A 230,686-nucleotide genomic window follows, 5' to 3' on the forward strand; every position below is an offset into this window, starting at 1 on the left:
GGATAACTCCGGCTCACAATTCGCTAACTCTCAGCCGAGGAATGTCCTCCAGGTCCGGCATTGAGCCGCCCAGCGCGGCAAGTCTTCGCGAAGCTTCCCGCTCAATCAGCGCCTTGAGCGCCTCACGCACAAGAGCTGTCTTCTCCAGGACCCCCGAATATTCCTGAGCGGTTCGGACCAGATCGTCGTCCAGCGCCAATGTTGTTCGCATCATCCCCTCCACGCATCCCATCATAACATCATTTGATGCCCGATCCATACGTCTTGCGACCGCCGTAGAAGTATCCCATCTCAGCCCGCTGCGTTGCCGCCCCTCCACTTGCCTCTGGCTCGCTGATTCCAAAAGAATCAACAGCTCATTGCCAACGTCCACGTTTTCCACCTACGGCAAAGTCCGCAACCGGACAGCGAAACGATACAATCCCCTTGGGAGAACAGGAACGATGGGCTATCAGGTACTGGCAAGAAAATACCGTCCGCAGCGTTTCGCAGACGTAGCCGGCCAGGACCACGTCACCCGCACCCTCACCAATGCCCTCAACCAGCAGCGTATAGCCCACGGCTACATCTTTTCCGGCCACCGCGGCATCGGCAAAACCACCATCGCCCGCATCCTCGCCCAGGCGCTCAACTGCCGCAACGCGATCGGCACCCCTGAGCGCCCCACCGCCGAGCCATGCGGCGAATGCGACTCCTGCCGCGAAATCCGCCAGGGCAACGCCGTCGACGTCATCGAAATCGACGCCGCCACCAACCGCGGCATCGACGAAATCCGCGAACTCCGCGACGCCGCCCGCTACTCGCCCTCCCGCGACCGCTACAAGATCTACATCCTCGACGAAGCTCACCAGATCACCGACGCGGCCTTCAACGCCCTGCTCAAAACTCTCGAAGAGCCGCCCTCGCACGTCATCTTCATGATGGCCACAACCGAGCCCGAGAGCATCCCGCAGACCATCCGCTCCCGCTGCCAGCACTTCAGCTTCCACGCCGTCAAATTCGACGACATCCTAGCCCAGCTCAAGTCGATTGCCATCAATGAAGACGTCTCCGCCGAAGAAGCCGCGCTCGCCTTGCTGGCCGAAGCCGGCGATGGCTCCATGCGCGACGCGCTCTCCATCATGGACCAGGCCATCGCCTCCGCCCCGCTCGAAAACGCCCCCTCCGGTAATCCTCGTCCCGTCCTCCAAACCGATCAGATCCGCGAACTGATGGGCTCCGTCCCCAATGCGGTCTTTGAACGGCTGATGGAAGCCGTCAGCGCCCAGCAAAGCGCCCGGCTCATGGAAGACCTCGACAAACTCCTAAGCTCCGGCAACAGCCCGTCGGCTCTCTCTCGCCAGCTTGTCCGTTACCTGCGCAACTGCCTCATGGCCAAGCTAGGCGGCGAAAATACCAGTCTCCTCGAAATAGCCCACGACGAACGCGCCCGAGCCGCCCGTACCGCAGTGCTCTTCAGCGAAGAAGAGCTCACGCGCAACCTCCAAATAGCCCTCCGCACCTTCGATGAACTGAACTACCGCCAGGAACAGCGCTTCCACCTCGAACTCGGCCTGCTCAAGTTGATCCAGGCCCAGCGCCTCCTGCCCATGGAAGAAATCCTCAGCGGCATGGCCACGCAGAACCCGGCAAAGCGCCCCAATCTGGCTCCATCATCCCCCTCGGCGTCATCCGTGACGACACCATCGCGGCCCATTGCATCCGCCGCATCTCCTGCGCGACCCGCAGCCCCAACGCCGCCATCCATCTCTCCCTTCGCGGCCAGCAACCAGCGCATCGCGGACGTTCCCTCTTCGCTTCCGGTCCGCGACCTGCCACCCGCCTCGACAAATCTCACCCCCGTTGCACCGCCAGCTCCGCAACCGGCCAAGGTCGTTGACCTTCCGCCTGAACCGGCCACCGTTGGAGCCCTCGCACTCTCCGAACCAGCTCAAGAGGTGCCACTTCCAGCCGAACCTGCCGCCGAATCCGGCCCGCAAATCGTGCCTCCGCTTGCGTCAGCCATCGTTTCGCCACCGCCGCCGGTCCAGCCCACCGCCGCTTCTTCCGGCGACTCCGGTGGCCCCGGCGACATCGATAACATTCGCTCTGCCGTAGCTCAGGCCCTCACAACCGGCGGCCACGCGACCGCCGCGACCCTCATCGAAGACGGCAAGTGGAACGTTGAAGGCAGCAGCGTGCGTATTGAAGTCAATGCCAAAGCCACCATGATCCGGCTCACCTTCAACGCGGCCGCAGAAAAGCTCATCCGCCAGGGACTGTCCCAGGCTGGCGCACCCTCCCGCTTCATGATCGTCCCGGGCGAGGGCTTGACGACCTCTGGCGGCTCGGCTAAGGTTCGTGCACCGCTCGGCAGCATCGAAAACGAAGCCCGGAGCAACCCCCTGGTCGTCCAGGCACAGGCCGTTTTCAACGCCGAGATCGTCACGGTAATCGATCTACGCGAAAAATAGGGCCCCAAACCCTCAAGTATTACGGAGCTATTATGTTCAACCCACTCAAAATGCAGGAGATGCTTTCCCAGGCCAGCCAGATGCAGGAAGAAGTCCAGCGCAAGCTGAGCCAGACCGTAATCGAGGGCACCAGCGGTGGCGGAGCCGTAACAGCCACCATGAACGGCAAAAAGCAGCTGCTCAAAATCCACATCGACCCCTCCGCCGTTTCCAGCCTGAGCAACAACACCGCCGATGTAGAAATGCTCGAAGACTTGGTCGTCGCCGCCGTCAACGACGCAGGCCGCAAAGCCGAAGAAGCACTTCAGGGCCAGTTGAAAGGCATGTTGGGTGGCCTAAACCTCCCCGGCCTCGGCTAGAAAGCGAGGCACACTCGACACCCCCTGTTCCCTCTTTGTTCTTGTTCCCTATTCCCTATTCCCTGTTCTCCGGAGCGAAGCGACCATGTCACGCTATGCCGAGCCGATGGCCCGGCTCATCGAAGAACTGAAAAAGCTCCCCGGCGTGGGCACCAAAAGCGCCCAGCGCTTCGCCTTCCATGTCCTGCGTTCCAGCGACGAAGACGCCGCAGCCCTCGCCGACGCCGTCCGCGCCCTCAAAGCCAGCCTGCGCCTCTGCTCCATCTGCAACAACGTCACCGACGTCGACCCCTGCGCCTACTGCACCAGCCCGGTTCGCAATCAACGCCTCGTCTGCGTCGTCGAAGAGCCCACCAGCATCGCCTCCGTCGAGCGGACCCGCGGCTACCAGGGCGTCTACCATGTTCTCCACGGCACGCTCTCGCCCCTGCACGGCGTAGGCCCCGATCAGCTCAGGACGCACAATCTCCTCGCCCGTGTCGAGCGCGGCGAAATTGACGAAGTCATCCTCGCCACCAGCCCCACCCTCGAAGGCGAAGCTACCGCCAGTTGGCTGGCTTCAACTCTACGCAGCCACTCCGTAAAAATCACCCGCATCGCCACCGGCGTTCCCGCAGGCAGCGATATCGAGTACGCCGACGAAGTCACCATGGCCCGCGCCATGGAAGGCCGCCGCGAACTCTAAATCGGGGATCAGGGGTCAGTCGCAGCCGCAACAAATTGTCGATGAACAGGAAGACGAGACTAGGGGCTGCTAAGCCCTCAGCTTCGCCAGCAAATCCTGCGGGTGCACCGGCTTGGCGAGAATCTCAAACTCATAGCCCTGCGCCCGCGCCTTTTCCAGCAGATCGGCAGTCGCCGCCTGCCCGGAAAACAGCAGAATCTTGATCGACGGAAGGATAGCGCGAATCTTGATTGCGGCATCGATCCCGTTCAGGCCCGCCATAATCACGTCCGAAATCAGCATCTCCGGCTCGAATTCCGCAGCCATTTCCAATGCCTTTTCCCCGGTATAAGCGACCCGTGCGTAAAATCCGCTCTGATTCAATATCATTGCCAGCGTATCGGCAATAACGCGTTCGTCGTCGGCAACCAGAACTCGCGGTTTGTGTGCGTTCTCGGGCATAGTCTCCCATCGGCATGGTTCAAAATCATTCCGGCTCAAGCGTATTGGTGGTTTAGCAGCGTCTGGTGAATTGACGGGTGAACCGCCAATCAGGTTGCGCCCCGGCGAATCACCAGCCGACGCGGTCTAGCCCACGGCTTCCGGCGAAGCGCTGGTAAGTCGAAGACGTGCGCGCGCCGGAATGGTCTCCACTGACTCAAACTAATCGCAGAATAGCTCTAGAAGAATGATACCCTTTGGCGAGAGCCTGACCAAGAGCTTAACCAGAACATTATGTCGGTTTTCCCCGGTCAGTCTCTCCAGACACCTCCGTTTTTTCTTGGAATATTGCAAACTTCGTTTCTTGTTTCGTCTGGAAACGACGACCGTTCACGCCCCTGCAACCCACCTGCAATAGACTGATTACAAAGTCACATTTGCCAAGGGTCACCCGCTGGCAAAACACACTGGAGACTCGCCTGTGCCGCAAGCCGCCCCGCTAGACAATTCGAGTCCGGCTACGAACCCGGCCATTCCGGGCCCCGCCAGCCCGCAGCCGATCATCCGTGCCGAGCAGATCGAAAAGTACTACGCGCAGCCCAGCCAGAATCGCATCCAGGTCATCTCTCCAACCGACCTCTCCATCGTACCCGGCGAAATCCTCGCCCTGCTCGGTCCCTCAGGGTCAGGCAAATCCACCATGCTGCGCATGCTCACCGGTCTCTCCAAGCCCAGCGCAGGCCAGGTCTACTGGCATGAAAAACCAATCGCCGACGCCGAAATCAACGTGTCGATCGTGTTTCAGAGCTTCGCACTCTTCCCCTGGCTCACCGTCCTCGAAAACGTCGAAGCCCCGCTCCAGGCACGCGGCGTCGACCCCGAAACCCGCCGCGAGCGCAGCCTCCGGATGCTGGACACCGTCGGCCTCGACGGCTTCCAGGCCGCATTTCCCAAAGAGTTGTCGGGCGGCATGCGCCAGCGCGTCGGTTTCGCCCGCGCCCTCGTCGTTGAGCCCGAAGTCCTCTTCATGGACGAGCCATTCTCCGCCCTCGATGTCCTCACCGCCGAAAACCTGCGCTCCGAACTCCTCGAACTCTGGGCCAAGAAAACCATGCCCACCAAGGCCGTCTTCCTCGTCACCCACAACATCGAAGAAGCCGTCCTGCTAGCCGACCGCATCATCGTCCTCGGCCGCAACCCCGGCCACATCCGCACCGATTTCAAAGTCCAGATCGCCCATCCCCGCGACCGCAAATCCGAACCCTTCACCAACCTCGTCGACTACATCTACAAGGTCCTCACCCGTCCCGAGGTCGTCCCCGCCGCGCCGGACCAGACCACCGGCAAGCCCGTCCGCGACCAGCGCCAGATGCACTACCAGATGCTCCCCCACGCTCGTCCCGGCGGCGTCGCCGGCCTGCTCGAATTCCTCATCGACAAGGGCGGCCGCGAAGACATCTACCGCCTTGCCGACGATCTCGCCTTCGAAATCGACGATCTGCTCCCCATCGTCGACGCCGCCCAGCTTCTCGGCTTCCTCACCATCGAGGAAGGCGACGCCGCCATTACCCCCACCGGCACGGCCTACGCCAACTCCGAAATCCTGCACCAGAAAGAGCTCTTCCGCGCAGCCGCGACAGAGAACGTCCTGCTCCTGCGCCAGATCCGCCGCGCCCTCGAAACAAAATCCGACCACACCGTCCCCGAAGAGTTCTTCCTCGACATGCTCGACGAACAGTTCAGCGCCGATGAAAGCCAGCGCCAGGTCGAGACCGCCGTCAACTGGGGCCGCTACGCCGAACTCTTCGACTTCGACGCCTCGCGCCGCCGATTCATCCTGCCCGAAGCCCGCGACGAAGCAGAATTTGAAGAAGAGGTTCCCACCGGCGAGGACGCGGAATGAACCTTCCCAATCCCTTTCAAAGCCCGCTCCAGCACCCCTTCGCGCGTTCCCTCGTCACTGTGCGAAGCTGGCCCTTCGTCATCGACCTCGGACTCGCAGCCTGCGGCCTGGCCATCTTCTTCGCCATCGTCCACACCTGCCAGTACTGGCTGGGAACCCCCATCCCCGTCGTTCCCATCTCGCACTCCATCCGTGCCCTGCCCGTCTACGCCTTCTACTCCATCGTGCGCATCGGCGTCGCCTACCTGCTCAGCCTGACCTTCGCCATCACCTACGGCTACACCGCCGCCTATAACCCTCGCGTCGAAGCCTGGATGGTCGCAACCCTCGACATCCTCCAATCCATCCCTGTTCTCAGCTTCCTGCCGCCCGTCGTACTGGCCATGGTAGCCCTCGTTCCCGGCCACCAGATGGGCATCGAATTGGGCGTAATCCTGCTCATCTTCACCGGCCAGGTCTGGAACCTCGCCTTCAGCTTCTATTCCTCGCTCAAGAGCATCCCGAAGGAGATGCTCGAAGCCTCTCGCATCTACCGCTACTCCGCGTGGCAGCGCTTCTGGCAGCTGGAAATGCCCTACGCCGCCATCGGCCTCGTCTGGAACTCCATCGTCTCCGTCGCCGGCGGCTGGTTCGCTCTCATTGCCTGCGAAATGTTCACCATGGGCGACCGCAACTTCCAGCTCCCCGGCCTCGGCAGCTATCTGCAAACCGCCACCAACTCCGGCGACGTCCGCGCCCTGCTCGCTGGAATCGCCGTCGTTATCCTGATCGTCGTAGCCACCGACCAGGTCGTCTGGCGTCCGCTCATCGCCTGGAGCGACAAATTCAAATTCGAACAAGTCGAGTCCGCCGACCGCGTCACCTCGCCAATTCTGACGCTGTTGCAGCGCTCTACAGTCCTCAGCAACGTCCCTGGCCGCATCTGGACCAGCCTCGAAGAGCCCATCTACCGCCGCATGGCCCGCACCAAAACCTGCCGCATCGTCCAGCCCCTCGACGACGACCAGAAGAAATCGAAGAACTCCGCCGGCCTCTGGGCCCTGGCATTCGTCGCAGTCTGCCTCGTCTCCTGGGGAGCCGTGCACGCAGTCATCATGCTCCGCGAGGTCACCTGGCCAGACTTCCGCCTGCTCCTCGAAGGCGCGGCAGCCACCTTCCTCCGCGTCAACGCCGCCCTGCTCATCTCCGCCCTCTGGACCATCCCCGTAGGCGTCGCCATCGGCTTCAATCCCAACCTCGCCCGCATCGTCCAGCCCGTAGCCCAGGTATTGGCCTCCGTTCCGGCCACAGCATTCTTCCCCATACTGCTCATCGGACTCGTCAGGATCGGCGGCGGCCTCGGCATCGGATCGGTTGCGTTAATGCTCCTCGGCACCCAGTGGTACATCCTCTTCAACGTCATCGCCGGAGCCATGTCCATCCCCTCCGACCTGCGCGAAGCCGCCTCGCTCTACAAATTCACCCGCTGGCAGCGTTGGACCACCCTGATCCTACCCGGCATCTTCCCCTACCTCATCACCGGCATGGTCACAGCCTCCGGCGGCGCATGGAACGCCTCCGTCTTCGCCGAGTACTCCAAGCTCAACGACCGTACCCTCTCCACCATCGGCCTTGGCGCACAAATCGACGCCGCCACCGACGCCGGCCGTTTCCCAATCCTGCTCCTGGCCACAATCCTCATCTCGCTAATGGTAGTCAGCATGAACCGCCTAGTCTGGCGCCGCCTCTACCGCCTGGCCGAAACCAAATACAAACTGCTGGCGTAGAGCATAGTAGGACGATCAAAGAGGAAGATGTTTGTTTGTAGAGGCTTCATCTTTAACTATTTTCATTGGGAGTGCGTCCATATTTTTCAAAGCTTGAAGGATGTCCCGCGTTAACGATCGAGTCTCCATTTCAATTTCGTCGAATCGCCCATGAATATCCGGTCGATATACATCGTCGCGGATAGATGTTTCTTGGAGGTCATAGCCGAGAACCTTGCTCATCTCAAAAAGCAGCTTTCCATATTTTTCGATATGTCTACGAGTCTGCTCTGCCTCGGCGATACCAGCGGCCTTGTAATCAAACTTATAGTGACCGAACAACTCTTTCCAGGCAGCCACTACAGCCCGTTCTCCATGAAACTCAATTTCAATCATATTGAGGGCATCAACGCGGGTCACCCACACCGGACGAGCCCGATTAGCCCAAAGTGTCTTAAAAACTGTTTCACGACGGAGTCGTTGCGCACGTTTGTCGTCGCCGATTCGCTGAACCCAAAGAGCTCCAATCGGTGCCCCTAGGATCGCAAGTACAGTTATTGCAGAGGTCATCCGTAACGCCGTCGTGTCGCTCATATAGTTGATCGTAGAATACCGACTGAAATTTGCAGCTGCAACTGTTTATCGGTGAAGTGTTGCCCCTCTTAGTCCGCGTCAACGCAAAATGCGAGTATTATCCTTCTACCTATTTGCGAAAACGGGATCAACACAGGCACGAACGCGCATTCGTTGATTACACAAAATAGTTGTTGAGATTCTGACAACCCATGGCGGGTGGCCCACCCATCCATCCCCCAAGCCTGAATCACCACAAATCGGGGTGCCCCATCCTTTCGCGCACTTTGTGAAAGGGTGGGAACCACAAATGCCCGCAGCGGATAGCCACATGGTTGGATTCCCATGACACTTCTGATACAAGAAGATGAACATGCTTGATCATATTTTCTTGACAGTAAGCGACATAGAGCGTTCGATCGCCTTCTATACAGCGGCTCTCGCTCCTCTCGGCATCAGCCATCTGTATGACTATGACGGCAGGAACGGGCCTCCAGGCCATCCCGACCTGATCGGATTCGGAGCAGACAACCGCATCTTCTTCTGGTTACGCAAAGGCGTCGCGGACAGCCGCGCCGCTCACATAGGTTTCATTGCCGGCAGCCGCGAACAGGTAGACGCCGCTTATGATGCCGCGATCGCAGCCGGAGCCAGGGACAACGGCCCTCCAGCAATCCGAAACTACTACGATCCGCGCTATTACGCCGCCAACGTCCTCGATCTCGACGGCTACAGCCTCGAATTTGTCTACAAAAGCTGGCAACACTGATCCGAAAATTCGCGCCCTGTTCGCACAACCTATGTCCAAATAAAAATGCCCCGGGGAACAAATCCCCATCCCCCGCCGTACCCACCTGTGCAGCCCTTCCCGCTCAATCCGAAGGAGACAACCATGCGCAGCTTCGCCCCCGCACTCGGATGTGCTCTAACCCTCACCCTCCTCGCCGCCATCCCGCTCCACGCCCAGTCCTTCACCACCGCTCCCTGCAACGGAGACGAAGGCAACACCCACAACAACAGCTTCTTCGGTGGCAAAGATAGGGCCTGCGAGCTCCGCCGCACCACCCTGCCCCTGGTAAACGGCCAGATCACCGTCTCCGGCAAAAACGGCGGCATTGAGGTCATCGGCGAAGACCGCCAGAACATTGCCCTCGAAGCCCGCGTAGTCGCCCAGGAGTCAAGCAGCGAGCGAGCCGAATCCCTGCTGAAGGAAATCAAGATCCTAACCGACGGGTCCATCCGCGCCGAAGGCCCCTCGTTTTCCGGCCCGTTTTTCGGATTGCTCGGTAATAGCTGGTACGTAAACTTCCGCTTGCACGTCCCACGCCATCTCGCCGCCCAGCTCCATTCCGAAAACGGCGGCATCGACATCTCCAATATCGATGGAGAGATTTCCGCCAACACCACCAACGGAGGCCTCACCCTCCGCGATCTTGGCGGCAAAGTTCACGCCACCACCGTCAATGGCGGCCTCAAAGTCGTCCTCAACGGCACACAGTGGCGTGGAGAAGGACTCTTCGCCAAATCCACCAACGGCGGCGTCACCGTGAAAGCTCCTGACGACTATTCCGCCCACCTAATCGCAGCCACCGTCAACGGAGGCGTCTCCGTCGCCTTCCCCATCAAAATCCAGGGTTCCATCCGCAATCACATCGACACGCAAATCGGCCAGGGTGGCCCAACCATTCAGGTAGAAACAACCAATGGCGGCGTCTCTATCAATCGCGATTAGCGATCACGGGCCTGCCCGATCAGGCAGGAATCTCGCAGTCCAAATCCATTGCACTTGGAGTTGGAATCTGCCGTCCATAGCCCGGCCTCTCAATTTTGAGAACCGCAACGGCAACCCTCCAGTAAGATAATTGCCAGCACAGTCGTTGCGAAACCCATGAAGCGCCACGTCCTCATCTACGGCATCCTCGGTGGAATCCTCGTCACCCTCCTGCAATGGAGCCAGTACCACTTCCTGGTCATCGAGCATGCCGAAGCTCTCTACGTCGCACTCATCGCAGCCATCTTCGCCGCTCTCGGAATCTGGCTCGGAATCAAGCTCAAAGGCACGCGCCAAAAGGTCCTCATCAGAGAGATCCCCATCCCTGCACCGGTCCAACCAACCCCCTTCGTCCCCGACGAAAGCAAACGCAAAGACCTCGACATCACCCGTCGCGAACTCGAAATCCTGGAACTCATCGCCCAGGGTCTGAGCAACCGCGAAATCGCCGGCAAGCTCTTCGTCAGCGAAAACACCGTCAAAACCCACTGCAGCCGTGCCTTCGACAAGCTCGGAGCCGCCCGCCGCACCCAGGCCGTCCAGCGCAGCAAAGAACTGGGCCTCCTCCCCTGACCCGATCACCGACCGCGTCACACGAAAGCACGATTTCGCTCCATTCCCGCAAAATCATCCGAAAGGATGACGACATCCGGCCCCGTTGCACCGCATCGTGACTCCATCCTCACTCGCATTCAGGAGCCTCACATGAAGAAAACCGTCCTCACCTTCGGCCTCATCGCCGGCGTCATGATCTCCGTCCTTATGGACAGCTCGCTTCTCTTCGCCGACAAGATCGGCTCCGGCCACAGCATGATTCTCGGCTACACCATCATGGTGGCGTCGTTCCTGATGATCTACTTCGGCATCCGCAGCTACCGCGACAACACCCTCGCCGGTCAAATCTCCTTCGGCCGCGCCTTCTCCTGCGGCATTCTGATCACCCTCATCACCACCGTCTGCTACGTCGCCACGTGGGAAGTCCTCTACTTCAACTTCATGCCCCACTTCATGGACAGCTACTTCGCTGCCCAGATTCACAAAGTCCAGTCCTCCGGACTCGACCCCGCCACCACCGCAGCGCAGGTCGCCGCCATCCAGCACTCGCAGCAGCTCTACCAGAACCCCTTCGTCAACATGGCCTACACCTTCATAGAGCCCCTGCCCGTCGGCATCCTGATCACCCTGCTCTCCGCAGCAATCCTCAGAAAAAAGTCGCAACCACATCCAACCCAAGCCCCAATCCCAGCCTCCGAATGAACCCGTCCCACACACCATGCAAAAGGGTGCGCCACCCTTGCCGGCCGCTTGTTTTTCCGGCTAGGGTGGGCGATCACTCCATAATTGCTAACTTAAGAATAAGAATTAGTTTCGGTTTGTCGGTTATTCGACAGGAGCTTGACTTCAGAGCATGATGTCGCGGCCAATCTCCGGTGATTCAGGCGGAATGCGCCAGCGCCAAGAAGATCGCTCACGTTAAAGACAGGTCGAATTGTCCCTTAACCGACCAGCAGACTATTCTGAACTTCGCTTTTGACGAGAAGCCTGGAGCTCGAGTATCTGCAACTGGACCTGCTTGACTTCCTTCAGCATGTCAACCTTGCTTCGATAGATCCGGTACCTCAGGTCTATAACTGCCCCCCCAAAATACGCGAGGCCCGCCCAGAACCAGAAGAAGTGGGTCATAGCCCCATCGAACTTTTGTCCCCAGAACCAAATGACGATAAAAACGGCGAATGCAATCACGTAACCTACCGTGGACGGAATTTTCTCCCAGAACAGCGCCCTCTCGTGTTTTGCCAACAGGGACGCCGTTTCTTCCCGGTAGGCTGCAAGATTCTCAGGCTGCGGCAGACGCGCCAGCAAACGCTCACGCATACTGTCATTTTGCTTTTCCATAGATCCCTCCACCCAGAATTTCCTTCATTGCCCGCTTGGCATAATGCATGCGGGATTTCACTGTTCCTTCAGAACACCGTACGACTTCGGCGATCTCCGCAATCGACAAGTCCTCAAGAAAATGCAGGACCAGAACCTCGCGATGCCTGAGACCGATCTGACTCAAGGCCTGGTGAATCGCCGCCGCATCTTCGTCCGCAAACGACGGCTCCTCGGCTTCCTGAAAATCTTCAAGCTCCACCTGCTCGGCCCGCTCCCTGGATACATGGCGACGAATTCGATCCACCGCAATGCCATGGGTGATGGTGTAGAGCCACGAGCGCAGAGAGCCTGGATCCTTGAGCTTGCAAATGTCGCGCAGCACCCTGATCCACACCTCCTGAAGCACGTCCAGCCCACTATCCTGACTGCCGGTCAAACTGGCCGCATAATAGAGCAACGGACGTTCCATGACGGCAACCAGGTCCTCGAATGCACTCATCTCGCCAGACTGGCAACGGAGTGCGATCCACTCATAGGGTGCGCTATTTTTGTTATCCATGTGCCTTCACTGATTATGTCGAAGGAAAAGCACCAAGGTTCAATTTCAATTGCTTGAATTCGGTTTCGGCGAAGCGAAGAGGACGCTGAAACGTCTGAGAAGCTTCAATCGTAGGGGCCAGGGAGGATGCTAAGAGGTGTAATGGTGGGGCTCCGGTCGTCGGCAAACCGGAAGTCAGAGACCAGAAACCGGCCAGAGAATCATCCTTTAGCCCGCGCAGGTTAGGTTAGCGCTAGCGCTTATGGATGATCCCCCTCGCGCGTCCTTCATTCTCAAAGGTGCTATATTAAGAGACCGGACGGTTTCTTTTACCGCCCAACCGGGGACACGCCATGTCCGTAGGACTCAGTAAAGGCCAGGAAACCCGCCAGCGCATCATCGCCGAGGCAGCATCCATCTTCAACCAGCGCGGCTACGAGGGCTGCTCCATCCAGGCCATCATGGACGCCACCGGCCTCGAAAAAGGCGGCATCTACCGCCACTTCGAGAGCAAAGAAGAACTCGCCGCCGAAGCCTTCGATTACGCATGGTCCATCGCCAGCACAAAGCGCCGTCACAACCTCGAATCCATCCCCAACCACGCCGACCGGCTCAAGCAGCACATCGCCAACTTCGTCACCCGCTCCGGCCTTCCCGGCGGGTGCCCGCTGCTCAACAGCGCCGTCGACTCCGACAACGGCAACCCCGTCCTGCGCGACCGAGTCCGCAAAGCCCTCCGCAACTGGCAAACCTTCCTCCGAACCATCCTCGAAGAAGGCATCCACGCAGACACCATCCGGGCAAACATCGATCCACTCGCCGCCGCCAACAACATCATCAGCGGCCTGGAAGGCGCCATGCTCATCAGCCGTATCGAACGCAACGACCAGGCCCTCCGCCAAGCCCTCGAAGACCTCAGCTCTTACGTCGATTCCGAACTGCGCCAGTCAACCTCCTGAATCCAAGCCAGTTCCCTCTCTATAATTTCCGAATCGCCAGCCACAGGAAATGCATCTTTTAAGAGACCAATTGGTCGCATTTCAGTTTCACGAATCATCGCAGACTTCCCCGGCATCCCACGGAATACAATCCACAGATCGCCGCGCGAAAGGAAAACACCGTGGCAGAATCCACCGTCGTCGACGCACCGGAACCGGTCAGCCAGAACTCCGCTGCTCAGACCCCGCAGCCCGGTCCTGCCGCTATCACCATGCAAGTCCGCCCTCAAATCAATCCCTGGGTCGTCGCGCTCACCGTCACGCTGGCCACTTTCATGGAGTTGCTCGACACCTCCATCGCCAACGTCTCGCTGCCCTACATCGCCGGAGGCCTCGGCCGCAGCTTCGACGAAGTCACCTGGATACTCACCACCTACCTTGTCGCCAATGCGGTAGTTCTCCCCATGAGCGCGTTTTTCAGCCGCCTCTTCGGCCGCAAAACCTACTACATGGCCTGCGTAGCCCTCTTCACCATCACCTCTCTCGGTTGCGGACTCGCCCCCAGTCTCGGCATCCTGCTCATGAGCCGCGTTCTGCAAGGCATCGGCGGCGGTGGCCTCGCGCCCGTCGAGCAGGCCATCCTCGTCGACACCTTCCCCGCCCACAAACGAGCCTCGGCCTTCGCGCTCTATACCGTCGCCATCGTCACCGCGCCCGCCATCGGCCCCGTCCTCGGCGGCTGGATCACCGACAACTACACCTGGCGTTGGGTCTTCCTCATCAACATCCCCATCGGCGCACTCTCTCTCTGGCTCACCAGCAAATTCGTCCACGACCCGCCAGCCTTCCAGGAAGAGCGCGCATCGCTCCGCAAATCCGGCGCCCTCCGCATCGACGTCGTCGGAATCCTGCTCGTCGGCATCGCCTCCGCAACCCTCGAAATCGTCCTCGACCGCGGCCAGATCGACGACTGGTTCGGTAGCCCCATCATTTCCTGGATGCTCGCCATCTCCGTCATCTGCTGGGCCGGAGCCATCTTCTGGGAGCTAAGTCAGCCCGACCCGATCATCGACCTGCGCCTGCTGGCCAACCGCAACTTCGCCATCGCGACGGCCTTCTATTTCATCTTCGGCATCAGCCTCTTCGGCACCACGGCGATGATTCCGCAGCTCCTGCAATCGCTCTACGGCTACCGCGCCATCGACGCCGGCCTTGTCCTCGGCCCAGGAGCCTTGGTCATCACCTTCCTCGCGCCCGTCGGAGCGCAACTGATCCAGCGCGGCATCGTCCATCCCAAAGCGCTGTTGCTCTTCAGCCTCTGCGCGGTCTTCGGCTCCATGATGACCTACAGCAGCTTCAACCTCCAGACCGACTACAACCACTACGCCATGGCCCGTGTGTTTCAGGGCCTCGGCTATGCCTTCTTCTTCGTTCCCATCTCTGTTATCGCCTACTCGCAGCTCCGCCCTGACCAGAACAACCGCGCCTCCAGTCTCACCAACCTGGCCCGCAACTGGGGCGGCAGCTTCGGCATCGCCATGATCACCACCGTCAGCGAACGCCGCCAGGACCTGCACCAAAATCGCACAGGCGATACAATCGCCGCCTCCTCCGGCAAACTCCAGCAATCTGTCATAGACACCGCCCACTACCTGGCTTCGCACGGCTACTCGCAGGCCGACTCACTGCGCGCCTCATACGCCCACTACTACGATCTCCTCGGACAGCAAACCCGCCTGCTCGGCTTCATGGACTGCTTCCGCATCATGGGCATCCTCACCATCGCCATGATTCCCGCGGTATTCTTCATAAGCCGCTTCAAAGTCGGCGGCAAAGCCCCCGCCGGACACTAAAATCCAGTAAAAAAATCTTGAGCGTCGAATCGCGGCCAGACTCATCTCTTCCGACAGGAGCCAAACCATGACCACAGCAGCACTGACCACAGAAGAACTCCTCATCACCACAACCCTCAAATCCTGGGAGCAATGGGTCGGCCGAACCAGCCAGTTCTTCGACTCCCTCAGCGACGAGCAAATGCTCACCGAAATCGCCCCTGGCAAAAACCGCCCTGTCTACCTGCTAGGCCATCTCCTCGTCGTCAATGACGCAATCATCCCCCAGCTTCGCCTCGGCGAACCAAATCACGCAGATCTCCGCGAAACCTTTCTCGATCAACCCGACCGCTCCGACGCTAAACTGCCACCCCTCGCCGAACTTCGCCAGAACTGGAAAGACCTGAACGTCCGCCTGACCACCCTCTTCGCCCAGCTCACTCCAGTCGAGTGGCTCGAACGGCACGCCCTGGTCTCCGAAGAAGATTTCGCCAAAGAGCCCCATCGCAACCGGCTGGCCATCTTCCTAAGCCGCGTCAGCCACACCGCATACCACCTCGGTCAACTCCGGCTCCAGCCCAAGTAAGTAGTAGGGTCGTTTGAAGGGTGCGGGCTTAAGCCCGCACATTAAGTCCGGCCCGGCACCTCGACCCGAAACTCGTGTTGCGCACAATTACTTTCCAACGGCGCATAATCGAAGTGAGCGGTCGCCCGAACCGGTCCGCGACGCCATAGGGCAAAACAAACATGCAAAAAGTGCCAAAAAACACGCTAAAAACACACTTTTGAGCACCCAAATTATCCTGTAACCAAATGAAACTAATACAGATAGGGGCACAACAAGGGCACCCCCTACCCCCCTCCTGATTTATTCGCTCCGCAAACCCTCCCATTTCCCAACCACCGCGGCCGCCAGACAATTCCCGGTAACATTCAGAGCTGTCCGCCCCATGTCGATCAGCGCATCTACCCCCAGAATCATCAGAATCGGCGCACTGGGCAGGTGAAAGGATGCCGCAGTCGCCAGAAGAATCATAAGCGTCGCCCGAGGCACCCCGGCAATCCCTTTGCTCGTCAGCATCAGCGTGAAAACCATCACCGCCTGCTGCCCGACCGAAAGATGAATCCCCGCCACCTGCGCGGCAAAAATCGAGGCAATCGACAGATACAAACTCGCCCCATCCATGTTGAAGCTGTACCCCGAAGGAATCACAAACGAAACCACCCAGCGCGGCACGCCAAACTCCTCCATGCGCTCCATCGCCAACGGCAGCGCGGACTGCGAAGTACTCGTAGCAAAGCCAATCGCCGCAGGTTCGCTCACAGCCTCTAAAAATCCCCGCACCGGAATCCGCATCACCATCAACACCGGCACAAACACCAGCACCACCAGCGCCAAAGCCGCCCCGTAAAACGTCGCCACCAACTTAGCCAGCGGCACCAGAGTGCTTATCCCCATGCTGCCAACCGTATAACTCAACGCCGCACCAGCAGCAATCGGCGCAAGATACATAATGATCTTCGTTACCTGAAACATCGCCGCCGTCAGCGACTCCAGCACACCCAATAGCGGCGCACGCTTCTCTTCCGAAAGCAACGCGAGGGCAACCCCAAAGAGAATGGCAAACACGGCCACCTGCAAAATCTGATTGTCTCCGATTGCTGTAACCAGGTTCTCCGGAAAAACATTCAGCAAAAATGACTCAAACCCAGTGTGAGCCCCAACTGTCGCCGGAGTCTCCTGCGCCAGCAGAGCCGCAGGCACAACCACACCTTCGCCGGCTCGCGAAAGATCGATCGCTACCACGCCAAGAAGCAGCGCGAGCGTTGTCACAACCTCAAAGTAAACCAGGGTCTTCAGCGCGACGCGCCCAAGACTCTTGACCTGCCCATGTGCCGCAATCCCTGTTGTCAGCGTGCCTAGAATCAGCGGCGCGACAATCACCCGCACCAGCCGCAGAAATATCTCCGCCAGCACATGGAAGTGCACAGCAACCACCGGCGCATCAGCTCCGAGTTCGGCCCCGGCAAGAATCGCAAAGAACGTCCAAGCCGTCAGCGTACGCCGCCTCACCGTGACCCACAAAAGCAACAGAATGGCGGCAACGCGCGTAGCAGCGCCAATGGCGCCAAAGCCCGCCAAAGCAACTCCAGCCGCATAGACAAGCAAACCAATCGCAGTCGCAATGAGCAAAGCCCGGCCCGAACCAGCGTGCGCTGAAGTCATAATCTCCCTTGTCCGCACTATCGAAGCAGCCTCTATTATCCTATGGGCTATGCCGCAGATATCCCACCTGGAATGCTCCCGCTGCCACGCCCAACTCGACGCTTCTATTCCTCAAACCGTGTGTACACAATGCGCCGGAGCGCTCTACGTCCGCTGCGACCTCACGGCGGCGAAGGGAACGGATATCCGCGACACTATCGGTACATCGAACTCCGAGCGACCATCGCCTGGAATGTGGCGCTACAACGCCGTGTTGCCAGACATTGAACCTGTCACACTCGGCGAAGGCTGGACGCCGATGCTGCCCAGCCGCCGCTACGCCAACGTGTACCTGAAGGAAGAGGGCGCCAATCCCACTGGCACCTTCAAGGCTCGCGGCTTGTCCCTCGCCATGACCATGGCGCGCAATTACGGCATCAGAAAAATCGCCGTCCCTTCCGCCGGAAACGCTGGCGGCGCCGCGGCTGCCTATGCCGCCGCTGCCGGAATCGAAGCGCATATATTCATGCCCAAGGACGTTCCACTCGCCAATCAGGTCGAGTGCCTCGCTTACGGCGCGAAGATGACACTCGTCGACGGACTCATCTCCGACTGCGCTCGCATCGTCAACGAGCGCAAGCAGCAAGAAGGCTGGTTCGACTTATCCACCCTCAAGGAGCCATTTCGCATCGAAGGTAAGAAGACCATGGGCTATGAGTTAGTCGAGCAGCTGGGCTGGACTTATCCCGATGCCGTCTTCTACCCAACCGGCGGCGGCGTTGGACTGATCGGCATGTGGAAGGCCTTTGAAGAAATGGAACAGTTAGGCTGGGTTTCCGGCCGACGGCCCAAAATGATCGCTATTCAAGCCGCTGGATGCGCTCCTGTAGCCCGCGCCTGGGAGCAACAACAGCCAGTAAGTCAAATGTGGCAAAACGCGTCCACTTTCGCCTCCGGCCTGCGCGTGCCCAAGCCCTACGGAGACTACTTGATCCTCGACATCGTGCGTGAATCTCAGGGCACCATTGTCGCGCTCACGGACGAACAGATCTTCGCATCATTGCGCGACTGGGCGGCTAACGAAGGTATCTTTCTCTCTCCCGAAGGGGCGGCGGCAACAGCAGCCTATGACCATTTGCTGGCCAGTGGTTTTCTCAGCCCATCCGACCGCGTTGTTCTATTCAATACAGGGTCCGGCAACAAATACACGGATGTGATCGCAACTGCCCTCAGTATCGAGCACTGAATCCGATTGGAGATCCCCGGTTCAAACCGCGAACCTTGCCGCCATAGCAGAATCGCAAGCTATTTGAGATAGGCGCGCACCAGGTCAATCAGATCCTCCGCCAGCTCCGGAGCGATCTTTTCCTTGGAACCGTCTGTGAGGTGAAAACGAATGTGCGTCTCCAACACCTCGCCCATCAGGCTATTGACGCCACCGCGCACAGCAGCCAGTAACATCAGTTGGTCTCCGCAGTCATCCTTGGATACCAGCGCCCGCTCGACCGCATCCAATTGCCCGCGAAGCTTACGAATCCGCTGCAACAGCTTTACTTTTTCCCGCTCATCGTGGGACATCATGAATCTCCGATAAGAACAAACTACCCGCTTACTGCTCCCGTCAAGGGAATAGCCATACCAAGGCAGGGTGTGCCTTCAGCCATGATACTGTGTCAAAATCTAACGCGGAGCACTCATTTTTTCGTCTTTTCAGACAGTTTTGCGCGTCGCTTCGGCGGTGGCAAATGGAATCAATCTCGATTGGGCGTTGAGCAGCACGCATGGCCAGAATGGTGAGTGTGAGTTACGGCGAGGCCGGATGCCCATCAGAATCAGAAGGGCATTTAGCAAGTTCTTCTTTATGCTCACCGCGCGCGCATGGGTACTTATTGCGAAGCCGTGAACGCCTTTCTCGAAAATGGACTCAGTGTTGAGGATTTGTTTTCTGAGGCGGCGAAGTCTCCGGCAGCGCGTAGATGATTTCGTTGGGGCGAGCGTAGTGAAGGCGTTCTCTCGCCTCGTGCTCAATCGCGCCAGGATCGGACTTCAGCCGGTCTACATGCTGGCTCAGGCGGGCGTTCTCTGCCGTGAGTTCTTCAATCTCTTTGGCAAGGGCTTTGTCTTCGACACGCTTTTGCTGCCAGCTCGTGATGCCGTTGCGTCCGTTGACCACATGCCATGCGAGAAACAGCGCAAAGAGCACCGCAGCAACTGTACCGATGCGGCGGCGGTTGCTCAGATATTCGGACCACCAGCGTTGCGTAAGCGACTTGGCAGGCGTTTGGCCGGACGGAGCGGGTTGTGAGGTTTCCGGCATTCGGTCCTAAGCTTCTTGCGGTGCCCCATCTTTATGTCAGTAAAACGAGACAACGATGGAGCACCGAAAATTGTTCTCACCACTGCCCTACGACAGGACGAATTCTTTGGCTGCTGCGCTCAGGTCGGACATGTGGCTCTGGTCGCGAGACTCTGTATAGGCTCGGACGACTGGCTCCGTGCCAGAAAGACGGTAGCAAACCCACGAGCCATCATCGAGAACGAGCTTCAGTCCATCCGTGCGGACTACGCTCGTCACCTTGCGTCCGCCAAGCTCCGTGGGATCTACCTTCAATTTCTCAGTGAACTTGGCTTTGGCCTCCGGGGTCAAGTGAAAGTTCTCTCGAACGGGATAGAAGGAACCTACTTTATCAAATAGCTCCTCCAACTGCTGAGTTATGGTCTTGCCCCGTCTTGCCACCATTTCGGCCACTAACAGCCCGGCAATAATGCCGTCCTTTTCCGGGACATGGCCGCGAATGGTCAAGCCTGCCGACTCTTCCCCGCCGATTGCGATCTTGTCCTGAAGGATAAGTTCGCCGATGTACTTGAAGCCGACTGGGGTTTCGTAGAGCGGGACCTTGTGATAATCGGCGAGAGCATTGATCAGATTGGTGGTCGCGACGGATTTGGCGACTCCGTTCTTCCAGCTGCGGGTTTCGACAAGATAGTCGAAGAGCAGCGCGATGATGTAGTTCGGCTGGATGAAAGTGCTGTTGGAATCGACGATGCCGAAACGATCCGCGTCGCCATCGGTGGCAATGATGAGGTTTGCGCCCTTTTCGTGCATGCGGGTCTTCGCATCGGAAAGCAGGTGATCGTCCGGCTCCGGGGCGTGGCCGCCAAAGAGAACATCGCGATAATCGTGGACAGTTTCCACGATCACTCCGGCGTTGCGCAGAATGTGACAGCTATAGCCGCGACCAGCTCCCCAGAAGGGATCGAAGACGACTTTGATGCCCGATGCGGCAATGGCTTTGAGATCCACCAGTTCGGCGATGCGAGCCGTATAGGCCGGCTTCACGTCCGCCGTCTCGAACTTCGCCTCCGGGTCGTTCAGCCGCGGAATCTGCGGATTTTCGCCCAGGGCAACGATGGCTGCTTCGATCTGCTTCGTGACTTCCGGAAGCGCAGGCGCACCGTCGTGAGTGGAAAACTTGATTCCGTTGTACTCCGGAGGGTTGTGGGAGGCGGTGAAATTGATGGAACCCGAGGTCTTGAGCTGCTGCACTGCGTAGGCGATGGCCGGTGTGGGAGCGGCTTCCGGGATCACGATCGGTGTTACGCCAGCTGCCGCTAGAATGCGCGCAGCCTCGTCGACGAAGGATTCCCCGAGGAAGCGCGGATCGCGACCGACCAGTACGCGGTGGGGTTCAGGCTGAGTCTTGACATAGGCGGCGATGCCTGCGACGGCGCGGCGGATGTTGGCGATGGTGAATTCGTCGGCGACGATCGAGCGCCAGCCGGAAGTGCCGAATTTGATTGGGGTTGCCATTTCAGGTGGTCTCCGTAACGTGTTGCACAGTAATCTTGACCCACCAGAGCGGAACCGGCAAGGGAGGAATTGAACGATTGTCCCGTTTTCCGCCTCGGATGGGTGGCGGGTGCGGCTCTCTGATATTCTTCGGGGTAGTTGTGTTGATGCGTTGGCTCGTCATTGTGCTTCTCGTTTCGGTTGTTGCGCTGCTGTTAGTCGCAGTCGCTGTGGCGAGGCACGTCTGGCGGCACAGGCAATTGCTGACAGAAGACTCCGCGAATCTTGACGTTCAGAAAGCGCAGCATCTGGAGCTTGACCGGGCATTGGATCTGCATGAAGCGCCAGATACGGATCAGTGGGTCGAAGTGAAAAATACTTCACCGAAATAACCTTGAAATAGCTTTGACCGGCGGGACACATGCGCTTCGGTCTGGAATATCGAAAGGAAATCAGGGAATATGAATCAGATTGCTGGGACTCAAGCGGTACCCGCAGGTCTGTCGGAGCCGCAAAGTGGAGTTTCGAGTCTGCTGCGCAGCGCGGGGATCGTGCTGGCAGGGAGCGCACTGGTCGCGATTTGCGCGCATGTGTCTATTCCTCTGTGGTTTACACCGGTGCCGGTGACGTTGCAGCCTTTCGCCGTGCTGCTGCTCGGGCTGCTCCTGAGCCCACGGCTGGCCGCAGGCGCGATGCTGGCCTATCTTGCTGAGGGCGCAGCGGGCTTGCCCGTCTTCACGCCGCATGGACTGGGCGGGATGGCGCAGTTGCTTGGGCCGACAGGCGGCTATCTGCTCAGCTATCCCTTAGTTGCGCCAGCGGTTTCAGCGATCTGGCGGCGCGGACGGTGCAGCTTTTCACGCGGTGTTGTTGTTGCCGCCGCCGGCAGCCTGGGAACGCTGGCGTTGGGAGCATTATGGCTTGGAATCCTCACACACGCCGCTCCCACGACCATCCTGAATCATGCCATTCTGCCTTTTTTGCCCGGAGACGCGCTGAAGGTCTGCGCAGCCGCCGGAATTGCTGCCGGAGCATCTCGATGGAAGCGCCGAGAGATCTGACAGGGTCTCGGATCTTAATGATGACACCCTAAGACCGCAGATTCGCTTTCCGGTGCACATTCAACCAGAAACGCATCAACTTCCTGCTTCACTACGATTGCAGGAAACATCCAATGAGGAACGCGGCCCACCGAGGCCGCAGAGTTAGAAAGGAAATACCTGCCAGTGAGTAGTACTCAGACCAGCGCGGCGCCGGCAAGTGATGTGCGCACAATTTCGATTGCCCATAGTCCCGACTCCGATGACGCCTTCATGTTCTATGGCTTGGCCACGAACAAGATTCGGGTGCCCGGTTTTCGCTTCACCCATACGCTTTGCGATATCGAAACGCTGAATCGGCGGGCGATGGACGAGGCATTCTTCGATGTGACGGCTGTTTCTTTTCACGCCTATCCCTACATTCAGGACAAGTACACCCTGATGAGCTGCGGCGGCAGCGTGGGCGAAGGCTACGGCCCGATGGTCGTTTCGAGCAAGCCCCTCACGCCGGAAGACCTCACCAGTATCCGCGTCGCGGTGCCGGGAACTCTGACGACGGCCTATCTCGCGCTCAAGATCTTCAATCCACAGATCGAGACGACGGTTGTTCCCTTCGATAAGATCATTCCCGAGATCCAGGCGGGCAATTTTGATGCCGGATTGATCATTCACGAGGGGCAGTTGACCTACGCTTCGAGCGGCCTTCGAAAAGTCATCGACCTGGGCGTCTGGTGGCGCGAGCAGACCGGGCTTGTGCTTCCTCTCGGCGGCAATGCCGTGCGCCGGAGCCTCGGACCTGAGACTCTGCACACTGTAACGCAGGCACTGCGCGACAGCATTCAGCATGGACTCGACAATCGCGAGCAGGGCCTGGAATACGCAATGCAGTTCGCACGCGATCTGGATGCCTCTCTTGCGAATCGGTTTGTGAGCATGTACGTGAATGAACGCACGCTCAGCTACGGGCCGGACGGTCAGGAAGCGATTCGCAAACTGCTCGCGCTAGGCCATGAGCGGGGAATCATCCCGATTGAGCCCAAGGTGGATTTCGTCGACTGATTTCTGAGCGCATCTCGCGGAAATCCAACAGGGTGGCCTCATCGGTCGCCCTGTTTTGTTTTCTGTGCCCACGCAATTCAACGACGGCCTGGTCCGTTCTGCAACATGGGGCACCGTTCCGCAACAGGTTCGTTTCCTGCATGGCCTGCGCCGGTTAGCATCCGTGGCATGAAAACCATGACTGCACTGCCAGGCAAACGCTCCCACCTTCGGATCGCATCGATCTCGTCAATTTCATCAATCGCCACTATCGCCTCATTTGTACTGGCTTCGGTTGCGACCGTCCATGCTCAGGAGCCAATCAAGATTCCGATGATCGCGGATCGCTGGGAAGCGAACGGCAATGTTGAATTCACCCATGAGGACGGCTATCCCCTCGGGGTCATGAAGGTCACCAAGGGCGTCGCCGTGCTCAAGGACCTCGGATTCAAAGACGGGACGATCGAGTTTGACGTCATCCCCACTGGGCCGATGGGAGCCGGAATCGGCTTTCGACGGCGCGACGACGACACCTATGAGGACTTTTACCTAAGACCGAGGCCCAACTGCGAAGCGGCGCCCGATTGCATTCAATATGCCCCGCAGACTCATGGAGTGCTGCTCTGGGACGTATTTCCGCAGTATCAGGGGCCGGCTCCGGTGAAAGAAACCGAGGTGAATCACATCAAGCTCGTTGTCTCCGGACGCCGCATGAATATTTTCGTCAACAGGCAAGAAAAACCGGCTCTGGCAATCGGCCGCCTCGAAGGCGATGTGCTGGAAGGCGGATTGCTGATGCAGGGACCAGGATCGTTTGCCAACCTGATGGTAATACCGGGCGCAGTCGAGGGCCTCACGCCGGAACCGGCGGCCGATCCTACCGCCGGAGACAAACGATTCCTGCGGAACTGGCTCGTCTCCCCCTCCGCCTCCCTTCCCGACGGCAAGGAACCGGTCTTTACCGAGATGCCGAACGCGTCGCAGCAATGGACATCCTTGAGCGCCGAACAGGGCGGCCTTATCAATCTCAGCCGTCAGATGGGTCTGCCGACTGGCAGAAAAGTTCGCGCTTTGGCCTGGTTGAAGACGGATATCGACTCGAATAAAGCCCAGACCAAGCAGGTTTCCATTGGATGGAGCCGGGAGATTTGGGTCTTTGTGAACGGGAAGCAGATCTACGCGGACAAGAATCTGTATCAGCCGCCAACCGCGCGGAAGAAACCGGACGGGCGGCTCTCACTGGAGAACGGATCGTTCAATCTGCCGCTGCAAAAGGGGAAGAACGAGATCGCCGTTGCGCTGGCAAACAACTTCTACGGCTGGGGCTTGGAACTACGGCTCGATGATGTCGCAGGAGTCCGATTTACACCAGCCGGAAACGCGATGTCGGCGCAGAAGTGATGCTCCCGCATCTTGCCGCCCGCAAGGAATGGGCTTTATGGTTCAAAATACCCTGAGGCCCAAATCGCTGATGCTCCTTGCCTCCAATAAGAATCCCAGCATGGCCGCCCGATGGGCCACGCGCGTAACTCTGGCCGTCGCAATCTGGACTGCAATCGGCCTGGTCTTTGCGCTGCCCAGCCTTGCGGCTGGCGGCCACTGGCGGCCGCAGTTGCTCGCTTCGCTGGCGCAGTGGTGGTCCTGGGGTCTGCTGGCTCCCGCGATTGTTGCGGTCGACCAGTGGCTGCCCTTTTCGAGCAAACAACCGGTGTGGCGCGTTGTCGCTCATCTCTTCCTGAGCCTGGCGTTCACCGCCGTGTATGTCTACCTGTTTGCGATGGTGATCGCGATGATGGGGCTAGGGCCATGGTCGCGCCTGTTCGGTCTGCAACTGCTGATCGGCGCCGTTCGCGGCATGTTCCTCTGGAGCGTGCTTGTCTATTGCCTGATCGTCGGTGTCTGGCAGGCGTATCTCTATCATCAGCGCTATCTTTCCGGCGAGCTGCGCATGGAGCGGCTTGAGCGAAGCTTCAGCGAGGCGCGGCTCAACGCACTGCGCATGCAGCTCGATCCGCATTTTCTCTTCAACGCGCTCAACACCATCTCCGCGCAAGTAGAACGAGAGCCGCGTCTGGCTCGCCAGATGATCGAGCATCTCGGCGACCTCTTGCGCCTGTCTCTTGAAAACAAGGACCGGCAGGAAGTTCCTCTTCTCGAAGAGATGGCGTTTCTCGAGCATTACCTGGCCATCCAGAGGATCCGGTTTGGCGACCGTCTGCGCTTTGACACAAACATTGCGCAGGAAGTGAAGTACTCGCTCGTTCCCTGCCTGATTGTGCAGCCGCTGGTAGAGAATGCGATCCGGCATGGAATCTCATCGCGAGCCACCGGTGGCAGGGTATCCGTGATGGCCCAGCGAATCGAAGAACAAATTGAGATTCGCGTGACGGATGATGGCGTCGGATTGCCTCCTGGCTGGACTCTGGAAACCTCGGCAGGACTGGGATTGTCGGTAACACGGGAGCGGATTCGAGGGCTTCATCCGGACGGCCGGTTCGTGGTGCGGCGGCTGCGCAGCGGTGGCACCGAGGCGCTGATTCAATTGCCCCTTCGCTTCAGCCCTGAAACCGATGCGGCAAGAGAGGCAGGCCATGATTCTGCCGCAGACTGACAGGATTTCCGTGCTTGTGGTGGATGACGAATCTCCAGCGCGGCAGCGGCTGGCGGATTTGCTGCGCAAGGATACGCTCGTAGGCTTGATCCTCGAAGCCGAAAACGGAGTGTCCGCCCTGGCGCAATCGAGAAAGGACGTCCGGATCTCATTTTTCTGGATGTTCAAATGCCGGAACTGGATGGACTCGGAGTTCTGGATGAATTGATGGACGCCGTCGGGCCGGAGGCGATGCCGCTCACGATCTTCGTGACCGCCTACGATCAACATGCGGTGCGGGCATTTGAAGCGAACGCGCTTGATTATCTGCTGAAACCCTTCAGCGACGAGCGATTTGAAGCAACGATGGCGCGGGTGAAAAACCGGCTCAAAAACCAGCTAGACCAGCGCAGCCTGCATGAATTCGGCCAGCGGCTGATGCAAATGATCGCAGCAAAACCCTCCGCTCCAAGACGGCTCGACCGGCTCGTCGTTAAGTCTGGCGGGGCCACGCGATTTGTGCGGGTCGCCGAGATCGACTGGATCGAGGCGGCCGGAGTCTATGTCACTCTTCACCTCAACTCCAATTTCGCTCCCAAATCCGCAGGGACCGAGATACTCTATCGCTCCTCGCTGGCAGAGCTAGCCGAGCGGCTCGATCCGGCGAGATTCATCCGCGTGCATCGTTCGACCATCGTGAACATCGAAAGCATTCTGCAACTCGAACCAATCTCCCATGGGGAGTTCGATGTTGTGTTGAAGAGCGGAGCGCGCACGAGAATTAGCCGCAGCTATCGCGCCCAGCTTGAAGAACGCCTCGGACAGTCTCTCTGACGCAACCGGACCAGATCAGAGAAATCATCGAGGGATTAGGACATCTTAAATCAGTCCCAGAATTATTAAGGAAAATCTAATTTCGTCCGATAGGCAATGCATGGGAAAGACCATGCAATTCACTTCTCCAATTACTTCTGGCCGCAGCGGATGGGCGGTGCTGCTGGCCTCGCCGGACCCGGTGCTGGCATCGGATCTGCGCAGGATCTTGCAGTCGCTCGGTCTGCATGTCGAAACGGTGACAGATGGAAAGTCCGCCATCGGCGCAATGCGGACGACCGACGGCTCGGCGGTAATTCTGCTGGATGTGCGGCTTCCCGGCGTGGCGAATGGAGAGCTTCTGGCCGCAATGCTTGAATCGGGCGTGCGCAAGCGATGCGCCGTCGCACTGATTGCGGATCAGGTTTCCGACGAGTGGATTGCCCGGCTGCGCGAAGGAGCTATCGACGATATTGTGCCCCGCGGCGCAGACGCTGTCTCCTGGAGCACTCACCTGAGCACCATGCGGCGAGGCCACGAACTCTACTGCGAACTCGAACAGCTCCGCCAGGTTGCTTCAATCGATGTCCGGCACGACCGCGTGACGGGAGCGCTCCATCGGGAGACGATGCTGACACTTCTCTTTCGCGAGACGGATCGAGTACAACGGTTGCAAGGTTCGTTGAGCGTCGTGCTCTTTGACATCGATGACTTCGGGCACTGGAACAAGGAGCTGGGGCGCGACGCCTGCGACGGTCTGCTGCGCGAAGTGGCCGATCGAACCGGGCGCATCCTGCGCAGCTACGATCTGCTGGGACGGACCGGAAAAGACGAATTTCTGATGGCTCTACCGGGTTGCAGCACCATTAACGCCACGATGATGGCGGAGCGCCTGCGCATGGAGGTCTTTGGTGACCCGTTTCTCGTAAAAGACGAGCCAGGCGAAGCAATCTCGGTGACATTGACTGCTTGCTGCGCCGTCGCTTCCAGCCGCGGACGGTCGCCTGTCGTGGTGTTGCGCGAGGCGGAGCAGACCTTGGCTCTGGCAAAACGGTCAGGCCCGGGAACGATTCGCTGCGCTCACGACTCCTCGCTGCCAGGAGAGACCGGTGCAGAATTCCCCATGCTTTACCCGGAGACTGAAGCATTGGCGTAAACCAGCAGAGGCCAGATGAGTCCAATCCGGTTGGGAGCAGACCCCGGTAGCCCGGGAATCAACACTCTCCGCCACCCAGCCGCGATAGACTCAAGGCAGGCCATCGTCTGTGCGCATTCTGACCCGCTACATTCTCGGTGAAATCTCCTCGCACTCAGCTATAGGCTGTGCTCTGTTCACCTTCATTCTCTTCATGAAGCCACTCGAACAGATTCTGGAGATGGTGGTCCGGAACAGCTCCAGCTTCATGACTGTCCTCCAGTTGTTTCTCTTCACACTGCCCAATACCTTCCTGGTCAGCATCCCGATGGCCGTCCTGGTGGGTGTTTTGCTGGGCCTTAGCCGCTTGGCGGCCGACTCAGAGATCACGGCAATGCGGGCCTCCGGCTTCGGAATCTGGTATTTCGTCCGGGTGGCATCCGTAATAGCGATCCTCGGCACAGCGTTGGGCCTGGTGAACTCGCTGTACGTCGAACCGCGCGCCAACCAGGCCATTCTGGACCTGCAAAAGGACCTCGAATCCTCGCAGGCATCCTTCGAGATCCAGCCGCGCGTCTTCTACGAGGACTTCAAGAACACCGTCGTCTACGTCCAGGATGTCGTTTCAGGGACCGGCGCCTCGAACTGGAAACGCCTGTTCATCGCCGATGTCACCGATCCGACGGCCCCCGGCATCACCACTGCGGAGAGCGCCACGGTCGCTCAAAGCGGTGGTGGGGGCGGCGGAAAAAACAGCGGTGAAGGCATGCTCATCCGGCTGCGCAACGGCACAAAGCATGAGATGGTGCCCAGCCAACCGGGCCAATACAATCTGTCAACCTTCACAGTCACCGATGCACCCCTGATCTTCAGCCCGCAAAGCGAAATCTCCCTGGGCCGCATGGACACGCCACTTTATGCGCTGGGCAATCGCCAGTTGCTCGAACTCTCGCACGGTCCGGACGGGAAGCGCTACCTGATCGAACTCAACCGGCGCTTTGCCTATCCCGTCGCCTGCCTCGTGCTGATGCTGATCGGAGTTCCGCTCGGAACGGCGGCTCGTCGCGGCGGCAAGAGCGGAGGCATGATCTTCACCCTGCTGCTCGTGCTCGTCTACTATCTGCTGTCGAACTTCGGTATCGCTTGGGCGAAACAAGGGCGGCTTCCCGCTTTTGCCGGAGTCTGGCTAGCGAACTTCGTCTTTGCCGCCGCCGGACTTTTCCTGCTGAGCCAATTGGCCTCGGGTGGAGCAGTGCTCGCCACGGTCACTTCCTGGTTTTCGCGTGCGCCAAAGCCACAGCCGAATGCTGCCGAAGAAGCATCGAACGGAAACGCCGATTCAAACAGCCCGTTGGTGGAATCCTCGGACGCCGGTTGGCAGACTTCCCTGAAGGCTCGCTATCGCCGTCGATTCCACCCTAAGCTTGCCCGCTCTCTGAATCGATTCAAACCGCGCGGATTTCCCCTAATTCTCGACGAGTACGTCCTGAAAGAGTTTCTCAAGATGTTCCTGATGGTGCTGGCCGGGCTCGTGATGATTCTTCTGGTCTTCACGTTCTTTGAACTCATCGGCGACATACTGCGCAACCACACGAATCTGACCACGGTAGGCGACTACCTGGTGAACCTGACGCCCAGCATGATCTACCAGATCACCCCGCTAAGCGTACTGCTGGCGGTGCTCGTAACCTTCAACCTCTTCAATCGCAGCAGCGAACTTATCGCCATGAAGGCGACCGGAATCAGCCTCTACAGGCTGGTGATTCCCGTTTTCGTGATCTCCGCTCTTTTGGCTGCCGGACTCTTTGCCTTCGACCAGTACTACCTGCCGCAAGCCAATCGCAAGCAGGAGGCCCTGCGCAACATCATCAAGGGTAAACCGGCTCAGACCACGCTGAATCCCGACCAGAAGTGGATCGTCGGGCAACAGCATCCAGGCGAACCGGAGCGCATTTTCTACTATCAGTTCTTCGACCCGGATCAGAACGCCTTCGCCAACCTCACTCTGTTTGAATTCGACCCAGTCACCTTTGCGCTCACCAAGCGCATCTACGCCGAGCGCGTGGCATGGGACGAAGATCAGCACGCCTGGGTCTTCGATCACGGCTGGGAACGGACCATGGAGGGAACGAACGTGAGCTTCCGCGAGTTCCCCAGCGCCACCTTCGCCGAGGTGCGCGAAGAGCCCGGCTACTTCAAGAAAGAGAACCTGCAGTCGCAGGAGATGAACTTCGGCCAACTCGACCGCTACATCAGCGACCTGCGGCAGAGCGGCTTCGATACCATGCGCCTGCGCGTGCAGCTCTATCACAAGCTCGCCTACCCGCTGGTGACGATTGTGATGGCGGTGCTGGCAATTCCCTTCGCGCTCTCCATGGGCCGCCGCGGTTCGCTGACCGGCGTAGCATGGGGCATCGGAATCGCCCTTGGGTACTGGGTGGCCGCCGGGTTGTTTGACGCCATGGGCAGCTCCAACCTGCTGCCCGCCGCCATCGCCGCCTGGTCACCGGATATCCTTTTCGGACTGACCGGCGGCTATCTGCTGCTGCGTACCCCGACTTAGTGCCTCGCCAGATTTGGCCGGTTTCCCCGTTCGACGTTTCAACGGATGGAAACCGGCCGCACTAATCATGAAGATCAGTGATGATCTCCGCGCCCGTCGTCATCATCGGCGACGGGATTGTGAAGCCACGGAGTGAAGAGAAGATTGGTTCCGCTCGTCGTTGTGCATCCCTTCCAGCCCGGACCTGCGGCGCATCCCCAGTAATTTTCAGTGACGTTAATGTGACCGGTGCATGCTGCTCCGTCAAAAGCGCAAATATTGGCGACGCCGACATGTCCGCCGAGCAGGTCGTTGAGATGCGCGTCTACCGTGCCGGGCGTATTGACCGCAATATCCACATCCTCGTCGCGGATTACGTTCTGCGAAATGATCGTGCCCCAAACCGGAGAACCGCCTCCGCCACTGTTGATGTTGATGCCCACCCGGCCAGGGGTGGCTGTATCGTCTACGTCAGCCAGGTTTCCCGCCACGTAGTTGCCGATGATCATGTTGCCGTCCATGTTGTCCGCCGGTGCTCCAAAAGCCGGGCCGACATGGGTATGAAGCGAGACCCCACCGATACCGTTCCCGGTCAGTGAGTTGTGAATGATCACGTTGTCCGATGCCCGGCCAGGACCGTTGCCATCCGAAAACAGGCCAACTCCCGCGCCGCCGACTTTCACTCCGTTATCGGCAGAAATGTTTTCGGCAATTGTGTTGTGATCGACGCCAAAGTGAGGTGCAAAGTGAGGCGGCGTCGAGCCAACCGGCGGATGCGAAGCCAGCACGATTCCGCAGTCCAGCGGGTTGTCCTTGACCGTATTGTGAATGATGAGATTGTCGTGGGTCTCCGCCGTCTCATCGCTGAGCAGGATGCCGTCGGCATTCCCCGTCATGAGGTTGCCTGAAGCAATCGACCCCTCCACCCCGATAAAGTGAAGCGCGCCGCCACAGTCGCCGTTCTCATCCGTCTCAAATGCGGGCTGTCCTGCACAACCACTCGCAACCGGCGAGAAGACAGGGCCAAATTTGTCGTTGTCAATCATGCGATTGTCGCGAACTGTGACGTCCGAAGCGCTTACGACCAGGACAGCTTCATATTGCGCATTCTCAACCGTGAATCCGGCAACCGTCACATGGCGGAGGCCGGGATTATCGTACCCGTCGACAAAGATGCCGTTTTCCAACCCAGTGGCGTCAATGATGGTTCTCTCGGCGCCCGCGCCGATCAGGGACAGGGGAATGCCAATCACGACATCCTCCTTGTACGTACCCGCTCGAACCTCAATCACGTCGTTCGCCGAAGCGTGACTGACCGCCGACTGAATCTTGGAGTAGCAACCGCTGGAACCTCCCTGGTTGACACAGAGGGTTGCGGACATACCGATCTGACAGATGACCGCAAACAGGGAGGCACAACACACGATGAGCGCCGACTTTCGCCGAATTTCAGGCATAGGAACTCCTCTTTCTGGGGGAGGACGGCATCCTTGCACGGTTTCCCGGCATTGGCAAGGTAAATATACGACACGAATGTCATATATCTGCCTGCACGCTTCTGTCCTGCCCTCTGCCTGAAAGCCGACCAGCGGGGCCATTGGAAGCGCGGTCCGGAGATTGGCATGCAGCCCGGTACAATGACAATATGTTTCGCGATTTGAAGCCGCTTTTTCGCTACATGGCGCGGTACCGCTGGGGCTACCTTTGGGGAACCCTGGCGCTGACGGCGACCAACGCCATCTGGGTGCTCTTTCCCAAGGTGATCGAAGCGGCGGTCAATGACATGAACCACATTGGCCTGAACGCCCCTGCAATGCGGCAGAAGATCCTCTTCTACGCCGGTCTGCTGGTCGGGATCGCACTGCTGAAGGGCGTCTTTCTCTACGCCTCGCGTTGGATACTCATCGGCATCTCGCGTGAAATCGAGTTCGACCTGCGCAACGACCTCTTTCGCCAGCTCGAAAAGCAGGACTACGCCTACTACCAGCGCTACCGCACCGGCGACATCATGGCCCGGCTGACCAATGACCTGAACGCCGTCCGCCAGTTGCTCGGCCCGGCGATCATGTACAGCGCCAACACCATCCTGTTCTCCGCATTCGCGCTGTATTTCCTGCTGCGCATCAGCCCGTGGCTGACGCTGGTGGCGCTCGCGCCCATGCCGGTAGCCAGCATTCTGGTTCAGTACTTCGGCGCGCGGATTCACGAGCGCTTCGAGCGCATTCAAGCCAGTTTTTCCGAGATCACTTCGCACGCGCAGGAGAATTTCTCCGGAGCGCGCCTGATCCGCGCCTTCGCCCGGGAAGATTCGCAGATTCAGTCCTTTGAAAAAGCCAATAGGGAATACATCGGCCGCGCGTTGCGTCTGGTGCAATTGATGGGCATGCTCTGGCCCACGCTGGAGTTCGTGCTAGGCGTGGCCATGGTGATCACGCTCTTTGCAGGCGGACGCCTCGTTCTCCAACACCGGATCGATGTCGGCAGTTTCATCGCCTTCAATACCTACATGATTCTGCTCACCTTCCCCATCATCGCCGTGGGCTGGGTGATCAACCTCTTCCAGCGCGGAACAGCTTCCATCAAGCGCATCGACGAGATTCTGCGCTCGGAGCCGGCCGTGGATGACAGCCTGGCCGACAAAACCATCCCTGCCGATCTTGTCCTGCGCGGCGAAGTCGAGTTCCGCGGGCTGAGCTTCGGCTATGGAGACAGGAACGTCCTCTGCGACATCTCGCTGAAGATTCCGGCAGGCTCGACCCTCGCGGTAGTAGGACCGACCGGCGCTGGAAAATCGACGCTGATCAACCTGATTCCACGGCTGCTCGACGTCGAAAACGGATCACTGTGGATCGACGGGCGGCCGATTCGCGAGTACCCGCTCAAGGTGCTGCGGTCGAACATCGGCGTCGTCCCGCAGGAGACATTTCTCTTCAGCGAAACCATCCGCGAAAACCTCTGTTTCGGCTCACCCGACGCCACCAACGAACAGATCATGGAAGCAGCAGAAGCAGCGCATATCCGGCGCGAATTCGAAGAGTTTCCGCAGGGCTTCGAGACGACCGTCGGTGAGCGCGGTGTGACACTCTCTGGCGGTCAGAAGCAGCGCACCTCGATTGCCCGTGCTCTGCTGCGGCACCCGCGTATTCTCATCCTCGACGACGCACTGGCCAGCGTCGATACCTACACCGAAGAACGCATTCTGCAAGGCCTGCGCAAATACACTCGCCACGAGAATGCCGAGGGCTGCACTACCATCCTTATCTCCCATCGCATCTCAACGGTGCGAGACGCGGATCAGATTGCGGTGCTCGCTCATGGGCGAATTATCGAACTTGGCACGCACGAAGAGTTGCTCGCGCGAGGCGGATACTACGCAGACCTGTACGAGAAGCAGCTCTTGGAAGAAGAGCTTTCCGTCACCGGTTAGAGTCGCGCCGGATTGCCGTTACGCAGTCCAGCGCGAAGCATGATTGCCTTCTGCCGAAGCCGCTGGAAGCTCGACCACTCGCGGCTTAACCGCCAACGGTTGCGGATTGGCGGCTGGCTTGGGGGCTTCCGCTGCAATCTGCTTCCATGCGTCGCGCACGTTGCGCACACAGCGGATCACCTCCTCGAATCGCTGCACCGATGCGCCCACCGAAGCCTGCAGGATGAGCGCGAACATCGACGCGTAGAACTCGCTCAGAACCTGCGCAGGCCGGCCGCCAATATCCATGCGCAGCCGCGCCTGCAGGTGAATGAGGATTGCAAGCGCGCGTTTCACAGCGACCCGGCGGCCGCGAATATCCCCGCGCTCCACCGCTGCAATCGCCGCATAGAGAAACCGGAGGATGCCGTCGTAAAGGGCCACGACGAGTTCTACGGGCGACGCTCCATCGAGCGAGTGTTCCTGATAGGTTGCCAAGGGTCTGTCCGTTTCTGGCCTTAAAGCTAGCCAAGTTGAGGCGCCTGATAGCCAGTGATCGCCGAATAGAGTTCGTTGACGTCGTTCACGTTGGACGGGATGGACTGAAGAATCTCGTTGGCGCTGTTGAGCTCGTCAGTCAGACTGACCTGCTGAACAGAGATCAGCAGGTTCTCCTTGGAGATGTCCGCATTGAGAGAAGACTCCGTCGCACTGTCGGAGCTGAGACCCAGGGCCAGCGTGCCAATGGGGTTCGAAGTACTCAGGTTATTGAGGGTATCGGAGAAATCAAGACCCCAGCTATTGGCGTTCTGAAAGAAATTAACCACACCCGAATAGTCGCTGTTCAACTCGCTGCTGAGAGTAGCGGAATCAAGCGAAATCGTGCCGTCATTGTTGACGCTGATGCCAAGCTGCGTGAAGTTGTTGAAATCGCTCACCGGATTGTAAGCCAACGTCGTCCCGGCGTCCTGGATGGACGAGATGACACTCACGCCTCCGCCTGTCTGGGATGTAAGGGACAGGCTCGATCCCGAGGAGTTGGTTGTGATTCCTGCGGTCACGCCAATGTCGGCCGAGTTGATGGCCGTCACAAGTCCGGCGAGCGTTTCACCAGCACCGAGAGAGAAAGGGATCGCGCTACCCGAGCCGACCGCAATCGAGATATTCCCGGTAAGCGTATCGGAAGCATTGGCGATCGGGTCCAGGTAGCCTGAAGGCGAACTGGTGTTAATCGCACCAAGAATCTGCTGCTGCAGAAGCGAGAGCGTCGGACTGCCGAAGAGAGGCTCAGGCGTGCCCGAAGAGGTGTTCCCTTCCTGGATATTGATGGCGCTCACCAGCGAGTTATAGTCGGAGACAAACTGATCCATCGCGCTGGAGACCGACTGCGTGTCATTCACAACCTGTATCTGAACCGTTTCTGCCGTACCGTTGGTCACGGGCGAAGTGGAAAGGAGCTGAAAGGTGACTCCAGGGATCACGTCGCTGACCGTATTGGACGCACTGGAGACGCTGATTCCGTCAACTGTGAGGTTGGCGTTGGCGCCCGAGACTGGAGACGTATAACCGAGCGCCGCACCGCTGGTTGTATCGGTAAGACCCGAGACGTCAACCGACAGATCTCCATCCGCTCCCGAGGTTCCTGAAACCAGCGACAGCCTTGATCCATTGGCGTCTGTGATCAGACCGGCAGTGACTCCAATACCGGCTGAGTTGATCGCGGACGCAAGCCCCGAGAGCGTATTGTCATTGGGGTTTACCGTAACCGTCTGGGGCGCTCCGGTACCGACTGCAATCGAGATGGAGCCGGAGAACTGGTCGGTTGCGCTGGTGGTCCCGGTCATATAGCCGGAAGAGGTCGAGGCCAGCGAGTTCACCACAATCGTGTGGGTCCCTGCAATCGCGGTGGAAGAAGCTGAAGCCAGAGTTACTACGTTTTCGTCTGAGCTGGAGCCTTCCATGATCGAAAACACGCCGTCGACGGTCGTGAAGTTCTGGACATCGGTGGAAAGATTTGAGAGCAGGCTTCCCAGATTGGAGATGGCTGCATCCTGCGTCTGAAGGTTGCTGAGCTGGGTCTTCCACGGCGTCTCGACATTCTGGAGATTCGCAACGATCTGGCTGACCGTCGAGCTGACATCAAATCCTGTCCCACCCATCGGCGATCCGAAACTGATTCCTACTGTGCCCATCTCAATCCTCCAGCTTGGGTAACGCAGCCCGATGGCCAACCGGGCTCGCATGTTCGTTAGATAATCCTGACAATTCCGCGTGTGGCGTTCGGGGAAGGCGCATTTTCGGCCCAACACTCAGTCAAACGGGGAAGACGCTCTATTGCCGCCTTCCCCATTTTTTACTGGTGCCTTTTTCCGGTTCGTTGGGGTTACTGCAGCAGCTTGGTCACTTCCTGCTGCACGCTGTTGGCCTGCGCCAGGGCGGAGATGCCCGTCTGGCTCAGAATCTCGTACTTGGACATGTCGGAGGTTGCCGTGGCATAGTTCGTGGCCTGGACCGCGTTCTGCGCCGAGGTGACGTTCTGCTGCTGCGTGCTGAGCACGGAGCTGACCGAGTTGAGCGTGTTGATCTGCGCGCCCACGTAGCCGTCCTGGGCCGCTACGTCGCTGATGGCCGTGTTGATCGCGGTGAGCGCCGATTTCGCAGCGGTCGAGGTGGACAGGTTGGTTGTAGAGAGATCTTGGCCATTGCCTGCCGTGTAGCTGATCGTCGCGGTTCCCGTGGTTCCAGCCGCTACTGCGGCCGTGCCAGCGGATGTATCGGCAAGCGCCGTCGTTCCCTGGGCAACCTCGGTCTGGCCGGTGGCCGTCGGCGCCGTGATCTGAACATCACCGGTAATCATGATGCCAGTATCGGAGGAGTTGTTTGTTGGCGCTGCATCTCCGGCCGCTCCTGCGGTTGAGAAGGAGGCCGTCAAGCCCAGGCCGGAGCCGTTGATGGCCTGAATCATGCCCTCTACGGTGTTCGCGTAGCCGGTTGTGCCGCCGGTTGCGATCGTCGCCGTAGCTGTGACCGGACCTGATGTGGAGCCTACGTCGTAGGTGACGGTGAGCGAGCTGCCTGCGGTAACTGCGTCGGTCGATTGCGCGTTCACCGTGGCGGTCGATAGATCGACAAACACGCTCTGGCCGGAGGAGTAGCTCATCTGGCCGTTGGTTTGTCCAAGATCGCTGGACGACAGCCCGCCAATGCTCAGTTGGTCGATCGACGCTCCCGTGGTCGACGAGTCGCCGGTGTAAATGCCAGTGTTGGAGCCGAAGACTGCATTCTGGTTATAGGTGGTCGTCGAGCCGATGTTCGAGATTTCCGACAGAATCGACTGGTATTCCTGATTGGCGGCAGCATCCTGTGTGCCGTTGAGGGTGCCGTTCGAGGCTTCGGTAGCCAGCGTCACGGCACGGTTGAGCAGGCTCGTCACTTGCGAAAGGGCTCCATCGGCGACTTGCAGCAGACCCACGCCTTCGGTGGCGTTGGTTTGCGACTGTGCCAGGGCAGTCGAATTGGCCTGCAGGCCATTGATCAACGAAAGACCCGCGGCGTCATCGGCGCCTGAGTTGATCCTCGAACCGGTGGACAACTGCTGCAGCACAGTGTTCAGGCTGTTCGAAGTGTTGTTAAGAGCGTTCTCCGCGGACATCGCGGCAATGTTATTCAGTACTCCCAATGACATGGGGTGACTCCTCGTCGATGCGTGAATTTGCTGTTGGTTCCTCCGCAAGCCCCACCACAACATGGGTGCCCTGCAGGATGCCAACCGCCGCATCTGGCTTTCCTATCGGCGATGGCTCAAATCACTTTAGGCCGATGCGGCATCGCAGCCGGTTTCGAAATCAATTACCGCCGAAGACTATTCCAATCGCCGACTCCTGCCGATAGGTCCGAAGACAGGAGACCGCATCCAGATGATCGAAGTAACGCGCCTCAATGGTATGCACATGACATTGAACAGCGATCTGATCAAGATCGCCGAGGCTTCCCCCGACACCATGCTGACTCTGATTCATGGGGAAAAGCTCATCATTCGCGAGAGTTGCGCGGAGATTGTCGAGAAGGTGCTCGCATATCGCGCATCGCTGCTCGCAGCCGTGGCAACGCGCATGAAAGCACCGGCCGACTTGCATCGGGTCGTGGCGATGGCGAGCCTCACCCTCGAATCTAGCGCACAAGAACTTTGAAACAAGAACCTGAACAACCAACCGGGATGAGAACAGGCGCTCAATGGCTGTCCTCATTCCTGATCCTGCGAGGATGTAACGATGGATAAAGCAAGTTTCGGCGGAGTCTTGCTCGCGATAGTGGGAATCATCGCGGGGCTGTTGCTGGAGGGCGGCAACCTCGGGCAGATCTTCCAGCCCACGGCGGCGATGATCGTCTTTGGCGGGACGCTGGGTGCGGTTCTGCTGCAATTTCCCCTGAAGACCGTCCTCGATGCCTTCCGCAGGCTGGCTCATGTCTTCTTTCATCCCCAGGATCAAAACCTGCAGCTCATAGAAACGCTGGTGGCCTTTGCCAATAAGGCCCGGCGCTCGGGAGTCGTCTCGCTCGACGGCGATCTCGAAAAAATCGAAGAGCCATTTCTGCGCCAGGCACTCACGCTCGCCGTCGATGGCACGGAACCCGCGGAACTGCGCAAGATTATGCTGCTGAGCATGGACTCTCGCGCCGAGGGCGAGGATCGCATTCCGGCAGTCTTCGAGTCCGCAGGAGGCTTTTCTCCAACCGTCGGTATTCTGGGTGCAGTGCTCGGGCTGATTCAGGTGATGCAGCATCTGGACAAGATCGAAGAAGTCGGCAAAGGAATCGCCGTCGCCTTCGTAGCCACCATTTACGGAGTCGCCGCAGCCAATCTCTTTTTTCTTCCCGCAGCCGGCAAACTGCGCATCCGCGTTCGCGACGAGCATCAGCGCCGGGAGATGATGCTGGAAGGCGTCATCTCCATCCTCGAAGGCACCAATCCACGCATGCTAGAGGTGAAGCTGAGCGGCTTCCTCGAAGAACGCGAGCAGGAGACGCGGGAGCAAGCCGCATGAGGCGGCGCGAACGGCGTCAGAGCCACGTCAATCACGAGCGTTGGCTGGTCTCCTACGCGGACTTCATTACGCTGCTCTTTGCGTTCTTCGTGGTCTTGTACGCCTCTTCAAAGGCGGACCAGAAGAAGCAGCAACAGGTGGCGCAGGCAATTGACTCGGCCTTTCACGCGCTTGCGCTGTTTCCAGACGCCACGCGCAATCGCGTGGACCTGAAAAACGTCTCGGCTATCAGCCGCGAGCAGGGCTCTCCCGCGAACATCGTCATGAGCGAGGATGCGCTGCGCCCCGCGCAGGTCAAGGAAGATCTTGCCAGCATTCAGAAGCAGTTGGAAAAGATGCTCTCCAGCCAGATCGCCGACCACACGGTCTCCATCCAGATGGGTAAAGATGGCCTCGTCATCAGCCTGCGCGAAGCCGGATTCTTCAACTCAGGTTCCGCAACACCTCATCCTGGGACAACACCTGTGTTGCGTGCAATCGCAGGCGTATTGGGCAAGACTACTTATGACATTCGCGTCGAGGGTCACACGGACAATGTGCCGATTCATAACGAGGAGTTCGATTCCAACTGGGAACTCTCTTCGGCCCGCGCCACGCGCATCGCGCGCATCTTCGTCGACACCCGCAACATTCCGCCCGAACGCCTCTCCGCAGCCGGGTACGCGGAATATCACCCGGTCGCAACCAACGACACCACCGCTGGCCGAGCCGAAAACCGCCGCGTCGATCTCGTCATCATGCCTCAGACACGCGTGAATCTGGCCGCGCCCGATGGCGACGCCTCAAAAGCCGCATGGCGCAAGATCACGGATTAACCTTTTCGCGCTTGTTACGATAAGGATGTGGCCACGCCCTCAGAACTCGAGCCATCCCACGGCGACAAACATGCGCAGCAGGCACTCGACCTGCTCGCTGCCGGAAACCCCTCAGCCGCAGCCGAGGCCTTCCGCGCTGCCATCGCCGCCGATCCCGGCCACATTGAGGCGCATCACGGCCTGATTCGCGCCCTGCGAGACGCGGAGCAATTCGAGGCCGCCGTTGCAGCTGCGCTCGCGTTAACCGTTCTAACCCCGCAAGACCCGCTGGCGCACACCAGCCTGTCTATCGCGTTGCAAAAGGCCGGCCATGTTCCGGAAGCAGAAGCCGCGGCAGCGCGGGCGCGGATTCTCGAATGGAAGCAGCAGCTCGCCGCGCCGCCAGAGTCAGACCCCGCGCGAGCGCACAATCCATTCGCGTAATACTCTCCGCTTGGCTCCCCGCAGTAACTCAAGTCACCATCCGACTTACACGCCCGGCATCGCGTTCAACATTCTTTCATCTCAGCAGTCACCTGATCTGCGTATACTGCCTCGGCAGGAGGATTCAACGATGGCCTCGCCCGAAAAAAAATCCAAGCATCATCCCACCCCAAAGCCCGGCGACGGCGGTTCGACTGACCCCGTCTCGCCGCCCAGCAGTACCGGCGGTTCCGGAGGCGGGACGACGCCGCCAGCCAGCGGCCAACCTGTTTTCGGTCAGCCAACTCCCTCCCCGGATCCAACCACGTTCAAAGATCCGGTGACAGATTCGAGCGAGCCGGATGTCGCCGGAGTCCAGCCGGTGCCGCAGCCCGCAACGACCGATGCCGAACCGATCCTGACCCTGGCGCAGGTCTACGGAAGTCAGGGCGCCACCATCACGCAGACCATCCAGGCAGCCGGCCAGATCGTCTTTCACAGCGTCGGCGACACCGGCAGCGTCAAGGGACCCGGCACGCAGTCCCTCGTAGCCGACAAGATGGTTTCCGACTTCACTGAAGCGAACGCCGCCGACGTCCCGTCCTTCTACTACCACCTCGGCGACGTGGTCTACTACTTCGGCGAGGCTGCGTACTACTACGACCAGTTCTTCGAGCCCTACCGAAACTACCCCGTCCCGATTCTGGGCATCGCGGGCAATCATGACGGAATCGTCTATCCCGGCGATCCCGCCCCAACGCTTGCCGCATATCTGGCCAACTTCTGCGCCGCGACGCCCGGCCCTTCGCCCAATGCGGGCGACCTCGACCGGACGACGATGATTCAACCAGGCGTCTACTACACCTTCGACGCCCCCTTTGTACGGATCCTCGGCCTCTACAGCAACGTCCTCGAAGATCCCGGCGTAATCTCCGACCAGAACGGAACCTATCCAACCCTCGACCAGTGCCAGATCACCTTCCTCACCACCGCGCTCAACCGCGTCAAGAGCGAAAACTACACCGGGGCGCTCATCATCGCCACGCATCACCCCGCCTTTACCGGCGGCTCCGAGCACGGCGGCAGCCCGCTCATGCTTCAGGACATCGACAAAGCCTGCACCGCGGCCGGAGTGTGGCCGCACGCCGTGCTCTCAGGTCACTCCCACAACTACCAGCGGTACACCCGCACCGTGAACGGATACCAGATTCCCTACATTGTCGCCGGTTGCGGCGGCCATTCGCCCCTCAGCAAGATGCGCGCAACCATCCGCACCCCTTTCCAGATCGACAGCACACTCACGCTGGAAAGCTACGACGACACCGACTACGGTTATCTGCGCATCGTAGTGAACGCGCAGACGATGACCATCGAATTCCACCCCGAATCCGACGGCGGCACCACCAAGACCCCCGACGACGACGTAACCATCAACCTGGCAGCCCGCACCATCAGCTAGAAGAGCACATGCGGGGCGCAGAGCGCATAAGCAATCTCTGCGCCCCGCATCGCCCTGGCTAGCCGCCATGTGCTAATCTGCGAATTGGTGGCTGAGGACGTCGTTTCCATCTTTGAGCAGGAGTATCGGGCGCTGCGACCGCGCGCGCCAATGCCCCCATTCCATATCCGCTTCCGGCGATTCGTTTCTCTGAACACGACCATCCGGCTGCGCGAGGGCTCGCTCCACGTCAGCCTCTCCGATCTCCTCGAGGGCGCACCGGAATCCGTCCTGCGAGCCATCGCGCACATTCTGATCGCCAAAATCTACAAAAAGCCCATCAGCGCCGCGCACAACCACCGCTACAAGCGCTTCCAGTACAGCGAAACCGTCGCACGCCAGACGGAGCAGATTCGCTACGCGCGTGGCACTAAACGCTTCACCGGCCCCGAGGGCCGTTACTACAACCTCGACGAAGTCTTCGATTCCCTCAACGAGCGATTCTTCCACGGCCTGCTCGGCCGCCCGCAACTCACCTGGAGCGAGCACCATGCGAAGCGCCTGCTGGGCCATTACGATGCCGCGCACAACACCATTGTCGTAAGCCGCGTCTTCGACCGCCCATCGAGCCCGCGGTACGCCATCGAATACCTGCTCTACCACGAGATGCTGCACCTCAAGCATCCGGTCAGCGTACGCGGCACCCGGCGCTGCGTACACAGCGCCGCTTTCAAGGCCGACGAGCGGATGTTCCCTCAGTTGGACGTGGCGCTAGCATTTTTGAAACGACTTTAAGCGCTTGTCATTGCAATAGAATTGTGCGATGACCTCGACTGCACTCGCGCTCCGGGCTCTTTAGAGGACAGCAAAGGATTTCCATGACGACTAGAAGAGATTTCTGCCAATGGATGGCCAAGACTGCATCCCTTGCGATGATTCCGTCCGTGGCGGCACAAGCTTCGGCAGTGCAAGCTTCCCAGGAACCCGCTCCTGCGCCATCCGCGCGGCATGGCAGGCCATTGCTTGAATTGCAGCAGCAATTCCTCGACCTTCGCTTCGGCATGTTCGTGCATTTCAATATGGCGACCTTCCAGAATCGCGAATGGGGCGATCCCACATCGCCCGCCGACCAGTTCAATCCCACTGCTCTGGACACGGACCAATGGGCCGCGGCGGCGAAATCCGCCAATATGACATGGGGCTGTCTTACGACGAAGCACCACGACGGCTTTTGCATCTGGCCGACGGCCACCAAAAGCGCAAGCGTGCGCCTGACGCAGCACAAGACCGATGTTGTGCGCGCGTATGTCGACTCGTTCCGCAAGGCGAATCTGCGAGTCGCGCTCTATTTCTCGATTCTGGACATGCGGGACGACATCCGCCACTTCAACATCACGCACGACAAGATTCAACTGGTGAAAGATCAACTGACCGAACTGTTCACCGGCTACGGTGCTGTGGACGCATTGATCATCGACGGATGGAACGCTCCATGGAGCCGCATCACCTACGAAGAGATGCCATTCACCGAGATCTACGAACACATCAAGTCCATGCAGCCCGACTGCCTCGTTTCGGATCTGAATGCAAGTCAGTTCCCTGCAGGCGGTTTGTATTACAGCGACTTGAAGGCCTTTGAACAGAATGCCGGGCAAAAAGTACCGCCGGGGAGCGATCTTCCCGCCTTCTCCTGCGTGACATTGACCGATGGATGGTTCTGGAAGCAGAGCGACGCCAACGGTCGCTTGAAGCCGACTGCAACTGTAGTGGACGAGTGGCTGGTTCCCCTAAACCGCAGGCACTGCAACCTGATTCTCAACGCGGCTCCGAATCGCGAAGGGCGTCTCGCGCCCAATGTCGTCGCGAGGCTGGAGGAGATCGGCAAAGCGTGGCAGCATCCCGGACCTGCCGAGAAGATCAGCGAACACATCGTGATTACCACCCCGAATCTCGCGACCGGCAAGCCTATCAAAGCCAGCTCCTATCCCGACACTGTTGGACCGGATCTGGCCAATGATGGCGATTTTCGATCGAGTTGGAATCCGGATGACGGATTGACCTCGGCCTGGCTGCAGGTCGACCTGAAAAAGGAACAAAGCTTCAACGTGTTGTCGCTCGTCGAGCCGGTCGGTCAATGGGATGACTACAAGCAAAGCCGGATCAAGAGTTACAAATTTCAGGCGTGGAATGGCCACGATTGGACGACTCTCGTCGAGGGCGGCGTCCCTGTTCCGGTCGCGATCCATCGGATTCCGCGCGTGACCTCATCGCAGGTCCGGCTGACAATTGAGTCAGGCCACGACGCTCCACATATTGCAGACCTCGGCGTCTATAACCAGTAATGACAATTGACCTGGAGTGGCCAGTATCAATGCCCGAAGACTGGATATTCCTGCCGACCGCTCCAGCGCGCATAATTGCCGCATGTCGACGCTGATAAAGGACACAGCCAGCCGTTTTCTTTTCCTTTCCTTCTTCTGCGGGGTATTCACTCTGGCCGCAATTTCCGCCTACCCGCAGCAACAATCCGACTCAATGGCCAACATGCCCGGAATGAACAAAGACAGCATGGCCGACATGAAAGACATGGGACCCAGCATGGCGGCGATGGCGGGTCACATGTACGTCACGCCTCCGCGGCCCAGGCAGCCCGGCGACGAAGAAAAGGTCAAGGCCATCGTGGCGCAGGTGCGTTCCTCTATCGAGCGATACCGGGACTACAAGAAGGCCCTGGCCGACGGCTACGTGATCGGGAATCCGGAAGTGGATCAGCCCCAGTCACACTTCAACAGTCAGGCCAACATTCAGGAAGCCGAACGCCACTTCGACCCTACCAGGCCATCTTCCCTGCTCTATTTCAAGACGCCGAAGCAGCATTACAAGTTGGAAGGGGTGATGTTCACCGCCAGTGCGTATGCAACAGAAGATGAGTTGAACGACCGAATCCCGCTCAGCGTCGTAAGGTGGCACGAACATACGAACTTCTGCGCGGCTCCGGCAGATCGAGTCAAGGAATATTTCGGCCAGCATCCGAAGTTCGGCATGTTCGGCTCAATCAACACTGCGGAAGCATGTAGGGCTGAAGGCGGCGTCTTTTATCCGCACGTCTTTACCTGGATGATCCACGTCTTTCCCTTCGAGGACAACTTGAAAGACGTCTTCTCCATGAACGACGACATACCCCACTTCGGATTACAGCCGTAAGCTCCGGCAGATTTTCAAAGCGCAGCGAATATTTTCCACTGTAAATACAGCATTTCCACATAAAAAATCTTCTTAAAAACCTGCACACCCCACTTAGTTCCGGAGTACTATCAGTTCATCGGAAGAGAGATCTTCCAGCAGAAGAGAGTAGACAAGGAGCCATCGAGAGAATCGGCAACGAAACTCAGGAAGCTATCCGGGTAACTGGGTGGTGGAGGATGGGGACCGGGAAGCTCTTACAGCGAGTGTAGTCACGGAGGAATGAGGGAAACGCGGACTTAGGTTCGCGGGAACCGAAGGAGGACGAGATAGCAGCGTTGTAATTTGGATGCCGTACCAAAGCTTCAAAAAATTCGGATAGAGAGGGCGATCTTCCGCAAGGAAGATCGCCCTCTCGCTTTGTACCTGGAAAATTAACTTACTGTACTTCGCACGCCAATCTTTACGGTCATTTTCCACTTCCTACACTTACCTTGCCCTTCGGAAGTTATTCACATAACCTGAACAATTTCCACATAATAAAATTTCACGGAACATACACACTTCACTAAGTTTCGCGGTACTATCAATTCACCGGAAGAGAGATCTTCCAGCAGAAGAGAGTAGACAAGGAGCCGCCAGGAGAATCGGCAACGAGACTCGCGAAGCTATCCGGGTAACTGGGTAGCGGAGGGTGGGAACCAGAAAGCTCTTGCAGCGCGTGGGGTCACGGAGAAGTTAGGGAAAAGCGAGCGAAAGTTCGCGGTGACTGGATAACTCCAAGATAACAACGCTGCGATTTGGAAGCCGAACCAAAGCTTCAAAAAATCGGATAGGAAGGGCGGCCCGCTCGCAAGAGATGGCCGCCCTTTCGCTTTGCACAAGACCCATAGATCGCGATAGGAAGGACAACCGGAACGGACTCGCTACGAGGCGCAGACCGAAGCTGTACTCGCCACGGGGATCGGCACTTGCTCGACAATCTCCAGGCCAAACCCCTCCAAAGCTGGAATATGCATCGGCGTATTCGACAGCAGTCGGATTCGCCGGATACCAAGGTCGAAGAGAATCTGGCCGCCGAGACCTACGGCGCGGACGATGCGCTTGTGCCGGTCTTCGTGAGCCTCGATCGCGCGCAAATCGGAGTGGAGCAGCAGCTTCGCCCTGTCGTCTTTGATCTTCGGCGTCGCGTCGATTTCGAATCCCCGGCTGGTGTTGTGCAGATAGAGGATCGCGCCGCAGCCGGCCTCGACAATCATGCGCATCGACTGATCGAGGATCTCGCGGCAGTTGCAGTCGGCTGCAAAGATGTCGCCGGCAGTGCAGCGCGTGTGAACGCGGACCAAAACCGGCTTTGCGCTCGGATTTGCGCTCTCAGACGCGTTGGGGCCGTTTCCGCCGTCCAACGAACTTCCCTGTTCGCTTACCTGCCCGCAGAGCGCGCCGTGAACCAGCGCCACGTGGCTTTCGCCGCCATTGACCTCGCTCTCGTAAGCGATCATGCGGAAGTCGCCATAACGGGTCCGGATCTGGCTCTCCGCCGCGCGGGTAATGTATCTCTCATTCTGCAGACGATATCGGATGAGTTCTGCGACGGTGAGCATTTTGAGGCCGTGCTCGGCGCAGAATCGGACCAGATCCGGAACGCGGGCCATAGTGCCGTCGTCGTTCATGATCTCGCAGATAACCCCCGACGGCGTAAGCCCGGAGAGCCGAGCCAAATCAACAGACGCCTCGGTTTGCCCCGCGCGGACGAGAACCCCGCCCTTGCGGGCACGCAGCGGGAAGATGTGGCCAGGACGGGCGAGGTCCGACGCCGTCGCGCCCGACGCTATGGCTGTGCGGATGGTGTGGGCTCGATCGGCGGCCGAAATGCCGGTAGTGACTCCCTCCCGCGCTTCAATGGTTTCTGTGAAGGCAGTCCCGAAACGGGAGGAGTTCTGCTGGGTCATCGGCAGTAAATTCAGGTAGTCGGCCCGCTCTTCTGTGAGGGTGAGGCAGATTAATCCGCGGCCAAACCTGGCCATGAAGTTGATGGCCTCCGGGGTCACGAAGTCGGAAGCAAGGGTGAGATCGCCTTCATTTTCCCGGTCTTCGTCATCAACGACAACAAGCATCCGACCAGCGCGGAATTCCGCCAGGGCGGCCGGTACGTCGACAAATGGGGCGGAAAGAGTTCGATTGGACATGGCACACTTGGGATGCGTAAGAACTTCCGGCAGCTTCATTGTCTCTCACCGGAGGGCCCAAGAACAAAAATCAACAGGAAGTGGGCTGGATTTCAGGTCATCCGTGATTCGCGGGCAATTTCCCGGAACAATGGCTAAGACTGGGCGGCGCCTAGGTGGAACGGGCAGATTCTGGGCTATGCAACTTACGGGTTACCGAGGCGAAATTGAGTATACGGGAATGTGACTTCGTGCTATCTTTCGTAATGAATTCGCGTTACCAATAGCCAAGACGCTTGTTCCAAGAGATGAGTCGCTTGAAACCTCCCAACCACTACGAATTCCTTCAAATCAGTCCGAACGCTGAGCAGGACACCATCCACCGCGTCTACCGGTTTCTGGCGACCCGCCTTCATCCGGACAACCCGGAGACGGGCGACGCAGACAAGTTCTTCCAGTTAAAGCAAGCGTATGACGTGCTGTCGAACCCAACCCGTCGCGCAGCGTACGACACCGCATGGCAGACGGGGATTCCAGAGCCAGAGCCGCTTTCCACTTCCATCGACTTCATGGACGATAAAGAAGGCGAGTTGAACCGGCGGCTGGCCGTGCTTGCGATGCTGTATATCCGTCGACGCACAACCCCTGAGTCTCCCGAAGTTTCGCTTTACGAAGTGGAAGCACGCATGGGGTTTCCGCGCGAATATCTCGATTTCACTATCTGGTATCTCCAAAAGAAGGGCTACATAGCCCGGGCGGATAACGCACAATTCACGCTGACCGTGGACGGGGTAGATTTCGTGGAGACGCAGCGAATGAGTACTCCGATACTGCAAAAGCTGCTGACCAGCGCCACGGAGCCTTATTCCACGGACCAGCCGCGCAGCGATCAACCGGCTGAACCCGTCGAGTCCATCCAGTCCATTCACGCCCGCGGCAACGGCGTTGGAGAAAGGCGCTCACGGGGAGAACGGCGGAAGCGCTCAGCCTGAAACCAGTTTGCTGCGGACGCAAGAGAAAAGGCGCTGCCCCGACGGGAAAGCGCCTTCTGTTTACGGATTATCCTATTGCAATCAATGCTTTACATCAATCAATTAAAGCATTTAAAACCTTGCCCTTACAGGGTAGATTCGATTTCAAAGCCCCAGGCTTCGAGGAGAGCCTCCGGAATGTACTTGGAGTTCCGGTTGCGGCGTGCCCATTCACGAAGCCGGGTGGAACGGATGTACTGATCCGGAGTCAGTTTGAACTCCTTCACGATTTGCTCGAAGGAGGTGACAGTAGGCACAACCGGGCCGATAGGCTCAGGTTTGCCCCAATTTGGATTACCACGACGCTTTGCCATCGATTTTTTTCCCTCTTTGGAAAGGTGACTTTCAAATTCCAGCTTCCGTCAACAGTCCATCGTCGGTCGAGCACTTTCAGGGGAGCGAACGGGCTTTAATTGGACCGGGCATGATAGACGCGCGGGCTGGGAAGCTATGAGTCTCTTATTTTAGGGATTTTTGGTTCAAAAATCAATAGAAAAATGTCGCGCATGAACCTGCAGCCCGCTCACAAATTGATTGAATTATTTGCTCGTATATTATTGATTTAATAATAGTTATTCACTTTGCATAGATCTAGAGGCGACCCCATGTTGCGCCTGAATGGACAAACGTTTCGCAATTTTCAGTCGCGCGTATGAGAAACCGCACTCTATATTCTTTAGTTAATACTGATAAACGAAGCTTTCGGCTCGTTAGGATGCTGATTTTTTCTGGAACTTACCAGGCCCCAGCCGGGCCAGAAATGAAAGCTATTCCGTAAGGATGTGCATCGAATGGAAAGTCCGCTCGTTTTCTGTCGCTAAATTGCACACCGCACGGAAGGGGTCTGGTTTAGTATTTCGAAATTCGAGAAGTCTATACAACAGGAAGGCAGGTGCAATGCGAGGTTTTTATACTGTCCTGGTGCTTGCGGCGATCAGCGCGCCTCAAATGGGCTACGCGCTTCAGGCTGCGGCAGGTACAACAACGACTCAGAGTTCACCGGTGCAGACCCCGTCCGCAACTCCGGGTGCAACACCGCAATCCGAAGCAGTTTCCGCGCTGGTGAAACCGTCGTTGGATAGTACGCGAGAAACGGTCGGTTCGTTGCAGATGGAGAAATGGAAGCGTGGTCCGTTACGCGATGAGGCGGGCGCGAACATCGACTCCATCCGCCAGGACATCGAATCCACCCTCCCCGATTTGCTGAAAGCTGCAGATGCAAATCCCGGCGCGACGAGTAAACTGCTGCCTGTCTCACGCAACATCAATGCTCTCTATGACGTGGTATTGCGGGTGGTCAACGCCGCTCGTGTTACAGCGCCGGGCGACCAGTTCACTGCGCTCCAGGAGACGCTTGCTGGTCTGGAGAAGTCGCGGCATGCCCTGGAGGATCGAATCCAGGACGGAGCTGTAGCTCAGGAGAAGCAGATTGGCGATTTGCAGGTTGCATTGAAGGTACAGGCGAAACCGCCGGTGTGCCCGGTCGTCGAGCCTGCTCCGGCTCCCGCCGCACCGGCAAAGAAGCCGACACCCAGAAAGCGCAAGCCCGCAGCCAAACCCCCGACCACCACACCACCCTCAAATGGGCAGCCCGCCAATTCGCAGCCAGGCGGGTCGACGAAACCGAACCAGTGAGAAGCCAGAACATCTGAGCCAGAGCGCCTGATTCAGACACTTGACCGAGTTGTCAAAGTGCGTTCGAGCGGAGAAGCCTGGCTACAGCCTCGATATCGGGAGCGGGAACACGGTCCTCGTCGAGGTGCGGAACGGCGTTGCGGATTGTCGCTTGAGCGCGGGCTACTGCCGGGCTGGGTCGCAGGGGGAGTCGGTAATCGAGGCCTTGCGCGGCGCACATCATTTCGATGGCCAGGATGAGCTCGAGATTGTGGGCGATCTGACGAAGTTTGAGAGCACCCGTCATACCCATGGAAACGTGGTCCTCTTTGCCGCCGGAAGTCGGTACGGAGTCCGTGCTGGACGGGTGGGCGAGGACTTTGCATTCGTTCAGAAGCGCGGCGGCCGTGACGTGAGCGATCATGTATCCGCTGGATAGACCTGCATCCGCGCAGAGGAAGGCGGGAAGGCCCTCGTTGATGTCGGGATTGATGAGCCGGTCTATGCGACGCTCGCTGATGCTGGCGAGGTCCGTGAGGGCGATGGCTGCGTAGTCGAAGGCATAGCTGAGGGGCGCGCCGTGAAAGTTGCCCCCGGAGAGAACTTCCGCGTCAATTCCCAGCCCTGTTCCCTGCTCTGCGGCAAATACCAGCGGGTTGTCGGTCGCGCAGCCGGATTCGATTTCGAGAATGCTGGCGACATGGTCGAGGGCGCCGCGCACAGCTCCGTGGACCTGGGGCATGCAGCGCAGGCAGTAAGCATCCTGGACGCGAGGGTCGTTAGCAATATGGGATTCGCGAATTTCGCTACCTTCCAGGATCGCGCGGAGATTGGCAGCGGAGGCGATCTGGCCGACGTGGGGCCGGGCCAGGTGGATGCGAGGATCGAAGGCGACCGGCGTGCCCTTCAACGCTTCAAGCGACATCGCTCCGGCAAGATCAGCGAAGCGCACGAGGCGGCTGGCGTGGACAACGGAAAGTGCGCCGACCGCAGTCATCGCCTGGGTGCCGTTGAGCAATGCGAGGCCCTCCTTGGCAGCAAGCGTCAATGGGATGAGTCCAGCTGCGGAAAGGGCCTCAGCTCCCGGCATTCGCCTGCCCTGGTAGACGGCTTCTCCTTCGCCGATGACGACCAGCGCAAGATGTGCGAGCGGAGCGAGATCGCCGCTGGCCCCCACTGAGCCTTTCGCCGGGATTACAGGGTGAACCTGCGCATTGAGCATGGCTACGAGCAGTTGCAGCAGCTCGGGACGAATTCCGCTGTGCCCTTTGGCTAGCACGTTGGCGCGCAGGAGCAGCATCGCGCGGGACTCCGGCTCGGAGAGTGGCTCGCCGAGACCGCAGGCATGGCTGCGAACGAGATTTGTCTGGAGTTGGGCAAGATGCTCGGCAGGGATGCGGACGTCGGCAAGCTTGCCAAAGCCGGTATTTACACCATAGACCGTCTGGCCGGTCTCAAGGATCGATGCGATCACCTGTCGGCTTTGCGCGACACGGATGATGGCTTCCGGAGCGATAGCGACTGGGCGGAGTTTGCAGGCTACGGATTCTATTTCGGCGAGGGTGAGTGCGCGGCCGTCCAGAATCAGGGGATCTATCAGGGTGGCCTTGGGAATTGCAGTTTCCATATTCCGGATACTAAGACCGGGACGGGGCGCGGTACAGAGCAGTTGCATTGCACAGCTTGGCTCTAAGGGCATAATCCACTATGCTTAATTGCTATGGGCGGGGATTCCACGGCAATCGGTTCGAGTTACCTGATGGACAGCTTTGGGCGCCGCCTTCTGGCCGAGCTGCAGGACAACGCGCGGCTTTCGACCGCCGAATTGGCTCGCCGTGTGGGGCTGAGTCCGACAGCTACTGCGGAGCGACTGAAGCAGATGGAAGAAGTGGGCATCGTACGTGGCTACACGGTAGAGATGGACCGCGAAGCGCTCGGGCTGGAGGTGCTCGCGTTTATCCGCATGACCTGCGATGGGCAGCACTACTTCCGGCTGATGGAGTTTGTGCAGACACTGGAGGAGGTGCGCGAGTGCCATCATCTGACAGGCGGGGACGCATTTCTGCTCAAAGTGACCACCACTTCCATGGCCGCGCTGGAGGTGCTGATCGAGGCGCTGCTACCGTATGGAAATCCGGTGACAAGTGTAGTACTGTCAACCCCGGTTGAGCGGCGAAAGTATTCGCTCGATGGAAAGAATGCCAGCAAACTCCCAGCCATTCCGAGAAAGCGGAGCGCGTGGAGCGGACGCCGGTAGAAGTTATGCTAACTTCTAAAGTGCGGATATCCCGGATTGCATAGTTTGGTTACCAAAACGGTCTGAGTTAGAATTATTCCCGATTAGCTACTGGAATTCATCGCCTGTTTATGACACTATCCAGAGATTACGAAAAGTTTATCTAAGTCCACCGCCGCAGGCGGAATGGAATTGTTATTGAATCTTTACGGAGAGATTCCCAAATGCTACCCCATAGGCTGAGACTGCGATATATGGCGGTCGTTGGCTTTGTGTTTGTGTGCGTGGATGCTATTTGCAGCACCGTACCCAGATTTCAGACCGCGGGCGTCAACTATCTCTTTCAGATTACGGCTCCGCTCCTTGCTGTAGCCGCTTGCCTCTGGCGCGCTCGATCCGTGGCCGGACCCGACCGGGCGCGCTGGAATCTGCTGGCGATGGGCTTGCTCTTCTGGGACTGCGGGATCGCGCTATCCGCATGGGAAGACCTGCTGCAGCATGTTCCGTTTCAGGTTGCCTCGCTTTCGGATTTCGCCTTCTTTTTCTATGGGGTCCCGATTCTATTCGCTCTGGCCAGACCTGCCGAGGGTCCCCAATATTCAGCGTTTGCATGGCTGGACGGCATTCAGGCGATCTTTGCCGGCTACCTCACTTACATCACCATTTTCTCCGCGCTACCCTTCTCGACCGCAACGATTCAACCAATCTCCGTCGATCTGCTGATCCAGACTTACAACGTAGAGAATGCCGCGCTGGCGGGCATCTGCATCCTGCGGCTGTTTGCTTCTTCCAAAGACACCGAGGCGCATCGCTTCTACCGGATACTCTGCGCATTTCTGGTAATTTACGGAGTCGGAGCAGGAATCTATAACCAAATTGCGACGAACACCAACGGACAAACGGAATGGGATGCACTCGTGATCGCGCCGCTTCTGCTGCTGGCATTGATGGCGCTTTTCGTTCCCGTAGCCGAGAATCCGGAGACCAGCGCGCGACGGAGCAAATTGGGCCTCTTCATCGATTTCTCAAGTCCGATCTTTTTCACCATCGCCCTGCTGGCTCTGGGCATGGTGACGCTGCGGCAACACTTCCTGACCGGGATCGTGGCCATTAGCGTAGGACTGGCCGTCTATGGAGTCCGGACTACGTTGTTGCAGATCCGCGATATGCAGACGCAGAAAGAGTTGCAGGAGGCCAGAGACCGGCTCGAGGCGATTTCTCTGCAGGATGGATTGACCGGCATCGCCAATCGGAGGCATTTCGACCAGGTGCTTGAATCGGAATGGCTTCGCGCAATGCGCACCCTGGACCCATTGTCACTCCTGCTGATCGATCTGGATTATTTCAAAAACCTGAATGACACGTATGGCCATCCCCACGGAGACCGCTGTCTGATTGAGGTTGCGACAGCGCTAAGCGCCGTGGCTGCACGCAGCGGAGACCTGGTAGCGCGCTATGGAGGCGAGGAATTTGCCGCCATACTGCCCGCAACGACCCGGGAAGCAGCGGAAGCCATTGCGTCGAAAATGCGCGTAGCGATTCATGATTTGAAAATTAAAAATCAGACCGAAATCGGCAGTCTCCTCAGCACGAGCATAGGAATCTCCACCTACGTGTCTCAGGAGGTTGGCTCGCCCGCGATGCTGATTGAGACTTCGGACCAGGCGCTCTACAAAGCCAAACAAAATGGCCGCAACCGAGTCGAGTTTGCTTACATGCAGCCGACGCAAAGTCCGTCTTACTCGAACTGACTTTGCCAGTCTCAACGCTCTTCAGCTTCGTTTCACAAAGCGCAGCCCCGTCAGCGCCGTTGAAACGGATGCGACCTTGGTGTCGATGAAGCCCTCTTGTCTCATCGCACCGCGGATCTCCGATTCCTTGACAAGCCGGCCGGGGCCTTTGGGATAGATGATCCAAATGGGCGGATTTGCGGACTGCGTGGCGTATCGGTCGAGCGCGTAATTCAGGTCCGCGATTACCTTTACCCTGACCAAAATGAGATTGGTTGATTTGCCGCCCGTCGTGGCCGCAGTGGCGACCGCCGAATGCAATTCTTCCGTATCAAAATCGCCGATAAGCAGGAGGTGCGAGTCTTTTGAGATTCCAAGCTTGGCAGCCAGACTCGGAGGTTGCGCAGTGAGCTTCTTTGCCCAACTCTGCGCGAGATTGGCGCCAAGCGTCAGCGAGACCTGGTCTTCCCCGGCGCGAAACCGGAGCCGGTCTCCCTCGACAGAAACCTTCGTCAGGGACGTGATCGGCGCCCGGCGGCGAATTGGCCCTCGAACGATCAGCTCATGGGTTTCCAGCAGCACCTTGCAGGCAGCCGACTCGCCAGCCCATTGGCAATCGCACGTAGCTTCGCGTCCCATTGCATGTCGCCTTTCAATCTGCACCCTGGGCGTCGCCCTAAGACAACGCTACGATTTTATGCCGAAGTCGCGGAAACCGGCAGAATTTTGACGACTGCGATGCGGCAAGTCTTCAAATCCAGTGCTAGAATTAACTAAACGGTTAATCAATGACAGAAGGAAACCCCAAAGCGCCCCCAAGCGACCGCGCCGAGCAGACGCGAAAGGGCATTCTCGCCGCAGCCATTCGCGAGTTCAGCGCCCACGGTCTTTCCGGCGCACGAACCGAAGCGATCGCCGCGTCTGCAGGAGCGAACAAGGCGCTCCTCTACTACTACTTCAAGAGCAAGAAAGGCTTGTACGAGGCAGCCATCGAGCAGGTCTCGAAGAAGGTCGTCGAGAACGCGCTCGCTGCGCTTGACCCGGCCTTCAGCCCCGGCGAGCGATTGCTGCGAACAGCGCTCAATCACTTCGACCGCATCCTGACTCAGCGTGAGTTTCAGAGCCTCATGCAGCAGGAGATGGTCCGCTTTCATCGCGACGAAAGCGGATCGATTCCTCACCTTTTTCAAGCCGCGTTCAAGCCGCTGATGGAGAAGCTGCAGAACGCCTTCGATGAGGGAATTCGCGCCGGAGAACTTTGCAAGATGGATTGGCTCCAGGGAATGTATGCGATCTTCGGGGCGAACGTCTTTTACTTTCTGAGCGCACCGATGATACAACTGGCGCTTCCCATCAAGCCTTTCGATCCGGACGCTCTGAAAGCCCGTCGCGTCGCAGCAGTCGAATTCCTGGCCAACGCTTTATTCACAGATCGCGCACACGGCGCTGCATTGGCGAGTCGTGTTCTGCGTGAAATGCCCATGCCACACATCAAGGATTTTCAGTTTCGGAGAAAGTCGAAATGAACCCACGCAACCGAATTCTTGTAATTCTCGGAGTCCTGTTTGTCTTCGCACTGTGCTGGTATTTTTTCTCGACAAAGCACGACAGCGATCTGCAATTGATTGGGACTGTGGATGCAAATGAAGTGGTCGTCAGCTCTCGCATTCCCGGCCGCATCGAGACTCTGAAGGTCGATGAAGGCGACGACGTCAAGGCCGGACAGTTGATCGCAACCATTCAGAGCGACGACCTCGCGGCAGCGCGGCAAGCAGCAGAGGCCGCCGCAGCCAGTCAGAAATACAAACTGCTCGGCGCAAGCGACACAGAGCGGCAGACGATGGGCGGCACTTCTAGCCAGGTGATCAACGCGGAAGCGCAGGTACGCGCGGCGCAGGCAGCGCTTATGCAGGCGCAGGCGCAGTATCAGCACCAACAGGCAGATACTTCGCGTGCGGTGGCGCTGGCGAAACAAGGCATTGTGAGCGAACAGTCACGCGACGAGCAGGTGACATCCCTCGATGCGTCGCGGGCTGCAGTCGATTCGGCGAAGGAGAATATAGCGGCTGCGGAAGCGATGTTGAAGGTTGCAAACGCCAACACGATTCAGGCGCAGGCAGCGGCAAAGACAGTGTCCGCAACGCGCGGTGACTTACAGAATGCCCAGGCAGTTCTGGAGCAGGCTCAGGTGCAGCTCGACTACTCGAAAATCCTTTCGCCGATTACCGGAAAGGTGAATGTGCGAGCGGCGCGGCAAGGCGAAGTTGTTGCAGCGGGAACGCCAATTGTTACAGTAACTGACTTGACTCAGACATGGATTTACGCGCCACTTCCCGAGACAGAGGCAGATGCCGTGAAGCTGGGCGATAGCTTGCGCGTGGTAATGCCGAGCGGAGCAACGTTGCAGGGCAAGGTGATTGCGAAGTCTGCCGAAGGAGACTTCGCCACGCAGCGCGACGTAAGCAGGCGCAAACGGGATATTGAGACCATTCGGCTAAAGCTTCTCATCGACAATCCCGGCGAGCAATATGTACCTGGCATGCTGGCTGAAGTCTATGTTCCAAAAGACAAGCTGGTGACAAAATGAAAGCAGATACGGTCATCGGAGTCGAAAATATCGTCAAGCGCTACGGAGACTTCGAGGCAGTCAAGGGTATAACCTTCGAGGTTGCGGATGGCGAGATCTTTGGGCTGCTTGGACCCAACGGCGCTGGCAAAAGCACGCTGATCCGCATGATGACGACGCTCATTCCAGTCACCTCCGGACGAGCGGTAATTGCCGGCCATGATGTCTCAAAAGAGCCCGATGCCGTAAGGCATACCATTGGCGTGATTCCGCAGGCTCTGACCAGCGATATCGATCTGACTGTGGAAGAAAACATGTCTATCTACGCCAAGCTCTATGAAGTTCCGAAGGCCAAACGAGAGAAAAACATCGCCGAATTACTGGAGGCCGTCGACCTGACGAAGTGGCGCCACGCGCAGACCAAAACGCTCTCGGGCGGCATGCGGCGGCGGCTGGAGATCGCGCGCGGCTTGGTGCATGATCCGCAGATTTTCTTTCTGGATGAGCCTACGACGGGACTTGATCCAGTCTCGCGCGTAGCGGTGTGGGAGATGCTGAATCGCTTGAAGGAAATTCGTAAGCTAACGATTCTGATTACGACCCATTACATGGATGAAGCAGACCGGCTTTGCGATCGCATCGCGATTGTGGATCACGGTAAGCTTGTGGCGCTGGATACGCCCCTTGCGTTGAAGGCTACCGTGCCGGGCAGCTCTGTGGTAGAAGTGCAGCTTGCGCATGAAACGCCAGAGTGGCAAGCCCGTCTGGAGCAGCTGCCGAGCGTGACTTCTGTCGAATCACATTCGAATGGAATGTATCGCGTGCTTACTTCGAACGGCTCGCTGACGACCACGCAGTTAGTGGAAATGGTCGTGAGCTTTGGCGAGAGCATCAAGGGGCTGAGCGTGCAAAACACCACGTTGGATGATGTTTTTGTCTATTACACGGGACGGCAGTTACGCGATGAGCAGGTAAAGGCCGTGGGGTTTGTGATGCCCCCGCGACCGGGGATGCAGCCATGACGAGAATGTTTGCGATTGTGGAACGCGAGATGCGGAAGTTCTTCCGCTCTCCGGCATTGATGATGGTTTCGATGATGCTTCCGCTGGTGCAGCTGGTGATCCTGGGCAATGCCTTCGGCGGCAAGATTCGCAACGCGACGATGGGTGTGGTCGACTACGACCATGGCTCACAGTCCTTGAAGATTCATGAGGCTTTTCAGTCGATTGCCGTCAACATTCGCACCTTCGCAACAGTTGATTACGACAATGAGCAGAAAGCTCGCGAAGATGTGCGGACAGGCAAGATCGATGGCGCGGTGATTATTCCTGCGCAGTATTCGCGCAGGGTGCTCGCAGGAGATTCCCCGGCGATAGGACTCGTAGTCGATAACTCGGACCAGACGATGAGCGGCGCGCTGGAAGCTGAGATGCAATCGCTCGTCGATGCGCTGAATGCACCGGCAATTCAACCCATGGTGGTGCAGTCGATTGCGCTGAAGATTGTCGAGTTATATCCATATGTCGAGTATATGAAGTATCTTTTGTCAGGATCTGTTGCCCTCGCGATGTATGTCGCGGTGATGATCGGCGGAGGAATGCTTTACATCGACGACAAGGCCCGCGGCGTCCACGAGGGCTATCTTGTTACGCCGATTACAAAGCTGGAACTGGTGCTCGGATTGAATCTCGCAGGCACCATCAAAGCCGTGCTCTCGGGCGCTTGTCTAACAGTGATCGGCTCGCTGTTTGCAGGCCTGGGAGTGATCTTTCATCCCGAATCAGCGCTCCTGCTCCTGCTGATGATCATTTCGACTTCGGTGGCGTTCAACGGGATGATGTTTCTGATGATGGTGCGCGTCGAAGATCCGCTCGTGCCGCGCGCGATCTTTGGAGTGCTGAACACACTGCTGTTCTTTCCCAGCGGAGCGATCTCGCCGGTGTCGGGATTACCTGCATGGCTGAAGGCATTTGCGCTGGCTGATCCGTTTACTTATGCGGTGCATGGCTTCAAAGCGGTTCTGATCAAGGATGGCGGGTTTGCAGCGATCCAGTTCGATCTTTTGTTCCTGTTTCTGTTTGGGATTGCCACGCTTTTGATCGCCTTGCCGCTATTCAAGAGGTCGATGTAGGAGTGACGAATGAGACATAGCTTGCGGCGATGGCCGCTAACTGCTTCGGAACCGGATAACAAGCCGACTCTTTGGTGGTTTTCAGGAAAGGAAGCCTGGGTGCCTTTTGGATCATCTCGCATACGATAAGAATGCACCCAGGCTTCCATAATTATCTACTTAAACCGATTGCAGGTTCCTTGCAAACGCTGCACCGAGGCTTGCTCTTTCGTTACGCTACGCAGGCATCGTCTGTTTACGCCAGGTGCGAATTAGCTCTAACAATTCGGCCTGCGAAAATTTCGTGAGCTTCGTTAACTGCTCTCCGGCCTTTGCGTTCATTGGACGCACGATTGTCGCTTCCTTGGCTCCGGGTCGAATGCGCAGAAAGACGCCGTGCTGCCGCCTGGGCCCTGGCTCGGACGGAATCGAAGCCATGCGTAATTCGCCATCTGGCTTCATGTGTGGAACCGCGTAGACGGAGCATTGGCCGTCCTTGAGCAGTTCTCTGACGATATCCTTTACTAGCTCAGACTGACTTGAATTGAATTCAATACCATGCACATTCGGCACTGAAGCATACCTCCTATTCACTACTATTTAATGCTATAGATCGATCGCTAAATAAGTTGTAAGGCTATAGTTTGCGAGATAGAAAATCCTGTCTTCGATCACCTCGAACCTGCCCCGAAATTGTTGCCTCAGAGAGGGTGAATATCCGGCCTTCAATGTGCGATGAAGCGAGATTGAGCGAAATCCCTGGCTTCGCTTCACAGTACAAACGTACCGAACGATGGAGCGCGAGACGAATGAGGATGGTTTCGAGGCAGCCCGGTGCGTGCTCCGAGCATTGCACGAATTGGCGAGACTTGGGGGTTGCTCGTTTTGGAGTCAGGACTGCAGCCGGTTAGACCGACGGCACGATCACCAATGTATCGATGGTTGGAGGAGGCTCGATCTCTGGCAGCGCACCGTGGGCATAGCGGCCTTCCGCCACATCGACCAGGACACGATTGGAGGTATCTTCGGTGCGCGTTGAGTTGATATGCAGCTTGCGGACGGCCTGCATGACAGTGGTAGAAAGTAGAAACTTATTCTCTATCTTGAGTCCTGCACGATAGACCAGCTCAGATCGCATCTATACCTCGACTTGCGCTTCAACTTCGCGCCTTCATCTGTGGTTGCGGAGAGTTTATTGCAAGTGCCGGAGTTAACCGACGCGAAAAACAAATGGGTTGCGCTGACTTTGGAAAGAGAAACACTTCTCTACTAACCAGTGTACGCTAGCAGACACCATCTGTCGCGAGGACTTAGTCGGAAGCTGGTTTTGCGCCGGGGAGCCGCTTGACGAGGAATGCGATCTGCCCTGCGTGGTGGGACTCATGCTCGCATACGTGGAACCACTTGCAGTAGTTGTTGGTGGGGGCGTCTCCGAAAAACTTCGGATCGATGGTCATGAGCCAGTTGTCATCGCGCTTTTTGAAACCGGCGAGAGTCTTCTCGCGGGTCTCTTTCATGATGTTGAGATAGTAGTCGAGGTCGTGCTCTTTGATTTCTTTTCGGCCTTTGTCACCCAGTTCGAGGGCCGCTCCAAACTGCTTTTTCACCGAATCCGGCACTTCACCGTATGGTTTCCCTTCAAACGTATGGATCTGGTAGAAGGTTTCGGCCGCAGCCAGGTGCAGGAGCAATGCGCCAATGGTGTTGGCGTTGGCATCGAAGAGCGTATCCAACTGGGGTTGGGTAAGGCCCTTAACCGGACCGGTAACACCGTGGTCGACCCACGTCAGCATGGAGACAAGGGTGCCGATCTGCGGGGAGTAGCCGGGTCTGGGACCGATCACGCTAAAGTCGTTTGCAGATGCGCTGTCCGGTGCTGCCGCATGGGCGGATGCGGTCAGCAGCGACATGCCAGAAATACCGGCGGCGAGCCCGGTGACACCGGTGAGGAAAGAGCGACGGCTCGAAGAGGATGGGAACACCCTGAAAGAAGTCATGATTGTCCTCCGGCGGGAGTGTGGCGAAACTGCGGGGGTTGCGTAGCCGCAATTGTACAGGAGAGATGTTTTTAGTTAGGTATGAGTGTGGATGGCCAGTCCCACCATTTGCGCCGCAGCTTTCCTGCACGGCAGTAGAGGTAATTTTCGGTAGAGTTCAGGAGCCGCCGCGTTCGGGTTCCCAGTCGTCGGCCGGATGCTGATCGATCGAGTCGTTCCAACGATCCGGGCGCGGCTCTCGTTTTTCCAGCTCTCGCCTCTTTTCCTGTTCTTCGCGCTCTTCGCGACCGTCGCTCATGGGTCCTCCTGTTCCTAGTTTAAGAGAAGCTTTGAAGGGGTGTTCTTTCACTCGAAAAATGTTCCACGTAGAACAATTCCGGGCGAATGGGGAGACGCTTGGCGCGATGTGGTGCATACGCCTTGTTTTCAGCGGCTTGCGGTTGCGTAATTTATTGGCGATTTGTGCCTTGTTACAGCGAATGGGAGATTCCGCGCGTGGGGCGCGTGGAACATTCGCGGCTTCTCGCTTCACGCCGGGAGATGATGTGTTTGTCTGGGTTGTGTAGGCAACTGGCAACGAAGGCGAATCCGGATTGTCTGCAGAGTCATCAGAGGTACGAGATGGCGGCGCTGGGCTTCCCGGCTGCTGCGTGCCGGGATGGAAATAAAGGAGAGTCGATGAATTACGCCTGGATCGCGATTCCTGAGTCGGCGATTCCTCATGCCGCAAATCCTGTCTTCCAGCATCTGCTGGACACGTATGTGAGCGAGACGAACAAAGTTGCGTCGACGTGGAAGGAGTTTCAGGACTCAGACCTGGACTACAAGCCACCCGAGAAGTCAACGAATGTCGGCGGAATCTTCAAGCATCAATTGCTTTCGGAGCGACGGTTCTTCGGGGAGTTTCTGCATACGCCGGAGCCTGCACCGGAGGCGGTTTTACCTTCCTCGTTTACGGTGGACAGCGCAGTGAATCGGTTTGTGGAGTTGGCTACGGCGCGGCTCGAGTTCTTTGCGCAGCGGCAGGAGCCATGGTGGATGGAGGTTGTGCCCTTCTTCGATGTCGAGCGCCAGCGTATCTGGATCTTCTGGAGGCGCGTTCTGCACACGGCGCACCATCGGACGCAACTAACAGTGTTTTTGCGGATGATGGGACGTAATGTTCCCTCGACGTACGGGCCGACTGCGGATGTGACGTGGACAGGAGCCGACCCGACGAACACGGTGGAAGCCGCGGGGCGTCGCTAAGACCGCGTTTGGCGGCTCGGCTTGAGAGCGAGAAGGTGTTGCCATCTGCGCGGACACTGGAGCGGTTTGCCAAGGCTACGCACAGGCGGCTGCGGATGAGCTTTGAGCCGCGCGGGACGGCTCCATAGTGGCGTGGAGCTAGTGCTTTCGCACAGTTTGGAGAAAGTGAAAGTTACCCATGATCTTGGAGGATAGTTTCCGATTCCAAGGGAGATTTGGGAGCATCCAGACGGACGCTTGTGACATCCGCCGAAGCCCAGCACCTTCATGATTATTCATTCAGATCTGGATCACCCGCCGCTATAGAACCCTTATGGTTCCTCAGGTTTTGTATTGTGTCTGTTATACAGAGCTATTAACTATGTATTAACTCGTCATGGGCACCGATAACTCCTCGTCAATATTCTGTTGACACTTGGCAAGGATGGTGATAGCTTCCGTTCACAATTTGTTCTCATGGGAAGGCCAACGATGATTTTGCTCAGGTTGCTCGCCGCCCTCTCGTTAGCTGGTGTTCTCCTGCCAACGTATGCACAAATTCAACATCCACCTGAAGTGTCTGCCCAGCACATGGAAGACACGGTACGGAGCGCATACGGCGCTCTCAGCTTTATTTGTGGTCTCCAACCGGTTGTGGAGCGAGCACAAGGGCAACGGCAGCCAATTCCCTCGCCTCAAGACACAGTAGACTCACCACCTACGTACACCATTACTGACATGGTGATCGGCACCATCGCGAGTATTGGTAGCCGCAAACTAAAAGAGTTTATGGAGGTGCCTAGCGGCCAGGTACTACTCACTCAATTCACCGTGCAATCCAATACAGCGGAAGACGGTACCTCCTCTACTTGGAACGAATGCAAAGTCAGTTGGATGGATTTCAAAGCTCCATTCCAGGCAACCGACAGCAATAGCGGGTTGGGCATGAGCATGACTGAGGTTGCTCGTGTCGGCAGCAGTATGTTTACCGAACCAGCGACTTATACACATTATGCTGCTTTTACGGTCGCAACTGAATTTCAGGGTAAGAGCACCGGACCCCATAAAGCCTTCTTCCTGTTTGGCTACAATGCCGACGGAAAAGAAGTCGTGTCTCCCCAAGACCTATACAGCGGTGCTCAAGGCTTATGGAAGGTCCTAAAACAACAAGTCTACCCAGACCAACTGTTGACCAGCACATTCCGGGAAGCACCAGGGATGGCTGAGTGGATTAAGGCTAACACGGTAGCCGACACATACTGTTCGTCGGTTAGGTCTGACCTTTGCTGTCACGAGGGACGGTGCGGTATGGCCCAGTCCAAGGTTTCCCTCGCCCTCGAAGCGCCGACCTCCCAACATTGATCTATGAACTATTGATCTCAGGAGAGAACGATGCCGCGTTCAAGAAGCACATTTCTAAGGATGACTGTAGCGGTCGTCCTAACTGCCTTGCCTACATCCAGGGTCTCCGCCCAAACAACAACGTTCTATCCTTGCTATACGTTTAACACTTATGTCAACGATCCGCAGAACGCAAAGGACACCACACAACACGTCACCGGCAGCCACCAAAACACGGGGACCTTTTCCGCAAACTGCACTTACAAGGCTTACGGTCCGCAAGGGCAAAATGGGGGAGCATGTTCAATAGCATGTACCTCCACTACATCCGGACTCGCACTAGAGCTTGGTACGGTAGTCAGTCCGTATTGGCACGGAGTCGGATATGAAGCCACTCAAGGCAATTCGACTTCAAACGGTGCACAAATCTCCTGTGGAGGACAAGTAGCTGGAGCCGCAAGGTCTTGTGTATTTCCATTTAACTGTGATATTTCGGTGACCGTCAGCGGCGTTATTGCTGGAATGGGCGGTTCTATTACCTACAGCGATACTCCAATTTGGAAATCAACCCTAACATTCACCAACACATGCTCGAAGGAATATAGTTACACGCTCCGCAATGGGCCGCCGTTCACATCTTGCCCTGCTCCTTCTTCAGCGTCACCGACTGACTATCTCGATGCAGGAACGGAATACGGGTGGGATGACACCAGTTGTTCGTGGGTTCCAGAGACTTGCTATAACGGTGTCTGTTCGTATTAAGCTATCTGACAGGCCCCGAGTCATTGGGGCCTGTCCCTTCCTCTAATTGAACCGAGACTATCCGACCTGACATAAGATTTTGCTCTAAGCCGAGTGTTCCACCCTTCGGTTTTTATATTCCAAACACAAATCTGGGTGCTGGGATCAGAAGCAGATTCCCAAGGGAATGACAGAAAGAAAAGCAAGAGCTAGAACGGGGCTGGCTTTTGTGGTATCCCACCCTTGCCGCAAAAGGCGCGTCAAGGATGGGGCACCCAGGGTTGTGGCTGGGATAGGAAGATTGATGCGTGGGGTAGCCGGTAACTTCCCCTCCCCCTGTTGCGATCAGCGCCTGCCGAAATCGTCTCGGTCGAACCGCTTCAGTTGTCCTCGGATTTCGCCAGCCGGGTAGGTGGTCGTGTGAACATTTATGTACCCAGAGTTGTGCTCAATCGCGGCAATCAGAGCGGCAAAATCTCCGGGCGCGATTCCCTGGTCGGTGACTGGCAGGGGGTTCTTCGGCGGATTGACGTCGACGGCGGTTACTTTACCCGTTACTGTGCCCGAATCAGGGCAGGCCGGAGTGCCGCTCGGCGCGAGGCCGGTGTTGTCGCAGAGGTAAACGATGATATTGCCGTTTACGCCTTTCTGGGCAAAATGGATGTGGGCCTGGGTCACGGGACTGGATAGTCCGGAGTAACTCAGTTCATACGAGATCGAGCCCGCCTCCCGGTCGATTCGCACTTGAGTGGTTCCTTTGCCATTCGTAAACAGGGAGGGGGATGTCTGAAAACTGTTTAGAGTGGCGTCAAACCGTGAGTGGCTGTCGGATGGATTTTGTGCGTTTACGGATGAGACGTTCATGAGAAACGTCACGGCCAGCAGTGATCCTAAACTCCATGGAACTTTCATTTCGACACCTCTTGTTGCCTGGATATTTGGGTCGGATCAAGATTCGCTCCTTAGAGAAACTTCAATTGTTCCCTTAGCGTTGATGGTTGAGATCCAGGACATTCCCGTCCCGAATCGGCATCAGTATATCTCCACTCGCTCGCCCTCGGCGAGCCGGGATGCTCTGTTGGCTCAGACTTGCACGCAAAAAGAAACCGCTCAGGCGTTGGCCGCCTGAACGATTTGTTTTAGATGAGTTGTGACCTGCGGCGTCTTCTTATTTCTGGTCTTTTGGAGCTTGCGACCGGTTCAGCTTGAATCGGTAAGTGAACGAGAGATAGGAGATAGTCAGAGGCGCTCCGTGAGCGTTGTCGGTCATTGCAGCTCCTGGAGAGAAATGACCGACACCTGCGTTAACGACGAAGTAATCATGATAGACATACTTCATCGACGCATCGAATTCGTGGCCGATGGTATCGCTGGTAAATCCGCCCGTCGGTGGCTTGAGGAACTCCGCGCCGGTGCCGTTGTAAACGCCATCGTGCGTGTTCGCTTCCCACAGAAATCCCTGTTGTATCAGCAGCGTCAGATTCCGCGTGGGATTGAGACTCAGGTTAGCGCGCGCCTGCTTGATGTTGTCCCAGCCGAAGAGATCGACGAGTCCAAAGACGTTGTGCGAGCTAGGATATTGCTGATCGAAGGTACTGATGCGGTCCGGGTTGGTGTGAGGGTTGCCTGTGGCGTAGTCGTACTCGCCTTGAAGACGGGGCGTCCAGGGAAGATAGGTTGCCGTGTAGCCGACCTTGGCATAGCCGGCGCCGGCGTGAATGGAGTCGTTGGAATAACTGCCGCGCTGCAGAACTCCTTCGACGGTGAAGTCAAAGCCGACCGGCAGATTATTGCTGACGCTGATGCCCGGAGTTACTTCCGTCTCCGTGCCGCCGATGCCCTGCTGGCTTACGACATAGGGCAACCTCTTGATGAAGACGAAGGGGCTGATGGTGGTCCTGGGCAACAAAGAATTGAGAGAGGCATAGGCGCCATGGTAGTTGAGGCCGCCGGAGTGCATATCGAGCGCGGTCGGATAGATATTGACGACGGAGGCGCTGAAGAGATCGATTCGATTCTTGTCTCCGATGCGTGCGTCGAAGCCGTCGAAGGTGCGGCTGTTGTTGGTCCAGTCGCTGATACCGATCAGGCGCTCATCGCCGAATTTCAGTTCCTGGCGGCCGGCGAAGATCGCCACGGGAACGGAGCCGGGCCGGGCATGGAATTCGAGATATGCCTGGCGGAAGTCGAAGTTGTCGCGCATGTTTGCGGCGGTATACGCGAGCGGGAGCCCGAGGGCGTGGGTGTCGTGAAACTGGATGTAGCCGGTGAGCCAGTTTGTGGGGCGAATTTCCATTCCGCCGCGCACTCGTGTGAGTTCGTAGACCTGGGCATTTCCGCTCATGTAGTCAATCGCGGTCTGGGCTTCGGTACGAGCGCGAAGGTCCATGTCCAGCGTCAGCCATGAGGGCAGATCCGGAGTGGTTAAGGGTTGAACTTTACCCGCGTTTTGAGGGTATTCCACATACTGCGCGGACGCGTACGTGGCAGAAAGACAAAAGGCCGCAAGCGCGACCGCAAACAGTTTCAGCATTAATTTAGATTCCTTTGCATACCCATTAACACAGCATCAATATGATGACTGTTTTCGGACCATAGATTCCTGACATTAGGATGACTTTGCCTTCGGTGTTCCGTTATTCGGCACGATCAGTGAATCGATTTAATGGAGTTGAAAAACGGGTTGCCTGAGTGAAATCAGGCATTGACAGAATGCCGCTTTGCGTGGATCTGACTCTTGGCGAGCGTGGGCTCGGGAGATGATTGACGGAAGCCGCCGGGGCGGGTGTAAGATTCGGGGCTTGGAGAGATTGCGCGGGATTCGGTGCGCCTGCTCTCCGAATGAGGTGAATTATGGCGACTTTGACTTCTTTGCAGCCTGGAGTTCTGGGCGGCAGCCGGCATGGATTTCGTGCTCGTTATGGCAACTACATCGGAGGCGAGTGGGTGGTGCCTGTCTCCGGTCAGTATTTTGAGAATGTAACCCCGGTGACGGGCAAGGTGTTTTGCGAGATTGCGCGGTCGAATGCGGCGGATATCGATCTCGCGCTGGATGCGGCGCACAGGGCCAAGGTGAGTTGGGGCAAGACCAGCGTGGCGGAGCGGGCGAATATTCTGAACCAGATTGCCCAGCGCATGGAGGATAACCTTGCCCTGCTGGCCGAGGCCGAGGCGTGGGACAATGGCAAACCGATTCGCGAGGCTATGGCTGCGGATTTGCCGCTGGCGATTGACCACTGGCGATATTTTGCGGGGTGCATCCGGGCGCAGGAGGGCTCGCTGAGTCAGATTGACGACGATACGGTTGCTTACCACTTTCATGAGCCGCTGGGCGTGGTGGGGCAGATCATTCCGTGGAATTTTCCGCTGCTGATGGCGACGTGGAAGCTGGCTCCAGCGCTGGCCGCGGGCAACTGCGTGGTGATCAAGCCGGCGGAGCAGACTCCGGCGAGCATTTTGGTTTGGGCGGAGTTGATTGGCGATCTGCTGCCGCCAGGCGTGCTGAATATTGTGAATGGATTTGGGCTGGAGGCGGGCAAGCCGCTCGCTTCTTCGTCGCGGATTGCGAAGATTGCGTTTACGGGCGAGACGACGACGGGGCGGCTGATTATGCAGTATGCCAGCCAGAATCTTATCCCAGTAACTCTGGAGTTAGGCGGTAAGTCGCCGAATATCTTCTTTGCGGATGTGCTGCAGGAGGATGATGACTTCTTTGACAAGGCGCTTGAGGGCTTTACGATGTTTGCGCTGAATCAGGGCGAGGTTTGCACGTGTCCTAGCCGGGCGCTGATTCAGGAGAGCGTTTATGACCGCTTCATGGAGCGGGCGCTGAAACGCGTGGCGGCGGTGAAGCAGGGGAATCCGCTGGACTCTACGACGATGATTGGTGCGCAGGCTTCGAGCGAGCAGATGGAGAAGATTCTGAGCTACATCGACATCGGCAAGCAGGAGGGGGCCAAGGTCCTGATTGGCGGCGAGCGGAACATGCTCGAAGGCGATCTTGAAGGCGGCTATTATGTGAAGCCGACGGTCTTTGAAGGGCATAACAAGATGAGGATCTTCCAGGAGGAGATCTTCGGGCCCGTTGTTTCTGTGACGACCTTCAAGAATGAGGACGAGGCGCTGGCGATTGCCAATGACACGCTGTATGGGCTGGGTGCGGGCGTCTGGAGCAGGGATGCGAATCGTTGCTACAGGTTTGGGCGCGCGATCCAGGCGGGGCGCGTGTGGACGAACTGCTACCATGCTTATCCGGCTCATGCGGCGTTTGGCGGGTATAAGCAGAGCGGTATCGGGCGGGAGAATCACAAGATCATGCTGGATCATTATCAGCAGACGAAGAATATGCTGGTGAGTTATAGCCCGAAGAAGCTGGGGTTCTTTTAGATTTGTGGTCTCCCACCCTTGACGGATGAAACTCGTCAAGGGTGGGGTACCCAGATTCCTGGTGGTGCGCTTAGTTTTAAGACACGAATCCCGCAGGCGCTGTTGGCGCTCGCGGGATTCGTGTCTTAGGGAAGCAGATTCCCTTCGGGAATGACAGACAGAAAAGCAAAGGCTGGGTTAGCTCGTGGCGCCTAGTTTGTGCATGTAGTCTGCGTCGATCTTCAGGGATTGCATGGGTGGGACGTTGAAGGCTTCCTGTTCGACGAAGCAGTGTTTGATGTGGCCGGTGGCTGCGGCTGCTTCCAGGATAGGGCGGTAGTCGACGGAGCCGAGGCCGAGCTCTTCGACTTTGGGTTGCTCGGTGGCCGGCTTGCCGCCACCACGGACGAAGCCCGCGGGAAGGATGAAGTCTTTTACGTGGAGCATGGAGATGCGGTTGCCGTAATGCTTAAGCAACTCGACGGGATTGCCGCCGCCTACGATGACCCAGCCGCAGTCCATTTCTACGGTGACTTTGGTGGGGTCGGTGAGGCGCATGAGTTCGACGAAGGGTAGGACGCCGTCGGTCTGGGTGAATTCTACGGTGTGGTTGTGATAGCCGAATTTCATGCCGGCGGCGGATACTTTTTCGCCGATTTTGTTGAACTCGTCGGCGTTCCACTTCCAGTCGTCGAGGTGGAAGTCTTTGTTGTGTTCGTTGGCTGGGGTTTTGCCGGGGAAGGAACAGATGATGTAGCTCAGGCCCAGGTCGTGGCTGAAAGAGATGATGTGGTCGAGGTCTTTGTGGAGGTCGACGGATGAGTGGTGGGCGCTGACTAACTTGAGGCCGGCGTCGGCGATGGCCTGCTTTACTTCTGCGGCGCTGTGGTTGTAGTAGCCGGCAGATTCGACTTCTTTGAAGCCGAGAGCGGCGATGTCTTTCAGCGTGCCTGCGTAGTTCGTCGGCAGGAGTTGGCGGACGGAGTAGAGTTGCAGGCCGAGCGGCAGGTTGAGTGCTTTGGCGTATAGCATTTGGCTTTCAAAGAGGGTGGCGCAGGCTAGCGTGGCTGCGCTGGTTTTGAGGAAGTCTCTGCGGGACGGGTTCAATGTTATCTCCATTGTTGATTGTGAGTCGGGTTGACTTTGATGACCCTCAGGGGCTAAAGCCCCATTTGTATTGATCGACTGATGTACGGGCTGAAGTCCGTACCCTTCACTTCCATCGAGTTTGGTTCATCGGTTCTCAGACGTTGCCCTGGCGCATTTGTTCGGCGAGATATTCAGAGGCGCGCATGGCCAGGGATGTTAGGGTCATGGTCGGGTTTTGCCAGCCCGCGCTGACGAAGGCGCTGCCATCGACGACCCAGAGGTTTTTGATGTCGTGGCTCTGGTTCCATTTGTTGAGCACGCTGGTTTTTGGGTCGTTGCCCATGCGGCAAGTGCCGAGTTCGTGAATGCTATAGCCGGGCGGGTTGGGATCGTAGTTTTTGGCGAGAACTTCGAAGCCTGCGGCTTCGGCGAGTTCGATGGCGGTATCGACGGAGTCGTGGGCCATGTTGAATTCGTTGTCGGTGTACTTGGTTTCGATGTGCAGGACGGGAATGTCCCAGGCATCGACAACGTCTTTGTTGATGCGGACGTGATTTTCAGGTCGCGCGAGCACTTCGCCCATGATGTTGGTGGAGATGCCGCTGCCGTGATAGCTGTCGAGCTTGCGGTGCAGCTCTTCGCCGTAGGCGGCGAAGCTGCGCGGATCCATAGCGCCGGTGGTGCTCCAAACATTGATGGAGTAGCCGCGGAGGAAGTTTTTGGCTTTGGTGTCGATGTTGCGGAAGCGAGGGATGAGGGCGCTGCCGCCCATGAGGCCGGGCGTGGCTTTGCCGTCGCGGGCTTCTGGCACCGAGCAGGTAATGCCTGCGCCGTAGATCTGGTCGATGAGGTAATGGCCCATGACGCCGCTGGAGTTCGCGAGTTCGGAGTTAAGCAGAAGGCGCGTGCTTTCGAGCGTGCCGGCGGCGAGGACGACGACGCGGGCCTTCACGGACATTTCGCGGCGTGAGATGCGGTCGACGAAGTGAGCTTCGTTGACGAGGCCGGTGTTTTTGTCGGTGGTGAGTTTGCGCACAACGACATTGGGGATGGCGCGGAGCTTGCCGGTGGCAAAGGCATCCGGCAGGAGCAGGTTGACGGAGCTGGCAAGGCCGTTGATGCCGAGGGAAGTGCGCTGGCGGCAGACGGAGACGTTACGGGGCTTCCCTGCTGCAATGAGGCGCTGGAAGCAGCCTGACCATGGAGCTTCGTCCGGGATGAAGTTGCCATCGGGGAATTGTGGGAGTCCGCTGAGCTGGCCTTGGACGCGGAAGATGCCTTCGACGCGAGAGTAGTAGGGCGCAAGATCGGCGAGGCTGATGGGCCAATCGTCGCCGTAGCCGTCGTGGGATTTGCCTTTGAATTCGAAGTCGCTAAGACGGAAGGAAGCGCGTGACCAGAAGAGCGAGCGGCCGCCGAAGAGGCGCACGCGCACCCAGTTGTACGGATTGCCCGGATCGTAGGTGTAGGGGACTTCTTTTTCGTCGACCCAGGTGTTGGCGTTGAATTCGTTGGCCTGGAAGACGTGCGGCAACTGGCCGGGTTGCCTGAAGCCACGATACGGCAGGGCGTAGGCGGGTTTGACCTCCGTGTCTTTTTGCACGTCGGCGATGGGGCCGGCGTTGAGCATGAGGCAAGAGATGCCTTTTTCGGTGAGGACCTTTGCGGCCATTCCTCCGGAGTGGCCGGAGCCGATGATAAGTACGTCTACGATTTCTTCGGCCATGTGTCCTCGGCTAATTCCTTCCGTTGTTGCTGGTATTTCGGCGTAGATCGGGGTCGACCGGGTACCAGTAGAGATCGATATTGGGCGTTTGCTGGCCGGCGCGATGGGCGGCGTCGCTCCATGCCTGGGAGTTCATTGTGGCGGTGCGGATGTCGGTGTGCACGATGTTGATGAACAGGGCGTAAGGCTCGGTGGGTGGGTGGTCGCTTAGCCAGGTGCGCAGCCAGGGACGGAGAAGCTGATCGGCCTGCGAGATATCAATCGCCGCGAAGGATTTGCCGAAGTGCTGTTTAGCTTCGGATTCGAGGCGATCGAGGCCGGATTGGTACATCTGCTGGCGGTCGGCGGGCGAGGCACTGATGAGGAAGTCGAGGAATTCGGGGGTTCCTGCTTCGGTTGCGCCTGGGTAGCCTTTGTATGGAGGTTGCAGGATCTCGCCAAGGTGGCGCAGGGTGGCGAACTGCTGTGGACTGAAGAAATGCGCGTCGGTTTGCGCGACGGCGTCAGGGGTAAGCTGTCCGACGGGCAGCGGCTTCGCTTCCATGAGGCCACGCATCCAGGGCAACGGGCCGGGAGCCTGGGGCGGCGGAGGCGGCGCGGCGGGTGCTGCAGTCTGTTGTCCGAGTGCCGCGCGAGCGGTCACGGAGGCCGCCATCATTGCTTTGACGAAATCACGCCTTTGCATGGTTGGGATTGATCTCCTCTTGATGGTTCAGACGGTGGCGCGGAGTCGGTTGCAATTGCCGAAGCGAGGCGTTGGGTCTGAATTCGAAGGTTGATGCTTTATCGATTTTTGAGTGGTGCGAGATTCCAAATTTCGTCTGCTTGACGAGGGTAAAAGTCTGGAGTGGGAAATGCAAATGATTCTTTTTGAGACGAAGAAATCATCGCATTGGCGTCTGATCTGATCGTGAGACTCCGCCGCAATGGTTGGATGCGCTCGCGGAACAATCTCCTTCCTGACGACGTAAGACTACGTGGGAGCGGAAGGCTTGTTGGGATGGTGTTCGGTTTCGGACGGCCAGTTTCCGATTCCGGACAGATTCTCTTACCGACGAAGCGACCATCTGACTCTTTCTGTTGCAAAGGTGAGCCATGCATCTGCATTCGTTTGGTTCGGAACGTGCAATGGCGTGCGTGGCGTGGACGGCCTAAGGGCTGGCGGTGTGGGGATGTCTTGATTGAGGAGGCGGATTAATGGCGACTTTCGTTGCGGGCTTTGACCAAACAAGGCAGTTGGCGCGGAGATTCAGCCGGACGCCGATGTTTACTGCTATTACGCTGATTACGCTTGCGGTCGCGGTGGGAGCGAATGCTGTGATCTTCAGCGTGATTGAAGGAGTGCTGCTCAAGCCGCTGCCCTATCCTCATCCAGAGCAGTTGATTGGTGTCTGGCATCATGCGCCCGGAGTGGGTTTTGAAGACCTGAACATGGCGCCGTTTCTTTACTTTACCAATCGCGAGCAGAGCAGGACGCTCCAGGATATCGGTGTTTACGACGGAGATTCGCTGACTGTAACGGGAGTGGGCGAGCCGGAGCATGTGCAGGGTCTCGATGTTTCTGACGGTACTTTGCCGATTCTTGGTGTCGTTCCTGCGCTTGGGCGGCTGTTTACCAGGGCTGACGACACGGCCGGTGCGCCGCAGACGGTGCTGCTTTCGAACGCCTACTGGCGAAAAAAGTTTGGCGCGGACCCGAAGGTGATTGGGCGCTCGATAACATTGGACGGAAAGCCGCGCCAGATCATCGGCGTGTTGCCGAAGGGCTTTCAGTTCCTCGACATGGAAGACACGGCGGTGGTGCTTCCTTTCCAGTGGGATCGCAACAAGACAAAGCTGGGCAATTTCAGCTATCAGGCTCTTGCACGGCTGAAGCCTGGCGTCTCGATGGCGCAGGTAAACGCCGATCTTGCGCGGCTGATTCCTATCGCCATTGGCAATTTCCCTGCGCCGGAAGGGTTTAGCGCCAAGATTTTTGAGAGCGCGAAGCTGAGCCCGAATTTGCGTCCGCTGAAGAAGGACGTGATCGGGGATGTGGGAAAGACGCTGTGGGTTCTGATGGGTTCGCTGATCATGGTGCTGTTGATTGCTTGCGCGAACGTGGCCAATCTGCTGCTGGTGCGCGTCGAGGGGCGGCGGCAGGAACTGGCTGTTCGGGCTGCGCTGGGCGCGGGATCGAAGCGCATTGCCGGGGAGTTGCTCATGGAGAGCTTCTCGCTTGGGTTAGTCGGAAGCCTGGTTGGATTGGGACTGGCCTATGGGGCGTTGCGACTGTTGATTGCGTTGGCGCCCACCGGGCTTCCGCGACTTCATGAGATCGGGATTGACTTGCCGGTGCTGCTGTTTACGCTTCTGATTGCGATTCTGACCAGCCTGCTGATCGGCGCGATTCCTGTGCTGCGATATGCCAGAGAGGGTTCCAATCTGAGCCTTCGCGAGGGCGGCCGCGGGCAGAGCCAGAGCCGGGAACAACATCGCACGCGCAATGCGCTTGTGATTTTGCAGGTGGCGCTGGCGCTGGTGCTGCTGATTTGTTCCGGCCTAATGATTCGGACTTTCAACTCGATGATGCATATTGCTCCGGGCTTTGCTGCGCCGGATTCGTTGCAGACGTTTCATGTGTTCATTCCAGAGTCGACTGTGCCGGATAAGGACCCTCAACGCCTGCTGCACATGGAGCAGGATATTCGAGACAAGATTGCTGCAATTTCGGGAGTCAGCTCCGTGGCCTTTGGAAGCCGCGTTCCGATGGATGGCGGTTCTTCGAACGATGTGCTGTATACGCAGGATCGTACTTACTCGGAAGGCCAGCTTCCTCCGATACGGCGATTCAAGTATGTTTCGCCAGGATACTTTTCGACGCTCGGCACGCCGCTGCTTGCGGGTCGTGATTTTAGCTGGAGCGATAACTACCAGCAGTTGCCTGTGGCCATTATTTCCGAGAACTTTGCGCGCGAGTTCTGGCATGACCCTGCGAATGCTCTTGGGAAGCGAATCCGCGTGAGCACGAAGGATGACTGGCGCGAGATCGTCGGCGTGGCAGCGGACGTTCATGATGATGGCGTGAGCAAGGCCGCGCCGACTACCGTTTACTGGCCTGTTTTGATGGCTCGATTTGAGAGCGACGATGTTCGCATGCAGCGGTTCCTCACGATTGTGATTCGAAGCCAGCGCGCAGGCTCGGAATCATTCATGAAGGAAGTGCAGCAGGCTGTCTGGTCAACGGATTCGGATCTGCCGCTTGCGGATGTGCGTACTCTTGGGTTTCTCTATAAGCGATCGATGGCGCGGACTTCCTTTACTCTCGTGCTGTTGAGTGTTGCCGGCGCGATGGCGCTGCTGCTTGGCGTGGTCGGGATTTATGGTGTGATCTCTTATTCGGTTTCGCAGAGGACGCGGGAGATTGGCATTCGCATGGCGCTGGGCGCGCAGCGAGAGGTAATAACCGGGATGTTTGTGCGGCATGGATTGTTGCTTACTGGCATTGGCGTTGGATTTGGATTGGTGGCTTCGCTTATCACGATGCGCTTGATGTCTTCGCTGCTGTTCAATGTAAGCCCGGTCGACCCGTTGACCTATGGCACTATTACTGCGGTGATTCTGGTGATTTCGTATGTTGCCTGCTATCTGCCTTCGCGCAGGGCGGCGACGGTGGAACCGGTGAACGCTCTTCGGTCGGAGTGAGTGCTCTTACCGAATCTGTTTGTGGGATTGTGGGAATGCGAGCTCTACAGGCTCCCACACTTCGCAAGTGCGCGAAGGATGGGGCACCCAGATTCCGAGTTTCATGTCTGCATTCGGTGAATTAGCGAAGTCCGGTGACTTCGAAGTGGTATGTGCCGGATGGCAGGGTGAAGCCGGATTGCTGGTTTTTCTGCGCGGACTCGACTAACTTGCTTTGGCTGAGAGCGCTGCCGTTGAGCTTGTAGTTTGCTGTTTCCGTACTGCTTAGAGGCAGCCATCCGGTGGTGTTGGCGGGGATCGTTAAATCCCATTGCGCCGTGCCTTCTTTGATGGTCCAGGCGGAGTGGATTTCGCCGTATGGGGAGGGATAGGTGAAGTCGATGCTGCCGAGTTGCGCGTCGAAGGATGGGTGCAGAAAGACAGTGTGGAAGCCGGCGTCGCTGGTGATTGTGTCGATGCCCGCTGCGTAGCGGTAGATCCAGTCGGCGACTGCTCCGTAGGCGTAGTGGTTGTAGGAGTTCATGCTGGGATCTTTGCGCATTTGGTCGCCGTTCCAACGCTCCCACATGGTGGTGGCTCCGTGGTCGATGAGATAGCCCCAGGATGGGTATTCCGTGTTGAGAAGGAGCTTGTAGGCCAAGTCGCGATGGCCGCTCTCGGTGAGCACGGCGAGCAGATAGGGCGTGCCGAGAAAGCCGGTGCCGAGCAGGCCGTGGTTGGCTTTGATCTTGTCCACCAGATGCTGGGCCACGGCGGGGCGGAGGTTTTCGGGTAGCAGGTTCATGTGGAGCGCAAGGACGTAGCCGGTTTGCGTGTCGCCATCCTTGGCTTTGGCGTCGGGGTTGTTGATAACGCCGAATGGGGATGGTTCGAGGTCGGCTCCGGCGATGAAGCCGTCGTCATGGACGAATTCTTTGATGAAGGCGGCTTTGATCTTTTCGAATAGCTGCGCGTACTTTGCTTCTTCGTCGGTCTTGCCGAGGGCATGGGCCATCTGTTGCATCAAGGTCACGTCGTAGGCCCAGGATGCGGTTGCGACTAACAGGTAGCGGGTTGGACCTTCGGGAGAAAGCCAGTCGCCGAAGGGGATGCCTGCGTTGTTTTTCCAGCGGAAATTGGGATTGGTGCGCTCGATGGCGTCGAGGTATCTGGTCATGGCCGGCCAGTTCTGCTGGAGCACCTTTGTATCGCCGTTTTGGACCCAGGAGGTCCAGGGGATGATGACGCCGGCATCGCTCCAGCCTGCGCCGGAGGATGAGCTGGTAGACGATGTTCCGGGTGCGAAGATGCCGAAGAGATCGCCGGCTACTTCGGTGCCTGCACCGCTGCCTGTTTGGGTGCCGCGAATGTCGGCGGTGAACTTGCGAGAGAATGCGGCGAGGTCCATGTTGTAGGTTGCGGTGCGCCAGAAGACCTGCGCGTCAGCGGTCCAGCCGAGGCGCTCATCGCGCTGCGGGCAGTCGGTGGGCACGCCGACAAAGTTAGATCGCTGGCCCCAGAGGATGTTGCTCCATAGCTGGTTGATCATGGGGCTACCGGTTTTGAGTTGCGCGGTGAAGCTGGCGGCGGTGTGGAAGACGACGCCCTGAACCGCGTCTGCGAGTGGCTTCTGCGGAAGGCCGGTGAGTTCGAGATAGCGGAAGCCGTGGAAGGTGAACTGCGGTTCAAACTCTTCGATTCCCTTCCCTGCCAGTATGAAGTGATCGGTGGATTTGGCGGTGCGCAGATTTTCTGTGTAGAGGGTGCCGTCGGCGTTGAGGACTTCGCCGGTGCGGACCTGAATGTTCGTCCCTGCGGGGCCTTCGAGGCGCAGCTTTTCTACGCCGGAGAAGTTCTGGCCCATGTCGTAGATATAGACGCCGGGCGCGGGTTCGGTCATGGCCTTCGGAGTGATGGTACGCTCGACGCGGATGGGTTGGCAGTCCTGGCCGTCGATCTGGATGCCGTTGAGGTCGGGAGTGTGAATTTCGGCGGGCTTCCAGCCTTTGGCTTCAAAATGAGGGGCGTTCCAACCGGGCTGAATGAGACGCGCGTCCTGCGTTTCTCCGTCATATATCTCGGCCTTCAGGGTAGGGGATGTATCTGCTTTCCAGTTCTCGTCGCTTATGACCCAATCGATTGTGCCGTCGCGGTATTCGATGCGAAGTTGAGCGATGAGCGATGGCGGCGCTGTACCGTATAAGTTGGGTTGCTGGAACCATTGCAGGGGCGTCGAGTACCAGCCGGGAGCGACGAGAGCTGCGATTGCGTTACTGCCCTGAGTTAATTCGGATGTTACATCGTAGGTCTGATATTTCAGGCGCAGGCGGAAGTCTGTCCAACCGGGAGCGAGGACGTCGTCGCCGGTACGCTTGCCGTTGACGAAGACTTGATATGCGCCGAGAGCGGTTGAATAGAGGCGCGCGGAAGCAATTGGCTTGGAGATTTCAAAGTTATGACGGAGGGCTTTGACGGATTGCGCTGGCCATGGGTTGCCGATTGGTTCCGTCATCGGGCCAGGGGCTTGTACGTAAGGCGCTACGGGCTTCCACGAGGCATCCTGTGTGGGTGCGCTGGTCCAGTCCGCCGCGGGGTGAATCGAGGCTTTCCAATCGGAGCCTGCGTTGGTGGCGAAGGTTACGATTGAGCCGTCCTGCAACTCAGCAACGAGTGTGGCGCTCATGGGAGGTGTTTCACGACCCGCCATGCCGTTGGGATTGACGACATAGTGAGTGATCTCGATGGCCAAAGTGTTTGCGCCGGGATGAGTCTGGGAAGTTACATCTATCTGCTGGTATTTCTTCCAGGGGAGTTGCTTCCAGGGCGGCAGTGGTGCGCCGGTGGCGACTTTGTTGCCGTTGACCCAGGCGGAAGCTACATCTTCGCCGGTGACGAAGAGGATGGCGTGACGGGCGGGCTTATCGAGAGTGAATGGGGCGCGATAGGAGATGTGCTGCTCGGCCTGCTTGATTTTTGAGAGTTCCTCGCCATCCGGAGTTATGACCCATGCGGCATTCGCCTTGCGGACGGCGGCTTCTTCCCAGGTTTGATAACCGATCCATTTGGCGCGCCAGTTCTCTTTGCCCATGAGGCCGGTCTCAAACCAACTGACTTCGCTGGCGGGGTAGGGCTTTCCGTCCTTGTCCCACGCGAGGACGCGCCAGTAATAACGCGTGGTTGGGGCGAGCGCGGTTCCCTGATATCCGACGCCGATGGAGTGATCGGAAGAGATGCGTCCGCTGTCCCATGCGTCAGGTTTGCCGGAGGAGAGCAGTTCGCGATGAGTTGCGATCTGGATTTGATATGCGGATTGATGCGCGCCGTGGCGCCCATCGACGAGCTGCCAGGCGAATTGTGGCGTAGGATCGTCGAGCCCCAGAGGAGTGGCGAGATTGTCTGTTTGCAGCCTGGCCGGAGCACCTGTTGCCTCTGATTTGGCGTTGGCAGCGTACATTGACTGCGGTTGCATCAGGAGGCTTGCGACGATCGCGGTGCTCAGGATGATTATCTTTCTATTGAATCGATGCATTGGGACCTATCCTCGTGGGTGATTGTGATGATCTCGCCTGTTTTTGTTTACGGTTGCGATATTTCTCCGAGCTTTTGAGGCGTCACTTCCTGGTCTGATTCAGAAGCTTTGGCAGGGGCCGTGTGCGCGATTACAAGCGCGTGCACTCTGTGGAACTCGGTCATAGCTTTCTTTTGCTCTTCTGGACTCCCTGACGTGCGCAGAGCACGGGTCAACCGGTACCAGGCAACATCATCGTTGGGATTCAACTCGACGGCGCGTCGAAGCTGCTGAGCAGCGAGATCATTCTTGTCGTTCTCCAACAATATGCCTGCCAGCCCTACTCTAGCCTGCTCGAAATCCGGATGTTTGGACACGACGGATTCAAACTCCCACTGTGCTTGTTGGAAATTACCCAAATCGTAGTCACTCTGAGCTAACTCGTATTCTGCGTTGCCGTTCTGCGGGTCGATTGCCAATTCCGCTCGAAACTGCTCCAGCGCTGCGTCTCGATCTTTGTCGAGGTGATTCTCACGGAAGCGCGTCAGATATACGCGGCCCATGCGGTAATGGATACCGGGACGATTAGCATCGAGGACGAGAACGTGATTGAATGCTGCAAGTGCTGTGTCGTAGTCTTTTTGGCTCTCGGCGGCCTCCCCTTGAGCTTGCAACATCCAGATTGAATTGGGCGCCTCATCGTGCAGCTTTTCCATGACCTGGTAGGTGAAATTACCGTAGACGCGTCCGGTTTGATATAGGACTTCGGGATCGTCGGGATAGAGCTTGTTCAACGCCAGCGCAGTTTCCACGGCCTCGGAGTCGCGTCTTAGTCCGGTATAAGTGCGCAGAAGCTGCAGGCCGCACATGCGTCTTACTTCCTTGTCGGTGGACTGCTTGAAGCCTTTCTCCAAACCGGGCAGGGCTTCAGAGAACCGGCCTGATTCGGCCAGAGACATGCCGAGGAGGCTATCCAACTTGGGCAAGCCGGGCTTGAGTTTCTGGGCAGTTCGTATTTCCGTGACTGCCTGCTCGTAGTTGCGCAGCTTGAAGTCGATGACGGCGAGAGTGGCGTGTACTTCGGCGACACCGGGCTCGAGCTTTGCCAGCTTTTCAAAAGCTGTTTGGGCTTCAACATATCGCTCGGCTGCCAGTGCTTGCTGTCCTGCCTCGGCGTAGCGTGCGGATTCGTCGCCGGACTGAGCGAAGTTCACGAGCGGAATCGACGCGAAGCCCAGGGCCAAGATAAGGCTCCATTGGAATGGTTTGCGAATCATCGCCGTAGTGTATCTCCTGACGAAAAGAACCGCCACGCCGGATAAGCGTGGCGGCTTTCGAGTCAAGCAGGGGTTGAGATCTCAGAACTGTATCTTGCCGCTGAATTGCAGAATGCGCGGCGAGGATGCGGTCGTGATCTGGCCAAAGGTCGCCGAGCCCACGGTGTTGGAGATGGCGTTGTTTCCTCCCGATCCAGCGACGATAAGACCGCCTACATCGCCGGCGTACTGGTGATGGTTGAAGGTGTTGAAGGTATCCATCTTGAGCATGAACCTGAGCCGCTCCGTAATGCTGAAGTCTTTGCCAATCGCCATATCCCAATTGTTGATACCGGGCTGGCGCAGGAAGTTGCGCGACGTGTTTCCAAACTCGCCGAGAGCCGGATTGGAGAAACAGGCCGTGTTGATTCTCTGGAATGGCTCGCTTATATTGCTGTGGATCTTGCAGCCTGCTACATAGTCTGCGCGATTGTTCGTAGCATCTGTCAGACCGAGAGGATCGTTGCCCAGAACGCTGAACGGGAAGCCGGTCTGGAAGGTAGTAATACCACTCAACTGCCATCCTCCGACCGCTACATCGGCGGCCCGATTGACTGTGCCGGCGAATTTCTTGCCGCGGCCGAATGGGAGCTGGTAGACATAGCTGGCTACGAAGCGGTGATCGACATCAAAGTCCGATGGACCGTAGTCAAGGTTCGGATCCTGATTGTTGATGAAGCCCTGGTAGCCGCCGCCTGTGCCGCCCACGCCGGCTGCCGCCGACTTGTCGTCCATGCTCTTGGCCCAGGTGAAGATTGCCGTTGCAGCCAAGTCATGCGCGCGATGTTCAAACTTGATATTCATCGCGTTGTAGTTGGCGTAACCGTGGAAGTCACTGTCGATGTAGGTCCCGTTGAAATTCGCGTAGGGGTTGCGGTACACCCGGGCGCAGGGTGAAGCAGTTGCGTTGATGTAGGTGCCGGCAGCGTTCTGTTCCTGGCAGAAGCCCAGACTGGCCGCTGGGATTGGGAAGGGTTGAGCGATGTTGCGGCGATCCAGGAGGTGGGTCGACTTGGTTCCGATGTAGTTGACTTCGAGCGTGGTGTTTCTGGCCATCTCGCGCTCGACGGATAGTGTCCATGACTGGACGTAAGGGTTGAGAGGATTCTCGGATTCGATGACCGCGATGAAGGACAACGAGGACTCGGGGAACGGTCCCAGGTTTGCGTAACTCGGGAATAACTGGTTGCTCAACTTCGGCAAGTTTCCGACAGATACCGGATTGAGATTGTTGCGTACGCTGTAGGGATAGATGTCGGCCGAATCATCTATCTCGCGGCCTTCAAAAGAGTCGAAGAATATGCCGTAGCCGCCGCGAACGACGGTTTTGTCGTCGATGCGGTAGTTGACGCCGAACCTTGGCGCAAAGGGCAACTTCGAGCCTGGATGAGGCACGGAGCCGCAGTAGCGGAGAATGGGGCCTCCGTTGAGGCCCACGCCAGGGGCGACTCCGTCCGTGCTCAACTGCGGGTCGGCATAGCACAGGCCGCCGTTGGGGTTCGTGGTGTCGAGCCAGAAGAAGTGGTTCGACGCTTCATAGGCTGCAGCTCGGAAGTCCCAACGCAGACCGTAGTTGATGGAGAGTTTGGGAGAAATTTTCCAATCATCTTCCGCGAACGGTCCGACATAGCTGAATACATGATCTTGTGCGTTGCCAGCATACGTCGTCGGGCTCAGCGGAGCTGGTACATATCCGCCTACTCCACTGTAGTAGCCGGTCAGCATGTCGGCTACTGCGTTGCCGGTGCCGCACAGCGGGCTTCCACCATTGATGGCGGACGCTGGATTGGAACAACTGCTGGCGGCATTCGTCGCGCTTACCGGCTCGAAATTGTTCGCGCCCGTCTTCCCGCTGAAGGTCCAGTCGCCGTAGAAATCGTCGTCCAGGTTTCTAACGAGATGCCAACGCCGGTAGTCGATGCCAAGGCTGATGGTGTGCCTTCCATGCACGGTGGTGAAGGAATCGGCGAACTCCCAGTTCGGGTTCTCCGATCCGCTATAGGAATTCACGGGACCGCCTCCCGAAGCGAAGCCGCCTGTACCGAACCCTACGTTAGGCCAAGTCTGTTGGAGCGGCCCAAAGTGTGTGAAGACACCGGTTTCCCCGAGCGCGCTGATTACAGAGGCTGGTGGAGCAGCGGAGCCCTCCGGCGCGGTCGCCGTCAACTTGCCGAAGCGAAAGTTGTTCACGTTTCTAGGGCCGAGATTAATGGTGTGAGAGACTTCCCAACTATTCTCCGTCTGGAAGTACTGCTCGAGGCCGTAGTTGATGGAACCGGAGTTGTAGATATTGCTGTTTTGATACGTGGCGTGGGTGTAGCGGCCGAAGATTGAACCGAGTCTGCCGAGGTTCTGGTCTCCACGGTAGGTCTGCTGATTGCTCGTCAGCGGAGCGCCAACGTTTGCGATGAAGTTGTTGGTGCCTTCCGTGGTGTTGGCGACAGTGGGAGTAGCCCAGTAGCCATTGGTGACGGCCAGGAGGCCAATGCGGGATGTTTGAGCGGTGGTAGGAACCTGGGTTCCCCAGTCATTCAAACCGGTTGCGGGGTCAGCGGGCAGGCAGTCATAGCCTGCGTTTTGCGCGGCTTGACAGGCAGTCGTTCCGTACGCAGGCAGCAGTGAGCCCGCGGCGATGACCACATTGCCATTGGAGTCCTTGATTTGCGGAAGAGTGGTTGTCGAGAAATCGCCCGACAGCTCAGCTGGAGTTGGAACCGTCTCCCGGATCGCCTGACCGTTGTTCATGCGCCAGCCTTCGTAGTTGGCCATGAAGAAGGTCTTGTCACGGCCGTGATAAATCTTTGGGATATAGACGGGACCATCCATGACGAAGCCGAACTGATTCAGCTTCAAAACCGGGTTTGAGGTAGGAGTGCCGGTGTAGCTGGCGTTTGTAAACGGCACTGCGTCGAAAGCATTGTTGCGATCGGACTCGAAGAATGTTCCGTGAAGCGAGTTTGTACCGCCCTTGCTGACGAGGTTGACCTGGCTTGCGCCGAAACCATTCTCTGCGGGATAGATGCCGCTCTCCACCTTGAATTCGCCGATCGCATCCTGGGACAGAATCACCGCCGGGGTCTGGAGCGCCTGGTCGGTGTTGTTCAACCCGTCGAGGGTGTAGTTGTTGCCTTCGGGACGGCCGCCATTGATACTGACGGCGCCGCCTTCGCCCTGGCGCATGGTGCCCTGCTCGCCGCCGACCGTGACAGCGCCTGCACCGACCAGCAGCAACTGCATGAAGTTGCGCCCATTCAGCGGAAGGTTAGCCACTTGGTCACCGCTCATCTCCTGAGAGAGCGCGGCGGTATCTGTATCGAGCGAGACAGCAGATGCGGTGACCTCTTCGGTGACGGTTACCGCACCGGGCTTGAGGGTCAGATCCTGGCGAAATTTCTGGTCGACCTGGAGCGTGAAGGCATCAGTCTTTGACCTTTCAAAGCCAGCCGCCTCGGCTGTTACCGAATAGCTTCCGGGGTTGAGCGATGGGGCGTCGTAGTCTCCGGCGGTGCTTGTGACGGTGTGATAGGCGACGCCAGTTTCGGTGTTGGTTACCGTGACTTTGACGTTGGGAAGCACGGCGCCTGTGCTGTCGGACACTGTCCCGAGGATCGTGCCGGTTGCTCCAGTCTGCCCAAAGAGATTGCCGGTCGCGACGATCAACAGGACCGCCCAGAGAACGAGACTTCGTTTGCGCATCATCGTGAAACCTCCTGAAATTTCTTTCCATCGAGCCAGGGAGATTGTTCCGAGCGAGGGAAGCGCCATGGGAACAATGAATGCGCCCTGAAAAACCCCAAGAGGGATTCGTGTCACGTAATGAGTGAATTTCAGTGCAGCCGGAGAGTAATCATTCCGTTTCACGATTGTCAACAAAGAATTTGTTTTCTGATTGAAATTTTTAAGATCGAAGATTGTAGATTTTGACGAACGTATTTTGGTGAAAACAAAGGGAGTGGCGAAGCGTGGAGGATTGTCTGCGCGTGTGTTGGAGGGTGTAATTGACCGTAATGAATTTCGCGATACAACTTTTGCGGGTAAATCGCTTATTCTGATTCGTTATATATTCCCTATTGAATCAAAATCCGCCTGAGCGTCAGATCGGAGCAGAACGTGCATCGGCGAAAGTTGACGTTTATGGCAGGATTTTCGTCAGGCGTAACTGCCGCCGGAGGACTGCCGTCCCGCGCGCTCCTGGGTGATTCGTTCGACATAGCCGCTCTTGCGAAGGGCGCAAAGCGGATCGACCGGAAGATTTCGCGCAGCACGCCATTCGGCGACGACGGGGCGAATGTCCTGCCAGAAGGTTTTTCGGAAGAGTTCTTCGGCGGCCACGAGATCGCATTTCTTCTGAAGATGGGAAAGCTGGTCACGATCAACAAGTGAGGCTTTGAGCCAAAGCTCCTGGGCGCTGACGACGGTCTGGACCATAGCTTCGATCTTCCCTTTGAGGTTGTGGCTCTGATCGATCATGAAGGCGACATCGAGCGCAACGCCCTCATGACCGGCAGCGTGAATCTCGTGAAAGATGCGGAAAACCTGGTAAGGATCGATTGAGCCGAGGGTGAGGTCGTCGTCGGCGTAGCGACGGTCGTTGAAGTGGAATCCGCCAAGCATCCCGGTGTGGATGAGCCACGCGACGATTTGCTCGATATTCTGCGCGGCGTAGTGATGCCCGGTGTCAACCAGCACGCGGGCCTGCGGTCCTGCGGCCTTGGCGAGGTGAAGGGCCATGCCCCAGTCTGCAATGTCGGTGTGGTAGAAGGCGGGTTCGAAGGGCTTGTACTCGACAAGCAGGCGCTGGCCGAGAACCATGTGATGGTGGGTTTCCTGCAGGGCCTCTTCGAGCCAGCCGATGCGATGGCGAATACTCTGGGTGCCGGGGTAGTTGGAGCCGTCTGGAAGCCAGAGAGAGATGTCGCGGGAGTTGAGCTGGCTGGCAATTTCGACGGACAGGATCATGTGGTCGACGGCGCGGGCGCGGATTTCGGCGGAGGGATTACAGAGGGAGCCGTATTTGTATTCCTGATCCTGAAAGAGATTTGGATTGATGGAGCCGGCGCGGATGGAGTGCTGTTTTTCGAGCGATCGGACCGTTTCCACATCCGCGAGCCCGTTCGGCAGATCCCAGAGTACGTGCAGCGCCATGGTGGGCGTGCTGCCGGTGAGCCGCTGCACTTCGGCGGCGTCGCTGAACTTTTCCGCGATGGTCGAGGCGGCGGCCGTCTGGAGGAATTTGCCGAAGCGGGTTCCGGTGTTCGAGAAGCCCCACGAAGGAATTTCAATGCGGAAATCGTCGAGCACCTGAAAGGCCCGATCTGCCAGTTCCCTGTCCGAAGCCATGTTGGTCATTCCTCTCATCCTCTCGCGAACGGTAACGGATGGCTAGCCGAATCCTGAAGTGGCATCAGACCGGTCAGCGCGAAAAAGATTCTGTAAAGATATAGATTGTCTATTGCATCTAGTCAAGGCCGATGTCCGAAGGCCTGCTGTCGCGGTTAACGAAAGAAGAATCGAGAGCCTTGCGGCACAGCGCACGAAAGTTTACCGGGACCGCTCCCTGTTCTGATTCTGCCTCGCTGATATTTCTAATACGAAATACTTGCCTATGTGAACTTTCACGTGATACTCCTACATGGCTGAAAGCTGGCGGCTTTGCGCGTGGATGAAATGTTGGAGTCTCCGCGCTGGCAATGGCCGGCTTACGCAAATCCTCGAATCCCGGAGCAAGCAAAACCATGGATATTCAGGAGATCAGATCGGCCAGTCATCAAAGTGTCGACGGCTGGATGGGGAAAATCGGAACGGGGAGGCTGGCTGCGAACTTAGCCAGATATTTCTGTGCGGCAGCAGTTTTTGCTATGGCCGGGATGGTTGCCGCTGAGGCTTTGGCGCAGGAAACCGAATCCGGGGCCGTGGCGATTCATTGGGACAAGCCGATTGTCACTTCGCGCTCGACGGCAACGCTGCAGGTGGTCGTCAATCCGATGACAGAGCCGGGATCGCCGATCCATGATGGGGCGTTTCGGGCGCTAAAGGAGCTAGGTGCGGATTATGTGCGCTACGTACCGTGGCTGCCCTATCCGAGATTGGCAGTAGCGGAGCTGGAGGCGCCAACGGCGGCGAAGACTTCGTGGGACTTTGCGCGGATCGACCCGATGACCAAGGACTTTCTGGCGGCTACGGAGGGGCATCCGGTAATTCTTAACTTCAGTACAATGCCGGCGTGGCTCTTCAAGACGGAGAAACCGGTCACCTATCCTGCCGATCCGGATCAGGTGTATTGGGACTACACGCAGGGAACGGAACTGGTGGACCCGAGCGGCAAGCAGCTCGGCGACTATTATGGACGGCTATTCAGTTGGTACACGAAGGGCGGATTTACAGACGAGAACGGAGTCAGGCACGACTCAGGCTACCACTTCAAGATTCCTGTCTGGGAAGTGCTCAATGAGCCGGAGTTTGAGCATAAGACGACTCCTCAGCAATATACGGAGCGGTATGACGCAATTGTCGAAGGCATCCGCAAGATAAGTCCTGAGACGAAGTTTATGGGGATGGCGCTGGCGATGCCCAGCCTTACGCCGCAGTACTTCGAGTATTTTCTGAATCCGAAGAACCATAAGCAAGGTATTCCGATCGACTATATTTCATATCACTTTTATGCGAGCCCTTCGGCGGACCAGACAATTGACGACTGGCAGTACACGTTCTTCGATCAGGCGGATGGGTTTTTGCATACCGTGCGGTTTGCGGAGGCGATTCGCAAGCGGCTTTCGCCAAATACGAAGGTTGATCTGGATGAACTGGGAGTGATATTGGCGGATGGGATCGGTAACATAGATCCAAAGCATCCAGCGAAGCCTTACCCGGCCACTTACTGGAATCTTGCCGGGGCGATGTATGCGTATCTCTACATCGAGTTGGCTAAATTGCAGATCGATCTCGTGGGTGAATCGCAGTTGGTGGGTTATCCGACGCAGTTTCCAAGCGTGACGATGATCGACTGGACGAATGGCAAGCCGAATGCTCGGTTTGAGGTGCTTAGGCTGATCAAGGATAACTTTGGCCCTGGGGACAAACTTGTGGAAACTGCGCTTCCCGAAGGACGTGGATCGGACGTGGCGGCACAGGCTTTTCAGACTGCGCGCGGGAAGCGGCTGTTGCTGGTGAACAGGCGCGAAAAGTCTGTTGAGCTGGCGCTGCCTGCGGAAGCGGAGCACGCGACAGCGAAGGTAGTCGATGAGCAGAGCGGCGAAGAGCCTGCGCGGGCGGTTACGATGGATGGCGGCAAGATTGTGCTCAATCCATTTGCGGTGATGGTGGTGAGCTGGTGAGTGCTCGCGAGGCAAAACAGAGGGTGGCGTTTCTGCTGCGGCTGCGTCCGGGGATGGGCGAGGCGTATGACCGGTCTCATGAGCATGTTTGGCCGGAGATGCTGGATTTGCTGAAGCGGTCAGGGGTTTCGGAGTACTCGATTTTTCGGCGCGATGAGATGCTGGTGCTGGTGATGTGCGTCGAGGACTTCGACACTGTATGGGATCGCATTGAGGCTGACCCGATCAATACGCGCTGGCAGCAGGCGATGGCTCCGTATTTTGAGCCTATCGGTGACTTGCGGCCGGGCGAGCGCTTTCCGATGCTGCGAGAAGTATTCTATCTGCCGTAATGCGGCGAGTTAGCGGCGGCTGTGGAGACATGGGCATGAGTGGTCGATCTTTGCGTGTGGGGCTTTGTGGCATTGGGCTCGATGCGTATTGGCCGCAGTTTGATGGATTGAAGATGCGGCTCGAAGGCTATCTGGGGCGCGTCTCGGGGATGATTGCTGGCACTGGCGTGGAGGTTGTTTCGCTGGGGCTGGTGGATGATCTGGCGAGCTCTCGCGAGGCTGGGAGACGATGCCGGCGCGAGGAAGTCGATCTTCTCTTTCTTTATGTGACGACTTATGCGGTTTCTAGTACTGTGCTGCCTTTGGTGCAGCGCGCGGGTGTGCCGGTGATTGTGCTGAATCTACAGCCGGATGCGGCGATCGATTATGAGGCTTTCGCCAGGCTGCCTGATCGCACGGCTATGACTGGCCAATGGCTTGAGTATTGCACGGCTTGCCCGGTGCCGGAGATCGCAAATCTCTTTGCGCGGGCTGGAATTCCCTTTCACCAGGTCACTGGCTATCTTGGTGAGCGGCATGTTGAGGATGAGATTGCCAGTTGGATCGCGGCGGCGAAGGTGGTTGCTGCTTTGCGTGAGTCGACGATTGGGCTGATGGGCCATTACTACAGCGGGATGCTGGATATTTATACCGATTTGACGCGGGTTTCGGCTGTCTTTGGCGTGCATATTGCCATGCTGGAAGTAGATGAGTTGAGTGCGCTGCGTGCGGAGGTAGATGAGGTTGTGCTGAATGATCGCGTGGCTGAATTCTATTTGCATTTTGATGTGCAGCCGGATTGTTCACAGAATGAGCTAGTGCGGGCCGCGCGGACCTCTGTTGCGCTGGATCGGTTTGCGGCGGCGCATGATTTGCAGGCGATGGCTTACTACTATCAGGGCTCGGGTAATGCGGCGAATGAAGATACGATGAGCTCGATTATTCTGGGGACTTCGCTGCTGACTACGCGGCATATTCCGGTGGCGGGCGAGTATGAAGTGAAGAACGTGATCGCGATGAAGATCATGGATGTGTTGGGTGCAGATGGTTCATTTACGGAGTTCTATGCTGTCGATTTTGCTGCTGACCAGGTGCTGATGGGGCATGATGGGCCGGGGCATACGGGGATTGCGCAGGGGAAGACTAAGGTTCGTCCGTTGGGGGTGTATCACGGCAAGGTTGGGCGGGGATTATCGGTGGAGATGTCAGTGCAGCATGGGCCGGTGACGCTGCTTTCCGTCGTTGAGGATTCATCGCATGAATTTAAGTTAGTGGTGGCTGAGGGACGCAGTGTTTCCGGGCCGATTCTGGAGATTGGTAATACGAATAGTCGCTATAGCTTTCCGATTGGGGCGCGAGGATTTGTGGAGGCTTGGAATGCGCAGGGACCGGCGCATCATTGCGCGATTGGGGTTGGGCATCGAGCTGAGGATTTGAAGAAGGTTGCGCATCTGCTGGGGATTCCTTGTATGGTGGTTTCTTGAAGTCCGTATCTTCGCCTTTGTGAAAGACAGGCCCGAGAGCTGCCTGCAAATCCGTCGTTTACGGGGTATTCATCGTATGCACAACAAAGGCATGCACGCAAGATAAACTGATGAGAATGACTTCCATCCAGACTGTCCGCATCAAGAATCAGGCTGCCGCTTTCTGGAAGCTGATTTTGTCGTTTCGTAAACGTGATTGGAAATTGAACGACTATCCAATTATGGTGCGCGAACACAAGTTTGACCCCCATTTCAGTAGTTCGCGATTTACGCAGCATCGACACATCGCTTCCATAATCAACTGGACAGTTTCCGGAGGCGGTGAAACGGTTGAAGAAGCCTTACAAGACTTGCAAATCAATTTTCAAGCAATCAAGGTCAGACGGGAACGGGAGGGTAAGCCCCCTGTTCGTCCAGGGATTCGTGGGCCGATAGAATTCGCATCTCAAGAACTGATCGCCGTAAATCAACAACTAAGTGAAGACTTCGTCCGAAGAGTTCTGAATCTCGATTGGGCGTGGATTTCAGACGAGACTGACCTATGGGATTTCCATACTGACGAAACCAACGAACTCCTTTATAGCAAGATCGTGGAGGTCTACGGCGTTGATGTGTCAGACATTGAGTCGGCGCGTTTGTCGGAAATACTGAACAGAATTGCGACGACGAGAGGCAGATCCTTCATTTCGACAGGACAACGAAGTTAGCGGGTGCTTAGGAGGTTACCGTAGCCTACGATGGCTGTCGAGGAGATCAGCACCAACAAAGTCAGGAATACAAGGATTTTGGTTCTGCGGCCTACGCCGCGCCACTCGTGCAGGGCGATTCCCCAGAGGGTGCTGAAGATGATGATGCTGGCCATATGGAGGGTCCAACTGGAGAAGCCGTATTTCTTGCCCATCTGGGTTTCGCCCATGGAGTAGAAGAAGAATTGCAGGTACCAGGTGAATCCGGCGATTGCCGAGAGGATGTAATTTCGCTTCATGGAAGCGTCCGGTTCGCGCCCTGCGGGAATCTGCGTGTATTCGGCGAACGACTTGTTGCGCGTGCTCAGAATCAGGCACCAGACGCAGTTGGTGACGAATCCGCCGCTCAGGACTACGATCAGCACGGGAAATCCCTGGTACATGACGGAGGTTCCGTGGGCGAGCGCCAGCGCTTTGATCGGATCGCCTGTGGCCAGACCGAAGGCAAAACAGGCGCTCATAATGCCGCAGAACGTCGCTACGGCCAGCCCCAGCCGCAGGTTGAACTCCGGGATGTCGGCCTTCTGCTGTTCGACGGAAAGCTCCCTTTCCTTGGAGACTCCAGCAGCCCCGGCAACCACGATTCCAAGCACGCAGACCGCGACTCCTATAACGATGACTACGCCCGATTTCTGCGAAAGCAGGCCGTGTCCGTTCGCCAGGAATGCCGACCAACATGCGCCGAGTTTGCCGCCAAAGCCTTCCCGTTGCGAAAAAGCAACCGGAAGGCCAGCAAACAGCGGCGGTACGAGTGTTCCGAAGACAGCCGTATAGCCGAGTGCGACGGCCATTCCAAGGGACAGGCCGAGATAGCGCATGGTGAGGCCAAAGGTCAGCCCGCCGAATCCCCATAACAGTCCGAAAAGGAAGCACCAACCGATCACATCAGAAGGAGTCTGGTGCAGAACTGTTAGCAGATCCCGGCTGAAGAGCGCGGCCATCACCCAGGGAGCGACGATCCAACTGACGACTCCGCCGACGAGCCAGTAGGTTTCCCAGGACCAGCCTTTGACCTTGCGGTAGGGCACATAAAAACTGGCTGAGGCGAGACCGCCGAGCCAGTGCAGAAAAACCCCCAGGATCGGATTGGGCATCAAGAGCGGCTATCTCCTGCTTCCAAGAAAAACTTTGTGCTTAATGAAATACGTGCGAATCGTATGGGAGGTTGCGGAAGGTTGTCAATCTGTTCGCCGGGTTGATTGAGGAGGCGGCGTTGGTTTCCGGATTTCGCAATTGAAAAATAATGGCAAAAAGTTTCAAACACGAACTTGGCTTTTTCTGCGAAGATAGCGGGTAGGTTTTCTTAAGTGAATGACGGTTCGGTGGTTACGATCGTTCAACCGGCACAGTTTAACCAAGGAGTCTCAAGTTGGCTCGCGGAAAGATTAAACGGCTGTACCTGATTCCGATTCTGTCGAAGGCGCTCGATGTATTGGAGATGCTGGAGCAGCAGAACTCTTCGATGACGCTGGAAGATGTTTACCAGCGGACACAGATCTCCAAAACGAGCGTTTACCGCATTCTTAAGACGCTGGTGCATCGCGGCTATGTGGCCCACGGCGAGAGCGGCGAATACCGGCTGGTTTCGCGGCCCAAGCGGTTACGGTTTGGGCTGGCGGTGCAGAGTGCAGAACTGCCGTTTTCGCAGCAGGTGGCGGCGTCGGTGACGGCGGCGGCGGCGAGTTCCGGTGTGGAGTTGCTGATTCTGGACAATCACTTTGACGCTGAGACGGCGATCCGCAATGCGGAGGAGTTTGTCAGCAAGCGCGTGGACGTGGTGCTGGAGTTCCAGGCAGAGGAGCATGTTGCGCCGCATGTGGCGTATATCTTCAAGAATGCCGGGGTGCCGCTGATCGCGATCGACGTGCCGCATCCGAACGCAACCTATTTTGGGGTGGATAACTTCGAGGTGGGCTACGAGGCGGGGATTCTGCTGGCGCAACATGCTCATCGCAAGTGGAAGGGCAAGGCGGATTGGGTTCTGGGGATTGGGCTGGCCGAGGCGGGGAGCTTTGTGCAGAGCCGGATTACGGGGGCGTTTGAAGGGATTCGGACGCGGCTCGACACGATTCCCGCAGAGCGTTTTCTGCGACTTGAGGGGCGCGGGATGCGGCAGCCCAGCAATTTGGCGATTGCCGAGTTTCTCGGGAATCACCGGCGCGGCGAGCGCTTCCTGGTGGCTACGGCGACGGATTCTAGCGCACTCGGAGTACTGGATGCCGCGCGCGCTGTGGGGCGGGAACAGGATTTCGCGATTGCCGGACAGGATTGCATTCCTGAGGTGATCGAGGAGATGCGAACGGGCAAGAGTGCGATTATCGGCTCGGTTTCGCATGAGGCACAGACGTATGGGCCGCGGTTGATTCAGCTTGGGATAACGCTGGTGCGAGGCAACTCGGTGCCGCCTTACAACTATGTGAAGCACCGGGTGGTGACGCCGGAGGATCTGAAGACGGACGGCGAGGGGGAGTAGCTGGCTGCGGATTTTGGCCGGGTTTTGGGGAAACCGGGCAGCTTCCGGTAGCCATTTTACAGTCCGAATAATTCGAATAAGAAATACTTCCCCTATTGTTTTTTGCGTGCTATCTTGGTTGGGTTCCTTCCTGCTGTCCGGGAGGGTTCCCTTGATTTTCCGCTATAACCAGCCAAAAGGAAGTTTGTCATGACTACTGCCACGCCTCCCTCGACGACCCCTTCTTCGACCCTCAAGTATCTGGAAGACCGCTGGGATGAAAAGATTGCCAGCACTCTGGACGAACCGGAACTGCTTCGTTATCGCTCGAATCTGCTGGGTTCAGACCTGCGGATCACCAATTTTGCGGGCGGGAACACCAGCTCGAAGCTGACAGAGATCGATCCACTCACCGGCCAGCCGGTCGAAGTGCTGTGGGTGAAAGGCAGCGGGGGCGACCTGGGAAGCATCAAGCGGGCAGGGTTTGCGACGGTCTATATGGACAAGCTGCTGGCTCTGGAGAACAGCTATCGCGGCGTCGAGTTTGAGGATGAGATTGTCGCGCTGTACCCGCTGGCGGCCTTTCGTGCGAACCCGGTAGCTGCGTCAATCGATACGCCACTGCATGGATTTCTGCCCTTCAAGCATGTGGACCATCTGCATCCGGATTGGGGGATTGCGCTGGCTGCATCGGCGAATGGTCTGGAAAAGATGGAGGAGTTCAATCGCGAATTCAGCCATAAGCTGATCTGGGTGCCGTGGCAGCGGCCGGGGTTTGAGCTGGCAATGATGTTGAAGCGTGCAGTAGCGGAGAATCCGGGCTGCGATGGGATTGTGCTGGGCGGACACGGACTGTTCACGTGGGGGGAAACGCAGCGCGAGTCCTACCTGAGCACGATCACGATTATTGACCAGCTCGGGCAGTTCATCTATCGACATGGGCTCAAGGTTGGCGCAGAGATGTTTGGCGGGCAGGTGCAACCGGTGCGCGAAGACCGGCGGCAGATTGCGACTGCGATCTTGCCGTATCTGCGCGGCCGGTTGGGTGTGCAGTGGCGTTCGATTGCGAGCTTTTCGGATGCGGAAGATGTGCTGGGGTTTGTGAACTCGGCGAAGGCGAAGGAGCTGGCGTTTCTGGGTACGAGCTGCCCGGATCACTTTATCCGAACGAAGATCCGGCCGATGTTTGTGCCGTGGAATGCTGAGGTTGGCGATATCGCGGCTTTGAAGCATCAGATTGTGGAATCGCTCAAGGTTTACCGCGAGGATTACAAGGCGTACTACCACGCGAACGCCACGCCTGACTCCCCTTCCCTGCGCGATCCTAGTCCGAGCGTGGTGCTGATTCCGGGGCTGGGCATGTTCAGCTTTGGAAAGAACAAAACGGAAGCGCGGATTGTCGGCGAGTTTTACACCAACGCCATTCATGTGATGGAGGGCGCGGGCGCGCTGGGGTTTGGCGAGCCGGAGATTCGCTCGGGTGATCCGATTCCTCAGGCTGGTCCTGCGGCTGCTGCTTCGGAATTCTCGCTCTGTTCGAACTATGTGGCGCTGCCGTTGTCGGAGGCGTTTCGGATTGAGTACTGGGTGTTGGAAGAGGCCAAGATTCGACGCCAGCCGCCGGAGAAAGAGCTGAGCCGCAAGGTAGTGCTCGTGGTTGGCGGTGGTAGCGGGATTGGGCGCGAAGTGGCGCGGCTGGCAGCCGAGCGCGGCGCGCATGTAGTCGTCGCAGACCGCGATACGGCTGGCGCGGAGCGCGTGACGGGCGAGTTGAAGAAGATTGCGCCGGCGGAGTTCAGCGCTTGGACGCCGGTGGATATTCGTGATCGGGAGACGATCCGCAAATCGCTCGATATTGCGGTGGAACACTTTGGCGGCGTAGACATCGTGATCAATACAGCGGCGCTTTTTCCCTCTTCGCCGGACGGGACAGTCTCCGATGTGATGTGGAACACTACGCTGGACATCAATGTGACTGCCAACTATCTTCTGGCCGACGAAGCGGCGAAGCTCTTCAAGGAGCAGGATCTGGATGTTTCGGTGGTGCTGACCAGTTCGGCGAATGCGGTGGTCTCGAAGCGCGGCAGCGAGGCTTACGACGTGAGCAAGGCGGCGTTGAGTCATCTGGTGCGCGAGCTTGCGATTGGGCTTGCGCCGAAGGTACGCGTAAACGGAATCAGCCCGGCGACGGTGGTAAAGGGCTCGACGATGTTTCCGCGCGACCGGGTGCGGGCTTCGCTTGTGAGGTACAACATTCCCTTTGAGGAGTCGTTGTCGGATGATGCGTTGCGCGCGCTGCTGGCTGGCTTCTATGCCAAGCGGACGCTGACGCATCAGCCGATCGATCCGGTCGATTGTGCGGAGGCTATTCTCTTTCTGGCGGGTGACAAATCGCGATGCACTTCGGGGCACCTGATCCCTGTGGACGGCGGATTGCCTGAGGCTTTTCTCCGGTGATCGAAACCAGCCAGATACAGGATCGCCGGGCGCTCGTGGCCATCGATCTTGGCGCGGAGAGCTGTCGCGTCTCGCTGCTTCGGTGGCAGGGCGACAGCCCGCGAATCTCGCTGCTGCATCGAATTGCGAATGGGCCAGTGAAGGATGGCGAAAGCCTGCGTTGGCCGCTTGAGCGCATTCTGGCTGGAGTTGAAGAGGGATTGCGCAAGGCGGCTGCAGTTGCGACGGAAGGCATTCGTTCAATTGCGGTAGATGGGTGGGCGGTGGATTATGTGCGGCTTGGTCCCGATGGCAAACCGGCTTATGCGCCGTTTTGCTATCGGGACGAGCGCAATATTGCGGCGAAAGCTGTTGTGGAAGAGCTGATTTTGCGAGAGGAACATTTTGCGCAAACGGGCGCTCAGCCACTGCGCATCAATACGGTTTACCAACTTGTTGCAGATGGGCTTGCAGGAGTTGATCCGCTTGCGCCTTGGGTCTTGTTGCCTGAGTATGTTTTGCATTGGCTGGGCGGGCGGCGCGTAGCCGAGTACACAAATGCCACTCATACTGGCCTAGTTGACCTGAAGACGGGTGACTGGTCGCGGCCTTTATTTGCGCGGCTTGGGCTGGCGATTGAGGCGGCTCCGCCGATCGTTCGCCCAGGTAGTTGTGTTGGCAAATTAACGGGCGAGCTTTCCAAGTTGCCGGCGTTTGCTGATACCTGCCTGATTGCGCCTGCCTGCCATGACACGGCATCCGCAATTGCTGCGATTACTGCGAATCTCGCGCATACGGCATACATTGTCTCGGGAACGTGGTCACTGGTTGGCACAGTGGTGGATCGTCCAGTAACCGCAAAGGAAGCGTTGGACGCGGGTTTCACCAATCAGGGCGCGGCTGCTGGCGGATATTGCTTTCACACCAACGTGAATGGCATGTGGATTCTGAAGCAGTGCATGGATTCCTGGTGTTCCCTGGGCCGTGAAGTTGACCTCGCGAGATTGATTACGCAGGCTGCTGAAGTTAATTCGATCCCTGGGCTGATACCTGTCGACGCACCGGACCTGTTGCTCGCGGGAGAGATGCCTGTTCGCATCAATCGCGAGCTTGCGCATCTTGGCCTTGCGCAGATTCCCGACGAGCCGGGCAATGAGGCTTTCTTTGCGCGAGTGATCTTCGCGAGCCTGGCCAGCCGCTATGCTTCCGTGCTGCGGCATCTAGAGGAGCTTACCGGACGAAGCTTTCAGCGCATTACGATTCTTGGCGGAGGCAGCCGCAATTCTCTGCTTAGCCGACTTACGCAAGAGAGCACAGGCTTACCCGTATTTGCCGGGGAAGCGGAAGGCTCGACTTTAGGTAACTTCGCCGTTCAACTAGCAGCAGAAACTACCGGTGGCCCATCGTCCGAGTTAGTTCGCGCCTGGGCTACACGGTTGACCACAACAGACGCTTCCAGTTAAAAGCGCCCGTTCATACAAGGGCGGTTGTATCTCAGTTCTCATTTCATTTCATTCGCTATTGTTCTTTCTACTTTTCCCTGAAGAACCTGAGGAACGAGACATACAACGCATCCGAACTGGTAATCCAGATTCGGAACTCTATTCGGAACCCTGGAGGCCAGCCGCATGGATTCGACCACAATCGTCCCCTCACCATTCAAAACAATGGTGAAGACACTTACGTTCGCCGGCATGATACTGCTGTGCGCACTTACGCTCTCTTCGCAGGCAAGCCCACAAACAAGTACCGACACGCTCAAGAGCGGATTTGAAGATCCACCGAATGGAGCGCGGCCGCGTGTGTGGTGGCACTGGCTGAATGGCAATATCACGAAGGAAGGCATTCAGCTTGACCTCGAATGGATGCATCGCGTTGGTCTGGGCGGCTTTCAGAACTTCGATGCGTCGCTGGGCACTCCGCAAGTGGTCGAACATCGCCTGCCATATATGACACCGGAGTGGAAGGATACGTTTGTCTACGCGACAAAGCTTGCGGATCAATTGGGGTTGGAAGAAGCGATCGCTGGTTCGCCGGGATGGAGCGAAACCGGCGGTCCGTGGGTTAAGCCCAACGAAGGCATGAAGAAGTATGTGTGGAGCGAGCTTGAGGTCGAAGGCGGAAAGCCTTACTCGGGAACGCTTCCGCATCCTCCGTCGAATACCGGGGCCTTTCAGAATATGGGCAACCACGACATGATCTCGGAAGGCGATCCGCTGAAGGGAATTGAGTACTACGCGGACAGCGCGGTATTCGCGTACCGTCTGCCCGACACGGAGAAGACGATGGCGGAGCTCAACCCGACGGTCACGACCAGCGCGGGTGCGGGAGCTGGAACGATTGATCCGGCGGCGCTGAGTGATGGCGACTATATGCGTGGAGTCGAGTTCCCTTCCGCTGAGGTGGGCGGGGCGTCGTGGATTCTGTATGACTTTGCCAAGCCGGTGAGAATCCAGGCGATCACGATGGCGATGGGCGGCGCGTACGATCCGATGTCGATCTTCCGCGGCTTCGGTGACAGCGGGCGCGACCTGGAAGCAAGCGACGATGGCGTGACGTTCCGGCAGGTGGTTCATATCGCAAACGGCTCAGTGGGGACGACGACGGAATTCGCTCCAGTGACGGCGCGGTATTTTCGAGTGACATTCAAGATTGCCGCCCCTCCTCGAAATCCCTTCGCCGATATGGATATTCCTGGTATGACGGCGCCGGAACAGAAGGGACTGCCTCCGATACGAGTGGCGGAACTGGTGCTGCACACCGCGGCGCGAGTGAACCGGTACCAGGAGAAGGCTGCCTTCTTTCCGCAACCGGATTTATACGCGTTCGCGACGACTTCGATCAATGCTGCGGATGCTGTCGATAAATCGAGCGTGGTGGATCTGACTGCAAAGATGAGCGCGGATGGGCATTTGGATTGGACGCCGCCTCCTGGACGCTGGGAGATTGTGCGGCTTGGTTACTCGCTGCTCGGCATCAGCAACCATCCTGCTTCGAAGGAAGCAACAGGCCTCGAAGTGGATAAGCTTAACCACACCTACGTGAAGAACTACATGGATCGATATCTCGACCAGTATGAGAACACGCTTGGCAAGGATTGGATGGGCAAGCGCGGGCTCCGGTATGTGATTACGGATAGCTGGGAAGCCGGCGCGCAGAACTGGACCGATGACATGATCGAGCAGTTCACAAAGCGGCGCGGGTATAGCCCAGTTCCATGGCTGCCGGTGTTGACGGGGCATGTGGTGCAGAGCGCTGAGGCAAGCGACCGCTTCCTTTGGGATTTGCGTAAGACGATTGCTGACTTGACTTCAGATGAGCATTACGGGCAGGTCGAGGCTTCAATCCATGAGCGCGGCATGGGGCACTATGGCGAATCGCATGAGTCCGGACGCGCCTTTATTGCCGATGGCATGGAGGTGAAGAAGCTGAATGAGGTTCCGATGTCGGCGATGTGGACGCAGACGCCGGGAGTGAACAAGGATCTGTTTGGCTATAACGCGGATGATCGCGAGTCGGCGTCCGTCGGTCATATCTATGGGCAGAATCTGGCTGCGGCTGAGTCGATGACAGCATCGGCGGCGCCGTGGGCTTGGTCTCCGGCTACGTTGAAGCCTACCGCCGACAAGGAGATGGCGGAAGGCATCAATCGGTTTGTGATTCATTGCTCGGTGCATCAGCCGTTGATCGGCAAAGTACCGGCATTGGGACTTGGGCCGTTTGGGCAGTGGTTTACGCGCAATGAGACGTGGGCTGAAATGGCGGGGCCGTGGGTGACGTATCTGGCGCGCAGTTCCTATCTTCTGCAACAGGGACACTTCGCCGCGGATGTTATTTACTACTACGGCGAAGACTCGAATCTGACGGCTATCTTTGCCAAGAACAATCCGGATGTGCCGGAGGGATATGGGTTCGACTATGTGAACGCGGATGCGCTCATTCATATGCTTTCTGTACGTGATGGGCGCATCACTACGCCGAGCGGTATGAGCTATCGCGTGCTGGGCCTCGATCCTTACAGCGAACATATGTCGTTGCCGGTGCTGCGGGCGCTGCATAAGTTGGTGGAAGAAGGTGCGACGGTTGCGGGACCGAAGCCGACGAACGATCCAAGCCTTGCAGATGATGAGGCTGAGTTCCACAAGCTGGCGGACGAGTTGTTTGGAGACGGCTCGGGTGAGCACGCGGTCGGCAAGGGTAAGGTGTACGCCGGACAAACGCTGGCGGAGGTGCTGCCGAAGCTGAACCTTGTTCCTGACTTTGATTACACCAAGCCGGAAGCGGATACAAGTCTGTTATTTGTGCATCGCAGACTCGACGATGCGGATGTCTACTATGTGGACAATCGCAGCGACCGGAGTGAATCGCTCAATGCAACGTTTCGCGTGACAGGAAAGCAGGCTGAACTTTGGCATGCGGAGACAGGCGCGACGGAAGCGGCGAGTTACACCATCAGCGCGGGACATACGACTATGCCGCTGAAGCTGGAACCGTGGGGAACGGTCTTTGTGGTCTTCCGCAAGCCTGCGCAGGCTCCGTCACATACGGTGCCGACGCCCTCCGAGACGACTTTGTCGACGGTCGAGGGAAGCTGGTCTGTGGCTTTCCAGCCGGATCGGGGAGCACCTGCTTCGATTACGCTTGATAAGCTGGCTTCGTGGAGCGATAACTCGGATGCAGGAGTGCGCTACTTCAGCGGTGTCGGAACTTACACCAAGAACATTGACGCGCCTGCTGCGTGGTTCAAGAAGGGTGCATATCTTTGGATCGATCTTGGCGATGTGAAGAACCTGGCTGAGGTTTCGGTCAATGGAAAGTCCCTGGGCGTTGTCTGGCATACGCCTTATCGCGTGGATGCAACGGCCACGTTGAAGCCGGGCGCGAACACGATCACTGTCAAGGTGGCCAACGCCTGGGTGAACCGGCTGATCGGCGATCAGCAGCCGAACGCGACGAAGTACACCTTTACGGTAATCCATCCGTACAAGGCTAATTCGCCGCTGCTGCCGTCTGGTTTGCTGGGACCGGTGAGTGTGGTGCAGACGGCGACCGAATAGCTGGAGTTGCGGGCAGGGCTGGGCTGCTTCCGGCCCTGCAATTCGTCTTAGTATGATTGTTGGTATGCCGACACGCTGCCAGCCCGGCCAGACGCTGTTGATTGACGCCGACGACACGCTCTGGGAAAACAATATCTACTTTGAGCGGGCGATTGCCGCGTATATCTCGTTTCTGGATCATCTGCCGCATACGCCTCAGCAGGTACGCGAAGCGTTGAACGAGGCCGAGCGCGAGACGATTCGCACCCACGGTTATGGGCTAGGCAGCTTTACGCAGTCGCTGATTGCGTGCTTTGAGCATCTCACGGCTGCGCCGATCAACGAACACCAGCACGCGCTCATTCGCAGCTTTGCGCAGAGTATTGCCGACCAGGAGATTGAGTTGTTGCCGGGGGTGGCGGAGCTGCTTCCCGAGTTGGCCACGCGGCACCGGCTGATTCTGATGACCAAGGGAAGCCAGTCGGAGCAGGCGGACAAGCTGGCGCGTTCAGGGCTGGGGCCGCATTTCAACGCTGTCGAGATTGTGGCAGAGAAGAATCCGGCTGCGTATGCCGATGTCGTTGCGCGGCATGGGTGCGCGCCGCACTCGACGTGGATGATTGGGAACAGCCCGAAATCGGATATCAATCCGGCGCTCGCGGCGGGGCTTCATGCGGTGTTTATTTTTCACAAGGATACCTGGGTGCTGGAACACGCTGAGATTAACGCTCCTCCAGATGGGCAGCGCTTATTGGAGGTTGAATCTTTCGCGAAGCTGGCGGATATCTTTTAGTTTTCCAATAGCGACGAGAAGAGATGGCTGTTCGCCTTGACTCTCTTCGGGGTGGTCTGCTCTACTTCCATCAACGTCATGCAGAACTTGCACATCTTCGCGATGATTCCCGCCATTCGAATTAGCGGCCCCAATTCAAGGTTGGGCTTGCATGCGGGATGCGACGCCTGAGATTCAACCGAAGAAGATTCGGAAGCTACACACGAACCACCTCCCGCAGATGCGGCAGGTGGTTTTCTTATTGTTGGGCCAGGAACCCAGGAGAGAAACGATTGGAATCCGTCACACTTGCCAGCATTGAGGCCGCGCGCGAACGCATTGGCGACGCCATTCATCTATCGCCGTGCCAGCTTTCGCACCACTTGAGCGAACACATCGGGCTGCCGGTCTATCTGAAGCTTGAAAATCTGCAGCGCACCGGCTCATTCAAGGAGCGGGGCGCACTCAACAAGCTGCTGACCCTCTCGCCCGAGGAACGCAAGCGCGGCGTGATTGCGGCCTCTGCCGGAAACCATGCGCAGGGGGTTGCATTTCATGCAACCAAGCTGGGCGTGCGGTCGCAGATTGTGATGCCTCAGGCTACGCCGCTGGTCAAGGTGGTTTCGACGCGGGGATTTGGCGCGGAGGTGATCCTGCATGGCGCGAATTACGACGAGGCGTGCGAAGAGGCGTTGGCGCGTTGCGAGCAGCAGGGGCTGACCTTCATCCATCCCTTTGACGACCCGGTGGTGATAGCTGGTCAAGGAACAATTGGACTGGAATTGCTGGAGCAGATTCCTGATCTGGAAGCAGTGGTTGTTCCTATCGGCGGCGGAGGGTTGATTGGCGGCATCGCGTGCGCGGTTAAGGAACGCAATCCGAAGATTCGCGTAATCGGCGTGGAGCCGGAGAAGCTGCCTTCGATGCTGCGTGCACGCGAAGCCGGGATGCCGATTACGCTTGCGCCGCAGGCGACAATTGCCGATGGCATCGCGGTGCGGCGGGCGGGCGATGTGACGCTGCCGCTGGTTTCGCGTTATGTGGACGAGATTGTGACGGTGGACGATGAAGAGATTGCAAGCGCCATCCTGACGCTGCTCGAACAGGAGAAGACGCTGGCCGAGGGAGCGGGGGCGGCGGCTCTGGCGGCTTTGTTACAGGCCAAGACAAGTCTGCGCCACCGGCGCACGGCGGTGCTGGTATGCGGCGGCAATATCGACGTGACGCTGCTGGCGAAGATTATCGCGCGCGGCCTGGTCAAGGATGGACGACTGCTTCGCATTCGCGTCTATCTGCAGGACCGGCCGGGCGCGCTGCTGCAATTGACAGAAGTGCTGGCCCGCGAACGCGCCAACATTGTGGAAACGGTCCATAACCGCGCCTATTATGGCGTGAGTCTTGGCGAGACAGTGATCGACGTAACACTTGAAACGCGTGGAGCTGCGCACATTACGGCAATTAACCATGCGCTGGGCGAAGCCGTGTTTCGCTTTGAGCGCATACTGTAGGCAAGCCATGTATATTCCCAAATTTAACCAGATCCAGGATAGGGCGCTGCTGATTGAGGCGATGCGTGCGTGGTCCTTCGCCGTTCTCTTCGGTCCGGATGCCAGTGGAGCGCCGGTGGCGACGCACCTGCCGCTCGTCGTGCGGGACGAGGGCGAGCATGGCGTGCTGGAGGGACATTTTGCGCTGGCCAATCCACATTGGAAGTCGCTGGCAGGGCGGGAGACGCTGGTGGTTTTTTCGGGACCCCACAGCTATGTTTCGCCTTCGCTTTATGTGGAGCCCAAGTCCGTTCCGACGTGGAATTACATCGCAGTTCACGCTACCGGAACGCTGCATTTGATCGAAGATGCGACTGGCGACCCTGCAGCGAACTTTGCCTTGAAGGATGCGCTGTTGAAGAACCTCATCGCACAGAATGAGCCTGCCTACGCCGATCAATGGAACGATTTTCCGATAGGGTATCGAATCTCGATGACAAGCGGAATTGTGGGTTTTCGCATACCGATCAGCAGGATTGAAGGAAAGTTCAAGCTGAGCCAGAATCGGCCCGAGCAGGATCGGAAGAACGTTTATGCGGCCCATGTGGCGGGGACGGAAGAGCAGCAGGAGCTGGCCGCCTGGATGAATCGGTTGAAGCGGCCGGGGGAATAGCGCGACAAAGATATGTGGCGTAGAAGCTTGGACTTCGCTTACATGCCGCGTCGACGGGAGTTATTTGGCGAAGTTACTAAGGCGCTCATGCGGCCAACTTCGAAACAACGCCAATTTCCAGCGTTTTCGAGCGACGCTTTCGCATGGGGAGAAGACGGTGGTTGTTACTTGGCGGGACGGGAAGCGTGAGTGCCGCACGCAGATGCAGGACTGCCGATGTCCGAATCTGACGGATCTTGATTTGATCCAAATTCAACGTGAGGCCGATCTCGCGAATGGTCATCTCTTCGTAATAGTAGAGGGTCGTGACTAACCGCTCCGTTTCGGAAAGTCCCTGGATCGCGCTGGCCAGACGCTCCTCCGCCTCTCCTCTCATACAGCGAAAGAGTGGATCGTCTTCCGGCCTACCGGGAACGTATATGAGTTCTTCGTCGCCGGAACCGTCTTCGCGCTTTCGGTGCAGCGTACCAATCTCCAGGCCGTCAAGATCGCCGAGCAACTTCTGGTAGTCGTTGAGACTGAGCTTCAACTCCGCGGCAACCTGGTCCTCGGAGGGAGCCCGGCCTAACCGCGCGGTGAGCGTACAAATCGCCTGCTGGACCTGACGCCCAGTGCGACGGAGCCCTCGTGAAGCCCAGTCCAGCATCCGCAGACTATCCATGATTGCCCCTCGGACGCGGAACTGCGCGAAGCTTGCAAATCGGACATTCTTTGTTGGATCGAATTTAGCGAAAGCTTGCACGAGGCCAACCATGCCCGCGGAGAGGAGGTCGTCAATCTCGATATTCTTAGGAAGACGTCCATGAATGCGACGCGCGACGAATCGCACCATGGGTAAGTGCTTCAGCAACGCATGGTCTTGCTCAAGTATCGGATTGGGTCGGGGCATGTGTGTCGTGATCTGCTTTTGCATGAAATCCTTTCTCATATTCATTGTCTCTGAATCTATGCAGTATGATGCACATTTGATCCTATCGTAACTCATAATAATATTACTTAGGTAACTTATCGGTAACTTGGTGGCCCGCATCATTTCCGATTCTTTTCCCGATTCTTTGTCGTAGTTGATTCATCGGATATTCAATGACTAAAGCTGTAAGCTTCACCCCACTTGATAACCCTATATGGCTTTCCCTCATCTCCCCTCACGCTGGATTCGCCAGGGGCCTCGGGATGGCGCGGAGGTTTGATCCCGCGATTGGCCCGCTTTCCGGCATGAAAGATCAAAGCCCTGAGGCTTACGGCGCGCTGGCTGAGTTATTTCAGCCGGACGAGTTTGCTGTGCTCTTTCTTGACTCCGCGCCGGAGTTGCCGCCGGGATGGCGGATGCACTTACATCTACTGCTAGACCAGATGGTGTGCGAAGGGCGTCCTAAAGTGCCCGAGAGCCCTTTTTTCATAGAGAAGCTCAGCGCTGACGATGCGCTGGAGATGCTTGAGCTGGCGACGTTGACGGAGCCGGGGCCATTCCGGCAGCGGACCTGGGAGTTGGGGGGATTTCAGGGTATTCGTGAGGATGGGCGGCTTGCCGCGATGGCAGGACGACGGCTCGCGCTCCCTGGATTCGTCGAGGTCAGCGCGGTTTGCACCCACCCGGATTTTCGAGGACGGGGTTACGCCGCCGCGCTGGTGGCCTCGGTCGCCGGGGCGATTTATGACGAGGGCGATATGCCGATCCTTCATGTTTTGCCGACGAACACCGGCGCCATTCGCGTTTACGAGTCGGTTGGATTTACGCGACGGCGGACGTTCGATCTCGCCGTGGTCTTGCCTCCAGCAAAAGAGGATTAAGGTAATAGACAAGGCCAAGAGCCCCAAACATGACGTGCTGCTCAACCCTGGCCATCCGAAGTTTTCACGGATCGTCCATACGCCGCCGGAACCGGTGATTTGGGATGAAGGACTTTTCCGCAAGTGAGAAGTGCTTTCGTACCTTTCGCCAGTCCTGCGCCTTTGGTATACTTCGGAAGTTGCCCCTCGTGCGGAGGTGGCGAAATTGGCAGACGCACAAGCTTGAGGTGCTTGCGCCGCAAGGCATAGGGGTTCAAGTCCCCTCCTCCGCACCAAATTTTCTCCCGTTGTGGGCACCCGAAATGCGGCTTTGAGCGGGTAGCTTATCGAACGAGGCCAAGGAAAGCAGTAACAGAATGCAATTTTTGCTTTACGCAGTCATCGTGATTCACATTATCGTGTCGTTCTTTCTGATCGGGGTGGTATTGCTGCAGCAGGGCAAGAGCGCCGACCTGGCAGGAACTTTTGGCGGTCAAGGCTCGCAGACGGCCTTTGGCCCGCGCGCGGCAGCCAATATTCTCACCAAGCTGACTGGCTGGGCGGCGGCTGTGTTCATGATTACGTCGCTCTCTCTGACGATCCTGTACCTGCGGTCTTCTGGTTCGAGCAGTTCCGTGTTTTCGGGAATGAAAGGCAGCGCTCCCGTTTCCGCGCCAGCCAAGCCGGGTAAGTAGAAGATACATCGCGAGTTTGAGAACAAAAGGCAGACCGGTTGGTCTGCCTTTTTCGCGTCCGGAAAAACCCTCCGACAGGCATTCCCTGCCCTACAATCTCTCCATGAGCGCTGAAAAGCCTATTATCGAAACCTTTCCCGTAGGTCCGCTGGAATGCAACTGTACGATTTTGGGTGACCCGAACACTCGCGAAGCAATCGTGATAGACCCCGGCGAAGATATCGCTCGCATTCATAAAAGGCTGGCCGATCTCGGACTGAAGCTGACGCAGATTCTCATCACGCACGCACATATCGACCATATTGGAGGCGCGCTTCGCCTGAAGCGGCTTACCGGTGCGCCGATTCTGATGAACGAGAGCGACCTGCCGCTCTTGAAAATCATGGAACAGCAAGCTGGATGGCTGGGAGTTGAGACGCCGGAAACGGAATCGCCCGACGGCAATCTTAAGGATGGACAAAAAGTAGGACTCCAGGATCTTGCTGCGCAGGTCCTGCATACGCCGGGTCACACTCGGGGCAGCGTTTGCCTGTATTTCAAACGGATCGACCTGCTGATTGCGGGAGACACGCTTTTTGCGGGAAGCATTGGGCGGACAGATCTGCCGGGAGGCGATTCGAAGCAGATTCTCACTTCGATTCACAGCCGTCTGATGGTGCTGCCTGAGGATACGACCGTTCTGCCAGGCCATGGTCCGGTTACGACCATTGGCAAAGAGAAGGAACGAAATCCCTTCCTGATCTGAGCTTGATTTTGGTCTGAGTCGGATCTCTCCTGCTAAGTGGCACTTAACAGGAGGGCGAAAATCAGCGCCACCGAAAATCCCAACACGAGGACGGCGCGGCGGATCAATCTTGCGGACAGATAGCTGTACTCCGTGGCCGTTAGTACGCGGCTCGATGGATAGTTCATGGGATAAATGGATTCTCCTGGGCAGGATGACCGCAAATGCGCCGGTTACCGGCTATATTGATACGCGCAAAGCCCAGGAGAATCCCTTCATGACGAAATGGGGGCGGCGGAGCGTGAGATTGCGCCGCCGCATTTTGGGGCTATTTTGCGCCGCCGGCGTCAGACGGAGTCACTGGCGATGGGGCCACTGACTTGAGCTTTTCGGTGGCCGCGTCGATTGCCGCGCTTTCGCCGGTGAGGACTTTACCCACGGTTACGGTCGAGGCTTCGGCGATGGACCACTTACGCTGTTCAATGGCTTCGCGAACGGCAGGCAGAGTTTTCACTCCGTAGCCGGTATACGCGCCGGGGGCATAGAGCTGATGCTTGAACCAGGTTCGGCCTGGCAGGCCGGCGGCACTGAAGTACGCCCGCTCGGTCTGCATGAGCAATTGATTGACCTGGTCGATGGTTGCAGCGTCGAGAGCTGCACCGCCATTGGCTTCGGCGGCTTTCACCGCTTTTTGATATTCCCGGGCGCTGGCAGTGAGGGCTGTTGAGCCGTTTTCGAGTGGCGCGAAGTTCAGGAATGGTGGCGTCGCCTCGTGCTTGGGAGCGGCGATGGGGTTCTTTGGATCGCTGGTGGCGGTGAAGACCCCTTCGTCGATCTCCTTGTTCTTTTCGGCGATCTCGTCCTGCTCGGATTTCAGCAGCTTCTGGACCTCATCGACGTAAGTGGAAATGGTTTCGGCGGAGTTGGCGAAGTTGTAAGGAAGCAACTCGGCATCGGCCATGCGCATGACGGCTGAGCCGGCCACCTGCGCCAAAGCACGGCCGTAGACGAAGTCCGTATCGGCGAAGTGCGTATACCACCAGAAGTCGTCATAGATGGAGTGATACTCGCTGCCGCGATCTTCGCCGCCAAATCCGAGGTCGAGAGATGGGATTCCGGCGAAATCAAGGAACGATACGTAGTCGGAGCCATCGCCGAGGGCGCTGATCCGGAGATCCTGCCGATTCCGCGCTTCGGTACGGTCGGAACCTTTGCTGCGGGAGATTTCCAGCAGGCGACGGCGCTCCAGCACCGAAATTCCCTTCTCTGGATCTTTTACGTCGGCTGCAACGCCGTTGATGAAGTGCTCGAGGCCGTGCGAACCCTCCAGAAAGACATAGCCTCGCCCGTTGGAATCGCTGTTGAGATACATCACGCCCTTCTTCTTCAGCTCATCGATGTGGGTTTCGACCCACTCGGTCGAGCCGAGGAGGCCGGGCTCTTCGCCGTCCCAGACGCAGTAGACGATGGTGCGGCGCGGCTTCCAGCCCTGCTTGAGCAGCTCGCCGAGCGATCGCGCTTCTTCGAGTTCGGCGGACGCGCCGGAGATGGGATCGTCTGCGCCGTTGACCCAGGCGTCGTGATGGTTGCCGCGAATGACCCACTCGTCTGGCTCGGTGCTGCCGGGGATTTTAGCAATGACGTCGTAGAGGGTCTTGATGTCCCAGTTGGAGAACATCTTCAGGTGCACCTTGGCTTCGCTCGGGGCTTCGGAGGTTCCGAGTCCCTGGCCGATGTGGTAGGTGATCGGCAGGCCGCCTCGCCAGGTTGCCGGGGCTACGCGCCCTGCGAGAGCTGAGAGCAGCGGAGTGGCGTCGGCGTAGGAGATGGGAAGGACTGGAATCTTGGTGATGATCGGCGAATCTTTGCGGTCAAGACGCTTTGCGTCCTTGGTCGCGCCGACGCCGGGGGTAAGCGGATCGCCGGGAAAGTCGGTGTCGTTGACGCCGCCGCGCTGGACTCCGTCTTTGGGCCGGCCTGCGCCCTTCGGATAGGAATCGGCGACTCCATAGCCGTCATTCGCTGGGTCGGAATAGATAATGCAGCCGACCGCTCCGTGCTCCGCAGCAACTTTGGGCTTGATGCCGCGCCAAGCTCCGCCATAGCGGGCGATGACAACCGCGCCCTTGACGGAGACGCCGAGACGGTCGAGCTCTTCGTAATCTTCACGGGTGCCGTAGTTCACATAGACGAGCGGTCCGGTCACGTCGCCGTCAGCGGAGTAGGCGTTATAGGTCGGCAACTGCTCGGAGGTCTGATTGGAGGTGGGATCTTCGGGAACCACCGGTTCCTGGAGGCTCGCTTTGAATTTCGTCGCGCCATTTGCGTCGAGCAGCTCGACAAGCCGTTCCTTCGGCGTGGGAAAGAGGACGTAGAAGTTCTCAATCTGCGCGTCAAATCCCCATTCCTTGAATTTTGCGAGCATCCACTCGGCGTTGTCCTTGTCATACGGTGAGCCGACGTGGTGTGGGCGGGCGGAGAGCCGGCGCATGTTTTCGCGGATCGTGTCTGGCACGGGCAGGGCGCGGAGCTTTTCTTCCCAATTGCGCTCAGTCTCCGAAGCAGCACGAGAGTAGCCATCCAATTGACCATCCGATCTTGCACTCGATTTGGCACTGGATTTGGCGCTGTCGGCCGTCTGCTGCGCAAGCGCGAATGGCGAGGGATAAATCAGCGTGGGTAACAAGACGATTGCGAGCAATCGGGAACGGGTCATCGAGTCTCCAGGAATACAGATTTTTTGCGTTCGAACACCGCGCCGGAAGATCGGGCAAGAGGGTGCGAGTCAGGCTGGTTTTCCGGTTAAGGCACAGTATATCCGCGTCCGGCTGGAATATTGAGACTCCCGACAGTCTTAGTGAAGCTGCCTTAGATGCCAGATCGAACCATCCAGAAAAGAATTTCCGAGATTCTTGGTTTTCGATGAAACGAATTACCGTGTACATCCACTATGTCTGGTGTGCAGATATCTGCATTGAACGCTCTCCCCCAGAGCAGGCGGGGTCCGCAAAGCGGCGGGCTCCGTCTGAGCCTCAGGTCGACTGGACGAGAGCACCTTGGTCCAACATTGCCTGAAGGAGAAATTGTGACGCACTTTGGTCTAAAGCGAAGCGATTCGAGATTGAATGGAACGACTCGGCAGAGCACGCGACTGTTCCGGCGGATGCGATGAGCCGCGAGCTGCATCGGGACATAGCTGCCACATCGCGTCCAGAGTTGCGGCGACGCGCGCACCCTACTAATTGCGAGCGCGACAACCGGCCCATGCCAACTACTGCGCGACCCGCGCCAATGCTATACTTGCGGCCTGACCAGTATGCGGAGCAAGTCTTGCAATTCTCTTCCTTCGATGCCACTTACATCGACAGTTTATGCGCGGGAGACCGGCCGACAGAGGAGCATTTTGTCGGCTACTTTACCGCGCTCCTGCAACTGAAACTGCGTTCTCGGTTGCACTCACCGCAGGCGGTCGAAGATGTGCGCCAGGAAACCTTTGCGCGGGTTCTGAAAGCTTTGCGCAATCCCGGTACGTTACGGCAACCGGAGCGGCTTGGCGCTTTTGTCAATACGGTTTGCAATAACGTTCTCTTTGAGCATTACCGCGCGTCATCACGCAGCCAGTCACTCGATGAAGAAGGCCAGCCGGAGCCTGCCGCGAGCGGGGCCGACGCACTGGACATCGCAGCGGACAAACAGATGAAAGTAAAGGTTCGGGAGATTCTGCTGAAGATGCCGCAGCGCGACCGGCGGCTGCTGAAGGCCGTCTTTCTGGATGAGCGCGACCGCGACGATGTTTGCCGTGAATTTGGCGTGGATCGGGAGTATCTGCGGGTGCTCCTGCATCGAGCCAAGCAGGAATTCAAAGTGGAATATGTGAAACGGATGGGCAATCAAGGGCCGTCGGAAATGAGCATGTGGACAAAGTGAATCGATTCAGTGAAACGATCGATGGGTGTCGAACACCATTTCAATGAACCGCAAAGAGCGGGTATTACATTACGAGGATTGAGATGATGACACAAATGAATCATAGCGAAGCTTTAGAACAAATGGCGGCGGAAAGGTATTTGCTTGGCGAGCTGCCGCCGGATATGCGCGACGCATTTGAGGAGCACTTCTTCGACTGTCCTGAGTGCGCTCTCGAAGTACGCGCAGGAGCTGCTTTTGTCGACGAGGCGAAGGTTCAGTTGCCGGAACTCACCGCATTGCCGGAACCTACGCCGTCGCAGGGATCAGATGCGCCGGTTAAGAAGCGAACCAGGTTCACGTGGCTGGCGTGGTGGCGTCCATTGTTTGCCACGCCTGCTTTTGCGGCGCCTGTCTTTGCCACGCTGCTGCTGGTGATTGGTTATCAGAACTTAGTCACTTACCCCGCGCTGCGAACTGAAGCATCGGAACCGAGGCTGCTGTCTTCGGTGGCGCTGCACGCGGCAACGCGCAGCGGAGAGCCCACGGTGATCGAAGCGGATCGTACGCAGGCTGTGGAGCTCCGCGTGGAGCTGCCCGAGCATGCGATCTATGCTTCTTATGCAGTTGACTTATACGATCCGCAGGGTAAACTTGCGTGGACGCACAATTTATCCGGGTCTGCGACCGGAGCTCTGGATGATACGCTGTCGCTGATGATTCCGGGAGCGGGGCTGAAACAGGGCTCTTATGTGCTTGCTATCTCCGGCGCGACTTCGGGAGATCCCAAAGGACCGCGTACCGAGATTGAGCGGCAGGTCTTCAGTATTCACTTCAACAACTAGACGGAAGTGCCTTACGAGAAAGCGAGAACGGCATGGACAAGCACGGGCATGATTACGACGCTGAAGCGACAGCGCTGTTCGGCGAGTTTCAGTCGCCGTTGCAGCAGAAGATCACACCCCAGCTCTTCGTGAAACTTCCCATGGATGGCGGATACCTCAACCAGCGAAGTTGTGGATACCGGGTGGAGTCTGTTCTTTCGTTTGAGTCGGCGTATACCCAGATCGGGGGCAATCCTGAAGAGATGGAAGAAAAGAAGGAACCCGGGTCGAACACCCTGGTGACCGCGGTAGTTGAAGGACTGAATGTACTGGACGTGGTGACGGCGGACAAGGTGGTAGCGCAGATTTCCACGAAACATCCGAAGCGTGAGGATGGCTACATCCCGAAGATTAATTTTGTGGGGACTCGGTTTGAGAATCTTCGCATCGCGGGGCGAAAGATCGAACCGAAGCTGAATCTCGACCTCTTCGAGGAGAAGCCTCCAAACGATGCGCGATACACGCAGAGCCCCAGCTTTAAGAAGGCCGTTTTGGACCAACATGCGACCATCCAGCAACGGCACACTGGATTTGAGAACCTCATCGAAGGATTTCTGGGTCGCTTCAATCTTGTTCCGGAGAGCTTCCGGGAGATGCCCCCCGATGAAGAAGTCGTTGAATGCTCACTGGTCAACACGGTCGAGGACTACGACGAGAAACATTGCTTTGGCCACGTGATTCGGGTTCCGCATTTCGGCACGATCTATCTGGCGACTTTGAAGCTGACGCACAGCAAGTGCGAGGTGAAAGGTGGCTATGGAACGAAAACGCTGCTTGAGTTGACGATGCTCGATATACAGATGGGCTGTGCTGCGACGGGACACGTCTCCGCCTCGGTAGGCAAGACGAATGGGATGCCCTCCGTTGGTTAGAGCAAACGATGGTCTAAATTCTTGCTCGACGGCGGACCTGCAACAACTGGTTTGCATATTCTAAGCTGATTCTGTCAGTTAATCTTCTTGTTCCCCAGATGAGCTGAGAGTGGGTGCAATGACTTGGTTCAGCGGCGCAAGGAACAGCCACCGGGTCCCGAGTTACCAATATGCATGGGCATTTCCATTGCTGCTATTGGTTACCCTCCAGGATACTCGCCCTTTTGCGGCGCACACTGAGTACGATCATGCTCACCAGTTGTTGTTGCACGGCTATCTCGAAAAAAGCCAGTTGGAGGCTGCGCAAGGATACAGAAGGTTTCTTAGTTCAGATCCCGAAATCGCCTCGAAATTTCAATTGCTGGAGGCTCGGGCAATGGTCAATCGCGGCATGAATGAAGATGCTTTGCGACTCCTCTCTGTGCAACCTTCCCTCATCGACACTCAGGAGGGAGTAGTCGAGAAGCTGACGCTGGAAGGAGTAGCATTCACATATTTGCATCAATTTGATATAGCAAACCAAAGACTTACAGAGGCCCAAAATCTTTGCGGAGTGGCATACAGTGCCGCATGTGATGGAATACCATTGCGGCGCGGAATTTTAGCCAGTTGGCGGGGACACTTAGGCGAGGCGCGTCAGTCATACCTCGAAGGTCTCTCGATTTCCCAGAAGCATCGGGATCGGTGGCTGGAAATTACTGCCCTCTTGAATCTCGGGTTCGCATCCATTCAAGAGGAACAATTTGACGAAGCGGTGGACTGGTTAATGCCTGCTTATCAGGCTTCCGCAGCAATTGGTGCTGCAGACCAGGAACAAATCGCCTCGGGAAACCTCGGGTGGGCCTACCTCGGGCTAGGGGACTCCGAGAGAGCGCTAGGGAAATTTCTGGAAGCAGAAAAACGAGCGATAGATCTTGGTGACTTGCGCTCCCAACTCACGTGGCTCAAGTCTACCGCTTATGTCTATCGAGATTACGGTAATCTGGCGCAAGCTAAAGATACAATTCGCACGGCTCTTGTGCTTGCTACGAAAATGAACAGCAAGGCAGATATCATTGACACTCTCGAGGACCTCTCCGATGTCTCAGTGGAGGTTGGCGACCTGACTGCGGCGAGTGTATATATTGATCGCGTAGCTCCTATGGTTCATGCGAGTGGTAACAGTCTCGACATTTCTTATGTCAGTCTCGCCCAAGGAAAGCTTGCTGCCGCGCGCCGTGAGGATGCGCATGCTGAGGCACTGTTCCGTGCGGTAGAACGCGACCCTGCAAGCCAGGTATCGATGCGATTTGGCGCCGAACATGAATTAGCCAGACTTTTTGAAGTTGAGGGCAGGCCTGATGCCGCGCAAGATATGTACAAGACTGCGCTCCTTACATTTGAAGGCGCGCGGGATCAATTAAAAAACGATGACTCCAAGTTGCCGTTTATCGCGAACGCTACGCGCATCTATGACGATTACATTCATTTCCTGGTGACGCAGGGCAAAACAGAAGAAGCTCTGGTTACTGCGGATCAAAGCCGTGCGCGGACGCTGGCGCAGGGGTTGGGATTGACAACGAACCAGCGGGCTTTCACGCCTGCTTCGCTCTCTCCGCGCGGCGTCGCGGCTAAAGCAGGTGCGACACTGCTGTTCTACTGGCTGGGCGAGAAGCAGTCTTACCTTTGGGCGATTACTCCGGAGAAGACGACACTCCTCACGCTTCCCGCGCAAAAGGACATCGCTCCTCTGGTCGAACACTATCGCAAGACGCTGCTGGGCGTGGAAGATCCATTGGAATCGGGCAATGCGACGGGGCAAAAACTGTACACGATGCTTGTCGCCCCGGCTGCGAGCCTGATTCGTCCCGGTATACCGGTCATGATTCTGGCCGATGGGCCGCTGAGCGAGCTTAATTTTGAGACGCTCATCGTTCCAGGGAAGATTCCTAGCCAGCAACCGCATTATTGGATCGACGACGCAACCGTGATCTCCGCGCCATCGCTCGCGATGCTTGCGGCTGCAAAGCCCGCGCACGCCGGCTCAGGCCGTATTGCAGGCGATGGGCGCGGGAAGTTGCTGCTGCTTGGAGATGCCGTCTCACCAAGTGAGGAGTTTCCGCAGTTGCCTTTTGCACCGCTGGAGATGAGGGAGATTGAGAAGCATTTCCCGGCGGGAGACGAAGTCATTGTCAGCCGCGAAGAGGCTACGCCGGACAGGTATGCGGCCAGCGAGCCGCGACAGTTCTCCTACATTCACTTTGTCTCTCACGGAGTTGCGAGCCGGACCGATCCGCTGGATTCGGCGATTATCTTGTCGCGTCCCAAAGCGGCAACAAATGGGACAGTGACCGAGGATTCATTCAAGCTCTACGCGCGGGAGGTAATGCAACACCCAATCGATGCCCGGCTGGTGACGATCTCGGCATGCAATGGCAGCGGTACACGAGCCTATGCAGGCGAGGGCTTGGTCGGTCTGTCTTGGGCATTCCTGCGCGCCGGGGCTCATAGCGCGATCGGCGGTCTGTGGGAGGTAAGCGATGAATCGACGTCGCATCTGATGGGTGCGCTTTACGAAGGCATGGAGGACGGCCAATCGCCAGCCATGGCCCTACGCCAGGCTAAACTGACCTTACTGCATTCGCGAAGCAATTTTCGTAAGCCCTTCTACTGGGCGCCGTTCGTAATCTATACGAGGATGTGAAAACATGCGGATGCAGAACAGGCGAAGTGGCCGACGCCTTTTTCCATCCCACAAGGTGAAAGACTCGGATTAACTCTGATTCACAAATATGCTGATTTGAATAGACTTGTTGGGTCTTCCCGCTGTGTTAGGGTGTTGTGTGAGATCAACTTTTCCCTGTTCTGAGTATTGATGCAACTTTGAACGGGCGATGTTGCGTCAACATCACTGAGCGGACCAGATTTATCGGGGTCCGAAAGCGAGAATCTGGTAAGGGGGGCAGCGCTCACAGCCTTTTCGAATGGACAATCAACCTATCGGACCTGATCATCAACTTCCTGCGCATACGACAGCCCCTCCGCGGAGTAAAGCCGTAAGGGTCATCGTTTGGATTGCAATCCTGTTAATCTTTGCTGTCGGATTCCTGCTGGTTCTGCGGCATAAGAATACTCCGCCGCCCGCAGGCGGTAGACGCGGCGCGGGCGGAACCGTAACCGTTACAACCGCGACTGCGAAAAAGGGCGATATAGGCGTTTACATTGACGCCATCGGCACCGTCACTCCTGTTTACACAGCCTCGATCACCAGTGAGGTGACCGGCATCATCACGGCCGTGTACTACCGGGAGGGGCAGATCGTAAAAAAGGGCGACCCCTTGATCGAGATTGACTCCCGGCCCTACCGCGCGACATTGCTGCAGGCGCAAGGGACGCTTGAACGCGATGAGAACGTCCTCGCTCAGGCCAAAATGGACCTTGCCCGTTATCAGGATGCCTGGGCTCGGAATGCTATTCCCAAGCAAACGCTGGATGACCAGGAGAAGGTGGTTCTCCAGGACGAGGGAACGGTTAAGCTCGATCAGGGCGCGGTGCAGTTTGACCAGGTTCAGGTGGATTTCTGCCATATTGTGTCGCCAATCGCAGGAAGAGTCGGGTTGCGTCTGGTTGATCCAGGGAATGTCGTGCAATCGAATGGGACCAATGCGCTTGCGGTCATTACTCAGCTTCAGCCTATGACGGTGATCTTCACGATCCCTGAGGACAATTTGGCCCAAATCGCTCCTCGTCTTCGCAAGAAGACTGGGCTTCCTGTGACTGCGTTCGATCGCGGCGGTCAGACCCAACTTGGAGCGGGCACGCTACTCACGCTCGACAACCAGATTGACACAACCACGGGAACAGTCAAGGCGCGCTCGATCTTCAATAACAGAGACAATGCCCTGTATCCGAATCAATTCGTCAATACACGGCTGCTAGTCGATACCCAGCACGATGCGACGCTGGTTCCAACGTCTACGATTCAGCACAACGGCACGAATGCCTTTGTTTATGTGCTTGCGGACAATGTAGCTCACATGCGCAGCGTCACTCCTGGCGTCACGGACAATGACACGACTGCTGTTTCAGGGATCGAACCAGGAGATGTGCTGGCCAATAGCAGCTTCGATAAGCTGCAGGATAACTCCAAGATAGTTATCTCCAAAACGCCGATTCCTGCCAGCACAAGTGGGAGTACCGCTCCTTGAGTCTAAGTCCGTCTCGCCCATTCATTCTGCGGCCGGTCGCCACGTCTCTGCTTATGGCTGCAATTCTGCTGGTCGGAATTGTCAGCTATACGCAGCTGCCGGTTTCCGCGCTGCCAGAGGTTGATTACCCGACGATTCAGGTGCTCACTTTCTACCCCGGAGCGAGCCCCTATGTGATGGCGACGACTGTAACCGCTCCGCTGGAGCGCCAGTTTGGGCAGATCCAGGGTTTAAGCCAGATGACGTCGTCGAGTTCGGGCGGGACGTCGGTCGTTGTGCTGCAGTTCAATCTTTCCCTGAACATTGACGTGGCCGAAGAGGAAGTGCAATCGGCCATCAATGCGGCACAAAGCTTCCTGCCGGCCAATCTCCCGGCTCCTCCTATCTACAGCAAGACCAATCCCGCCGACGCTCCAGTGCTGACGCTAGCCATTACATCCACTGCAATGCCGCTTTCGCAGGTCGAGGATCTGGTCGATACACGACTGGCTCCCAAGATTTCGCAGCTCAGCGGCGTGGGACTGGTAAGCATCAGCGGAGGCCAGAAACCTGCGGTTCGTATTCAAGCCAATCCGAATGCTCTGTCTTCGTACGGCATCAATCTTGAAGATTTGCGGACTGCATTGACGCAAGCTAGCGTGAACGCAGCAAAAGGCAACTTCGACGGCCCGCGTCAGGACTACCAGATCGACGCCAACGATCAGCTGGTGACCAGCAAAGACTACAAAAATATTGTGGTTGCATACCGAAATGGCTCTCCCGTGATGCTGACCGATGTGGCCCGCATTGTGGATGGCGTGGAGAATAACAACCAGGCTGCCTGGATGAATCTGACCCCTGCGGTCGTTCTCAATGTTCAAAGACAGCCGGGCGCCAACACAATCACGGTCGTAAAGAGCATCAAGAGACTGCTGCCGCAGTTGGAAGCAAATCTTCCCAAAGGCATCGACGTCACGCTTCTCACCGATCTTACGACGCCGATTCAAGCTTCTGTAGAGGATGTTGAATTCGAATTGATGCTGACCGTTGCGCTGGTTGTGATGGTTATCTTTCTATTTCTGCGCAATCTCTACGCAACTATCATTCCGAGTGTGGCCGTGCCGTTGTCGCTCGTCGGCACGCTTGGCGCCATGTATGCCCTGGGCTATAGCCTCGACAACCTGTCGTTGATGGCGCTCACCATCTCAACCGGCTTCGTGGTTGACGACGCAATCGTCATGGTTGAGAACATCTCGCGCTACCTGGAAGAGGGCAAGTCTCCGATGGAAGCGGCGCTTATAGGCGCGGAGCAGATTGGATTCACGATCGTATCGTTGACCGTGTCTCTGATTGCAGTGCTTATCCCACTGCTCTTCATGGGCGATGTGGTGGGCCGACTGTTCCGCGAGTTTGCAGTTACACTCGCGGTTACGATCATTGTCTCAGCGGTCGTATCGCTGACGCTGACGCCAATGATGGCGTCACGCATTCTGAAGCACGATCCGGCGGAACAACAAGGACGCTTTTATCGGGCATCCGAGCGCGTCTTCGAGAGCATGATTGGATTCTACGGGCGCACGTTGAAGGTCGTCCTTGACTTTCAAGGCCTCACTCTTCTGATAGCTCTCGCAACGCTGCTGCTCACGATCTACCTCTACATCATCATTCCGAAGGGCTTCTTCCCGGTTCAGGACACTGGCGTGATTCAAGGTATTTCCCAGGCGCCGCAATCGATCGGTGCAAAGGGAATGGCCGAAAAGCAAAAGGAGCTTGCCAAGATCATTCTGCAAGATCCGGCGGTGGAGAGCCTTTCCTCCTTCATTGGCGCGGACGGAACGAATACCACCATCAACAGCGGAAGAATGTCGATCAATCTCAAGCCCTTGGAAGATCGCAAGTTGAGCGCCTCGGATGTTATCCGCAGGCTTCAAACCAAGCTGGCTGATGTGAAAGATATTCAGCTCTTCATGCAGCCGGTGCAAAACATCACGATCGACGATCGCGTCAGCCGCACGCAATACCAATACACACTCGAAGACCCGGATCAAAACGAACTCAACGATTGGGCTGCGCGCTTTGTGACGCGTCTAAAACAATTGCCCGAGTTGGAAGACGTTGCAACCGATCAGCAGCTGGGAGGGCTCGCGGTATCTCTGGTGATCGATCGAGTCACAGCGTCCCGGCTTGGCGTGGCGCCTACAACAATCGACAACACGTTGTATGACGCCTTCGGTCAGCGGCAAATCAACACGATGTACACACAGCTCAACCAGTATCACGTTGTGCTGGAGAGCGAGCCGCAGTTCCAGCGCGACCCGAATATGCTGAATCATCTCTATATTCGGAGCGGTTCTTCGTCAGGAACGAGCGGTGCAGCGGCTTCGTCGACCTCCTCGGCCGGATCGACATCCGCTGGATCGAATGCGCTCACATCGTCCGCCCTTTTCACGCCCTCGGCGAACACGCTGTCGCCTCCTGTAAACGCGCTGGCTTCGACCACCACCACCGCAACAAACAGTGGAGCAAACTCCGCGGGCACTACCAGTTCTACGATCGGCAGCGAAGTGCCGTTCAGTGCCTTCTCGCACTTCGAGACCACCACGGAGCCGCTCTCAATTTCCCACCAGGGTCAATTCCCTGCGATCACTGTTTCGTTTAATCTTGCGCCCAATGCTGCGCTGGGCGGAGCCATTACGGCGATCAACAAGGTGCAGAAGGACATGCACATGCCGCAAAGCCTGCAGGCTGATTTTCAAGGCACTGCGGCATCTTTCCGCAACTCGCTTTCGAATATGCCGCTCCTGATCCTGGCCGCGCTGGTGACTGTGTACATCGTTCTTGGCGTTCTCTACGAGAGCTTCATTCATCCCATCACGATTCTTTCCACGCTTCCTTCGGCGGGAGTCGGCGCATTTCTCTCGCTGATTATTTTTCATCAGGACTTGAGCGTGGTGGCGATTATCGGTCTTGTGCTGTTGATTGGCATTGTGAAGAAGAACGGCATCATGATGGTCGACTTCGCGCTGGAAGCGGAGCGCGGTTCAGGGCTGAGCGCGACGGATGCAATTTACCAGGCATGTCTGCTTCGCTTCCGCCCGATTATGATGACGACGATGGCTGCTCTGCTCGGCGGTATCCCGCTGGCATTCGGCACAGGAATTGGTTCGGAGTTGCGCAGGCCTCTTGGAATCTCGATGGTCGGCGGATTGCTTGTCAGCCAGGTACTGACGCTGTACACAACGCCGGTGATCTACATCTTCTTTGACAATATCGGACACCGGTTCTCGCGCAAGCCGAAACCTGCGCACAACAGCGGTGAGCCGCAAACAGCGGAGCAGATATGAATCTCTCCGCACCTTTTATTCATCGGCCAGTAGCGACTACGCTGCTTACGATCGCCATTGCGATCGCCGGTGCAATTGCGTTCAAGGTGCTGCCGGTCTCTCCGTTGCCTCAGGTTGATTTTCCGACGATCTCGGTTGGCGCAAGCCTTCCGGGAGGCAGTGCGGAAATCATGGCCTCCTCGGTTGCTACGCCTCTCGAGCGCCAGTTCGGACATATTGCCGGCGTCACGGAAATGACGTCGGCAAGCAGTCTGGGCACTACTTCAATCACAATTCAGTTTGACTTGAGCCGCGATATCAACGGAGCCGCGCGTGACGTCGAGGCTGCAATCAACGCGGCACGTACCTATCTGCCTGCAAACTTACCCGCAAATCCGACTTACCGAAAGGTGAATCCAGCCGATTCTCCGATCATGATTCTCGGCCTGACGTCGGACAAGTATGGCCCTGACAAAATGTATGACTCTGCGTCTACAGTGATCCAGCAAAAGCTGTCGCAGATTCAAGGGGTGGGACAGGTGAATGTCGGCGGCGGCGCGTTGCCTTCGGTGCGGGTTGAAGTAAACCCGACCAAGCTCGCGAGCTACGGACTTACGATGGCCGACGTTCAGGCGCTCCTGAGCGTGCAAAACTCCGATCTGGCCAAAGGTCAGATCTCGGACGGCAATACGACCGCCGATATTATTGCGAATGATCAGATATCTCATGCGGTGGACTACAAACCGCTCATTGTCGGATATAACAATGGCGCTGCAATTCACTTATCGGATGTTGCCGATGTAATCGACTCGACCCAAAATGTCCGCGCTGGGGGTTATCTGAACGGGAAACGCGCGGTGATGCTCATCATCTTCCGCCAGCCCGGCGCCAACATCATTGATACTGTCGATCTCATACGCGCACAGTTGCCGTCCATCAAGGCATCCATCCCGCAAGGCATCGATATCACGATTGTGCAGGACAGGACGATCACGATCCGAGCCTCGGTAAGCGACGTCGAAAGAACTCTCATCGTTTCGATTGGGCTTGTCATAGTCGTCGTCTTCATCTTTTTGCGCAACGGCCGGGCAACACTGATTCCAGCAGTTGCGGTTCCAGTCTCGTTGATTGGAACGTTTGCAGTGATGTACCTGCTCGGCTTCAGCATCGACAACTTGTCCCTGATGGCGCTCACCATTTCGACCGGCTTCGTCGTCGACGATGCGATCGTGGTCATGGAGAACATCACGCGGCATCTGGAAGCAGGCATGGACCCGTTTGCCGCGAGCCTGAGGGGCGCAAAGGAGATCGGCTTTACCGTCTTCTCGATCAGCATTTCGCTCATCGCCGTATTCATTCCCATTCTCTTAATGGGCGGCATCGTAGGTCGGCTATTCCGCGAGTTTGCTATCACGCTTTCGACCGCGATTCTGGTTTCGATGGTGATCTCGCTCACAACGACGCCGATGATGTGCGCGCATCTTCTGAAGCATGAAGCAAAGGTAAAGCATGGGCGCGTGTACCTCGCGACGGACCGATTCTTCGACTGGGTCTTGTCGATCTATCGGCGCAGCCTGCACTGGGTACTGGACAACTCAGTGTTGACGCTCACGGTGCTCTTCCTCGTGATTGTCCTGAATGTAGTGATTGTTCTGAAGATTCCCAAAGGGTTTTTCCCGCAACAAGACACAGGCATACTCGCAGGCGGTGTGCAAGGCCCACAGGATTCTTCGTTCCCTGCGATGAACGACGCCATTCGGCAACTGGCAGGTGTGATCAAAAGCGATCCTGCAGTGCAAAACGTGGTCGCCTTTACCGGCGGCGGTGGCGCAACCAACACCGGGTTCATTTTTATTTCGCTGAAGCCGTTGAATGAGCGCAAGATCGGTGCTCCCGAGATTATCAATCGCATACGCCCGAAGTTAAATCGTCTGCCCGTGGCATCTGCGTTTCTGCAGGCAGCTCAAGACCTTCGCATCGGCGGACGATCAAGCAATGCACTCTATCAGTACACGATTCAAGCGGACAATTTGACCGACTTGCAGTTCTGGGGGCCACGCCTGCTCACGGAAATGAAGAAGCTGCCTGGCTTGCAGGACGTGAATTCGGACCAGCAGAATGGCGGTCTCGACGAATTTGTCAACTTCGACCGAACGACCGCGGCAAGACTCGGCCAGACATCGCAATCTCTGGATACAGGGCTGTACAGCGCGTTTGGACAGTCAGAAGTATCAGTGATTTACACACAGCTCAATCAGTACTATGTCGTGTTGGAGGTTGCGCCTCCCTACTGGCAGAACCCTGATGGGCTGAAGAATATCTACTTCCATCCGACGGGCAGCAGCAGTACTACGGCAAGCGGCAATACGCCGCTGTTTACCCTCTCGAAGAATCATGAAACGACAACGCCGCTGGCTCTGAATCACACCGGGCTATTTCCATCGGTGACAGTCTCATTCAATCTTGCGCCTGGTGTTTCGATGAGCGAAGCGACGCTCGCCATCGAACAGATGCAGCAGCGGTTGGGTACGCCTTCTACCATCCATGGCTTCTTCGCCGGAACTCTGCAAGCGTATCAGCAATCCCTCGGAACCGAGCCGCTTCTGGTGCTGACCGCGTTGCTGGCGGTATATATCGTTCTTGGAATTCTGTACGAGAGCCTGGTGCATCCACTGACAATCATCTCCACATTGCCTTCGGCCAGCGTGGGCGCAATGTTGGCCTTGATGCTTTTCAACGTCGATCTAAATATCATCTCCATTATCGGAATTGTCCTGCTGATCGGCATTGTCAAGAAGAATGCCATCATGATGATCGATTTTGCATTGCAGGCTGAGCGAGACGGAGGTATGTCGACGGAGGACGCAATCTTTGAGGCGTGCATGCTGCGCTTCCGGCCGATTCTGATGACCACGATGGCTGCGCTTTTTGGCGCTTTGCCTCTTGCCTTCGGAACCGGCACTGGATCAGAGTTACGCAGGCCACTTGGAATTACGATTGTCGGCGGTCTGATCTTCAGCCAGTTGCTCACGCTGTACACTACGCCAGTTGTTTACCTCACGTTTGACCGTATCCGCTTAAGGATGCTGGGCAAGGAACGTGATACATTTCACGCGGACGGACCAACGCCTTCCGCGGCAGACTGATTTGAACCGCTACTGATCCCAAGGGTCACGGATGTACAAGTTATGACAAGCTTCCGTTTCAAAGTTGCAATCATCCCGGCAATGGCAATGCTGGTTCTGGCAGGATGCCGGGTCGGCCCCAAGTACAACGCGCCCGCCGCCACGGTGCAGGCGCCTCCCGCTGCTTACAAGGAGTCTCCAACGCAGTTCCAGGACTCGGACGGCTGGAAGGTCGCGCAACCGCAGGATGCGATGCTTCGCGGTAAGTGGTGGGAAATTTACAACGAGCCTGAGCTGAACGATCTCGAAGACAAACTGAATATCGACAACCAGAACATCAAGGTGTTCTTCGAGAACTTCATGGAAGCGCGCACGCTGATTGCACAGGCACACGCGCAGCTCTATCCGACATTGACGACTTCGCCCAACTTTACGCGGTCGCGCGCGTCGGGCAACCTGGGTACCACGGCAAACGGTAATTTTACCGGCGGCGCGCAGTCTTCGATTACTTCCCTTCCCGTGACGGCGTCATGGGCACCCGATCTGTGGGGCCGGGTTCGCAACACGATTCGCGAGATGCAGTACAACGCACAACTAAGTGCGGCTGACCTTGAAAACGAACGCCTGACGGAACAAGCAACCTTGGCCGAGGTCTATTTCGAAATCCGCGGACAGGATGCATTGGAGGCTTTGTTTCAGAACACCGTGGACGCAGACAAAAAGGCCCTCGACATTGCCCAGTCTGGATACCAGACTGGGGTTGTGGACCAGATTACGGTTGTCGAAGCGGAGAATACGCTGCACACGGCCGAGTCTGCGCTGACCAATCTGGGCGTGGCCCGCGCCCAGGATCAACATGCAATCGCGATGCTGATTGGCGCCAATCCATCGAGCTTTACAATTCCCGTCAAAGCTTTGACGGCAACGCCGCCGCCCATTCCGGTTGGGGTACCATCACAATTGCTTGAACGACGGCCCGATATTGCGGCGTCTGAGCGAGCGATGGCATCGGCGAATGCTCAGATCGGGGTTGCAGTTGCCGCTTTCTATCCAAACCTCACTCTGAGCGCGGAAGGTGGCCTTGAAAGCTCAACGATCTCGCACCTGCTTGATTGGCCGAGCCGGTTCTGGTCTGTTGGTCCGGCGGCAAGCGAAACTCTCTTCGACGCTGGCCTGCGCCGGGCCACGGTGAATCAGTATATTGCCACCTACAATGCCGACGTTGCGAGCTACCGGCAAACTGTCCTGACCGCATTTCAACAGGTCGAAGACAACCTCGCTGCGGTGCGTATTCTCTCGCAGCAGATAAAGCAGGAGCAACAGGCTGTGGACTCGGCGCAGAAGTTTGTCGAGCTTGAGACCGGGCGCTACGATACCGGGATCGATCCATACGTCGATGTGGTCACAGCACAGACGACTCTGCTTTCCAATCAGCAATCGCTGGCCAGCCTGCATATTCAGCAAATGACGGCGTCGGTCCAGTTGATCGAGGCATTGGGAGGCGGTTGGGATCACACCCAGCTCCCGACTCCGGCGGATGTGTCAAAGAAGCTGGGCAAGCTCGCTATTGAGAAATAGAGTCTGAATCAACAGTCGACGCCCGTCGCGCCTATATAGTGTTGCCAGACCAGCGACGGCCGTGGCAACACCATATACTTCCGAGAATCGCAGCGGACCGCTTACGCGCTCAGGCTGCTCGGACGTGCGCTGCGCGCAGACGAGACAAAACCCATGTCCATCGAGATGCCACGCACGCATTGCAGCAAGTGGTTGGCGATCGAGGGCAGCTTTTGCGCTGTAACGCGGAAGGATGGTCCGGAGACGCTGACGGCCGCGACCGGGAGCCGCTGTGCATCCAGAACAGGGACGGCGATGCAGCGCAGCCCTTCTTCGAGTTCCTCATCGTCGACTGCGTAGCCGCGGCGACGGGTCTTTTCGATCTCCGTACGCAGCGCCTCCGGCGTGCCGATGGTGCGATGCGTGAAACGCTCGAACTTTGTGCGCCGGATGACATCAGCGATCCTCTCCTCGGGAAGGAAGGCGAGAATGGCCTTGCCGACTGAGGTGCAATGTACCGGGTTGCTGGCGCCAACGCGTGTGATCATTCGCACGGAGCGGGCGGGTTCGATCTTGTCGAGATAAATGACGTGCGCCTGCTCCAGAATGCAAAGATGGGCGGTTTCCTCGGTCTCGCTGACCAGCCTGCGCAAGTGAGGCTGGGCGCGGTCGCGGAGATCGTACTGCTCGATAGCGCGATTACCGAAGTCGAAGAGACGCAGTCCGAGACGGAACTTGCCATTCACAGTGCGCTCGACCATGTGGTGGCGCTCGAGGACCATAAGAAAACGATGCGCTGTGCTCTTGTGCAAGGCCAGGGAGGACGCAACCTGCGCTAATCCGAGAGGAACGTCGCTCTCGCCGAGCAGATCGAGCACCGCAAAAGCCCTGTCCAAAGCCTGAACCTTATACGTCCCCTGGGGTGGGGTGTCTCGCATTATGAACCTCCATACCGCTAACTGAATTGCTTTTAGTGTGCAATTGCGGGTGCTGTCGTGTCAACAGATAAGACGGCATACCATTTAATGACCGGAACAGAACTTCAGGTATCCGTCGACGAGCCTGCTCAGAAGACGTTCAGGGGCGGAAATTGTTGCAACGCGGCGGAATACCGGCCAGGCCAAAATCGCCTTTGATACGCCTTTGGTAACGGTGCAGCATTTGGATCAGGGCAATTTACCGGTGACGAGGAAGGCCCGTACGCGGGTGGAGACCGCCTCCGCGTCGCACGACATGATCAGATGGGCGCATGAGCCATGCGATATATAGGTTGGAGCGCCGGTCACAGCGGCCCAATCCAGTGCGGCCTGGGGATTGACCAGGTGGTCTTCCGCGCTCACAATGACCAGAAAATGGACGGGAGTTGAGCGTGCCGCCTCCGCCAGGGAACGGGCTCCGACGACATTCTGCTGCATGATGGCACGAAGCTGCCAGACCCGGTCGTTGGCGTCAATCGATAATGGGGCTTCGGCCTGAGCGAGAAAGGTTGGGAGTTTGTCGAGCGGGGTTTCGCGATTGCGATATTCGGGGCTGGTCACGACGAGGGAACCAAAGAGATTTGCGAGTTTCAAGGCGGGTTCCACAGTGTATTGGCCGTTGGCGTAGGTAGGATCGCCGACGATGGACTCGACCATGATCTGTTTCACGTGTAGATCGTAGCTGGTCATGCGAGGAGTGCCGAGGATCGGAACAGCGAGATCGAAGAAATTGGGATACATCACGGACCAATCGAAGGTCTGCTCGCCGCCCATCGACAGACCGACAAGGGCATGCAGGTGCTTCAGATGCAAAACCTCGGTCACGACCCGGTATTCCGCGTGAACGCTGTCGCGGAGGGTATAGACGGGAAATGCGGTGCCGTGCTGGCGAGGGCTATTGGAGGGCGACGACGATACGCCATTGCCGAGCGCATCGATGGCGATACCGAAGAACCGGCTGGCGTCGATCAGGTGTTGGGGTGAGGAGCCATTGCCAAAAAGGAAAACCAGATCGCTGCTTGTTCCATAAAGCCAGGTGGGCATCAGAACGGCGTTGTCCGCGGCAGCATTGAGATGGCCAAAGGTGCGGTAGCCTACGCGGCAGTCTTCGATGATCTGGCCGTTTTCGAGTTTGCACTGGCCCAGATCGGCGATTTTGAGTTCGCTGGCTGAGTCGGATTGCCGGTTCCCGACCAGAGCCTCACTCACCCCGCGTAATGGGCCGAAAAGGGCTACTGTCAGCAGACAGGCGCTCACAGCCACCGGGAAAAATCTGCGCGCGTTTGAGGATTCCAGCGACTGAACCTGTCCGTTGCCTGACATTTGTGCTCCGCGAAGTCCTGTAATCATGAGCACAAGCCTACCGCACAGACCGGATATGTTGATATGTATGAACTTATCTATGAGCAAAAATTCAGACCGAAATTCCGCGGACTGCTCCATCAGTTTGAAAGACTTCACGGCACTTGCTAACTAATCCTTTAGTTGCTAGTCTATTCCTACAGAGCTGCTCTCCCGGTCGAGAGCGTTCCCTGAGGGGTCCGGGCACCGTATATGCCGCCGAAAAAATCCATCACGCTAACCGAAGCCGAGCTGAGACTCATGAAGATTCTCTGGCAGCGAGGCGAGTCGGCGGTCACTGACCTGGTTGCCGCGATGCCGGACGGCGAAACTCTTGCTTACAATTCGGTTCTGACAACTGTGCGCATCCTGGAGCAAAAGGGCTACGTGGACCATCGCCAGGAGGGCCGGGCCTTTGTCTATCGCGCCTGTGTCGCGGAGCACGAGGCTAGCCGCTCTGAGGTGAAGCATGTACTGAGCCGGTTCTTTGGGAACTCGCGGGAGCGCCTGCTTCTCTCGCTTCTCGGCGATGGTGAGATTTCCCCTCAGGAACTACAGCGGCTGAGGGAGGCGATCAACAGCGCCGCCGAAGACGGACTGGAAGGGGCGTAGCGCAATGCTCATAGGCGGAAATACCGTGGCCGATTGGATGAACACACTCATGACAGTGCGGGATTCCCTGTTTGCGGTTTCGCCGGTTATTTCTCAAGCTGCAGGAGCGTTTCTGGTCACGGCGATCTGGCAGGGAGCAGTTGTTGCTGCATTCTTGACCGTCTGCCTCAAGCTCTCGAGCCGGATCTCCGCGTCGTTGCGGTTTGCAGTCTGGACTGCGGGCTTCCTCGCGGTGATTGCGCTTCCCTTTCTACCGCTCGTCTTGCGCTTCGCGGCGGCGCCAACTACACAAGCCACACACGCGGCAGTCCGGCTTGCGATCAGCGCGCCAAAACCTCTGCTTCAACTAGATATTCGATGGAGCACGGCAATTGCTTTGCTCTGGATTTCAGCTTCGCTCTACCGCGCCGTCGATCTGGCGATCCACTCGATTCGCCTGCGCAAGCTGTGGAAACACGCAGCACCAATCGCCTTGAACGAAGTCGAGTTGGCAAAGCCGGTTCGACTTCGGGGTCGCAGAGAAATCCAGGTATGCACCACCACCGAACTGGATCGCCCAAGCGTTATCGGCTTTCTTTCGCCGCGCATTCTTATTCCGGAATGGCTATTCTCGCGGCTGACTGTTGGAGAACTGGACCAGATCCTGCTGCATGAGACCGAACACCTGCGCCGCGGCGACGACTGGACGAATCTGCTGCAAAAGCTCAGTCTGGTGGTCTTTCCGCTGAATCCCGTACTTCTCTGGATGGAGCGGCAGCTCTGCCTGGCACGCGAGATGGCCTGCGATGAGGCCGTCATCCGGGTGACGCGTGCACCCAAAGCGTACGCCGCATGCCTGACGGGACTGGCCGAGCATGGCATGCGGCGGATGGCGGAAGCTCTCTCGCTGGGAGCCTGGCAGCGGCGGCCAGAGCTTGCGCATCGCGTGCACAGCATCCTGCAGCGCAAACAAATGCTGCGACCGCTGGCGGCGCGCAGCGTCCTCGCTGCCCTTGCCTGCGGCCTTGGATTTGGGTCGGTTGAACTGGCGCGCTGCCCGCAACTGGTCGCCTTCACTCCCGAACATTTGCCTGAAACTGCCCATTCGGACATGGCAATGCATACGCGCTCACCGCGACTGATAAATACGGCTCTTGCCGGCCCGATGCACACGTTGCGCGCTATGCCCGCCGTCGCTTCGTCATCGAACAGGCCATATATGACGCAGCTGAAGGCCACGATGCCGGTTCGCGATTCGGATTCATTCGCCGAAACCGATTCTGCTCCGATTTTGGATCGCGAGGCTAACCAGACAGCATCGACAAGAAAACTGTCTGCGTTGGCTCCTCCGGGCAGCCTTGCCCGGACCGAATCAAGTCACGAGCCAAGTCAGGAATTGTTGAAGGCCCAGATTCCGGATAGTGCTACTTCAGAGCCCCAAAAATCCCAGCAACAGAGCTGGGTAGTTCTGACCACCTGGGAAGAAGTGGACTTCGCGAATGCGAGCGAAGCACCGAGTATCGGCACCGACGGTCCGCAGCCCGACAACACAGCCGGGCAACCAGGCAATCAGGCCAACGTCAAGCCTACAAGCCAGGTGACGGTCACCCGGCTGATTTTCCGAGTTATTCCTGCCACGTCATTGACTCCTGCAGCTGCAATGCCTGTTCGCGGCGGCTGGCTGGTCATTCAACTGTAAACATCAACAATCACCCATCACGAGGTCGCCATGTCAGCATCAACTAATTCATTAGTCGTAAAGGCAAAGCGGTTTGCTCTCCCGATTGGAGGCGCAGCCGCACTTGTCCTCACCATTCCATTCATGATCGGCCATAACCACGTTCACGCCGCGAGCTTTGGTGGAGCACCCATGGACGACAACAGTGTTTCGTCTCTGGTTGCACTGGACAACGCAGTCGAGGCCGTCGCCGCTCGCGTCACGCCAGCCGTCGTAAATGTCTCCGTGACATCGCGAATGACGCCCGACCAGAATACCGGCGACGATGAGGATTCCGGTGTCCCTCAGGGCGCGATTCCGCCAGGATTGCAGCAGTTTTTTGGACCCTTCGGCGGTGGCCAGAGGATGCCCCAGCAACCGCAGATCGAGCACGGAATCGGCAGCGGAATCATCATCTCGCCGGATGGCTACATTGTCACCAATAACCACGTGGTGCAGGGCGCCATGCAGATTCGCGTGACTCTGAATGACCGCCGGGTCCTGCCCGCCAAGCTCATCGGAACCGACAAGCTGACCGATCTCGCCGTGATCAAGATCGACGCGAAAAATCTGACCAGCATCGCGTGGGGCGACTCGACGAAACTACACCCAGGACAGTCCGTGCTCGCCTTCGGCAGTCCCTTCGGCTACTTCCAGTTCTCGGTAACGCGCGGCATTATCAGCGCACTCAACCGCCCCAACCCTTACTCCGATGATCCGCGCAAGCCCGGCGATTATATCCAGACCGACGCGGCGATCAATCAGGGTAACTCGGGCGGTCCGCTGGTCGACGCGCACGGCGAACTGGTTGGCATCAACACCTTCATCATTTCGAGCAGCGGTTCCTTTGCAGGCGCGGGCTTTGCGATTCCCTCGCAGATCGTGCGCGCGACGGCTGAGGCGCTGATCAAGGATGGCACAGTACATCACGGCTATCTGGGCATCAGCATGAACGATGTAACCCCCGAGAATGCCACTTTCTTCAACCTTCCCGATGCGACCGGAGCCATTGTCAGCCAGGTGACGCCTGACTCGCCCGCAGGCCGCGCCGGTATCAAGAGTGGCGACGTGCTGCGCGAACTCAACGGAAACAAAATCGTCAATGGCGGCTCGCTACAGGTTGCTGTGAGCGAGGTTGCTCCGGGCAACACGATTTCGCTGGGTATCCTGCGCGATGGAAAGCCTCAGACGCTTCAGGTCAAGGTCGGAGAGTTCCACAACAACACGGAAGTGGCCGATAACTCTGAGTCTTCTTCGCAGCACGGCGTGAGGCTCGGCGTATCGGTCAATGATCTTACGCCTGAAATCCGGCAACAGTTGAACATTCCAAATCAGGTCAACGGCGCTGCAATTCAGAGCGTTCGCCCGGCGAGTCCGGCTGAGGACGCTGGCCTTGCTCCCGGCGACGTGATTCTGGAAGTCAATCGCCATCCGGTGCAGAATGCGGACAAGTTTGCCAGCGAAGTACACGCTGCACCTGCCGGCAAGGACATGCTGTTGCTCGTGTGGTCGAGAGGCGGCACAACCTATCGCATCGTGCATACCGATCAAGCCAGCCAGAGTGGCATGTAAGGTCGCCGCACCAATTCCAGGAAATAAGTGGGTCGCTGCCAAGGGTTCGAGGCAGTGACCCATTTCTTGATTTGAGGTAACCGTTTCTAGTTATATCTCCTCAATCTCGCCTAAGTCATTGCTTCATTTCTTACTGCGCGTTGTCGACTAGATGAGTTCCAGTTCGAGCGCAACGACCGAGCGCGGAGGAATGGATATCTCAATCCTGCCAGTGCGGACATTCACCGGCAGATCAACTGGCGTTACTTTATCAGGCTGGTCGAGCGTGTTACTGGCGGTCATCTCCGCGTGTGTTAATACTCTCGCCCGGCCTCCGGCAACACTGCCGTTGGTCAGACGAAGATGGGATGCAATCGCTGAATCCAAAGATGGGTTGGTAAGGGTTACGGTCACCTTCTTTTCTTTGATCGAATCCTTGATCGAAGCAGAGCCAGAAAGACCCGGCATCCTCGCCGATCCATCGCGGGATGGAACTTTCAGCTCCTCGCAGCGGATATGCATTGGCGCGAGTTGAGCACCCATATGCCCGCGGTACATTTCAAAGACGTGGAAAGCCGGAGTGCGCGCATAGCGATCGCCTTTTGCGAGAAACAGCGAATGCAGGCAATTGATTGTCTGCGCGACGTTGGCCATGGCTATCTTATCGGCATGACGATTGAAGATATCCAGCGTGACGGCAGTATGCAGCGCGTCGCGAAGCGTCAGCGGCTGGCTGAGCAGATAGTTCGGCGCAATCTCCTCGCCTTTGGGATACCAGACGCCCCACTCGTCCACAACCAGTCTGGTATGGTGCGTGGCATCATACTTCCCCATCGCGGCCCAGTGCTGCTCGATCACAGTTTCGATGCGCGCGCCTTCGCGAATGACGTCGTACCAGCCGGCCGCATCGAAAGTCGATACCCTCTCGTGCGAGTTCCGGAAGTCGGTATAGAAATGCACCGACAGACCATCGACCAGGGAGCGATGACCATCCTGCATCGTTTCGAAAAAGCCGTTTGTCCATCCCAGATCGAGATCTTTGGAGTGCCCGCGCGGACCCACGGCTACAAGAAACGGCTTCGGATCGTAGGCCGGAAACTGCGTGACGAAGCGGCGGTAGAGCGCCGAATACTCCTGTGGCGACATGTCTCCGCCGCAACCCCAGGACTCGTTGCCGACTCCCCACCAGCGCACGCCAAAGGGCTGAGGATCGCCATTGGCAGCGCGTTCGCTGGCTAGAGAAACAGTGCCCACCGGCGCATTGCAATAGAGCACCCAATCGTGAAACTCACGCGGCGAGCCGGAGGCCATGTTTGCCGCGAGATATGGTTCCGCTCCGGTCAATCGGCAGAGATGCATGAACTCGTGAATGCCGAATTCATTGTTCTCCGTGTGGTCATAGCCTGCGGGCATGCTGGCCTGCCAGTAGTTATACGTGCGAGGCCGCTTTGCAGGTTCGCCGATGCCATCGCGCCAGTGATAGCCGTCTGCGAAACAACCGCCCGGCCAGCGAAGATTAGGCGCGCCAATGCGCTTCATATCGTCGACGAACTGCCTGCGGATGCCGTCGATATTGGCAATCTTCGAGTCGCGTCCCACCCAGATGCCGTCGTAGATAACGCCGCCCAGATGCTCGATGAAATGACCGTACAGATTGGGACTGATCTTGGGACTGACCTGTGGGCCAGCTTCCTCGCCGGCTTTTGGAAGAGTGATCTCGATCTCTGCATCCGCGGCAAAGGCTGTGCGTACTCCAGCGATAACTCCAGCAGACGCGCAGGCTGTGGCGCGAAGAAAGCTGCGGCGATTCATGCTTCGCTTTATATAACACTCGACGCTGCATTGGCATTTCGATTTCGCATGACGACATCATGCATGACATCGAAGTCGCAGGTAACAAGATGTTCGCTCGCAACTGGTTTGCCATTAAGCAGAATTTCTCTATCGCGACATCAACGTCATCACCAGGCGATTCATCTCTGATTCCTGTTGCTCAATGGATGCAACGAGCTTGAACTGAGTGCGGCAGCGATCAAGGTTGTGGCCGTCACGATGCACTTTGTAATAAGTGTCACCGGCAAGATAATCCGCAAGAAAGCGGATGCCCATCTCGAATGTGATGAGCTTCCCTGAGAACGCAAGATAACTAACCTCATCCTTCGTAAGAAACGCGCCCGCCGATGCAAGATAGCCTCGGAGCAATGCTTCGAACATGGGGAACTGCATCGTCACCTTTGAGAGATCCCGTTCGTCTTCCGCAGCGGGGCTTGTGGCAGTGCGCACCATGTCGCCAAAGTCGTAGAGTGCAAGCCCAGGCATGACTGTGTCGAGGTCGATCACGCAGATGCCTTCGCCGGTCAAGTCATCGAGCATCACGTTATTGAATTTGGTGTCGTTATGCGTGACGCGCTCCGGTAGGTTGGCGTCGAGCAGGACGCTTGTGATGGGTTTGCGCGCGAGCGCGAAAGCTATCTCAGATTGAGCAAGAATAGCGCGGCCCGCCGCGTCCGCTGCGATGGCCTGTTCCAGCGCCGCGAATCGTTTGGCTGTGTGGTGGAAGTCAGGGATAGTGTCGTGCAGACGCGGGACCGGCAGGTCGGCGAGTAGCTGCTGGAATCGCCCGAAGGCTTTGGCGGCCTGATAGGCCTGCTCCGAAGACTCGACCACGTCGTAAGTTCTTGCGCCTTCAATGAAGCCGTATGCGCGCCAATAATATCCCTCCGCATCAACAGACCACGAGCGGCCGTCGCGCGCTGGAACAAGCCTGAGCGCCCGGCGCTGACGGTCAGGATGGCCGGACTCCTGCGTGGCGAGATGTGCGGTCACGCGCTCAATATTTTCCATGAGAGCAACGGGATTCCTGAAGATCTTATGGTTGATGCGCTGCAGGATGACGCGCACCGGCTTGCCCACTTGCGTAAACGTCGCGCACCAGGTGTCGTTGATGTGGCCGCTGCCGCAGGGCGTGGCAAAAATAAATTCGCCGCAAACTTGAAATTTGCCGGCGACAGTGCCGATATTGCAATCATTGCTCATGACCAAAGTCTCTTCGGATAATAACCGTCGCAGATGAGGCCACGAATGTTCTCGACGACGCGGAGATGGTCTTCGCGATAGGTGACGCCAAACCAGGCTTCCCTTGTATGCAAGACCTTTACTCGCGTCTCCTCGGCAAGAATCAAGTTATTCACCGCATTGGGAAGGTAACATTCCGACTTTAGATCCGAGCCATTCTCTTCAAGAAACTCTCGAAACTGTTCCTGCAGCTGTCCAAATACACGCGGCGTAAATCCCCAGAAGTTCATCGAAACCACTTCGTCTCCGGTCATTCGTGTCACGTGACCTTCGCCGTCCGTGTTGCGAGCATGCATTCCTTCCCGTTCAATGCCTATCGATTCTGTGACGCTCTCCAGACAGTCGTCGCTGCTAACCCGGCACACACCGCGCGCTACCGCTCCATAATCAGAGAGCGTGTTGCGCAGAACGTAACCCAACATCGCGTAATCCGGTGTACCCGCCTGCAAATGTTGTGCCATGACGCGATAGCTTTCCGCTCCATAGAAATCATCCGCGTTGATGACCGCGAACGGCTGCTCAATTGCTCCCGCAGCCATGAGGACCGCTTGCGCCGTGCCCCACGGCTTGGTCCGCCCAGCAGGCACGGAGAATCCGGGTGGCAGATGACCGAGTTCCTGAAAGACGTAATCGACCGCGATCCGGCCTTGAAAGCTCTCGCCGAAGCGCGCCTTGAACGGCTGCTCAATCTCCCTGCGAATCACGAAGACGACCTTGCCGAAGCCGGCGCGGATGGCGTCATAGATCGAGTAGTCGAGAATCGATTCGCCAGATGGGCCAACCGGATCGATTTGCTTCAGTCCACCATAACGGTTGCCGATACCAGCGGCCAGAACGAGCAGGGTCGGGAATGTCATAGGTTTCGAGACGGGTAAGCTCCTCTTGCAGCATGAGTTCTTTCGAATGGTATCGCTCTCGGGCCGCTTTCATAAAGTGGAGGCCTCGCCAAACAGGCGCATCGCTGCCGTGCTACCCTTCTGTGTTGCATTGAAGTGAAAATCGGGGCGCATCATGGAATACAAGACTGATTCAGAAACTGTGACTGAGCAGGCTTTACCCGTGCAGGTGCTGGCGACCGAACAGGCCGTGGAACTGATCCGGAAGCTGCGCGCTCGGTACGGAGACCTGATGTTTCATCAGTCCGGCGGCTGCTGCGACGGCAGTTCGCCGATGTGCTATCCGCGCAACGAATTCCTGACCGGAGATTCGGATGTTCAGCTCGGCTCGGTTGACGATGTTCCCTTCTTTATGAGCAAAAGCCAGTTCGAATATTGGAAGCACACGCAGCTTATCCTCGATGTGGTGCCGGGGCGCGGTGGGATGTTTTCGCTCGAAAACTCGGAAGGCGTCCGCTTTCTGATCCGCTCACGCGTATTTACCGACGACGAAATTCACGCTTTGCGGGCGGCGGGACGCATTTAGCGCCTACTGCTGATTTGAGCGTCGAAAGCCGATTAAAGTAAATTCAATAGACATATATTTTCGAGTACACTAATTCGGGCCAACTGCAAAGCTACGCAACTGGCCTGAAATCTCATCCATAGGAGATTCATTTTGCGCGAGCGCCGCTTGCATCGCTGTACCTCTTCCCTGCTTCTGAGCGTCGGTTTCGTATTTCTGTCACTGGCCGCGATTTTCGTTTCCGCAACTCCTGCGCAATCGCAAATGACTCCGTCTCCCGTGCGCGACCACTGGAAGGCGCAATGGATCAGCCATCCGACGGCGCCGCTGCGGGAGCCAATCACGCTGCACTTCAAGAAGTCTCTGGATCTGACGGCGGTTCCCGCCCATTTCGTGATTCACGTGAGCGCGGACAACCGATTTGTGCTGTATCTGAACGGGGAGCGTGTCGGGGATGGTCCGGCGCGCGGTGACCTGGCGCATTGGCGGTATGAGACCTTCGACCTGGCGCCGCTGCTCAAGACCGGCACGAACACGCTGGCGGCTACAGTTTGGAACTATGGCATCTATGCGCCGGTAGCGCAGATCAGCGAGCGAACAGCCTTTCTGGTGGAGGGCGATACAGAGGCTGAGACCGCAGTGAATACGAACGGCAGTTGGCTTGTCGAGAGAGAGCCGGGGCAGGTTCCTCTGCCACGAAAAGCTGGCGGTGGCTGGGATTACTACGCTTCCGGTTGGGGAGATAGCTTGAAAGGCTCTGCGTACGACTGGAGCTGGAATGCTGCCGGAGCGATCGGTTCGCACTGGGTTCATGCTGTTGGAGCATTGCGCGAGAACGTCTTCTCCAATGCCGGCATTGCCGCTTCGCATGGCGTGACGGCCGACGTTCCGTGGGCGCTGGTGCAGGACACGCTGCCGCACATGGCTTATCAGGAGGAAGACGCCGGGCATGTGGTGCGCACTACGCTTGAGAATGCCAATAGTTTCCCGAAGCAGCCGATTACTGTCGCGGCGCATTCGCATGTGCATATTCTGCTGGACCGTTCGGAAGAGACGACGGCGTATCCGAAGCTGGCTTTCTCGGGTGGCAACCATTCGCATATCGTCCTGACTTATGCCGAGGCTTTGTACGACGAAAAGCATCACAAAGGCAATCGCAATGAGGTCGGCAATCGTCAGGCTCTTGGAATCACAGACGAGATTTATCCCGACGGCGGCGAGCACCGTGCCTTTGAACCGCTGTGGTGGCGAACATGGCGTTATCTGGATATCGAAGTCGAGACGCAGGATGATCCGTTGACTCTGGATGGAATGCAGGCTCACTTTACGGGTTATCCGTTTAAGGTTGCGGCTCAGTTTAGCTCCAGCGATCCGGAGTTGCAGAAGATATGGGAGATTGGCTGGCACACGGCGCAGCTCGATGCTCATGAGACTTACATGGATTGCCCTTACTACGAGCAGTTGCAATATGCCGGAGATACACGGATTCAGGCAATGATTACTTACGCCATGACGGGAGACGACCGTCTGCCGCGACAGGCTCTTCGCGCGCTGAATGACTCGCGGATTCCGGAGGGAATTACGGCGAGCCGCTATCCGTCGCAACTGCCGCAGTACATTCCTACCTTTTCGCTGTTATGGATTGGAATGCTGCACGATAACTACATGTACCGGCCGGACAAGGAGTTCGTGAAGAGTATCCTGCCCGGCACGCGCACGGTGCTGGAGTGGTTTGCGAGTTATCAACATGCGGATGGCGTGCTCGGCAAACTTCCCTGGTGGAGCTTTATGGACTGGGTCGAGACGCAGACCAAGCGAGACTTCCCTTCTTACGATGCCAATAACGAGAGCTGTCTGACAACGATGCAATATATCGGCGCATTGGAAGACGCCATTGATCTTGAAAAGAATCTCGGCTCGCCGGAGTATGTCTCGCTCTACACGCCACGTCTGGAGCGGGCTAAGAAGGGTGTGACGGCACAGTGCTGGGACGCATCCAAGGGGCTCTTTGCCGATAATGCCGCCAAGGATATGTTCAGCGAGCACACCAACATGATGGCCGTGCTCTACGATGTCGCTCCAAAGAAAGACCAGCCCGCTTTGATGCGCAAGGTGGAGGCAAAACAGCTCGGGCTCGCCGAGACTACTCCGCTGATCGGTGCCAGCTTCTACTTTCGCTATTACCTGGGCAGAGCGCTCGACCACGCAGGCATGGCCGACGATTACCTGAAGACTCTGGGCGACTGGCGCGGCTTTCTCAAGATGGGTTTTACGACCTGGCCGGAAACTCCGGGAGATACGCGGTCGGATGCTCATGCGTGGACTTCGCATCCGACCTATGACTTACTGACTCTGGTGGCTGGGATTGGGCCGGGAAGTCCGGGATTCCAGACGGTGCGGATTGCGCCGCATCTAGGCGATTTGACCCAGCTTGAGGCGAGTTATCCGCATGACAAAGGAATTATTCATGTGAAGTATTCGGTTAGCGGTGGCGTCACCCATGCGGAGATCGAGCTTCCCGAGGGATTGACGGGGGAGTTTGTCTGGAAAGGCAAGACCATACCGTTGAGAGGTGGAAAGGCGAACCTCGATTTGAAGTGAAACTGGCGAGGTTAGGGGCGAATAGAGGGTGAATCGTGACGAGTTTTTTGGGGTGGGGGGTAGGGGGTACTTGTTTTTGGCGTGTATCCCTCACATTCCATAATGGTTAGGCTTGTTTAAAGGGGCGCAAAATGGCCGTTTTTGGCGGGTTTTTCGCACTTATTTGTCCCTTTTGTCACTCAGATTTCTCACCTTGGCGACGTGACTGCTCCGGGTCGCCGTCCTTGCCTATTGTGCGCTCATGGAGGCAAATTCTACGCAACGCTGGCTGACTCGACGCTTGCCGGAATTGAAAGACCGTAACGCGAGTTTTTGGGGATCCCACCCTTGCCGCAAAGAACGCGTCAAGGATGGGGCACCCGGCACCCGGCGCACGAATCTGGTCCCACATCTCAAATGCGAGATGTGGGGCACCCGGCGAGGGACCCGGGGCACACCCTCAGCGTGGACTGGAGATTTCACCGGGACCGGGGCCACCCGCCAAATCAGTATTCAACCTCATTAGACTTATCCCCAGACCGACCACTGGACATTTGGTACGGCGGCGCTATGCTTCGAGTACCCAGCAATGGATGACCGATTCGGCACGCAGAAGATTTAGACGGTGCCGGGTGCACCGCCCTTCGGTTTTCCCGTCCCAACCACAACTCTGGGTGCCCCATCCTTGACGCGTACTTTGCGGCAAGAGTGGGATTCACTGATCTCAACTTGGCGTCGTTGCCTTCTGCTCGCGTTTCCAGGTTGTCAATCCTGACTCGATCTCAACGGTTCCTTCCTGTCCGGTCGCGTAATGACGGTAGCTGGACCATGGCCAGTCTTCTGGTTTCTCGACCAGACCGCGTCGGACCGGATTGCGGTGCATGTACTTCAGTTTCTCCACTGTCTTGGCTGCCGTGTATACGTTGAAGTCATAGTAACGCGGTTGCCATAGGTGTTGCTGGGATAGGTGTTTCAGCTTTTTCGAGGTTTGTTGTTTCAGAGCCTGCAGAGCTACGGACAGAGTGGAGATGGGTGGTTCGTTGGTCAGTAGATGAACGTGCTCGGGCATCAGAACGTATCCCGCAACGACGAAACCGTAACGCTTGCGTACACGTTCCAGTTCCTGTTCGAAGGTGCTGTACGCGTGGGCGGAGTTGAGGAATGGGAGTCTTCTGTGACAACTGAAGGTTATGAAGTGGAATTGGCCTGAGTTCTGGTAACGGACTAAGCCATTGGGCATTTTTCAGATTGTAACTTGGGTTTTGGTGATTGGGGTAGAAAGGGCAAAGACAGAACAATCTGGCTTTTGTGGTTTCCCACCCTTGCCGCAAAGTACGCGTCAAGGATGGGGCACCCTCGATTGTTTTTGGGGAAAAGACTTACGAGCCACCCACCCGCACCTAAACGTCGTTACCGAGATGGAAGATTGGTTCTGCGCCGTGTGCTCCTGAGAGCAGGGCCTGTTCTTCGTGTGATTGAAGCGGCTTGTAGTTCTGGGCGACGTCCATCGCTAGGCGGAAGTAGCGCTCGTCTCCTGGCGGGATGGCTGCGGTGATGGGATGGCTGAGCGTCCAGCGCAGGCCGAGGCTTGCTTCATCCGGGAAGGCTGCGGGCTGATACCAGCACTTGGGCTGAGGATGATCTTTTTGCCCGGCGGGCCACACAGTCTTGGCCATGCCCTTAAGCGCGAGGATGCCCATGTTCTTTTCCTGCGCGCGTTTGAGGATCTGCGGACCGAAGTTCGCCTGCGTGAAGAGAACGAAGTTCACCGGGAAGAGGATGGTGTCGAAGTTGTAGCGATCCATCGCGGCCAGCGCGGTTTCGGCGGAGTGAACCGAGAAGCCGATGTAGCGGATCTTGCCTTCCTTCTTTGCGGCTTCCATCGTTTCCATTGCGCCGCCGGGACCGAGGACTTTATCGAGGTCGGTCATCTTGGTCAGCGCGTGGAACTGATACAGATCGACGTGATCGGTCTTGAGCAGACGCAGTGATTCTTCCAGTTGCTTACGCGAATCGTCTTTCATGCGGCCTTCGGTCTTGCATGCTAGGAAGCTCTTGTTGCGATAGGGCGCGAGCGCGGGTCCGAGACGCTCTTGCGCGTTGCCGTAGCTGGGGGCTACGTCGAAGTAATTGATGCCACGGTCGACGGCCTCGGCAACGATGTTCGCGGAGCCTCCTGGCGTGTCGTCCATGACGACGATTCCGCCGAAGCCGATAATGGAGAGTTGTTCGCCAGTCTTGCCCAGGGTGCGGCGTGCGATGGGGCTTGTGGGGGTGGATTTGGATGCGTGTAGTGTACTGGAAGAAGCTACGGCGGCTGCGGTGATGGCAGCGTCCTTGATGAAGTCGCGGCGTTGCATGGTCTGACTCCTTTAATTGGGACTAGACGACCAGCTTACACGGCTATTTTTGCATAAGTCTCGCAATGCAGATTCGATAGAACGGTTAAAAGACCAAGCCCCCGGCGGATGCCGAGGGCTTGTGCCTGTTGCTCGGGTTGCGATCAGATATCGAATCGATCCAGATTCATCACCTTGGTCCAGGCAGCTACGAAGTCATGCACGAACGTCTCTTGTGAGTCGCTGGCCGCATAGACTTCGGCAAGTGCCCGGAGTTGGGAGTTGGAACCAAAGACCAGATCTACGACGGTGCCTGACCACTTCGGCTCGCCGGTGGCCCGATCGCTTCCATCCAACACGCCTGCAGTTCCGGCGGATCGCTGCCACTTCGTGTTCATGTCGAGCAGATTGACGAAGTAGTCGCTGGTGAGTGTTCCAGGCTGCTTGGTGAAGACGCCATAGGCAGACTGCGGTGCGGTGACACTCAATGCGCGCAAGCCACCGATCAGCACCGTCATCTCGGGAGCCGTGAGGGTGAGCAGGTTTGCCTTATCCACGAGCAGATCGGCAGCATAGTTCTCATGGCCAGAGCGAATGTAATTGCGGAAGCCGTCTGCGATTGGCTCCAGCGGCGCGAAGGAATGCGTATCGGTCTGCGCCTGCGAAGCATCGGTGCGCCCGGGCGTGAAAGGAACCTTCACGTCATGGCCTGCCTTCTTCACTGCTTCTTCGACGGCTGCGCAACCGCCGAGAACGATCAGGTCGGCGAGCGAGACCTTCATGCCATCTCCTCGCGATCCGTCGAAATCGCTCTTGATCGATTCGAGGGTTTCGAGGACCTTGGCTAGTTCGGCAGGCTGGTTGACTTCCCAATCCTTCTGCGGTTCGAGGCGAATGCGTGCTCCGTTGGCTCCGCCGCGCTTGTCGCCGCCGCGGAAGGTGGAAGCCGATGCCCAGGCCGTCGTGACGAGTTGCGAAGTTGAGAGTCCGGAGGCAAGGATTTTGGCTTTGAGAGCAGCGATCTCCGCCTCGCCCACCTGCGGGTAATATGCCACGGGAACGCGGTCCTGCCAGATGAGTTCCTCGCTGGGAACGAGCGGACCGAGATAGCGCTCGATTGGACCCATATCGCGATGGGTCAGCTTGAACCAGGCCCTGGCGAAAGCGTCGGCGAACTGATCCGGATTGTCGAGGTAGCGCTTCGAAATCTCCTTGTAGCTGGGGTCCATGAGCAGGGCGAGGTCTGTCGTGAACATGATTGGGGCGTGCTTCTTTGACGGGTCGTGAGCGTCGGGCACGGTATCCGCCGCAGCTCCGTTCTTGGGCTTCCATTGTTGAGCGCCGGCTGGGCTCCTGGTGAGTTCCCATTCATAGGCGAAGAGGTTTTCGAGGTAATTCATGTCCCACTTCACCGGGTTTGTGGTCCAAGCGCCTTCCAGGCCGCTGCTGATTGCGTGAACGCCATTGCCGTTCCCAAAACTGCTCTTCCAGCCCAGACCTTGCTCTTCGATATCGGCGCCCTCTGGTTCGGGACCGACGTACTTGCCGGGATCGGCAGCGCCATGTGCTTTGCCGAAGGTATGTCCGCCGGCGATGAGGGCGACCGTCTCCTCGTCATTCATCGCCATGCGAGCAAAGGTCTCTCGAATATCCCGAACGGCAGCGACTGGGTCGGGATTGTTGTTAGGGCCTTCCGGATTCACATAGATCAGGCCCATTTGGACAGCGCCCAGTGGATTTTCGAGTTCACGGTCGCCGCTGTAGCGATTGTCTCCCAGCCATGTGTCCTCATTTCCCCAATAGACTTCTTCCGGCTCCCAGACGTCCTCGCGGCCACCTGCGAAACCGAAGGTCTTGAGTCCCATGGATTCGAGCGCGACGTTGCCGGTGAGGATGATGAGGTCGGCCCAGGAGAGCTTGCGGCCGTACTTCTGCTTGATCGGCCAGATCAAGCGGCGCGCTTTGTCGAGGCTCACGTTGTCGGGCCAGCTATTGAGCGGAGCAAATCGCTGCATTCCCGCGCCTGCGCCGCCGCGGCCATCGGCGATACGATAGGTGCCTGCGCTGTGCCACGCCATGCGGATGAAGAACGGTCCATAGTGACCGTAGTCGGCGGGCCACCAGTCCTGCGAGTTGGTCATCAGTTCGTGGAGGTCCTTGATTACGGCATTCAGATCGAGGCTTTTGAACTCCTCGGCGTAGTTGAACTCTTTGTCCATGGGATTGGACAAGGGAGAGTTCATGTGGAGAATCTTCAAATTTAGCTGCTTGGGCCACCAGTCCGAGTTCATTCGAACTCCGCCCGCCAAGGGCCTTTGGGTGCCGTGCACTACCGGGCATTTTGCTTCGGTTGACAAGGTTCTCTCCTTTGGTTCTTTCCAGTCTGTGATGGCGCTTCCTGTCGGTCGCGTCAGTGTATGGATAGCCGGTTCGGAAAACGTCTTTTTCTGGTTATCTTTCCGCAAATTCTGCGAGTGACGCAAAATTCGCACCAAGTCACGCAGGCCTACCTTAGACCCTCGGCCTGTCATTTGCAAAATCGATTGTTTCTACTGTGACGATTGAGTTTCGCTATGATTAGGTAGCGAGTTAGCGCGCTGTGTGCATAGCGGGTTAGCAAGTTAGCGGGAGGTGAGCTTTGAATCTGCAGGAGTTGCGATACTTTGCGGCGGTGGTTGAGTTTCGCCACTTTGGCCGGGCGGCGGAGGCGTGCAACGTCAGCCAGCCGACGTTGAGCAGCCAGATTCGCAAGCTGGAGGACGAGCTTGGGGTGACACTGCTGGAACGCACGAACAAGCGGGTCGATGTGACGCCGGTTGGGCGGCAAATTCTGGAGCACGCAAGACGGGTTCTGGCGGAATCGGGACAGATCGAGTCGGTAGCGCGGGCAGCGCGCGATCCGCTGGTGGGAGCGCTGCGGCTGGGGATGATTCCGACGCTGGCTCCGTATTTGCTGCCGCTGATACTGGAGCCGCTGCGGAAGGCGTATCCCGGGCTGGCGATTGAATTGTGGGAGGACCAGACGCGGTTGCTGATGGAGGGACTTCGCAGCCATCGGCTAGATGCGGCGCTGGTGGCTTCGTCGATTGGGAGCGCCGAATTTACGGAGACTTCGCTGTTTGCAGAGCCGCTGGTGGCTGTGCTGTCTCCGGGGCATGCGCTTGCCAAAGAGAAGACGGTGGATGAGTCCGCGCTGGCCAACGACCTGCTCGTGATGGCCGACGGGCATTGCCTAGTGAACCACTCGTTGGCTGCCTGCGGCGCGAAGGCTGGATTGCAGTCGGCGATGCAGGCGGCAACGCTGGAGACGCTGGTGAATCTGGTGGCGGCGGGGTATGGGACGACGCTGATTCCGGCGCTTGCTGCTCCGGGGCTTATGAATCGCGGCGTGGAGTTGCGGCCTTTGCGACAGAATTCAACGCGCATCATCCGGCTGGCGAGCAGGCCGGGATTTCCCCGTCCGCAGGCGCTGCGGGCGATTGAAAAAGTGGTGCGGCGGGCTATGCCGGTCGATTGGAGGCTGTAGAGGGCCAACGGTCCAGAATCCGGATTCGAACCGGGTAAGGAGCCTGACGCTGTTGTCGAACCTGGTTCGCGTTTTCTGAGGAAAACTGGGGACGAATTCGGGATTTCTACGGGTATTTTCCGCGAAATGGAGTTTCGGACTTCTTATCCACAAGAACGGCAACTTCGGCAGTTGACCCTGCCATTCCGCGTCCTTAGCGTTGTATTCAACGGCTGTTCTCGCGCGGGAACGTCGAAAACACGTACGCCGTGGAATTTTGGAATCCTGGGGAGTTTGGATGCTGAAACTGAAAAAGATACACATTCTGGGCTTCAAGAGCTTTTGCGACCGCACGGAACTGGCGCTGCCGGGGACGGGGATTGCGGTGGTGGTGGGGCCGAATGGATGTGGAAAATCCAACATTCTCGATGGCGTGACCTGGGTGCTCGGCGAACAGAGCGCAAAGACGCTGCGCGGCGCGCACATGATGGACGTGATCTTCGCCGGAACGCGGGACCGCAAGGCGCTGGGCATGGCCGAGGTGACGATCACCATGGTCGATCCGGAGGCTTATGACGGCCCCATGATTGTGGAACCTGAGGTACAGGTTGAGGCGGACTTGCCTTTCGACTGGGACGAGCAGGCGGTGCGCCGCCAGAAAGCAGCGGAAGCGGAAGAGGCTGTCGCCGAGAATCAGCCGGGGCAGGTCGTTGACGAAGACGAAGCCGAAGAGACTGCCGGGCCTGACCCCGCTGCCGCTGCTGCCGGAACCGATGGCGCGGGGCAGCCGGTCGTCTTGAAGATTCGCCGCCGGAAGTTTTCGCGCACTCCGCAAAAGGGCGAAATCGTCATTACGCGGCGGCTTTTCCGCACCGGCGAAAGCGAATACCTGCTGAATGGCAAGCTGTGCCGGCTGCGCGATATTCAGGACATCTTCATGGGCACCGGTCTCGGGCCGGAAAGCTACGCGATCATTGGGCAGGAGCGTATCGGCCAGTTGCTGAGTTCCAAGCCGCATGATCGCCGGGCGATTATCGAAGAGGCGGCGGGAATTACGCGCTTCAAGACGAAGAAGCGGCTCGCCGAGCTGCGTCTCGAATCGGCCAAGCAGAATCTGGCCCGCGTGGACGACATCTTCGACGAAGTCACCCGGCAGATGAACAGCCTGAAGCGGCAGGCGGCCAAGGCGGAGCGGTTTGGCGCCCTCCGCGATGAGTTGCGCGCCAAGCTGCGGGTGACGATTGCCAGCCGGATGGCAAAGATGGATGCCGAGCAGATTCGCTTGGAAGAGGAGATTGCGAAGCTGACCGCCCAGATTGATGAGTCGGCTGCTGGGATTGAGACGCTGGATTCGGCTTCGCACGAGTTGAGCGGCCGCGGATTTGAGCTGGACAAGCTCGGTCAGGCGGCCAATGCACAGGCCAATGCGTCGGCGGTTGAGCTTGAGCGCGCCGCATCGCGGGAACGCAGCAACAGCGAGCGCGTGCTCGAGCTTGAGTCGCGTTTAGAGGCCACCGCCGCTGAACTGGAGCAGACGCGCACGCAGACTGTTGCGATTGCCGAGGAGCGAACGCAGCACAAACAATTCCTGGAAAACGCAGCGGAAGAGGCGCGGGCTTTTCGTCAGCAGGTAGAGGCGCGACAGGTGGAAGCGCGGAATGCTGCGCAGCAGGTTGGCGATGCCGAGCGGCAGGTCGAGGCTGGCAGGCGCAATGCGATGCATTTGCTTTCTTTGGCTGGAGCAGCGCGCAACCAGACATCGCAAGCGGAAGACGCGCTGGCTGCGCTCGAACGCGAGGCGCAGCGGCTGGAAGGCGAGATGGAACAGGCCCGCGCCGAGGCAGCGAATCTGGGAGCGGAGCGGGGCCAGGCCAGCCTTCGCTTTGAGGGCGCAACCCAGGGACTAAAGCAACTCGAAAGCGAGATTGTCGAGCAGCGCGAGGCGCTGACGGTGCAGCGTCAGCAGGAAGCGGTGCTGCGGCAGCGGGCCAATCAACTTCGCGGGGAGCAGGCAGCGCTGATTGGACGGCGTAACTCGCTCGATGCGGTGATCAAGAACCATAGCTACTCGACGGAAACAGTTCGCAAGCTTCTGAAACCCGATTCGCTTGGGCCGGGAATGACGCCTATCGGCACGCTGGCTGACTTCGTCGATGTCGCCGGAGAGCACGAAGTCGTTGCCGACGATTTCCTGCGCGAAGAGTTAAGCTACATCGTCGTAAGGAACTGGGAGACGGCGGAACAAGGTATCCGTCTGCTTCGATCCGGAATCGACGGACGGGCGACATTCCTGGTTCATCCGGAAGAGAACGCGGCTGCGCAAAGCCATCCTGCAGACCCGGAGCCGGAGCCTGGACTTATTCCGTTACGGCAGACGATGCGCGTGCTGAATGGCTTTGGAAATTCGCTCGAATCGATGTTGCCCAAGCTGCGCGATGGTTATCTTGCGCCTGACTCGGAGACGGCGCGAAGGTTGGCGGCGAGCCATCCCAAGGGGTATTTTCTGGCGCCTACGGGCGAATGGTTCCATAACGCGACGGTGAGCGGCGGCAAACCGGCGGTAGGCGGACCGCTGGCCGTGAAGCGCGAACTGCGCGAAACACAGCGCAAGCTGGAAGCCGTGGAAGCAGAGCTGGGCCAAGCGGAGATCAATACGGTTGCAGCGACGAGAGCAATTGAAGAACTCGCCGCGCAGCTTGAGTTGCTGAACGAGCAGCGCCGTCAGGCAGAGCGCGATGCGGCCAACCAGGGCGCGGCGCTCAAGCAGATGGAATCGGAAGTTCAGCGCATCGAGCGGCGCTTGCAGGAGTGGATCTTGCAGGCCAGCCGCAACAAGGATGCGCGGGAGCAGAAGCAGGGGTTGATCGGGCAAAAACTCGAAGAGTCGCAACGCCTGGAAGCGGAGCACAAAGCGGCGGAAATCCGTCTGGAAGAGTTGCAGCAGGGAGTGTCGGAGCTGCGCCAGAGTCGAGAGGCATTCCAGCAGGAAGCGGCTCGGGTTACGGCGGAGCTTGCCGGTCTCGAAGAGCGTCGGCGGGGCGCGGATTCAGCGTTTCAACGGATTGAGCGGCTTCATGCTGACCTTGAACGCCGTGCACAGATGATCGAGCAGCAGCGGGTCGCCGCCGAAGCGGAGCGCGACCAGCGAAGCGGCGAGAATGAGCAGCTACAGGTACGTCAGATTGAGTTGAAGGCCGCCCGCGACACCGCGCAGGAGGAGGCACGCGCAGCAGCAGCCGAAGCCGCGGCACTGCGCGAGCAATTGACGGCTGCGGAGCATCAGCTCAAGACACTGCGTGGCGCGACCGACGGATTCCGCGAAAATCGAAGCAGGCTGGCGAGTCTTGCTGCCAAGCTGAAGAGCGATCTGGAGCATCTGGAAGCAAGCTGCCTGAATGAACTTAATCTCGAAGCAAGCGCGCTTCGTGCCGAAGCCAATGCGCCGGAGGCCGAGGGAGGTCTTGCGTATCTGGAAGGCGACGAACTCACGGCTGCCGAAGAAGCGACTCGCGAGATGCGACAGAAGCTCGAAGCGATGGGCCCTGTGAACATGATGGCGCTGGATGAATACAAGGAAACAGCCGAGCGCCATGCATTTCTGGAGACGCAGCGCAAGGACCTGGTCGATTCGATCGAGAATACGCAGAGCACGATCAAGGAGATCGATCAGATTTCGCGCGTCAAGTTCGACGAGGCCTTTGCAAGAATCAATGAGAACTTCGGCCACGTCTTCACCAAGCTCTTCCACGGCGGCCAGGCGTTCCTGCGCCTTACCGATGCGGAGAATCAGGCCGAGAGCGGGCTCGAAATCGTGGCCTCGCCGCCGGGCAAGAAGCTGCAGAATGTGCTGCTCCTTTCCGGTGGAGAAAAGGCGCTTACGGCTCTCAGCTTGCTCGTCGGAATCTTCCAGTACCAGCCTGCTCCCTTCTGTGTACTGGACGAAGTGGATGCCGCGCTGGACGAGACAAACGTGGGCCGTCTTGCGGACCTGCTGCATGGAATGAGCCAGGATACGCAGTTCCTGTTGGTCACGCACTCCAAGCGCATGATGCAGACAGCTGACCTGATCTACGGCGTGACGATGCAGGAGCCGGGCGTTTCGAAGATCGTCAGCGTGCACCTCGGGCATCAGCAGCAGGATCGTGGACGCGAGAGGGCTACTGCGTAATCTTCTATATGTCTTTTGACCGGAGCTACAAGATATTCACGGCACGGGCAGCCAGGAGAGCCACGGTCGCGAACGAGATAAGCGCCTGCACCATCATCAGCATTTTAGCCCAGCGTGAGAGAACGGGAACGTCTGTCGGCGAGAAGGCTGTGCTGGTGTTGAAGGCCAGAAACAGGTAATCGACGAAGCCCGGGTTCCATGTATCTTCTCCCATTTCTTTTCGGGATTTCTGATCAAGAGTCATTTGCGGAAACAGAAATGCTCCGTCGGTATGAACGCCTCGGATTTCACGGGCGCGTGGGCCGCCTGCGTCGAGCCGCCAATACCACGAGGCGAAGACCAGAATGTTGGTGATCCACAGGGCGGCTGCGGAGATGAGCAGGGTTTGAGGCGGCTCTTTATGCGATGGAAGCGCCGCAATCAGCAAATAAAGCGACCAGCACATGTCGAGCGTGACAATCGAGGTGGTGAGGTAGCCCAGCACCTGATTGAGGGTGTGGTTGCCGCGCATGCGTGCCGTTACTGTGGGAATCAGCAAGACCACTACGGCGACAAGGATCAGCCACTCTGGACCCCAGGCCAGCGCCGGGGGAAGGACGAAACGGAGGCCGCCGACCGCGAGCAACGCTAACATTGCGGGCCAGCGGGGTTCCCGGTCTTCTTGAGGAGATGTCATCGTTTCCATGATGCTTGGCTGAGGGCGCGAACGCAACCCATTTGCCGCGTTGACAAAATCGGTCTCCTGCAAGTCGGCAAATTGCTCAGTGATGGTGGTCACGCACGTTGCTGTCCGTCATCGTTATGTGTCTTAGGTGGCATTGACAAAGCACGGCGCTCCTTTGAGAATCGATGTTTTGGCAATTGCCCCGAAAGGCCTTCCGTTGTCCGCTTTGCTTACCACAAACCTTGGCGCAATTCCCCTGATTGGTCGGGGCAAGGTGCGCGATTTATACGCTGTTGGCGATGCCCTTCTGCTGGTCGCCACCGACCGCATCTCAGCCTTCGATCATGTGCTGGGATCGGGGATTCCTGGCAAAGGCAAGATCCTGACGCAGATCTCGTTGTTCTGGTTCGACTTGCTCTCGGATATCGTGCCCAACCATCTGATTGCGACCGAGATCGCCGACTTCCCTGCCGAACTGCACCCGTATGCCGATCAGTTGGAAGGCCGTTCGATGCTGGTCAAGCGGGCAGCGATGTTCCCAGTGGAGTGCGTGGCGCGCGGCTACCTTGCCGGCTCCGGATGGAAGGAATATCAGACGCAAAAAACTGTCTGCGGCATTGCGCTACCAGAGGGACTGCTGGATGGCTCGCGATTGCCGGAGCCGATCTTTACGCCGGCGACGAAGAGCCAGGATGGCGCGCACGATGAGAACATCTCTTTCGCAGCGACGGAAAGCGCTGTTGGCGCGGAAGATGCAGCGGAGTTGCGACGGCTGACAATGGCGCTCTACGCGCGCGCTGCGGCGCATGCTGAAAGCTGCGGGCTTATCCTGGCCGATACCAAGTTTGAATTTGGACGAGTGGGCGGCGGAATTATGCTGGGCGACGAGGTGTTGACTCCGGATTCCTCGCGGTTCTGGGACAGAGCGGCATGGAAACCGGGCGGCGCTCAGCCCAGCTTCGATAAGCAATTCGTTCGCGATTACCTGGAAAGCATTCAATGGAACAAGCAGGCTCCGGCTCCGGCGTTGCCGGAGGAAGTGGTTGCGCGTACTCAGGCAAAATATTTGGAAGCTTTTCGGCTGCTGACAGGCCGCGAGCTGGCTCTCTAAGAATCGCATTTTCGCTTCCGGCTTGTACGAAAGCTGCTCCGGAAGCCTAGAGGAATCTACCGCCGTATGAATGTTGTCGATATCGTAATTTTGTTGCTGCTGATATTGAGCGCGATTACAGGATTTCGGAGCGGGTTGATTCAGTGCGTCTTTTCTCTCGCAGGGTTGATTGCGGGAATTGCCATTGCAAGCTGGAACTACAAGCACTTTGCGGTTGAACTGGCGCCGACGGTGCACAGCATGGCTCTCGCCGAGGCGATATGGTTTAGCCTGATCGCGCTAGCCGTTATGCTGGTAGCCGGTTTGCTTGGAATGCTGATCAAGGGCCTGGTGCACGGTATCGGTCTGGCATGGCTGGACAAGCTGTTGGGATTGATCTTTGGCCTTTTGCGTGGAGCGGTGCTGGTAACCTTATGCATCGTGATTCTTGCGGCTTTTTATCCGGATACGAGCTGGCTCGGGAAAGCGAAGTTGTCAAGGTATTTTTTGGGAAGTGCACACTTAACGACACATATGACGCCCAGGGAATTGAAAGAAAGAATAGTGTATGGTCTCCATGTGTTGGAGAAAGACGCTCCAAGTTGGCTGGACCCGAAATAGACCCGAAATAAACTGTAAAACCGTGCTGGAATGACGGGACAGATACGCGGCAGGCATGGCAATCTATTGAGACACGAGGACGAGACGTGAAGCGCGAACTAGATAACCTAATCACCCAAATGCATTCCACCGGCATCCGCTACGAGGATGCTGTGCGGCAGTTCAAACGGCAATATCTACTGGAAGTCCTGCGGGCGCATCGCGGCAACCAGTGCAAAGCCGCAGAGGAGCTCGGAATGCACCGCAACACGCTCAGCCGCACGATGGCTGAGCTGGAGCTGGAGGTGGCGGAAGTTCGCGCAGGGCTCAAGCGTCCCGTGCGCAGCGAACGTCTGGTACATAGCGGCCTGCGCCAGCAGGTTCGCTGATTCCACGACGTACGGGTCCGCTCTGTTCTACTTGTTTCATGCAGGACGGGCGCGGTTTCCGGGAAGCGAGCTATGCCGACAGGACATGAGAGTGCGGAGCCACGCGTGACGATGCGCGACGGCTTCATCTGGGATGCGCAGGACGCTTACCTCTTCGATATTGACGGCACACTGCTGCGCAGCCGTGATCGCACTCATGTCAATTCGTTTGCCGCGAGCGTCAAGCAAGTGACAGGGTTTGAAGTATCGCTTACCGGCGTGGCGCTGCACGGTGGCACGGATACTGCCATTCTGCGCGAGGCCTTTGCGCTGGCGGGTATTCCGAACGAAGCCTGGGAGCCACAGATTGAGGCGATCCTCGAAGCCATGCGGCAGACGATCGCGACACGGCGCGGCGAGATGGACCTGTGGACTATGCCGGGAGTTGAAGAGACCTTGAAGCACCTGGCGAGCCGGGGTGCCCTTTTGGGACTCGCGACAGGCAATCTGGAGATGATCGGCTGGATCAAGGTGGAAGAGGTTGGGCTGCGCGAATGGTTTCGCTTCGGCGGCTTCAGCGACCGGTTTGAAGTTCGCGCGGCGATGGTCGCGGATGCGGCGGCGAAAGCGCGTGAGTTGGTTGACGCGACCGAAGAGGGCTCGCCAAAGAGCATCTGCGTGGTGGGCGATACTCCACGCGATATCGAAGCAGCGCGCGCCAATGGGCTGCCGGTCATTGCCGTCGCCACTGGTAACTACAGCTTCGAGGAGCTGACTGCGCTGGAACCCGATGTCTGCACTTCTTCGCTGGCGGCGTTGCTGTCGGAGACCGTAGCGAAGGATGCCCGGGTTCAATCGGGAGAAGTTCAAGCAGGAGAGATTGAGGTGCGGCAGTGATACGGCACGCGCCACTGGTCGTCATGCTGTTTGCGTGCGCGGCATGTCTGGAACTTCGTGGACAGGCGCCGTCCGCTACGCCACCCGTAGCGAGCCAGCCGCCCCAGGCCTCCTCAACGGCAACGCCCGCGAAAGGTGCCCCCACTGCGTCTGCGCAGGATACATCCAAATCGGAAAACAGCAAGCCTTCGGCTGGGGACGGGATCGAGACAGGCAAGCCGATTGAAGCCAATTCGATTCGCGCGCAGCGGAAGGCGGCGAAGCTTTACCTCCAGGGCGTGCGGCTCGTCGAAAAGGAACGCTTTCAAGAGGCATGGGATGTGCTCAAGCAGGCTGTCGCGCTGCAGCCTGGAAACTCCGTCTACATGAAAGCTGCTGAGTTGGCGCGGCAGAGCGCGGTGACGCAGCTGGTCCAACAGGCGAGCCGAGAGCGCGCAAGCGGTAGCGATCAGGAATCGGCACAAATGCTGCAACAGGCGCAGGCTATCGACCCCACCAGTCCGCTGGTTCTGGAACACATTGGACATCTGGCAGACCAGACCGCCGGCACTAAGATAGGCGCAACCGCCAGCGATGTGCTGGGCAAACAGATCGGGGATGCAGGCGAACAAGAGTCGCTCGCTGATGGACCAATTCAACTGGAACCGAAGCCCGGCAAGCAGAGCTTTCATCTGCACAACGACTCGCGCCAGGTGGTACAGGATGTGTTTCGTGCTTTCGGAATCGACGCTTCCGTTCATGACAGCGTGCAGAGCAGGCCAGTGCGGTTTGAAATCGATGATGCGACTTTTTCGGAGGCCGTCGAAGCGCTCGGATTGGCAACCCAGACATTCTATGAGCCTCTCGATCCGCATCGAGCGCTAGTAGCCAAGGACACGCGCGAGAACCGGACTCTGTTTCAAAGGCAGCAAATGGAAACCGTCTATCTACCCGGCCTCAACGACAAGGAGATGACGGAAGCGATCAACGTTGCCAAAAATGTCTTTGAGGCGCAGCAGGCGATATCGGCGCCAAGCAAGGGGACTTTGACACTGCGAGCGCCGGCGAAGACGTTGGCTGCCTTCAACCAGACGATGGCCCAACTCGAAGACGGCAAGAGCCAGGTAGACCTGGAAGTAAAGGTCATCGAGTTGTCGCATATAAGCTCGCGCGAAACCGGCACGACATTCTTTCAACAGACAAACGTCTATAACGTGTACTCGGAAATCAACTCGGTTTTGAGCCAGAATCAGTCGGCGGTGCAGCAAATCATCTCATCGGGTTTGGTTGCGAATGCGAGCACGCTAGCTAACCAGATCGAGATTCTGGCGATCCTTGTTGCGTCGGGGCAGTTGACCGGAACTCCCTTCAACCAGGGCTTTATCCCATTTGGAAATGGAATTAGTTCCAGCGCTGTCTCGCCCGGTCCTGCCACGCTGACGATGAGCCTGACCTCCAGCGACACGCGAGTACTGGACGATATTCACCTGCAGTTGGCTGATCAGGAAGAAGGCACCTTCAAAATCGGCGAGCGATACCCGATCGAAACATCGTCGTATTCTTCGGCTGCGCTGCCTTCGATTCCAGGTATCAGTTCTGCACTTACAGCGGCTGCATCCGAGACGATTCCTCAAATTCAATATGAGGACATCGGATTAACCCTCAAGGCCACGCCAAAAGTTCTGCGATCCAACGATGTAGCGATGAACATCGATCTGAAGATTGTGGCTCTGGGCGGATCAAGCCTCAATGACATTCCCGTCCTCGACAATCAGTCGTTCTCAGGAGTCCTGACAATGAAGGCCGGCGATACCGCGGTCCTGCTGAGCGATCTTTCGCGGACTCAGTCGCGAGCTCTGAACGGCTTGCCAGGAGTGAGCGATATTCCGGGCTTGCAGGATATCAGCGACATTCAGAGAGACGTGAATTTCGCACGCCTGCTGATCCTGGTGACGCCGTCCGTGGTGCGCAACATCCAGTCAGAGGGACATGGGCCGATGTTGATGGTGGATAAGACGGTGACCGCACGCTGACCTGCTTCGATTCCCGAATGCGCGCTCGCCGGTAGCGGGCCTAACTCCCCTACGGACGCAGAAGCAATCGATCAAAAATCAACGCCCGCATCCTGCATACCAGTGCGGGATGCGATGCGGGCGTCTATTTGTTTCGTTGCAGAACGACTACTTCGCTGCACCATCGTTCGCGACGTGGTAAGCGATCATCTGCTTGAGCATGTTGTAATCAAGGCCGGCGAGAGGCGTCGGGCGGCCATTGACGAACATGAACGGGGTCTGGTTCACATTCAGATCCTGCGCGAGTTTGACTCCCGCATCGATGGTCGCTTTGGTTGCGGGCGTCTTGGCGCAGTCTGCAACCTTTTCTGGGTCCTGGCCCGCCTTGGAGACGGCGCTATTGAGGGTCAGCGTCGCTCCCTCATTCGTGGAGAGACCGGCCTGCCCGTCAAACACTGCCGCGGAATAATCAAAGAAAGCTTTGTCTCCGCCCATTTTGGCTACGCAGACTCCGTAGGCAGCAGCCTGGAAGGCCTGCGGATGCTGTGGCAAGGGAAGATTCTCAAAGACGAAGTGGGCATTGGGGAAGTCGGTGACGAGCTTTTCGATGGTCGGTTGGGCGTCTTTGCAGTGCGGGCACTGAAAATCAGCGAACTCCACGATCTCCAGATCCTTGGCGGCTGCGCCGCGCGTGGGGCCTTCGGCGCGATTGACCAGGACGCTGCGATTCTCTGCATATGGATGGTCGCCGAAGGGTAGAATCTCGTTGCCTGTGATGATGTGTTTTCCGTCGGCCAGCGCGAAGAACTGGAGTGCTCCGGTCTCTTTGCGGCCTTTTTCCCCTACCAGGATGGTGACATTGCTGATACCGGGAATGACGGTCTTGACGATGCGCTGGACCTGAAAGACGCGATTAGTGTCATAACCCCACGATGCCTGCAAGAACGCTTCAACCTGGGCCCTGGTGGGAGAATCCGCGGTGAAATCGGTGGCCGGGTCAGGCTTGGGGAAGGTAGGGCCGGTAACCGGGCCAGATTGCGTGGGAGCGGCGGGCACGTCGGTTTGCGCCAAGAGCGTTGAAGACGCGGGCAGGGCGAGGAATGCAGCGATTGCCAATGCAGCGGTGTTGCTGCGGCGAAGCGGTAAACGAATCAAGCGGAGTTCTCCTTTTTCTACTGCGGGGTCATGCTCCGACCCAAAAATGTGTGAAGTACGCTACTGGTTTATACCTGAACGCGGGCGGCTATGGGAAACCTGCGTCCCATGCCGAAGGACTTCGGGGTAACTTTCAGGACGGGCGCCGCCTGCTGACGTTTGTACTCCGTTCGCTCGACAAGGCGTACTACCTGTTCGACGATGGCTGGGGTAAAACCGTATGCAGAAACGATCTGAGCAGTGGTTTCATAGCGCTCCACATAGGCTTCGAGAATGGGATCGAGAACGTCATACGGCGGCAACGAGTCAGTATCCTTCTGATCCGGCCGCAATTCAGCCGAAGGCGCTTTGGTCAGGATCGCTTCAGGAATTACCTCTCCATTTCGGTTGACCCAGCGGCTGAGCGCGTAGACACGGGTCTTGACCAGATCGCCGATGACGGCGAGCGCTCCCACCATATCGCCGTAAAGGGTGCAGTAGCCGACCGCCATCTCTGACTTGTTCCCGGTGGTCAAAACCAGCGAAGAGAACTTGTTGGAGAGCGCCATCAACAGAACTCCACGGATGCGCGATTGCAGGTTCTCCTCGGTCAGATCGTGCTCTCGACCTGAGAACAGGCCCTCCAGAGCATGAGAAAACTGCTGAAACAGATCTGCTATGGGCAGAGTTTCGAATCGTATGCCCAGGTTGGCTGCGAGTTTGCGACTGTCCTCGACCGAGCCGGTGGAGGAATAATGGCTTGGCATACCGACGCCGAGTACGTTTTCCGCGCCCAATGCATCCACGGCAATTGCGGCCACAAGCGCCGAGTCGATTCCGCCGCTCAACCCAAGCAGAACTTTGCGAAATCCGGTCTTGAGGACGTAATCCCGAGTCCCGAGGACCAGCGCCTCGTAAGCTGCTTCTGTCTCCTCCGTCGCTTCGCTTCCGGTCACGATCAAAGGCCGATCCGACGGAATGCGGCTATCCGCCATGACAATGTCTTCGCGAAACGATGCAGCCTCAGCGAGCAGGGTGCCATCGGCGGCGAGGGCAAAGGATGACCCATCGAAGATAAGGCTGTCGTTGCCGCCGACCTGATTACAGAGGAAAACGGGGATCTTATAAACGTGCGAAATCGTAGAGAGCATTCGCTGGCGAATCTGACGCTTACCATGCCAGAAAGGAGAAGCCGAGATGTTGATGAGGATGGTAGGCTTCTGGTGCATCAGATTTTCGACGGGGTCGACCGGGTAAAGTCTGTCCGGCCAGAAGTTCTTGTCATTCCAGGCGTCTTCGCAGATGGTGACGGCGAGGCGTTCGCCTTCGAATTCGATCACGCGCTGGCTGGTCGCGGGCGCGAAATATCGTTGCTCATCGAAGACGTCGTAGAAGGGCAGCAGCATCTTGTGCTGTTCCAGAAGGACGTGCCCCTTGTCGAGCAAAACCGCAGCATTGACGGCCCGCTTCCCCGATCCGGCTGGCGCTGGCAGGGCGACTCCGACGAGAACCGCAGTGGGCAGAGACGCAGTGGCACGCCGCAGCTCCTCGACAGCCGAGGCGCATCGAGCAAGAAAGCTGGGCTTGTCGAGCAGGTCGGCAGGCGGATAGCCGCAGATCACCAATTCGGAGAAAACGGTCAGCCGCGCTCCAGAGCCGGCTGCGCGCTGACTGGCGCTGATAATCTTTGCGATGTTTCCGGCGAAGTCCCCAACCGTGGGGTTGATCTGGGCGAGCGCTATCTTCACGTCTCTAGTGTAAAGCAGGGGCTCTGAGCAAGATAATAGCGCCTGTGTGTGCGCTGCGCGATGGATAGCCGCCGCGCGGTCGGATGATTCGGTCTCAAATGGGTCTATGGGAAAAGAGTTTATATATAGAATACTACATAGAAGTCATAGTACCATTCCTTTCGAAGGGCGCTGAGCACAAATCTCGTTGCAGGGAGCGCGAGGGTATGACGCGAGTTGTGAGGGTAGTTCTGAGCGTGTTTCGATGCTGGAAGCCTCTTGGTTGGTGCATCTTTGCGGCGGCTGCGTGCGCGCTGACTGCAAAAGCGCAGATGACGACTTCGCAGTATGACAATGCTCGCACCGGGGCTTACCTGAGCGAACGGACGCTGACGCCTCGAAACGTCAATCCTCGGCAGTTCGGCAAGCTGTTTACGATGAAAGTCGATGGAGACGTGTATGCTCAGCCGCTCTTCCTGGCAGGGGTACCCATTCCCGGCAAGGGCACGCATGATGTGGTCTTCATCGCGACCGAACACGATAGCGTCTACGCCTTCGATGCTTATGGAAATCCTTCCGCGCCGCTTTGGCATGTGAGTTTACTTCGGGATGACGCGACCACTGTGCCAGCAGGGGATGTCTCTTGCCCATTCATCGTGCCGGAGGTGGGCATTACGTCGACACCCGTGATCGACGCGAAGACCGGAACGCTCTACGTTCTGGCGCGAACCAAGATCGGACATCTGCTCACGCACAACGAATATCATCAGCAACTTCACGCCCTCGCCGTGACCAGCGGTGTCGAAAAGTTCGGCGGTCAGGTGGAGATACAGGCTGCAGTGCGCGGGCGGGGAGCTGGTGGCTTGTTCGGCACGGTTGCCTTTGAACCTTTGCGCGAGAATCCGAGGGCTGCCCTGTTGCTTGTCAACGGATTGGTGTATTTGTCCTGGGCTTCTTCGTGCGATGTTGGGCCGTACCATGGCTGGGTGATGGCGTACGATGCGCAGAGCCTGAAGCAAAGAGCGGCCTACAATACCTCTCCCGATACCCGCGACAGTGGGATATGGGCCAGCGACACCGGTCCGGCAGCGGATAGCGACGGAAATGTCTTTGTAGCAACCGGCAATGGTCGTTTTGACGTTGCAAAGGGTGGTCGCGACTTTGGAGACGTGCTGCTGAAGCTGCACTTCTACGGCCAGAGTCTTCAGCCAATCGACTACTTTGCACCCTTTAATGTCGAGGAACTGGAGGCAAGTGACGGCGATCTTGGCTCCGGCGGACCGATCCTGCTACCTGACCAGCCGGGACCTCATGCGCATCTGGCGATCATCGGCGGCAAAGGTGAGATGCTCTACATATTGGACCGCGACCACCTGGGCGAGTATCACGCGGAGAACAATGACCATGCGGTGCAGACCGTTCCAACGCAGGGAGGCATTTTCGGCTCAATGGCCTACTGGAATCATCATGTATACGTGCTGAGCGACGGCGACTCGTTGCGCGACTACGAAGTAAAAAGCGGAAAGCTTAGCTTCAGCACTTCCAGCAGCTTCCGGTTCGAAGACCATGCAGCCACGCCTGCGATTTCAGCGAATGGCGCGACGGATGGCATCGTCTGGGTGGCGAGCTCGAAGGGGTGGAGTTCTCCCGACAGGCCGGCGGTGTTACACGCCTGCGATGCCTCGAACATTGCTCATGAACTCTACAACAGCAACCAGAATCCGGCGCGCGACAAGGCCGGCAAGGCTCTTCGATTCAACATTCCAACGATCGTAAACGGGCATGTTTACCTGGGCGCGAAAGGCGAAGTGGATGTTTACGGCCTTTTGCCGGTGGGGCGATAGCGAGTGCGATCGAAACAGCTCCTCGTTGCCGGTTTGCTCGCGCTGGCATTCATTTGCAACGGATGCCACAAGCCTTCCGCGGAGAATGGCGCCCTGCTCTTCCGCAAGAACTGCGCCGAGTGTCACACAGACCGCCCGGACCGTGCGAAGAACGCGCCGTCGCTCACTGGGTACTTCGCACGGGAGCCGCAGCCTGGAATCGAGCAGACGCGGCAACGAATCCTGAACGGAGGACGGTTTATGCCGCCGTTTCGGGAACGATTGTCCCGAAGCGAGATCGACGACCTGATCGCTTTTCTGAAGAATCAGTGATTGCCAGCAAGGCCAGCGGTTGTCAGGAGCCCGTTCCGGCGAAGACCACCCCGATGGTGCGGAGGATGATCTTGATATCGAGCCAGACGCTCCAGTTTTCGATGTAAGCGACATCCAGCGAGATGTAACTGTCAAACGAAGGGTCCTGACGCGCCTGAACCTGCCAGAGGCCCGTGATTCCAGGGGTAACGTCGAGACGCCGCAGATGGGACAGGTTGTACTGCCGAACCTCGCTAGCGATCGGCGGTCTGGGACCCACGACGCTCATGTCGCCAAGCAGCACGTTGAAGAACTGGGGTAGTCCGTCCAGAGAATACTTGCGCAAAAAGCGACCGACCTTTGTGATCCGCGGGTCGTTGGACATCTTGAAGAGAATGCCCTCTCGCTCGTTCATGTGCAGGATCTCCGCGCGCCGGCGGTCGGCATCGCGGACCATGGTCCGGAATTTGATGCACTTGAAGACGCGCGCCTTTTTGCCGATACGTTCCGAGGTATACAGAATCGGGCCCGGTGAATCCAGCCGGACGGCGATAGCGATCGCCAGAAGAATCGGAGCAAAGGCGACCAGCGCAATCGTTGCCACGGTGATATCCAGCAGGCGCTTTAGGATCAGGCCCACTTCGGGAACATGGCCGCGATGCAGAGGAATGGTGGGAAACTGGCCGATGTATTCGATGGTGCTGTTCCAAGCCAGCCCGTCGTACATATCGGGCACTACCCGGAGATCGATGCCGTGGAGACGCGCCTGGTCGAGAACGCCCTTGATGACGCCGCGTTCGCAAGGCGATGTAAAGAAAATCTCATCGACGAAGTGCTTGCGGGCATAGTCGAAAAGGCTGTCCAGGGTACCGAGAACATCGCCGGTGGTGCCGGCAAGCTGCGTGTCGACTCCAGGGACATTGACGAAGCCCTTGAAGTTGTAGCCCAGTTGGCGAATGCTTTGCAGGTGATGCCGGAGGGCGTGCGCTTCGGCTCCGGTACCCACAATGATGACGTTGCGGGTATTCATGCCGCGCTCGAAACGCTGGTACAGGAGCGCGCGGAAGACAAGGCGGCGTGCACTCAGGGAAATGGTCAGCAGCACGATGGTGAGCATCACGACGCTGCGCGGAATTTCTTCAGCTTTAATCAGATACAGCGTGCCGGTCAACAGAAGTCCGGAGACCAGGCAGGCTTGCACGCTCAGGCGCTGCTCATGGAGATGATTGGTAAGCCGCGTGGGTGTATAGAGATGCAGACTGCGGCTTGTCGCGATGAGGGTGATCGTGAACCCGATGATCAGGGCCGTCAGAATGCCCATGGATTGGCCACGGATAAGCGTCCCGCGCCAAAACCCCCGCATCCCAGCAATCGGGCTGGTATGCAGCTCTATAATTGCCGCGACCCACGCGGCGCCGAAAACGGTAAAGGCATCCAGAATCATCCACATGCCAGCGCTGCCACGGGCAGTTCGCTGCTGGCTTGCGGTATTTCCGTCGCTCCATTCGAGAGGAGATGGCGGGGGTGCAGCGGACACTCTTTGCCAAAACTCGGATGTTGCCATATTCTTTTTCGCAGACCTCGAAAACATTGCAACAGTAGTCATGGAATCGCGTATCTGTTTCGTCCTGTAAAAACGAACAGGCGCCAAGAGTTGCTGTGGAAAAAGACCAGAAGCTAAACGCTAGGTTCGACGCTAAATTGAGCGCTAAGGGTTGCACGACAGGTGCTATTCCCTTTCCACCTTGAATTGTGCGAAGCCCGTCTTGCCTCAGACAACGAAGGACATTCGGTTGGCGAAATCGTGAGTCTGAGAGCGAGGTCCAAGAACGACCAATCTGCTCGCAGATATCCGGTTTCTACGTGCCGTGGTGCTTGCACGGCACACAAATGAAGATTTCCACTGTGCGCTGAGGTGAGGGATGATGTACCCCAGCGGGATCCGTTCGGAAGAATTCACTGAAACCATTTTAACCGGTTCTCAGTTAAGAAGACGTAAACGGCATCCGAAGAGCCCACGGTCATCGACCGGCTGAATCATTGTGCTATATCCAGATTGGACTGATTAACCGCAGATTGCAAGAGAAAACTCATCCTTCAGACCGCCTGCCAGTAATCCAATATTCAGCCGTTATGGGGCTGCGGAAGTGCATACTCGTCGAGAGTGAAGAACTGCTGAACATGAGGATCGGGGCATTCGAGGAAGTCGTGAATTGTCCCGAAAAACCGCGCCGTTCCGGAATCCAAGAACAGGACAAGGTCGGCAAGGCGGATAGCAAATCGCATGTCGTGGGTGACGACGATGCTTGTGATGCCAAGTTGGAGTTTGAGCCGCTGGATCAGGTCGCCGATGCTGCGCCCCATGATGGGATCAACCATCGTGGTGGGTTCGTCGTAAAGAATGGCCTCTGGCTGAGCAGCCAGCGCCCTGGCAATGGCGATACAGCGTTTCTGCCCGGTCGACAGGCTGGAGGGCAGGAGATTTGCCGTTTCTCCCGCACCGACGAGGTTCAGGAGCCGGGTCACAAGTTGTTGAATCTGATCCTCGAACAGGCCTCCTTTTTCGCGCAGGGGGAAGGCGATGTTTTCGCCGACGGACAAGGAGTCGAAAAGAGCGCCGTTTTGGAAAACCATCGTGACATGCTTTCGGATCTCCTGCAATCCGCTCTCCCCGAGCGTTGAGATTTCCTGGCCATCTACCCGGATAGAACCGGAATCAGCTTTGAGAAAACCCAGCAGAATACGCAGGGAAACGGACTTCCCTACCCCGCTACGGCCAAGAATACAAAGGGTTTGGCCGCGACCGACGTGGAAGCTGACTTTGTCGAGGATCTTGCGGTCCCCGAAGGCGATCGAGACCTGGTCGAAGTCAATAAATGGAGGTGGGGTTGGTTCAGGAACGGATTTTCCGTTGGCCTGCGCCTCGGCAACGGCCTCTGAAATCAAAGCGGATGCGGACGCGCTGGCAATTTCCAGTTCCGAGACCGTGGTCGGAGACTGGAGTTCGTTCAATTCGTCGAGCAGAGACGGTTGATTGGCATCGGAATCGTCTGAGTTGGCGGGTTCTGGTCTCGTCGCATCGCTCACGCTCCTAGACTACTTGAGAAAGATTACTTGAGAAACCGGGAATCGCAAGACGCCCGGGGACTCCGACCGCGATCACGCGCAGATGGAAGAGCGTTTAGCGAAAATTCGGTTCAACTGCGCCAGTTCCGAGGGAGAGTTGGTGCTTTGAAACCAAAGAACCGGCGGCAGACCCAGCGGATGGCGGCAATGGCCGCACTGGATCAGACTCTCGACGGAGACAGCGTCCAGGAACCTCCCAAGCTCCTCCGGAATCGTCCGCCACGCCTTGTGGCACGCTGAACTGCCTTCTTCCAGCCGGCGCGCGATATGGGGCAAGATGTCCGTATGCAAAACGACCGGAAATGGCTCCATTCGGCCGCTTAGCCGGGCCACAGTGACTGGCGCTCCGGTGAGTAACGCTCGGCGCATCATGCATGCAAGCAGCGAGGACGGCATGAGTGGCAGATCGACCGGCAGGAAGAGATTCCACTCGGCCCGGGAAACGCGCAATCCCGCGTGTATCCCGCCCATCGGCCCGGATTCGGGGAAGGCATCCGGCACTTCCTCTGCGAAGGCGCCCAGGGCGCTGCGCGAACCGGCGATTCGTGCGGACAATCCGGCCTCCGCAAAGGTATTCAGGGCAACCCGAACGAGCGGGATGCCGCCGAACAGAACCAAAGCTTTGTCCGAACCCATGCGTGAGGAATGGCCCCCGGCCAGGATAAAGCCTTCCGCGTCAATAGATTGTGCCGTCAACATTCGATGAACTTCTAGCTTCTCGCAGGCTCGCCGACGATTTCCAGGAAACGGATAATCGACTCGATCCCTTGGTAGAAGTTGGAGATCAGGAACTTCTCGTTCGGCGCATGCAAGTTGTCGTCGGGCAGGCCGAAGCCCATCATCACGCTGGGCAGTTTCAGGTGACGGGCGAAGTCACCCACAATCGGGATGGAGCCGCCGGAGCGGATGAAGACCGTTTCTTTGCCCCAGACTTCGTGCAAAGCCGCAGTTGCCGCCTGGATATACGGGTTGTCGACCGGAATCAGGCAAGGATCGCCCGAATGGATCAGGCGGACGTCGACGTCGACGCCGGGTGGCGCAATGTGCTGGATGTAGTCGCGGTACCGGGCGAAGGTTTCTGCCGGAGTCATGGCCGGAACCAGACGAATGGAAACTTTGGCGGTCGCCTTCGCTGGAATGACGGTCTTGGCACCAGCTCCGATAAATCCGCCAGGCATTCCATGCACATCGAGCGTGGGCCGTGCCCAGGTGCGTTCAAGGACGCTGTAGCCGGCCTCGCCTACCAGTTCGCGGGAGCCTACTTCTGTCTGGCGATAGTGCTCTTCGTCGAATGGCAGGCTCTGCCAAGCGGCGAGTTCTTCGCTGCTGGGCGGAACGATGTTGTCGTAAATCCCCGGAATGAGAATCTTGCCGGAATGGTCCTTGAGTTTGGCGATGATTTGAGCGAGGGCCACGAAGGGATTCGGAGCCGCGCCGCCATACATCCCGGAATGTAGATCGGTCTTGGCGCCGCGCACTTCGATTTCGGTATAGATCATGCCGCGCAAGCCCACGCAGAGGGTCGGCAGGCCGGGCGCGAACATCTCCGTATCTGAAACGAGGGCGAAATCAGCCTGCAACTCTGGCGGATGCGAAGCGACGAAGGCGGCAATTCCCTCCCCTCCAACCTCTTCTTCACCCTCAAGGATCACGCGGACGTTGAGAGGCAACGCCTTCCCGGCTGCAAGCAGGGATTCGAGCGCCTTGACGTGCATGTACATCTGGCCTTTGTCGTCTACCGCGCCCCGTGCGTAGAGGTTGCCATTCCGCTCCGTTGGCTCGAAAGGCGGCGAGAGCCATTCGTCCAGCGGATCGGGCGGTTGAACGTCATAGTGGCCGTATAACAGAGCCGTTGGCTTTCCAGGGGCATGAAGCCAGTCCGCGTAGACCAGCGGATGGCCCGCGGTTTCGATCAGCCGGACGTTTTCCATACCAATCCGGGCAAGTTCGGCAGCAAGCACTTCGGCAGCGCGGCGAACGTCGCTCTTATGTTCCGGCAGCGTAGAGACCGACGGTATGCGCAGGAGGGATTTGAGTTCTTCGAGGAAACGAGACTGATTTTGACGGGCAAATTCTGTTGCGATGGAAGTCATGCAAACGCTCCTGCGGCGTTGGAGTGGCCAAGGGAAAAGTATATGCGTTCCCCCGGAAGATGGGTCTGCGCGCCGAGGGTCAAAGCTCTCTTGTTGCGCGATCCTGGCGGCTAATAGCGCGGAATCCGCGGATCAACCGCGCAGGACCAGGCGTCGATACCGCCGGCGACGGACTGTGCAGCTTCAAATCCTTGCTGGCGCAGCCAGTTGGTGACGCTGAGAGATCTTGCCCCATGATGGCAGAGGATGAGCAGGCGGTCATCGGGATCAAGTTCCTGATGTGCACGAGATGGAACATCGCCCATGGGCATAAGCAGGCCGCCATCCACTCTTGCGGTTGCGTTCTCCCACGGTTCGCGAACGTCGATAAGCTTGGCTTTGCCTTCCCGAACGAGGGCGGCAGCATCCTGGACGGTCAATTCGTAGTCATACATGGCTATAGGATAACTGGCAGACTTATGCATCGCGAAAAGACAGTCTACGGCTCTCCTTTCACTTTCGATTACCCATCGACGTGGTAGAACGGTAGACTGTCCGTTACGCAAGAAATTGCCAAACTCGCCGTGCGCCAAAAATTTGGGAGCAGAGGCGACGGCCGGTCAAGACTGGAGACGATGCGCACACCGACCAAAGTTTTGATTGTGGAAGATGAGGTTCACGCCCTCATGGGCCTCGCCGAGTTGATCTCCGGCTGGGGTTATCGGACGGAGACTGCACGCGATGGAATCGAGGGCTATGAGAAAGTTCTTGCCTGGGACCCGGCGATTGTCGTCACGGACTTGAAGATGCCACGCATGGATGGGCTGGGACTGCTGACCAAGCTGACCGAAGCCGGCAACAACATGGCCGTAATCGTACTGACAGCGCAGGGCTCAGTGGAACTGGCAGTCGACGCGATGAAGCTGGGAGCCTACGACTTCATCTCCAAGCCGGTCGATGCGACGCGCCTCAAAACGATCCTGGCCAACGCCACGCGGCAATTGGATACAGAACTGGAGCTGGAAGTCACACGGCGCCAGTTGCGCCAGAGCGGCGTGCTGGGTGCGCTTGTGGGGCACTCTCGGTCGATGCAGGAGGTATTCGGCCTGATCGAGCGAATCGCTCCATCGAATGTTTCCGTGCTCATCACCGGCGAAAGCGGTACGGGCAAAGAACTGGTAGCGCGGACCCTGCATGACCTGAGCGATCGCAAGGGGCGTCCGTTTGTAGCCGTGAATTGCGCCGCGATTCCTGAAACGCTGATGGAAAGCGAGATATTCGGGCACGAAAAGGGTGCATTTACGGGCGCAATGGAGCGCAGGGCAGGCTGTTTTGAGCTGGCCGAACAAGGCACGCTGCTGCTGGACGAACTGGGCGAAATGCCGATCGGGACCCAGGCAAAGTTGCTGCGAGTACTCGAAGAACGCAAGCTGCGCCGCCTGGGAGCGCGTACCGAGCAGGATGTCGACGTTCGCGTGCTGGCTGCGACCAATCGCGATCCGGAAGACGCTGTTGCTGCAGGATCGCTCCGTTCGGATCTCTTTTATCGTCTGAATGTCTTCCACATTCATATGCCGCCGCTTCGCGAGCACCGGGAAGATATTCCGGACATGGTCAATGCCATGCTTGCGGAGATGAACCAGAAGCACGGTCGCCATGTTGCGGGTATGTCGGCGTCGGTGCAGGAGAAGTTGCAGCAACATGAATGGCCGGGCAACGCGCGCGAACTGCGTAATCTGATGGAGCGAGCCGTGATTCTGGCTCCGGATGGAGGATTGATCGAAGTTGCGCATCTGCCTTCGGGATTTGGCCGTCCGTTGGCGACCCCTGTGCCGATCGGCGATGGAAACAGCGTGTCGGTCCGCGTCGGAGCCACGGTAGGCGAAGCGGAGCGTCTTTTGATTCTGCGGACCCTGGAGTTCACCGGCCAGAACAAGACGCGCGCTGCGGAGTTATTGGGCGTAAGTCTGAAAACACTGCATAACAAGCTGAAAGAGTATGAGTATCAGCGCGAGAGTGGAGGAATCTGAGAATGAGTTTGAAGACGAAACTCGTTCTGGCGATCACCGGACTGGTTTTCCTGGTGACAGGGGTGCTATCGGTGGTGTACGTAAGCCGCCTGTTACAGGCCGTGGTGCAGCAGTCCTATGACACCAATGTGCTGGGTGCCGAGCAGATTCGCTATGCGCTGCGGCTGGCGCTCGAGGCCGGCCTGAAGGATCAACAGGTCAATCCCAACGATCAGGTGCAGCTGCGCCAACTGGCTGCGACAGCAGTTCGCGAAAGCACGGCGTTGTCCGCAGTGGTGAAGTCGGTCGTCACCTACTCCCCGACGGTGTATGACATCAGCATCGGCGACAACAACAATCGCGCGCTACTCACGACAGGTATAGGCGGCAATGACCAGCTGCTGCCGCCGCGCACAAGCTATCTACAGCTGCGCGACAGCAATGCGATTGAACTGCTGAAAGCCGTTTACGGTCCGTCGGCGCAGGTCTATGATGTCGTCCTCCCGCTGGAGAGGAACGATCAGCCCTTTGCCACCGTCCGCGTTGGCGTGCGTACGACACTGCTTCGAGCGGTCTTTGAGCCACTGGTGAAACCCGCGCTCACGCTGATGGGGCTGGGACTGGCGACTGCGCTGGTTGTGGCGTTTTTCCTGGGGAATCTGGCGCTTCGGCCGATGGAAGAACTGAACATGCAGCTCGATTACTGGTCTCCAGTTGCTGAAGAGCAACCTTCGGAAGAGACTGAGGGTGATACCGTTGTGCGTGTTGCCAACAAGATTGAACGCATTGGCCAACGCATGCGCAACGTGGAAGAAGTGTTTTCGGCCCTGAAGGAGAATCTGGACCAGGTTCTGGGTAACCTGCAGGATGGAATTCTGCTGTTTACCGGGGATGGACGGGCGGTTCTGATTTCGGATGCGGTCAATCGCTTCCTGCATGTGGATCGGAATGAGTTGCTGGGCTTACATGCACGCGAAATCTTCGACCGGACCACAATTCTGGGAAGGACGATTCGCGAAGCGTGGGATGCTCGCGTGACGCTGGTGCAAGAAGAGATTGTGACCGAAAGCGGTAACCGGATCGAAGTGTCGCTCGATTTTATTCACGACGACCCAACCCGCCAGGGATTGGGAGCCCTGTTGACGCTGCATGATACGGAATCGGTGGAGGTAATCGAAAGCGAACTCGAGCTTTCCCGGCGCATGGCGGCAATCGGCCGCCTCACCTCAGGCGTCGGCCATGAGGTCAAGAACCCGATCAACGCCATCGTGGTCCACTTGGAGTTGCTGAAAACCAAGCTCGGCAATGCCGCCGGGCCAGCCAACAGACACCTGGATGTGATCGATTCTGAAATTCATCGGCTTGACCGGGTTGTTCAAACATTGGTCGATTTCTCGCGTCCCGTAGAAGTAAAGCTCGTGGAGTACGATTTGCGCTACGCGGTTTCAGACGTGGCGACGCTGGCGGAAGCGGAGATGTCAACGAAGCATGTAAAGTTAACCTGTAGTCTCCCAAATTATCCGCTCGTCGCCAAGGTGGACGTTGACCTGCTCAAGCAGGCAGTGCTGAATGTTGTCCAAAACGGCGCCCAGGCAATGCCGGATGGTGGACGGCTGGATGTGATTCTGCTCGAAGATGGTAAATCGGCTGTCATACAAGTGGAAGACGAAGGTGGAGGAATAGCAGAGGAACTGAGAGAGCGTATCTTCGACTTATACTTCACTACAAAAAAAGGTGGCAGCGGGATCGGATTGGCCATGACATATCGTATTCTCCAGTTGCATCATGGAAGTATCGACGTACAATCAGAGTTAGGACGTGGATCGGTATTCCAGTTGCGAATACCTCTCTCCTCCACGGACCGGGGACGACGGCATCCTCAGCCGACGGTAATGGAAAGCGTAAAGGGGTTGGAAGGATGAGGATTTCAGTCACGCATCTATCGTGGCTGCTGCCGCTGCTGGCTTTGATGCCACTTATGCAGGGCTGCGACCACAAAACCAAGCAGGCTCCGGCTCAGACGCAAACGCTTGCGCCGCCTATTGTAGATACACCTCCGCCCAAGCCGGCCACCGTTGAAACGGCAGATTTGCCGCCGCCGGTTGTAGGAAATCCGGAGCCAGCGCCGTCCACTGAGCCGGATACTGCAACCAAGCCGGCGACACCTCCCAAAAAGCCAAGCCATCCGAAGAAAAATACCCCGACGCAGGAGGCCTCGAACGCGTCGGGCAATTCCTCTCCAAGCGTGAGCGCCATCGGAGAGCTCTCAGGCGGTGCATCAGGCGACCAGCGCTCCCAGACGGAAGAGATGATCAGCTCGACCGAAAAGGGCGTCAATGGAATCACGCGAGCCTTGAATGATTCGGAAACCAAGACTGCGGCACAGATTCATCAATTTTTAAAGCAGGCTAAAGAGGCGCTCGGCACAGGCGATGTCGACGGAGCTCTTACCTTGGCCAAGAAGGCCAAGGTACTGCTCGCGGAGCTGAACCAATAGATTTTTTCTTGGAAGCCGGGTTTTCGATATCGAGGCCCGGATTTCAAGCAAAGCGCCCGTGATGTCCCGATTGTCAATTGCTTTTGAATAGCTCAAAATAACAAAATTTCATTGCGCCGGCTTCCCTCGAAAAGCATATGCTTCCGTCTCGAAGGAGCAGATCATGAACAGTGGACAGGCTGCAATCCGGGGAGATCCAGGACGCGCGATGAACTGGCCCGAAACCATTGCATCGCTGCTAGTAGGCGGCGCGTTCTTCGCGCTTTGGTTCTGGTTATTGCCTGGATGGCTGGGCTTTCAAGTAGACGCAGCGAGTATAGCGCCATGGCGGTGGATTGCGGCCTTGCCTTCAGTGCTTGGATTCGCTGTCGCGCTCCATTGTGTCTGGGACTTCGGGAGGACTGGACGCGGAACGCCGGCGCCAATCGCTCCGCCAAAGCGGCTGGTAGTAGCGGGCTTTTATCGGTATGTGCGCAATCCGATGTACGTTGGATTCTTCACGGGCTGGATCGGCCTGTGGATCGTCTTCGGAAGAGCGAATGCGGTCGTGATTGCAGCGGCGTGCGCTGTCATTCTCGGAGTCGCATTGTTTGTGATCGCATACGAAGAACCCACTCTTCGAAAGAGCTTCGGCGCGGAGTATGACGACTACTGCAAGCACGTTCACCGATGGATACCGCGCACGCACGCGTGGCATCCATAAGGAACGGCTGCCGTATCGAGACAGGAATCGCATTCACTTGAGCACATCGAGGGCCATCGCGGTCAATGAGGTCACGCCAGTGCGAATCGTCGGCTCATAGACCGGTGCAAAGAGCGGCGAGTGAAGGCTTGGCAGCGAAACGCCGGTCTTCATACTCTCCGCCAATTTGCCCGGATCGGACGCGCCGAGGCGAAACATCACCGCTGGAATTGTGCCGTTCAGCGAAAACAGTCCGACATCTTCGCTGCCCATCACCGACTCGCCGACCGCGACATGCTGGGCTCCCAGGGTTGCGATTGCGACCTTGCGCAGACGCTCAGCAAAGGCAGGATCGTTGATCGTTGCGGGGGCGATCTCGGTTTTGCTCACGTTGACGATTGGCATGCGATCTGCGGACACGCCATAGGTCACTGCTACGCCATCGGCTGTACGGCGGATTGCTGCGATGATCTGATCCCGGACTTCGTCGCTGTAGGTCCGCAGCGTGAGACCCATCGTCACTTCATCCGGAATGATGTTGCGCTTAAGGCCGCCGTGAATAGTGCCGACCGTCAGCACCGCTGGTTGCTGGGCGTCGATCTGTCGGCTGATGATCCCCTGGGCAAGCACAACAAACTCGGCCGCCATGAGAATTGGATCTTTGCCTCCATTCGGGTGCGCGCCATGCGTTCCGATTCCGCGCATGATCACGTCAATGCTGGTGGAACTGGCCAGCAACGGCCCACCCTTGATAGCAACATCGCCTGTAGCAAGCGCGGGATCGTCGTGCTCAGAGAGAACGAAATCAGGCTTGCCGAAGCGCTCGTAAAGATGGTCGGCAAGCATAGCGCGCGAGCCGTCGATGGTCTCCTCCGAAGGCTGGCCGATGAGCATGACCGTCCCATGCCACTGGCTCTTGCGCGCAGCAAGTTCCTTGGCTGTGCCGAGCAGCACGGTCATGTGAATGTCGTGGCCGCAGGCATGCATGACGCCGGTGGGCTGGCCTTCGGCGTTTTTCGATTGAACATGCGATGCGTAATCTAAGCCTGTCCTTTCCTCGACAGGCAACGCGTCCATGTCCGTCCGGATCAGCAGGCGCGGACCAGGACCGTTCTCCAACACCGCCACGATTCCCCAGGCTTTGGAAGTATTTGCTCCGTCCTGATATACGCCGACCCGCTCAGTGACCTGATAGCCGAGCTTACGCAGATCGGCGGCAAGCTTCGCCGATGTTTGCTCCTCGTGATGAGAGAGCTCCGGATGGCCATGGAAGTCTTTGTATGTTTCGACCAGGGCCGGCAACTGTGCCTCCACCGACTGCGACAACGGAGGCGGCTGTTGTGCAAATCCTGCAGAAGAAACTGCGTGTAGAAAAAGAGAGACAAGGATCAGTCGGTGCATGGCGGGATTGTAACCGAGTTCAGTGCGATCAATTGCATGGATAGGCGAAATTCAACCAGTATCGGAATTTTCCGTGGCCGGCTCAACCACGCATCAGGACTTGCTGCGCCCGGTATTCGACGGGCGCAAACGAGGCCACACAAGCAAAAGGAGCCACACGGCAACGGTGTAAAAAACAATCGAGAATGCCAGAGCCTTGACCCCGGCAAATGCGACTTCGACAATCGACTGACCGGACGGTTTCATCATGCGGCCTATCAGAAACGCAGTGGGAGCAGCAATCGCCCCGGAAATATACGAAAATCCCGACAGCCCCAGGGCATTGCCAAGTGCTCCTGACAAGCCCATGAGGCCATTGATTACGATTGAGATCCCGAACGCTTTGCGCAGCGGCCGGTCAAAGGACTTCGGATTTATCGGCTCCAAATGCTCTCCTGCCTGGTGTTCTCCTACCTGGCGTTGTCGTAAAAGCTGCCCAGGTCCTGCCGGAACGCTTTGAGCGCGTCAACATTGAGATAGACCATGTGCCCGGCTGGATAATAACCCCAGGTTACATTGGCGCGCAACTTCGACTCCGTTCCCATGTGGGCCAGCTCCCATTCGGTAGCCGTGAAGGGCGTTGCCAGATCGTAGATACCGTTGGCTGCAAATACCTTGAGGTGGGGATTCTTGCGGATTGTGTCGCCAAGATCGCCGGCAACGTATGGCATCGCCTGCTGGCGGCCAAAGGGACCCGTCGCGGTAGCGGGCCGATGCTTCTGATCCCAATTCTGGTTCAGATCAGGTCCGCTGTTGTTGTAGGTGTCCTGGCTGACGAACTTGAGATCGCTTTCTAGATAGTTATGGAAGGATGCGACATAGGCTCCTGAGATGCCCGTATCGGAGGGATCGTAGCCTGGGTTTTCACCCGCAGCATCGGCGTCAGGCCCTTCAAATCGCGCGTCGTAGCGGCCGAGAATCTTGTTCTGATCGCGCAGCAGTTCCTTGCGGAAGCGTGAGGCTGAGATGCGCAGATTCGCATTCTTGATGAATGCCGGGCTGAGTCCGATGAGGCTGCTCATCTGATTGGCGATCTTATCCGCATCGGCATCGCTGAGGGCGTTGCCCTGATAGAGAGCTTCCGCGTAGGGGCCGCGGGCGAAGTCCCTTGCCTGCTGGATGAAGGTCAATACATCGGCAGGCTTGTTGGGAACCTTGTTGTGATACCAGGCGATGGCGGCAAAGCTGGGCAGGTCGGTGATGTAATTGTTGTCCAGGCCAGCGGCGCGGGCGTTGTAGTTGAGAATAGACGAGAGCAGAACAATGCCATTCAACTGCACACCGGCTTCATTCAGCGTAGCGGACAAGCCAGCCGAACGGGTCGTTCCGTAGGACTCACCAAAGAGGAACTTGGGCGAATTCCAGCGATGATTCACCGTGATGTAGCGGATGATGAACTTTGTGAAGGCGCTCAGGTCTTCGTCAACTCCGGCGACATCCTTGATAGTTCCCTTGCCTACGGGATGCGAGTATCCGGTGCCCGGCGCGTCGATAAAGACAAGGTCGGTCTTGTCGAGCAGGCTGTACTCGTTGGGAACCACTTTGAAGGGCGGATTGTTGGTCGGCTCGGGGCTGTTCGAGAGAACGCGCATCGGGCCGACCGAGCCCATCTCAAGCCATATCGTGGCTGAACCGGGTCCGCCGTTGTACAGGAAGGTTACGGGGCGCTTGTTGGAGTCAGCGCCGTCCTCCGTGTAGGAGATATAGAAGACGCTGTGGTAAGGCTTTTCAATCTCGTCGTGATCTTCCTTGCTGATCAGGAGATTGCCGACCGTCGCGGTGTAATGAATGGTTTGGCCGCCGATGGCTTCCTGATGTTGCGTGACCGCGGTGGTCTCCTGAGGAATGGGAATGTCCTTGGAAGTATCTTCCTTTGTCTCCGTTGTCGTGCGGCGCTCCTGCGCAGAGAGATGCGTGAAGACCGGCGAAGCCAACAGGAGCGTTAACACCGTGGCGGCAGTAGTCAGAACGGGCCGTTTACGCGATTGGGGCAAGGTGGGCTCTCCGTGAGATTGAAATCAAATAATCGGCATTGCACCGGTGCGCCTGCGTTGATCCGCTTCAAACAGCGTGGGCAACTCTCGTAAATCCAGGAATGGGAAATCCAGGAACAGGCAGGGCCGGATGAAGCCGAGTGTAGCACGGGGGACGGCCGTTGGGGTGGAAGCTCTTTCCCCCTTTGACGCCAAAGAGATTCACGCCCTTTTGGGGAATTGCAAGATTCTTAGCAAAAGGATTTGCCCTGTGATGTAAAATTCACCGCTGGATTCCAAACACTTGCTTCAGTCTGCTCAAGCGCCAAAGACTTTGGTGCGCGGAGGTATCAATGCGATTCAACCTGCGTTCAGCCGCGGTCATTACGGTCTGCCTGCTGTTCACGTTTCAGAATGCAATGGGCTGGAACTCGATCGGCCACATGGCGGTGGCTTACGTGGCATACCAGCAACTGACCCTGACGCAGAAAGCGCGGGTTGCGGCCCTGCTGGCTCTGAATCCCAACTACAAGAAATGGCTTGCTTACATTAAGCCCGGAGCTTCACAGGAAGATCAGCAGATGTATGTCTTCATGATGGCTGCGACCTGGCCCGACGAGATCAAGGCCAACGGTAGCGGCTACAAGAGCGATGGGGACAATCCGCCCAAGACCTCCGAGGCCTCGGCGAATATCGGCTATAAAGACATGGTGATGCACAAGTATTGGCACTTCGTGGATCTGCCATTCAGCACGGATGGAACGACGCCGCTGCCCGCGGTTCCCACGCCTAACGCGCAGACGCAGATCGCCGCCCTGCGCAAGGCTCTGGCCTCGGACGAACCCGACGCCCTCAAATCCTATGACCTTGTCTGGCTGATGCATCTCACAGGCGACGTTCATCAGCCGCTGCATTGCGCCACGCGCGTCACGCAGACTGCCAAACGCGGCGATGCCGGCGGCAACTCAGTCAAGATCGACGTTGCTCCCCAGGAACTGCACGGTTACTGGGACAATCTGCTTGGGGTCGGAGACACACAGAATTACTCTGTCGCGTTGACGGCTGCTCAGTTACTGAGCAGCGCGGACGCGACCGCGGCCGCTGACCTGAATGAAGCGGATTGGGTCAACGAAAGCTTCGCCCTGGCGAAGAGCAGCGTCTATATCAATCCACCGATTGGACCGGGGCTGGGAACATTCACCATCGGGTCGAATCCGAACTACGGCTCTGACTCCCTCAAGATTGCACAGCAGCGCGTAGCACTGGCCGGGGCACGGTTGGCGAATGTACTGAATGCCGAATTGAAGTAGCGAGGTCCACGAACACCACTCAACCGCGCTGGGGTCGGGCGAGACCGGACGATTGGCTGGGCGCACATTCGTGGAAATGACGCTTTCATAACCCAATGGGCTTGGGTTAATATAGATACAGATGGGTTCAATCCGATTCGATGGAGTGAGGTTCGTGGTGTATACGATGGATCACGAGCCTCGGCATGTGCATGGTTTCTACGCTGAAGTGGAAGTGATCGTCGATCTTCTTCAGGAAAGCAATGTCTCGCTTGCAAATCGGACGGATGCCATACGGCCAAGCAACGGAAGCAAAGCCGATGTACGACATGTTCTGACAGCAGCCGCCAAACATTTCGATGAATTGGCAGCTCTCTGGGAGAAGCATCGTGGCTCAGCATAAAGTCCTTACAACCGATGCCGAAATCGAAGCGGCCTTGGAAACGGCCAAGCGCCACGACAGCGACCCGCTTGCTCAAACGGTCGAGCACATCCTGGGTCTAAACCTGCTCATCGTAGGACTCAGCAACGGACGCAGGCTGGTGCTTCCAATCGAGGACGTGCAGGAACTGGGCCACGCAACGCATAAGCAAATTCAGAATTACGAATTGCTCGGCCGTGGAACCGGCATCCACTTTCCAGACCTTGATGTTGACCTTTACGTCCCCGCGCTGATCGAAGGTGTTTATGGAAATCGCCGTTGGATGGCGCAGTTGGGCAAGAAGGGCGGCGCAGCTAAGACGAAGGCGAAACGTCTGGCTGCACAGGCAAATGGTACGAGAGGTGGACGGCCAAAGAAAAACACGGCAGCCGTCACATGATTGCCGAGGCACTTAACCGCAATAGATAGGCCACGTACCCGTCCACGGGCAAAGGCTACGCGCCGAGGGCAAGTTTATCGCTCACCCCATTTGAGCTTGCTGCGCAGGGCGTCAAAGAAGCCGTTGCCCCCAAGCCGCACCAGCTTGACTGAGAACTCGGAGCGGTGACAACGAAGCTCATCCCCAATACGCAGATCCACCGCCTGCTGGCCGTCGACGGTCAGGATCGTCGGATTGGGAAGGCCGCCTTTGGGACCTTCCATGCGCAGCGTGAGATCCGAGCTGCCCGGAACAACAATAGGGCGCAGCGTAAGCAGATGCGGACAAATCGGCGTGATGACCAGGGCGTCGACGCCGGGCACCATGATCGGCCCGTTGGCAGCCAGAGTGTAGGCTGTGGAGCCGGTGGGCGTGGCTACGATGACGCCATCGGCACGAAAGCGGGCGACAAGCATGGTGTCCAGTTCGATAGCGAACTCAGCCATGCGGGCAATCGAGCTTTTGGAGAGAACGATATCGTTCACGGCTTCAAAGCTCGCGATGCATCTTCCATCGCGCCATAGTTCCGTATGAAGCATCGTGCGTTCGTCGATGGCGCAGCAGTTGTCGCACCAGCCTTCGAGCGTCGGATACAGGCTGGCGAGGCGAACTTCCGTGAGAAAGCCCAGAGAGCCAAGATTGACGCTGAGAATCGGAGTATCGGTCGGTGCGAAGATGCGGCCGACCGCCAGCAACGTACCATCGCCGCCGAGGACAATGACAAGCGATGGACATGCCCCGGGGAGATCGGGACGGTCACGCACCTCAACGCCCCCGATGGCGCTGCCGGACTTGCCCTTTGCGGCAGCAGCGGCGCCCACAACATATGCCGCGCTCTCCCGGTCGAGCACCGGCTCAAAGTCATGCTCGCGCAGCCATTCCACCAGTTCTGGAAGCAGGCGATTCAACTCGGTCTTGAGAGGCTTGGAGACGATTGCGACGCGGTTCATCGGGCTTTAGTTTACCCCAGCGAGGCGACCAAGATCCTCAAGGAGCAGTAAGGATCGCATACAGGAGGAATTCCTGATTTCCCTCCATCCCCGTGATTGGAGAATCGATACCCTCAATGGACTTGCCCCCAAGCCCGGTAAGACACTGCGTGACACGTTCGACGGCAAGCCGGTGGGCCTCGGCGTCTCGAACGATTCCTCCCTTGCCGACATATTCACGGCCTGCTTCAAATTGAGGCTTAACCAGCACGACCGCTTCTGTCAGCGAAGGAGCAGCGGCCAGCACAGGCGGCAGCACAAGTGTCGCCGAAATGAAGGAGACGTCGACAACCAGGAGCGTGAGCGGAGGTACTGGCTCAGCCACGTGTTGCTGGCTGAAGAAGCCCGCGGCAAGCAGGCGGGCATTCGTCCGCTCGTAGAGCCGGACGCGAGCGTCCATGCGCAGGCTCATCGCGATTTGTCCAAAGCCGGTATCGACGCAGGAGACGTGGCTGGCTCCGTGTTGCAGCAGGCAGTCGGTAAACCCACCGGTCGAAGTGCCGATGTCGAGGCACGCCCGCCCTTGCACCGGAATGGACCAATGAGCCAGCGCGGCCTCCAGCTTCAGGCCGCCCCGGCTCACGTATCGTATATCCTGGCCAAGCAATCGGACCGGAACATCCTTCGGAAATGCCGTCCCGGGTTTGTCAACCTTCTGTTCCGAAACCAGCACCCGGCCAGCCAATATGAGTGCGCGAGCCCGTTCGCGACTGGGAACAAGTCCCTTTTGGACCATCAGGGTATCAATTCGGATTCTTGGAGTAGATGTCATCCTTTTGACTCTATTATGCTTCTAACTGGGGGCGATTTTGTCGAATCGCTTTTGTGCGTGTATCGTTACCGACTGGTAGTGATTGCGGCTACTCTTCGCAGCCCCGCAATCCAAAGCCCGTTGTGTTTCGTAGTTCATGCAGACAAGCAACAACGGTGGAAGAAACGGAAGCCATGCTAATGGAAGATGCCGAGTTGCTGGAGGCTGTCGCCAGGCAGGATCAATCCGCCATGGCGTCGCTCTTCGACAAATATTCGCGGCTGGTCTATTCAATCGCACTGCGAGTATTGCGAGAACCCGATCTCGCGGAAGACGTGATGCAGGAAGTCCTGCTGCAGGTTTGGAGACAACCTGGCGGATTCGTCGCGCAGCGCGGCAGCCTGGGCGCCTGGCTGGCCGTCGTGGCGCGAAACCGCTCGATCGACGTCATACGACGCCGCTCGCATCTGACGCCACTGGAAGATATGGTGCTTCCCGAACCGAGGAACCTGCAGCGCGCGGTGGAAGAGAACCATCTCATGGATCAGGTAAGAGTCGCTGTTGAAACGCTGCCCGGAGAACAGCAATCGCCGCTGCATATGGCGTATTTTGAAGGACTGACACACACCGAGATTTCGGAGCGAACCGGCACACCGCTGGGTACCGTGAAGACCCGGATTCGCACGGCCCTGGCCACGGTGAGAAGGGCGCTGGAACAATGACAATGCAGGAAACTTTCCACATCTCCGAAGAAGATCTGATCCAGTACGCTCTGGGTACGCTGAAAGAGGGACAGCTCAGCCAGTTTACGGCTCATATTTCGACTTGCAATCAGTGCCGTGGCGAGTTGGCCCGGACACAGGTGGAACTGGCCTGCTTTGCCGCAGTGCAACCAACGGAAGATCTGCCGCAAGGAGCGCGGGAGCGATTCCTGCAGCGCCTGAACTCGGACACCGCTCCTGATTCGAGGCTGGTCAGCATGCACAAAAAAAGCCGCCTCTATATCACGTCCAGGTCTTTCCAGAACTGGTTGGAGACGCCCCTGCCTCTTCGCATTCTTTCCGGAATACTTGCTGCATCGCTGGCATTTGTGGCCTACGATGACCTCTCGCATATTCATCAGATCCGGCAGTTATTGCCGGCAATGAATCGGTATGAGAAAGAGTCTGCCAACTTTACTGAATTGAAGGAGTTTCTGCGCGGGACAGACACGCAGCAGGTCAGTCTGCACCCAAAGCCGGCGATCATCAAGACACCGGAGGGCCACGCCATCTATTCTGCCGCCTCTGGAAAGCTGGTATTTACGGCTGCGAATCTGCCTGCGCCGCCCCCTGGCAAGGCCTACGAACTGTGGGTATTGCCGGCTGCGGGTGGAGCGCCGATTCCAGCCGGAGTTTTTACGCCTGATCTTCAGGGTAGCGCGGCCGTGATCTTTCCAGACATCCCCTCGAACGTACAGGCTGCGGGGTTCGGTGTAACCGTCGAAGATGCAGCCGGGTCGCCCAAACCTACCTCGGCCATCATCCTCAGCGGGCAATAGCGGCGCATTGCGAAGGCCCGTACGCTTCCGCAAATGCTGTATGCCTTGATTGAATCTGATTGAATCTGGAAATCAGAAAGGCCGGTCCCTGGTGCAGGGACCGGCCTTTCTGTTGGCTTCTGTGCGCTTACTGTTGCAATGTCTTCCCCGCACTCTTGATCAGGGCGGCGGAAGTAAGCAGGCTGACATCCTGCTGCTTGCAATTGGCCAGCGTCCACATAGCTGTAGAGGTAAATGCACTGGGGGGAAGGAAACATGGCTGTCCGGCGCCGGGCAATCGGCTCACCAGATTGGTATTTTGGTTGATCCCATCCGGAGTTGTAATCCGAACATCGACGGCATTGCCCTGCACCAGCACAGAGGTATCGATAATGTCCTGGTCAGTTCGGATGATCGTCACATAAGGGCTGTTGGGCGAAACTACGTAGATCTTGCCGTAGAGGGAGTTCTGAGTAGAGACAACAGTGCGGGGATTGCCCGTTACCGGCAGTGTCGTCTCAATGCTGTGGCTGGCGATGTCGACGATCGAGACCGTACCGTCTGTCTGGTTGGCAACATAGGCGCGCGATCCATCTGCCAGAACCGTCACCGAGGCCGGGTTGTTCCCAACCGGAACCGTATACGTCGTCCCGAAGGTTGGGCTGTCATTGCCGTACTCGTCGAGGCTCACATCGATGATGTTGACCGTGTTGCCGTCGTAGTTTGAAACCACCAGTTGCTGGGTTAACGTGTTGTATTCCGCATAAACCGGACCGGCAACAGCGGGCAGGCCCATGGTTCCGTTCGGAGGCTGTATCCCTGTCGCGGTTACCGCGGCAGTGGAAAGCGGGAGGGTCGGGTGGCAAGTGTATGTCTGCCCGTTCTGATTTGTGCAGCCTGTCGGGGGACATACGCAGCTATCGATGGCGTTGTTCTGGCTGTTAATGACCGAAATGGTGTCGCTGCCCCGATTAAGCACAAAAACCCGCCTGGTATCCGCACTTCCAACAGCATAGTCCGGGCAAACGCCGACCGGGATGTGGGATGAGACGGTATAGGTCGAGGTCTCAATCCCGTCCGCCATTCCCGTTACGCCAACTGCATGGGGATTCACATTGCAGGCAACGCCGCCATCCACGGGCTGGGCCGCGCCTGGGATCGTAAACGGCGTGAGATAGGGAATGCCCTGAGTGATGGCATAAAAGCGAGTAGCTGTAGCGACGCCTACCGCCGTCACTGGCGTCTCGTCCACCGGGACATCTAGCTTGAACGCATCCGGTGTGCCCGTCAGAACGTCGACTTCATTCAGATTCACGTCAAGAGCGTAGAGCCCAAAGGAACCGCCGAAGAGCGCCACCACGGGATCAATCCCGGCAGGATCTGTGGGAGTGTTCACTGGCGGAATTGTATTGAGCGTGCTGTAGGTGACCAGCTTTTGCTGAAGAAGCGTGGAGACCGGAATGTTGGATACGGTTCCGTCCTCGTTCAGCGTCCATGCCTGGGTGCCACCGCCGTTGAGCGCGAACAAATCCGGACCGGGACCGATGGGAGCCGTGGCCATGATGGTGTCGCCGGAGTAATCGATCACCGTTCCATAGCCTAGCGCCGCCGCGGACGAAGTCGGCGTAGAGACGACGAAGGCATAAGCCGCGGGCTGCGACGCCGGTCCGGTTCCAACAATGGGCGTAACTGTGGGGCGAAGATTGCTGCCGCACCCTGCGATGCCTAGCAGGGCGGCTGCTGTGACGGACATAGCCAGGGTGCCCTGGATCGAAATCTTAGAGGCCAAACTTCGGGAGGACGGGCGGTTCGCTCGAATTGGACGCACCGGTATCAATTGCTGGGAGAATTCGCTCATTCAGTAGTTGTCCTGCTTACTGGTCGATTGTAAATCACTTACCTGCGCAGAAAGGCTATGCTCGGTTGGACGCGGCAGCATCCCGTTGGTTGGTAACCGGGTTGCCAACATCGGGTTGATAGTCTGGTTCGGGAAGTCATATCGAAGATGGAGCGTGTGTTGATTCGAAAGGACCAGAGCGGTCTGGAATGGCAGTCCAAGGCGGTTCTGTTGATCGTGGCCCCGTGGACGGTGATTTCCGTGCTGTTGCAAGGCTACTGGTGGGCTGTGCAGAGGCCAGTCGTGGCGTGGACGACTCTCGGTATCAGCGCCGTTTTCGGGCTCGTAGTGTGGCGTCTGCGCGCCGGTACCGCCGGAGCAGCAGCGACCGGCGCGGCGATCACAGCAAGCCTTATGTTCGCCACGACTCGCTTCCCGTACGAGACAAGCTGGCTACATGGCGGACTGATGCCTCTTCTTGCGATGTTTCTGCTCACATTTGCAGCCACCAAAATTGGGAAAGCAAAAAAAGAGCAGCTCGGAACGGCGGAAAGTCGGCACGGCCGGAATGCGGCGCAGGTCGCGGCGAATCTGGGAGTGGCGGCGCTGGCGGTTTTTCCAGTGGCCGTGGCAGCGCAGGACGGCGTCCTTCGGCACTCGTTTGAGGCCATCTCCTCGTTTGCAGCGATTGCCGCGCTGGCTGAGGCTGCGGCTGACACAGTTTCCTCAGAGATAGGCCAGGTGCTGGGCGGCCAACCCAGATTGATCACGACCCTGCGCCGCGTAGAATCCGGTACGGATGGCGGGATCACATTAGCCGGAACGTTCGCCGGAGTGGCGGCAGCCTTGATCGTTGCAATCATTGGATTCTGGGCGATGCATGGAAGCCGGCAGCTCGGTAGTTACTGGGCTTCGATCTGCCTCGCCGCCGGTGGCGGAGTTTTCGGTCTGCTCTTCGACAGCCTGCTCGGCGCTACGCTCGAACGCAAAGGATGGCTCAACAACGACGCCGTAAACTTCCTCTCGACATTGAGCGCAGTCCTGTTCCCAATGGCGATCATCGCGCTCGTCCTCTCAAAAGCGAGTCCCCGGTAGGACGCTGGACCTACTCACTTTCCTGGTGAACCTGCTCCAGCAGTCGCTGCCAGATCTTCTGATTCTTCCGATACGCCTTTTTCAAATCTTCGAGAATTCTTTCAAAATCATGATTCGTCTTGAGGTTGTTCCACGCCGGATTCTTCGAAAACCAGGGATAATTCTCATTTCCCAGGTAGATGGCCCGCCGCAGCCAGTGCAGCGCCTCGCTGGAATCGCCTTCGACGGCGAAGTACGAGGCCAGGCGATAGGCCATTTCGCTGTCCGCTTCGGCAGCGGCGAGCGTGTCGTCCTTGAGCAGCGACGCGGCCTGGGTGCGGTTGCCGACCTGCACGTAACACAATGCCAGCGTAGGCACGGCAATGCGCATCGAATCATCGTCGCGGATCACGTCTTCAAGAATGGCGATAGCCGAATGCAGATTGCCCATTCGCATTTGCTGGTAACCAGCCGAGGTACGCAGCAGCGGATGGCGCGGTTCAAGCGCCAGCCCCTTGGCGAGTTCGTCGCCGGCAACTTCGAGCTGATTCTGATAGTGATACACGCGGGCGCGGTGGTTATAAAGCAGCGCCGCGTTCGCCGGATTCAGCTTCAGGGCATGGCTGAACTGCCCTAATGCCTCGTCATACATGCCGTCGATGCGCAGCGTGACGCCGGCCAGCATATGAACGTTCCAATCATTGGCCGAGGAACTGAGCAGGTTGGCGATGCCATGGCGCGCCGACTCCTTTTCGCCGCGCGAGAGCAGCATGTAGATGCGGTAAAGATTAGCCTCTGCCGAGCCGGGATCGAGTTTGTAAGCCAGATCGAAGGCGCGGCGGGCGGTCATCACGTGGATCTGCCCGCCAAATCCGTGGCGTGCGTACTGCAACTCGGCGATGCCAAGACCAGCCCATCCCGCTGCAAATTCCGGATCACTGGTCGTGATGCTTTCAAACAGGCTTCGGGCGCGATCGAGATCGGAGCGCGAGCCGGTCCGCGTCATAAAGGAACTGAGCAAAGCGCGGGCCTGCAGGTACTCCTCTGAAACCAGATCGGGCAGCGAACCATCCCTGCCGCTCGGGCGCGTTCCGTTGCGGCTGCCTTCCACATGCGCGGAACGGTTATCGACCCCGCCAATCCCCTGAAGAACGGCGAAGACCTCATTGGATATCTCGTTCTGCACAGCAATCAGATCAAAAGAAGCGACGCTGATCGTTCCGCCCGACCGCACGCTTTGCGCCGACACGTCAAGCAACTGCCAGTTCAGGTCGAAGCCCTTGTCCGAGCGCATGAAATTGCCCGCAAGAACGTGAGAAACAAGCAGCTTCTGGCCAATATCGAGCGGGTCCATCTGCGCCGTGGGCAGCGTCATCAGAGAACTGGACGGCCGCACCACAATCGACGGAATGCGCGCCAGCCGAGCGGCGATGGCATCCGCAAGAGCAAAGCCGTAGAGCGGAGCAACCTCGGTAGGGCCAAGATTGATAAATGGCAAAACGACAACTGAATTCTGGCGAGGTGTCTCGACCGTTGATTCGCGAAAACGCTCGGCCAGCATCGATAGGAAGCTCGTAGTCCGCTTCTCGGACTCCGGCCCGGTGGTAACCAGGTTTGCTGCCGCGTCGCCGGGAATGCCGCCAGTCTCAAGCTGCATCGCCTTCATGATCGTCTTGAGCGCCTCGCGGACTTCGGCAGCAGAGGAGTAGCGAACCGCCGGATTTTTTTCCAGGCACATGGCGATCACACTCTTCAATTCAACCGAAATTCCCGGGACGATCTGATCCAGATCCGAAGGATTGGAGAACTGGATCGAACGGATGATCTGGAAATCCTCCGCGTCTGGCCGCGCAAAGGGGTGCCGGCCGCTGGCCAGTTCGTACAAAAGCACTCCAAGGGCCCAGATGTCGGACTGCACGCTGGATTGCCCGGTAACGAACTGCTCCGGAGCCATATAGCGGATTGTCCCGCCGCGCGCCGTGTAGGTTTCCGCGATGGAAGTCGTTCGCGCCACGGCGGGTTTCGAGGGATCGAACGCCGCTTCTTCGGGGTGCAATCGGCGAGCCAGGCCGAAATCCAGAATTTTGACCAGTCCCCCGTCGGTAAGCATCACGTTTTGCGGCTTGAGATCGCGGTGAAAGATGCCGAGCGCGTGCGCAGCCTGCAAGCCGTCCGCGATCTGAATGCCGACCGATAGCACCAGCTGGATGCTCGCCGGACCGCGCGTGATCAGCAGATCCAGCGACTGGCCGGGGACAAACTGCATCACGATATACGCTTCTTCGCCGGTTTCGCCAACTTCATAGATGGCGCAGACATTGGGATGCTCAATCGCCGAGGCGAGCCGCGCCTCGCGCAGTACCGTCGTGCGCATCTGGCCGGCCGTCAGCAGGCCACGGCGCAGGATCTTGAGCACCACCGGGCGCGTCAGCAGGGTGTCATTTGCTAAATACACTACGCCGCTTCCGCCCGCACCAAGGCGGCGGAGAATCTCGTAGTGTTCGATCATTCTTCGCTTCATCGCTCTTACCAGTGTAACGGGGAAGGTATAAAGAGAGTCTCAGAACCCGAATTGCAGCCCGAATCCTGCTTCTTTGATTCGAAAGCCGGAACAGAACGATTCATATTGGGCAAACGGTTTCACGGTCCAGCCCTGCGGGTGCGAGACGGGGACAATCTGGTAACTTCGTACCTATGGTTTGTTGGGATGGCGGCTTGAGGGCTCGGATGCGATGCGCAATTTCTTGCTCGATTCTGGCTCTGATGCTCGCGTGTCGACATTTCTCCGGCGCGCAGGAACCGCCAAAACCGGCCCCAAATGTTCCTCCAAATTCGACGAAGCCTTCTCAACCCGCCCAGACACAGCAACCTGCACCAACGGTTCCGGAAAGCGAACAGCCTGGCGCCGGAGCCACGGTGCGCACCGGATCGCAATTCGGTCAGGAAGGCGAACGGAGCTTTGCCGGAAGACTGGGAAGGCTGCTGGCCGATCATCAGTTCCTTGAAATGGAAAGCCTTCTCAAGGACTCCGACAACGACGCGGGCGGAGCCAACAGAGCAGACAAGGCTACCCCGGAGCAGAAGCAGCTTTTTCGCGGAGTCCTGGCCAATCGCGAAAACAAGCCGCAGGAGTCCGTTCGACTGCTGGAACCGCTGCTCGCTAAATGGAAGACCGCCGCGCCTACTCCGGAAGAGAAGCTCCTTCGCAAGACCCTGGCCGAGGATTACCTGCGCGAGGGCGACCTGGCCAAAGCGAACCAGGCCTACCTTGAATTCGAATATCGCCTTGGCGGAAGCCTATCGCAGGACGAGCGGGACGAGATCGAACTGCCGCTCAAAGCCCTGCCGCTGGTCTATCAGTTCCCGCCCATGACTGTCGAAGCTGGCGATCCGTTCGCGTTACCCTACGACCGCGACGCGCTGGGACTGACCGATGTACCGGTCTTTGTGGATGGCGTTTCGCACGACTGGATGCTGGACCCGACAGCACCCTTCAATATGATCTGCCGTTCGACAGCAAAAGAAATCGGCCTCAAAGTCGCCGAGGAAGCGACAACGGTAAAATCCATCACCGGCCACCCGATGAAGGTGCACGCAACCGTGATTCCCCGATTCACCATCGGCACCGTCACCTACCGCAACATGACAGCGCTGGTCTTTGAAGACGCGGACTACTACTTTGCGCAGGCAAATTACCAGGTTCGCGGTGTGCTCGGATATCCCGCCGTTTCCACTCTGGGAAGTCTGACGATTACGGCCGAATCAAACATTGAAGTGCAGCCCGGCGAAAAAGGCAAACGCCTCACAACCGGAGCCCGATTCTTTCTGGATGGCGACCGGGTCATCGCCGCATTTGGCAAGCCCGGCGACGAGCGCATGTTTGCCGTCGACGCCAGCGGCCAGCAGACCTATCTCACCTCGCGCTACTACGCTGAACACGCCGTCGAATTTGAGAATAAGAAAATGGAGTTGCTGACCGCCCCCGGATCGCAGAACAGGCCTCCCGCGCCGACCTATGTAGCTGATTCGTCGACGCTAAGCGTAGGCAATGTTCCGGTAACGCTGCATTTCGTCCAGGTACTCACGCAGCCATTGGGCAACGCCGCACTCGATGACACCTACGGAACTCTGGGCGTGGATGCACTGGATGAGTTGAAGAGCTACACCTTCGACTACCGGACCATGCGATTCGCAGTCACGACGGAGTAATCAGGACGGTCGGTTAAGCTTCGCGCCGCCGGCGCTGATGCGTTGAAGGTATATGCAGGTCTTCGCGGTACTTGGCGACCGTGCGGCGGGTGACCTGAATTCCCTTCCCTTGCAGCATCGCAGCCAGTTGATCATCCGTCAGCGGATGCCGGGCGTCCTCTTCTTCGATCAGCTTGCGCACCATGCGCTTCAACACAACCAGCGGCGTGTCCGCGCCCTCCGGCCCATTCGCACCCTCCGAAAAGAAGGCGCGCAACTCGATCACGCCCTGCGGAGTATGCGCGTACTTGTTCGCCACTGCGCGGCTGACGGTCGAAGGATGGACGCCGATCTCTTCCGCGACTTCCTTGATCATCATGGGGCGCAAAGCCTCGATACCGATATCGAGGAACTCCTGCTGCCTGCGGACAATCACCTCGCAGGTGCGGAGAATCGTGCTCTTGCGCTGGGCGATGTTGCGCATCAACTGCATCGCGGAGCGGAATCGTTCCTTGACGTAATCCTTGACTTCCTTGTCCGTGCCATCGGCTACCAGCATGCGGCGGTAGCGCTGGCTCAGACGGAGCGTAGGCATATCCTCTTCGTTCATGGCCACAACCCAGGTATCGCCGCGCTTGACGAAAGCCACATCGGGCTCGATCAGATGGGCCTGCTCGCGGTTATATCGTCGGCCAGGGCGAGGATCGAGCGTGCGGATCAGATCCACCGCGGAGCTGACTTCGGGCACCGGGCGGCCGGCAGCGCGCGAAATCTCCTTGAGATCGCGCTTTTGCAGCAGCGAAAGATGATGCTGAACGATGAGCTTGGCCGTATCGAAGGTATGCCGACGATCGTCGAGGGCCGCTTCCGCCTCCGCGTGCAGGCTTTGCTGCGGACTCAATTCCAAGTTATCGTCGGAATCCATATCAGCCGGACCGTTCGGTTCCGCGAAGTGACCATTCGAGTTCAAGGTGGACTCGAATGCCGTTTCAGAGCTCGCGGGAGACGGATGCACCTCCCACGCCATCTCCTCAACATCGCGGCGCGGCTCCTCATAGGGATGCCGGGCAAAGACCATTTCCATCTCATGCAACTGGGCATCGAGCTGGATGCGCAGACAGTCTCGCAGGTCGAGGGCGCCGACGCCGGCGGGGTCGAGATGCTGAATGACCTCGAGCGCGTCGCGCATCCGCGTCAGGGAAGATTCCAGCGTATCCTCAGCACCGGCGAAGATCTCGGCCAACTCCTCTAGCGTCGCAGACAGATAGCCGTTCTCGTCCAGGTTACCGATGAGGAACTCGGCTGCTTCGACCAACTGCTGAGTCAGGCTCATCGAGCCCAGTTGCCAAAGCAGATGATCGGCCAGCGTCGTTGGCTGAGAGAGGAAATGCTCAAAGGATGGCTTGTCGGACTCTTCAAACTCCTGCGTGGTGCGAAAACCCGGGTCCAGATACTCCTGAAAGTAGGAGCCAAAATCGATTTCCTCAAAGGGATCCTTGGGCGTTACAGGCGTCTCTTCGACGACACGGTCGCGCATCGCCTCGCGCCCGCCGATTTCATCCAGCGTCGGTACTGTCTCGTCAATCTCCTCAAGAACCGGATTCTCCACCATTTCGGCGTTGATCATCTCGGTCAGTTCCAGCTTGTTCAACGCCAGAACGCTCACCATCTGCATGAGACCCGGAGTGAGGATCTGGCGTTGCGATACCTTCAGATTCAGTCGCGGTTGCAACAGCGGCATAGTGAACTTCCTGCTCTGTTATTCCTCCCCAAGTGTAAATCTCCGGCCCTGCACATGAGGAGGAAGTTGCTTTGGTTCAGGCATTGCGTACCGGAATGGGCAAGAGCCGTTCCGGGAAAAATTGCCTTCGATCTATTCACCAAAATCGGTAAGCAAGAGTCGTTCGAATTCATCCATATTGAAATGCCCTGCATTCAAGCGTGCAAGTCTGAACCGGGGCCACAAATTGTTGCCGCTCATTGATACTGGTTTGACGCGACAACCCAAATTTAGAGTCACCCTAATCCAACGAGAATCCCTCTCCCAGGTACACCCGGCGAACCTCCGGGTCATTACCCAGTTGGTGAGGCGTTCCCGTTCGAAATATCTTCCCCTCGGCGATAATATACGCCCGATCGGTGACCGAGAGCGTCTCGCGCACATTGTGATCGGTAATGAGAATGCCGATACCACTTGATTTCAGATCAAAAATGATCTTCTGCAAATCGAGTACGGCAATCGGGTCGATGCCGCTGAACGGCTCATCCAGCAGCAGAAAACTGGGCTGGATGCAGAGGCAGCGCGCAATCTCCACGCGCCGCCGCTCGCCGCCCGACAGCGCGTACCCCTTCGTGGTGCGGATGTGTCGCAGATTCAACTGCTGGATCAGGCGCTCGGTACGAATCCGCCGCTCCTGCTCGGAGATCGGCTGCGCTTCGAGCACGCCCATGATGTTGTCTTCGACCGTAAGTTTGCGAAAAACCGACGGCTCCTGCGGCAGGTAGCTGATTCCGTGATTGCGCGCGCGAAGGTACATCGGAACGCGTGTGATCTCGGCGTCATCGACCATCACGCGTCCGGACTCCGGCACAACCAGGCCGACAATCATGTAAAAGCTCGTGGTCTTGCCCGCGCCGTTGGGGCCAAGCAGTCCAACGACTTCTCCCCGCGAAATGCTCAGGTTGACGTCGCGAACGACTTGGCGGCCGCCGTAGGATTTGCCGATTCCCTCGGCGCTGAGTGTCTGCATTCCCATCCAATGGTTCTGGTGAACGGCCCGGGCTACTTCTTTGACCGTGTTTCGGTTTCCGTTTTGCCACCGTCGCCCTGAACGGTGACTCTGCCATCGCGGCTATGGTAAATCAACGCGCTTCCCGTGACTGAGCCCTGAGCCTGATCCGTAATACGCGGCGGAACGCTGCTGGTGCCGGTCAGAGTGAAGGTGTCGGCCTCGCTGAGATAGACGAGCTTTTCTCCCGTTCCTCTGCGTTCCGGCCAATCGACGGTAACGTGGCCGCGAGCTGTAAGCCGGTCAACAGAGGTATTGGACGTACTCGATTTTGACGCGCTGGAAGGATTGGTCGTGCTCGCTGGTCTTGCAGGAACTCCTGCCTGCGGATTGACCGAACCGCCGCGCATTCCCGCCGGAAGCAGGTGCACTTCCGTCTCCTGCGAGACAATCGTGGCCGTACCGCCGGTTCCAGTCGTCTCCGCTGTAACCGAACCGACCGAGCCGCTATGGAACAGCGCCAGCCGCTCACCTTCCGAGTAGTGCAGGTCTCCGCTGCGTACGCGGATGACAGAGGACGAATCCTTGCCGTCTTTCGAGCCGGGTTTCCGGGACTCGATTCCAGATTCGGCCTTTGCTGTGTTCGACTTGGCAGAGTTTGACGCTCCATTGGCCGCCACAGGCGCAGGTGCATTGCTGACCAGGACGGTTCGCACCGGGTTCGCCGGACCGTTGGCCTCGGCGGTCAGGGTTTGCTTCAGGCGATTGAGGATGATCACCGGAGCAATAATCGAATTCACCGACTGCCACAGCCGCGGCTGGCTCGCGCTCTGGCCGTTAGCCGGCCCGCGGAAGATCACTTCCTGCGTCAACTGGTGCAGCTCGGCCTCGGCAGCCACGGCATGAACCGGGCCGTTTCCACCCGCACCGGAATCACCGCCAAGCAGCGAGGCACCCGGCATCGACGGCTGGGACGCTGGCGAACCGGGCCCCGCCGCTCCGCCGGTTCCAGCACCAACCCAGCTTGCCCGCACATCGCCGTGCGCAAACGCGTCTTCTGTCGCGCGGGAAAAGTCGATCCGATCTGCCGTCATATCGAGCGCGCCGTCGCGAACGCGGGGAGCACCGGTCAGGTGCAACACCTCGCTCTGACCGTCGTAATCTGCCCGGCTGGCCGTGGCGCGCAAACTGGAAGGCGCTCCGGAACTCTGCCCGGAAGCCGCACCGGAATTCGCGCCTGTCCGGTTCGGCGGGGGATCCTGCGTAAGAACCACATGTCCCACCTCAACAATGGACGCAATGTTCGAGCCCTCAGAGCTTCCCTTCGGCTTTGAAGACAGAGTTCCGGCTTTTCCCGCCGCCTCGGGAGCGGTGACAAAGTGCACATCCAACTGGTCCGCGCTGCTCGCCTGGTGGACGCCCGCGGCTGTCCGCTCCTCAAAACTTGCATGGCCGGTGCCCTGCATCCTCGACAACTCTCCGCCGGAGACGAGCTCTGCCACCACAGTGTCGGCGGACAGCTTCGATGGCGTTACCACACCATCGCTGGTCGTTTCCGAGGTCAGAACCACTCCGCCGAATCCGTGAATCGTGCGCGGCTCAACGTGTCCCTGCTCCTTTGTTTGCGCTGAGCCTTGCTTCGCTGAGCCCAGGTCTGTCACCACCGGCACAAAGGCGACATCCGCGGTCTGGGACTTCCAGTTGCGCCGCACCTGCGCCGGCCCGCCCTTTGCTGTCTCCACCTCTTGCTGACTGCTGAAGAGAACACCCTGTTCCATATGCGCCAGGCTGAGCTGTCCTTCCTTGTCGAAGGTCAGCTTAGCCACAGGGGACGAACCCTGAACCTGCCGGTTTGGCTCGTTCATTGCAAGCCGCGCCCCACCCTGCAACAGACCATGACGTGGATGATTGTTTTCGTCGAATTCAAGCGTGCCCACGGGAGCCGTGACGTGGCCTCCGGTCTGTGTCTGAAGGTCCACACCGCCCGAGCCGTCGAGCTGGATCACTGACCCATCCTCGCGAAAGTGAATCAACGCATTCGCGGTCTGCGCCGTGCCGCCGGTATATTCGGCCTTTGCCTGTGTTAACTGGCAAAGCATCTGACTGTGCTCAAACTCAGCGTGTCCCGCATGAACGGTAACCGGCCCACCGCCACTCTGGGCTTTGCCTCGCTGCACATGCAGCTCAACGGCATGATCGAGAATGAGCTGGCCCTTGCCGGAATCATAGGTGGCTCCGATTGAGTTGCCATTCCCCTGACTCAGGGCAAAGTCGACACGCTGTGTCGTTGTTGCCACGCCAGTCTTCTGGTAAAAGGTCAGGCCGCTCGTCTTGACGTGGATTTCGTTATCCGTAATCCCGTTCGAAACTGAGGCAAACCCCGAATTGGGCGTAGAAGTCTCCCGAGCGACGTTACCGACATCCGGTTTCGGTTTCGGACCGCCCGGCTTCAGTTTCGTGATCGCCGGCTTCACGTTGGGCCGCATCATCGTTATCTCAACCGCACCAGCGGCGGTGGCGACGCCTGCACTCGGGTCGTACTGAAACTCCCCGCCTGAAATCGTGTCTGCGCGATTGCCATCGTCTCCGTAAAGATCGATCTTCACATCATGCAGCAAAGTGTTTCCGCCGCTCTTCATGGTGACGGCGCGGGCTGCGTGAATCTTGAAAATTGTTTTGCCTTTGCGGGTCTGCGTGTAATTGACGCCGTCTGCCTGCTGCTCGATGTTGATCCCGAGACGGCTTGGCAGATCCTTGTTGAGAAAACGACGTGTCCACTGGCCCGCTGCGAGAAAGATCACAATCGCAGTCACCAGCAAGCCGCCGCCAATCAACACCAGCGTACGCAGGCGCTCGATCGTAAACCGCGGCCGGGGGATGGTCAGACGCATTCTGTGGCTCGCTTCACGGCTGCGCATCGGCTGCGACGCGTCAAATAAGGAGCTGCTGCCAGCTGGAAAATCGAGAGATCGGGGAAGGATGGCATCATTGCAGCCGGTTCAGCCGGGCAACCAGCCGGGCCGCGAGGCTCTCGCCCAGTTCGGACCACATCAGCCGCGCCGCAGCCTCGGATTCCTTTTCGACGGAGTTGGTCAGATCGATCAACTGGCGAATGTTCTCCTCGATGCATCGGATCGCCTCTGGAGTCAGCGCCACATCCTCCTGTAGAAATGGCGCATCGCTGCCAAAGTCGATGCGGATGTGCCCCTCCTGCTCGTAAGCGCCGTCGTCAAACTCCGGGCCGAACCCGATTACGCGGACGAGGCGCGGAGTACGCACCCAGTTGGGATTCGGCCCGGAATTCGGCTCCGGCTCCCATAGTGTCCAGCCGATCTGAAATTCATAGGCGTAGTCGGGATGCAGCAGTTCCAGGGCCTCGTTGACGGCGTATTCGATCTGCGCCCCGTGCTCGCCGAGACCGTATATCTCCTGAAAAGCCGCCGCTTCCCGCCAGTTGACGGGCCACGCTGTAGCGGAGAAAACACCGGGCTCGCCGCCATGGGCCGCAAACTGCCGGAGGATAACAACCAGCTTGTCGTCCAGCTCAGCGAGGCGGAACTGCGGGTACCAAAGACTTAATGAGAAAGCATCAGACATTGTTATGATTTTAGACGCTCAAATCAGCCTGAGGGTTCAACAGGATCAAGCACTTTCCGTCGGCCGGAAAATTGCTCGTACGCCGATAAATCGGGCCCATGGACAGACATCTTTAGACTCGGCCCAGACTTGGATAAACTCAGCTTGACATGCTCTTTCCTATGCTTGAAACCCGCTCCATTCTCGCGCGAGCCGCTCTCTGCGCCACCCTCGCAGCATTCGCCTCCTTCGCGTTTCCCGCAAAAGCCGCACCAGCAGACGGTCGGCAGCAGTTCGCCGCGTTAGGCGAGTGCAAGCTCGACAGCGGCCAGCAGATCAAAGACTGCCGGCTGGGTTACCGCACCTGGGGACATCTCAACGCCGGCAGCTCGAACGCCGTGCTCTTCCCTACCTGGTTTACCGGAACCAGCGGGCAGATCGCGGGAAATATCGGAGCCGGCAAGCTTGTCGATCCGGCCAGATACTTTGTCATCGCGGTCGACGCCCTCGGCGACGGCGTTTCCTCATCGCCCTCGAACAGCAAGAGCCAGCCACGGATGCAGTTTCCAGCCTTTACCACCCGCGACATGGTGCGCGCCGAGTACCGACTGGCCACGGAAACGCTGCACCTCAAGCACCTGCACGCCGTCATGGGCATCTCCATGGGCGGAATGCAAACCTTTGAATGGATGGTCGATTATCCGGACTTCATGGATCTCGCGATCCCGATCGTCGGTTCTACTCGCCTCACCTCCTATGATCTGCTCCTCTGGCACAGCGAAGAAGACGCCGTCCGCGCCGACCCGGGCTGGCACGCAGGCAATTACGAGAAAAGCCCGGCGATGCCTCAGGTAGCAATCCTGCACGAGATGAATGTCAGCACACCCAGCTACTACGCCCGCGAAGTAAGCCGCGCAGCATTCGCAGAGCGTTACAAGAGCTACGGCGCTTCCGGCGCAAGCGAGTTCGACGCCAATGACCGTATCTACCAGCTGGAAGCGATGATCCGCCACGATATCGCCCGAGGCGGCAGCATGGAAGAAGTGGCCAGGCGCGTGCACGCCAAAGTGCTGGTTGTGCCCTCCCAGCAGGATCATATGGTCAACCCCGGCCCGGCGCTCGAATTCGCCAAACTGCTCGGAGCAAAGGTCTTCCTGCTCACATCAGACTGCGGCCACCAGGCCCCCGGCTGCGAAGCCGACAAGCTCAATCCCGCAGTCGGCGCGTTCCTGGACGGTAAATAAGTGAGTCTCCGCTAAACCAAGCTCCATTTAGATGCATTTAGACAACTTTCGTGCGATTCTTGTTAATTGAATCATTTTTAAGGTTTGGCACAGGAGACGAATACGCGCATAATATTCTCATGCGAACTACCGTCAAACTCGACGCTGAGGCCAGCGAGATTATCCAGCTTTACGCAGACAGCCGCGCAATCTCCGTAAGCAAAGCCATCTCGGAACTGGTTCTCCAGGCAGTCCAACCGAAGATGCGAATCAAGTACATTGACGGCATTCCGGTTTTCGACATTCCGCAGGGTAGAACGATCACGGATGAAGAGGTACGTCGACTCGTTGCGGAGGAGATTTGACACCCTTTCTGCTTGACATCAACGTCCTGCTCGGAATCGCATGGCAGGACCAGCAATCGCATACAACGGTTTTTCCATGGTTCAAAAGCACTGGACGGCAAAACTTCGCAACCTGCGCCATCTCCCAATCAGGCTTTGTACGAATCAGCTCAAGCGTCCAGTTCAGGCCTAATCCTGTGTCGATCAAGGAAGCATTCCAAGCGTTGACTACGCTGATTGAAATGCCAGGGCACACCTTCTGGCCAATAGACATTGGAATTCTGGAAGCGACCGCATCCTTTGCAGACAAGCTGTTTGGGCCACTCCAGTTAACCGATGCGTATCTACTCGGCCTCGCAATCACGAACGGCGGAACACTTGTCACGAGAGATCGGGCGATTCCACAGCTTGCCGGGAAAGCCTTCGCCAAGCATGTCCTGCTGCTCAAATAGCAAATTCCCAGGACCCTTGATGGACTTCAGCCGACGACAATCTCGCTGAAGTCCGCAATCCCCGAAAAACCATCCAGCACCGATTGAATCAGCGCCAGACGAGCCGCGCGCAACTCCGGCTCAGGCGCCATCACCATCACCTTGTCAAAGAAGGCGTCGACCACAGGCCGCAGCGTGGCGATGACTTCAAATGCGCCAACATAATTGCCGTCCTCCCGAAGGTTATCGACTTCTGCCGCTAAATCACCTGAGACAGTAAACAATTGATATTCTTCAGGTTGAACCAGCAACGATACTTGAACTCCATGCTTCGGGATCTTCTCTCCCTTTTCGGAGGCCTGGTGCAGAATGTTCTTCATACGTTTAAATGCTGCCGAAATAGCAAGAAAGTCCTCTGAACCACGGACAACAGTCAACGCCTGGGCTCGCATAACAGCGTCTTGGACGTCGTCTGCATTCGCGGCAAGTACCGCATTGACCACATCATAGGCATACCCGTAAACATCCTTAAGGTAAAAGCTCAAGCGCTCTTCAAGAAATGCTTTTACGTGTAACAGAGCTTCTTCAGTTCCCTGAACACTTGAGATCACGTTTGTTAGAGTCAACGGAAGCAGAGACTCCGCCAGAATTTTCACAACAGCATTGGCTGCCCGTCTTAACGCAAATGGGTCTTTCGATCCAGTGGGAGCATTCCCGATACCAAACATGGCCACGATCGTGTGCATGCGATCGGCAAGACCAAGTAATTGCCCTTCGATCGTTGATGGAATCCCATCGTCAGTAGATGCCGGAGCGTATTGCGAGTAGATCGCCTCAGCTACGGTTTCACCGAGATCTTGCGCACGCGCATAGAGACCACCGATAACCCCTTGAAGCTCAGTAAACTCCTTGACGAGCTCCGCTGTGAGATCGACCTTGGCCAGTTGCACTGCGGATAAAAGCGCAGTTTCATCAAACTCTACGACGCCATTGGCTTTGAGACGAGCAGCCAGCACTTGAGCCACTTCAACATTCTTCGCTGTTTTCCATGCATAGCTACCCAACTCTTTTTGGAACGTGACGGATTCGAGCAGTTCCAGTCGATCTTCAAGTCTGATTTTCTGATCTGTCTCCCAGAAGAACTGCGCGTCCTTGAACCGCGAACGCAGCACCCGCTCATTGCCGTGCCGAATAATCGCCCGGCCTTCGTCATCCACCTGCGTATTAAGCACGGTCAGGAAATGTGGAGCCAGCTTGCCCTGTACGTCTTCCACCGCAAAATACTTCTGGTGATCGCGCATCACTGTGACGAGCACTTCTTCCGGCAGCGCCAGATACTCCGCCTCAAAGCTGCCGTAAAGCACCGTGGGCCATTCGGTCAGGTGAACGACCGTATCGACCAACGCCTCATCCTCACGCCAGCGCGCTCCCGGCGTCTCGGTAATCGCCCGAGTTACATGATCCAGCGTCTTTCGAATCTTGTGCCGCCGCGCTGCAACATCCGCTTCAACAAACGCTCTGCGAAGCGCCTCTGGATAATCACCCGGCGCACCGATCGCGACAGGCGAATCTCCATGCAGAATGCGGTGTCCGCGGCTCTGGTTCCCTGCGGCGATCCCGGCAATCTCCAGCGGCACCACCGCCGAATCCAGCAGAGCCACGAGCCAGCGAACAGGGCGCACAAAACGCTCCGGCTTGCCCGCGCGCCAATACATATTCTTCGCCCAATAAATCGACAACACTTCCTTCGGCAATTCCGCAGCCAGCAACTCGGCCGCAGTCCGCCCCTTGCGCTCGACCGTCGCGCTCACATACTCGCCCTTGACAGTGGTGATTTTGGTTAGCGCAGATACTTCTACCTCGGCTTTTTTCGCAAAAGCCACAGCCGCCGGACCAGCTTCACCATTGGGGAACGCAACCTTCCACGAGGGGCCTACTAACTGCTCTTCGGTATCCGGCTGCGCCAGCGCCAGCCCTTCGACGCGAACCGCAAGCCGCCGGGGCGTCGAATAAGTCGTAACCTTGCCGCCCGCGCCAAGAAGCCGCTCGCGCGTAAGAAGCTCGCCAACCCGGCGCCCCAGTTCCGCCTCAGCCCCGGCAATCATGCGGGCCGGAATCTCCTCAAGCCCTATCTCCAGTAAAAAATCCGCCATAACGTGACTATCTTCCCTCAATCACCCACAAAAGCCGCTAACCTGCTAACTCGCCAACTAGCTAACTTGCTGTAACGCATACGCCCTGGCCACACCTACCGCCAGCGCGCGAATCCGCGCAATCACCCCAACCCGCTCGGTCACAGAAACAGCCCCGCGTGCGTCCAGCAAGTTGAATAAGTGCGAGCACTTAAGAGCCAGCTCGTAGGCCGCCAGCAGAGGAAAACGCTTCTTCTCTCTGACATCGGCATCTTCCTGCTTGAACAGGGCGCCAGCCTTGTTCAACAGCGTCTGCGCCTCAGCCTCATATAACCGAAAGTGCTCCCAGAGCTTATCCACTTCGGCAAACTCGAAGTTATACACCGAAAACTGCACTTCTTCCGGCAGTCGCACATCGCCGTAAGTTACGACATTGCCCGTCTCCGGATCGCGCGCCCACACAATGTCATAGATCGAGTCCACATCCTGCAAAAAGGCCGCAATGCGCTCCAGGCCATACGTCAGTTCCGCGCACATTGGGTCGAGATCGAGCCCGCCACATTGCTGAAAGTAGGTGAACTGCGTAATCTCCAGCCCATCCAGCATCACCTGCCAGCCAACGCCCCACGCACCGCCCGCAGGCCACTCCCAGTTGTCCTCTTCAAACTTCAGATCATGCCGGCTCAGATCGATCCCGATAGCCGCCAGCGACTCCAGATACAGCTCCTGCACGTTGACCGGCGGCGGCTTCAGAATCAGCTGAAACTGCGTGTGCTTGAACAGCCGGTTCGGATTCTCGCCATAGCGCCCGTCGGCCGGGCGGCGCGAAGGCTGCGCATACCCCACGCGGAACGGCTTTGGCCCAAGCACGCGGAGAAATGTCTCCGGCGACATGGTACCCGCGCCTACTTCCACATCATAGGGCTGCTGGAGAATGCATCCCCGATCGGCCCAGAACTTCTGCAAACGGAAAAGCAATTCCTGAAACGTAAGAGGAACCGGTGCAATGGAGGCAACGGTGGGAGCGATGGCGCTCTCGGCGCCGGAAACACTTTCAAAAGAAGACACGAAGGACTCTCTCAGGCAAAAAAGCTACCCCAATTCTACCGGAGAGGACTGGCCGGGACTGGCCGTCCAGGCAAACGCGCCTGCGGCGCCAGGGAGTTGCGGAAGAATCACCATTCCGCTCACACTCGGGAGATGGCTTCAGCCGAGCGCAAACGCCGCTCCAGATGCCGCTCCAGCGATTGCAGCGTAAACCGCCGCAGATCCTGTCCCCGGCGGCGTGGCCACGGCTCCTGGGCAAATGCCGTAGCCGGTTCGCGCAGGATGCGCTGTGCCAGCAGCCACGAGTCCGCCGACAACAGGCTCCCTGTGCCCTGGCGATGCAGCGGGCAAAAGAGTCCGTCCGCCTGCGGATGAAAGCTCGCCTCGCCGGGCGCAAAGCGATCGCCACACTGCGTGCAGCCAGCCACATCCGGCAGCCAGCCCATCAACCGCGTCATCCACAGCGAAAAATAGGTCAGCGGCATCCACGGCTGCTCCACAGTCGTCTGCTCGAGCACGGCCAGCGCCAGCCGAAAAACCGTCTCCTGCGGATCATGTTCCTGCAACGATTCTTCCAGAATTTCGGCGTAGAAACTGAGCACAGCCGCCCGCGCATAATCCACCGGCGCGGAGAGCGGCGAGCGCAGCAGTTCCAGTTGGTCGAGCCGCACCAGTTCCTGCCTGGGCCGCTCCGCAAAGAAAGCCCGCGCCAGCGTCATCGGCTCCAGCGCGCCGCCAAAGCGCTTGCGGCTCTTGAGCGCAGCCTTGGCGACGCCCTTCACCTTGCCGTAGTCCCGAGTAAAGAAGCTGACCACAAGGTCCGCCTCATTCACCGGCCAGGTTCGGAGAATCAGAGCGTCGGAAGCGAGCAAAGTCATGCAAATCCATCTTCGCACTGAGCGACTGCGGGCAGACTTCAGGATGCCGCCAAACTGGTGGGATTGTGCTGATCACCTCGCCCAGAAAGCACAAACGCGCATCCCGGCAATCGGAATGCGCGTTTTGAGCTTGCAGCTCAGTCAAGAAGCACTACCGGCCGAAGTGCGCTGCGTTCTTCTCGGTGAAGTGAGCCCATTTTTCCGGCAGGTCGTCCTGAGCGAAGATTGCCGAAACCGGGCAGGCGGGAACACAAGCGCCGCAATCGATGCACTCAACGGGATCGATGAAAAGCTGCTCTGCCTCGGCGTGGTCGCCTGCGTCTTTTTTAGGGTGGATGCAATCGACGGGACAGGCGTCCACACAGGCGGTGTCCTTGGTGCCGATACAGGGTTCTGCAATCACGTAAGCCATGATTTTTACTCTCCGAAAAATTGGAACTGAAGGTCGTTCAACTCGCCCATAGTAGCACAACAGCCGATTGCCCTGGCAGTGATCAGACTCGCGGATATTCCGGCTGGAAACGCGAGTCCCACAGAGCGATACGCCAGTCGCGATCACACTCTCAGAGCTTGATATCCGCTGAGGCCGCAGCCCGCGCTTCACGGGCGGCCGCATACTCCTCGACTGACGGCAGCGGAGATAAGTTTCTGCCGGCAAACAAGTCGCCAAAGACACCCAGGAGTTCGTGGTGCAGCAATTGATTCGAAGCAAGCACCTCGTTGCTGTTCAGACGGCGATAGGCGCCGTCGAAGCCCGTGACCATCCCGCCAGCCTCCTCTACCAGCAAAAAGCCCGCAGCCGTATCCCAGGGATTCAGATGGAACTCCCAGAACGCATCCACGCGCCCGCAAGCAACGTAAGCCAGATCGAGAGCGGCAGACCCCGCTCGGCGCACGCCATGCGAACGAAGCGTCAACTCCTGGTAGAAATGAATATTCGGGTTCTCATGCCGCTTGCGGCTGGGAAAGCCCGTCGCCAACAGCGCTTCGCCGATCGCCGGGACAGCAGAGACGTGCATCGGCTTGTCATTCAAAAACGCGCCTTTGCCCCGCTCCGCAACAAAAAGTTCGTCCCGCATCGGGTCGTAGACGATACCCGCCACAATTGGCCCGTCGTGCTCCGGTGCAAGCCCTTCGGAACGATGTTCGAGCCCCATCGACACGCAAAAATGCGGAAATCCGTGTGCGAAGTTCGTCGTGCCGTCAAGCGGATCGATGTACCAGCGATACTCGGCATCCAATCGATCCCGCGTGCCCTCTTCGCCATACATGCCATGCGATGGAAACGCCGCCTGCAGCGCGCCCCTCACATACGCTTCGACGGTTCGGTCTGCGACCGTGACCAGATCCGCAGTGCCTTTGTATTCCGTGACGACGCCCTGCGATAAAAACTCCCGCAGTTGACCGCCCGCGTTCCGGGCGATGGCAGCAGCCTTGGGAACCCACAGAAAATCTGCCTGCGGATCGACATTCGTTTCTGTATGAGTGACCGAAGCTACGCCGGATTCCGGACTCATGATCCCATCCCGGTGATGCCTGGGCGACGGCTCAATCGCCGGCGGGTCAATTCGGTAATGGTTCGAATCTGGTGCTTGTATATAAACAGATTAGGATGGCCATCTCGCGTAATGCGAATCATGCCATCGTCAAAATACTCAATCCAACCATCGATCGTTTCGCCGTCGCGCAGTTGCACCTGCACGCTGACTTGACGATCGCTCAAAGAGCGGAGATAGAGCGCTTCCTGCCCGGTGTCACCTGGAGGAGGAGTTCTGGAACGTCGCAAATGTGTCAGTGGGGGAGTCATCATTGTCTTCTTGTGGGACGCCGCGCGAGCGGGATTAGTTGCAGAAATCGCATGGGCGCGTTCCCGAAGGTACCATCCGTGCAAGCGGCCATGTTCAAACTGGCCTGTTCAAGCTGCCCCGTTCAAGCCAGATCAATTTGTTGCCTGTGTATCCGCATAATACCCCGTCCGGTAGCGAATGTCGAAGGCATCCTGTGCCGCACGCGGCACCGACACGCGAATGCGGTGAAAATCCAGCCCCGGCGGTTGATTCGCCGGATAGTAGCCCAGCAAATACTGTGTACGCAGATCTTCGGAGACCTGTGCGAAAGCCTTGTCAAGGCCGCCCGTGTTGGCGTAGAAATATTTCCCGCCCGTCTGCTCGGCCAGCGTAATCAGCGCATGTTCGCCGCCTGTATCGCGCCCGGCGCTTGCCTCAATCGGCACATCGATGATGCTGTAGACCATGACTTCGCCGCGGAGCGCCTTTTCGAGCGCCTCGGCGTAAGTCACCGTGTTGGCGGTATCTCCGCCATCTGTCACCAGCACCAATACTTTACGTCCGGGTCTTCCCGACGCCGTCTGACGGGCAAGATTCTCCGATGCGAGGTAGATCGCATCGTACAGAGCCGTCGCCGGACCGCCACGCAGGCTCGCCAGTCCGCGATCGATGCGGTTCGCCTGGTTTGTGAACGGCACCACCTGACGTACATCCGTGGCGAACTCGAGCAGGCTGATCTGGTCCTGCCCGCGCAGCAGCGCATGAACGAACTTCCGCGCCGCATCCTGCTCCAATGGCAGATCCTTGTGCACGCTGCCGCTCGTGTCGATCGCCAGAACAAGGTTCAACGGCAACTCCGACTGGCGCTCAAAGACGGCGATGCGTTGCGGCCGGCCATCTTCAGTAACGAAGAAGTCTTCCTTCGTCAGGCCGCCTACAATGGCTCCGGTCGAGTCCGTCACGTTGGTAAACACGTTGACCAGCTTGACGTTGACATGCAGCAAATAGCCGCCATCCTCTTTGGTGGCCGTCGAAGAAGCATTGTTCGCCCCTTGAGGCTCAACCGCGCTATCCTGCGCTGCCGCGGCCGTCTGCGCTGATAACGAAGCCTCGGGCACAAACAACGCCGCAAACAGCACGATAGCCAGGCCCCGCCGCAAAATCATGATCCGGACTCCAACTCACCCGTGACTGATCCCGCCACAGGATTGGCTGCCAATTCCGGTGGAAACGGTTCGCCGTCCGCCCAGACCGCTCCATCCAGAAACATCTCTTTTTTCCAGATCGGAACCGTCGTCTTGAGCGTATCGATCAGCCACCGACAAGCGTCAAACGCAACGCCGCGATGCGCCGAAGCCACAACGATCAGCACGCTCGTTTCGCCGATCTCCAACCGCCCCAGCCGATGCACAATCGTCACACCGCGAACAGAGAATCGCTCAATCGCCTGAGCCGCCAACTCCGTCATCTGCTTCGACGCCATCTCCTCGTACGACTCGTAATCTAGGTAAAGCGTCTTACGGCCCCGCGTGTTATCGCGAACAATTCCGTCGAAAACAACAACTGCGCCGTCGCTTCCCTGCTTCGCGTTTGCAACCAGTTTGTCCGCGGAAATCACTTCCCGGGTCAGGTACGTCACGACCGGGCTCGCCGACTCGCTGCTTCCGCCTGAAACGGGCGGAAGCAGGCCAACCTCATCCCCCTCAGACAAAATCTGCCCAGGCTGAGCGTACTCAGCATTCACGCTGACCGCAATACGGGGCAGCAACTGCATTGCAACCGGATGATTACGAAGTTTGTCGCCTAAAGCAGCCAGCAGGTCCCCGACAGTAGCCTGCTCCGCCAATTCGAACGGGGCTGCTGTTAAGACATCTTTCAAAACGCCGAAGGGGAGAATCTGGACGCGCATGTTCTTCAAAAGAATACCTTCTCTTTAGACGCGCCACGAGGGAATCCGTAGCGGAAGAATCGTCGCACACGCAAGAGCTGCGGACCAGATCTGCGGAACGCTTTGCAACCGCCCCAACCCCGTGTATGCTAACGCCTAATCCGAACGCATTTTCAACCCTGATGACCGCAAGCCCCACAACACGTCCCCAGGCACAAATGAGGCCGCGAATTGTCGGCACCCCTCAAATCCGCAAAGAGGGCATCGACAAAGTGCTGGGCCGCGCCAAATATGTGGACGATCTTGAGCGCGATGGAATGTGGTACGGGGCCACCGTCCGCAGTTCGATTCCACGCGGCCGCATCCGGGCAATCCACTACAGCCCCGAAGTCGACTGGAGCGAATTCGTCGTGGTCACCGCCGCCGATATCTCCGGCAAGAATCACATCCAGATGATCTCCGCTGATCAGCCCTGCCTCGCAGCCGATGCCGTCAACCACTGCGACGAGCCCATCCTCCTACTGGCTCACCCCGACAAGCGTCGCCTTCCCGAGGCCGTAGCCGCCGTCCGCATCGACTACGAACCCCTCCCGGCGATTTTGTCCATTGAAGAAAGCGAGTCGCAGCACGAGATCATCTGGGGACCGAATACGAAAGACGGCAATCTCTTCAAAGAGTTCCACCTCGAAAAAGGCAATGTCGACGATGTCTGGGCAACCGCCGCGTACGTCGTCGAAGGCGAATACCGGACCGGCGCGCAGGAGCACCTCTACATCGAAAACAACGGCGTAATCGCCGAGTACAGCGATGCCGACGGCCTCACCGTCCGCGGCTCGCTGCAATGCCCTTTCTATGTGCACAAATCGCTGATGGCCGTCTTTGACCTGCCGCCAGAAAAAGTGCGTGTCATCCAGACCGAAACCGGAGGAGCCTTCGGCGGCAAGGAGGATTACCCCTCGGTGATCGCCTCCCACGCCGCGCTGCTTGCCCGCAAGGCCGGACGACCGATCAAAATGGTCTACGATCGCATGGAAGACCTGGCCGCAACCACCAAGCGCCACCCATCCCGCACCCGCCATCGTACTGCCGTCGACAAAGACGGCAGACTGCTCGCAATGGAGATCGACCTCGCCACAGATGGCGGCGCCTATGCCACGCTTTCTTCCACTGTGCTATCGCGCGCCACGCTGCATTCGACCGGCCCTTATGTCTGCCCGAATGTGCGCATCAACTCGCGCTCCTGGGCCACAAACACCGTCCCCTACGGCGCATTTCGAGGCTTCGGCGCTCCGCAATCGATTTTTGCCATCGAGCGCCACATGGAGCAGATCGCCCGCGCCGTCGGCATCGATTCCGCCGAGATACGGCGCAGAAACTTCCTGCACGACGGCGACTCCACGGCAACCGAGCAAGTCATGCGCGAGCCAGTCATTCTCGACGCACTGCTCGATCACGCATTGAAAGAGAGCGACTACACAGCCAAGCGCGAACGCTTCACGCGCGAGAATCCGCACAGCGCCATCAAGCGCGGCATGGGAATAGCAGCCTTCTATCACGGCTCCGGATTTACCGGCTCCGGCGAACGCTATCTCAACTCTCTGGCAGGCCTCGATGTAACAGAAAACAACAAGGTGCGCGTCCTCGTATGCAACACCGAATTTGGCCAGGGCACGAACACCATCCTCACCCAGATCGCCGCCGAAGCACTCGCGCTGAGCTACGACGACATCGAGATGGCTCCCTGCGATACAAATATCGTTCCCAACAGCGGCCCAACCGTCGCATCGCGCACCTCCATGGTCGTTGGCCGCCTCATCGAACGTTCCGCCCATCAACTGATTTCCTCGCTCAAAGAAAGCGCGGGACTGGCGGATGACTATTCCCGCAGTGAGTTCTTCACCGCATGCGAGCGCCTGCGTGAGCAGCAAGGAAAAGTCGAATCTCTGTGCCGTTACGAAGCGCCGCCCAACATCTACTGGGATGACCAGAAGTATCGCGGCGAAGCATATCCCGCCTTCGCGTGGGCCGTCTACGTAGCCGAGGTCGCGGTTGACACCGTCACTTACTCCGCCGAAGTAACAAACTTCTACACCGTGCAGGAAGTGGGCCGCGTTCTCAATCCAACCCTCGCAGCGGGACAGATCGAAGGCGGCGTAGCGCAAGGCATCGGCTACGCGCTCTACGAAAAAGTCCTGCTCAAGAACGGTCACATGTTCAACAACCAGATGACCAACTACATCATGCCCACTGCAGCGGACGTACCGCCAATCGCGGTCTTCTTCAAAGAGATTCCCTTCGCCCACGGAGCCTATGGTGCAAAAGGAATCGGCGAACTGCCGCATGACGGCCCGGCTCCGGCCATCTTGAATGCCATTCAGGACGCGACCGGCGAGAACTTTCCCTTTATTCCGCTGCTGCCAGAGGATATCTTCCTGCGCATGGCCATACGCACTCCAGACGTGCCCGCTCCAGACCCGTTCACTCCAAATGAGGAGCACGCTGCGGTATGAGCGCCTGTCGGTCGCAACTGAAACTCACAGTCAACGGCCAGCCAGCCACGGTGGAAGCGCCGCCGATGAAGCGCCTGCTCGATGTACTGCGCGAAGATCTCGGCCTCACCGGAACCAAGGAAGGATGCGGTGAAGGCGAGTGCGGCTCATGCTCCGTGCGCATGAATGGCCAGCTCATCAATAGCTGTCTCGTCCCAATCCTGCAAGCAAACGGCGCAAGCATTGAGACCGTCGAGGGCCTCGCCATCGATGCCGAATTGCACCCACTGCAAAAGGCATTCCTCGAATGCGGCGGAGCGCAGTGCGGCATCTGCACACCCGGCATGTTAATGGCTGCGACTCACTTACTCGCGCACAATCCTCATCCCACGATGGAGGAGATACGCGAAGGCCTCGCAGGCAACCTCTGTCGCTGCACCGGCTTCATCAAGATCTTCGAATCGGTCGTCGCAGCCGCGGCCATGAGAGCGCCCAATGCGCGGTAATCCCGAGGCTCATGAGTTGATCGCCGCACCCAGCCTATCGGAAGTTCTTGCCAAGCTTGGCGACGCACCCGGAACATGGACCCCAATCGCTGGTGGCACCGAGTTGATGGTCGCTCACGCTGCAGGAAGATTGGCCTCGCCAAAGCTCATCAGCCTGTGGGGATTGCCCGAGTTGGATTTCATCCGGGTAACTGACGAAAGCATCTCCATCGGCGGCGGAGTAACCTTCGGACAGATCCGTCTGCATACAATCATCGCCTCCGATTTCCCGCTGTTATCGCTCGCGGCAAGCTGGATTGGATCGATTGCGAATCAAAATCGCGCCACCATCGCGGGTAATATCGTCAACGGTTCTCCGGCGGCCGATGCTCCACCTGCGTTGCTCGTCTACGATGCCGAGATCGAACTCATCTCCCAGCGCGGATCAAGGCGTCTTCCTTACGCAAACTTTCACCTCGGCTACAAGCAGTCCGTACTGCAGCCTGATGAATTGGTCCTTGCGCTGCATCTGCCAAGGCGATTTGCAAAACACAAGCAATACCTGCGCAAAGTCGGCACGCGTAAGGCAATGGCAATCACAAAAGTAGCGCTCGCTGGAACGGCAACCATCGATGATGGCATGGTAACCCAGATACGCATCGCAGCCGCCAGCGTTGCGGATCGTCCCCTGCGCATGACTAACACCGAAACCGCGCTGCTCGGCAAGAAGCTATCCACCGAAACCAATCAGGCAGCGCGCATCGCACTCCTCAAGGAAGTAAAGCCCATTGATGACATTCGCTCGACCGCTGCTTATCGCAGCCATGTTGCCGCGAATCTCCTCGACGAATTTTTAAATGAATTATCCCGGGAAGGTTCTTCATGAATGCAATCCTCAGCATTTGGAATACGTTGGACTCAGAATCCGCAGTCGCTGCGCTGCTGAACTGCTGCGCAGCGCATCGCTGGGCGCGTGCAGTAGCTGCACAACGGCCCTACTCCAATGAAGCGCAACTCTTCGAAGCTGCCGACAGAGCATGGGCCGTCGCCGACGAGCTCGACTGGATGCAGGCCTTCAAAGCCCATCCTCGCATCGGCGAACGCACCGCGCCTCATGCCTCGGCACAATCGACAGCATGGTCGCAGCAAGAGCAATCCGCTGCCGACACCGCTCAGACAGACGTCCTAGCAGAGTTATCCGTAGGCAATGCCCGCTACGAAGAGATATTCGGCTTCACTTACATCGTCTGCGCCACCGGAAAATCCGCCGAAGAAATGCTCGCTATCCTGCAACGTCGACTGGCCAACAAGCGTCCCTTCGAATTGAGAGAAGCCGCCGAGCAGCAACGGCAGATCACGCAGCTTCGTTTGAGGAAATGGCTGCGAGGAGGCACACAGGCATGAGCACCATCAGCACCCACGTACTCGACGCAGTGCAAGGCAAACCGGCTTCCGGCATCGAAGTGCGGCTTGAAAAGCAGACCGAGACTGGCTGGCTCGTCCTGAGTGAAAGTGCTACGGACAGCGACGGCAGATGCCCCGACCTGTGCCAGGATGGTAGCGACGGCGTCTACCGGCTCACCTTTGCCGTCGACGACTACTTTGCAAGCCACAGCCGCATCAGCATCTATCCCGAAATCTCCATTACCCTAATCGTCGAAGGCGGCCATTACCACATCCCTCTTCTTTTGAGCGACAACAGCTATACAACCTATCGCGGCAGCTAAGTCAGTAAGCAAGGAGATCCTATGGCCAGCCTGGGAGAGAATCGCTACGGAAAATCGCGCGTCCGCGTCATGAAAGTGGTGCGCCACGAAACGCACCACGCCATGAAGGAGTGGAACGTACGCGTGCTCCTGCATGGCGACTTCGAAAGATGTTTCACCGAAGGCGATAACAGCCAGATTCTGCCCACTGACACGATGAAGAACACCGTCTACTATCTGGCCCGTGAATCGCAGGCTGCGACCCTCGAAGAATTCGCCATCGAGATTGTCAGGTTCCTGCTCGCCGACAATCCACAAGCTTCGAAAGCCAGCGTCGAGATCGAAGAAAAGAGTTGGGCGCAACTTCCCATCGACGGCGTCCCGCATCCAACGACATATCAACTCGGCGGCCCTGAACTTCAGACAACTGAAGTAATTCAGGAGCGCGGAAAACCATTGAAACTTACATCAGGCATCGACGGCCTCGTCATTCTCAAGACCACCAGGTCAGCTTTCACCGGCTATATCAAAAACGCGCAAACCACGCTGCCCGAAAGCACCGACCGCATCTTCGGCACTCGCGCCACTGTTGTGTGGGAATATCTCGAATCCCCCTCCGACTATGCCGCCATACGCGCAACTACCCTGGCTACGCTGCTCAAAGCCTTCGCCGAGCATGACAGCCTCAGCGTCCAGCACACGCTCTACGACATCGGCAAAGCCATGCTCGAAGCCGCGCCAGAACTCTCGCAAATCAAGCTAGCGATGCCCAACCTGCACTGCAATCTCGTCGATCTGAGCCGCTTCGGACAAACCAATCCCAATCAGATATTTGTCCCCATCGACGAGCCTCACGGCTACATCGAAGCCGTGATCAAGAGATAGCTTTACCATTCACAAAATCCGGCGCAAAACGGAAGTCCAGAGTTCCAGTTCCGCAATCGGAACACACTCGCGTTCACTATGCGCACTACGCATATCACCGGGCCCAATGACGATTACCTCGTCCGCTATGCGAGCCACGCGGCTTGCCTCCGAACCAAAGCTGATCCCCACTGGCTCACCAGGCAACAGCCCAGCAAGTCGCGACTGCAACCTGCCCCTCGCTGCGGGCGAAAAACCAGGCTCCGCTCGAAGATTCTCCAAACGAAATACAGCTCGCGGCTCCGCAGCATGCGCCTCCACCAGCAGCCCGCGCAACTGCCGAAGCGTATCCACCGGATTCTCATCAGGAATCGCTCGCCATTCCACGAGAAACGAGCATCGCCCAGGAATGATGTTCTTAGCGCTGCCGCCCTCAATTGTGCCGATATTCAGCGTAGTTCGCGGCGGATCAAACAACGCATCGGTTGGCGCATCCGACACCCGATTTGCAAAAGTATCTTCAATCCGCGCAATCATCCGCGCCGCCACTGAAATCGCCGACACCCCTTGCTGCGGAAACGCCGAATGCGCTTCCCTGCCATCGACCGTGATGCGTGCCAGCCCATATCCTTTGCCCGCGATTCCAGCCCGAAGCGAAGTCGGCTCGCTGACGATGGCCGAGCCAATCCGCAGATTGGTTGCGGCCAACAACCGCTCCATCCCCTTGCAGCCAATCTCCTCATCGGCGGTCAGGATAAGCGCAATGCTTGTACGAATTGCATTCCGATCCCGATCCGAGACCGCCGCAAGAAAACAAGCCAGCGAGCCCTTCACGTCGCAGGAGCCGCAGCCATGCAGTCGCCCTTCCCGCTCTTGCAGAGAAAGAGGGTCCTTCCAAGTCTCCGCATACGGAACCGTATCGGTATGGCACACAAACGCCAGATCAATACGCTCACTGCGCTCCGAAGACCCCTGCCACGCAATCATGTTGGCCTTCGCGACTCCGGATTCATCCTCATAAGGCAGCAATTCAACCCGCCAGCCACGCGGCTCCAGAAACCGCCGCACCCATTCCAGCAACGGCAGGTTCGAAACCGCCGATGGAGTCGGAATCGCGATAAGTTCGCGCAGTATCTCCGCAGCGCTCACAAAGGAATTCAAGGCGTAACCTCTGATCCCGCAATGAAAACCCGTGGCCGCGCCGGAGCAGCAACGTAATAGGCAAGCTCACGATAATCATCGCACTCATGAATCAGAAAGTCCGCTGCCTTGCCGGGTTCCAACGAACCGACCTTATCGCCCAGTCCCAGACTCCACGCAGCGTTGATTGTCGCTGCGACAAGCGCCTCCGCCGGCAGCATCTTCATCGCAATCGACGCCAGCGCCAGCATGAACGGCATCGACGGAGCAGGCGAAGACCCAGGATTGAAGTCGGTCGCAATTACCACCGGCAACCCAATCTCAATCATCTTCCGCGCTGGCGGATACTGATCCCGCCCCAGGCAAAACACCGATGCTGGCAGCAGCACAGGCTGCACTCCAGCCGCTTTCAGCAGCCCAAGCATCTGGTCGGTGACGGTTTCCAGATGATCGACAGTGGCCGCGCTCAGCTCCGCGCCCAGCGCGGCTCCCGTACCAGGCCGGAACTGCTCCGCATGGATCCGAAGCCCCAGACCATGGCGCCTCGCCGCTTCAAGCACCTGCCGCGTCTCAGTCACCGTAAAGGCGTGATCGTCGCAAAACGCATCGCAGTAACGCGCCAGATCCAGCGCCGCAACCTCAGGAATCAACTCCTCCGCGATCCAGCGCACATACTCCTCACGCTTGTCCGCCATTTCTTGCGGCACAGTATGCGCCGCAAGCAGAGTAGGAACGATCCGCACCGGACCTTCCTCATTGAGCCGCGCCATCACCCGCAACATGCGCAACTCCGTCACACGATCCAGCCCATAGCCTGACTTGGCTTCGAGCGTTGTCGTCCCGCCGCGCAACATCCAGTCCCGATGCCGCCGGGCCTGCGCAAAAAGCTCGTCTTCGGTCGCCTGCCGCGTCAGCGCCACGGTCGACTGAATCCCTCCACCAGCCGCCGCGATCTCCTGGTACGTCGCCCCACTAATGCGCTTCTCAAACTCCGTCGCCCGATTCCCGGCAAAGACCAGATGCGTATGCGCATCCACAAACCCCGGCGTCACTAGCCTGCCGCCAGCATCAATCACCGTGGCTTCCGGATCAATCCTCTTGCGCAGAGCCGCATAAGCACCCGTCGCATGAATCCGCCCGTCTTCCACCAACACGGCAGCATCGTGAATCTGGCCCAGCTCGCGCATCTCCGGCCCGATGCGTGGCCGCGTCGGACCAGCCATCGTAACCAGCTGCCCAATGTTCACTACAGCAAGCTTGCCCATCAAACTCCCAATGCCCGAGATCGAGCCTGTTCTCTAGTCCCTATTCTCTGCTTTCCAGCATCGGCATATGAATACCCTGCTCCCGCGCTGTCTTCTGCGCCATTGCATACCCGGCATCGGCGTGGCGCACCACACCCAACCCCGGATCGTTGTTCAGCACCCGCCGAATGCGCTTCTGCGCATTTTCCGAGCCATCCGCCACCGTCACCTGCCCCGCGTGCAGCGAATACCCCATCCCCACTCCACCGCCATGATGGAAGCTGACCCAGCTTGCGCCACTCGCCGTATTGAGCAGCGCGTTGAGAATCGGCCAGTCCGCCACAGCATCCGAGCCATCCAGCATCCGCTCCGTTTCGCGATACGGGCTGGCGACCGAGCCGGTATCGAGATGGTCGCGGCCAATCGCAATCGGCGCGGAAAGCTCGCCCTTGCGCACCAGTTCGTTGATCGCCTCGCCCATCTGCGCACGCTCGCCGTAGCCAAGCCAGCAGATACGCGCCGGCAGTCCCTGAAAGGCAAAGCGCCCACGCGCAAGCCGCATCCAGCGAGTGAGAATTTCGTTCTGCGGAAACAACTCCAGCGCCAGCTCATCGGTGCGGGCAATATCCGCCGGATCGCCCGACAGCGCAACCCAGCGAAACGGCCCAGCACCCTCGCAAAACAGCGGCCGGATATACTCCGGCACAAAGCCCGGAATGTTAAAGGCATCCGCGCACCCAGCATCGGCCGCAAACCGCCTGATGTTGTTGCCGTAATCGAAAGCAATCGCGCCTGCTTTCTGCAAATCCAGCATCGCATTCACATGCACAGCCATCGATTCCGTGGAAAGCTTCGTATATGCTCCCGGATCGCGCTGGCGCAGCTCCGCAGCCTGCGCCAGCGTGAACCCAGCGGGCACATAGCCATTCAGCGGATCATGCGCGCTCGTCTGGTCTGTCACGACATCAACCACCACGCCACGCCGCACCAGCTCCGGCAGTACCTCTGCGCAATTACCCACCAAGCCGATAGACAGCGCACGCCCATCGCGCCGCGCAGCTTCGCACAGTGCCAGCGCTTCATCGAGATTCTCAGTAATGGTGTCGCAATAGCGCGTCTCCACGCGACGCTCGATACGCGACCGGTCCACATCAATCGCCAGCACAACACCTTCATTCAACGTCACGGCCAGAGGCTGCGCGCCACCCATGCCGCCGACTCCGCCGGTCACCACCAGACGGCCCTTCAGCGAGCCTCCAAAGTGAATATCCGCCAGCGATGCGAATGTCTGAAATGTCCCCTGTAGAATTCCCTGCGTGCCGATATAAATCCAGCTTCCCGCCGTCATCTGCCCGTACATCATGAGGCCCTTGCGGTCGAGTTCGTGAAAGTGATCCCAGTTCGCCCATTGGCCCACCAGGTTCGAATTCGCCAGAATCACCCGGGGAGCCAGATCGTGCGTCGGAAAAACCGCAACCGGCTTGCCTGACTGGATCAGCAGCGTCTCTTCATTACCCAGAGCTTTAAGTTCCCGCACAATGGCGTGATAACTCTCCCAGTTCCGCGCCGCCTTGCCAATGCCTCCGTATACGACAAGATCCTCCGGGCGCTCGGCAACCTCGGGGTCGAGATTGTTCATCAGGCACCGCAGCGCGCCCTCCTGCTGCCAACCCTTGCAGTTCAACTTGCTGCCGCGCGGGGCTCGAATGGTTTCAGTTGCAGTGATCATCGAATCTCTCCTCAAGCGCTCATACCCAAATAACGCCGCTGAACGGCCTGGTAGCGCGAACGAATTTCCTCTGCGTGCGTATGCTTGCCATCCTCCAGAATCAGCTGGCCCTGCACCGCAACCTCGCGAACCGCCGACTTCGTCAGCGCAAAAACCGCCTGCGAGGCAAGCGATGCCCCGTCGACCCCTAGAATCGAAAGATCGTTCAGGTCGACGGTAAAGAAATCCGCCGGCTGCCCAACCGTGAGACGCCCCCCATCCAATCCCAGAGACGCGTATCCGTTGCTCGTTGCCGACCGAAGGAGACTTGTCCCGATCGGCTCTCGCATCACCCAATCTTCTCTGGCGGAAGCATCGAGAACGCCACGCTGCTGATCCCGCAACCGCAGATGGTATTCCATCTGCCGGGCATCCTCCAGAATGTCAATCTGCGCCTGGCTATCCGTTCCAAAAGCAATCGGAATTCCCAGCATCGCAGCCGTATCGGCAGCCAATATCCCGTCTCCCAGATTGCGCTCCGTTGTAGGGCAGGAGCAAATGGTCGTTCCATTCACGGCGACCGCCTTGAACTCCGCCGCTGTCAGGTGAATGGCGTGAATCAGTGTCGTGCCAACCGACAGAATTCCGTTATCAGCCATCAGCCGGACCGGTGTCACGCCATGCTCAGCCTCACAGGCCGCGTTCTCACCCACCTGCTCTGAAATATGCATATGTAGCGGCATTCGGCCCCTAGCCATCGCGGCAATCTGCTTCAACTCCTCCAGCGGCACCGCGCGAATGCTATGCGGCGCAGCACCGACGGACACATTCGGCGTCGCCCGGTACTTTGCAACCAACTCCTCCAGATTGCGAAGATATTCGTCCGGAGACTCGTAAAATCGGCGCTGGCCAGGGTGCGGCGGCCGTTCAAAACCGGCGCGAAAATAGGCCGTGCGCAACAGCCGAATGCGCACTCCTACCGACCGTGCCGCAGAGATTACCTGGTCGCCGAGCAGATTCGGATCACTGTACGCATTGCCTTCGGGGTCGCGATGCAAATAGTGAAACTCACCCACTGTGGTGATACCGGCAGAAACCATCTCCAGAAAGGTCGCGCGCGCCACATCGTAGACATCCTCCGGCGTGACAAAAGCAGCAGTGCGGTACATCTGCTCCCGCCATGTCCAGAAGGTGTCGCCGCCTGCGGCTCTGCCCTCGGCTCGTCCCCGAAATAGACGCTGAAAGGTGTGAGAATGCGCATTCGCGAGACCCGGCAGCAACGCCCTGCCCGGGAGCGGCACCAGCTTCGTACCCTCAGGCGCGGAGTCCTGCGCGGTCAGACCAGCGACGAAGCCTTCCTTCGTCACCAATATCCCTACGCCCGTTTGGGCGCAGCCATCGGCATAAAGCATTTCCGGGAGATAGAGGGTATGTTGGTGCATCCTGCAGACTCTGCCTCCAACTCTAGACCAGAACGGCTCGAATCAAAAGGCGCTAAGCACTCTCTTCAACCGTCGCAGGCGCAGATCCTGCTCTGAAATTCTGATTTTGTAGCGGAATCCACGGCAAAGCGTCTTTCCGATCTCCTTCTTCCACCGCTGCCTCGAGATGCGCCAGATTGTGGGAAAAGATGCTCTCGTCGACCTGAGAGCCGGCCGTTTCCGCAAAGCATTTCGCGCCGGACAAAGCCATCTCGGCCATCGCCCTTTGACTCATCAACTCCGGCAATTGACCGTAAATCCGGCTCATCGCTGGAAAGCAACAAATCACCGCAGTCATTGCCAGCGTCACGGTATCCGTCCACAGATTCGCCCGGTCCATGTACTCCCGCGAAATCTGAATCTTATCGGGAGTAACCACGGTCTTGAAGAAGCGCATCGGGTCCTCAGCCCGCGCCAGAAGTCGATTTTCCTGGCTGTATTTCAACGAAGCAGGGTCAGTGAGCCCAGGTCTTGCTCTCAGCAGATGGACGTAGAACTCACGAAACTCGCTCGTCAACTCCGGCACCACCGGACGCGGACCGACGAGGCTCATATCCCCGCGCAGCACGTTCCAGAGCTGCGGCAATTCATCCACTTTCGTCCGCCGCAGCCATCTTCCAATCTGTGTTATGCGCGGGTCAGGGCCCAGCGTGTACGCCAGCCCAGCCTCGGCATGAACCATCGTGCGCAGTTTGATGATCTGGAAGGGGCGAAAGCCACGCCCCATGCGCGTCTGCCGAAACAACACAGGCCCCGGCGAAGTGGTGAGAATCATCACCGCCGCGACCGCCAGTACCGGCAGAGCAATCAGGAGCAGAGCAGCAGAGACAGCAATGTCTACAGAGCGTTTGACCACAGTTCCCCCAGACACCAATCAGTTGCCTAAATTCAGGCCGCCAAAAGCACCCGCAACTTGTCGGAGAGACATCTCAATCCTGGGGCGGTGAACCGGAATACACTCCGGATATCTTTCAAATTCAGCAGAATCTCGACCAAACCCGGTCTGAGCCGCTGAATTTCCGCACTCCAATTGAGTTGCCTTCGCCGGTGTCAACGCAGCTAGACCTCAATCAGGTCTAACTTCGGGAACATGGATCAGATGGATCAGTGACCTTAGAAAACACTGTAGGCCTTTTCCATGTCAAGGCTGAGAGTCAAGTCCGGAGAAATAAATTCATCCGAACCGAATCAGAACAGTTAAACAGGCCAGTTCCATGATGGAATTCACACGCAAAAAAGCCGGCCCTCCCGATGCATAAGCATTCGGAAGAACCGGCTTCCAGCCATTCTGAGAATCGGCTGCGAGCTAATTGATCTTGAGGTAGATGATCACCAGGGTGAACAGCGTGAGTGACTCGATAAACGCGAGGCCAAGCATCAGGAAGATGAAGATGCCGGGGCGTGCGCCAGGATTGCGCGCGAGTGCTTCCACAGCGCTGGCGGTCGCCTTACCTTGACCAAGTCCGCAAAGACCGGCAGCAAGCGCCAGGCCAATTCCGACGCCGATAGGCGCGAGGTTAACCACCCCAGCGCCGCTTTGTGCAAAGGCCGGAACAGCGCAGAACAGAACTGAAAGAGTCATCAAAAGATATTGAAGTTTCCGCATTTGGTTCTCCTGCTTCCTAAGATTGATCGTCAGTGGGTGGTTGAGGCTCACCAAGCTGGCCCCCTCACGCTCACGATCGTCCGTTTATCCGGAGCAGAAGCGTACTCCGGCGGAATGTCAAATTTCCGCGCCTGTGTCGCCAGCGCCTGTGTCTAGTGATCGTGCGAAACCGCAACGGAAAGATAAATCATCACCAGCAGCATAAACACAAACGACTGGATCACCGAAACCAGCAGATGCAGCCCGAGAAAGACCACCGGAACACCAATTGGGACCAGCGAGAAGAAGACCAGCGTCACCAGCCCGCCGGCGAACATGTTCGCGTAAAGACGAACCGACAGCGACATGATGCGCGCGAAGTGCGAGATGATCTCAATCGGAAACAGCAGCCATGCAAGCCACCACACCGGCCCGGCAAAGTGCTTCAAATATCCCACGATGCCCTGCGTCTTAAAACCATAAAAGTTGTAGTAAACAAACGACGCCAACGCCAGCGCGAGGGTCACCGATTCCAGTTCCGTCGGCGAATTGATTCCCGGAATCAAACCGATCAGATTGCAGCTCAGAATGAAGAGGAAAATGCAGGTGATGAAGCTCTGAAACTGGCCATACTCATGCCCGATGATCTGCTCCGCCTGTCCGCCGACAAACTCGTGAATCATCTCGGCAAACTGCTGCACCGGCGCTGGTTTCTCAACGCTGAGCGTCGACCGCACCACAACGAAAAAGGCGATCAGTAGAGCGGCAATCAGCAACTCCAGCGCAAATGCGTTGTTGATCGGCGCGCCAGGGTGCCGGGGATGCAGCCCCAGCGCATCGAGCAAGGACGTCAGCGGCCCGCCGAAAAGCTGATTGAGAAATCGGGTAAGTACAAGCGAATCAGGCATCTGCTTCTAGTCTTTCTGCGTTCAAAGTTTCAATTCTGAGTGGCTTTCCAGGCGTCTCGCGCTATCCGCGCAGCACTCGCAGAGCTTCCCATACCAGACCGGCCAATGCCAGACCAAGTCCGCAGAGCAAAGCGATCGGCGAGCCATGGAAACACTTCAGGCTACCATAAATCACCACAGCAAAGATCACCAGGCGCAGCAGAAAGAGGCCCACAACCGTGACGGTCCCAAATCCTGAACCTCTGCCACTTTTCTGGCCGTCCATGCGAGCCGCAATGTGGCGAAACAGCCGTCCCCATTCATAGATACTGCCAATCGAAATCGCCGCACCCACCGCAAACAGCGCCGCAGTCCGCCACCCCATCGCCAGCCAGAGAATCAGCGCGACCACCGCACCCAAAGCAGCCGTCCCCCGCACCACCCGCCTGAGCAGAGCCGCCAGATCGGCGTCGCTGAAGTCAAGAATCGGATGAGATGGAATTGGTTGAGATTGATTTGAACCATGCTGCGGAATCGGCGTTTGGCCAGAATCCGGGTTTACTTCCTTCACTTACTTCCCCTGTCTGAGATTGAATTCATCGCCGTCACCGCGGTCCGGATCACGCTGACCATTCCCGCAATCAGCCCCAGCACCAGCCCCACAAACGTCGCCCAACCCACGTGAAGGAAATGGTCGACGCACCACCCCAACCCCCATCCAAGAAGCATCGCGCAGGGCAGCACAAAGGCAATCTGCATCACTTTTTCCGCCTGCACCAGGCTGCGCATCCCCGGAGCACGGCTGTCACCTGACCTTGCAGGCAGCTTGTCTTCCGGTATGGGACGATGGAACGGCATCCCTCCGGTTATACACAATCCAAGGCGACAGATGCGAGTCCCGCGAAGCGCCCACGCAATCCAGACAACGCTATACTGAGCCTTGGACTAGAAGAAACAGGACCGCAGAGGAAACACGAGTGTTCGATTCGGAATTTGAGCGCAATCTATTCGCGCTGCGCCAGGAAAAACTGGAAGCCATCACCCAACTCGGCCAGTCAGCCTACCCAAATCAGTTCCAGTTCAGCCACACCATTCCCGAGGTGCGCGCCGAGTGGGGCGAAACTCCCGCCGAAGAGCTGAACGGCACGCCAGAAGACCCGCGCCCCCACGTCAATGTGGCCATCGCCGGACGAATCATGGCCATCCGCGCCCAGGGCAAAGCCGGCTTCGCGACCCTCCAGCAAGGCGGCGAGCGCCTCCAGATCTACGTCCGCCAGGATGCCGTCGGCGAACAGGGCTACGCGCTCTACAAGCTACTCGACATGGGCGACCACATCGGCGTCACCGGCTTCCTCTTCCGCACTCGCACCGGCGAACTGACCATCCATGTCGAAAAGCTGACCTTCCTCGCCAAAGCCATGCTCGCCCTACCCGAGAAGTACCACGGCCTCGCCGACGTCGAACTCCGCTACCGCCAGCGCTACGTCGACCTCTTCGCCAACCTCGACGCCCGCGAAGTCTTCGTCAAACGCGCCAAAGTCCTTCAGTCCATCCGCAAATTCTTCGACGCCCGCGGCTATCTCGAAGTCGAAACCCCGATGATGCAGCCCATCGCCGGCGGCGCAGCCGCGCGTCCCTTCAAGACACACCACAACGCCCTCGACGCCGATCTCTTCCTGCGCATCGCACCCGAGCTTTACCTGAAGCGGCTGGTAGTCGGCGGCCTGGACCGCGTTTACGAAATCAACCGCAACTTCCGCAACGAAGGCGTAAGCACCCAGCACAACCCCGAATTCACCATGCTGGAGTTCTACCAGGCCTACGCCAACTACCACGACCTGATGCAACTAACCGAAGAGCTGATCGCCTTCGCCGCGCAGGAAGTGAACGGAACAACCGTAGTCGAGTTCAACGGCCACACAATCGATCTGGCGAAGTGGGAACGACTTTCGATGATCGACGCGATCGTAAAGTACTGGCCTCATGAATTCGGGGTGATAGCTAGAAGCCATCACTTCGAGAGTGTAGACGAGCTTAATAAGTTACTCTATGCAAGCTCATTGGTTTGTGAGGACAACTACTCATTGGTCACAGTTCCGTCCACTGAACTGAATTCCGAGTTTGTTGATTTGAACAGACACGCGAAACTTCGTGCTCTCTATCAATTCATGCAGGCTGTTTTGAAAGATTCCAAGAATGGAGTGCCGTTGGGCAAAACCGTCTATAGAATTTTTGAAGAATTCGTCGAGCCCAACATCGTTCAGCCCACAATCATCTACGACTATCCAACCGAAGTCTCCCCTTTATCGAAGGCCAAGCCCAACGACCCAACCCACGTGGAGCGTTTTGAGTTCTTCATCGGCGGCTTCGAAGTCGGCAACGCCTTCAGCGAGCTGAACGACCCCGTCGAGCAGAAAAAGCGCTTCGAAGATCAGCTAGCGCAGCGAGCAGGCGGCGACGACGAAGCCCACCAGATGGACGAGGACTACGTCCGCGCCCTCGCCTACGGCCTACCCCCCACCGGCGGAGAAGGCATCGGCATCGACCGCCTCACCATGCTCCTGACCGGCTCCCGATCCATCCGCGACGTCATCCTGTTTCCTCTAATGCGTCCCGAACACACGAAGTCAGGAAACGAGGAAGCCTCGTGACGCAACCAAAGCTTGTGCCCACAAATCAGCCCGTTAACCTACCAACTCGCCAAAGCCGCGAAGCGGCGCCAACCCGCTGCCTATGAAGATCCTCTTTGTCGGCGACATCTTCGGCAGCGCCGGACGCAAAATCGTCCGCGAACACCTCGGCCACGTGCGCGAATCGCACCAGGTCGACCTCACCGTCATCAACGGCGAAAACGCCGCCGGCGGCTTCGGCATCACGCCCAGCCTCGCCGAAGAACTCTTCGACCTCGGCGCAGACGTCATCACCACCGGCAACCACGTCTGGGACAAGCGCGAGCTGATCGATTACATGAAATCGGTCCCAGCCGACAGCCACGAACGCGCCCGCCGCGTCCTGCGCCCGGCCAATCTCCAGCACGGCCTGCCCGGCTACGGCGTCTACGAGGGGTCCTTGCCAGACGGGCAAACGTACGCGGTGGTCAATCTCATGGGCCGGGTCTTCATGAACGGCACCAACGACCCGTTCCACGCCGCGAACAAAATCCTCGAAGGCATCTCTCAATCGAGCGGGGCCAAGATCATCCTCGTCGACTTCCACGCCGAAGCCACCAGCGAAAAAGTCGCCATGGGTTGGCACCTCGATGGCCGCGTCACCGCCGTCCTTGGCACGCACACCCACATCCCGACGGCAGACGAGCGCGTCCTCCCCGGCGGCACGGCCTATCAGACCGACGTAGGCATGAGCGGACCGTATGACTCAGTAATCGGCGTCGAAAAGGAGCTGGTTCTCAACCGCTTCCTGACCGGAATGCCCGGCAAATTCGAAGCCGCAACGGGTAATCCGAAGATGTGTGCAGCCCTGATCAGTTGCGACCCAATGACCGGGAAATCCTATAAAATTCAACGACTTATGCTCGGCGAATAAAACCAGCACTTTGACTTAAGCAACGCAGCAAAACCCCTCTGCTTTTTCATCCTGAACATTTGCTTGTCATCCTGAGCGAAGCGAAGACCCGCTTCTTCCCGCCATAGACAGAAAAGCCCGGCCAGAGCCGGGCTTTTCCTTCCGAACCTCAACTAAAACTTAAAGCTTTTCGTAGAAGTCGCACGCCGAGCAGGAGATGTAAACTCCGCCGGGAATGCCGCGCTCACGGTCTTTCACCCGCTTTACGATGCGGGTCGGTTTCGCACACTTGGGACAGTCGGTTGACTTCGACGTGTCCATCGCTTTCTTACGGTCACCTGTCTTTGCAATCTTGGCCATGGATCCTGATTTCTCTCCTTGAAAATTGTCTCTGCACACACGCCCGGTTTCGCAACCAGCAACGCGGCTTCAACGTCGCGGCCAAGGTTCATCCCGCCAGAGGCATGCTCTGGTTTCCAATGCAGCATCCATTCTTTTCAGGAACAGGACTGGCGGCAGGAACGGTCGACTCGCTCCTTTGAGTTTACACCAGCTTCGAAATTGTGCGCGGTGAGCGCTTTGCCCGCTCACCGCAAATATCCCCCAGCTATCACATGGTCGCGGGCTGCGGCCAATCCGAAAAGAAATCGGAAGTCGGAGGTTGAGCAGGTTGAGCCGCCGGCGCAGCCTGGGGCTTGCCGTCCGGCTTGTCGGACTTGTCAGAATTGCCAGAATCGTCAGCTCCGTCCGTCGCCGCCTTATCCTTCGCAGCGGCATCAGCCGTCCCAGCATCCTTCTTTGCCGCATCAGGTTTAGCCGCATCGGGATGCGCATCGACCGTCCGCGCCGGGGCGTTCGTCGTATCCTTTGGGAAGATCACCGGCTTCATCGGCCCTTCGCGGTTCATCGTCCCTGGCGTATTCGAATCCTTATCGTCCGGCAGCTGCTCCCCCGGCGCACGCAGGGTGGGTGGCGCAGCCGGCGCCTGCGTATCCGCGTTGCGATGCACATCTCCCAGCTCAATCGTATGCTGATCATGCGTAACCGACGCCAGAACCGGCTTGCCGTCCGTGGTCATCAGCCCTTCCACTTCATCTTTGGTGAAGACCTCAAGCGGCTGACCCAGTTTAGCAACCTCAACACGAATCACACGATTGCCGTTCACCCGCACAAACTGCACATCCTGCGGCGGATGCCCGTAAATCCATTCCTCAAAGGGCATCTGCCCCTCGACCTCCCGCGACTTCGATTCCGGCTGGCCCATTGCAAAGAGAACCATATCCGTGCTCATGCCAACCATCACATGATGGCTCAGAATCGCCTCCTTGAGCTTGGGCGGCAGCGTGTCCGTATAGGCCTGCACCGGCGTCTTCATGTCAAAGGAGATGAGCGGCGCAAGCAGTGCCTTGACCTGCGCCGGAGTGACATCGGGCACATATTTCGCAAACGAAAGCGTGATGCGCGCCCCGACCGGCTCCTGTCCCGGGTCCTGCACCACTGGATTGGTCATATTCGGGCTGCCCATTCCGACCTGGATATGGCGCAGAAACTCATGCTTGTGGTCCGGCCCACCGTTAATGTCAAAGATAATCTTTTCCTTGTCAATTCGCACATTTGAAAGGACTACGCGGTCTCCCGGCTTTGCCGAGAGACCCTGTGTTGTGACTTCATTGACATAACTTTCGCCCGAGGGAGTAAGCTTGCCGTTCGCGGCAAGAAAAATCCCCTTCTTTCCGCGTGGCAGCGGACGCATCGCAAAGCCCTGCTCCGCAACCAGGGTCCGAAGAATGTCCTGGTGGCCTCGCGCGTCAATCGGTTGTTTGGGCAGATCAACCTTCGTCGGCTCAACCTGCGAGTAGCGCCTGTCGATCGAACCACCCGACGTTCCCGATGCCGGAGCCGTGTTGACAAGAATCACCTGCTGGCCCGCCGCGGCCAGGCAAAAGCCAAGCCCAAGACCGGCGAGCATCACCAGCCTGTTAGAAACCGAACCTTCGCGTAGGGGGATCAACCATTGCCGCACCATACCGAACCTCCGCGCATCCGCGGCGCGATCGGCGCAGCGGAAAGGATGAGCCGCCGGGTGACTTTCGATGGCCGGGGTGCCGATTGCAGAGCCTCGCAGCACCGAAAGGCAGAGCAATCGACCGCTCAAAACCTTGGCCAAAGGTTAGCCCTGTTTATTAGAAACTGGCAAGTGGTGGAGAGAGCCGATTAAATTCCGAGGAATTACGGCTGCGACTCTTCGGGAATCTGAGCCGAATCGGGAGCGGCTTCGCCCGAAGCCCGCGGCCGGTCAATATCGGATGCAATCGGTAGCGGAACCGACGACGATGCAGGCAAAATCTGCACCAGTGGCTTGACCTCCGGCACATCCGGCCGGGTCGCGGCCTCGTGCTGACGGCGGGAAGCGGCATCCAGATCGACGGGAATTCCACCCGGCTCAAGAACCGGCGCGTTGTACTGGAAGCTGAGATCCCGTGTAGCGCGATAGACGAAAGGCATCGCCAGCAACATCGCCACAAAGGCCATCCAGCTTCCGTCCAGGCCAAAGTCTCCGCCCGTCAGCCAGAACGGTGCAAGAGTGTCGCCCTGAATCACCTGTGAGTGGCTGCCGATCCCGTTGATCGGCAAACCGAAGAACAGCGCACGCGACGCGACCCACCCGAATTGAATTCCCCACGGCAGCCACAGTGCCCGCGTGCGAAGGTAAGCCATCGCCAGCAGCAGTCCAAGCGCGATGTTGACCGCCATGCTTGTACGGCTCGCTCCCGGCAGCCACGCATTCAGGATTCCGTACAAAACGGAAAGCATCAGCGCAGCCGGTAGTTCGCCTATCAACCGAATTGCGCACTGAAATGGGTAGCCGCGAAATGCGATCTGCAGCGTCAGCGTCGCCAAAGCGAAGTAGGCCGCATCGGCGAACAACCATCCAAAGGACGCGAGACTCGTGGACAGATGCACCACGATGCCGCCCAAAATCACAATTGGCAGCACGCAGAAAACCGCGATCGCCCAACCAGCAGCCACTCCCAGCCCAGCCTCGCCAAACCAGCCGGCCCGCAGCGGAAGCCCTTGCTGACGAATGGGATACAACTGCCGGTCAAAGGAGAACCCTATGCCGGCATAACCAAAGAGCAGCAGAAAGGCAAACATCACCTGTTCAACCAGCGGCCTCCAGTCTTGAGAAACCAGACCTTGCGCGCCGTGCCGGGCCAAAGTGCGCGCCAGAAAGAAATAGAGCGCCGCAAAGACAAATCGCCCCAAAGCCCCGACAGGACTCACTTCCCTGGGCTTATCGCCAACCGCATTGACCGGACCGGCGCTCAACGTTGCCCTGCCCTGTCTCTGGTTGCTGCGGTCAAAGAATCGAAGGGATTGGAAACGCGCATCGCTCAAACTTCCGTGTAAAACTGCGCAATGTTGCGGAACTTGGCCCTGCGCTGCTCAAGCCGCTCTTCGGTCGATAGCGCATTCAACTGCTCCAGATGATAGAGCAGGCAGGAATCCAGCAACGACGCCGAGGCTTCGCGGTTCTCATGCGCTCCACCCGGAGGCTCGGGAACGATGTCATCGACGCAGCCTAGCTCTTTCACTTCCTGCGCTGTGATGCGCATCGCCGCCGCAGCTCGCTCCTTGTGCGCCGCGTCGCGCCACATAATCGCAGCGCAGGCCTCGGGAGTGATGACAAAATAGAGCGCATTTTCCAGGATCAGCACGCGGTCCGTAACGGCAAGCGCCAGCGCCCCGCCCGACCCGCCTTCACCGGAGATGATCGCGATGGTCGGCACACGCAGCTTGGCCATCTCGATGAGATTCCTCGCAATCGCCTCCGCCTGGCCGCGCTCCTCGGCGCCAAGCCCGGGAAAAGCGCCCGGAAGATCGATGAAGGTAATAATCGGCCGGTTGAACTTCTCGGCAATCTTCATCGCCCGCAAAGCCTTGCGATAGCCCTCGGGATTCGGCATCCCAAAGTTGCGCCGGACGCGTTCCTTGGTCGAGCCGCCCTTGCGGTTGCCGATCACTAGCACCTCGTAGCCGTGAAAACGCGCCATGCCGCAAGCGACTGCCTCATCGTCGCCATAGGCACGATCGCCGTGGATCTCGCTGAAGTCAGTAAAGAGCCGCTCGATGAAGTCCATTGGATAGGGGCGCTTGGCATGCCGAGCGCGCTCAACTTTGACCCACTCGGGCGTTACGGCCCGTGCCTCGTTGGAATTATCTGGGGAAGATTCACTCATGTAGGTTGCTACACATCTCCAGGTCCGAACCGCAACCCGATCCTCAATGATTCTACGGTCCGGGGCTCAAAGCGACAAATCTCGCCGACAGATAGAGTCTACCGGAGCACCACCGGGTTAAGCACTTTATCAATACGGACAATTGCTTCGTATGGCAGCGAGATGCCACTACCGGCGACGCTCGCCGCAATCTGCTCCGGCCGCGACGCCCCCACAATCGCCGACGAAACCTCCGGCCGGCGCAAAACCCACGCCAGCGCAAGCTGTGTCATCGTCAACCCAAGATCGTCGGCAATCGGCTTGAGTTGCGCGACCGCAGCCAGCAGGAAATCGCTGCGAAAGTGCCGTCCATTGGTCTCCATCGTGATATTCATCTCCGGATTTGCGGCACGGCTGCCCTCCGGCGGCAGCTGACCAGGCTTATATTTTCCGGTCAACACACCCTGAGCCAGCGGCGAATAAACGATATTTCCCAGCCCATGATTCACGCAGGCGGCAAAAACAGCAACCTCCGGCTTGCGCCACAGCATGGAATACTGCGGCTGACTGCTGGTTATCGGCGTCCATCCGTGCGCGGAAGTCAGTTCCGCCGCTGCAACGATCCTGTCTACCGGCCACTCGCTCAACCCGATCGACCGCACCTTTCCCGACTTCACTGCGCGATCCAGCGCCTCCAGCGTCTCCTCAAGCGGCGTCTCCCGGTCGTACCGATGGCACTGGTAGAGATCGAGGTAGTCCGTGCCAAGCCGCGCCAGCGAACGGTCCAATTGCTTAGCGATCTGCCCCGCCGAAAGCCCCCTGTCCGGCTCATCCCCAACAGGATTGAAGACCTTGGTCGCAATCAGATACTTGTCCCGGCTCTGCGGAGCGGTTCGCAGAGCCTCGCCCAGCACACGCTCCGCCTCGCCCGCCCCATACTGATTCGCCGTATCGAAAAGATTGATCCCCTGATCCAGCGCCGCGTGAACGCAAGCGATTGCCTGCGCCCGCTCCACCCCCCCGGCAACAGTAAGCCAGGTCCCAAAGCTGATTTCCGAAACCGTAAGCGGACCCTGGCCGAGACGTCGATATTGCATTTTGTATTCTTCCCCCGAATCCAATACTCCTTCAATTCGCCTGCATCACTCTCAAACTTGCAATACAGATCAAACAGAGGTCATGCAGAACGAGTACATGAGTTTCCGCACCACAGTTACATTATCCGATGCAGCACGCAAGCTGATTCCCAAGCCTGTGCCCCCTATCAGATTCAATTTCGTGTTTACCCTACGTTAATGAGAGTGGCAAAGACTGTTAGATGCGTTTAGACGCGTTGAATCCGTACTCTAGCTTGTCCGACCTCATAACCTCCCGAGGGCCACTCTCGAATGCCGATCTCCCGATGGACCGCTGTCCTTGCGCTATTCTTAGCGTCTTGCAGCCAGCTTGTAAGCGCCCAATCGACCGCCAAAGCAGTTTGCCCACGCCCGGAGATCGGCAGCGTCGTCGAAGAACCGGAAGACCTGCGTAGTCACAACGGAGTGCTCGAAGCCGATCTGACCGCCAACAACGCGGCAAATCCCGATGGCTCACTGCGATTCTGCTTCACGGACGGGGCCGGTCATGAATCCCCCAATCTGCGCGTCAGTCCGGGAGACCTGGTCATTCTTCATCTGAAGAATGCGCTGAGCGATCTCGCTTCCGGCACCGCGCCGCCCGCGCACGTTCATGGCGGGCCGCATGGTTCAAAGAATACCGATCCCTGCGCCAGCGGCGTCATGAATTCCGTTTCCACCAACCTCCATTTTCATGGCCTCACGATTCCCCCGGTCTGCCACCAGGATGAGGTCCTAAAGACCTCCGTCCAGCCCGGCGACGCCCCATTCGAATACCGATTCCACATCCCCGACGACGAGCCACCGGGCCTTTACTGGTACCACCCGCACATTCATGGATTCAGCAAAGTCCCCATTCTCGGCGGCGCATCCGGCGCGCTCATCGTCGAAGGACTCGAACGCGCCAAGAAAGCTGCCGCAGGCCTGCCCGAGCGCGTCCTCATCATTCGCGATCAGGATCTGATCAACCCCAACGCTCCGCCCTCGAAATCGGAACCCGTCGTTCCGAAGTTCCTAGTGGACAGGGACGGAGACGCCACCAATACGGGCACCGGATTCGGAAAACCGGCCAAAGATCTCTCCATCAACTACGTCCCGGTTCCCTACCCGGATTACCCTCCCGCGACGATTCAGATGCAGCCGGGAGAACGTCAGCTTTGGCGCGTCTTGAACGCCTCGGCGATCACCTACCTCAACCTCGCCGTTCTCTTCAACAAGGCGCCCCAACTCCTGGAACTCGTAGCGATGGACGGCGTTCCCATGACCCACGACGACCCAGCCGGAGAATCGACAGACCCCCAGACTCATCTCGGTCTGCCTCCCGGAGCCCGCGCGGAGTTCATAGTCACCGGTCCGCCGGAAGGCCAGACCGGATTACTGGTCACCCGGACCGTGGACACCGGCCCCGGCGGCGAAAACGATCCCAACCGTGCCCTTGCGACGATCGTTCCCACCCCCACAGCGGCCGAGCCCCGCTCCAGGTTGCAAAGCTCTCCGGAGCCGCTTCCTGCTCCGAACCAGGCCTGGCTTGGGAACGTTACGCCTGTCCGAGTACGCCGTCTTTTCTTCTCTGAAAAACTGGCCGTGCCGGACGATCCTACCAGCGCAGTGGAGTTTTATCTGACCGTCGATGGGAAAGAACCCAAGATGTTCGACATGAGCTCAAGCATCCCAGATATCGTCGCCCAGCAAGGAACCGTGGAGGACTGGATCATCGAAAACCGCTCCAATGAGCTCCACGCATTTCATATCCATCAACTGCACTTCCTGCTGCTCGACTACCTGGGCAAACCAGTCCATGAAAACTTCCTTCGCGACACCGTCAACGTGCCGTATTACAACGGCCATACCCTCTCCTACCCGGCCATTCGAGTCCGAATGGATTTCCGCGATCCGAATACCGTCGGAACCTTTGTCTACCATTGCCACCTTCTAGAGCACGAGGACAAAGGAATGATGGGTTCGATCCGCGTCGACCCAAGTCCCCAAAGGACAGATCAAACCGCACAACACCAGCCCGCCAATATAGATTCGCCCCCTTCATTCACCGACAATTCACATTCAGGAGGCCAATTACATCAATAGTTGTAGGTTCTATAGCTCGTTTGTTGAATACCGGAAAAATTGATCGTCTGTTAAAGAAATTCGCGTGCGGCTGTAATTTTTACCATCTAGTTTTCGTGCAGTCGGGGCTAAACCTCGGCGTCTGGAGGGAAATGAATGACTGCACGACAATTCACAATTGCAGCCGCGCGGGCGGTGAGGACGGGGCTGGTATCCGCAGCGATATTCCAGCTCGCAGTGGGCAATGCTTTCGCCGCCGAAACGCCGCAATCCAAGTCTCGTGACCGTGACGGGGAAACTGCAACTCCGATCAAGCACGTCATCGTGATCATCGGCGAAAACCGCAGCTTCGACCACGTCTTCGCCACCTACGTTCCCAAGAACCCCAGGGAGCATGTGCACAATTTGCTCTCGGAAGGAATTGTGGACGCCGACGGAAAGCCCGGCCCGAACTTCTGGAAGGCCGAGCAAAAAGCAGCCAACGATGAGAAGCCCGATGGGTTCCTGCTGAGCCCGAGCAAATCGTCCTTCCCCGGTGGTTTTCTTCCAGCCCCTCTGGTTGGCGGCGCGAAAGACTCCTATATCCCCGGCGACAGCCTCACGCTGGCACAACAGTCTGAAAACGGCCTCACGCCAGAGGGCTATAACGAGCTCATCTCGGGCGGCACGGGTCTGACCTCAAAGACCCCCGACACGCGCATCACGGATGTGGACTCGCTACCCGCTGGACCGTTCCAGCTAACCAATGACAAGGCATTCGACTACAATGCATACGCTGCCAGCCCGGTTCACCGCTTCTACCAAATGTGGCAGCAGCTTGATTGCGACCTCAGCCACGCAACAGAGAAAAACCCCTCCGGTTGCGACGCGAGGCTCTTTCCCTGGGTAGAAACGACGGTCGGCGCAGGCACCAACGGCCTTGCGCAGCCCGCAGACTTCAGCACGGAATACTCGCCAACCGCCACGACTACCGGCGAAGGTTCCACCGCGATGGGCTTCTACAACGTACAGAAGGGCGACGCTCCCTACTTTAAATACCTCGCAGACACCTATGCGATGAGCGACAACTTCCATCAATCCGTTGATGGCGGAACCGGCGCCAATCACATCATGTTCGGTCACGGCGATGCCATCTACTTCACCAACGCCGACGGCAAAGCCGTTGAGCCTCCGCACAAAGTTAAGGTTGACCCTGGCACTGCAAACGCAGGCGTCGTTGACGAAGTCGAGAACCCCAATCCCGCCAAGGGCACCAACAACTGGTACACCGAAGACGGCTACGGCGGCGGCTCTTTCGGATCGGCATCGTATGGTGGCGGTTCCTACTCCAACTGCTCGGATAAAGCCCAACCCGGCGTCGCCCCCATCGTGGACTATCTTGAAAAGATCAACATCGATCCGCGTTGCCAGGCAGGCCACTACTACCTGCTGAACAACTACAACCCCGGCTACTTCGGCAACGGCGCCAACGCCTATACCGACACCAACGCAAACAACACAGTGTTCACCATCCCTCCCTCAGCCGTTCCGAGCATCGGCGACGATATGAACAAAGCCGGCATGTCCTGGGTATACTACGGCGATCAGTGGAACAACTACGTTCCGGACCCCTATCAGCTCAACTACGGCGCGATCGGCGCAAATACGGATGAATATTGCAATATCTGCAATCCCTTCCAGTACGACACGTCGATCATGAAGAATCCCAACATCCGCAATGCGCACATTCAGGACACTGCGGTTCTGTATGACGAAATCGCAGCCGGAATCCTGCCCGCCGTCTCCATCGTCAAGCCCAGCGGACTTGTCGATGGCCACCCGTCTTCATCAAAACTGAACCTCTTCGAATCCTTCGTGAAGAAGATCGTGGAAGGGGTTAAGGCAAATCCGGATCTCTGGTCCACCACCGCGATCTTCATCACCTTCGATGAAGGCGGCGGCTACTATGACTCCGGATACGTGCAGCCCCTGGACTTCTTCGGCGACGGTACCCGTATTCCCCTGCTCGTCGTTTCTTCCTTCGTAAAGCAAGGCCACATCGACCACGCGTATGCCGACCACGTCTCGATAGACAAGTTCATCGAAGCTAACTGGGGACTTCCAACCATCACCCATCGCAGCCGCGATAACTTCCCCAACCCAATCGCAACGCCCGGTAATCCTTACGTTCCGGTCAACTCACCAGCTATCGACGACCTATTCGGTCTGTTCGATTTCCACCACTCCCGGTAAGGACGAGGAAAGAAATAGCTCAGCCGGTCAGCATCACATCGCTGACCGGCTCTTTTTGTTTTGCTGGCAACTAACTCAATACCTGCACCGCACCCCGCCCCAGCAGCTCCTCAATCGACTCAACCCAGCCCCGATCCGCAGCCACGGAAACCCCTGCAGGCTCCAGAACCACCTCATACTGCCCCTTCTTCTGCAGATGCATCATCACCTTGCCCGGTCCCGGAGCAGCATCGATCTTCGCCCGCAGCACCGCAAATATCTCATCGCTGGCAATATCCAGATTCATCCGCAGCCGAACACCCGAAGGCAGCCGGATCTGCACCTCATCCAGCGGCTGTAACCCGCTGATCGCCAGCTTGGGAGCAGAGTCCTCCTCGCCGATGAGCGCCCCGCGCAGCAAGACCGCCGCTTCGGTCTTAAGCTGCTCGGAAAGCCGCTCGTAGTCCTTGGCAAAACAGATCACATCGATCTTTCCTGTCGCATCTTCAAGCTGGCCCTGCGCATACATCTTGTCGTTGCGCTTGCTCTTGGCCGCACGCATCCCGACCAGTACCCCTGCAATGGAGATTTCACTCGAAGGATCGCGCTGCTGCCCCCACTTCGGCGGCGGAGGCGGCTTCATCTCCAGCGCAGTCGCCGTATCGACAACATTGGTCAGATTGCGCAGCTTTTCCGCATACTTGTCCAGCGGATGCCCCGAGACAAAGAAGCCCAGCACCTCTTTTTCCCCGTCCAGCCGAGCTTTTTCTTCCCAATCCGCCACATGCGGCAGATCGCTTCCATTGCCGCCCTTTGCGGGTGCTTCGTTGAACAGCCCAAACAACCCATGCTGCCCCTGCTCGGCATCCTTCTGCGCCTTCTGGCCGCGCTCAATCGCCCGGTCGATGACCGCAAAAAGCTGCGCCCGCGTACCCATTGAATCCAGCGCGCCAGCCTTGATCAGCGATTCAAGAACCCTCTTGTTCAGCAGCCGCAGATCGACCTTCTCGCAGAACTCCCAGAATGTGGTGAAGGTACTTCCCTTCGCTTCTAGTTCCCGTCTCACCGACAAGATCGACTCAATCGCATTGCCGCCGACGTTCTTGATCGCCGTCAGTCCAAAGCGAATCACATCGCCGCTGGGCGTGAACTGCGCGCCGGAAAGCCGCACATCTGGCGGCTCGACGCTGATGCCCATCTCGCGGCACTCCTGAATGTACTTGACCACATTCTCAGGCTTTGAAATTTCCGAAGATAGCAGCGCAGCCATGAACTCCACCGGATAATGCGTCTTCAGATAGGCCGTCTGATAAGCCAGCAACGCATAAGCCGCCGAGTGCGACTTATTGAAGCCGTATCCCGCAAACTTCTCCATCTGGTCAAAGATCTCGCCCGCCGGCTCCTTCGGCAGTCCCAGACCAGCCGCGCCCTCCATGAAACGATTGCGCTGCTTGGCCATCTCAGCCGGATCTTTCTTACCCATCGCCCTGCGCAGCAGATCGGCTTCGCCAAGCGAATAGCTCGCCAGCACGTTCGCGATCTGCATCACCTGCTCCTGGTAGACGATAACGCCCAGCGTCTCCTTGAGCAGCGGCTCTTGCTGCGGCAGCATGTACTCAACCTTGCGCCGTCCCCACTTGCGCTCGATGAAGTCATCGATCATACCGCCCTGGATCGGCCCCGGACGATACAGCGCGTTGAGCGCGGTCAGGTCCTCAATCGACTCCGGCTTGTACCGCCGCAACACGTCGCGCATCCCACCCGACTCAAACTGAAATACGCCGGAAGTCAGCGCACGATGAAATACCTTTTCGTAAGTAGCCTTATCGTCCAGCTCAATGGCATCGATATCCAGCCGCTCGCCGCGATTCTCCTCAATGAGCTTCAACGCATCGGTGATCACCGTCAGCGTCGTCAAGCCCAGGAAGTCCATCTTGAGCAAGCCCATCTTGTCGATCGCGAACATATCGTAAGCGGTCACAATTTCGTCGTTCTTTGTCTTCGCGATGGGCACCAGTTCCGTCAACGGTCGCGGCGCGATCACAACGCCCGCCGCATGAACTCCGGAACCACGCACCAGCCCCTCAAGCCTCTTGGCCGTATCGATCAACTCGCGAATCTGGACATCGGAGTCATAGACCTTTGCCAGCTCCGGCTGCTCCTCCAACGCCTTGTCGATGGTGATGCCGATCGTCGACGGAATCAGTTTGGCGATGCGGTCCACGTCGCCGTAGGGCATATCCATGGCGCGGCCGCAGTCCTTGATTGCAGCTTTCGCAGCCATCGTGTTGAAGGTGATGATCTGCGCCACCTGCTCGCGCCCATACTTGCGCGTCACATACTCGATCACCTCGCCGCGCCGGTTCATGCAGAAATCCACGTCGATATCGGGCATCGACACGCGCTCCGGATTCAGAAACCGCTCAAAGAGCAGCGCATTCTGCAGCGGATCGACATTGGTAATCTCCATCACATACGCCACCAGCGAGCCAGCCGCCGAACCACGGCCTGGACCAACCGGAATCCCCTGCTCCCGCGCATAGCGAATGAAGTCCCAGACAATCAGGAAATAGCCCGAGTACTTCATCTGCTTGATGATGCCGATCTCGCGTTCAAGGCGCGCCTCGTACTCATGCAGCGGATGCCGCAACTGCCCCCGCGACTCAAGCTGACGGATCGCCGTCGCGAGCCGCTTGCGATAACCATCGCGGCAGATCTCCTCGAAGTAGCTGTCGATCGTGTGCCCCTCCGGAACAGCAAACTCCGGGAAGGGATTATCGACCTTGTTCAGCTTCAGATTGCAACGTTCCGCAATCTCCTGCGTCCGCTGAATCAGCGCCGGCGAATCCGGAAAGAGACGCAGCATCTCGTCGGCGGTCTTGACGTAGAACTGATCGGCATCGAAGCGGAACCGCTCGCGATCCTGAACCTTCGCTCCTGTCTGCACGCACAGCATCACGTCGTGAGATTTGTGGTCGTCCTCGCAGAGATAGTGCGAATCGTTCGTGGCCACCAGCGGAATATCCAGCTCGCGCTCCAGCTTGAATAGATCCGCATGAATGCGCTTCTCCAGCTCCAGCCCCTGATCCTGAATCTCAAGGTAGAAATTGCCGCGCCCGAAGATATCCTGATACTGCAGCGCAGTCGCGCGAGCCGCGTCGTAGTCTCCTTTGATCAACTGCTCCGAAAGCTCACCCGAAAGACAGCCCGAAAACCCAATCAGCCCGTTGGAGTGCGAGGCGAGATACTGCTTGCTCACCCGCGGCTTCTTGTAGAAGCCATGCACCGAAGCTTCCGACGTGATGCGAATCAGGTTGCGGTAACCCTCTTCGTTCTGCGCCAGCACCAGCAGATGGTTGTACTTGTCGCCACTCGGGTCCGCGCGATGGTCTTCATTCTTGCAGACGTACAACTCACAGCCCAGAATCGGCTTGATGCCTTTCTTCTTGGCGGCATCGAAGAAGTGCACCGCGCCATAAATATTCCCATGATCGGTCATCGCCACCGACTTCTGGCCAATCGATTCGACACGCGAAACGAGCTTGTCAACGTCGCACGCGCCGTCGAGCAGAGAGTAATCCGTATGCAGATGAAGATGAGTAAATTCAGCCATGCTTTTTTGTCACAATCTGGTCCGTCACAGTCAGGCTTCATTTTAGGCGTTTGTGCCGAACCGCGACTTGCGGTCCTCGCGCCGTAATGAGGAAAAGCCGGTACAAAACCCGCGACAACGGCAGGCAGAAGTCAAAAGAAAATCCCGGTTATCGCACCGGATATCGGATATGATTCGCGATGAATCCCAGGCGGTGCGGAAGGGGAAACGATGCGATATGGCTTGCGAATTCTTGGATTTCTGCTGTTAGGCATAGGAATTGTCTGGATCCTGCAGGGAGTCAACATACTGCCGGGCAGCTTCATGACCGGCCAGATCCGATGGGCATATCGCGGAGGGGCCACAGCCATCGTAGGCTTGGGGGTCCTGCTTTGGGCTGGCCGGTTCCCCAAACGCTCCTGATCGTCTCCGCTCTCTGCACCCTGCAGATTCCTAACAAGTCCCCGCGCTCCGCCAACATTAGTAAATTCAAATCTTTAGAGAGGATTATTTCCCTTGAAATTGCAACCCGCTTGGCAACTTCATCGTCTATTTGACGAGCGATTCCAATCACTCAGGTAGTCGCAGCGCCCGCAAAATTGGGCCAAGATGCGCGCTCTTGAAAAGGGTAAGGAATATAAATGGCACCCAACTGTCCGAAATGCGATTCGACTTCCACGCGGCGCATCGCGAGAAAGAAGTCTCTCAGTCATCGCCTGATGTACTTTCTTGGACGCTTCCCCTGGGAGTGTCTCAGTTGCCAGAAGTTTTTTTTCAGCCGCAAGCGTTATACCCGTGCTCTCAGGAGTTCGATGGGAGAAGTTTATACAGGCACAATCCCGCGGCCCACGGTAAAGCCGGGCAGCGAGGAAAGCCCTTCGCTATAGAGAACCGGTTCCGGAGACTCACTCCTGTTTACTCGGGAAAACTTAATGTTTCTTGGCTCCCTTAACAGGCGCTGCCTTCGCCGGTTTTCCCGCGGGGGCAGCCGTCTTCACAGACGGCTTGCCTTTCGCGGGCGCAGCCGGTGATTTCGCCGCAGCCGCATACTTCTTGGCCGCCGCAGCCGGCACAGCCTTGATCGGACTCTTCGGCGTCCTCACGGGCTCGTCCTCCTCCAGGTCAAAAACCGGATCGGCTTCGTCCAGATCCGCCGGATCGCTCGGCTCTTCCAGGTCCAGTTTCAGCGCGAGGGCCTTCAATCCAGCCCCCGCAGCCGTAGACGAGTCCAGTTCGGACTCAGAGAATGCAGAAACGCGTCTCCCGGCGGTCTTCTTCTTGGCCCCCTTGCGGCCCGAAGGCGGCGGCTCATCGTCCTCGGAACCGCTGTCCGAATCGCCTTCTTCATCCGAATCAGTGTCGACATCCGGGTCCAGTTCGGTATCGAGATCCTCGTCTCCTACCGAAGTTCGCGCGAAGACATCATCCTCTTCGCCCTCAGCGACCGGCAGCGGCGAACGAA

190 protein-coding genes and 1 tRNA gene (2 of these 191 running past the window's edge) are annotated in these 230,686 nt (G+C 57.8%); 105 read left to right on the forward strand and 86 right to left on the reverse strand.

The features are described 5' to 3' along the window. Together OHL23_RS22720 and OHL23_RS22725 are read right to left on the reverse strand one after the other, a co-directional pair. A protein-coding gene (locus OHL23_RS22720; RefSeq protein ID WP_263354311.1) for a type II toxin-antitoxin system VapC family toxin crosses the window boundary here: on the reverse strand, positions 1–17 show its 5' end (the start). The gene continues 367 nt to the left of window position 1, outside the view; 17 of the gene's 384 nt are visible here — the first part of the coding sequence; its start codon is at positions 15–17; the stop codon falls past the left edge of the window. Next, positions 14–211, reverse strand: coding sequence for a type II toxin-antitoxin system VapB family antitoxin (locus OHL23_RS22725; RefSeq protein ID WP_263354312.1), 198 nt, complete (start codon positions 209–211; stop codon positions 14–16). The genes OHL23_RS22720 and OHL23_RS22725 overlap by 4 nt, the downstream gene beginning before the upstream one ends. Positions 212–443: 232 nt before the next feature. Here OHL23_RS22725 and dnaX point away from each other — a divergent pair, with 232 nt between their 5' ends. The 3 genes from dnaX to recR all read left to right on the forward strand — a co-directional run bounded on the left by dnaX (position 444) and on the right by recR (position 3,497). Continuing rightward, positions 444–2,453 carry a DNA polymerase III subunit gamma/tau gene (gene dnaX, locus OHL23_RS22730; RefSeq protein ID WP_263354314.1) on the forward strand — a complete coding sequence of 670 codons (2,010 nt, stop codon included), beginning with the start codon at positions 444–446 and terminating at the stop codon, positions 2,451–2,453. A 32-nt stretch (positions 2,454–2,485) separates the two neighbouring features. After that, on the forward strand, positions 2,486–2,812 hold the full coding sequence (locus OHL23_RS22735; RefSeq protein WP_263354315.1) for a YbaB/EbfC family nucleoid-associated protein: 327 nt from the start codon (positions 2,486–2,488) through the stop codon (positions 2,810–2,812). A gap of 85 nt (positions 2,813–2,897) precedes the next feature. Continuing rightward, positions 2,898–3,497, forward strand: a complete 600-nt coding sequence (gene recR / locus OHL23_RS22740) for a recombination mediator RecR (RefSeq protein ID WP_263354317.1) — start codon at positions 2,898–2,900, stop codon at positions 3,495–3,497. Between the two features lie 69 nt (positions 3,498–3,566). On the opposite strand, the gene OHL23_RS22745 is transcribed toward recR, so the two are convergent. Beyond that, a complete protein-coding gene (locus OHL23_RS22745) occupies positions 3,567–3,938 on the reverse strand; it encodes a response regulator (protein WP_263354319.1) in 372 nt (123 codons plus the stop codon). 511 nt (positions 3,939–4,449) lie between these two features. Between OHL23_RS22745 and OHL23_RS22750 the strand changes: the two genes are divergently transcribed. After that, complete coding sequence (locus tag OHL23_RS22750) at positions 4,450–5,820, forward strand: ABC transporter ATP-binding protein (RefSeq protein WP_263354787.1); 1,371 nt, start codon at positions 4,450–4,452, stop codon at positions 5,818–5,820. Beyond that, entirely contained in the window at positions 5,817–7,586 is a 1,770-nt protein-coding gene (locus OHL23_RS22755) for an ABC transporter permease (protein ID WP_263354321.1), read from the forward strand. Before OHL23_RS22750 ends, OHL23_RS22755 begins: the two co-directional genes overlap by 4 nt. A 15-nt stretch (positions 7,587–7,601) precedes the next feature. On the opposite strand, the gene OHL23_RS22760 is transcribed toward OHL23_RS22755, so the two are convergent. Beyond that, positions 7,602–8,159: a DUF6680 family protein gene (locus tag OHL23_RS22760; protein ID WP_263354323.1), complete on the reverse strand. Its 558-nt coding sequence runs from the start codon at positions 8,157–8,159 to the stop codon at positions 7,602–7,604. 352 nt (positions 8,160–8,511) lie between these two features. Between OHL23_RS22760 and OHL23_RS22765 the strand changes: the two genes are divergently transcribed. The 4 genes from OHL23_RS22765 (at position 8,512) to OHL23_RS22780 (ending at position 11,166) form a co-directional block, all read left to right on the forward strand. Next, entirely contained in the window at positions 8,512–8,907 is a 396-nt protein-coding gene (locus OHL23_RS22765; protein ID WP_263354325.1) for a VOC family protein, read from the forward strand. 123 nt (positions 8,908–9,030) lie between these two features. Beyond that, on the forward strand, positions 9,031–9,870 hold the full coding sequence (locus tag OHL23_RS22770) for a DUF4097 family beta strand repeat-containing protein (RefSeq protein ID WP_263354327.1): 840 nt from the start codon (positions 9,031–9,033) through the stop codon (positions 9,868–9,870). Between the two features lie 156 nt (positions 9,871–10,026). Continuing rightward, positions 10,027–10,482, forward strand: coding sequence for a helix-turn-helix domain-containing protein (locus tag OHL23_RS28590; RefSeq protein WP_317891719.1), 456 nt, complete (start codon positions 10,027–10,029; stop codon positions 10,480–10,482). A 132-nt stretch (positions 10,483–10,614) separates the two neighbouring features. Continuing rightward, entirely contained in the window at positions 10,615–11,166 is a 552-nt protein-coding gene (locus OHL23_RS22780) for a DUF4199 domain-containing protein (protein WP_263354329.1), read from the forward strand. A gap of 255 nt (positions 11,167–11,421) precedes the next feature. On the opposite strand, the gene OHL23_RS22785 is transcribed toward OHL23_RS22780, so the two are convergent. Together OHL23_RS22785 and OHL23_RS22790 are read right to left on the reverse strand one after the other, a co-directional pair. Beyond that, complete coding sequence (locus tag OHL23_RS22785) at positions 11,422–11,805, reverse strand: hypothetical protein (protein WP_263354330.1); 384 nt, start codon at positions 11,803–11,805, stop codon at positions 11,422–11,424. Then, positions 11,789–12,346 (reverse strand): RNA polymerase sigma factor, encoded by a 558-nt coding sequence (locus OHL23_RS22790; RefSeq protein ID WP_263354332.1) that lies wholly within the window; start codon positions 12,344–12,346, stop codon positions 11,789–11,791. The genes OHL23_RS22785 and OHL23_RS22790 overlap by 17 nt, the downstream gene beginning before the upstream one ends. Positions 12,347–12,678: 332 nt before the next feature. Here OHL23_RS22790 and OHL23_RS22795 point away from each other — a divergent pair, with 332 nt between their 5' ends. The 3 genes from OHL23_RS22795 to OHL23_RS22805 all read left to right on the forward strand — a co-directional run bounded on the left by OHL23_RS22795 (position 12,679) and on the right by OHL23_RS22805 (position 15,681). Next, positions 12,679–13,284: a TetR/AcrR family transcriptional regulator gene (locus tag OHL23_RS22795; protein WP_263354334.1), complete on the forward strand. Its 606-nt coding sequence runs from the start codon at positions 12,679–12,681 to the stop codon at positions 13,282–13,284. Positions 13,285–13,445: 161 nt separating this feature from the next. Then, on the forward strand, positions 13,446–15,116 hold the full coding sequence (locus tag OHL23_RS22800; protein ID WP_317891720.1) for a DHA2 family efflux MFS transporter permease subunit: 1,671 nt from the start codon (positions 13,446–13,448) through the stop codon (positions 15,114–15,116). 67 nt (positions 15,117–15,183) lie between these two features. Further along, positions 15,184–15,681: a DinB family protein gene (locus OHL23_RS22805; protein WP_263354336.1), complete on the forward strand. Its 498-nt coding sequence runs from the start codon at positions 15,184–15,186 to the stop codon at positions 15,679–15,681. Positions 15,682–15,963: 282 nt separating this feature from the next. On the opposite strand, the gene OHL23_RS22810 is transcribed toward OHL23_RS22805, so the two are convergent. Next, positions 15,964–17,322 (reverse strand): dicarboxylate/amino acid:cation symporter, encoded by a 1,359-nt coding sequence (locus tag OHL23_RS22810; RefSeq protein WP_263354337.1) that lies wholly within the window; start codon positions 17,320–17,322, stop codon positions 15,964–15,966. A 49-nt stretch (positions 17,323–17,371) separates the two neighbouring features. On the opposite strand from OHL23_RS22810, the gene OHL23_RS22815 reads away from it, so the two are divergent. Continuing rightward, positions 17,372–18,547 carry a threonine synthase gene (locus OHL23_RS22815; RefSeq protein WP_263354339.1) on the forward strand — a complete coding sequence of 392 codons (1,176 nt, stop codon included), beginning with the start codon at positions 17,372–17,374 and terminating at the stop codon, positions 18,545–18,547. 59 nt (positions 18,548–18,606) lie between these two features. Here OHL23_RS22815 and OHL23_RS22820 read toward each other — a convergent pair whose 3' ends face one another. From OHL23_RS22820 to OHL23_RS22830, 3 genes are all read right to left on the reverse strand, one after another. Continuing rightward, the gene (locus tag OHL23_RS22820; RefSeq protein ID WP_396127408.1) at positions 18,607–18,882 is read right to left on the reverse strand and encodes a metal/formaldehyde-sensitive transcriptional repressor; all 276 of its coding nucleotides are present in this window, start codon (positions 18,880–18,882) and stop codon (positions 18,607–18,609) included. 343 nt (positions 18,883–19,225) lie between these two features. After that, a complete protein-coding gene (locus OHL23_RS22825) occupies positions 19,226–19,618 on the reverse strand; it encodes an FtsB family cell division protein (RefSeq protein WP_263354341.1) in 393 nt (130 codons plus the stop codon). An 87-nt stretch (positions 19,619–19,705) separates the two neighbouring features. Next, the gene (locus OHL23_RS22830) at positions 19,706–21,112 is read right to left on the reverse strand and encodes a phosphoglucomutase/phosphomannomutase family protein (RefSeq protein ID WP_263354343.1); all 1,407 of its coding nucleotides are present in this window, start codon (positions 21,110–21,112) and stop codon (positions 19,706–19,708) included. Between the two features lie 77 nt (positions 21,113–21,189). On the opposite strand from OHL23_RS22830, the gene OHL23_RS22835 reads away from it, so the two are divergent. The 9 genes from OHL23_RS22835 to OHL23_RS22875 all read left to right on the forward strand — a co-directional run bounded on the left by OHL23_RS22835 (position 21,190) and on the right by OHL23_RS22875 (position 30,270). Further along, complete coding sequence (locus OHL23_RS22835; protein ID WP_263354344.1) at positions 21,190–21,483, forward strand: hypothetical protein; 294 nt, start codon at positions 21,190–21,192, stop codon at positions 21,481–21,483. Positions 21,484–21,552: 69 nt separating this feature from the next. Further along, entirely contained in the window at positions 21,553–22,152 is a 600-nt protein-coding gene (locus OHL23_RS22840; RefSeq protein ID WP_263354346.1) for a biotin transporter BioY, read from the forward strand. A 165-nt stretch (positions 22,153–22,317) separates the two neighbouring features. After that, the gene (locus tag OHL23_RS22845) at positions 22,318–23,190 is read left to right on the forward strand and encodes a menaquinone biosynthesis family protein (RefSeq protein ID WP_263354347.1); all 873 of its coding nucleotides are present in this window, start codon (positions 22,318–22,320) and stop codon (positions 23,188–23,190) included. A 177-nt stretch (positions 23,191–23,367) separates the two neighbouring features. Further along, entirely contained in the window at positions 23,368–24,570 is a 1,203-nt protein-coding gene (locus tag OHL23_RS22850) for a hypothetical protein (RefSeq protein ID WP_263354349.1), read from the forward strand. Between the two features lie 37 nt (positions 24,571–24,607). Further along, a complete protein-coding gene (locus OHL23_RS22855; protein WP_263354350.1) occupies positions 24,608–25,780 on the forward strand; it encodes a sensor histidine kinase in 1,173 nt (390 codons plus the stop codon). After that, positions 25,761–25,988 (forward strand): hypothetical protein, encoded by a 228-nt coding sequence (locus tag OHL23_RS22860; RefSeq protein WP_263354352.1) that lies wholly within the window; start codon positions 25,761–25,763, stop codon positions 25,986–25,988. Before OHL23_RS22855 ends, OHL23_RS22860 begins: the two co-directional genes overlap by 20 nt. Next, positions 25,949–26,593, forward strand: a complete 645-nt coding sequence (locus tag OHL23_RS22865; protein WP_263354353.1) for a LytR/AlgR family response regulator transcription factor — start codon at positions 25,949–25,951, stop codon at positions 26,591–26,593. The genes OHL23_RS22860 and OHL23_RS22865 overlap by 40 nt, the downstream gene beginning before the upstream one ends. 112 nt (positions 26,594–26,705) lie before the next feature. Continuing rightward, a complete protein-coding gene (locus OHL23_RS22870; protein WP_263354354.1) occupies positions 26,706–27,728 on the forward strand; it encodes a GGDEF domain-containing response regulator in 1,023 nt (340 codons plus the stop codon). 109 nt (positions 27,729–27,837) lie between these two features. Continuing rightward, a complete protein-coding gene (locus OHL23_RS22875) occupies positions 27,838–30,270 on the forward strand; it encodes an LptF/LptG family permease (RefSeq protein ID WP_263354355.1) in 2,433 nt (810 codons plus the stop codon). 74 nt (positions 30,271–30,344) lie between these two features. On the opposite strand, the gene OHL23_RS22880 is transcribed toward OHL23_RS22875, so the two are convergent. Further along, positions 30,345–31,706 (reverse strand): right-handed parallel beta-helix repeat-containing protein, encoded by a 1,362-nt coding sequence (locus OHL23_RS22880; protein ID WP_263354356.1) that lies wholly within the window; start codon positions 31,704–31,706, stop codon positions 30,345–30,347. Between the two features lie 188 nt (positions 31,707–31,894). Here OHL23_RS22880 and OHL23_RS22885 point away from each other — a divergent pair, with 188 nt between their 5' ends. Continuing rightward, positions 31,895–33,676, forward strand: a complete 1,782-nt coding sequence (locus OHL23_RS22885; RefSeq protein ID WP_263354357.1) for an ABC transporter ATP-binding protein — start codon at positions 31,895–31,897, stop codon at positions 33,674–33,676. A gap of 18 nt (positions 33,677–33,694) precedes the next feature. Here the strand turns inward: OHL23_RS22885 and fliS are convergent, their stop codons facing one another. From fliS to OHL23_RS22900, 3 genes are all read right to left on the reverse strand, one after another. After that, on the reverse strand, positions 33,695–34,153 hold the full coding sequence (gene fliS, locus OHL23_RS22890; protein ID WP_263354358.1) for a flagellar export chaperone FliS: 459 nt from the start codon (positions 34,151–34,153) through the stop codon (positions 33,695–33,697). 26 nt (positions 34,154–34,179) lie between these two features. After that, on the reverse strand, positions 34,180–35,847 hold the full coding sequence (gene fliD / locus OHL23_RS22895; protein ID WP_263354359.1) for a flagellar filament capping protein FliD: 1,668 nt from the start codon (positions 35,845–35,847) through the stop codon (positions 34,180–34,182). Positions 35,848–36,038: 191 nt separating this feature from the next. Beyond that, complete coding sequence (locus tag OHL23_RS22900; RefSeq protein WP_263354360.1) at positions 36,039–37,340, reverse strand: flagellin N-terminal helical domain-containing protein; 1,302 nt, start codon at positions 37,338–37,340, stop codon at positions 36,039–36,041. Positions 37,341–37,572: 232 nt separating this feature from the next. Here OHL23_RS22900 and OHL23_RS22905 point away from each other — a divergent pair, with 232 nt between their 5' ends. The 8 genes from OHL23_RS22905 to OHL23_RS22940 all read left to right on the forward strand — a co-directional run bounded on the left by OHL23_RS22905 (position 37,573) and on the right by OHL23_RS22940 (position 44,559). Further along, positions 37,573–37,845, forward strand: a complete 273-nt coding sequence (locus OHL23_RS22905) for a flagellar FlbD family protein (protein WP_263354361.1) — start codon at positions 37,573–37,575, stop codon at positions 37,843–37,845. A gap of 81 nt (positions 37,846–37,926) precedes the next feature. Then, a complete protein-coding gene (locus OHL23_RS22910; RefSeq protein ID WP_263354362.1) occupies positions 37,927–38,700 on the forward strand; it encodes a flagellar motor protein in 774 nt (257 codons plus the stop codon). Beyond that, positions 38,697–39,515, forward strand: coding sequence for a flagellar motor protein MotB (locus tag OHL23_RS22915; RefSeq protein ID WP_263354363.1), 819 nt, complete (start codon positions 38,697–38,699; stop codon positions 39,513–39,515). The genes OHL23_RS22910 and OHL23_RS22915 overlap by 4 nt, the downstream gene beginning before the upstream one ends. Positions 39,516–39,542: 27 nt before the next feature. Next, positions 39,543–39,938 (forward strand): tetratricopeptide repeat protein, encoded by a 396-nt coding sequence (locus tag OHL23_RS22920; RefSeq protein ID WP_263354364.1) that lies wholly within the window; start codon positions 39,543–39,545, stop codon positions 39,936–39,938. A gap of 130 nt (positions 39,939–40,068) precedes the next feature. Continuing rightward, complete coding sequence (locus tag OHL23_RS22925; RefSeq protein ID WP_263354365.1) at positions 40,069–41,376, forward strand: metallophosphoesterase family protein; 1,308 nt, start codon at positions 40,069–40,071, stop codon at positions 41,374–41,376. Between the two features lie 87 nt (positions 41,377–41,463). Next, on the forward strand, positions 41,464–42,150 hold the full coding sequence (locus OHL23_RS22930) for a M48 family peptidase (protein ID WP_263354366.1): 687 nt from the start codon (positions 41,464–41,466) through the stop codon (positions 42,148–42,150). 83 nt (positions 42,151–42,233) lie between these two features. Beyond that, positions 42,234–43,697 carry an alpha-L-fucosidase gene (locus OHL23_RS22935; protein ID WP_263354367.1) on the forward strand — a complete coding sequence of 488 codons (1,464 nt, stop codon included), beginning with the start codon at positions 42,234–42,236 and terminating at the stop codon, positions 43,695–43,697. 82 nt (positions 43,698–43,779) lie between these two features. Beyond that, a complete protein-coding gene (locus OHL23_RS22940) occupies positions 43,780–44,559 on the forward strand; it encodes a hypothetical protein (protein WP_263354368.1) in 780 nt (259 codons plus the stop codon). A 905-nt stretch (positions 44,560–45,464) separates the two neighbouring features. Here the strand turns inward: OHL23_RS22940 and ribB are convergent. Further along, a complete protein-coding gene (ribB, locus tag OHL23_RS22945) occupies positions 45,465–46,727 on the reverse strand; it encodes a 3,4-dihydroxy-2-butanone-4-phosphate synthase (protein ID WP_396127417.1) in 1,263 nt (420 codons plus the stop codon). A gap of 296 nt (positions 46,728–47,023) precedes the next feature. Between ribB and OHL23_RS22950 the strand changes: the two genes are divergently transcribed. Next, positions 47,024–47,698: a J domain-containing protein gene (locus OHL23_RS22950; protein ID WP_263354370.1), complete on the forward strand. Its 675-nt coding sequence runs from the start codon at positions 47,024–47,026 to the stop codon at positions 47,696–47,698. Between the two features lie 125 nt (positions 47,699–47,823). On the opposite strand, the gene OHL23_RS22955 is transcribed toward OHL23_RS22950, so the two are convergent. Continuing rightward, positions 47,824–48,051 carry a hypothetical protein gene (locus OHL23_RS22955; RefSeq protein ID WP_263332867.1) on the reverse strand — a complete coding sequence of 76 codons (228 nt, stop codon included), beginning with the start codon at positions 48,049–48,051 and terminating at the stop codon, positions 47,824–47,826. 583 nt (positions 48,052–48,634) lie between these two features. On the opposite strand from OHL23_RS22955, the gene OHL23_RS22960 reads away from it, so the two are divergent. Beyond that, complete coding sequence (locus tag OHL23_RS22960; protein ID WP_263354371.1) at positions 48,635–49,372, forward strand: hypothetical protein; 738 nt, start codon at positions 48,635–48,637, stop codon at positions 49,370–49,372. Positions 49,373–49,424: 52 nt separating this feature from the next. Here OHL23_RS22960 and hutH read toward each other — a convergent pair whose 3' ends face one another. Then, on the reverse strand, positions 49,425–50,978 hold the full coding sequence (gene hutH, locus OHL23_RS22965) for a histidine ammonia-lyase (RefSeq protein WP_263354372.1): 1,554 nt from the start codon (positions 50,976–50,978) through the stop codon (positions 49,425–49,427). Between the two features lie 132 nt (positions 50,979–51,110). Here hutH and OHL23_RS22970 point away from each other — a divergent pair, with 132 nt between their 5' ends. Next, positions 51,111–51,608 (forward strand): Lrp/AsnC family transcriptional regulator, encoded by a 498-nt coding sequence (locus OHL23_RS22970; RefSeq protein WP_263354373.1) that lies wholly within the window; start codon positions 51,111–51,113, stop codon positions 51,606–51,608. A 233-nt stretch (positions 51,609–51,841) separates the two neighbouring features. Further along, positions 51,842–53,338: a GGDEF domain-containing protein gene (locus OHL23_RS22975; RefSeq protein WP_263354374.1), complete on the forward strand. Its 1,497-nt coding sequence runs from the start codon at positions 51,842–51,844 to the stop codon at positions 53,336–53,338. Between the two features lie 21 nt (positions 53,339–53,359). On the opposite strand, the gene OHL23_RS22980 is transcribed toward OHL23_RS22975, so the two are convergent. Beyond that, positions 53,360–53,956 carry a hypothetical protein gene (locus tag OHL23_RS22980; RefSeq protein WP_263354375.1) on the reverse strand — a complete coding sequence of 199 codons (597 nt, stop codon included), beginning with the start codon at positions 53,954–53,956 and terminating at the stop codon, positions 53,360–53,362. 149 nt (positions 53,957–54,105) lie between these two features. Here OHL23_RS22980 and OHL23_RS22985 point away from each other — a divergent pair, with 149 nt between their 5' ends. The 4 genes from OHL23_RS22985 to OHL23_RS23000 are packed head-to-tail and all read left to right on the forward strand — an operon-like array spanning position 54,106 to position 58,014. After that, on the forward strand, positions 54,106–54,843 hold the full coding sequence (locus OHL23_RS22985) for a TetR/AcrR family transcriptional regulator (RefSeq protein ID WP_263354376.1): 738 nt from the start codon (positions 54,106–54,108) through the stop codon (positions 54,841–54,843). Beyond that, positions 54,840–55,904, forward strand: coding sequence for an HlyD family secretion protein (locus OHL23_RS22990; protein ID WP_263354377.1), 1,065 nt, complete (start codon positions 54,840–54,842; stop codon positions 55,902–55,904). The genes OHL23_RS22985 and OHL23_RS22990 overlap by 4 nt, the downstream gene beginning before the upstream one ends. Continuing rightward, entirely contained in the window at positions 55,901–56,905 is a 1,005-nt protein-coding gene (locus OHL23_RS22995; RefSeq protein ID WP_263354378.1) for an ABC transporter ATP-binding protein, read from the forward strand. Before OHL23_RS22990 ends, OHL23_RS22995 begins: the two co-directional genes overlap by 4 nt. Next, complete coding sequence (locus tag OHL23_RS23000) at positions 56,902–58,014, forward strand: ABC transporter permease (RefSeq protein WP_263354379.1); 1,113 nt, start codon at positions 56,902–56,904, stop codon at positions 58,012–58,014. Before OHL23_RS22995 ends, OHL23_RS23000 begins: the two co-directional genes overlap by 4 nt. 216 nt (positions 58,015–58,230) lie before the next feature. Here the strand turns inward: OHL23_RS23000 and OHL23_RS23005 are convergent, their stop codons facing one another. The 4 genes from OHL23_RS23005 to OHL23_RS23020 all read right to left on the reverse strand — a co-directional run bounded on the left by OHL23_RS23005 (position 58,231) and on the right by OHL23_RS23020 (position 60,288). Beyond that, positions 58,231–58,566: a CRISPR-associated protein Cas5 gene (locus OHL23_RS23005; protein WP_263354380.1), complete on the reverse strand. Its 336-nt coding sequence runs from the start codon at positions 58,564–58,566 to the stop codon at positions 58,231–58,233. A gap of 334 nt (positions 58,567–58,900) precedes the next feature. Continuing rightward, positions 58,901–59,131: a DNA-directed RNA polymerase subunit omega gene (locus tag OHL23_RS23010; RefSeq protein ID WP_263354381.1), complete on the reverse strand. Its 231-nt coding sequence runs from the start codon at positions 59,129–59,131 to the stop codon at positions 58,901–58,903. 172 nt (positions 59,132–59,303) lie between these two features. Continuing rightward, positions 59,304–59,990 (reverse strand): DinB family protein, encoded by a 687-nt coding sequence (locus OHL23_RS23015; protein ID WP_263354382.1) that lies wholly within the window; start codon positions 59,988–59,990, stop codon positions 59,304–59,306. A 157-nt stretch (positions 59,991–60,147) separates the two neighbouring features. Beyond that, positions 60,148–60,288: a hypothetical protein gene (locus OHL23_RS23020; RefSeq protein WP_263354383.1), complete on the reverse strand. Its 141-nt coding sequence runs from the start codon at positions 60,286–60,288 to the stop codon at positions 60,148–60,150. A gap of 380 nt (positions 60,289–60,668) precedes the next feature. On the opposite strand from OHL23_RS23020, the gene OHL23_RS23025 reads away from it, so the two are divergent. Continuing rightward, complete coding sequence (locus tag OHL23_RS23025) at positions 60,669–61,238, forward strand: DinB family protein (RefSeq protein WP_263354384.1); 570 nt, start codon at positions 60,669–60,671, stop codon at positions 61,236–61,238. Between the two features lie 408 nt (positions 61,239–61,646). Beyond that, positions 61,647–62,579, forward strand: a complete 933-nt coding sequence (locus OHL23_RS23030) for a hypothetical protein (RefSeq protein WP_263354385.1) — start codon at positions 61,647–61,649, stop codon at positions 62,577–62,579. A gap of 1,065 nt (positions 62,580–63,644) precedes the next feature. On the opposite strand, the gene OHL23_RS23035 is transcribed toward OHL23_RS23030, so the two are convergent. Beyond that, the gene (locus OHL23_RS23035) at positions 63,645–64,211 is read right to left on the reverse strand and encodes a CHRD domain-containing protein (RefSeq protein ID WP_263354386.1); all 567 of its coding nucleotides are present in this window, start codon (positions 64,209–64,211) and stop codon (positions 63,645–63,647) included. A gap of 256 nt (positions 64,212–64,467) precedes the next feature. Then, a complete protein-coding gene (locus OHL23_RS23040) occupies positions 64,468–65,832 on the reverse strand; it encodes an alginate export family protein (protein ID WP_263354387.1) in 1,365 nt (454 codons plus the stop codon). A gap of 320 nt (positions 65,833–66,152) precedes the next feature. On the opposite strand from OHL23_RS23040, the gene adh reads away from it, so the two are divergent. Further along, the gene (gene adh / locus OHL23_RS23045) at positions 66,153–67,685 is read left to right on the forward strand and encodes an aldehyde dehydrogenase (protein WP_263354388.1); all 1,533 of its coding nucleotides are present in this window, start codon (positions 66,153–66,155) and stop codon (positions 67,683–67,685) included. Positions 67,686–67,862: 177 nt separating this feature from the next. On the opposite strand, the gene OHL23_RS23050 is transcribed toward adh, so the two are convergent. From OHL23_RS23050 to OHL23_RS23060, 3 genes are all read right to left on the reverse strand, one after another. Beyond that, positions 67,863–68,771 (reverse strand): TIM barrel protein, encoded by a 909-nt coding sequence (locus OHL23_RS23050; RefSeq protein ID WP_263354389.1) that lies wholly within the window; start codon positions 68,769–68,771, stop codon positions 67,863–67,865. A 136-nt stretch (positions 68,772–68,907) separates the two neighbouring features. Then, the gene (locus OHL23_RS23055; RefSeq protein ID WP_263354390.1) at positions 68,908–70,479 is read right to left on the reverse strand and encodes a GMC oxidoreductase; all 1,572 of its coding nucleotides are present in this window, start codon (positions 70,477–70,479) and stop codon (positions 68,908–68,910) included. Positions 70,480–70,489: 10 nt separating this feature from the next. Next, positions 70,490–71,164 (reverse strand): gluconate 2-dehydrogenase subunit 3 family protein, encoded by a 675-nt coding sequence (locus tag OHL23_RS23060; RefSeq protein ID WP_263354391.1) that lies wholly within the window; start codon positions 71,162–71,164, stop codon positions 70,490–70,492. A 512-nt stretch (positions 71,165–71,676) separates the two neighbouring features. Between OHL23_RS23060 and OHL23_RS23065 the strand changes: the two genes are divergently transcribed. Then, a complete protein-coding gene (locus OHL23_RS23065) occupies positions 71,677–74,163 on the forward strand; it encodes an ABC transporter permease (RefSeq protein WP_263354392.1) in 2,487 nt (828 codons plus the stop codon). Positions 74,164–74,284: 121 nt separating this feature from the next. On the opposite strand, the gene OHL23_RS23070 is transcribed toward OHL23_RS23065, so the two are convergent. The 4 genes from OHL23_RS23070 to OHL23_RS23085 form a co-directional block, all read right to left on the reverse strand. After that, positions 74,285–77,671: an alpha-L-rhamnosidase gene (locus tag OHL23_RS23070; protein ID WP_263354393.1), complete on the reverse strand. Its 3,387-nt coding sequence runs from the start codon at positions 77,669–77,671 to the stop codon at positions 74,285–74,287. A gap of 47 nt (positions 77,672–77,718) precedes the next feature. Further along, on the reverse strand, positions 77,719–78,927 hold the full coding sequence (locus tag OHL23_RS23075; protein ID WP_263354394.1) for a tetratricopeptide repeat protein: 1,209 nt from the start codon (positions 78,925–78,927) through the stop codon (positions 77,719–77,721). An 81-nt stretch (positions 78,928–79,008) separates the two neighbouring features. Further along, a complete protein-coding gene (locus tag OHL23_RS23080) occupies positions 79,009–82,665 on the reverse strand; it encodes a TonB-dependent receptor (protein ID WP_263354395.1) in 3,657 nt (1,218 codons plus the stop codon). Between the two features lie 450 nt (positions 82,666–83,115). After that, entirely contained in the window at positions 83,116–84,315 is a 1,200-nt protein-coding gene (locus tag OHL23_RS23085; RefSeq protein WP_396127409.1) for a TIM barrel protein, read from the reverse strand. Between the two features lie 341 nt (positions 84,316–84,656). Between OHL23_RS23085 and OHL23_RS23090 the strand changes: the two genes are divergently transcribed. The 4 genes from OHL23_RS23090 to OHL23_RS23105 all read left to right on the forward strand — a co-directional run bounded on the left by OHL23_RS23090 (position 84,657) and on the right by OHL23_RS23105 (position 88,802). Next, entirely contained in the window at positions 84,657–86,300 is a 1,644-nt protein-coding gene (locus tag OHL23_RS23090; protein ID WP_263354396.1) for a GH39 family glycosyl hydrolase, read from the forward strand. After that, entirely contained in the window at positions 86,297–86,632 is a 336-nt protein-coding gene (locus OHL23_RS23095; RefSeq protein ID WP_263354397.1) for an L-rhamnose mutarotase, read from the forward strand. The genes OHL23_RS23090 and OHL23_RS23095 overlap by 4 nt, the downstream gene beginning before the upstream one ends. Before the next feature lie 35 nt (positions 86,633–86,667). Beyond that, on the forward strand, positions 86,668–88,095 hold the full coding sequence (locus OHL23_RS23100) for an arabinose isomerase (RefSeq protein ID WP_263354398.1): 1,428 nt from the start codon (positions 86,668–86,670) through the stop codon (positions 88,093–88,095). A 110-nt stretch (positions 88,096–88,205) separates the two neighbouring features. Beyond that, positions 88,206–88,802 (forward strand): hypothetical protein, encoded by a 597-nt coding sequence (locus tag OHL23_RS23105; protein ID WP_263354399.1) that lies wholly within the window; start codon positions 88,206–88,208, stop codon positions 88,800–88,802. Here OHL23_RS23105 and rhaT read toward each other — a convergent pair. Continuing rightward, on the reverse strand, positions 88,799–89,935 hold the full coding sequence (gene rhaT, locus OHL23_RS23110) for an L-rhamnose/proton symporter RhaT (protein WP_317891721.1): 1,137 nt from the start codon (positions 89,933–89,935) through the stop codon (positions 88,799–88,801). The two genes, OHL23_RS23105 and rhaT, sit on opposite strands and share 4 nt — an antisense overlap. A gap of 275 nt (positions 89,936–90,210) precedes the next feature. On the opposite strand from rhaT, the gene OHL23_RS23115 reads away from it, so the two are divergent. The 7 genes from OHL23_RS23115 (at position 90,211) to OHL23_RS23145 (ending at position 101,697) form a co-directional block, all read left to right on the forward strand. After that, positions 90,211–91,314, forward strand: a complete 1,104-nt coding sequence (locus OHL23_RS23115; RefSeq protein WP_263354401.1) for a substrate-binding domain-containing protein — start codon at positions 90,211–90,213, stop codon at positions 91,312–91,314. Between the two features lie 189 nt (positions 91,315–91,503). Then, positions 91,504–93,750 (forward strand): bifunctional rhamnulose-1-phosphate aldolase/short-chain dehydrogenase, encoded by a 2,247-nt coding sequence (locus OHL23_RS23120; RefSeq protein ID WP_263354402.1) that lies wholly within the window; start codon positions 91,504–91,506, stop codon positions 93,748–93,750. Further along, positions 93,747–95,192, forward strand: a complete 1,446-nt coding sequence (locus tag OHL23_RS23125; protein ID WP_263354403.1) for a rhamnulokinase — start codon at positions 93,747–93,749, stop codon at positions 95,190–95,192. The genes OHL23_RS23120 and OHL23_RS23125 overlap by 4 nt, the downstream gene beginning before the upstream one ends. A 165-nt stretch (positions 95,193–95,357) precedes the next feature. Continuing rightward, positions 95,358–98,786, forward strand: coding sequence for a glycosyl hydrolase (locus tag OHL23_RS23130; RefSeq protein WP_263354404.1), 3,429 nt, complete (start codon positions 95,358–95,360; stop codon positions 98,784–98,786). A 64-nt stretch (positions 98,787–98,850) separates the two neighbouring features. Further along, complete coding sequence (locus OHL23_RS23135) at positions 98,851–99,558, forward strand: HAD family hydrolase (RefSeq protein WP_263354405.1); 708 nt, start codon at positions 98,851–98,853, stop codon at positions 99,556–99,558. Positions 99,559–99,830: 272 nt separating this feature from the next. Next, positions 99,831–101,045, forward strand: coding sequence for a threonine ammonia-lyase (locus tag OHL23_RS23140; protein ID WP_263354406.1), 1,215 nt, complete (start codon positions 99,831–99,833; stop codon positions 101,043–101,045). A gap of 7 nt (positions 101,046–101,052) precedes the next feature. Beyond that, the gene (locus OHL23_RS23145) at positions 101,053–101,697 is read left to right on the forward strand and encodes an FMN-binding negative transcriptional regulator (RefSeq protein WP_263354407.1); all 645 of its coding nucleotides are present in this window, start codon (positions 101,053–101,055) and stop codon (positions 101,695–101,697) included. An 85-nt stretch (positions 101,698–101,782) separates the two neighbouring features. Here the strand turns inward: OHL23_RS23145 and OHL23_RS23150 are convergent, their stop codons facing one another. Next, on the reverse strand, positions 101,783–102,625 hold the full coding sequence (locus OHL23_RS23150) for a FliA/WhiG family RNA polymerase sigma factor (protein ID WP_263354408.1): 843 nt from the start codon (positions 102,623–102,625) through the stop codon (positions 101,783–101,785). Between the two features lie 155 nt (positions 102,626–102,780). Here OHL23_RS23150 and OHL23_RS23155 point away from each other — a divergent pair, with 155 nt between their 5' ends. The 4 genes from OHL23_RS23155 to OHL23_RS23170 all read left to right on the forward strand — a co-directional run bounded on the left by OHL23_RS23155 (position 102,781) and on the right by OHL23_RS23170 (position 104,907). Then, complete coding sequence (locus OHL23_RS23155) at positions 102,781–103,488, forward strand: GNAT family N-acetyltransferase (protein ID WP_263354409.1); 708 nt, start codon at positions 102,781–102,783, stop codon at positions 103,486–103,488. A gap of 190 nt (positions 103,489–103,678) precedes the next feature. Beyond that, positions 103,679–103,763 (forward strand) — tRNA-Leu (locus tag OHL23_RS23160). Positions 103,764–103,844: 81 nt separating this feature from the next. Beyond that, complete coding sequence (gene secG / locus OHL23_RS23165; protein WP_263354410.1) at positions 103,845–104,162, forward strand: preprotein translocase subunit SecG; 318 nt, start codon at positions 103,845–103,847, stop codon at positions 104,160–104,162. Positions 104,163–104,265: 103 nt separating this feature from the next. Next, complete coding sequence (locus OHL23_RS23170) at positions 104,266–104,907, forward strand: MBL fold metallo-hydrolase (protein WP_263354411.1); 642 nt, start codon at positions 104,266–104,268, stop codon at positions 104,905–104,907. Positions 104,908–104,939: 32 nt separating this feature from the next. On the opposite strand, the gene OHL23_RS23175 is transcribed toward OHL23_RS23170, so the two are convergent. Together OHL23_RS23175 and OHL23_RS23180 are read right to left on the reverse strand one after the other, a co-directional pair. Further along, entirely contained in the window at positions 104,940–105,074 is a 135-nt protein-coding gene (locus OHL23_RS23175; RefSeq protein WP_263354412.1) for a hypothetical protein, read from the reverse strand. Between the two features lie 140 nt (positions 105,075–105,214). Continuing rightward, positions 105,215–107,602 carry a M28 family metallopeptidase gene (locus tag OHL23_RS23180; protein ID WP_263354413.1) on the reverse strand — a complete coding sequence of 796 codons (2,388 nt, stop codon included), beginning with the start codon at positions 107,600–107,602 and terminating at the stop codon, positions 105,215–105,217. Between the two features lie 614 nt (positions 107,603–108,216). Here OHL23_RS23180 and OHL23_RS23185 point away from each other — a divergent pair. The 8 genes from OHL23_RS23185 to OHL23_RS23220 all read left to right on the forward strand — a co-directional run bounded on the left by OHL23_RS23185 (position 108,217) and on the right by OHL23_RS23220 (position 122,740). Then, positions 108,217–108,813 (forward strand): RNA polymerase sigma factor, encoded by a 597-nt coding sequence (locus OHL23_RS23185; RefSeq protein ID WP_263354414.1) that lies wholly within the window; start codon positions 108,217–108,219, stop codon positions 108,811–108,813. Positions 108,814–108,896: 83 nt separating this feature from the next. After that, complete coding sequence (locus OHL23_RS23190) at positions 108,897–109,637, forward strand: anti-sigma factor family protein (RefSeq protein ID WP_263354415.1); 741 nt, start codon at positions 108,897–108,899, stop codon at positions 109,635–109,637. 32 nt (positions 109,638–109,669) lie between these two features. Further along, complete coding sequence (locus OHL23_RS23195; protein ID WP_263354416.1) at positions 109,670–110,548, forward strand: hypothetical protein; 879 nt, start codon at positions 109,670–109,672, stop codon at positions 110,546–110,548. 706 nt (positions 110,549–111,254) lie between these two features. Then, positions 111,255–113,231: a CHAT domain-containing protein gene (locus OHL23_RS23200; RefSeq protein ID WP_263354417.1), complete on the forward strand. Its 1,977-nt coding sequence runs from the start codon at positions 111,255–111,257 to the stop codon at positions 113,229–113,231. Positions 113,232–113,511: 280 nt separating this feature from the next. Then, the gene (locus OHL23_RS23205) at positions 113,512–114,735 is read left to right on the forward strand and encodes an efflux RND transporter periplasmic adaptor subunit (RefSeq protein WP_263354418.1); all 1,224 of its coding nucleotides are present in this window, start codon (positions 113,512–113,514) and stop codon (positions 114,733–114,735) included. Between the two features lie 53 nt (positions 114,736–114,788). After that, positions 114,789–118,058 carry an efflux RND transporter permease subunit gene (locus OHL23_RS23210; protein WP_396127418.1) on the forward strand — a complete coding sequence of 1,090 codons (3,270 nt, stop codon included), beginning with the start codon at positions 114,789–114,791 and terminating at the stop codon, positions 118,056–118,058. Next, positions 118,055–121,183 (forward strand): multidrug efflux RND transporter permease subunit, encoded by a 3,129-nt coding sequence (locus tag OHL23_RS23215; protein ID WP_263354420.1) that lies wholly within the window; start codon positions 118,055–118,057, stop codon positions 121,181–121,183. Before OHL23_RS23210 ends, OHL23_RS23215 begins: the two co-directional genes overlap by 4 nt. A 42-nt stretch (positions 121,184–121,225) precedes the next feature. Then, positions 121,226–122,740, forward strand: a complete 1,515-nt coding sequence (locus OHL23_RS23220; RefSeq protein ID WP_263354421.1) for an efflux transporter outer membrane subunit — start codon at positions 121,226–121,228, stop codon at positions 122,738–122,740. 101 nt (positions 122,741–122,841) lie between these two features. Here the strand turns inward: OHL23_RS23220 and OHL23_RS23225 are convergent, their stop codons facing one another. Together OHL23_RS23225 and OHL23_RS23230 are read right to left on the reverse strand one after the other, a co-directional pair. After that, positions 122,842–123,657, reverse strand: coding sequence for an IclR family transcriptional regulator (locus OHL23_RS23225; RefSeq protein ID WP_263354422.1), 816 nt, complete (start codon positions 123,655–123,657; stop codon positions 122,842–122,844). A gap of 228 nt (positions 123,658–123,885) precedes the next feature. Then, the gene (locus OHL23_RS23230) at positions 123,886–125,046 is read right to left on the reverse strand and encodes an alpha/beta fold hydrolase (protein WP_263354423.1); all 1,161 of its coding nucleotides are present in this window, start codon (positions 125,044–125,046) and stop codon (positions 123,886–123,888) included. A gap of 204 nt (positions 125,047–125,250) precedes the next feature. On the opposite strand from OHL23_RS23230, the gene OHL23_RS23235 reads away from it, so the two are divergent. The 3 genes from OHL23_RS23235 to OHL23_RS23245 are packed head-to-tail and all read left to right on the forward strand — an operon-like array spanning position 125,251 to position 128,917. Next, positions 125,251–125,649, forward strand: a complete 399-nt coding sequence (locus OHL23_RS23235) for a BlaI/MecI/CopY family transcriptional regulator (protein ID WP_263354424.1) — start codon at positions 125,251–125,253, stop codon at positions 125,647–125,649. 25 nt (positions 125,650–125,674) lie between these two features. Next, entirely contained in the window at positions 125,675–127,327 is a 1,653-nt protein-coding gene (locus OHL23_RS23240) for a M56 family metallopeptidase (protein ID WP_263354425.1), read from the forward strand. Between the two features lie 30 nt (positions 127,328–127,357). Next, positions 127,358–128,917, forward strand: coding sequence for a Do family serine endopeptidase (locus OHL23_RS23245; RefSeq protein ID WP_263354426.1), 1,560 nt, complete (start codon positions 127,358–127,360; stop codon positions 128,915–128,917). A 147-nt stretch (positions 128,918–129,064) separates the two neighbouring features. Here the strand turns inward: OHL23_RS23245 and OHL23_RS23250 are convergent, their stop codons facing one another. From OHL23_RS23250 to OHL23_RS23260, 3 genes are all read right to left on the reverse strand, one after another. Beyond that, the gene (locus OHL23_RS23250; protein WP_263354427.1) at positions 129,065–130,708 is read right to left on the reverse strand and encodes an alpha-N-arabinofuranosidase; all 1,644 of its coding nucleotides are present in this window, start codon (positions 130,706–130,708) and stop codon (positions 129,065–129,067) included. A 129-nt stretch (positions 130,709–130,837) separates the two neighbouring features. Continuing rightward, entirely contained in the window at positions 130,838–131,932 is a 1,095-nt protein-coding gene (locus OHL23_RS23255) for a phosphotransferase enzyme family protein (RefSeq protein WP_263354428.1), read from the reverse strand. Then, a complete protein-coding gene (locus OHL23_RS23260; protein WP_263354429.1) occupies positions 131,929–132,828 on the reverse strand; it encodes a sugar phosphate nucleotidyltransferase in 900 nt (299 codons plus the stop codon). Before OHL23_RS23260 ends, OHL23_RS23255 begins: the two co-directional genes overlap by 4 nt. A 154-nt stretch (positions 132,829–132,982) precedes the next feature. Between OHL23_RS23260 and OHL23_RS23265 the strand changes: the two genes are divergently transcribed. After that, positions 132,983–133,393: a DUF779 domain-containing protein gene (locus OHL23_RS23265; protein ID WP_263354430.1), complete on the forward strand. Its 411-nt coding sequence runs from the start codon at positions 132,983–132,985 to the stop codon at positions 133,391–133,393. A 132-nt stretch (positions 133,394–133,525) separates the two neighbouring features. Beyond that, the gene (locus OHL23_RS23270; protein ID WP_263354431.1) at positions 133,526–135,973 is read left to right on the forward strand and encodes an alpha-L-rhamnosidase-related protein; all 2,448 of its coding nucleotides are present in this window, start codon (positions 133,526–133,528) and stop codon (positions 135,971–135,973) included. 703 nt (positions 135,974–136,676) lie between these two features. Here OHL23_RS23270 and OHL23_RS23275 read toward each other — a convergent pair. From OHL23_RS23275 to katG, 3 genes are all read right to left on the reverse strand, one after another. Continuing rightward, entirely contained in the window at positions 136,677–137,192 is a 516-nt protein-coding gene (locus OHL23_RS23275) for an REP-associated tyrosine transposase (RefSeq protein ID WP_263354432.1), read from the reverse strand. Positions 137,193–137,352: 160 nt separating this feature from the next. Then, entirely contained in the window at positions 137,353–138,312 is a 960-nt protein-coding gene (locus OHL23_RS23280) for an aldo/keto reductase (protein WP_263354433.1), read from the reverse strand. Between the two features lie 143 nt (positions 138,313–138,455). Next, positions 138,456–140,648 (reverse strand): catalase/peroxidase HPI, encoded by a 2,193-nt coding sequence (gene katG / locus OHL23_RS23285; protein WP_263354434.1) that lies wholly within the window; start codon positions 140,646–140,648, stop codon positions 138,456–138,458. A 281-nt stretch (positions 140,649–140,929) separates the two neighbouring features. Between katG and OHL23_RS23290 the strand changes: the two genes are divergently transcribed. Further along, positions 140,930–141,817: a LysR substrate-binding domain-containing protein gene (locus tag OHL23_RS23290; RefSeq protein WP_263354435.1), complete on the forward strand. Its 888-nt coding sequence runs from the start codon at positions 140,930–140,932 to the stop codon at positions 141,815–141,817. A 277-nt stretch (positions 141,818–142,094) separates the two neighbouring features. Further along, a complete protein-coding gene (gene smc / locus OHL23_RS23295; RefSeq protein WP_263354436.1) occupies positions 142,095–145,964 on the forward strand; it encodes a chromosome segregation protein SMC in 3,870 nt (1,289 codons plus the stop codon). A 25-nt stretch (positions 145,965–145,989) separates the two neighbouring features. Here the strand turns inward: smc and OHL23_RS23300 are convergent, their stop codons facing one another. Further along, positions 145,990–146,742: a DUF1345 domain-containing protein gene (locus OHL23_RS23300; protein ID WP_263354437.1), complete on the reverse strand. Its 753-nt coding sequence runs from the start codon at positions 146,740–146,742 to the stop codon at positions 145,990–145,992. A 76-nt stretch (positions 146,743–146,818) separates the two neighbouring features. Here OHL23_RS23300 and OHL23_RS23305 point away from each other — a divergent pair, with 76 nt between their 5' ends. The 5 genes from OHL23_RS23305 (at position 146,819) to OHL23_RS23325 (ending at position 151,595) form a co-directional block, all read left to right on the forward strand. Then, positions 146,819–147,739, forward strand: a complete 921-nt coding sequence (locus OHL23_RS23305) for a phosphoribosylaminoimidazolesuccinocarboxamide synthase (RefSeq protein ID WP_317891722.1) — start codon at positions 146,819–146,821, stop codon at positions 147,737–147,739. A 66-nt stretch (positions 147,740–147,805) separates the two neighbouring features. Next, positions 147,806–148,339: a CvpA family protein gene (locus OHL23_RS23310; RefSeq protein ID WP_263354438.1), complete on the forward strand. Its 534-nt coding sequence runs from the start codon at positions 147,806–147,808 to the stop codon at positions 148,337–148,339. An 86-nt stretch (positions 148,340–148,425) separates the two neighbouring features. Continuing rightward, entirely contained in the window at positions 148,426–148,707 is a 282-nt protein-coding gene (locus tag OHL23_RS23315; RefSeq protein WP_263354439.1) for a helix-turn-helix domain-containing protein, read from the forward strand. A 72-nt stretch (positions 148,708–148,779) separates the two neighbouring features. Beyond that, positions 148,780–149,583: an HAD family hydrolase gene (locus OHL23_RS23320; protein ID WP_263354440.1), complete on the forward strand. Its 804-nt coding sequence runs from the start codon at positions 148,780–148,782 to the stop codon at positions 149,581–149,583. Further along, positions 149,580–151,595 (forward strand): hypothetical protein, encoded by a 2,016-nt coding sequence (locus tag OHL23_RS23325; protein ID WP_263354441.1) that lies wholly within the window; start codon positions 149,580–149,582, stop codon positions 151,593–151,595. Before OHL23_RS23320 ends, OHL23_RS23325 begins: the two co-directional genes overlap by 4 nt. Positions 151,596–151,742: 147 nt before the next feature. On the opposite strand, the gene OHL23_RS23330 is transcribed toward OHL23_RS23325, so the two are convergent. Further along, complete coding sequence (locus OHL23_RS23330) at positions 151,743–152,729, reverse strand: DsbA family protein (protein ID WP_263354442.1); 987 nt, start codon at positions 152,727–152,729, stop codon at positions 151,743–151,745. 68 nt (positions 152,730–152,797) lie between these two features. After that, positions 152,798–154,456 (reverse strand): NAD+ synthase, encoded by a 1,659-nt coding sequence (locus OHL23_RS23335; protein WP_263354443.1) that lies wholly within the window; start codon positions 154,454–154,456, stop codon positions 152,798–152,800. 206 nt (positions 154,457–154,662) lie between these two features. Between OHL23_RS23335 and OHL23_RS23340 the strand changes: the two genes are divergently transcribed. Together OHL23_RS23340 and OHL23_RS23345 are read left to right on the forward strand one after the other, a co-directional pair. Beyond that, positions 154,663–156,279 carry a hypothetical protein gene (locus OHL23_RS23340; RefSeq protein WP_263354444.1) on the forward strand — a complete coding sequence of 539 codons (1,617 nt, stop codon included), beginning with the start codon at positions 154,663–154,665 and terminating at the stop codon, positions 156,277–156,279. Positions 156,280–156,282: 3 nt separating this feature from the next. Continuing rightward, on the forward strand, positions 156,283–156,591 hold the full coding sequence (locus OHL23_RS23345) for a c-type cytochrome (RefSeq protein WP_263354445.1): 309 nt from the start codon (positions 156,283–156,285) through the stop codon (positions 156,589–156,591). Positions 156,592–156,613: 22 nt separating this feature from the next. Here the strand turns inward: OHL23_RS23345 and OHL23_RS23350 are convergent, their stop codons facing one another. The 5 genes from OHL23_RS23350 to OHL23_RS23370 form a co-directional block, all read right to left on the reverse strand. Then, on the reverse strand, positions 156,614–158,107 hold the full coding sequence (locus OHL23_RS23350; protein WP_263354446.1) for a sugar transferase: 1,494 nt from the start codon (positions 158,105–158,107) through the stop codon (positions 156,614–156,616). A gap of 587 nt (positions 158,108–158,694) precedes the next feature. Then, complete coding sequence (locus OHL23_RS23355; RefSeq protein ID WP_263354447.1) at positions 158,695–159,657, reverse strand: ABC transporter ATP-binding protein; 963 nt, start codon at positions 159,655–159,657, stop codon at positions 158,695–158,697. A 72-nt stretch (positions 159,658–159,729) separates the two neighbouring features. Beyond that, the gene (gene mobA / locus OHL23_RS23360) at positions 159,730–160,395 is read right to left on the reverse strand and encodes a molybdenum cofactor guanylyltransferase (protein WP_263354448.1); all 666 of its coding nucleotides are present in this window, start codon (positions 160,393–160,395) and stop codon (positions 159,730–159,732) included. Positions 160,396–160,406: 11 nt separating this feature from the next. Next, positions 160,407–161,789, reverse strand: coding sequence for a dipeptidase (locus tag OHL23_RS23365; RefSeq protein ID WP_263354449.1), 1,383 nt, complete (start codon positions 161,787–161,789; stop codon positions 160,407–160,409). A 110-nt stretch (positions 161,790–161,899) separates the two neighbouring features. Continuing rightward, positions 161,900–162,253 carry a rhodanese-like domain-containing protein gene (locus OHL23_RS23370; RefSeq protein WP_263354450.1) on the reverse strand — a complete coding sequence of 118 codons (354 nt, stop codon included), beginning with the start codon at positions 162,251–162,253 and terminating at the stop codon, positions 161,900–161,902. A 150-nt stretch (positions 162,254–162,403) separates the two neighbouring features. Between OHL23_RS23370 and OHL23_RS23375 the strand changes: the two genes are divergently transcribed. From OHL23_RS23375 to OHL23_RS23390, 4 genes are all read left to right on the forward strand, one after another. Beyond that, positions 162,404–163,798, forward strand: a complete 1,395-nt coding sequence (locus OHL23_RS23375) for a sigma-54-dependent transcriptional regulator (protein WP_263354451.1) — start codon at positions 162,404–162,406, stop codon at positions 163,796–163,798. A 2-nt stretch (positions 163,799–163,800) separates the two neighbouring features. Then, complete coding sequence (locus OHL23_RS23380; protein ID WP_263354452.1) at positions 163,801–165,699, forward strand: sensor histidine kinase; 1,899 nt, start codon at positions 163,801–163,803, stop codon at positions 165,697–165,699. After that, positions 165,696–166,274, forward strand: coding sequence for a hypothetical protein (locus tag OHL23_RS23385; protein ID WP_263354453.1), 579 nt, complete (start codon positions 165,696–165,698; stop codon positions 166,272–166,274). The genes OHL23_RS23380 and OHL23_RS23385 overlap by 4 nt, the downstream gene beginning before the upstream one ends. A gap of 163 nt (positions 166,275–166,437) precedes the next feature. Continuing rightward, the gene (locus OHL23_RS23390; RefSeq protein WP_263354454.1) at positions 166,438–166,977 is read left to right on the forward strand and encodes a methyltransferase family protein; all 540 of its coding nucleotides are present in this window, start codon (positions 166,438–166,440) and stop codon (positions 166,975–166,977) included. Between the two features lie 33 nt (positions 166,978–167,010). Here OHL23_RS23390 and OHL23_RS23395 read toward each other — a convergent pair whose 3' ends face one another. From OHL23_RS23395 to OHL23_RS23405, 3 genes are all read right to left on the reverse strand, one after another. Then, positions 167,011–168,258 (reverse strand): amidohydrolase, encoded by a 1,248-nt coding sequence (locus OHL23_RS23395; RefSeq protein ID WP_263354455.1) that lies wholly within the window; start codon positions 168,256–168,258, stop codon positions 167,011–167,013. Positions 168,259–168,450: 192 nt separating this feature from the next. Beyond that, positions 168,451–168,783 (reverse strand): hypothetical protein, encoded by a 333-nt coding sequence (locus tag OHL23_RS23400; protein ID WP_263354456.1) that lies wholly within the window; start codon positions 168,781–168,783, stop codon positions 168,451–168,453. 23 nt (positions 168,784–168,806) lie between these two features. Next, entirely contained in the window at positions 168,807–170,390 is a 1,584-nt protein-coding gene (locus OHL23_RS23405; protein WP_263354457.1) for a S10 family peptidase, read from the reverse strand. Positions 170,391–170,722: 332 nt separating this feature from the next. On the opposite strand from OHL23_RS23405, the gene OHL23_RS23410 reads away from it, so the two are divergent. The 3 genes from OHL23_RS23410 to OHL23_RS23420 all read left to right on the forward strand — a co-directional run bounded on the left by OHL23_RS23410 (position 170,723) and on the right by OHL23_RS23420 (position 172,479). Beyond that, positions 170,723–171,679, forward strand: a complete 957-nt coding sequence (locus OHL23_RS23410) for a S1/P1 nuclease (protein WP_263354458.1) — start codon at positions 170,723–170,725, stop codon at positions 171,677–171,679. Between the two features lie 121 nt (positions 171,680–171,800). Beyond that, positions 171,801–172,061, forward strand: a complete 261-nt coding sequence (locus OHL23_RS23415; protein ID WP_263354459.1) for a DUF4160 domain-containing protein — start codon at positions 171,801–171,803, stop codon at positions 172,059–172,061. After that, positions 172,048–172,479, forward strand: a complete 432-nt coding sequence (locus OHL23_RS23420; protein WP_263354460.1) for a DUF2442 domain-containing protein — start codon at positions 172,048–172,050, stop codon at positions 172,477–172,479. Before OHL23_RS23415 ends, OHL23_RS23420 begins: the two co-directional genes overlap by 14 nt. 74 nt (positions 172,480–172,553) lie before the next feature. On the opposite strand, the gene OHL23_RS23425 is transcribed toward OHL23_RS23420, so the two are convergent. Further along, positions 172,554–173,468, reverse strand: a complete 915-nt coding sequence (locus tag OHL23_RS23425; RefSeq protein WP_263354461.1) for an NAD(+)/NADH kinase — start codon at positions 173,466–173,468, stop codon at positions 172,554–172,556. Between the two features lie 37 nt (positions 173,469–173,505). Further along, a complete protein-coding gene (locus tag OHL23_RS23430) occupies positions 173,506–174,279 on the reverse strand; it encodes a TlyA family RNA methyltransferase (RefSeq protein WP_263354462.1) in 774 nt (257 codons plus the stop codon). A gap of 173 nt (positions 174,280–174,452) precedes the next feature. Here OHL23_RS23430 and OHL23_RS23435 point away from each other — a divergent pair, with 173 nt between their 5' ends. Then, the gene (locus OHL23_RS23435) at positions 174,453–174,980 is read left to right on the forward strand and encodes an RNA polymerase sigma factor (protein ID WP_263354463.1); all 528 of its coding nucleotides are present in this window, start codon (positions 174,453–174,455) and stop codon (positions 174,978–174,980) included. 2 nt (positions 174,981–174,982) lie between these two features. Further along, a complete protein-coding gene (locus OHL23_RS23440) occupies positions 174,983–175,798 on the forward strand; it encodes an anti-sigma factor (RefSeq protein ID WP_263354464.1) in 816 nt (271 codons plus the stop codon). Between the two features lie 127 nt (positions 175,799–175,925). On the opposite strand, the gene OHL23_RS23445 is transcribed toward OHL23_RS23440, so the two are convergent. Beyond that, entirely contained in the window at positions 175,926–177,530 is a 1,605-nt protein-coding gene (locus OHL23_RS23445) for a YncE family protein (protein ID WP_263354465.1), read from the reverse strand. Between the two features lie 261 nt (positions 177,531–177,791). On the opposite strand from OHL23_RS23445, the gene OHL23_RS23450 reads away from it, so the two are divergent. Beyond that, positions 177,792–178,709: a DUF92 domain-containing protein gene (locus tag OHL23_RS23450; RefSeq protein ID WP_263354466.1), complete on the forward strand. Its 918-nt coding sequence runs from the start codon at positions 177,792–177,794 to the stop codon at positions 178,707–178,709. 10 nt (positions 178,710–178,719) lie between these two features. On the opposite strand, the gene OHL23_RS23455 is transcribed toward OHL23_RS23450, so the two are convergent. Beyond that, complete coding sequence (locus tag OHL23_RS23455; RefSeq protein ID WP_263354467.1) at positions 178,720–181,209, reverse strand: serine/threonine-protein kinase; 2,490 nt, start codon at positions 181,207–181,209, stop codon at positions 178,720–178,722. A 206-nt stretch (positions 181,210–181,415) separates the two neighbouring features. Here OHL23_RS23455 and OHL23_RS23460 point away from each other — a divergent pair, with 206 nt between their 5' ends. Then, positions 181,416–182,897: a retropepsin-like aspartic protease gene (locus tag OHL23_RS23460; RefSeq protein WP_263354468.1), complete on the forward strand. Its 1,482-nt coding sequence runs from the start codon at positions 181,416–181,418 to the stop codon at positions 182,895–182,897. A gap of 13 nt (positions 182,898–182,910) precedes the next feature. On the opposite strand, the gene OHL23_RS23465 is transcribed toward OHL23_RS23460, so the two are convergent. The 4 genes from OHL23_RS23465 to OHL23_RS23480 all read right to left on the reverse strand — a co-directional run bounded on the left by OHL23_RS23465 (position 182,911) and on the right by OHL23_RS23480 (position 189,202). Beyond that, positions 182,911–184,617 (reverse strand): RNA polymerase factor sigma-54, encoded by a 1,707-nt coding sequence (locus tag OHL23_RS23465; RefSeq protein WP_263354469.1) that lies wholly within the window; start codon positions 184,615–184,617, stop codon positions 182,911–182,913. A 280-nt stretch (positions 184,618–184,897) separates the two neighbouring features. Beyond that, positions 184,898–185,626, reverse strand: coding sequence for an LPS export ABC transporter ATP-binding protein (lptB, locus tag OHL23_RS23470; RefSeq protein ID WP_263354470.1), 729 nt, complete (start codon positions 185,624–185,626; stop codon positions 184,898–184,900). A gap of 32 nt (positions 185,627–185,658) precedes the next feature. Continuing rightward, complete coding sequence (locus OHL23_RS23475; protein WP_263354471.1) at positions 185,659–188,496, reverse strand: LptA/OstA family protein; 2,838 nt, start codon at positions 188,494–188,496, stop codon at positions 185,659–185,661. A gap of 94 nt (positions 188,497–188,590) precedes the next feature. After that, on the reverse strand, positions 188,591–189,202 hold the full coding sequence (locus OHL23_RS23480) for a hypothetical protein (protein ID WP_263354472.1): 612 nt from the start codon (positions 189,200–189,202) through the stop codon (positions 188,591–188,593). A 149-nt stretch (positions 189,203–189,351) separates the two neighbouring features. Here OHL23_RS23480 and OHL23_RS23485 point away from each other — a divergent pair, with 149 nt between their 5' ends. The 3 genes from OHL23_RS23485 to OHL23_RS23495 all read left to right on the forward strand — a co-directional run bounded on the left by OHL23_RS23485 (position 189,352) and on the right by OHL23_RS23495 (position 191,200). Further along, a complete protein-coding gene (locus tag OHL23_RS23485; RefSeq protein ID WP_263354473.1) occupies positions 189,352–190,425 on the forward strand; it encodes an alpha/beta fold hydrolase in 1,074 nt (357 codons plus the stop codon). 119 nt (positions 190,426–190,544) lie between these two features. After that, positions 190,545–190,769, forward strand: a complete 225-nt coding sequence (locus OHL23_RS23490; protein WP_263354474.1) for a hypothetical protein — start codon at positions 190,545–190,547, stop codon at positions 190,767–190,769. After that, on the forward strand, positions 190,766–191,200 hold the full coding sequence (locus tag OHL23_RS23495; protein ID WP_263354475.1) for a TA system VapC family ribonuclease toxin: 435 nt from the start codon (positions 190,766–190,768) through the stop codon (positions 191,198–191,200). The genes OHL23_RS23490 and OHL23_RS23495 overlap by 4 nt, the downstream gene beginning before the upstream one ends. Before the next feature lie 26 nt (positions 191,201–191,226). Here OHL23_RS23495 and glyS read toward each other — a convergent pair whose 3' ends face one another. The 8 genes from glyS to OHL23_RS23535 form a co-directional block, all read right to left on the reverse strand. Then, complete coding sequence (gene glyS, locus OHL23_RS23500; RefSeq protein WP_263354476.1) at positions 191,227–193,332, reverse strand: glycine--tRNA ligase subunit beta; 2,106 nt, start codon at positions 193,330–193,332, stop codon at positions 191,227–191,229. A gap of 57 nt (positions 193,333–193,389) precedes the next feature. After that, positions 193,390–194,319 carry a glycine--tRNA ligase subunit alpha gene (locus OHL23_RS23505; RefSeq protein WP_317891726.1) on the reverse strand — a complete coding sequence of 310 codons (930 nt, stop codon included), beginning with the start codon at positions 194,317–194,319 and terminating at the stop codon, positions 193,390–193,392. A 179-nt stretch (positions 194,320–194,498) separates the two neighbouring features. Further along, complete coding sequence (gene recO, locus OHL23_RS23510) at positions 194,499–195,236, reverse strand: DNA repair protein RecO (RefSeq protein ID WP_263354477.1); 738 nt, start codon at positions 195,234–195,236, stop codon at positions 194,499–194,501. Positions 195,237–195,387: 151 nt separating this feature from the next. After that, a complete protein-coding gene (locus OHL23_RS23515) occupies positions 195,388–195,648 on the reverse strand; it encodes a 4Fe-4S dicluster domain-containing protein (protein WP_263354478.1) in 261 nt (86 codons plus the stop codon). A gap of 151 nt (positions 195,649–195,799) precedes the next feature. Next, complete coding sequence (locus tag OHL23_RS23520) at positions 195,800–196,753, reverse strand: inositol monophosphatase family protein (protein WP_263354479.1); 954 nt, start codon at positions 196,751–196,753, stop codon at positions 195,800–195,802. After that, the gene (locus OHL23_RS23525; protein ID WP_263354480.1) at positions 196,750–197,046 is read right to left on the reverse strand and encodes an RNA chaperone Hfq; all 297 of its coding nucleotides are present in this window, start codon (positions 197,044–197,046) and stop codon (positions 196,750–196,752) included. Before OHL23_RS23525 ends, OHL23_RS23520 begins: the two co-directional genes overlap by 4 nt. A gap of 129 nt (positions 197,047–197,175) precedes the next feature. Further along, positions 197,176–198,189: a VWA domain-containing protein gene (locus tag OHL23_RS23530; RefSeq protein WP_263354481.1), complete on the reverse strand. Its 1,014-nt coding sequence runs from the start codon at positions 198,187–198,189 to the stop codon at positions 197,176–197,178. Next, positions 198,186–198,932, reverse strand: coding sequence for a molybdenum cofactor biosynthesis protein (locus OHL23_RS23535; protein ID WP_263354793.1), 747 nt, complete (start codon positions 198,930–198,932; stop codon positions 198,186–198,188). The genes OHL23_RS23530 and OHL23_RS23535 overlap by 4 nt, the downstream gene beginning before the upstream one ends. Positions 198,933–199,129: 197 nt before the next feature. On the opposite strand from OHL23_RS23535, the gene OHL23_RS23540 reads away from it, so the two are divergent. Genes OHL23_RS23540 through pucL form a run of 6 tightly spaced genes read left to right on the forward strand, consistent with a single transcriptional unit; the run spans position 199,130 to position 204,476 of the window. Then, a complete protein-coding gene (locus tag OHL23_RS23540) occupies positions 199,130–201,421 on the forward strand; it encodes a xanthine dehydrogenase family protein molybdopterin-binding subunit (protein WP_263354482.1) in 2,292 nt (763 codons plus the stop codon). Next, positions 201,418–201,906 carry a (2Fe-2S)-binding protein gene (locus OHL23_RS23545; RefSeq protein ID WP_263354483.1) on the forward strand — a complete coding sequence of 163 codons (489 nt, stop codon included), beginning with the start codon at positions 201,418–201,420 and terminating at the stop codon, positions 201,904–201,906. Before OHL23_RS23540 ends, OHL23_RS23545 begins: the two co-directional genes overlap by 4 nt. Next, a complete protein-coding gene (locus tag OHL23_RS23550; RefSeq protein ID WP_263354484.1) occupies positions 201,896–202,771 on the forward strand; it encodes an FAD binding domain-containing protein in 876 nt (291 codons plus the stop codon). The genes OHL23_RS23545 and OHL23_RS23550 overlap by 11 nt, the downstream gene beginning before the upstream one ends. After that, positions 202,768–203,289, forward strand: a complete 522-nt coding sequence (gene uraD / locus OHL23_RS23555; protein ID WP_263354485.1) for a 2-oxo-4-hydroxy-4-carboxy-5-ureidoimidazoline decarboxylase — start codon at positions 202,768–202,770, stop codon at positions 203,287–203,289. The genes OHL23_RS23550 and uraD overlap by 4 nt, the downstream gene beginning before the upstream one ends. Beyond that, positions 203,286–203,612 carry a hydroxyisourate hydrolase gene (uraH, locus tag OHL23_RS23560; protein WP_263354486.1) on the forward strand — a complete coding sequence of 109 codons (327 nt, stop codon included), beginning with the start codon at positions 203,286–203,288 and terminating at the stop codon, positions 203,610–203,612. The genes uraD and uraH overlap by 4 nt, the downstream gene beginning before the upstream one ends. A 21-nt stretch (positions 203,613–203,633) precedes the next feature. Beyond that, positions 203,634–204,476 (forward strand): factor-independent urate hydroxylase, encoded by an 843-nt coding sequence (gene pucL / locus OHL23_RS23565; protein WP_263354487.1) that lies wholly within the window; start codon positions 203,634–203,636, stop codon positions 204,474–204,476. 9 nt (positions 204,477–204,485) lie between these two features. Here pucL and argE read toward each other — a convergent pair whose 3' ends face one another. From argE to OHL23_RS23610, 9 genes are all read right to left on the reverse strand, one after another. Then, positions 204,486–205,616 (reverse strand): acetylornithine deacetylase, encoded by a 1,131-nt coding sequence (argE, locus tag OHL23_RS23570; protein WP_263354488.1) that lies wholly within the window; start codon positions 205,614–205,616, stop codon positions 204,486–204,488. Beyond that, the gene (hutI, locus tag OHL23_RS23575) at positions 205,613–206,860 is read right to left on the reverse strand and encodes an imidazolonepropionase (RefSeq protein ID WP_263354489.1); all 1,248 of its coding nucleotides are present in this window, start codon (positions 206,858–206,860) and stop codon (positions 205,613–205,615) included. Before hutI ends, argE begins: the two co-directional genes overlap by 4 nt. Before the next feature lie 40 nt (positions 206,861–206,900). Continuing rightward, positions 206,901–208,568: a urocanate hydratase gene (gene hutU / locus OHL23_RS23580; protein ID WP_263354490.1), complete on the reverse strand. Its 1,668-nt coding sequence runs from the start codon at positions 208,566–208,568 to the stop codon at positions 206,901–206,903. 11 nt (positions 208,569–208,579) lie between these two features. After that, on the reverse strand, positions 208,580–209,989 hold the full coding sequence (locus OHL23_RS23585; protein WP_263354491.1) for a formimidoylglutamate deiminase: 1,410 nt from the start codon (positions 209,987–209,989) through the stop codon (positions 208,580–208,582). Between the two features lie 52 nt (positions 209,990–210,041). Then, positions 210,042–210,884: a sugar transferase gene (locus tag OHL23_RS23590; protein ID WP_263354492.1), complete on the reverse strand. Its 843-nt coding sequence runs from the start codon at positions 210,882–210,884 to the stop codon at positions 210,042–210,044. A gap of 450 nt (positions 210,885–211,334) precedes the next feature. Further along, complete coding sequence (locus OHL23_RS23595) at positions 211,335–211,634, reverse strand: ATP synthase F0 subunit C (RefSeq protein ID WP_263354493.1); 300 nt, start codon at positions 211,632–211,634, stop codon at positions 211,335–211,337. A gap of 152 nt (positions 211,635–211,786) precedes the next feature. After that, positions 211,787–212,521, reverse strand: a complete 735-nt coding sequence (atpB, locus tag OHL23_RS23600) for a F0F1 ATP synthase subunit A (RefSeq protein ID WP_263354494.1) — start codon at positions 212,519–212,521, stop codon at positions 211,787–211,789. A 61-nt stretch (positions 212,522–212,582) separates the two neighbouring features. Next, the gene (locus tag OHL23_RS23605; RefSeq protein WP_263354495.1) at positions 212,583–213,071 is read right to left on the reverse strand and encodes a hypothetical protein; all 489 of its coding nucleotides are present in this window, start codon (positions 213,069–213,071) and stop codon (positions 212,583–212,585) included. After that, the gene (locus OHL23_RS23610) at positions 213,068–213,358 is read right to left on the reverse strand and encodes an AtpZ/AtpI family protein (RefSeq protein WP_263354496.1); all 291 of its coding nucleotides are present in this window, start codon (positions 213,356–213,358) and stop codon (positions 213,068–213,070) included. Before OHL23_RS23610 ends, OHL23_RS23605 begins: the two co-directional genes overlap by 4 nt. Before the next feature lie 119 nt (positions 213,359–213,477). Here OHL23_RS23610 and OHL23_RS23615 point away from each other — a divergent pair, with 119 nt between their 5' ends. Together OHL23_RS23615 and OHL23_RS23620 are read left to right on the forward strand one after the other, a co-directional pair. After that, positions 213,478–215,151, forward strand: a complete 1,674-nt coding sequence (locus OHL23_RS23615; RefSeq protein WP_263354497.1) for a lysine--tRNA ligase — start codon at positions 213,478–213,480, stop codon at positions 215,149–215,151. Positions 215,152–215,233: 82 nt separating this feature from the next. Continuing rightward, entirely contained in the window at positions 215,234–216,043 is an 810-nt protein-coding gene (locus tag OHL23_RS23620; RefSeq protein ID WP_263354498.1) for a TIGR00282 family metallophosphoesterase, read from the forward strand. Between the two features lie 159 nt (positions 216,044–216,202). Here OHL23_RS23620 and OHL23_RS23625 read toward each other — a convergent pair whose 3' ends face one another. The 5 genes from OHL23_RS23625 to OHL23_RS23645 all read right to left on the reverse strand — a co-directional run bounded on the left by OHL23_RS23625 (position 216,203) and on the right by OHL23_RS23645 (position 221,339). Then, positions 216,203–216,382: a hypothetical protein gene (locus tag OHL23_RS23625; RefSeq protein ID WP_263354499.1), complete on the reverse strand. Its 180-nt coding sequence runs from the start codon at positions 216,380–216,382 to the stop codon at positions 216,203–216,205. A gap of 250 nt (positions 216,383–216,632) precedes the next feature. Continuing rightward, positions 216,633–218,048, reverse strand: coding sequence for a DUF2845 domain-containing protein (locus OHL23_RS23630; RefSeq protein ID WP_263354500.1), 1,416 nt, complete (start codon positions 218,046–218,048; stop codon positions 216,633–216,635). A 203-nt stretch (positions 218,049–218,251) separates the two neighbouring features. Next, positions 218,252–219,421, reverse strand: a complete 1,170-nt coding sequence (locus OHL23_RS23635; protein WP_263354501.1) for a CPBP family intramembrane glutamic endopeptidase — start codon at positions 219,419–219,421, stop codon at positions 218,252–218,254. After that, positions 219,418–220,263 carry an acetyl-CoA carboxylase carboxyltransferase subunit alpha gene (locus tag OHL23_RS23640; RefSeq protein ID WP_396127410.1) on the reverse strand — a complete coding sequence of 282 codons (846 nt, stop codon included), beginning with the start codon at positions 220,261–220,263 and terminating at the stop codon, positions 219,418–219,420. The genes OHL23_RS23635 and OHL23_RS23640 overlap by 4 nt, the downstream gene beginning before the upstream one ends. 98 nt (positions 220,264–220,361) lie before the next feature. After that, positions 220,362–221,339 (reverse strand): aldo/keto reductase family protein, encoded by a 978-nt coding sequence (locus OHL23_RS23645; RefSeq protein WP_263354502.1) that lies wholly within the window; start codon positions 221,337–221,339, stop codon positions 220,362–220,364. 291 nt (positions 221,340–221,630) lie between these two features. Between OHL23_RS23645 and OHL23_RS23650 the strand changes: the two genes are divergently transcribed. Further along, positions 221,631–223,442, forward strand: a complete 1,812-nt coding sequence (locus OHL23_RS23650; RefSeq protein ID WP_263354503.1) for a multicopper oxidase family protein — start codon at positions 221,631–221,633, stop codon at positions 223,440–223,442. A gap of 135 nt (positions 223,443–223,577) precedes the next feature. Continuing rightward, a complete protein-coding gene (locus tag OHL23_RS23655; protein WP_263354504.1) occupies positions 223,578–225,653 on the forward strand; it encodes an alkaline phosphatase family protein in 2,076 nt (691 codons plus the stop codon). A gap of 70 nt (positions 225,654–225,723) precedes the next feature. Here OHL23_RS23655 and dnaE read toward each other — a convergent pair whose 3' ends face one another. After that, positions 225,724–229,245: a DNA polymerase III subunit alpha gene (dnaE, locus tag OHL23_RS23660; RefSeq protein ID WP_263354505.1), complete on the reverse strand. Its 3,522-nt coding sequence runs from the start codon at positions 229,243–229,245 to the stop codon at positions 225,724–225,726. 210 nt (positions 229,246–229,455) lie between these two features. On the opposite strand from dnaE, the gene OHL23_RS23665 reads away from it, so the two are divergent. Then, positions 229,456–229,647, forward strand: a complete 192-nt coding sequence (locus tag OHL23_RS23665) for a hypothetical protein (RefSeq protein WP_263354506.1) — start codon at positions 229,456–229,458, stop codon at positions 229,645–229,647. A 506-nt stretch (positions 229,648–230,153) separates the two neighbouring features. On the opposite strand, the gene OHL23_RS23670 is transcribed toward OHL23_RS23665, so the two are convergent. After that, a protein-coding gene (locus OHL23_RS23670; protein ID WP_263354507.1) for a tRNA nucleotidyltransferase/poly(A) polymerase family protein crosses the window boundary here: on the reverse strand, positions 230,154–230,686 show its 3' portion. Its footprint extends 1,468 nt past the window's final position; 533 of the gene's 2,001 nt are visible here — the last part of the coding sequence; its start codon lies off the right edge, out of view; its stop codon occupies positions 230,154–230,156.

It is taken from the genome of Acidicapsa acidisoli (assembly GCF_025685625.1).
Lineage (GTDB): Bacteria > Acidobacteriota > Terriglobia > Terriglobales > Acidobacteriaceae > Acidicapsa > Acidicapsa acidisoli.

What these genes read in the sequence shown, in the direction of transcription:
- OHL23_RS22725 (WP_263354312.1), bottom strand. Translation starts at nt 211, where the DNA reads ATGCGAACAACATTGGCGCTGGACGACGATCTGGTCCGAACCGCTCAG.
- dnaX (WP_263354314.1), top strand. Translation starts at nt 444, where the DNA reads ATGGGCTATCAGGTACTGGCAAGAAAATACCGTCCGCAGCGTTTCGCA.
- OHL23_RS22735 (WP_263354315.1), top strand. Translation starts at nt 2,486, where the DNA reads ATGTTCAACCCACTCAAAATGCAGGAGATGCTTTCCCAGGCCAGCCAG.
- recR (WP_263354317.1), top strand. Translation starts at nt 2,898, where the DNA reads ATGTCACGCTATGCCGAGCCGATGGCCCGGCTCATCGAAGAACTGAAA.
- OHL23_RS22745 (WP_263354319.1), bottom strand. Translation starts at nt 3,938, where the DNA reads ATGCCCGAGAACGCACACAAACCGCGAGTTCTGGTTGCCGACGACGAA.
- OHL23_RS22755 (WP_263354321.1), top strand. Translation starts at nt 5,817, where the DNA reads ATGAACCTTCCCAATCCCTTTCAAAGCCCGCTCCAGCACCCCTTCGCG.
- OHL23_RS22760 (WP_263354323.1), bottom strand. Translation starts at nt 8,159, where the DNA reads ATGAGCGACACGACGGCGTTACGGATGACCTCTGCAATAACTGTACTT.
- OHL23_RS22765 (WP_263354325.1), top strand. Translation starts at nt 8,512, where the DNA reads ATGCTTGATCATATTTTCTTGACAGTAAGCGACATAGAGCGTTCGATC.
- OHL23_RS22770 (WP_263354327.1), top strand. Translation starts at nt 9,031, where the DNA reads ATGCGCAGCTTCGCCCCCGCACTCGGATGTGCTCTAACCCTCACCCTC.
- OHL23_RS28590 (WP_317891719.1), top strand. Translation starts at nt 10,027, where the DNA reads ATGAAGCGCCACGTCCTCATCTACGGCATCCTCGGTGGAATCCTCGTC.
- OHL23_RS22780 (WP_263354329.1), top strand. Translation starts at nt 10,615, where the DNA reads ATGAAGAAAACCGTCCTCACCTTCGGCCTCATCGCCGGCGTCATGATC.
- OHL23_RS22785 (WP_263354330.1), bottom strand. Translation starts at nt 11,805, where the DNA reads ATGGAAAAGCAAAATGACAGTATGCGTGAGCGTTTGCTGGCGCGTCTG.
- OHL23_RS22790 (WP_263354332.1), bottom strand. Translation starts at nt 12,346, where the DNA reads ATGGATAACAAAAATAGCGCACCCTATGAGTGGATCGCACTCCGTTGC.
- OHL23_RS22795 (WP_263354334.1), top strand. Translation starts at nt 12,679, where the DNA reads ATGTCCGTAGGACTCAGTAAAGGCCAGGAAACCCGCCAGCGCATCATC.
- OHL23_RS22805 (WP_263354336.1), top strand. Translation starts at nt 15,184, where the DNA reads ATGACCACAGCAGCACTGACCACAGAAGAACTCCTCATCACCACAACC.
- OHL23_RS22810 (WP_263354337.1), bottom strand. Translation starts at nt 17,322, where the DNA reads ATGACTTCAGCGCACGCTGGTTCGGGCCGGGCTTTGCTCATTGCGACT.
- OHL23_RS22815 (WP_263354339.1), top strand. Translation starts at nt 17,372, where the DNA reads ATGCCGCAGATATCCCACCTGGAATGCTCCCGCTGCCACGCCCAACTC.
- OHL23_RS22820 (WP_396127408.1), bottom strand. Translation starts at nt 18,882, where the DNA reads ATGATGTCCCACGATGAGCGGGAAAAAGTAAAGCTGTTGCAGCGGATT.
- OHL23_RS22825 (WP_263354341.1), bottom strand. Translation starts at nt 19,618, where the DNA reads ATGCCGGAAACCTCACAACCCGCTCCGTCCGGCCAAACGCCTGCCAAG.
- OHL23_RS22830 (WP_263354343.1), bottom strand. Translation starts at nt 21,112, where the DNA reads ATGGCAACCCCAATCAAATTCGGCACTTCCGGCTGGCGCTCGATCGTC.
- OHL23_RS22840 (WP_263354346.1), top strand. Translation starts at nt 21,553, where the DNA reads ATGAATCAGATTGCTGGGACTCAAGCGGTACCCGCAGGTCTGTCGGAG.
- OHL23_RS22850 (WP_263354349.1), top strand. Translation starts at nt 23,368, where the DNA reads ATGACTGCACTGCCAGGCAAACGCTCCCACCTTCGGATCGCATCGATC.
- OHL23_RS22855 (WP_263354350.1), top strand. Translation starts at nt 24,608, where the DNA reads ATGGTTCAAAATACCCTGAGGCCCAAATCGCTGATGCTCCTTGCCTCC.
- OHL23_RS22860 (WP_263354352.1), top strand. Translation starts at nt 25,761, where the DNA reads ATGATTCTGCCGCAGACTGACAGGATTTCCGTGCTTGTGGTGGATGAC.
- OHL23_RS22865 (WP_263354353.1), top strand. Translation starts at nt 25,949, where the DNA reads ATGCCGGAACTGGATGGACTCGGAGTTCTGGATGAATTGATGGACGCC.
- OHL23_RS22870 (WP_263354354.1), top strand. Translation starts at nt 26,706, where the DNA reads ATGCAATTCACTTCTCCAATTACTTCTGGCCGCAGCGGATGGGCGGTG.
- OHL23_RS22880 (WP_263354356.1), bottom strand. Translation starts at nt 31,706, where the DNA reads ATGCCTGAAATTCGGCGAAAGTCGGCGCTCATCGTGTGTTGTGCCTCC.
- OHL23_RS22885 (WP_263354357.1), top strand. Translation starts at nt 31,895, where the DNA reads ATGTTTCGCGATTTGAAGCCGCTTTTTCGCTACATGGCGCGGTACCGC.
- fliD (WP_263354359.1), bottom strand. Translation starts at nt 35,847, where the DNA reads ATGGGCACAGTAGGAATCAGTTTCGGATCGCCGATGGGTGGGACAGGA.
- OHL23_RS22900 (WP_263354360.1), bottom strand. Translation starts at nt 37,340, where the DNA reads ATGTCATTGGGAGTACTGAATAACATTGCCGCGATGTCCGCGGAGAAC.
- OHL23_RS22905 (WP_263354361.1), top strand. Translation starts at nt 37,573, where the DNA reads ATGATCGAAGTAACGCGCCTCAATGGTATGCACATGACATTGAACAGC.
- OHL23_RS22910 (WP_263354362.1), top strand. Translation starts at nt 37,927, where the DNA reads ATGGATAAAGCAAGTTTCGGCGGAGTCTTGCTCGCGATAGTGGGAATC.
- OHL23_RS22915 (WP_263354363.1), top strand. Translation starts at nt 38,697, where the DNA reads ATGAGGCGGCGCGAACGGCGTCAGAGCCACGTCAATCACGAGCGTTGG.
- OHL23_RS22925 (WP_263354365.1), top strand. Translation starts at nt 40,069, where the DNA reads ATGGCCTCGCCCGAAAAAAAATCCAAGCATCATCCCACCCCAAAGCCC.
- OHL23_RS22935 (WP_263354367.1), top strand. Translation starts at nt 42,234, where the DNA reads ATGACGACTAGAAGAGATTTCTGCCAATGGATGGCCAAGACTGCATCC.
- OHL23_RS22940 (WP_263354368.1), top strand. Translation starts at nt 43,780, where the DNA reads ATGTCGACGCTGATAAAGGACACAGCCAGCCGTTTTCTTTTCCTTTCC.
- ribB (WP_396127417.1), bottom strand. Translation starts at nt 46,727, where the DNA reads ATGTCCAATCGAACTCTTTCCGCCCCATTTGTCGACGTACCGGCCGCC.
- OHL23_RS22955 (WP_263332867.1), bottom strand. Translation starts at nt 48,051, where the DNA reads ATGGCAAAGCGTCGTGGTAATCCAAATTGGGGCAAACCTGAGCCTATC.
- OHL23_RS22960 (WP_263354371.1), top strand. Translation starts at nt 48,635, where the DNA reads ATGCGAGGTTTTTATACTGTCCTGGTGCTTGCGGCGATCAGCGCGCCT.
- hutH (WP_263354372.1), bottom strand. Translation starts at nt 50,978, where the DNA reads ATGGAAACTGCAATTCCCAAGGCCACCCTGATAGATCCCCTGATTCTG.
- OHL23_RS22970 (WP_263354373.1), top strand. Translation starts at nt 51,111, where the DNA reads ATGGACAGCTTTGGGCGCCGCCTTCTGGCCGAGCTGCAGGACAACGCG.
- OHL23_RS22975 (WP_263354374.1), top strand. Translation starts at nt 51,842, where the DNA reads ATGGCGGTCGTTGGCTTTGTGTTTGTGTGCGTGGATGCTATTTGCAGC.
- OHL23_RS22980 (WP_263354375.1), bottom strand. Translation starts at nt 53,956, where the DNA reads ATGGGACGCGAAGCTACGTGCGATTGCCAATGGGCTGGCGAGTCGGCT.
- OHL23_RS22985 (WP_263354376.1), top strand. Translation starts at nt 54,106, where the DNA reads ATGACAGAAGGAAACCCCAAAGCGCCCCCAAGCGACCGCGCCGAGCAG.
- OHL23_RS22990 (WP_263354377.1), top strand. Translation starts at nt 54,840, where the DNA reads ATGAACCCACGCAACCGAATTCTTGTAATTCTCGGAGTCCTGTTTGTC.
- OHL23_RS22995 (WP_263354378.1), top strand. Translation starts at nt 55,901, where the DNA reads ATGAAAGCAGATACGGTCATCGGAGTCGAAAATATCGTCAAGCGCTAC.
- OHL23_RS23000 (WP_263354379.1), top strand. Translation starts at nt 56,902, where the DNA reads ATGACGAGAATGTTTGCGATTGTGGAACGCGAGATGCGGAAGTTCTTC.
- OHL23_RS23010 (WP_263354381.1), bottom strand. Translation starts at nt 59,131, where the DNA reads ATGCGATCTGAGCTGGTCTATCGTGCAGGACTCAAGATAGAGAATAAG.
- OHL23_RS23015 (WP_263354382.1), bottom strand. Translation starts at nt 59,990, where the DNA reads ATGACTTCTTTCAGGGTGTTCCCATCCTCTTCGAGCCGTCGCTCTTTC.
- OHL23_RS23020 (WP_263354383.1), bottom strand. Translation starts at nt 60,288, where the DNA reads ATGAGCGACGGTCGCGAAGAGCGCGAAGAACAGGAAAAGAGGCGAGAG.
- OHL23_RS23025 (WP_263354384.1), top strand. Translation starts at nt 60,669, where the DNA reads ATGAATTACGCCTGGATCGCGATTCCTGAGTCGGCGATTCCTCATGCC.
- OHL23_RS23035 (WP_263354386.1), bottom strand. Translation starts at nt 64,211, where the DNA reads ATGAAAGTTCCATGGAGTTTAGGATCACTGCTGGCCGTGACGTTTCTC.
- OHL23_RS23040 (WP_263354387.1), bottom strand. Translation starts at nt 65,832, where the DNA reads ATGCTGAAACTGTTTGCGGTCGCGCTTGCGGCCTTTTGTCTTTCTGCC.
- adh (WP_263354388.1), top strand. Translation starts at nt 66,153, where the DNA reads ATGGCGACTTTGACTTCTTTGCAGCCTGGAGTTCTGGGCGGCAGCCGG.
- OHL23_RS23055 (WP_263354390.1), bottom strand. Translation starts at nt 70,479, where the DNA reads ATGGCCGAAGAAATCGTAGACGTACTTATCATCGGCTCCGGCCACTCC.
- OHL23_RS23060 (WP_263354391.1), bottom strand. Translation starts at nt 71,164, where the DNA reads ATGCAAAGGCGTGATTTCGTCAAAGCAATGATGGCGGCCTCCGTGACC.
- OHL23_RS23065 (WP_263354392.1), top strand. Translation starts at nt 71,677, where the DNA reads ATGGCGACTTTCGTTGCGGGCTTTGACCAAACAAGGCAGTTGGCGCGG.
- OHL23_RS23070 (WP_263354393.1), bottom strand. Translation starts at nt 77,671, where the DNA reads ATGCATCGATTCAATAGAAAGATAATCATCCTGAGCACCGCGATCGTC.
- OHL23_RS23075 (WP_263354394.1), bottom strand. Translation starts at nt 78,927, where the DNA reads ATGATTCGCAAACCATTCCAATGGAGCCTTATCTTGGCCCTGGGCTTC.
- OHL23_RS23080 (WP_263354395.1), bottom strand. Translation starts at nt 82,665, where the DNA reads ATGATGCGCAAACGAAGTCTCGTTCTCTGGGCGGTCCTGTTGATCGTC.
- OHL23_RS23085 (WP_396127409.1), bottom strand. Translation starts at nt 84,315, where the DNA reads ATGACCAACATGGCTTCGGACAGGGAACTGGCAGATCGGGCCTTTCAG.
- OHL23_RS23090 (WP_263354396.1), top strand. Translation starts at nt 84,657, where the DNA reads ATGGCCGGCTTACGCAAATCCTCGAATCCCGGAGCAAGCAAAACCATG.
- OHL23_RS23100 (WP_263354398.1), top strand. Translation starts at nt 86,668, where the DNA reads ATGAGTGGTCGATCTTTGCGTGTGGGGCTTTGTGGCATTGGGCTCGAT.
- OHL23_RS23105 (WP_263354399.1), top strand. Translation starts at nt 88,206, where the DNA reads ATGAGAATGACTTCCATCCAGACTGTCCGCATCAAGAATCAGGCTGCC.
- rhaT (WP_317891721.1), bottom strand. Translation starts at nt 89,935, where the DNA reads ATGCCCAATCCGATCCTGGGGGTTTTTCTGCACTGGCTCGGCGGTCTC.
- OHL23_RS23120 (WP_263354402.1), top strand. Translation starts at nt 91,504, where the DNA reads ATGACTACTGCCACGCCTCCCTCGACGACCCCTTCTTCGACCCTCAAG.
- OHL23_RS23130 (WP_263354404.1), top strand. Translation starts at nt 95,358, where the DNA reads ATGGATTCGACCACAATCGTCCCCTCACCATTCAAAACAATGGTGAAG.
- OHL23_RS23135 (WP_263354405.1), top strand. Translation starts at nt 98,851, where the DNA reads ATGCCGACACGCTGCCAGCCCGGCCAGACGCTGTTGATTGACGCCGAC.
- OHL23_RS23145 (WP_263354407.1), top strand. Translation starts at nt 101,053, where the DNA reads ATGTATATTCCCAAATTTAACCAGATCCAGGATAGGGCGCTGCTGATT.
- OHL23_RS23150 (WP_263354408.1), bottom strand. Translation starts at nt 102,625, where the DNA reads ATGAGAAAGGATTTCATGCAAAAGCAGATCACGACACACATGCCCCGA.
- OHL23_RS23155 (WP_263354409.1), top strand. Translation starts at nt 102,781, where the DNA reads ATGACTAAAGCTGTAAGCTTCACCCCACTTGATAACCCTATATGGCTT.
- secG (WP_263354410.1), top strand. Translation starts at nt 103,845, where the DNA reads ATGCAATTTTTGCTTTACGCAGTCATCGTGATTCACATTATCGTGTCG.
- OHL23_RS23170 (WP_263354411.1), top strand. Translation starts at nt 104,266, where the DNA reads ATGAGCGCTGAAAAGCCTATTATCGAAACCTTTCCCGTAGGTCCGCTG.
- OHL23_RS23175 (WP_263354412.1), bottom strand. Translation starts at nt 105,074, where the DNA reads ATGAACTATCCATCGAGCCGCGTACTAACGGCCACGGAGTACAGCTAT.
- OHL23_RS23180 (WP_263354413.1), bottom strand. Translation starts at nt 107,602, where the DNA reads ATGACCCGTTCCCGATTGCTCGCAATCGTCTTGTTACCCACGCTGATT.
- OHL23_RS23190 (WP_263354415.1), top strand. Translation starts at nt 108,897, where the DNA reads ATGATGACACAAATGAATCATAGCGAAGCTTTAGAACAAATGGCGGCG.
- OHL23_RS23195 (WP_263354416.1), top strand. Translation starts at nt 109,670, where the DNA reads ATGGACAAGCACGGGCATGATTACGACGCTGAAGCGACAGCGCTGTTC.
- OHL23_RS23205 (WP_263354418.1), top strand. Translation starts at nt 113,512, where the DNA reads ATGGACAATCAACCTATCGGACCTGATCATCAACTTCCTGCGCATACG.
- OHL23_RS23210 (WP_396127418.1), top strand. Translation starts at nt 114,789, where the DNA reads ATGGCTGCAATTCTGCTGGTCGGAATTGTCAGCTATACGCAGCTGCCG.
- OHL23_RS23215 (WP_263354420.1), top strand. Translation starts at nt 118,055, where the DNA reads ATGAATCTCTCCGCACCTTTTATTCATCGGCCAGTAGCGACTACGCTG.
- OHL23_RS23220 (WP_263354421.1), top strand. Translation starts at nt 121,226, where the DNA reads ATGACAAGCTTCCGTTTCAAAGTTGCAATCATCCCGGCAATGGCAATG.
- OHL23_RS23225 (WP_263354422.1), bottom strand. Translation starts at nt 123,657, where the DNA reads ATGCGAGACACCCCACCCCAGGGGACGTATAAGGTTCAGGCTTTGGAC.
- OHL23_RS23230 (WP_263354423.1), bottom strand. Translation starts at nt 125,046, where the DNA reads ATGATTACAGGACTTCGCGGAGCACAAATGTCAGGCAACGGACAGGTT.
- OHL23_RS23235 (WP_263354424.1), top strand. Translation starts at nt 125,251, where the DNA reads ATGCCGCCGAAAAAATCCATCACGCTAACCGAAGCCGAGCTGAGACTC.
- OHL23_RS23245 (WP_263354426.1), top strand. Translation starts at nt 127,358, where the DNA reads ATGTCAGCATCAACTAATTCATTAGTCGTAAAGGCAAAGCGGTTTGCT.
- OHL23_RS23250 (WP_263354427.1), bottom strand. Translation starts at nt 130,708, where the DNA reads ATGAATCGCCGCAGCTTTCTTCGCGCCACAGCCTGCGCGTCTGCTGGA.
- OHL23_RS23255 (WP_263354428.1), bottom strand. Translation starts at nt 131,932, where the DNA reads ATGAGCAATGATTGCAATATCGGCACTGTCGCCGGCAAATTTCAAGTT.
- OHL23_RS23260 (WP_263354429.1), bottom strand. Translation starts at nt 132,828, where the DNA reads ATGACATTCCCGACCCTGCTCGTTCTGGCCGCTGGTATCGGCAACCGT.
- OHL23_RS23265 (WP_263354430.1), top strand. Translation starts at nt 132,983, where the DNA reads ATGGAATACAAGACTGATTCAGAAACTGTGACTGAGCAGGCTTTACCC.
- OHL23_RS23275 (WP_263354432.1), bottom strand. Translation starts at nt 137,192, where the DNA reads ATGCCCAATGGCTTAGTCCGTTACCAGAACTCAGGCCAATTCCACTTC.
- OHL23_RS23280 (WP_263354433.1), bottom strand. Translation starts at nt 138,312, where the DNA reads ATGCAACGCCGCGACTTCATCAAGGACGCTGCCATCACCGCAGCCGCC.
- smc (WP_263354436.1), top strand. Translation starts at nt 142,095, where the DNA reads ATGCTGAAACTGAAAAAGATACACATTCTGGGCTTCAAGAGCTTTTGC.
- OHL23_RS23310 (WP_263354438.1), top strand. Translation starts at nt 147,806, where the DNA reads ATGAATGTTGTCGATATCGTAATTTTGTTGCTGCTGATATTGAGCGCG.
- OHL23_RS23320 (WP_263354440.1), top strand. Translation starts at nt 148,780, where the DNA reads ATGCCGACAGGACATGAGAGTGCGGAGCCACGCGTGACGATGCGCGAC.
- OHL23_RS23340 (WP_263354444.1), top strand. Translation starts at nt 154,663, where the DNA reads ATGACGCGAGTTGTGAGGGTAGTTCTGAGCGTGTTTCGATGCTGGAAG.
- mobA (WP_263354448.1), bottom strand. Translation starts at nt 160,395, where the DNA reads ATGTTGACGGCACAATCTATTGACGCGGAAGGCTTTATCCTGGCCGGG.
- OHL23_RS23365 (WP_263354449.1), bottom strand. Translation starts at nt 161,789, where the DNA reads ATGACTTCCATCGCAACAGAATTTGCCCGTCAAAATCAGTCTCGTTTC.
- OHL23_RS23370 (WP_263354450.1), bottom strand. Translation starts at nt 162,253, where the DNA reads ATGCATAAGTCTGCCAGTTATCCTATAGCCATGTATGACTACGAATTG.
- OHL23_RS23375 (WP_263354451.1), top strand. Translation starts at nt 162,404, where the DNA reads ATGCGCACACCGACCAAAGTTTTGATTGTGGAAGATGAGGTTCACGCC.
- OHL23_RS23380 (WP_263354452.1), top strand. Translation starts at nt 163,801, where the DNA reads ATGAGTTTGAAGACGAAACTCGTTCTGGCGATCACCGGACTGGTTTTC.
- OHL23_RS23385 (WP_263354453.1), top strand. Translation starts at nt 165,696, where the DNA reads ATGAGGATTTCAGTCACGCATCTATCGTGGCTGCTGCCGCTGCTGGCT.
- OHL23_RS23390 (WP_263354454.1), top strand. Translation starts at nt 166,438, where the DNA reads ATGAACAGTGGACAGGCTGCAATCCGGGGAGATCCAGGACGCGCGATG.
- OHL23_RS23410 (WP_263354458.1), top strand. Translation starts at nt 170,723, where the DNA reads ATGCGATTCAACCTGCGTTCAGCCGCGGTCATTACGGTCTGCCTGCTG.
- OHL23_RS23415 (WP_263354459.1), top strand. Translation starts at nt 171,801, where the DNA reads ATGGGTTCAATCCGATTCGATGGAGTGAGGTTCGTGGTGTATACGATG.
- OHL23_RS23425 (WP_263354461.1), bottom strand. Translation starts at nt 173,468, where the DNA reads ATGAACCGCGTCGCAATCGTCTCCAAGCCTCTCAAGACCGAGTTGAAT.
- OHL23_RS23430 (WP_263354462.1), bottom strand. Translation starts at nt 174,279, where the DNA reads ATGACATCTACTCCAAGAATCCGAATTGATACCCTGATGGTCCAAAAG.
- OHL23_RS23435 (WP_263354463.1), top strand. Translation starts at nt 174,453, where the DNA reads ATGCTAATGGAAGATGCCGAGTTGCTGGAGGCTGTCGCCAGGCAGGAT.
- OHL23_RS23440 (WP_263354464.1), top strand. Translation starts at nt 174,983, where the DNA reads ATGCAGGAAACTTTCCACATCTCCGAAGAAGATCTGATCCAGTACGCT.
- OHL23_RS23445 (WP_263354465.1), bottom strand. Translation starts at nt 177,530, where the DNA reads ATGTCCGTCACAGCAGCCGCCCTGCTAGGCATCGCAGGGTGCGGCAGC.
- OHL23_RS23455 (WP_263354467.1), bottom strand. Translation starts at nt 181,209, where the DNA reads ATGAAGCGAAGAATGATCGAACACTACGAGATTCTCCGCCGCCTTGGT.
- OHL23_RS23460 (WP_263354468.1), top strand. Translation starts at nt 181,416, where the DNA reads ATGCGATGCGCAATTTCTTGCTCGATTCTGGCTCTGATGCTCGCGTGT.
- OHL23_RS23465 (WP_263354469.1), bottom strand. Translation starts at nt 184,617, where the DNA reads ATGCCGCTGTTGCAACCGCGACTGAATCTGAAGGTATCGCAACGCCAG.
- lptB (WP_263354470.1), bottom strand. Translation starts at nt 185,626, where the DNA reads ATGCAGACACTCAGCGCCGAGGGAATCGGCAAATCCTACGGCGGCCGC.
- OHL23_RS23475 (WP_263354471.1), bottom strand. Translation starts at nt 188,496, where the DNA reads ATGCGTCTGACCATCCCCCGGCCGCGGTTTACGATCGAGCGCCTGCGT.
- OHL23_RS23480 (WP_263354472.1), bottom strand. Translation starts at nt 189,202, where the DNA reads ATGTCTGATGCTTTCTCATTAAGTCTTTGGTACCCGCAGTTCCGCCTC.
- OHL23_RS23485 (WP_263354473.1), top strand. Translation starts at nt 189,352, where the DNA reads ATGCTCTTTCCTATGCTTGAAACCCGCTCCATTCTCGCGCGAGCCGCT.
- OHL23_RS23490 (WP_263354474.1), top strand. Translation starts at nt 190,545, where the DNA reads ATGCGAACTACCGTCAAACTCGACGCTGAGGCCAGCGAGATTATCCAG.
- glyS (WP_263354476.1), bottom strand. Translation starts at nt 193,332, where the DNA reads ATGGCGGATTTTTTACTGGAGATAGGGCTTGAGGAGATTCCGGCCCGC.
- recO (WP_263354477.1), bottom strand. Translation starts at nt 195,236, where the DNA reads ATGACTTTGCTCGCTTCCGACGCTCTGATTCTCCGAACCTGGCCGGTG.
- OHL23_RS23515 (WP_263354478.1), bottom strand. Translation starts at nt 195,648, where the DNA reads ATGGCTTACGTGATTGCAGAACCCTGTATCGGCACCAAGGACACCGCC.
- OHL23_RS23520 (WP_263354479.1), bottom strand. Translation starts at nt 196,753, where the DNA reads ATGAGTCCGGAATCCGGCGTAGCTTCGGTCACTCATACAGAAACGAAT.
- OHL23_RS23525 (WP_263354480.1), bottom strand. Translation starts at nt 197,046, where the DNA reads ATGATGACTCCCCCACTGACACATTTGCGACGTTCCAGAACTCCTCCT.
- OHL23_RS23530 (WP_263354481.1), bottom strand. Translation starts at nt 198,189, where the DNA reads ATGATTTTGCGGCGGGGCCTGGCTATCGTGCTGTTTGCGGCGTTGTTT.
- OHL23_RS23535 (WP_263354793.1), bottom strand. Translation starts at nt 198,932, where the DNA reads ATGCGCGTCCAGATTCTCCCCTTCGGCGTTTTGAAAGATGTCTTAACA.
- OHL23_RS23540 (WP_263354482.1), top strand. Translation starts at nt 199,130, where the DNA reads ATGAGGCCGCGAATTGTCGGCACCCCTCAAATCCGCAAAGAGGGCATC.
- OHL23_RS23545 (WP_263354483.1), top strand. Translation starts at nt 201,418, where the DNA reads ATGAGCGCCTGTCGGTCGCAACTGAAACTCACAGTCAACGGCCAGCCA.
- OHL23_RS23550 (WP_263354484.1), top strand. Translation starts at nt 201,896, where the DNA reads ATGCGCGGTAATCCCGAGGCTCATGAGTTGATCGCCGCACCCAGCCTA.
- uraD (WP_263354485.1), top strand. Translation starts at nt 202,768, where the DNA reads ATGAATGCAATCCTCAGCATTTGGAATACGTTGGACTCAGAATCCGCA.
- uraH (WP_263354486.1), top strand. Translation starts at nt 203,286, where the DNA reads ATGAGCACCATCAGCACCCACGTACTCGACGCAGTGCAAGGCAAACCG.
- pucL (WP_263354487.1), top strand. Translation starts at nt 203,634, where the DNA reads ATGGCCAGCCTGGGAGAGAATCGCTACGGAAAATCGCGCGTCCGCGTC.
- hutI (WP_263354489.1), bottom strand. Translation starts at nt 206,860, where the DNA reads ATGGGCAAGCTTGCTGTAGTGAACATTGGGCAGCTGGTTACGATGGCT.
- hutU (WP_263354490.1), bottom strand. Translation starts at nt 208,568, where the DNA reads ATGATCACTGCAACTGAAACCATTCGAGCCCCGCGCGGCAGCAAGTTG.
- OHL23_RS23585 (WP_263354491.1), bottom strand. Translation starts at nt 209,989, where the DNA reads ATGCACCAACATACCCTCTATCTCCCGGAAATGCTTTATGCCGATGGC.
- OHL23_RS23595 (WP_263354493.1), bottom strand. Translation starts at nt 211,634, where the DNA reads ATGCGGAAACTTCAATATCTTTTGATGACTCTTTCAGTTCTGTTCTGC.
- atpB (WP_263354494.1), bottom strand. Translation starts at nt 212,521, where the DNA reads ATGCCTGATTCGCTTGTACTTACCCGATTTCTCAATCAGCTTTTCGGC.
- OHL23_RS23610 (WP_263354496.1), bottom strand. Translation starts at nt 213,358, where the DNA reads ATGCCGTTCCATCGTCCCATACCGGAAGACAAGCTGCCTGCAAGGTCA.
- OHL23_RS23620 (WP_263354498.1), top strand. Translation starts at nt 215,234, where the DNA reads ATGAAGATCCTCTTTGTCGGCGACATCTTCGGCAGCGCCGGACGCAAA.
- OHL23_RS23625 (WP_263354499.1), bottom strand. Translation starts at nt 216,382, where the DNA reads ATGGCCAAGATTGCAAAGACAGGTGACCGTAAGAAAGCGATGGACACG.
- OHL23_RS23630 (WP_263354500.1), bottom strand. Translation starts at nt 218,048, where the DNA reads ATGGTGCGGCAATGGTTGATCCCCCTACGCGAAGGTTCGGTTTCTAAC.
- OHL23_RS23640 (WP_396127410.1), bottom strand. Translation starts at nt 220,263, where the DNA reads ATGAGTGAATCTTCCCCAGATAATTCCAACGAGGCACGGGCCGTAACG.
- OHL23_RS23645 (WP_263354502.1), bottom strand. Translation starts at nt 221,339, where the DNA reads ATGCAATATCGACGTCTCGGCCAGGGTCCGCTTACGGTTTCGGAAATC.
- OHL23_RS23650 (WP_263354503.1), top strand. Translation starts at nt 221,631, where the DNA reads ATGCCGATCTCCCGATGGACCGCTGTCCTTGCGCTATTCTTAGCGTCT.
- OHL23_RS23655 (WP_263354504.1), top strand. Translation starts at nt 223,578, where the DNA reads ATGACTGCACGACAATTCACAATTGCAGCCGCGCGGGCGGTGAGGACG.
- dnaE (WP_263354505.1), bottom strand. Translation starts at nt 229,245, where the DNA reads ATGGCTGAATTTACTCATCTTCATCTGCATACGGATTACTCTCTGCTC.
- OHL23_RS23665 (WP_263354506.1), top strand. Translation starts at nt 229,456, where the DNA reads ATGCGATATGGCTTGCGAATTCTTGGATTTCTGCTGTTAGGCATAGGA.